Origin of the sequence: Microcystis panniformis FACHB-1757, from assembly GCF_001264245.1 — a bacterium.
Classification (GTDB): Bacteria; Cyanobacteriota; Cyanobacteriia; order Cyanobacteriales; family Microcystaceae; genus Microcystis; species Microcystis panniformis.
Map to the genome: position 1 here is coordinate 2,247,431 of NZ_CP011339.1, position 230,686 is coordinate 2,478,116.

204 protein-coding genes, 2 tRNA genes, 45 pseudogenes and 1 riboswitch (1 of these 252 only partly in view) are annotated in these 230,686 nt (G+C 42.1%); of the genes and pseudogenes, 126 read left to right on the forward strand and 125 right to left on the reverse strand.

What is annotated here, in order from left to right:
• Together VL20_RS10745 and VL20_RS10750 are read right to left on the reverse strand one after the other, a co-directional pair.
• Positions 1-566, reverse strand: the 5' portion of a protein-coding gene (locus VL20_RS10745) for a mechanosensitive ion channel family protein (protein ID WP_052276504.1). 745 nt of this gene lie to the left of the window's left edge; the window shows 566 of its 1,311 coding nt (coding positions 1-566); it begins with the start codon at positions 564-566; its stop codon lies off the left edge, out of view.
• Positions 567-588: 22 nt separating this feature from the next.
• The gene (locus tag VL20_RS10750) at positions 589-1,860 is read right to left on the reverse strand and encodes a sugar ABC transporter substrate-binding protein (RefSeq protein WP_052276505.1); all 1,272 of its coding nucleotides are present in this window, start codon (positions 1,858-1,860) and stop codon (positions 589-591) included.
• A 352-nt stretch (positions 1,861-2,212) separates the two neighbouring features.
• On the opposite strand from VL20_RS10750, the gene VL20_RS32550 reads away from it, so the two are divergent.
• The 7 genes from VL20_RS32550 to VL20_RS10785 all read left to right on the forward strand — a co-directional run bounded on the left by VL20_RS32550 (position 2,213) and on the right by VL20_RS10785 (position 6,601).
• A complete protein-coding gene (locus VL20_RS32550) occupies positions 2,213-2,779 on the forward strand; it encodes a hypothetical protein (RefSeq protein ID WP_249264855.1) in 567 nt (188 codons plus the stop codon).
• A gap of 9 nt (positions 2,780-2,788) precedes the next feature.
• On the forward strand, positions 2,789-2,992 hold the full coding sequence (locus VL20_RS10760; RefSeq protein WP_002745086.1) for a hypothetical protein: 204 nt from the start codon (positions 2,789-2,791) through the stop codon (positions 2,990-2,992).
• Positions 2,989-3,180: a type II toxin-antitoxin system HicA family toxin gene (locus VL20_RS10765; RefSeq protein WP_002745088.1), complete on the forward strand. Its 192-nt coding sequence runs from the start codon at positions 2,989-2,991 to the stop codon at positions 3,178-3,180. Before VL20_RS10760 ends, VL20_RS10765 begins: the two co-directional genes overlap by 4 nt.
• The gene (locus tag VL20_RS10770) at positions 3,177-3,446 is read left to right on the forward strand and encodes a type II toxin-antitoxin system HicB family antitoxin (RefSeq protein WP_002745090.1); all 270 of its coding nucleotides are present in this window, start codon (positions 3,177-3,179) and stop codon (positions 3,444-3,446) included. The genes VL20_RS10765 and VL20_RS10770 overlap by 4 nt, the downstream gene beginning before the upstream one ends.
• A gap of 171 nt (positions 3,447-3,617) precedes the next feature.
• Positions 3,618-3,815 carry a hypothetical protein gene (locus VL20_RS10775; protein WP_002786733.1) on the forward strand — a complete coding sequence of 66 codons (198 nt, stop codon included), beginning with the start codon at positions 3,618-3,620 and terminating at the stop codon, positions 3,813-3,815.
• 3 nt (positions 3,816-3,818) lie between these two features.
• Positions 3,819-4,085: a type II toxin-antitoxin system RelE family toxin gene (locus VL20_RS10780; RefSeq protein ID WP_052276506.1), complete on the forward strand. Its 267-nt coding sequence runs from the start codon at positions 3,819-3,821 to the stop codon at positions 4,083-4,085.
• Positions 4,085-6,601: a tetratricopeptide repeat protein gene (locus VL20_RS10785; RefSeq protein WP_052276507.1), complete on the forward strand. Its 2,517-nt coding sequence runs from the start codon at positions 4,085-4,087 to the stop codon at positions 6,599-6,601. The genes VL20_RS10780 and VL20_RS10785 overlap by 1 nt, the downstream gene beginning before the upstream one ends.
• 149 nt (positions 6,602-6,750) lie before the next feature.
• Here the strand turns inward: VL20_RS10785 and VL20_RS10790 are convergent, their stop codons facing one another.
• Positions 6,751-7,131, reverse strand: a complete 381-nt coding sequence (locus VL20_RS10790; protein WP_002745094.1) for a type II toxin-antitoxin system death-on-curing family toxin — start codon at positions 7,129-7,131, stop codon at positions 6,751-6,753.
• Entirely contained in the window at positions 7,128-7,349 is a 222-nt protein-coding gene (locus VL20_RS10795; protein ID WP_052276508.1) for an AbrB/MazE/SpoVT family DNA-binding domain-containing protein, read from the reverse strand. The genes VL20_RS10790 and VL20_RS10795 overlap by 4 nt, the downstream gene beginning before the upstream one ends.
• Positions 7,350-7,580: 231 nt before the next feature.
• On the opposite strand from VL20_RS10795, the gene VL20_RS10800 reads away from it, so the two are divergent.
• The 8 genes from VL20_RS10800 (at position 7,581) to VL20_RS28170 (ending at position 10,102) form a co-directional block, all read left to right on the forward strand.
• On the forward strand, positions 7,581-7,901 hold the full coding sequence (locus VL20_RS10800; RefSeq protein WP_052276509.1) for a hypothetical protein: 321 nt from the start codon (positions 7,581-7,583) through the stop codon (positions 7,899-7,901).
• Between the two features lie 169 nt (positions 7,902-8,070).
• Positions 8,071-8,286: a toxin-antitoxin system TumE family protein gene (locus VL20_RS32555; protein WP_249264857.1), complete on the forward strand. Its 216-nt coding sequence runs from the start codon at positions 8,071-8,073 to the stop codon at positions 8,284-8,286.
• The gene (locus VL20_RS10805; RefSeq protein WP_002786743.1) at positions 8,270-8,479 is read left to right on the forward strand and encodes a type II toxin-antitoxin system HicB family antitoxin; all 210 of its coding nucleotides are present in this window, start codon (positions 8,270-8,272) and stop codon (positions 8,477-8,479) included. The genes VL20_RS32555 and VL20_RS10805 overlap by 17 nt, the downstream gene beginning before the upstream one ends.
• Before the next feature lie 229 nt (positions 8,480-8,708).
• Positions 8,709-8,960: a type II toxin-antitoxin system Phd/YefM family antitoxin gene (locus VL20_RS10810; RefSeq protein ID WP_002802114.1), complete on the forward strand. Its 252-nt coding sequence runs from the start codon at positions 8,709-8,711 to the stop codon at positions 8,958-8,960.
• 149 nt (positions 8,961-9,109) lie between these two features.
• The gene (locus tag VL20_RS33750; RefSeq protein WP_369800455.1) at positions 9,110-9,214 is read left to right on the forward strand and encodes a hypothetical protein; all 105 of its coding nucleotides are present in this window, start codon (positions 9,110-9,112) and stop codon (positions 9,212-9,214) included.
• Positions 9,215-9,523: 309 nt separating this feature from the next.
• Complete coding sequence (locus VL20_RS28165) at positions 9,524-9,715, forward strand: type II toxin-antitoxin system HicB family antitoxin (protein WP_072925204.1); 192 nt, start codon at positions 9,524-9,526, stop codon at positions 9,713-9,715.
• Between the two features lie 47 nt (positions 9,716-9,762).
• Positions 9,763-9,999 carry a type II toxin-antitoxin system HicB family antitoxin gene (locus tag VL20_RS10820; RefSeq protein WP_052276510.1) on the forward strand — a complete coding sequence of 79 codons (237 nt, stop codon included), beginning with the start codon at positions 9,763-9,765 and terminating at the stop codon, positions 9,997-9,999.
• On the forward strand, positions 9,992-10,102 hold the full coding sequence (locus tag VL20_RS28170; RefSeq protein WP_223211819.1) for a type II toxin-antitoxin system HicA family toxin: 111 nt from the start codon (positions 9,992-9,994) through the stop codon (positions 10,100-10,102). The genes VL20_RS10820 and VL20_RS28170 overlap by 8 nt, the downstream gene beginning before the upstream one ends.
• Positions 10,103-10,698: 596 nt before the next feature.
• On the opposite strand, the gene VL20_RS10825 is transcribed toward VL20_RS28170, so the two are convergent.
• From VL20_RS10825 to VL20_RS10845, 4 genes are all read right to left on the reverse strand, one after another.
• Positions 10,699-12,510 carry a proline--tRNA ligase gene (locus VL20_RS10825; protein WP_052276511.1) on the reverse strand — a complete coding sequence of 604 codons (1,812 nt, stop codon included), beginning with the start codon at positions 12,508-12,510 and terminating at the stop codon, positions 10,699-10,701.
• Positions 12,511-13,196: 686 nt separating this feature from the next.
• A complete protein-coding gene (locus VL20_RS10830) occupies positions 13,197-14,876 on the reverse strand; it encodes a diaminopimelate decarboxylase family protein (protein WP_052278438.1) in 1,680 nt (559 codons plus the stop codon).
• A gap of 547 nt (positions 14,877-15,423) precedes the next feature.
• Positions 15,424-16,194, reverse strand: coding sequence for a class I SAM-dependent methyltransferase (locus VL20_RS10835; protein ID WP_052276512.1), 771 nt, complete (start codon positions 16,192-16,194; stop codon positions 15,424-15,426).
• A 506-nt stretch (positions 16,195-16,700) separates the two neighbouring features.
• Positions 16,701-17,744 (reverse strand): IS630 family transposase, encoded by a 1,044-nt coding sequence (locus tag VL20_RS10845; RefSeq protein ID WP_052275234.1) that lies wholly within the window; start codon positions 17,742-17,744, stop codon positions 16,701-16,703.
• Positions 17,745-18,197: 453 nt separating this feature from the next.
• Between VL20_RS10845 and VL20_RS10850 the strand changes: the two genes are divergently transcribed.
• From VL20_RS10850 to VL20_RS10895, 9 genes and pseudogenes are all read left to right on the forward strand, one after another.
• Positions 18,198-21,557 carry a ribonucleotide reductase N-terminal alpha domain-containing protein gene (locus VL20_RS10850; RefSeq protein ID WP_052276514.1) on the forward strand — a complete coding sequence of 1,120 codons (3,360 nt, stop codon included), beginning with the start codon at positions 18,198-18,200 and terminating at the stop codon, positions 21,555-21,557.
• A gap of 62 nt (positions 21,558-21,619) precedes the next feature.
• Complete coding sequence (locus VL20_RS10855) at positions 21,620-22,111, forward strand: DUF29 domain-containing protein (protein ID WP_081417905.1); 492 nt, start codon at positions 21,620-21,622, stop codon at positions 22,109-22,111.
• A gap of 38 nt (positions 22,112-22,149) precedes the next feature.
• On the forward strand, positions 22,150-22,626 hold the full coding sequence (locus tag VL20_RS10860) for a DUF29 domain-containing protein (protein ID WP_052276515.1): 477 nt from the start codon (positions 22,150-22,152) through the stop codon (positions 22,624-22,626).
• A 3-nt stretch (positions 22,627-22,629) separates the two neighbouring features.
• Complete coding sequence (locus VL20_RS10865; RefSeq protein ID WP_052276516.1) at positions 22,630-23,082, forward strand: DUF29 domain-containing protein; 453 nt, start codon at positions 22,630-22,632, stop codon at positions 23,080-23,082.
• A gap of 11 nt (positions 23,083-23,093) precedes the next feature.
• On the forward strand, positions 23,094-23,546 hold the full coding sequence (locus VL20_RS10870) for a DUF29 domain-containing protein (protein ID WP_052278440.1): 453 nt from the start codon (positions 23,094-23,096) through the stop codon (positions 23,544-23,546).
• Between the two features lie 11 nt (positions 23,547-23,557).
• Positions 23,558-24,004 (forward strand): DUF29 domain-containing protein, encoded by a 447-nt coding sequence (locus VL20_RS10875; RefSeq protein ID WP_052278441.1) that lies wholly within the window; start codon positions 23,558-23,560, stop codon positions 24,002-24,004.
• Between the two features lie 53 nt (positions 24,005-24,057).
• Positions 24,058-24,657, forward strand: a pseudogene (locus VL20_RS10880) (ribonucleotide-diphosphate reductase subunit beta); the annotation flags it as partial.
• Between the two features lie 271 nt (positions 24,658-24,928).
• A pseudogene (locus VL20_RS10885) lies at positions 24,929-25,443 on the forward strand (ribonucleotide-diphosphate reductase subunit beta); the annotation flags it as partial.
• 670 nt (positions 25,444-26,113) lie between these two features.
• A complete protein-coding gene (locus VL20_RS10895) occupies positions 26,114-27,742 on the forward strand; it encodes a plasma-membrane proton-efflux P-type ATPase (RefSeq protein WP_052276518.1) in 1,629 nt (542 codons plus the stop codon).
• A 10-nt stretch (positions 27,743-27,752) separates the two neighbouring features.
• Here the strand turns inward: VL20_RS10895 and VL20_RS10900 are convergent, their stop codons facing one another.
• Entirely contained in the window at positions 27,753-28,940 is a 1,188-nt protein-coding gene (locus tag VL20_RS10900; RefSeq protein ID WP_052276519.1) for an RNA-guided endonuclease InsQ/TnpB family protein, read from the reverse strand.
• 126 nt (positions 28,941-29,066) lie between these two features.
• Here VL20_RS10900 and VL20_RS10905 point away from each other — a divergent pair, with 126 nt between their 5' ends.
• Complete coding sequence (locus VL20_RS10905) at positions 29,067-29,933, forward strand: HAD-IC family P-type ATPase (protein WP_353734424.1); 867 nt, start codon at positions 29,067-29,069, stop codon at positions 29,931-29,933.
• Positions 29,934-30,221: 288 nt separating this feature from the next.
• On the opposite strand, the gene VL20_RS10910 is transcribed toward VL20_RS10905, so the two are convergent.
• A complete protein-coding gene (locus tag VL20_RS10910; protein WP_052276520.1) occupies positions 30,222-31,142 on the reverse strand; it encodes an NAD(+) kinase in 921 nt (306 codons plus the stop codon).
• A gap of 596 nt (positions 31,143-31,738) precedes the next feature.
• On the opposite strand from VL20_RS10910, the gene VL20_RS10915 reads away from it, so the two are divergent.
• Complete coding sequence (locus tag VL20_RS10915; protein ID WP_002738011.1) at positions 31,739-32,278, forward strand: phycobiliprotein lyase; 540 nt, start codon at positions 31,739-31,741, stop codon at positions 32,276-32,278.
• Positions 32,279-32,365: 87 nt separating this feature from the next.
• Here the strand turns inward: VL20_RS10915 and thiC are convergent, their stop codons facing one another.
• Positions 32,366-33,748 carry a phosphomethylpyrimidine synthase gene (gene thiC, locus VL20_RS10920; RefSeq protein ID WP_002751876.1) on the reverse strand — a complete coding sequence of 461 codons (1,383 nt, stop codon included), beginning with the start codon at positions 33,746-33,748 and terminating at the stop codon, positions 32,366-32,368.
• Positions 33,749-33,756: 8 nt separating this feature from the next.
• Positions 33,757-33,853: riboswitch (TPP riboswitch) on the reverse strand.
• 86 nt (positions 33,854-33,939) lie between these two features.
• Here thiC and VL20_RS10925 point away from each other — a divergent pair.
• Both VL20_RS10925 and VL20_RS28185 read left to right on the forward strand, forming a co-directional pair.
• Positions 33,940-34,239: pseudogene (locus tag VL20_RS10925) on the forward strand (RNA-guided endonuclease TnpB family protein); the annotation flags it as partial.
• A 120-nt stretch (positions 34,240-34,359) separates the two neighbouring features.
• Positions 34,360-34,989, forward strand: a pseudogene (locus VL20_RS28185) (RNA-guided endonuclease InsQ/TnpB family protein); the annotation flags it as partial.
• Positions 34,990-35,024: 35 nt separating this feature from the next.
• Here the strand turns inward: VL20_RS28185 and VL20_RS10940 are convergent.
• On the reverse strand, positions 35,025-36,200 hold the full coding sequence (locus VL20_RS10940; protein WP_052276524.1) for a transaldolase: 1,176 nt from the start codon (positions 36,198-36,200) through the stop codon (positions 35,025-35,027).
• 209 nt (positions 36,201-36,409) lie between these two features.
• On the opposite strand from VL20_RS10940, the gene rpmI reads away from it, so the two are divergent.
• Genes rpmI through VL20_RS10955 form a run of 3 tightly spaced genes read left to right on the forward strand, consistent with a single transcriptional unit; the run spans position 36,410 to position 37,962 of the window.
• A complete protein-coding gene (gene rpmI / locus VL20_RS10945; protein ID WP_002740108.1) occupies positions 36,410-36,613 on the forward strand; it encodes a 50S ribosomal protein L35 in 204 nt (67 codons plus the stop codon).
• A gap of 31 nt (positions 36,614-36,644) precedes the next feature.
• Entirely contained in the window at positions 36,645-36,992 is a 348-nt protein-coding gene (rplT, locus tag VL20_RS10950; RefSeq protein WP_002739593.1) for a 50S ribosomal protein L20, read from the forward strand.
• A 13-nt stretch (positions 36,993-37,005) separates the two neighbouring features.
• Positions 37,006-37,962 carry a PhoH family protein gene (locus tag VL20_RS10955; protein ID WP_052276525.1) on the forward strand — a complete coding sequence of 319 codons (957 nt, stop codon included), beginning with the start codon at positions 37,006-37,008 and terminating at the stop codon, positions 37,960-37,962.
• A 174-nt stretch (positions 37,963-38,136) separates the two neighbouring features.
• Here VL20_RS10955 and VL20_RS10960 read toward each other — a convergent pair whose 3' ends face one another.
• Both VL20_RS10960 and VL20_RS10965 read right to left on the reverse strand, forming a co-directional pair.
• Positions 38,137-39,252, reverse strand: coding sequence for a fatty acid desaturase (locus VL20_RS10960; protein WP_052276526.1), 1,116 nt, complete (start codon positions 39,250-39,252; stop codon positions 38,137-38,139).
• Between the two features lie 63 nt (positions 39,253-39,315).
• Positions 39,316-39,498, reverse strand: coding sequence for a hypothetical protein (locus VL20_RS10965; protein ID WP_128575192.1), 183 nt, complete (start codon positions 39,496-39,498; stop codon positions 39,316-39,318).
• 410 nt (positions 39,499-39,908) lie between these two features.
• Here VL20_RS10965 and VL20_RS10970 point away from each other — a divergent pair, with 410 nt between their 5' ends.
• The 5 genes from VL20_RS10970 to VL20_RS10990 all read left to right on the forward strand — a co-directional run bounded on the left by VL20_RS10970 (position 39,909) and on the right by VL20_RS10990 (position 47,258).
• A complete protein-coding gene (locus tag VL20_RS10970; RefSeq protein WP_052276528.1) occupies positions 39,909-41,378 on the forward strand; it encodes a VMAP-C domain-containing protein in 1,470 nt (489 codons plus the stop codon).
• A gap of 6 nt (positions 41,379-41,384) precedes the next feature.
• Positions 41,385-42,344 carry an AAA family ATPase gene (locus tag VL20_RS10975; protein WP_052276529.1) on the forward strand — a complete coding sequence of 320 codons (960 nt, stop codon included), beginning with the start codon at positions 41,385-41,387 and terminating at the stop codon, positions 42,342-42,344.
• Complete coding sequence (locus VL20_RS10980; RefSeq protein WP_052276530.1) at positions 42,341-45,226, forward strand: formylglycine-generating enzyme family protein; 2,886 nt, start codon at positions 42,341-42,343, stop codon at positions 45,224-45,226. Before VL20_RS10975 ends, VL20_RS10980 begins: the two co-directional genes overlap by 4 nt.
• Before the next feature lie 485 nt (positions 45,227-45,711).
• Positions 45,712-45,963, forward strand: coding sequence for a UPF0175 family protein (locus VL20_RS10985; RefSeq protein WP_002769612.1), 252 nt, complete (start codon positions 45,712-45,714; stop codon positions 45,961-45,963).
• Positions 45,964-46,457: 494 nt separating this feature from the next.
• Complete coding sequence (locus tag VL20_RS10990) at positions 46,458-47,258, forward strand: formylglycine-generating enzyme family protein (RefSeq protein ID WP_052276531.1); 801 nt, start codon at positions 46,458-46,460, stop codon at positions 47,256-47,258.
• Positions 47,259-47,451: 193 nt separating this feature from the next.
• Here VL20_RS10990 and VL20_RS10995 read toward each other — a convergent pair whose 3' ends face one another.
• Positions 47,452-48,345, reverse strand: a complete 894-nt coding sequence (locus VL20_RS10995; RefSeq protein WP_052276532.1) for a hypothetical protein — start codon at positions 48,343-48,345, stop codon at positions 47,452-47,454.
• A 165-nt stretch (positions 48,346-48,510) separates the two neighbouring features.
• On the opposite strand from VL20_RS10995, the pseudogene VL20_RS11000 reads away from it, so the two are divergent.
• The 3 genes and pseudogenes from VL20_RS11000 to VL20_RS11010 all read left to right on the forward strand — a co-directional run.
• Positions 48,511-48,707: pseudogene (locus VL20_RS11000) on the forward strand (PhoH family protein); the annotation flags it as partial.
• A gap of 24 nt (positions 48,708-48,731) precedes the next feature.
• Positions 48,732-49,699, forward strand: a pseudogene (locus VL20_RS11005) (cysteine synthase A).
• Positions 49,700-49,856: 157 nt separating this feature from the next.
• Positions 49,857-50,135, forward strand: a complete 279-nt coding sequence (locus VL20_RS11010; protein WP_052276534.1) for a hemolysin XhlA family protein — start codon at positions 49,857-49,859, stop codon at positions 50,133-50,135.
• A gap of 376 nt (positions 50,136-50,511) precedes the next feature.
• Here VL20_RS11010 and VL20_RS11015 read toward each other — a convergent pair whose 3' ends face one another.
• From VL20_RS11015 to VL20_RS11070, 13 genes and pseudogenes are all read right to left on the reverse strand, one after another.
• A complete protein-coding gene (locus VL20_RS11015; RefSeq protein WP_284526095.1) occupies positions 50,512-50,787 on the reverse strand; it encodes a type II toxin-antitoxin system HicB family antitoxin in 276 nt (91 codons plus the stop codon).
• Between the two features lie 102 nt (positions 50,788-50,889).
• On the reverse strand, positions 50,890-51,096 hold the full coding sequence (locus VL20_RS32560) for a HepT-like ribonuclease domain-containing protein (RefSeq protein WP_272079423.1): 207 nt from the start codon (positions 51,094-51,096) through the stop codon (positions 50,890-50,892).
• Between the two features lie 124 nt (positions 51,097-51,220).
• Entirely contained in the window at positions 51,221-51,463 is a 243-nt protein-coding gene (locus VL20_RS32565; RefSeq protein WP_284526096.1) for a nucleotidyltransferase family protein, read from the reverse strand.
• 505 nt (positions 51,464-51,968) lie between these two features.
• A pseudogene (locus VL20_RS11030) lies at positions 51,969-53,971 on the reverse strand (SUMF1/EgtB/PvdO family nonheme iron enzyme).
• Between the two features lie 100 nt (positions 53,972-54,071).
• Positions 54,072-54,233 carry a hypothetical protein gene (locus VL20_RS31120; protein ID WP_158499339.1) on the reverse strand — a complete coding sequence of 54 codons (162 nt, stop codon included), beginning with the start codon at positions 54,231-54,233 and terminating at the stop codon, positions 54,072-54,074.
• 186 nt (positions 54,234-54,419) lie between these two features.
• On the reverse strand, positions 54,420-54,629 hold the full coding sequence (locus tag VL20_RS11035) for a BrnA antitoxin family protein (RefSeq protein ID WP_081417880.1): 210 nt from the start codon (positions 54,627-54,629) through the stop codon (positions 54,420-54,422).
• Between the two features lie 4 nt (positions 54,630-54,633).
• Entirely contained in the window at positions 54,634-54,912 is a 279-nt protein-coding gene (locus VL20_RS11040) for a BrnT family toxin (RefSeq protein ID WP_002772034.1), read from the reverse strand.
• Positions 54,913-55,025: 113 nt separating this feature from the next.
• Positions 55,026-55,361, reverse strand: coding sequence for a HepT-like ribonuclease domain-containing protein (locus VL20_RS11045; RefSeq protein ID WP_052276537.1), 336 nt, complete (start codon positions 55,359-55,361; stop codon positions 55,026-55,028).
• Positions 55,358-55,651 (reverse strand): nucleotidyltransferase family protein, encoded by a 294-nt coding sequence (locus tag VL20_RS11050; RefSeq protein WP_002770523.1) that lies wholly within the window; start codon positions 55,649-55,651, stop codon positions 55,358-55,360. The genes VL20_RS11045 and VL20_RS11050 overlap by 4 nt, the downstream gene beginning before the upstream one ends.
• A 62-nt stretch (positions 55,652-55,713) precedes the next feature.
• Entirely contained in the window at positions 55,714-56,481 is a 768-nt protein-coding gene (locus VL20_RS11055; protein ID WP_052276538.1) for a PP2C family serine/threonine-protein phosphatase, read from the reverse strand.
• A 13-nt stretch (positions 56,482-56,494) separates the two neighbouring features.
• Positions 56,495-57,151 carry a vWA domain-containing protein gene (locus tag VL20_RS11060; protein ID WP_052276539.1) on the reverse strand — a complete coding sequence of 219 codons (657 nt, stop codon included), beginning with the start codon at positions 57,149-57,151 and terminating at the stop codon, positions 56,495-56,497.
• A 235-nt stretch (positions 57,152-57,386) separates the two neighbouring features.
• Entirely contained in the window at positions 57,387-57,728 is a 342-nt protein-coding gene (locus VL20_RS11065) for a thioredoxin family protein (protein ID WP_052278442.1), read from the reverse strand.
• An 88-nt stretch (positions 57,729-57,816) separates the two neighbouring features.
• Positions 57,817-58,518 (reverse strand): NnrU family protein, encoded by a 702-nt coding sequence (locus VL20_RS11070; protein ID WP_128575193.1) that lies wholly within the window; start codon positions 58,516-58,518, stop codon positions 57,817-57,819.
• A 326-nt stretch (positions 58,519-58,844) separates the two neighbouring features.
• Here VL20_RS11070 and VL20_RS11075 point away from each other — a divergent pair, with 326 nt between their 5' ends.
• The 4 genes from VL20_RS11075 to VL20_RS11090 all read left to right on the forward strand — a co-directional run bounded on the left by VL20_RS11075 (position 58,845) and on the right by VL20_RS11090 (position 62,259).
• Positions 58,845-59,144, forward strand: a complete 300-nt coding sequence (locus VL20_RS11075) for a (2Fe-2S) ferredoxin domain-containing protein (protein ID WP_002786792.1) — start codon at positions 58,845-58,847, stop codon at positions 59,142-59,144.
• A gap of 204 nt (positions 59,145-59,348) precedes the next feature.
• Complete coding sequence (locus tag VL20_RS11080; protein ID WP_052276540.1) at positions 59,349-60,215, forward strand: response regulator; 867 nt, start codon at positions 59,349-59,351, stop codon at positions 60,213-60,215.
• Entirely contained in the window at positions 60,212-60,502 is a 291-nt protein-coding gene (locus tag VL20_RS11085; protein ID WP_002772019.1) for a circadian clock KaiB family protein, read from the forward strand. The genes VL20_RS11080 and VL20_RS11085 overlap by 4 nt, the downstream gene beginning before the upstream one ends.
• A gap of 563 nt (positions 60,503-61,065) precedes the next feature.
• Entirely contained in the window at positions 61,066-62,259 is a 1,194-nt protein-coding gene (locus VL20_RS11090; protein WP_052276541.1) for an NAD(P)/FAD-dependent oxidoreductase, read from the forward strand.
• Here the strand turns inward: VL20_RS11090 and VL20_RS11095 are convergent.
• Positions 62,239-62,658 (reverse strand): GAF domain-containing protein, encoded by a 420-nt coding sequence (locus VL20_RS11095; RefSeq protein ID WP_052276542.1) that lies wholly within the window; start codon positions 62,656-62,658, stop codon positions 62,239-62,241. The genes VL20_RS11090 and VL20_RS11095 overlap by 21 nt on opposite strands.
• Before the next feature lie 319 nt (positions 62,659-62,977).
• Positions 62,978-63,442: pseudogene (locus VL20_RS11100) on the reverse strand (ISL3 family transposase); the annotation flags it as partial.
• Between the two features lie 52 nt (positions 63,443-63,494).
• On the opposite strand from VL20_RS11100, the gene VL20_RS31125 reads away from it, so the two are divergent.
• Entirely contained in the window at positions 63,495-63,659 is a 165-nt protein-coding gene (locus tag VL20_RS31125) for a hypothetical protein (protein WP_158499340.1), read from the forward strand.
• A gap of 147 nt (positions 63,660-63,806) precedes the next feature.
• Here the strand turns inward: VL20_RS31125 and VL20_RS11105 are convergent.
• Together VL20_RS11105 and VL20_RS11110 are read right to left on the reverse strand one after the other, a co-directional pair.
• Positions 63,807-64,221 (reverse strand): annotated as a pseudogene (locus VL20_RS11105) (Uma2 family endonuclease); the annotation flags it as partial.
• A gap of 139 nt (positions 64,222-64,360) precedes the next feature.
• A pseudogene (locus tag VL20_RS11110) lies at positions 64,361-64,678 on the reverse strand (Uma2 family endonuclease); the annotation flags it as partial.
• A gap of 189 nt (positions 64,679-64,867) precedes the next feature.
• On the opposite strand from VL20_RS11110, the pseudogene VL20_RS11115 reads away from it, so the two are divergent.
• From VL20_RS11115 to VL20_RS11130, 5 genes and pseudogenes are all read left to right on the forward strand, one after another.
• Positions 64,868-65,790: pseudogene (locus VL20_RS11115) on the forward strand (serine/threonine protein kinase).
• A gap of 130 nt (positions 65,791-65,920) precedes the next feature.
• Positions 65,921-66,796, forward strand: a complete 876-nt coding sequence (gene glyQ / locus VL20_RS11120) for a glycine--tRNA ligase subunit alpha (protein ID WP_002786801.1) — start codon at positions 65,921-65,923, stop codon at positions 66,794-66,796.
• Between the two features lie 210 nt (positions 66,797-67,006).
• Positions 67,007-68,163 (forward strand): annotated as a pseudogene (locus VL20_RS11125) (IS630-like element ISMae23 family transposase).
• A 218-nt stretch (positions 68,164-68,381) separates the two neighbouring features.
• Entirely contained in the window at positions 68,382-68,852 is a 471-nt protein-coding gene (locus tag VL20_RS32570) for a hypothetical protein (protein WP_284526097.1), read from the forward strand.
• 49 nt (positions 68,853-68,901) lie between these two features.
• Entirely contained in the window at positions 68,902-70,035 is a 1,134-nt protein-coding gene (locus tag VL20_RS11130; protein ID WP_284526098.1) for a lipoxygenase family protein, read from the forward strand.
• A gap of 353 nt (positions 70,036-70,388) precedes the next feature.
• Here the strand turns inward: VL20_RS11130 and rpsJ are convergent, their stop codons facing one another.
• The 5 genes and pseudogenes from rpsJ to rpsL form a co-directional block, all read right to left on the reverse strand.
• On the reverse strand, positions 70,389-70,706 hold the full coding sequence (gene rpsJ, locus VL20_RS11135) for a 30S ribosomal protein S10 (protein WP_002740287.1): 318 nt from the start codon (positions 70,704-70,706) through the stop codon (positions 70,389-70,391).
• A 92-nt stretch (positions 70,707-70,798) separates the two neighbouring features.
• Positions 70,799-72,028, reverse strand: a complete 1,230-nt coding sequence (tuf, locus tag VL20_RS11140) for an elongation factor Tu (protein WP_052276543.1) — start codon at positions 72,026-72,028, stop codon at positions 70,799-70,801.
• A gap of 152 nt (positions 72,029-72,180) precedes the next feature.
• Positions 72,181-74,255: pseudogene (gene fusA / locus VL20_RS11145) on the reverse strand (elongation factor G).
• A gap of 143 nt (positions 74,256-74,398) precedes the next feature.
• Positions 74,399-74,869: a 30S ribosomal protein S7 gene (gene rpsG, locus VL20_RS11150; protein ID WP_002758831.1), complete on the reverse strand. Its 471-nt coding sequence runs from the start codon at positions 74,867-74,869 to the stop codon at positions 74,399-74,401.
• A gap of 242 nt (positions 74,870-75,111) precedes the next feature.
• Positions 75,112-75,407, reverse strand: a pseudogene (gene rpsL, locus VL20_RS11155) (30S ribosomal protein S12); the annotation flags it as partial.
• Positions 75,408-76,076: 669 nt separating this feature from the next.
• On the opposite strand from rpsL, the pseudogene VL20_RS28210 reads away from it, so the two are divergent.
• A pseudogene (locus VL20_RS28210) lies at positions 76,077-76,337 on the forward strand (type II toxin-antitoxin system RelE/ParE family toxin).
• On the opposite strand, the gene VL20_RS11160 reads toward VL20_RS28210, so the two are convergent.
• On the reverse strand, positions 76,334-77,377 hold the full coding sequence (locus VL20_RS11160) for an IS630 family transposase (protein WP_052276545.1): 1,044 nt from the start codon (positions 77,375-77,377) through the stop codon (positions 76,334-76,336). The pseudogene VL20_RS28210 and the gene VL20_RS11160 sit on opposite strands and share 4 nt — an antisense overlap.
• A gap of 110 nt (positions 77,378-77,487) precedes the next feature.
• Between VL20_RS11160 and VL20_RS11165 the strand changes: the two are divergent.
• A pseudogene (locus VL20_RS11165) lies at positions 77,488-78,225 on the forward strand (HigA family addiction module antitoxin); the annotation flags it as partial.
• A gap of 31 nt (positions 78,226-78,256) precedes the next feature.
• Here the strand turns inward: VL20_RS11165 and VL20_RS11170 are convergent.
• Positions 78,257-79,411, reverse strand: coding sequence for an ISL3 family transposase (locus tag VL20_RS11170; protein ID WP_052275591.1), 1,155 nt, complete (start codon positions 79,409-79,411; stop codon positions 78,257-78,259).
• A 57-nt stretch (positions 79,412-79,468) separates the two neighbouring features.
• Here VL20_RS11170 and VL20_RS11175 point away from each other — a divergent pair.
• Both VL20_RS11175 and VL20_RS11180 read left to right on the forward strand, forming a co-directional pair.
• Positions 79,469-79,897, forward strand: a pseudogene (locus VL20_RS11175) (ImmA/IrrE family metallo-endopeptidase); the annotation flags it as partial.
• Between the two features lie 108 nt (positions 79,898-80,005).
• The gene (locus VL20_RS11180) at positions 80,006-81,202 is read left to right on the forward strand and encodes a DNA double-strand break repair nuclease NurA (protein WP_004162837.1); all 1,197 of its coding nucleotides are present in this window, start codon (positions 80,006-80,008) and stop codon (positions 81,200-81,202) included.
• Between the two features lie 396 nt (positions 81,203-81,598).
• On the opposite strand, the gene VL20_RS11185 is transcribed toward VL20_RS11180, so the two are convergent.
• Both VL20_RS11185 and metG read right to left on the reverse strand, forming a co-directional pair.
• The gene (locus VL20_RS11185) at positions 81,599-82,204 is read right to left on the reverse strand and encodes a LabA-like NYN domain-containing protein (protein WP_002739868.1); all 606 of its coding nucleotides are present in this window, start codon (positions 82,202-82,204) and stop codon (positions 81,599-81,601) included.
• Positions 82,205-82,304: 100 nt separating this feature from the next.
• Positions 82,305-83,918 carry a methionine--tRNA ligase gene (gene metG / locus VL20_RS11190; protein ID WP_052276546.1) on the reverse strand — a complete coding sequence of 538 codons (1,614 nt, stop codon included), beginning with the start codon at positions 83,916-83,918 and terminating at the stop codon, positions 82,305-82,307.
• Between the two features lie 156 nt (positions 83,919-84,074).
• Here metG and VL20_RS11195 point away from each other — a divergent pair, with 156 nt between their 5' ends.
• Positions 84,075-84,791 (forward strand): lysophospholipid acyltransferase family protein, encoded by a 717-nt coding sequence (locus VL20_RS11195; RefSeq protein WP_002758823.1) that lies wholly within the window; start codon positions 84,075-84,077, stop codon positions 84,789-84,791.
• An 841-nt stretch (positions 84,792-85,632) separates the two neighbouring features.
• Here VL20_RS11195 and VL20_RS11200 read toward each other — a convergent pair.
• From VL20_RS11200 to VL20_RS11210, 3 genes are read right to left on the reverse strand one after another with little or no spacing between them, the layout of a single operon-like run.
• Entirely contained in the window at positions 85,633-86,316 is a 684-nt protein-coding gene (locus VL20_RS11200) for a Rho termination factor N-terminal domain-containing protein (protein ID WP_002758822.1), read from the reverse strand.
• Positions 86,313-87,653, reverse strand: a complete 1,341-nt coding sequence (locus VL20_RS11205; protein ID WP_052276547.1) for an AAA family ATPase — start codon at positions 87,651-87,653, stop codon at positions 86,313-86,315. Before VL20_RS11205 ends, VL20_RS11200 begins: the two co-directional genes overlap by 4 nt.
• A gap of 59 nt (positions 87,654-87,712) precedes the next feature.
• Positions 87,713-88,810, reverse strand: a complete 1,098-nt coding sequence (locus VL20_RS11210; RefSeq protein WP_052276548.1) for an RRXRR domain-containing protein — start codon at positions 88,808-88,810, stop codon at positions 87,713-87,715.
• Between the two features lie 294 nt (positions 88,811-89,104).
• On the opposite strand from VL20_RS11210, the gene VL20_RS11215 reads away from it, so the two are divergent.
• Positions 89,105-89,524 carry a GAF domain-containing protein gene (locus tag VL20_RS11215; RefSeq protein ID WP_052276549.1) on the forward strand — a complete coding sequence of 140 codons (420 nt, stop codon included), beginning with the start codon at positions 89,105-89,107 and terminating at the stop codon, positions 89,522-89,524.
• Here the strand turns inward: VL20_RS11215 and VL20_RS11220 are convergent.
• A pseudogene (locus VL20_RS11220) lies at positions 89,504-89,872 on the reverse strand (NAD(P)/FAD-dependent oxidoreductase); the annotation flags it as partial. The gene VL20_RS11215 and the pseudogene VL20_RS11220 sit on opposite strands and share 21 nt — an antisense overlap.
• Positions 89,873-90,060: 188 nt before the next feature.
• On the reverse strand, positions 90,061-91,287 hold the full coding sequence (locus VL20_RS11225) for an ISL3 family transposase (RefSeq protein WP_052276550.1): 1,227 nt from the start codon (positions 91,285-91,287) through the stop codon (positions 90,061-90,063).
• Between the two features lie 411 nt (positions 91,288-91,698).
• Between VL20_RS11225 and VL20_RS28215 the strand changes: the two are divergent.
• The 3 genes and pseudogenes from VL20_RS28215 to hemC all read left to right on the forward strand — a co-directional run bounded on the left by VL20_RS28215 (position 91,699) and on the right by hemC (position 94,110).
• Positions 91,699-92,772: pseudogene (locus VL20_RS28215) on the forward strand (IS630 family transposase).
• Positions 92,773-92,776: 4 nt separating this feature from the next.
• Positions 92,777-92,944: pseudogene (locus tag VL20_RS11240) on the forward strand (element excision factor XisI family protein); the annotation flags it as partial.
• 206 nt (positions 92,945-93,150) lie between these two features.
• Positions 93,151-94,110 (forward strand): hydroxymethylbilane synthase, encoded by a 960-nt coding sequence (gene hemC, locus VL20_RS11245; protein WP_002758817.1) that lies wholly within the window; start codon positions 93,151-93,153, stop codon positions 94,108-94,110.
• Positions 94,111-94,263: 153 nt separating this feature from the next.
• On the opposite strand, the gene VL20_RS11250 is transcribed toward hemC, so the two are convergent.
• The 6 genes from VL20_RS11250 to VL20_RS11275 form a co-directional block, all read right to left on the reverse strand.
• On the reverse strand, positions 94,264-95,142 hold the full coding sequence (locus tag VL20_RS11250) for a sulfite exporter TauE/SafE family protein (protein ID WP_052276551.1): 879 nt from the start codon (positions 95,140-95,142) through the stop codon (positions 94,264-94,266).
• Between the two features lie 201 nt (positions 95,143-95,343).
• The gene (locus VL20_RS11255) at positions 95,344-95,889 is read right to left on the reverse strand and encodes a rhodanese-like domain-containing protein (protein ID WP_002786812.1); all 546 of its coding nucleotides are present in this window, start codon (positions 95,887-95,889) and stop codon (positions 95,344-95,346) included.
• Positions 95,849-96,613 (reverse strand): MBL fold metallo-hydrolase, encoded by a 765-nt coding sequence (locus tag VL20_RS11260; RefSeq protein WP_284526102.1) that lies wholly within the window; start codon positions 96,611-96,613, stop codon positions 95,849-95,851. Before VL20_RS11260 ends, VL20_RS11255 begins: the two co-directional genes overlap by 41 nt.
• A 207-nt stretch (positions 96,614-96,820) precedes the next feature.
• Entirely contained in the window at positions 96,821-97,132 is a 312-nt protein-coding gene (locus VL20_RS11265) for a ferredoxin (RefSeq protein ID WP_052276552.1), read from the reverse strand.
• Positions 97,133-97,731: 599 nt separating this feature from the next.
• Positions 97,732-98,502, reverse strand: coding sequence for a peroxiredoxin-like family protein (locus VL20_RS11270; RefSeq protein WP_002758812.1), 771 nt, complete (start codon positions 98,500-98,502; stop codon positions 97,732-97,734).
• Positions 98,499-99,635 carry an anhydro-N-acetylmuramic acid kinase gene (locus VL20_RS11275; RefSeq protein WP_052276553.1) on the reverse strand — a complete coding sequence of 379 codons (1,137 nt, stop codon included), beginning with the start codon at positions 99,633-99,635 and terminating at the stop codon, positions 98,499-98,501. The genes VL20_RS11270 and VL20_RS11275 overlap by 4 nt, the downstream gene beginning before the upstream one ends.
• 237 nt (positions 99,636-99,872) lie before the next feature.
• On the opposite strand from VL20_RS11275, the pseudogene VL20_RS33760 reads away from it, so the two are divergent.
• Positions 99,873-101,081 (forward strand): annotated as a pseudogene (locus tag VL20_RS33760) (RNA-guided endonuclease InsQ/TnpB family protein).
• Between the two features lie 34 nt (positions 101,082-101,115).
• Here the strand turns inward: VL20_RS33760 and thiS are convergent.
• The 3 genes from thiS to VL20_RS11295 all read right to left on the reverse strand — a co-directional run bounded on the left by thiS (position 101,116) and on the right by VL20_RS11295 (position 103,644).
• The gene (gene thiS, locus VL20_RS11285) at positions 101,116-101,325 is read right to left on the reverse strand and encodes a sulfur carrier protein ThiS (RefSeq protein ID WP_043999042.1); all 210 of its coding nucleotides are present in this window, start codon (positions 101,323-101,325) and stop codon (positions 101,116-101,118) included.
• A gap of 408 nt (positions 101,326-101,733) precedes the next feature.
• Positions 101,734-102,750, reverse strand: coding sequence for a thiamine phosphate synthase (locus tag VL20_RS11290; protein ID WP_052276554.1), 1,017 nt, complete (start codon positions 102,748-102,750; stop codon positions 101,734-101,736).
• 282 nt (positions 102,751-103,032) lie between these two features.
• The gene (locus tag VL20_RS11295) at positions 103,033-103,644 is read right to left on the reverse strand and encodes an IS607 family transposase (RefSeq protein WP_052276555.1); all 612 of its coding nucleotides are present in this window, start codon (positions 103,642-103,644) and stop codon (positions 103,033-103,035) included.
• A gap of 1,031 nt (positions 103,645-104,675) precedes the next feature.
• Here VL20_RS11295 and VL20_RS11300 point away from each other — a divergent pair.
• From VL20_RS11300 to VL20_RS11325, 6 genes are all read left to right on the forward strand, one after another.
• On the forward strand, positions 104,676-105,326 hold the full coding sequence (locus VL20_RS11300; protein WP_052276556.1) for a PEP-CTERM sorting domain-containing protein: 651 nt from the start codon (positions 104,676-104,678) through the stop codon (positions 105,324-105,326).
• A 1,373-nt stretch (positions 105,327-106,699) separates the two neighbouring features.
• On the forward strand, positions 106,700-107,353 hold the full coding sequence (locus VL20_RS11305) for a PEP-CTERM sorting domain-containing protein (RefSeq protein ID WP_002786820.1): 654 nt from the start codon (positions 106,700-106,702) through the stop codon (positions 107,351-107,353).
• 300 nt (positions 107,354-107,653) lie between these two features.
• Positions 107,654-108,289, forward strand: a complete 636-nt coding sequence (gene hisIE, locus VL20_RS11310) for a bifunctional phosphoribosyl-AMP cyclohydrolase/phosphoribosyl-ATP diphosphatase HisIE (RefSeq protein ID WP_052278443.1) — start codon at positions 107,654-107,656, stop codon at positions 108,287-108,289.
• A 457-nt stretch (positions 108,290-108,746) separates the two neighbouring features.
• Positions 108,747-110,132, forward strand: a complete 1,386-nt coding sequence (locus VL20_RS11315) for a dihydrolipoyl dehydrogenase family protein (RefSeq protein WP_052276557.1) — start codon at positions 108,747-108,749, stop codon at positions 110,130-110,132.
• A 25-nt stretch (positions 110,133-110,157) separates the two neighbouring features.
• Positions 110,158-110,781: a dTMP kinase gene (gene tmk, locus VL20_RS11320; RefSeq protein ID WP_052276558.1), complete on the forward strand. Its 624-nt coding sequence runs from the start codon at positions 110,158-110,160 to the stop codon at positions 110,779-110,781.
• A 4-nt stretch (positions 110,782-110,785) separates the two neighbouring features.
• Positions 110,786-112,279 (forward strand): thymidylate synthase, encoded by a 1,494-nt coding sequence (locus VL20_RS11325; protein ID WP_052276559.1) that lies wholly within the window; start codon positions 110,786-110,788, stop codon positions 112,277-112,279.
• A 284-nt stretch (positions 112,280-112,563) separates the two neighbouring features.
• On the opposite strand, the gene VL20_RS11330 is transcribed toward VL20_RS11325, so the two are convergent.
• The 4 genes from VL20_RS11330 to VL20_RS11345 form a co-directional block, all read right to left on the reverse strand.
• Positions 112,564-112,995: a DUF4278 domain-containing protein gene (locus tag VL20_RS11330; protein WP_052276560.1), complete on the reverse strand. Its 432-nt coding sequence runs from the start codon at positions 112,993-112,995 to the stop codon at positions 112,564-112,566.
• Positions 112,996-113,697: 702 nt separating this feature from the next.
• Positions 113,698-114,453 carry an ABC transporter ATP-binding protein gene (locus VL20_RS11335; RefSeq protein ID WP_002771944.1) on the reverse strand — a complete coding sequence of 252 codons (756 nt, stop codon included), beginning with the start codon at positions 114,451-114,453 and terminating at the stop codon, positions 113,698-113,700.
• A complete protein-coding gene (locus VL20_RS11340; RefSeq protein WP_170863902.1) occupies positions 114,454-115,257 on the reverse strand; it encodes an ABC transporter permease in 804 nt (267 codons plus the stop codon).
• A gap of 574 nt (positions 115,258-115,831) precedes the next feature.
• Positions 115,832-116,707 (reverse strand): ABC transporter ATP-binding protein, encoded by an 876-nt coding sequence (locus tag VL20_RS11345; RefSeq protein WP_052276561.1) that lies wholly within the window; start codon positions 116,705-116,707, stop codon positions 115,832-115,834.
• Between the two features lie 73 nt (positions 116,708-116,780).
• Here VL20_RS11345 and VL20_RS11350 point away from each other — a divergent pair, with 73 nt between their 5' ends.
• Complete coding sequence (locus VL20_RS11350) at positions 116,781-118,058, forward strand: RNA-guided endonuclease InsQ/TnpB family protein (protein ID WP_148563481.1); 1,278 nt, start codon at positions 116,781-116,783, stop codon at positions 118,056-118,058.
• An 18-nt stretch (positions 118,059-118,076) separates the two neighbouring features.
• Here the strand turns inward: VL20_RS11350 and VL20_RS11355 are convergent.
• A pseudogene (locus VL20_RS11355) lies at positions 118,077-119,364 on the reverse strand (RNA-guided endonuclease InsQ/TnpB family protein).
• 289 nt (positions 119,365-119,653) lie between these two features.
• Here VL20_RS11355 and VL20_RS11360 point away from each other — a divergent pair.
• Both VL20_RS11360 and VL20_RS11365 read left to right on the forward strand, forming a co-directional pair.
• Positions 119,654-120,154 carry a L,D-transpeptidase gene (locus VL20_RS11360; RefSeq protein WP_052276562.1) on the forward strand — a complete coding sequence of 167 codons (501 nt, stop codon included), beginning with the start codon at positions 119,654-119,656 and terminating at the stop codon, positions 120,152-120,154.
• 115 nt (positions 120,155-120,269) lie between these two features.
• Positions 120,270-120,524 carry a SemiSWEET transporter gene (locus tag VL20_RS11365; RefSeq protein WP_002743903.1) on the forward strand — a complete coding sequence of 85 codons (255 nt, stop codon included), beginning with the start codon at positions 120,270-120,272 and terminating at the stop codon, positions 120,522-120,524.
• Between the two features lie 284 nt (positions 120,525-120,808).
• On the opposite strand, the pseudogene VL20_RS11370 reads toward VL20_RS11365, so the two are convergent.
• Positions 120,809-121,164, reverse strand: a pseudogene (locus tag VL20_RS11370) (transposase family protein); the annotation flags it as partial.
• Positions 121,165-121,363: 199 nt separating this feature from the next.
• On the opposite strand from VL20_RS11370, the pseudogene gloB reads away from it, so the two are divergent.
• Positions 121,364-122,136 (forward strand): annotated as a pseudogene (gene gloB / locus VL20_RS11375) (hydroxyacylglutathione hydrolase).
• A gap of 189 nt (positions 122,137-122,325) precedes the next feature.
• On the opposite strand, the gene adhE reads toward gloB, so the two are convergent.
• The 6 genes and pseudogenes from adhE to VL20_RS11405 all read right to left on the reverse strand — a co-directional run bounded on the left by adhE (position 122,326) and on the right by VL20_RS11405 (position 131,728).
• Positions 122,326-124,992: a bifunctional acetaldehyde-CoA/alcohol dehydrogenase gene (gene adhE, locus VL20_RS11380; RefSeq protein ID WP_052276564.1), complete on the reverse strand. Its 2,667-nt coding sequence runs from the start codon at positions 124,990-124,992 to the stop codon at positions 122,326-122,328.
• A 463-nt stretch (positions 124,993-125,455) separates the two neighbouring features.
• Positions 125,456-125,965, reverse strand: coding sequence for a hypothetical protein (locus VL20_RS11385; RefSeq protein ID WP_052276565.1), 510 nt, complete (start codon positions 125,963-125,965; stop codon positions 125,456-125,458).
• Positions 125,962-127,200 carry an AAA family ATPase gene (locus tag VL20_RS11390; protein WP_052276566.1) on the reverse strand — a complete coding sequence of 413 codons (1,239 nt, stop codon included), beginning with the start codon at positions 127,198-127,200 and terminating at the stop codon, positions 125,962-125,964. Before VL20_RS11390 ends, VL20_RS11385 begins: the two co-directional genes overlap by 4 nt.
• A 436-nt stretch (positions 127,201-127,636) precedes the next feature.
• Positions 127,637-130,341: pseudogene (locus VL20_RS11395) on the reverse strand (phycobilisome rod-core linker polypeptide).
• 174 nt (positions 130,342-130,515) lie between these two features.
• Positions 130,516-130,854 carry a divalent-cation tolerance protein CutA gene (gene cutA / locus VL20_RS11400; RefSeq protein ID WP_052276567.1) on the reverse strand — a complete coding sequence of 113 codons (339 nt, stop codon included), beginning with the start codon at positions 130,852-130,854 and terminating at the stop codon, positions 130,516-130,518.
• A 166-nt stretch (positions 130,855-131,020) separates the two neighbouring features.
• Positions 131,021-131,728, reverse strand: coding sequence for a Crp/Fnr family transcriptional regulator (locus VL20_RS11405; RefSeq protein WP_052276568.1), 708 nt, complete (start codon positions 131,726-131,728; stop codon positions 131,021-131,023).
• A 55-nt stretch (positions 131,729-131,783) separates the two neighbouring features.
• Between VL20_RS11405 and VL20_RS11410 the strand changes: the two genes are divergently transcribed.
• Entirely contained in the window at positions 131,784-132,983 is a 1,200-nt protein-coding gene (locus tag VL20_RS11410) for an acetate and sugar kinases/Hsc70/actin family protein (protein WP_052276569.1), read from the forward strand.
• A gap of 137 nt (positions 132,984-133,120) precedes the next feature.
• Here the strand turns inward: VL20_RS11410 and rsgA are convergent, their stop codons facing one another.
• The 5 genes and pseudogenes from rsgA to VL20_RS28220 all read right to left on the reverse strand — a co-directional run.
• Positions 133,121-134,197 carry a small ribosomal subunit biogenesis GTPase RsgA gene (gene rsgA / locus VL20_RS11415; RefSeq protein ID WP_052276570.1) on the reverse strand — a complete coding sequence of 359 codons (1,077 nt, stop codon included), beginning with the start codon at positions 134,195-134,197 and terminating at the stop codon, positions 133,121-133,123.
• Positions 134,198-134,419 carry a sulfurtransferase TusA family protein gene (locus VL20_RS11420; RefSeq protein WP_002738399.1) on the reverse strand — a complete coding sequence of 74 codons (222 nt, stop codon included), beginning with the start codon at positions 134,417-134,419 and terminating at the stop codon, positions 134,198-134,200.
• A gap of 199 nt (positions 134,420-134,618) precedes the next feature.
• Positions 134,619-135,743 carry a molecular chaperone DnaJ gene (gene dnaJ, locus VL20_RS11425; protein ID WP_052276571.1) on the reverse strand — a complete coding sequence of 375 codons (1,125 nt, stop codon included), beginning with the start codon at positions 135,741-135,743 and terminating at the stop codon, positions 134,619-134,621.
• A 248-nt stretch (positions 135,744-135,991) separates the two neighbouring features.
• Positions 135,992-138,040, reverse strand: coding sequence for a molecular chaperone DnaK (gene dnaK, locus VL20_RS11430; RefSeq protein WP_052276572.1), 2,049 nt, complete (start codon positions 138,038-138,040; stop codon positions 135,992-135,994).
• Between the two features lie 248 nt (positions 138,041-138,288).
• Positions 138,289-138,429: pseudogene (locus VL20_RS28220) on the reverse strand (IS630 family transposase); the annotation flags it as partial.
• Between the two features lie 182 nt (positions 138,430-138,611).
• Here VL20_RS28220 and VL20_RS11435 point away from each other — a divergent pair.
• Entirely contained in the window at positions 138,612-139,826 is a 1,215-nt protein-coding gene (locus VL20_RS11435) for an ISL3 family transposase (RefSeq protein WP_052276573.1), read from the forward strand.
• A gap of 18 nt (positions 139,827-139,844) precedes the next feature.
• Here VL20_RS11435 and VL20_RS11440 read toward each other — a convergent pair.
• Positions 139,845-140,762, reverse strand: a pseudogene (locus VL20_RS11440) (IS630 family transposase); the annotation flags it as partial.
• Between the two features lie 457 nt (positions 140,763-141,219).
• On the opposite strand from VL20_RS11440, the gene ahr reads away from it, so the two are divergent.
• Both ahr and VL20_RS11450 read left to right on the forward strand, forming a co-directional pair.
• The gene (gene ahr, locus VL20_RS11445; RefSeq protein ID WP_052276575.1) at positions 141,220-142,224 is read left to right on the forward strand and encodes an NADPH-dependent aldehyde reductase Ahr; all 1,005 of its coding nucleotides are present in this window, start codon (positions 141,220-141,222) and stop codon (positions 142,222-142,224) included.
• 28 nt (positions 142,225-142,252) lie between these two features.
• Complete coding sequence (locus VL20_RS11450) at positions 142,253-143,029, forward strand: Uma2 family endonuclease (RefSeq protein ID WP_052276576.1); 777 nt, start codon at positions 142,253-142,255, stop codon at positions 143,027-143,029.
• Positions 143,030-143,154: 125 nt separating this feature from the next.
• On the opposite strand, the gene VL20_RS11455 is transcribed toward VL20_RS11450, so the two are convergent.
• The 3 genes from VL20_RS11455 to VL20_RS33765 all read right to left on the reverse strand — a co-directional run bounded on the left by VL20_RS11455 (position 143,155) and on the right by VL20_RS33765 (position 144,750).
• A complete protein-coding gene (locus VL20_RS11455) occupies positions 143,155-143,355 on the reverse strand; it encodes a glutamine synthetase inactivation factor IF7A (protein ID WP_002758764.1) in 201 nt (66 codons plus the stop codon).
• Between the two features lie 288 nt (positions 143,356-143,643).
• Positions 143,644-144,231, reverse strand: a complete 588-nt coding sequence (locus VL20_RS11460) for a hypothetical protein (protein WP_052276577.1) — start codon at positions 144,229-144,231, stop codon at positions 143,644-143,646.
• 375 nt (positions 144,232-144,606) lie between these two features.
• On the reverse strand, positions 144,607-144,750 hold the full coding sequence (locus VL20_RS33765; protein ID WP_323131939.1) for a transposase: 144 nt from the start codon (positions 144,748-144,750) through the stop codon (positions 144,607-144,609).
• Here VL20_RS33765 and VL20_RS11465 point away from each other — a divergent pair.
• The 9 genes from VL20_RS11465 (at position 144,749) to VL20_RS11495 (ending at position 153,351) form a co-directional block, all read left to right on the forward strand.
• Entirely contained in the window at positions 144,749-146,317 is a 1,569-nt protein-coding gene (locus tag VL20_RS11465) for a bifunctional ADP-dependent NAD(P)H-hydrate dehydratase/NAD(P)H-hydrate epimerase (RefSeq protein WP_052276578.1), read from the forward strand. The genes VL20_RS33765 and VL20_RS11465 overlap by 2 nt on opposite strands.
• 523 nt (positions 146,318-146,840) lie before the next feature.
• Positions 146,841-148,646, forward strand: a complete 1,806-nt coding sequence (locus tag VL20_RS11470; protein ID WP_052276579.1) for an aspartate kinase — start codon at positions 146,841-146,843, stop codon at positions 148,644-148,646.
• Between the two features lie 279 nt (positions 148,647-148,925).
• Positions 148,926-149,264: a hypothetical protein gene (locus VL20_RS11475; protein ID WP_284526106.1), complete on the forward strand. Its 339-nt coding sequence runs from the start codon at positions 148,926-148,928 to the stop codon at positions 149,262-149,264.
• 135 nt (positions 149,265-149,399) lie between these two features.
• Entirely contained in the window at positions 149,400-151,739 is a 2,340-nt protein-coding gene (locus VL20_RS11480; protein WP_284526169.1) for a tetratricopeptide repeat protein, read from the forward strand.
• A gap of 150 nt (positions 151,740-151,889) precedes the next feature.
• Positions 151,890-152,021: a hypothetical protein gene (locus VL20_RS32585; RefSeq protein ID WP_284525852.1), complete on the forward strand. Its 132-nt coding sequence runs from the start codon at positions 151,890-151,892 to the stop codon at positions 152,019-152,021.
• A gap of 138 nt (positions 152,022-152,159) precedes the next feature.
• On the forward strand, positions 152,160-152,291 hold the full coding sequence (locus tag VL20_RS32590) for a hypothetical protein (RefSeq protein WP_284525853.1): 132 nt from the start codon (positions 152,160-152,162) through the stop codon (positions 152,289-152,291).
• Between the two features lie 277 nt (positions 152,292-152,568).
• Positions 152,569-152,790 (forward strand): hypothetical protein, encoded by a 222-nt coding sequence (locus VL20_RS11485; protein ID WP_002780223.1) that lies wholly within the window; start codon positions 152,569-152,571, stop codon positions 152,788-152,790.
• Positions 152,787-153,182, forward strand: coding sequence for a type II toxin-antitoxin system VapC family toxin (locus VL20_RS11490; RefSeq protein ID WP_052276582.1), 396 nt, complete (start codon positions 152,787-152,789; stop codon positions 153,180-153,182). The genes VL20_RS11485 and VL20_RS11490 overlap by 4 nt, the downstream gene beginning before the upstream one ends.
• A complete protein-coding gene (locus VL20_RS11495) occupies positions 153,172-153,351 on the forward strand; it encodes a tetratricopeptide repeat protein (RefSeq protein ID WP_052276583.1) in 180 nt (59 codons plus the stop codon). Before VL20_RS11490 ends, VL20_RS11495 begins: the two co-directional genes overlap by 11 nt.
• A 232-nt stretch (positions 153,352-153,583) precedes the next feature.
• On the opposite strand, the gene VL20_RS11500 is transcribed toward VL20_RS11495, so the two are convergent.
• Both VL20_RS11500 and VL20_RS11505 read right to left on the reverse strand, forming a co-directional pair.
• The gene (locus VL20_RS11500) at positions 153,584-153,808 is read right to left on the reverse strand and encodes a type II toxin-antitoxin system HicA family toxin (protein WP_002748708.1); all 225 of its coding nucleotides are present in this window, start codon (positions 153,806-153,808) and stop codon (positions 153,584-153,586) included.
• Positions 153,808-154,020 carry a type II toxin-antitoxin system HicB family antitoxin gene (locus VL20_RS11505; protein ID WP_002749012.1) on the reverse strand — a complete coding sequence of 71 codons (213 nt, stop codon included), beginning with the start codon at positions 154,018-154,020 and terminating at the stop codon, positions 153,808-153,810. The genes VL20_RS11500 and VL20_RS11505 overlap by 1 nt, the downstream gene beginning before the upstream one ends.
• Positions 154,021-154,106: 86 nt before the next feature.
• Here VL20_RS11505 and VL20_RS32595 point away from each other — a divergent pair, with 86 nt between their 5' ends.
• The 7 genes and pseudogenes from VL20_RS32595 (at position 154,107) to VL20_RS11535 (ending at position 156,504) form a co-directional block, all read left to right on the forward strand.
• Entirely contained in the window at positions 154,107-154,232 is a 126-nt protein-coding gene (locus VL20_RS32595; RefSeq protein ID WP_284526107.1) for a hypothetical protein, read from the forward strand.
• Between the two features lie 346 nt (positions 154,233-154,578).
• Positions 154,579-154,818, forward strand: a complete 240-nt coding sequence (locus VL20_RS11515; RefSeq protein WP_002735146.1) for a hypothetical protein — start codon at positions 154,579-154,581, stop codon at positions 154,816-154,818.
• Between the two features lie 35 nt (positions 154,819-154,853).
• Positions 154,854-155,279 carry a type II toxin-antitoxin system VapC family toxin gene (locus tag VL20_RS11520; protein ID WP_002756072.1) on the forward strand — a complete coding sequence of 142 codons (426 nt, stop codon included), beginning with the start codon at positions 154,854-154,856 and terminating at the stop codon, positions 155,277-155,279.
• Positions 155,280-155,345: 66 nt separating this feature from the next.
• Positions 155,346-155,402: pseudogene (locus tag VL20_RS32600) on the forward strand (hypothetical protein); the annotation flags it as partial.
• A gap of 314 nt (positions 155,403-155,716) precedes the next feature.
• Positions 155,717-155,851 (forward strand): hypothetical protein, encoded by a 135-nt coding sequence (locus VL20_RS32605; protein WP_272079517.1) that lies wholly within the window; start codon positions 155,717-155,719, stop codon positions 155,849-155,851.
• A gap of 135 nt (positions 155,852-155,986) precedes the next feature.
• Positions 155,987-156,250 (forward strand): type II toxin-antitoxin system Phd/YefM family antitoxin, encoded by a 264-nt coding sequence (locus VL20_RS11530; protein ID WP_002756068.1) that lies wholly within the window; start codon positions 155,987-155,989, stop codon positions 156,248-156,250.
• Positions 156,250-156,504, forward strand: a complete 255-nt coding sequence (locus VL20_RS11535; RefSeq protein ID WP_052276585.1) for a type II toxin-antitoxin system RelE family toxin — start codon at positions 156,250-156,252, stop codon at positions 156,502-156,504. The genes VL20_RS11530 and VL20_RS11535 overlap by 1 nt, the downstream gene beginning before the upstream one ends.
• Positions 156,505-156,847: 343 nt before the next feature.
• Here VL20_RS11535 and VL20_RS11540 read toward each other — a convergent pair.
• Positions 156,848-158,040, reverse strand: a pseudogene (locus tag VL20_RS11540) (Coenzyme F420 hydrogenase/dehydrogenase, beta subunit C-terminal domain).
• A gap of 115 nt (positions 158,041-158,155) precedes the next feature.
• Complete coding sequence (locus tag VL20_RS11545; protein WP_052276586.1) at positions 158,156-159,073, reverse strand: histone deacetylase family protein; 918 nt, start codon at positions 159,071-159,073, stop codon at positions 158,156-158,158.
• A gap of 278 nt (positions 159,074-159,351) precedes the next feature.
• Between VL20_RS11545 and VL20_RS11550 the strand changes: the two genes are divergently transcribed.
• On the forward strand, positions 159,352-160,233 hold the full coding sequence (locus VL20_RS11550) for an alpha/beta fold hydrolase (protein ID WP_052276587.1): 882 nt from the start codon (positions 159,352-159,354) through the stop codon (positions 160,231-160,233).
• 165 nt (positions 160,234-160,398) lie between these two features.
• Positions 160,399-161,430 (forward strand): annotated as a pseudogene (locus tag VL20_RS11555) (glycosyltransferase family 2 protein).
• Positions 161,431-161,704: 274 nt separating this feature from the next.
• Here VL20_RS11555 and VL20_RS11560 read toward each other — a convergent pair.
• Positions 161,705-163,129: an ammonium transporter gene (locus VL20_RS11560; RefSeq protein WP_052276588.1), complete on the reverse strand. Its 1,425-nt coding sequence runs from the start codon at positions 163,127-163,129 to the stop codon at positions 161,705-161,707.
• A gap of 175 nt (positions 163,130-163,304) precedes the next feature.
• Positions 163,305-164,741, reverse strand: a complete 1,437-nt coding sequence (locus tag VL20_RS11565) for an ammonium transporter (RefSeq protein ID WP_052276589.1) — start codon at positions 164,739-164,741, stop codon at positions 163,305-163,307.
• A 400-nt stretch (positions 164,742-165,141) separates the two neighbouring features.
• On the opposite strand from VL20_RS11565, the pseudogene ribD reads away from it, so the two are divergent.
• The 4 genes and pseudogenes from ribD (at position 165,142) to VL20_RS11590 (ending at position 170,992) form a co-directional block, all read left to right on the forward strand.
• A pseudogene (ribD, locus tag VL20_RS11570) lies at positions 165,142-166,238 on the forward strand (bifunctional diaminohydroxyphosphoribosylaminopyrimidine deaminase/5-amino-6-(5-phosphoribosylamino)uracil reductase RibD).
• 238 nt (positions 166,239-166,476) lie between these two features.
• Positions 166,477-168,450 carry a molecular chaperone HtpG gene (htpG, locus tag VL20_RS11575; protein WP_052278445.1) on the forward strand — a complete coding sequence of 658 codons (1,974 nt, stop codon included), beginning with the start codon at positions 166,477-166,479 and terminating at the stop codon, positions 168,448-168,450.
• Positions 168,451-168,911: 461 nt separating this feature from the next.
• Positions 168,912-170,413 (forward strand): annotated as a pseudogene (locus VL20_RS11580) (DEAD/DEAH box helicase).
• A gap of 229 nt (positions 170,414-170,642) precedes the next feature.
• Positions 170,643-170,992: pseudogene (locus tag VL20_RS11590) on the forward strand (4a-hydroxytetrahydrobiopterin dehydratase).
• Here VL20_RS11590 and VL20_RS11595 read toward each other — a convergent pair.
• From VL20_RS11595 to VL20_RS31130, 3 genes are all read right to left on the reverse strand, one after another.
• The gene (locus tag VL20_RS11595) at positions 170,989-171,867 is read right to left on the reverse strand and encodes an NAD(P)-dependent oxidoreductase (RefSeq protein WP_052276591.1); all 879 of its coding nucleotides are present in this window, start codon (positions 171,865-171,867) and stop codon (positions 170,989-170,991) included. The pseudogene VL20_RS11590 and the gene VL20_RS11595 sit on opposite strands and share 4 nt — an antisense overlap.
• A 90-nt stretch (positions 171,868-171,957) precedes the next feature.
• Entirely contained in the window at positions 171,958-173,874 is a 1,917-nt protein-coding gene (locus VL20_RS11600; protein ID WP_052276592.1) for a BRCT domain-containing protein, read from the reverse strand.
• A gap of 244 nt (positions 173,875-174,118) precedes the next feature.
• Positions 174,119-174,286 carry a hypothetical protein gene (locus VL20_RS31130; RefSeq protein WP_158499341.1) on the reverse strand — a complete coding sequence of 56 codons (168 nt, stop codon included), beginning with the start codon at positions 174,284-174,286 and terminating at the stop codon, positions 174,119-174,121.
• Between the two features lie 59 nt (positions 174,287-174,345).
• Here VL20_RS31130 and VL20_RS11605 point away from each other — a divergent pair, with 59 nt between their 5' ends.
• Positions 174,346-174,999, forward strand: coding sequence for a DUF3782 domain-containing protein (locus VL20_RS11605; RefSeq protein WP_052276593.1), 654 nt, complete (start codon positions 174,346-174,348; stop codon positions 174,997-174,999).
• A gap of 441 nt (positions 175,000-175,440) precedes the next feature.
• Here the strand turns inward: VL20_RS11605 and VL20_RS11610 are convergent, their stop codons facing one another.
• The 4 genes from VL20_RS11610 to VL20_RS31720 form a co-directional block, all read right to left on the reverse strand.
• Positions 175,441-175,626 (reverse strand): type II toxin-antitoxin system HicA family toxin, encoded by a 186-nt coding sequence (locus tag VL20_RS11610; RefSeq protein WP_002735013.1) that lies wholly within the window; start codon positions 175,624-175,626, stop codon positions 175,441-175,443.
• Positions 175,623-175,847 (reverse strand): type II toxin-antitoxin system HicB family antitoxin, encoded by a 225-nt coding sequence (locus VL20_RS11615; protein WP_002770935.1) that lies wholly within the window; start codon positions 175,845-175,847, stop codon positions 175,623-175,625. Before VL20_RS11615 ends, VL20_RS11610 begins: the two co-directional genes overlap by 4 nt.
• Positions 175,848-175,892: 45 nt before the next feature.
• Positions 175,893-176,141, reverse strand: a complete 249-nt coding sequence (locus VL20_RS11620; protein WP_052276594.1) for a DUF433 domain-containing protein — start codon at positions 176,139-176,141, stop codon at positions 175,893-175,895.
• A 131-nt stretch (positions 176,142-176,272) separates the two neighbouring features.
• A complete protein-coding gene (locus VL20_RS31720; RefSeq protein ID WP_052276595.1) occupies positions 176,273-176,560 on the reverse strand; it encodes a hypothetical protein in 288 nt (95 codons plus the stop codon).
• Between the two features lie 57 nt (positions 176,561-176,617).
• Between VL20_RS31720 and VL20_RS11630 the strand changes: the two genes are divergently transcribed.
• The 6 genes from VL20_RS11630 (at position 176,618) to VL20_RS11650 (ending at position 180,576) form a co-directional block, all read left to right on the forward strand.
• Positions 176,618-176,806: a hypothetical protein gene (locus VL20_RS11630; protein WP_002762197.1), complete on the forward strand. Its 189-nt coding sequence runs from the start codon at positions 176,618-176,620 to the stop codon at positions 176,804-176,806.
• Positions 176,803-177,093, forward strand: a complete 291-nt coding sequence (locus VL20_RS11635) for a type II toxin-antitoxin system RelE/ParE family toxin (protein ID WP_002744303.1) — start codon at positions 176,803-176,805, stop codon at positions 177,091-177,093. Before VL20_RS11630 ends, VL20_RS11635 begins: the two co-directional genes overlap by 4 nt.
• Positions 177,094-177,659: 566 nt before the next feature.
• On the forward strand, positions 177,660-179,153 hold the full coding sequence (locus tag VL20_RS11640) for a GAF domain-containing protein (RefSeq protein WP_052276596.1): 1,494 nt from the start codon (positions 177,660-177,662) through the stop codon (positions 179,151-179,153).
• Between the two features lie 5 nt (positions 179,154-179,158).
• Positions 179,159-179,617 (forward strand): DUF7689 domain-containing protein, encoded by a 459-nt coding sequence (locus VL20_RS11645; protein ID WP_052276597.1) that lies wholly within the window; start codon positions 179,159-179,161, stop codon positions 179,615-179,617.
• Between the two features lie 95 nt (positions 179,618-179,712).
• Positions 179,713-179,844 carry a hypothetical protein gene (locus tag VL20_RS32610; RefSeq protein ID WP_002744308.1) on the forward strand — a complete coding sequence of 44 codons (132 nt, stop codon included), beginning with the start codon at positions 179,713-179,715 and terminating at the stop codon, positions 179,842-179,844.
• Between the two features lie 3 nt (positions 179,845-179,847).
• Positions 179,848-180,576 (forward strand): class I SAM-dependent methyltransferase, encoded by a 729-nt coding sequence (locus VL20_RS11650; RefSeq protein WP_052276598.1) that lies wholly within the window; start codon positions 179,848-179,850, stop codon positions 180,574-180,576.
• 27 nt (positions 180,577-180,603) lie between these two features.
• On the opposite strand, the gene VL20_RS11655 is transcribed toward VL20_RS11650, so the two are convergent.
• The 3 genes from VL20_RS11655 to VL20_RS11665 all read right to left on the reverse strand — a co-directional run bounded on the left by VL20_RS11655 (position 180,604) and on the right by VL20_RS11665 (position 184,251).
• On the reverse strand, positions 180,604-183,477 hold the full coding sequence (locus tag VL20_RS11655; protein ID WP_052276599.1) for a CHAT domain-containing protein: 2,874 nt from the start codon (positions 183,475-183,477) through the stop codon (positions 180,604-180,606).
• Positions 183,474-183,794 (reverse strand): hypothetical protein, encoded by a 321-nt coding sequence (locus tag VL20_RS11660; RefSeq protein WP_052276600.1) that lies wholly within the window; start codon positions 183,792-183,794, stop codon positions 183,474-183,476. Before VL20_RS11660 ends, VL20_RS11655 begins: the two co-directional genes overlap by 4 nt.
• 226 nt (positions 183,795-184,020) lie before the next feature.
• A complete protein-coding gene (locus tag VL20_RS11665; RefSeq protein ID WP_002762207.1) occupies positions 184,021-184,251 on the reverse strand; it encodes a type II toxin-antitoxin system CcdA family antitoxin in 231 nt (76 codons plus the stop codon).
• 333 nt (positions 184,252-184,584) lie between these two features.
• On the opposite strand from VL20_RS11665, the gene lepA reads away from it, so the two are divergent.
• The 5 genes from lepA to VL20_RS11690 all read left to right on the forward strand — a co-directional run bounded on the left by lepA (position 184,585) and on the right by VL20_RS11690 (position 190,771).
• Positions 184,585-186,396, forward strand: coding sequence for a translation elongation factor 4 (gene lepA, locus VL20_RS11670; RefSeq protein ID WP_052276601.1), 1,812 nt, complete (start codon positions 184,585-184,587; stop codon positions 186,394-186,396).
• Positions 186,397-186,455: 59 nt separating this feature from the next.
• Complete coding sequence (locus tag VL20_RS11675) at positions 186,456-187,631, forward strand: AAA family ATPase (protein WP_052276602.1); 1,176 nt, start codon at positions 186,456-186,458, stop codon at positions 187,629-187,631.
• Positions 187,632-188,017: 386 nt separating this feature from the next.
• A complete protein-coding gene (locus VL20_RS11680) occupies positions 188,018-189,832 on the forward strand; it encodes an ABC transporter ATP-binding protein (RefSeq protein ID WP_052276603.1) in 1,815 nt (604 codons plus the stop codon).
• 57 nt (positions 189,833-189,889) lie between these two features.
• Entirely contained in the window at positions 189,890-190,342 is a 453-nt protein-coding gene (locus VL20_RS11685; RefSeq protein ID WP_052278446.1) for a hypothetical protein, read from the forward strand.
• Between the two features lie 141 nt (positions 190,343-190,483).
• Complete coding sequence (locus VL20_RS11690) at positions 190,484-190,771, forward strand: DUF4164 family protein (protein ID WP_052278447.1); 288 nt, start codon at positions 190,484-190,486, stop codon at positions 190,769-190,771.
• A gap of 64 nt (positions 190,772-190,835) precedes the next feature.
• Here the strand turns inward: VL20_RS11690 and hemB are convergent, their stop codons facing one another.
• Positions 190,836-191,822 carry a porphobilinogen synthase gene (gene hemB / locus VL20_RS11695; protein ID WP_052276604.1) on the reverse strand — a complete coding sequence of 329 codons (987 nt, stop codon included), beginning with the start codon at positions 191,820-191,822 and terminating at the stop codon, positions 190,836-190,838.
• Positions 191,823-192,252: 430 nt separating this feature from the next.
• On the opposite strand from hemB, the gene VL20_RS11700 reads away from it, so the two are divergent.
• Together VL20_RS11700 and VL20_RS11705 are read left to right on the forward strand one after the other, a co-directional pair.
• On the forward strand, positions 192,253-192,618 hold the full coding sequence (locus VL20_RS11700; RefSeq protein WP_002789637.1) for a phasin family protein: 366 nt from the start codon (positions 192,253-192,255) through the stop codon (positions 192,616-192,618).
• A gap of 59 nt (positions 192,619-192,677) precedes the next feature.
• The gene (locus VL20_RS11705; RefSeq protein ID WP_002759386.1) at positions 192,678-193,058 is read left to right on the forward strand and encodes a hypothetical protein; all 381 of its coding nucleotides are present in this window, start codon (positions 192,678-192,680) and stop codon (positions 193,056-193,058) included.
• A gap of 79 nt (positions 193,059-193,137) precedes the next feature.
• Here VL20_RS11705 and VL20_RS11710 read toward each other — a convergent pair whose 3' ends face one another.
• Positions 193,138-193,287: a hypothetical protein gene (locus tag VL20_RS11710; RefSeq protein WP_002789639.1), complete on the reverse strand. Its 150-nt coding sequence runs from the start codon at positions 193,285-193,287 to the stop codon at positions 193,138-193,140.
• Between the two features lie 349 nt (positions 193,288-193,636).
• Here VL20_RS11710 and VL20_RS11715 point away from each other — a divergent pair, with 349 nt between their 5' ends.
• Positions 193,637-193,891, forward strand: a complete 255-nt coding sequence (locus VL20_RS11715; RefSeq protein ID WP_052276605.1) for a hypothetical protein — start codon at positions 193,637-193,639, stop codon at positions 193,889-193,891.
• A 290-nt stretch (positions 193,892-194,181) separates the two neighbouring features.
• Positions 194,182-194,568: pseudogene (locus VL20_RS11720) on the forward strand (DUF4277 domain-containing protein); the annotation flags it as partial.
• A gap of 536 nt (positions 194,569-195,104) precedes the next feature.
• On the opposite strand, the pseudogene VL20_RS11730 reads toward VL20_RS11720, so the two are convergent.
• Positions 195,105-195,746, reverse strand: a pseudogene (locus VL20_RS11730) (IS5 family transposase); the annotation flags it as partial.
• A gap of 183 nt (positions 195,747-195,929) precedes the next feature.
• Between VL20_RS11730 and VL20_RS11735 the strand changes: the two are divergent.
• Positions 195,930-197,144: pseudogene (locus VL20_RS11735) on the forward strand (ISL3 family transposase).
• 76 nt (positions 197,145-197,220) lie between these two features.
• Here VL20_RS11735 and VL20_RS28290 read toward each other — a convergent pair.
• Positions 197,221-197,349, reverse strand: a pseudogene (locus tag VL20_RS28290) (IS5/IS1182 family transposase); the annotation flags it as partial.
• 58 nt (positions 197,350-197,407) lie between these two features.
• Between VL20_RS28290 and VL20_RS11740 the strand changes: the two are divergent.
• On the forward strand, positions 197,408-198,562 hold the full coding sequence (locus VL20_RS11740) for an ISL3 family transposase (RefSeq protein WP_052275346.1): 1,155 nt from the start codon (positions 197,408-197,410) through the stop codon (positions 198,560-198,562).
• A gap of 31 nt (positions 198,563-198,593) precedes the next feature.
• Here the strand turns inward: VL20_RS11740 and VL20_RS11745 are convergent.
• A pseudogene (locus tag VL20_RS11745) lies at positions 198,594-198,812 on the reverse strand (IS4 family transposase); the annotation flags it as partial.
• 98 nt (positions 198,813-198,910) lie between these two features.
• Between VL20_RS11745 and VL20_RS11750 the strand changes: the two are divergent.
• Positions 198,911-199,144 (forward strand): annotated as a pseudogene (locus VL20_RS11750) (IS1634 family transposase); the annotation flags it as partial.
• Between the two features lie 185 nt (positions 199,145-199,329).
• Positions 199,330-200,179: pseudogene (locus VL20_RS28295) on the forward strand (IS630 family transposase).
• Between the two features lie 49 nt (positions 200,180-200,228).
• On the opposite strand, the pseudogene VL20_RS11765 reads toward VL20_RS28295, so the two are convergent.
• Positions 200,229-201,733: pseudogene (locus tag VL20_RS11765) on the reverse strand (hypothetical protein).
• 127 nt (positions 201,734-201,860) lie between these two features.
• Between VL20_RS11765 and VL20_RS11770 the strand changes: the two are divergent.
• Positions 201,861-201,933, forward strand: a tRNA-Glu gene (locus VL20_RS11770).
• Between the two features lie 18 nt (positions 201,934-201,951).
• Here VL20_RS11770 and VL20_RS28300 read toward each other — a convergent pair.
• A pseudogene (locus VL20_RS28300) lies at positions 201,952-203,298 on the reverse strand (sensor histidine kinase); the annotation flags it as partial.
• Positions 203,299-203,621: 323 nt separating this feature from the next.
• Between VL20_RS28300 and VL20_RS11775 the strand changes: the two are divergent.
• Both VL20_RS11775 and VL20_RS11780 read left to right on the forward strand, forming a co-directional pair.
• Complete coding sequence (locus VL20_RS11775) at positions 203,622-204,095, forward strand: EVE domain-containing protein (RefSeq protein ID WP_052276609.1); 474 nt, start codon at positions 203,622-203,624, stop codon at positions 204,093-204,095.
• Between the two features lie 3 nt (positions 204,096-204,098).
• Positions 204,099-204,953 (forward strand): prohibitin family protein, encoded by an 855-nt coding sequence (locus tag VL20_RS11780; RefSeq protein ID WP_002789649.1) that lies wholly within the window; start codon positions 204,099-204,101, stop codon positions 204,951-204,953.
• Between the two features lie 596 nt (positions 204,954-205,549).
• Here VL20_RS11780 and VL20_RS11785 read toward each other — a convergent pair.
• Complete coding sequence (locus VL20_RS11785; RefSeq protein WP_052278448.1) at positions 205,550-206,407, reverse strand: IS5 family transposase; 858 nt, start codon at positions 206,405-206,407, stop codon at positions 205,550-205,552.
• A gap of 228 nt (positions 206,408-206,635) precedes the next feature.
• Between VL20_RS11785 and VL20_RS11790 the strand changes: the two genes are divergently transcribed.
• Positions 206,636-207,283, forward strand: a complete 648-nt coding sequence (locus VL20_RS11790; RefSeq protein ID WP_043996064.1) for a type I restriction endonuclease subunit R — start codon at positions 206,636-206,638, stop codon at positions 207,281-207,283.
• A 168-nt stretch (positions 207,284-207,451) separates the two neighbouring features.
• On the opposite strand, the pseudogene VL20_RS11795 reads toward VL20_RS11790, so the two are convergent.
• The 16 genes and pseudogenes from VL20_RS11795 to VL20_RS11870 form a co-directional block, all read right to left on the reverse strand.
• Positions 207,452-208,434 (reverse strand): annotated as a pseudogene (locus VL20_RS11795) (DNA cytosine methyltransferase).
• A 46-nt stretch (positions 208,435-208,480) separates the two neighbouring features.
• Positions 208,481-208,729, reverse strand: coding sequence for a DUF4926 domain-containing protein (locus VL20_RS11800; RefSeq protein ID WP_002789664.1), 249 nt, complete (start codon positions 208,727-208,729; stop codon positions 208,481-208,483).
• Between the two features lie 2 nt (positions 208,730-208,731).
• Complete coding sequence (locus VL20_RS11805; protein ID WP_002789666.1) at positions 208,732-209,061, reverse strand: DUF6883 domain-containing protein; 330 nt, start codon at positions 209,059-209,061, stop codon at positions 208,732-208,734.
• A gap of 32 nt (positions 209,062-209,093) precedes the next feature.
• Positions 209,094-209,348 (reverse strand): hypothetical protein, encoded by a 255-nt coding sequence (locus tag VL20_RS11810; protein ID WP_052276610.1) that lies wholly within the window; start codon positions 209,346-209,348, stop codon positions 209,094-209,096.
• Positions 209,349-209,384: 36 nt separating this feature from the next.
• Positions 209,385-209,606, reverse strand: coding sequence for a DUF2283 domain-containing protein (locus VL20_RS11815; protein WP_002769518.1), 222 nt, complete (start codon positions 209,604-209,606; stop codon positions 209,385-209,387).
• A gap of 93 nt (positions 209,607-209,699) precedes the next feature.
• Positions 209,700-209,912, reverse strand: a complete 213-nt coding sequence (locus VL20_RS11820; protein ID WP_002789670.1) for a hypothetical protein — start codon at positions 209,910-209,912, stop codon at positions 209,700-209,702.
• On the reverse strand, positions 209,909-210,385 hold the full coding sequence (locus VL20_RS11825) for a type II toxin-antitoxin system VapC family toxin (protein WP_002789671.1): 477 nt from the start codon (positions 210,383-210,385) through the stop codon (positions 209,909-209,911). Before VL20_RS11825 ends, VL20_RS11820 begins: the two co-directional genes overlap by 4 nt.
• 511 nt (positions 210,386-210,896) lie before the next feature.
• A complete protein-coding gene (locus VL20_RS11830) occupies positions 210,897-211,133 on the reverse strand; it encodes a DUF4926 domain-containing protein (protein WP_002743276.1) in 237 nt (78 codons plus the stop codon).
• Between the two features lie 12 nt (positions 211,134-211,145).
• Positions 211,146-211,466 carry a DUF6883 domain-containing protein gene (locus VL20_RS11835; protein WP_052276611.1) on the reverse strand — a complete coding sequence of 107 codons (321 nt, stop codon included), beginning with the start codon at positions 211,464-211,466 and terminating at the stop codon, positions 211,146-211,148.
• A 49-nt stretch (positions 211,467-211,515) separates the two neighbouring features.
• On the reverse strand, positions 211,516-211,710 hold the full coding sequence (locus VL20_RS11840) for a hypothetical protein (RefSeq protein ID WP_052276612.1): 195 nt from the start codon (positions 211,708-211,710) through the stop codon (positions 211,516-211,518).
• Positions 211,704-211,904 (reverse strand): hypothetical protein, encoded by a 201-nt coding sequence (locus VL20_RS11845; protein WP_002743272.1) that lies wholly within the window; start codon positions 211,902-211,904, stop codon positions 211,704-211,706. Before VL20_RS11845 ends, VL20_RS11840 begins: the two co-directional genes overlap by 7 nt.
• A 161-nt stretch (positions 211,905-212,065) precedes the next feature.
• Positions 212,066-212,272, reverse strand: coding sequence for a type II toxin-antitoxin system HicB family antitoxin (locus VL20_RS11850; protein ID WP_052276613.1), 207 nt, complete (start codon positions 212,270-212,272; stop codon positions 212,066-212,068).
• A complete protein-coding gene (locus VL20_RS11855) occupies positions 212,272-212,484 on the reverse strand; it encodes a type II toxin-antitoxin system HicA family toxin (RefSeq protein ID WP_052276614.1) in 213 nt (70 codons plus the stop codon). The genes VL20_RS11850 and VL20_RS11855 overlap by 1 nt, the downstream gene beginning before the upstream one ends.
• 34 nt (positions 212,485-212,518) lie before the next feature.
• Positions 212,519-213,997 (reverse strand): GUN4 domain-containing protein, encoded by a 1,479-nt coding sequence (locus tag VL20_RS11860; RefSeq protein ID WP_052276615.1) that lies wholly within the window; start codon positions 213,995-213,997, stop codon positions 212,519-212,521.
• Between the two features lie 427 nt (positions 213,998-214,424).
• On the reverse strand, positions 214,425-216,536 hold the full coding sequence (argZ, locus tag VL20_RS11865) for a bifunctional arginine dihydrolase/ornithine cyclodeaminase (protein WP_052276616.1): 2,112 nt from the start codon (positions 216,534-216,536) through the stop codon (positions 214,425-214,427).
• A gap of 173 nt (positions 216,537-216,709) precedes the next feature.
• Positions 216,710-218,473: an SWIM zinc finger family protein gene (locus VL20_RS11870; protein ID WP_052276617.1), complete on the reverse strand. Its 1,764-nt coding sequence runs from the start codon at positions 218,471-218,473 to the stop codon at positions 216,710-216,712.
• A gap of 115 nt (positions 218,474-218,588) precedes the next feature.
• Here VL20_RS11870 and VL20_RS11875 point away from each other — a divergent pair, with 115 nt between their 5' ends.
• Positions 218,589-218,870 (forward strand): ParB N-terminal domain-containing protein, encoded by a 282-nt coding sequence (locus VL20_RS11875; protein WP_052276618.1) that lies wholly within the window; start codon positions 218,589-218,591, stop codon positions 218,868-218,870.
• Positions 218,871-218,883: 13 nt separating this feature from the next.
• Positions 218,884-219,576: a helix-turn-helix domain-containing protein gene (locus tag VL20_RS11880; protein WP_052276619.1), complete on the forward strand. Its 693-nt coding sequence runs from the start codon at positions 218,884-218,886 to the stop codon at positions 219,574-219,576.
• Between the two features lie 55 nt (positions 219,577-219,631).
• Here the strand turns inward: VL20_RS11880 and VL20_RS11885 are convergent, their stop codons facing one another.
• The gene (locus VL20_RS11885; RefSeq protein ID WP_052276620.1) at positions 219,632-220,480 is read right to left on the reverse strand and encodes a M28 family metallopeptidase; all 849 of its coding nucleotides are present in this window, start codon (positions 220,478-220,480) and stop codon (positions 219,632-219,634) included.
• Between the two features lie 109 nt (positions 220,481-220,589).
• On the opposite strand from VL20_RS11885, the gene VL20_RS11890 reads away from it, so the two are divergent.
• Positions 220,590-221,972, forward strand: a complete 1,383-nt coding sequence (locus VL20_RS11890; RefSeq protein ID WP_052276621.1) for a flavin monoamine oxidase family protein — start codon at positions 220,590-220,592, stop codon at positions 221,970-221,972.
• Positions 221,973-222,051: 79 nt separating this feature from the next.
• On the opposite strand, the gene VL20_RS11895 is transcribed toward VL20_RS11890, so the two are convergent.
• Complete coding sequence (locus tag VL20_RS11895; RefSeq protein ID WP_052276622.1) at positions 222,052-224,577, reverse strand: mannose-1-phosphate guanyltransferase; 2,526 nt, start codon at positions 224,575-224,577, stop codon at positions 222,052-222,054.
• A 206-nt stretch (positions 224,578-224,783) separates the two neighbouring features.
• Here VL20_RS11895 and VL20_RS11900 point away from each other — a divergent pair, with 206 nt between their 5' ends.
• Both VL20_RS11900 and VL20_RS11905 read left to right on the forward strand, forming a co-directional pair.
• Positions 224,784-224,975, forward strand: a complete 192-nt coding sequence (locus VL20_RS11900) for a hypothetical protein (protein ID WP_043996070.1) — start codon at positions 224,784-224,786, stop codon at positions 224,973-224,975.
• Between the two features lie 376 nt (positions 224,976-225,351).
• A tRNA-Arg gene (locus VL20_RS11905) sits at positions 225,352-225,425 on the forward strand.
• A 226-nt stretch (positions 225,426-225,651) separates the two neighbouring features.
• Here the strand turns inward: VL20_RS11905 and VL20_RS11910 are convergent.
• A complete protein-coding gene (locus VL20_RS11910; RefSeq protein ID WP_052276623.1) occupies positions 225,652-225,927 on the reverse strand; it encodes a hypothetical protein in 276 nt (91 codons plus the stop codon).
• 228 nt (positions 225,928-226,155) lie between these two features.
• Positions 226,156-226,703: pseudogene (locus VL20_RS11915) on the reverse strand (RDD family protein).
• Positions 226,704-226,911: 208 nt separating this feature from the next.
• Here VL20_RS11915 and VL20_RS11920 point away from each other — a divergent pair.
• Both VL20_RS11920 and bioF read left to right on the forward strand, forming a co-directional pair.
• Positions 226,912-227,271, forward strand: coding sequence for a DUF6464 family protein (locus VL20_RS11920; RefSeq protein WP_052276624.1), 360 nt, complete (start codon positions 226,912-226,914; stop codon positions 227,269-227,271).
• A 47-nt stretch (positions 227,272-227,318) separates the two neighbouring features.
• Positions 227,319-228,476, forward strand: a complete 1,158-nt coding sequence (gene bioF / locus VL20_RS11925; RefSeq protein WP_052276625.1) for an 8-amino-7-oxononanoate synthase — start codon at positions 227,319-227,321, stop codon at positions 228,474-228,476.
• Positions 228,477-228,508: 32 nt separating this feature from the next.
• Here the strand turns inward: bioF and VL20_RS31135 are convergent, their stop codons facing one another.
• The 5 genes and pseudogenes from VL20_RS31135 to VL20_RS28320 form a co-directional block, all read right to left on the reverse strand.
• Positions 228,509-228,736 carry a hypothetical protein gene (locus VL20_RS31135; protein WP_016516502.1) on the reverse strand — a complete coding sequence of 76 codons (228 nt, stop codon included), beginning with the start codon at positions 228,734-228,736 and terminating at the stop codon, positions 228,509-228,511.
• 3 nt (positions 228,737-228,739) lie between these two features.
• Entirely contained in the window at positions 228,740-229,213 is a 474-nt protein-coding gene (locus tag VL20_RS11935; RefSeq protein ID WP_052276626.1) for a type II toxin-antitoxin system VapC family toxin, read from the reverse strand.
• 263 nt (positions 229,214-229,476) lie between these two features.
• Complete coding sequence (locus VL20_RS11940; protein ID WP_002789708.1) at positions 229,477-229,884, reverse strand: PIN domain-containing protein; 408 nt, start codon at positions 229,882-229,884, stop codon at positions 229,477-229,479.
• Positions 229,871-230,113, reverse strand: a complete 243-nt coding sequence (locus tag VL20_RS11945) for an antitoxin family protein (protein ID WP_052278449.1) — start codon at positions 230,111-230,113, stop codon at positions 229,871-229,873. The genes VL20_RS11940 and VL20_RS11945 overlap by 14 nt, the downstream gene beginning before the upstream one ends.
• Before the next feature lie 321 nt (positions 230,114-230,434).
• Positions 230,435-230,617: pseudogene (locus VL20_RS28320) on the reverse strand (BrnT family toxin); the annotation flags it as partial.
• Positions 230,618-230,686: the final 69 nt, after the last annotated feature.

Here is a 230,686-nt window from a genome sequence, read left to right on the forward strand (position 1 = left end):
GCTATTATCAAAATAAATATGCTTCTCAATGTGATCGGACTATTAAATAAATTAAAGGGAGATACTTGAGCAATTTCCTGAATATTATTGTAGAAACTAATAATTGTTCTCAGGAGTAATAATAGCAATAAAGGTGCTAAAAGCCGCAAATGATAATATTTAATTGTCTTGACGGAAAACTTGGCGTATAATCCAGCTAATAAACCACGATAAACTAAATAAAACCACATTAATTTTATGCATAAACTAATCATTCCTCTTGTCCAGTTTTGACCGAAAAAAATTAGATAACTTAAGTCAAGTAAAATTAGGCTAATAACTGGAAAATTAAGAAACTGTATCAGGATAGCAAAATATTGACGGATGGTTAATTTTTTATCACTATGGATAAAAGTGGTGACGTGAGGAAATCTTTTTTCTAAGTAAGACCATAACCATTTTGATAATAACCAAGCAAGAATTAAAGACAGAAAAATGATCGTTAATTGATTTTGAACATTTCTGCGTCCTAAAAATAATAATTGGTTAGCAATTATCTCCGAAAGAGAGGGGATATTGTTGTTCATGTTAATTTATTTTCCCGACTTCTTAATCAAGACCTGATTGAATATAAAGTGTCAGTTTTTCGGCCGCTGCTGAGGAAGATATTTCTCCAGCGATCGCTCTTTCATACCAAAATTCTCCTTGTTCTAAAATTTGATTCGACTTTTCCCAATCATCCAGAGGAACTGCCACGACATTTTGAGATTGTTGTAATAATACCGATTCGATCGGTAGTAATTTTCCTTCGATCTGCACCCGTCGATTAGTGGGAATAAAACTTTCTGTTTGGGTGATTGCTTGTAATTGTTGTTCGGGATTAGTGAGAAATTTTCCTAAAGCTAATCCCAAACGATTTTCATTATCACTATTATTGCGATTAAATACCATCACCCGTGTATAGAGAATTGGTGCTGCTTTACCTTGAGTTTCTTGGGGAAGTAAAGCGACTCTGAGATCATCTTGTAGACTGTTTTTTAAATCGGCAATTTCAATAGAACTACACACATAATAGGTTAAGCGGCCTCTAGCAAAAGCATCATGGAGTAATTCCCGTTGACGATTGAGGATAAAATTAGGCTGTGAAGCAGCAAATTTTAGCCATTCTAGCCATTTTGCCCAACCATATAGGCGAGGTTGCAGCCTGCCTTGATCATCCCACAAATAGCCGCCAAAAATTGCCATTCCCCAAAAAGTATCTTCAAAAGAGGAAACTATCCCCACAGAATAACCTTTGCGCGCACGTTCCACTAATCCCTCTAAACTGGTGGGAGGTTGCTTTAGCTCCGGATCGGGACTAACTTGTAATTTTTTTTGATTATAACACAGTACATTGGTACGAGAACCTAAGGGAATGCCATAGATTTTTCCTTGATAGCTAACTTGTTTCAGGGTTGGAGGATAATAAATAGATAAATCTAGATTTTTCTGGTCAATTTCCTCCAGTATTCCTTGAGATACTAATCTGGGTATATTTCTCGAAAAAATTAGAATAACACTCGCACCCAATCCGCTTTGAGATTGTTTAAAAAAACGTTCGGGTATCTCATCGACAGGAATAGCTTGTTCGAGAATTGTCACTTGCGGATTTAATTTTTCAAACTCTTGCAACCCGAGACCTAGTACTTCAGTTAAATTTCCCTCTTCTGGATACCAAACCGAGAGAGTTCCCTGCAGTTGCTCCGATGATTGAGTAGGAAGATCACTAAAACAAGCATAAAGAAAAATTGGCATCAAGATAAAAAGCAATAGGAGCGATATAATTCCCCTTATTTTTTTACTTCTCCAAGCAGTTTTAACTCTGAGCATTAGGGATTGCATCGATCGTGATCCTTCAAAAATATTGCCATAGATCCATAGTACATGAAAAGGTGACTAATAATCCTCATCAGAAAAATAATTAACATGATCTTTTGTCAAGAGCCACCAGTATAGCAACAATCCCAGTTAAAAATTTGTGCGAGTTAAACTGCTGACCTATCTAAATTATCCGTTAAGACCAGATGAGGGCAGGGAAAGAGACAGTTTCCTAGTTGGTTTTATAACACTATAACACCCAGTTTAAATGGGTAACATCTTAGGGAAGCTGTGCTTAGTATGAGTGAGATTTATGTTATTAATAATTATGTCATGACGAGAGAGTGATACCTGCATTAACTTTACTGTATCAACCATGACCCCACCGCAGCAATTTTTACTATATAATCATGGTATAAGAAACCAGCACCCCAAATATTGTATTTCAACCCAAACACCAAAGGAGTTAAATATGACTGAACCTTTAAGCGCGATTGTGTTGGTAACGTTGGCAATCCAGGAGTTTGTTAAATCAGGTACAGGAGATTTGGCCAAGCGTTTTACGGCGGAGGCTGTGGCGAAAATTCCTGTATTATGGGGAAAGATTAGGGATCGGTTAACGGGAAAATCGCTCAAGGTCAATGAAGCATTAGCTAAATTGGAAAGTGGGGACAGTACGGTCATTGAAACTATCACTAAAAATTTGGATGTGATTTTAGACGAAGATTCTCTTTTTGCTGAAGAGTTACGAATTTTAGGACAGGAAATTCAAGCAGGGGAAATCAGCCAAGTTGGTTTAGATGACTTTGAAGCGGGAGAACTAGATGCTGAAATTGATCAAACAGTGAAAGGAAAAACAACGACTAAAACAGAACAAATTGGTACAACAAGGGTAAGAGTTACAGGAAAAGCAACTATTAAAATTAACCAAAAGATTGATTAGGAGACAAAAATGTTAGAAGATCAAGCCCAAGCACTCAAGTCTATTGTTAAAGAGGTTCTGCATGAGTTATTATTGCAAGAACGGGAAACTTTAACAGATGTAATTTATGAAATGATAGAGGATATGGTTCTAGCCAAAGCAATAGAGGAAGGTCTTGACGATGAAAATGTCAGTCGAGAAGAAATTTTTGGGTTACATCGAGTAAGTTTATGACTACGAAGATTCGGGATGTCATTAAATTATTAGAAAAAGATGGCTGGTTTCTCGTTAATACAGTCGGTAGTCATCGCCAATATGAGCATCCAACAAAAAGGGGAAAGGTGACTGTTGCTGGCAAATTAAGTGATGATGTTCGTAAAGGAACTTTAGCTAGTATTCTTAAACAAGCAGGGTTAAAATGATCGACAAATATCTAATTGTTCTCGAAAAAAGTGAGACGGGATTTTCAGCTTATTCACCCGATGTATTGGGTTGTGTAGCAACAGGTGCGACTCTAGAAGAAACAACGGAGCAAATGCGATCAGCTTTGGCTTTGCATTTGGCAGATGTTGAAAACTTGCCCCAACCGCGAGGGATTGATGCTTATTTAGAAGCTTTGCGAGATTCGGAAGGAGAAGCATTTTTTCTAACTCATATTCCCATAGATCAAGTGTTAGTTAAATCTTAGTTTTATTAAGGAAAATGAACGACAAACTTTAGCAAACTGGAATTAAAGCTTTTACTTTAATATGATCAAAGATCAAGTACAGGAACCAGAAGCCTGTTCCACGGGGTAGGCATTTTGTTATTTCACAGGCTATAATCTTATTAAAGATAAAACACAGATTAGGAGACAAAAATGTTAGAAGATCAAGCCCAAGCACTCAAGCCTATTGTTAAAGAGGTTCTGCATGAGTTATTATTGCAAGAACGGGAAACTTTAACAGACGTAATTTATGAAGTGATAGAGGATATGGCTCTAGCCAAAGCAATAGAAGAAGGTCTTCATGATGAAAATGTCAGTCGAGAAGAAATTTTTTCTTTATTAGCAGAGTAAATCATGCAAGTTGAATTTCGTCGCCTTTTTTTTCGAGATTTAGGCGCTATCAAAGATCGTAAGCTACGACAACGAATTGAAGCTGTCATTGCGGAGGTAGAAGCGGCCAATAATCTAGCTGAGTTAAGAAATATCAAAGCTATTGAAGGCCACCCCAGTTACTATCGGCTAAGAATAGGAGATTACCGCATAGGTATTTATGTTGAGGAGAATATGATTGCTTTTGTCCGAGTTGTACACCGTAAAGAAATGTACCGTTATTTTCCCTAATGAATAATCCATTTAAGCAAACTGGAATTAAAGCTTCTACTTTTGGCGATAATGCTCAGATTTCCATTGAGCAGAAAATAATTTTGCCATCTGTACCAAAACAGGTTAAAGAAAACCCGCACAATTTACCCAATAGTGGGGTCGAGAAATTTGTTGGACGTGATGAAGTTTTAAGCCAATTAGCAACCCAATTACAGGAAGCTAACCGCGTGGCGATTTCGACGTTGACGGGTATGAGTGGTGTTGGTAAATCGGAATTAGCGTTATGGTATAGTTGGCAAGAATGGCACAAAAAGACTTATCTAGGGGGGATTCTTTGGTTAAATGTAGCAGAAAGCGATCCGGGTTTGAGTATTTTAACTTTTGCTCAGATTCATTTAGGATTAATTTTACCGACAGAAGGCGAATTGGTAGAGCGGATTCGTTTTTGTTGGCATAATTGGTTCAAAAATGAGCAGGATCAAGCCTTAATTATTTTTGATGATGTGCGTCGCTATAAACAAATAAAAGACTATTTACCGCCTCAAGGAGAAAAGCGGTTTAAGGTGATTATTACGACTCGTAATGAACAGATTGCTCGTAATTTTAACCCGATTGATTTAGAAGTGTTAAGTCCTGATGCGGCGGTAGAATTGTTGGCTGTCTTTTTACCCAATGCGGTAGTAAATAATCCAGAAAAAGCCAGAGAATTAGTCAAATGGTTGGGGTATTTACCGTTAGGGATTGAGTTGGTGGGACGCTATGGACAGTATATGAGTTGTGACTTAACAAAACTTTTATCACAGTTACAGGCGCAAAAATTAAAGGATGAGAGTTTACAATTTCCCCAAAATGCTTTTATGACGGCTCAAAGGGAGGTAGCAGCGGCGTTTGAGTTGAGTTGGGGGGAGTTGAGTGAGAGTTCTCGATTAGCAGGAGAATGGCTCAGTTTGTTTGCGGAAAGTCGGATTAATGAAAAGTTAATTTTGTCTTTGTTTGAGGAGAGATACCCCCAACCCCAACCCTTAAAAAGGGGAGCTATAGAGAGATATTTTCCGACATTTTCACGCTGGTTTGGTCTATCTAAATCGGTTTCTGCGTCTATTGATCCGCCTGATTTACCGATACCGACTAGGACTGATTTACGACATTTGGTAAATTTAAACTTGCTAAATGATGTTGATAATCAGAACTATGACTTGCATACTTTAATTCGGATGTATTTGCGCGATAAGTTAGAAGCATCGGCGTTTAAGGAGGAAGCAAAGCGAGCCTATTGTCAGGTGATGGTTGGGATTGCGAAAACTATTAAGAGGACTTTGACCTTAAAAGACATTGATAACTTGGAGCCGGATATTGAGCATCTAAAAGTTGTTGCAGAGGAATTAGATCAATGGTTAGATAATGAAGATTTAACGTGGTCTTTTTATGGCTTAAGTGCATTTTATCGAGCGCAGGGACTTTATCAGCAAGGGGTTCTTTATTGTGAACGCTGTTTAACTCTGAGTGAACAACGCTTAGGCAAAAATCATCCTGATGTGGCGACCAGTCTCAACAATCTGGCGGAACTTTATCGCGCTCAAGGGAAATACGCAAAAGCAGAACCTCTCTTTTTGCGAGCGCAGGCAATTACAGAAAAGCAATTAGGAGAAGAGCATCCTGATGTGGCCAACAGTCTCAACAATCTGGCTGGTCTTTATTATGATCAAGGGAAATACGCAGAAGCAGAACCTCTCTTTTTGCGCTCGCTGGCGATTCGGGAAAAGCTATTAGGAAAAGAGCATCCTGCTGTGGCGACCAGTCTCAACAATCTGGCGAATCTTTATTGCGCTCAAGGGAAATACGCAAAAGCAGAACCTCTCTTTTTGCACTCGCTGGGGATTACGGAAAAGCAATTAGGCTCCGACCATCCTGAAGTGGCGACCAGTCTCAACAATTTGGCGTTACTTTATGATTTTCAAGGGAAATACGCAGAAGCAGAACCTCTCTTTTTGCACTCGCTGGGGATTACGGAAAAGCAATTAGGCTCCGACCATCCTGATGTGGCGACCAGTCTCAACAATTTGGCGTTACTTTATGATTCTCAAGGGAAATACGCAGAAGCCGAACCTCTCTTTTTGCGAGCGCTGGCGATTACAGAAAAGCAATTAGGAAAAGAGCATCCTGATGTGGCCAACAGTCTCAACAATCTGGCTGGTCTTTATTATGATCAAGGGAAATACGCAGAAGCAGAACCCCTCTATTTGGGAGCACTGGCGATTCGGGAAAAGCAATTAGGAGCAGAGCATCCTCATGTGGCCAACAGTCTCAACAATCTGGCGGATCTTTATCAGTCTCAAGGGAAATACACAGAAGCAGAACCTCTCTATCAAAGAGCGATTGCTATTTTGATAGCCACACTAGGCGAAAATCACCCTAACACGCAAACAGTAAAAAATAATTATAATCTGATGCTTTCTCAACTTCCTGATGAGGAATTAAGCCAACGCTTTCCCCCCGAAATGGTGGAAATGTTGCGTAACCTAAGACAAAATTAGCTTTTTTTAAAGGAAGAATAAAAAACATGAACATCAAACAGCAACTACTAGAAAAATATCGCAAGCAAGGCTTAGAATTATGATTTTATGCGATACGGGAGTATTATTTTGTTTCGTTCTTATTTACTTCCAGAAATCCTCCACTTTATTCAATTTATGCCTTGAAGCCAAGCACCAAGTTCTTCTTCGGACATCTCGCCAGCCGCCACCGCCAGCATAGTTGCCACCACCTCGGCTTCTGGAGCGATTAACTCAATGCTATTAACTTGGAGAAAAGTCGCCATGACGACGAAAGCGGTGCGCTTGTTGCCGTCCACAAAGGGGTGATTTTTTGCCAGTCCCCAGCAATAAGCGGCGGCTAATTGGTACAGGCTGACATCGGGGTTGTAAGTGTGGAGATGGCGAGGTCTGGCGAGGGCGCTGGAGAGTTTTCCTAGGTCGAGGATGCCTTCGGCTCCGCCAAAGAGAGCGAGTTGCTGGTGGTGAATTGCTCTGGCTGCTTGTTCACTAATCCAGATGATTTCGCTCACTTGGCCAATTCCCGCAGGGCGTTGCGATAGCGGCGGGTAACTTGAGAAGCTGCTTTCATAATTTGCTCGAATTCTGGGTCGTAGGTGGTTAACTGTACCCCGTCTGGCGTTTCGGTGACGTATATCGTATCTCCTTCTCCCACCTGGAGTTTGTCGAGAACTTCTTTGGGGAAAGAGGCTCCTAATGAGTTGCCGATTTTGCAGATTTTGAGCTTCATTTTTTTACCTCATCGTTGTTTGTAGTCGCTGCGTCACTAGCGCAACAACAGTTGCAATAAGAAGCAGTACAATTAAAGATAAGCACCAGTTTAGTAATATCTTCCACTGTTTAAACGTTCATAGAACATTTTACACCATGATCTCGGAAAAGCCAAAATAAACCTCAAAAGAACCCAATGGAGTGGCAATCATTTTTTACTCTAAATTAACACTGACAAGAAAAAATCACCATGCAAACCCAACCGCTAGAATCAAACTCAACAAACCTGATTAAACTGCGCTCTAGTCAACCAGAATCGCTTAAATCAATGATTAAAATCGATCTGAATAATCGGCTACGGGACTTAGAAAGCGGATTACAAAAAACTCAAGCTCGCTTAAAAGAATTTGAAACCCAATATCAATGGTCAACAGAGCAGTTTGTTGATTTGTTTACCAACGATCAATTACAACACAGTGAAGATTTTGATGAATGGTTAGGAGAATCATGGATGCTTGACAAAATACAGCAAAAAATAGCCATCATTAAGGAGATTGAATTTGTTGATTGAGACTTACTTTGAGAGAATTAGAAAACTTCTCACAAACTCATCCATGATCCAAACTTTTGAACTTGACACATAAAAACGGACAGAGAGTCTCGGTTTTATTAGAGGAAATATTACCTTTATTGACGGCTCTCGGCTCTATATTCGAGAATTTGTCGAAGTAGAGATCAGCATAAACCGAGGCAAATATTCTTACCACTATATCAATCAAAAAGGTGATTTAATTTTCCGTTATGATAATGCTCCTCATCATCAAAAACTTAATTTTCCTTCATTTCCTCATCATAAGCATGATCGACATGAAGATAATATAGTAAGCTCAAAAGCTCCTTTTTTAGAAGAAGTTTTTCAAGAAATTGAGGATATTAACAATGAATTATCACTATAGTATTTTTATTCAATGGTCAGAAGAAGACAACAAATTTATCGCCCATCTCCCTGAATTTGTCCCTTATGCTCATACCCATGGTGAAACCTACCATGCAGCCCTACAAAATGCCCTTGAAGTTCTATATATACTTATCGAAGACTACACTGCACGAGACAAATCTCTCCCACCTCTCCAGGCTATTTCCGCATAGCCCAAATATTCTCAGTTCAGTAATATCTCCTAGTATTTAACCGTTCATAGAACATTTTACACCATGATCTCGGAAAAGCCAAAATAAACATTATGCAAGTTACGGCTTAAATCATTACTGAAGTTGTTATATCGCCTTCTTCTCGATCAGAACCAAAAAGCCCAAAATAAATCATGAAAACATCTTTTGCTTTATTATAAGAGTAATCCCCACAAACCGTAAGCGATTTATGTATCAAGTCACCGTTGATTACGCCAAAGCCAACCTAGAAGAACTCTGTGATCGCACTGAAAAAGAACCCGATGGAGTAGTGATCGTTCGTGAAAATCGCAGTTATATTCTCATTACTCAAGAAGAATGGGAATCCTTAGCTGAAACCTCCGAACTCATGCAAGATTCCAAACTATTACAACATATTGCATCAGCACGACGAGAATATGCCGCAGGAGAAACCCTGATAATGGAACAAGTATTTGGATGACAACCTACACAATTGTCTTTTCTAAACAAGCGCGAAAAGATACCGACGAACTCACCCAAAAACAAAAAGTCAAACTTCAATAAATTTTAACTAACATAATTGCAATTAATCCCTATATTGGCAAATCCTTAAAAGGCGATTTAGAAGGCTTGTATTCCTATCGCCTAAATAGAAAAGATCGTCTGCTTTATAAAATTTATGAAGACGATCAAACTATTCTGATTATTCGTACTAAAACACACTATGGAGATTAGGTAAGAGCGGTCATAATGTCTGAATTCATCCCCGTTTAGAATATAGCTTGCCCCTGTCAGGCAAAGATAGTAGTGATGCTGATCGCTACCGGGAAAAAGACGTAAGAAATGCACTTCAGGAACTAGCAAAATTAAATCAAGGAGACAACCCATGAATTATCGGCTCTTCTCGACTTTGTGTGATAATTTTTGCTTATAGAATCGTGAAATATTTACCTAGAAAGACTTTGAGGACTATTTTGCTGAAGAAACTATCAGTATAGACCCCGTTTCCACACAGAAACCAGAAGAGCCAATTATCACTATAGTATTTTTATTCAATGGTCACAACAATACAACAAATTTATCGCCCATCTCCCTGAATTTGGCCCCTATGCTCATACCCAGGGTGAAACCTACAATGCAGCCCTACAAAATGCCCTTGAAGTCCTAGATCTACTTATCGAAGACTACACTGCACGAGACAAATCTCTCCCAATTTTTCAGGCTATTTCCCCATAGCAAAAATATACTATATTACACTCAAAACGAATTTTATCTGAGCAATTATGGCTGAATTAAGTTCAAAAATTACGGCAATTATTTATTCTGGTGAACAACAAGAATATGTAGCCGAATGCGCGGAAATTTCGGTTGTGACCCAGGGAAATACCTTAGATGAGGTGGTTAATAATCTCAAAGAAGCTGTCTTATTATATTTAGAAGGAGAAGAGCCTAGTGAGTTTGGTCTAGTTGCCAAACCTTCTCTACAGATTACGGTTGAGTTACAGCCTGAATATGCCTAAACTGAAACAACTATCAGGCAAAGACGTGATCAAAATTCTCGCTCGATTTGGCTTTACTATTCACAGTCAACGAGGAAGTCACATTAAATTGCTTTGCATTTAGCAGATGTTGAAAATTGGCCCGAACCGCGAGGAATTGATACCTATCTAGAAGCTTTGCGAGATTCGGAAGGAAAAACATTTTTTCTGACTCATATTCCACTGGAGCAAGTCTTAGTTAGGGTTTGCTGAAAAAGTTTGTTGGTGGGGTTAGGAGTCGGTCGTTTCAGGCTTTGTTGCCCTTCTTTTTTGTACCAGTTTATGTACTATAAAAAGAATAATGCCAGGTTTTTGAATGTCCCAATCCTATATTCTGGCACCAACATCGGATTTTAACAGGTCAAAAGCCTTATTTTAAAAAGGTTTTACCATTATTCAGCCAGCCCTAAGTAGGTGGGTGGAATTAAATATAAGATGAACGTAGGTTGGGTTGAAGCATGAAACCCAACCCCCGCTCATGTTACGCTACCGCTAACCCATCCTACAAATAATTGTGCCTCCCTACTTATTAGCTGCTTTAGAGAAAAATCCCCCAAAACTCAAACAGTAATGCTGAAAAAGTCTTTGAGTGGCAACAGGGAACAGTTTTTGATGCCTTAAACCAGCCATCTTCGCTCATCAGACCCATAAACAAGCAAAATTATCTGTATATTTAATCACTTAATCAGAAGCATTTACCTTTGAAATAGCAGTTTTTAAATAGGAAACCACCTCATTAATTGCTACTTCTGACGCTTTTTTACTGGCTCTTTCGACTAATTCCACCTTACCCGATTTGAGAGATTTACCCGTGACAATGCGATAGGGAATCCCAATTAAATCCGCATCTTTGAACTTAACTCCCGCACGTTCATTCCGGTCATCTAAAAGGGTTTCAATGCCGGCTTGATTTAACTCATTGTATAAACTTTCGGCGGTTTTTACCTGCTCGGCATCGGCTAAATTAGGAATAACCACAATCGCTTGATAGGGGGCAATAGCTACGGGCCAAATAATACCATCTTTATCGTAGGATTGTTCTACGGCTGCCTGGGCTAAACGCGATACTCCAATCCCATAACAACCCATACAAATGGGGGTAGATTCTCCCGCTTCATTAGTATAAAAAGCATTCATAGCTTGAGAATATTTATAGCCCAATTGGAAGATATGACCGACTTCAATTCCTCTGGCACTTTGCAAGGTTTGATTAGGATCATGAATAGCTCGATCACCTACCCGGGCTTTGCGTAGATCGACGATTAATTCCGGTAAGATAAAATCTTGACCCCAATTAGCTCCCACTACATGAAACCCAGTTTCATTAGCACCGGTGATAAAGTTTTCTAAGTCTGTCACCGTGTTGTCTGCTATGCGTAAAAACTGAGGAGCGATATCGCTGGCTTTTTTGAGCAAATTATCTTCTAAGTCAGGAGCAATATAACCTAAAGGTAAAGGTTTAGTTGCCCATTGCTGTTGAGCGGCAGCATCGGGTATTTTTAAAGCCAAAATTGTTTTAGCATTGTAACGGCTCGCCTGTCTAACTAATTCATTTTGTAGTTTAACTTCGTTAACCTCTTGATCACCGCGAATATGCAGTAAAACTAAAACAGTTATGCCGCTATCATACACCACTTCGTAGAGAACATTTTTGACGATAGCGGTGGCAGAACAATCGAGAAATTTAGCTAAACTTTCGATCGTGTTGGTGTTAGGAGTCTCTTTTTTAGCCAACTTTTTAAAGGGAGAAGCCACTTTATCTGCCGGCAAAGAAACGGCTTTTTCCACATTAGCCGCATACTTTTCATCGGCGGTAAATAAAACCTCATCTTCTCCAGCATCAGCTAAGACCATAAATTCTTGGGATGCGGAACCGCCAATCGCTCCAGAATCGGCTTCTACTGCCCGAAAAGCTAACCCACAACGGCGGAAAATATTGCGGTAAGCTATATCCATCGCTTGATAGGTTTTCTTTAAACATTCCTCGTCGAGATTGAAAGAATAGGCATCTTTCATAATAAATTCTCGTCCCCGCATTAAACCAAAACGAGGGCGAATTTCATCGCGAAATTTAGTTTGAATTTGATATAAATTAACTGGTAATTGTCGATAGGAACGAATTAAATCACGAGCGACGGCAGTAATTACTTCTTCATGAGTCGGTCCTAATCCTAACTCCCGGTTTTGCCGGTCCGTCAGGGCAAACATAATCCCTTCTGCTTTTGTGTAGGTGTCCCAACGGCCTGATTCTTGCCAGAGTTCCGCCGGTTGCAGTTGGGGAAGTAAACATTCTTGGGCGCCGGCTTTGTTCATTTCTTCCCGGACTATCTGGGAGACTTTCTGTAAAACCCGCCACATCAGGGGTAAATAGGCGTAAATGCCGCTGCCAATGCGACGAATGTAACCGGCACGCACCAAGCATTTATGACTGGGGATTTCCGCCTCGGCCGGATCTTCCCGGAGGGTGACAAAAAGCTGTTGAGAGAGTCGCATCCTATCGATATCCTTTTGAACAGAAGACTTTCTATTATCTCATCAAAGGAGAGCGACTGCAATTATCAATTACTTGTGTTGACAAACAATAACAGCGACCAGTTTACCGATTCTCAGGTATTTCCCCTCATAACTTGAGACTGGTTGGAGAAGCATTGAACCTTAGTTGCAATTGCCTAACTCCCTTGTTCTCTACTCTAGGAAATATGAGCGTTCAGGTCGGTCGCTGTTATCGTCGTTATCGAGACAGAATGTAACTTTAACAGGGTTTACTCCTTTGTGAACTTGACCTTATAACCTTGCCAGTTGATCTGTCAGGGAGGCTTTTCTCTCTAGCCTCAATTATTAATATAACATCGGATCGGAGCTAGAAGTCTTTCTCTTAATTAAACTTTACATTGCTGGGGTCAAGGAAAAGCTTAGATGTTTTGACGCTTGACCGACCATAACTCTTATTATTCAAAAATTATGGCAGCAGTGACCTCAACAGTAGTCAAAGAAAGCGCAGAAGAATTAACTAACTCAACAGACCAAAGAAGCAATCACCGCTAGGGAAAAAGACAAACTGCCGCTAAAGCAAGAAAAAGCTCCCACCCTCAAGGTGATAGCTAAAAGTTGATGGCATCATAGAAACACAGTGCCGAGCTGCTTGTGTAAATATCGTGAGCAAGGCAACGAAAAGAACTTTATAAAGTGAATCGGAACGATCCCTTAAACTTCCCGTTGCCGAGGTCCCAGTGAGATAGGTGAGTAGTATGCTTATCCACAGGGAGGCTTGATTTGGGCGCTATATATACAACCAGTCTCAATGGCTGGCTGGTACGAATTATCGTGTCTGACTTCAAATATGTTCTTGTTCCCCAAACTGAAACATCTTTGGCCTGTTTGCCGACAAGATACAAAGCTGAAATGATTGTGGCATCCGAGGCGATGCGGACGGCGAATGGGATTGATATCGCCCCTAAAGAACTCTTCGCCTTCACCATGAACTGCAAAGTTCTTGGCGCTATGAGTTGGACTCTGGTAAATGCGTAGCCATCTGAAGATTCTCCCTGCTTGAGATAGTCACTGCTTAGTCTTTCAATGATATCGAGATCAATTTCATGATCTAGCACTTCTGAAGGGGGGTGCGTCGGCCTGGAAAATCCCAAGAAACTGTGATCGGCAAATACGTCCTCAGCAGCGTAAGCCGTTTCTATTTGACCCATTTCATCTATGGTTATATGCCCGGGCCCGTGAAACCCATTAAAGTGATTGCTTACTGAATAGCAATATGCTCCTGCGTGTTGGATTAACAATGGATCCCCAGGACTCTGGCCTTCTAAATTGGTCGATGGTAGCAATATATCGCCGGCAAAACAAAGTGGCCCTCCAATAGCATCGTTCCCTTGAGTAGGCAGGGTGCGATGATTGCGATCAATAATTTGGTGGCTCCATGAGAGGAGAGTCACCTTGATTAGCTGGTCGGAGCCAACATCAACAATAGCCCAACGTCTGCCCCGCATCTGCTTAAGCTCGCGGATACGAGTCAACAAGGCGACGGCATTACCAACCAGTGCGTGTCCAGGCTCGACTATGTACTCAATACCGGGTAACAAGTGTTTCTTTAATGCTTCTGTGTACTCTGGGATTGTTGGAAACTGTTGCCCGTCATGGAAGTCAATGCCAAACCCACCGCCAAGATTTAGTTTTCTCATGCAATGATTCGAGCTGGCTTCGATTAAGTTTTTCAAATGATGAATAAACTGAACCGAATTATTAAATGCCGATACATTATCCATCTGAGTTCCAATATGGATATGCAAACCAGCTATAGGTAGTTTGCAACTGGCCAGAGCATCTGGCAATTCCTCGGATGGGATGCCAAACTTACTGTTAGGCGAGGCGTGAGAAACCAGATCCTGCCAATCAGTATTGTGGAAATACTCCACCGGTTTTTCTGGGTTAACTCGAACCAGCAAGTTCCCACTCCAATCCTTGCCATAAAGCTTATGTTGAAGGTCATCTAATATAGCTTGGGAGTCAGCAACTACTGTTGAGCCTCCATCGAGGAGATCTACCATTAGCTGGTGGTCGGGCGCCGGACTGTTGTATGTGATCCGATTCAACGGGAATCCGCAAGAAAGGGCCAACTCAACTTCATATTTAGAAGAGCAGTCTGCGGAGCATCCCAGGGATGCCAGTTCATTCAGAATCGCCATCGACGGATTAGCCTTGATCGGGTAGGCAACCTGAGATGGACTGCCGACAAGCTCCACAAAGTGGGACAGGTTCCGACGAAGCTGACCGACGTTCAGTATGTAGAGAGGAGACCCATGGCGTTTTGCTATCTCCTCGATGTCAATTGATCGCGTCCAAGTTTCCATAATCCCTTCTATAATCTCGCTTTTGTCCAACGCCTAGCATCACCCGCAAACAGCGATCAGTTTATCGATTCTCAGGTATTTCCCCCCACTACTTGGGACTGGTTGGAGAAGCATTGAACCTTAGTTGCAATTGCCTAACTCCCTTGTTCTCTACTCTAGGAAATATGAGCGTTCAGGTCGATCGCTGTTATCGTCGTTATGCCACCCTATCGAACCATACCAAGTAAGGAAGAACCTTTTTTTTTAGCTTCAATTATTAATGTAACATCGGATCGGAGCTAGAAGTCTTTCTCTATAATCAAAGTTTACATTACTGGGATCAAGGCAAAGCCTAGATGTTTTGACGCTTGACCGATGATAATTAACCTCATCGGTATCAGAAAAGAAGGGGGGGGTTAACCTGAAAGAATACAAACGATTCAGAACCTCCATCCTACTTTAGCCGAGTCCAGCCTTCTCGAACCGGTCATCGAGTTTTTGGCAGTGCCTTCGGCATCGCAATCAACTGATGATGCGGGGTCAGACTGAAGGCGATGTTAGTCCAAAATTATTTATTTTGAATTACCATTGTTGCACAAGTAATTATATTTTCTAGATTGTTATACTCGGCTCTTTGTTTTTCAATATAATGATCAAATAAATATTTTTTGTCTGGATATTGTACCGCTAATTCTTGGCATCTTTGCTTAAGATAATTAAACTGCATTTCATACTCATCATTTTGATTTATTTCAGTTTCTGTATATTCTTTTATTAATTTCATGCCAGCTTTCTCGATTTGTTTTAACAGCATACTTTTTTTGATTATAAATTCATGCTTATAGGGTTGATCATCTTCAAAATATCCATCATCCAAGATAATTAGACCATCTTTTGTCAGATTTTTTTTTAAGATAGTCATAGTTTGAAAATAATTTCCAAATACAGGACCGATCGAGCCGAGGATAATTAGATTAAATTGGTTTAATGTCTTGATTATTTCTCGTGCGTCTCCTGAAATAAATTTACACCTTGAAGTAATTGCTTCTTCTCTAGCTTTTTTATTAGCGATTTCAATAAATTCTGGTATTGCATCGATTCCGAGGCAGTAGCAATCCAGTTCAATTGACAATTTTATCGAGACTGCACCTTTGCCGCAGCCTAGATCTAGTACATTTAATTCAGAATAATTATTTGTATGTGCTTTGACAATTTTAAGAATAGAATTTGCAGAAGAGCCTATTTCCCAGAAGTCCTGTAAAATATATGGAAGAAAAGGTAAGATTGACTTATCTTGGCAATCCATAGCCTGTGCAATAGTTTCTTCTAAGGTCTTCATTCTCTCTAAAAATTCCTGGACTAACTAAGTAGTCATGCAAAATTAATTACCTGCCCGATCGAGCTAAAACCCTTACGGGGCAATGATCGTCATGTGTAAATAATTTTGCCTAGGTACTTATTAATCATACCGCTTCCTGCGGTTCCGCACCCTCCTCTATCCTACTTCCATCAGTTAAACACCCCCTCAATTTGGCCATAATTACCGCAGAAGGGTTTCTAGTATTCCACTCAAAAGGTGCGTTAACTGGTTCTTCGGTTTGTGTTATGCAATGGACAGGAGTTATAAGGGATAAAACCCTTATAGAGAAAGACATTTGCTGATTTTTGTCAATTGTTTTCGATCTAGAGCGAACTAATCAATTAAATCTTTTGCCAGATAAGGATTTAGTCGATTTATGCCCCCCTATCGAACCATAACAAGTAACGAAGAGCCGGATTAAGCCGCCATTACTACTACCGAATCACCACCATCACCACCATTGTGCCTTTCTACTTATGTAGACTTTAGACGTTCATAATCTGAGATTTATTAAACTTCTGAAATCGTAGAGTCAGCAAGGAATCCAGTTCTTTTTTATGTTTCAGATGGGCATCATTCAAACATTCATAAATGGCTGAAGAAAAGTCAGAAAAGTTTTCATAATATTTACCATATAAACATTTCTTTTTGACCAATTTCCACAGCCTTTCAATTAAATTTAGATTAGGTGAATAAGACGGCAGATAGAGCAGCTCTATTGACAAAGAAAGAGCCAATTCTTCAACAATTTTACATTTTTGATAGCGGGCATTATCTAAGACTAGAGTGATGGGAATCATTAGTCCTAAAGCAGCTATTTTTGACCGGAGTTCACAGACTTGAGTTGCCGTAATATAAGTTTCATATGTTACCAGAATAACTTCATGAGTTATTGCATTTAATGCTCCTAAAACATTGAAGCGTTTACGCCCGCTCGGTGACTTAACAAAAAGTCTCTCAAAACACCAAACAAAACCGAGAAATGCTCCCATGACGAAGTGAGCGGCATCAACAAAAAAAACAGCCCTTTTTCCTTCTTTTGCCTCATTTAGTCTGGGTTCTAGCTTTTTTTCTTTGTAGTCCTCTTGTTCATCTGGGTCAGCTTTAGAAGGAAGAGAACCTACTTTTAAACATTTCATTCCCATTGATTTTAAAAATTTTCTCACTTGGGTAGGACTTCGTTTTATTCCCGTCAATTCTTCTATCCTATATACAGCTTCATTTATTGTGGCTGGTGGATTTTTCTCGAAGTATTTTTTGAGGGTTTCTTTTTGAAACTCTAATTCACTTTTAGGGCGATAGAAGTTGATTTCTTTTAATTTTTCTATTCCGCCCTCTTGATAATCTCGAAGATAGGTTAATAAGGTATTTGGCGAGATTCCTGCTAACTGACAAATTTTTTGGTGCGGTATCTTTTGGCTTTTTAACCAGAGAACTTCCATCTTCAGTTGAACCCGGGGATGGGGATGATGAAATCTTTCATAATACAGTGAGTTCTTTTCTTCTTCCGTGAATTCTAGGTTAATCATGTTTTTAATGAGTGCTTTGCTTCTAATTATGGCTCTTAAACTATATTATTGTCCTTGAGTAAAAAATGCAAGTTGCAGCCGTGCAAAGTATACTTAAGAACAAAACTATACCCATAAGCTATCAGCCATTGGCTAAAGTCTGACCACAACCTCCTCAGCAGTCAAGCAGAATCGGATCAAAAATATTTTGTCAATCTGTTTTTCCTACCAAAGAAAAAGCTTTTTGTCAAGCATACAAAAGAACTACATTTTTCAGGAAAATCAAGAATTTTTTCCAGAAAATGTCAGCCAAAACACTGTTTTTAGGGAACAAAATAATCCTGGCTATACCATATATAGAGTGATAAGATTATTTAACACGCTAGATGTTGTGTTTTCCCAGAAAATCTGATAGAATACTCTAGTACAAATAGATTAATTTGTCAAATTTTTTAACGCCGCAATTTCCTAATTATGCAATCAAAGCCCTTGACTACTACCGTCTCCATTCACAAAAATAACGAAGTAATACCCTTTCGTTCTACCCCTTTAGCTAATATGGGCAGCCATGGAATTAGAGTGATTCGGCGCGATGGTTCCACCACAAGCTTAAATATCGGCAAAATTCGCGACGTGGTAGAGTGGGCTTGTGAAGGCAAAAAAGTCAATTCAATCGCCTTAGAAGCGGGTTTAACCACGCGCCTGCGGGATGGGATTACCACCAGGGAAATACAGGATAATTTAATTAATTGCGCCCTAGAAATGTGTAGTCCCGAGGAACCGGATTGGCGCTATGTGGCGGGAAGATTGCATATTTGGAGTCTGTGGAAAGATACCTTAGTAGTCCGGGGTTATCAGTACGGAAATTACGAGAAAACTGTCAAAACTCAAGTTAAAAATCGGCTGTACGACGAAAGGATTCTCATCTATTCCGAAGCAGAATTAAAAGAAGCCGGTTCTTGGATTAATCCCGATTGGGACATCGATTATGATTACGCAGGGGCATTGTTAATCACTAGCCGTTATTTACTCAAAAATGAGTTACCCCAAGAGGCATTATTAACCTGTTCCCTACTGCTTGCCACTGTGGAAGAACCGGCTAATAGACTCCACTGGGCGAAGAAATTTTATCAAGGGATTGCTCAAAGAAAAATCTCTCTTGCCACCCCAATTTTAGCCAATTTACGCACACCTAAAGGTTCCCTAACCAGTTGTTTTATACTTTCCATTGACGACAGTTTAGAAAGCATTTTCGGCGAGATTACTAATGCTGCCCGCATCTCCAAAAATGGTGGCGGTGTCGGGGTGAATATGAGTAGAATCCGTGCCACTGGTAGCTGGGTAATGGGGAAAGCTAATGCTTCCGGGGGGATTATTCCTTGGATTAAATTACTCAACGATACAGCTATTGCAGTAAATCAGGGGGGAAGACGAGCCGGGGCAGTAACTATCGGTGTTGACATCTGGCATTTAGATGTGCCAGAATTTCTGGAAATGCAGACAGAAAACGGTGATCAAAGACGCAAAGCTTATGATGTTTTTCCCCAATTAGTTATCACCGATGAATTTATGCGTCGGGTGATAACTAAAGCCGAGTGGACATTAGTAGATCCCTACGAAGTTCGCAATAAATTAGGTATAGAATTAGCGGAACTATGGGGGGAAGAATTTGAAGAGGCCTATCGTTTAGTAGAAGCTAATTTAGATCAAGAGATTCTCCTCTATAAAAAAATCAATGCCCGGGACTTATTTAAAAGTATCATGCGTTCCCAAGTAGAAACAGGAATGCCCTACATTGCTTTCAAAGATACCATTAATCGCGCTAATCCTAATAAACACGATGGCTACATCCCCGGTGTAAATTTATGCGTCGCGGGAGAAACAAAAATTCTCACTGACCGAGGACAAATAGCAATCGCTGATTTGGTGGGGGAATATGTTAATGTCTGGAATGGATTGGAGTGGTCAGAAGTATTAGTTAAAAAGACTGGAGAAAACCAGCCTTTATTAAAGGTCAATTTCTCTAACGGAGAGGCATTAGAATGTACTTACTACCATAAGTTTTACGTTCAGAAAAACTACAAGGGAACCGTGGAAATTGTGGAGGCAAAAGACCTCAAACAAGGAGATAAATTAATTAAATACCAGCTGCCTCTCATCCAGTCAGAAAATGATCTTGACTTTCCCTACGCCTACACCGCAGGATTCTTTTCTGGAGATGGGAGTTACGGAAACAATGGAATGCCAGAAGTTGACCTATACGGAGTTAAAAAAGAGTTACTTCCCTTATTGGCTATTCGTAACAAATATCGGGGAAATGGCTCTATTGAAAAAGGTACTTTTTGGAGAAAAGAAACCGATACCCTAGGGGTATATCATGACAGTAAACAAGATCGGATCGTCTGTAAACTCCCGTTAGATATTCCCAGTAAATTTACAGTTCCTCTCAATGGTTACACAATTAAATCTCGTTTAGAATGGTTAGCTGGTTTACTTGATGCCGATGGAACAGTTGCCCGCAATGGTTCTAACGAGTCTCTCCAGATTGCTGCTGTTAACCGGCAATTTTTGCTCGATATTCGCCTAATGTTACAGACTTTAGGAGTTGATTCCAAAGTTACTTTTATGGATGACGGTGGCTATAAATTGATGCCAAATGGAAAGGGAAATTATCAAGAATATCTCTGTCAACCAAAATATCGTTTACTGATTAATTCTGTCGGACTATTTCAACTTGGTCAATTGGGACTTAAAACCCATCGCTTACAATGGACTTTAAAAGAACCCCAACGTTCGGCAACTCAGTTTATCCGCATTGAATCGGTAGAGTTAACCTGTCGTCGAGATGACACCTACTGTTTTACAGAACCCAAGCGTCATCTGGGAATGTTTAACGGCATTCTAACAGGACAATGCACCGAATCTTTTAGCAATGTCACCCCCGATAAAACTGCCCATTGCTGTAATTTAGTTAGCCTTAATTTAGCCAATATCGACAGGGAAGAAATCGAGTCTAATTGTCAAATCGCTGTCAGGATTCTCGACAATACCATCGATATCACTAATCCTCCCTTTGATAATGCTAAAAACCACAACGATAAATATCGCACTATTGGGGTAGGGGCGATGGGATTGGCTGACTGGTTAGCTAAACGGAAATTATCCTACAATAACCTGTCAGAAATTAGTAATTTATTTGAAGAAATTGGCTATTGGTGTACCTATTCCTCGATGGAATTAGCCAAAGAACGCGGTGCTTATCAAGCTTTCTTGGGTAGCGAATGGAGTCAAGGTAAATTAATCGGAGCAAAACCAGTGGAATGGTTTTTAAATAACGCGGTGCAACCGCAAAGATGGCAACAATTAGCCGAAGATATTCAACGATTTGGCATCCGTAATTCCCATATTACCGCCATTGCTCCTAATACTTCCTCTAGTTTGGTACAGGGATGTACTGCCAGTGTTTTGCCGGTTTATAGTCGCTTTTTCTACGATAAATGGGCAAAGGGAACCGTTCCCATCGCACCACCTTTTATTGAAGAAGCTTTCTGGTTTTATCCAGAGAATAAAAATCTCGAACAGCAGCAAGTGGTGAAAGCGATCGCTACTATGCAAGAATGGATCGATACGGGGATTTCTATGGAGTTATTATTCAACCTCAATGAAGGGGTTTATTTCCCCGAAGAACCCAACCGTTGTCTCACTGCCAAAGATATCTTTGATACCCTAGTTATGGCCTGGGAATTGGGGTGTAAAGCGATTTATTATATCCGTACCGTACAAAAGGACAATTTTCGAGAGTCTGACGATAGTTGTTCTAGTTGCGCTAATTAAGGTTAACTTCGGTGGGCAATGCCCACCTTAATTTTTTTACATCAAAGATTAGGACTGATAAAATGAGTTTTATTGATCACCTAATCACAGCTATGGATAAGACTTTATACGAACAGGATTACTATCTCTGGATAGAGAAAACCATATCTTTACTAGAAAATCATCAATTTTCCGATTTAGATTTAGATAATCTCATCGAGGAGATTAAAAGTATGGGTATCAAGGAAAAACATACCTTAACAAGTTTATTGACTAGAATAATCCAACATTTGCTGCAACTCGCTTATTGGCAATCGGAAAGCCAATATAATGCTAATCACTGGCAAGGAGAAATTACTATTTTTAGAATTGATTTATGGGAAGTTCTTGATGATAATCCAAGTTTAAAGTCCTATCTAGAGAATAGTTTTGATAAATGTTATCAGTCAGCCCTTCGTATCCTAGCTAGAAAAATGGGAGTAAAAATCAATACTTTGCCCAGGGAAAAAATTCTCACTCTTGCCCAAGCTTTGGATGATGATTGGTTTCCTGAATATGAGGATAATAATAATTGATGATTTGGTTGGATTATAGTTAACTAAGGTGAGGGACTATGGAAACGAACTTATACGAACAGGATTACTATCTTTGGTTAGAGAAAACCATATCTTTACTAGAAAATCGCCAGTTTTCTGAGTTGGATTTAGAAAATTTAATTGAAGAAATCAAAGATATGTCCAGAAGAGAACGTCAGCAGTTAGAGAGTTTACTAACTAAACTCTTGGAACATTTACTTAAATTAACTTATTGGCAATCTAAGCGCGATTACAATAAAAACAAGTGGCGACGGGAGATTTTAAATTTTCGCATTCAAATAAAAAGAATTATTAGCAACAAAAAGGATGGAACTTATAATACAAACTTAGCATCTTACCTCACCGAGATTCTTGAGCAATGTTATGAGGATGCTTGCCATCTATTCGTCGAAGGTTCTGGCATCGATAAAAGACTTTTAAGTGCTACACCTATTGGATCAATTGACCAAATTTTAGATGAAAATTGGTTTCCTGAGTTTCTCGGAGAGGATTAAGCAATGAAGAGTGATTTATACGAACAGGATTACTATCTCTGGATAGAGGAAACCAGATCTTTACTAGAAAATCATCAGTTTTCTGATTTGGATTTAGATAATCTCATCGAGGAGATTAGCGACATGGGCAAAAGTCAACGACAAAGCTTAAAGAGTTATTTAACTCGGTTATTAGAACATTTGCTAAAACTGGTTTACTGGCAGTCGGAATTAGAATATAATCAAAGAGGATGGAAAAATGAAATCCGTAACTTTCGCCTACAAATTAAACAAATTATTGAAGACAGTCCCAGTTTAAAGCCCTATCTATCGGAAATTTTCTCGTCCTGTTATCAAAATGCCCGTAAATTGTTTCTGGATTTATCTGGAATGGCTGAAAATTTGGTCAGTTTAGCTCCAATTTGCACTATAGAACAGGCGTTAAATGAAGATTGGTTTCCTGAAATATCAAAATAATGGGGATAATTATGGAAAGGAACTTATACGAAAAAGATTACTATCTCTGGTTAGAGAAAACCATATCTTTACTAGAAAATCATCAGTTTTCTGATTTAGATTTAGAGAATTTAATTGAAGAAATTAGCAGCATGGGTAAAAGCGAGAAACGAAGTTTAGAAAGTTATTTAACTCGCTTATTAGAACATTTGCTAAAACTGGTTTACTGGCAATCGGAATTAGAATATAATCAAAGAGGATGGAAAAATGAAATCAGGAATTTCCGTCGTGCCATAAAAAGAATTATTGCCGATAGTCCTAGTTTACAGCCTTATCTGATTGAAATTTTTGATAACTCTTTTCAAGAAGCTCGTATTTCTTTTATCGAATTATCGGGAATGGCTGAAAATTTGGTCAGTTTAGCTCCAATTTGCACTATAGAACAAGCTTTAAATGAGGATTGGTTTCCTGAAATATCAAAATAATGGGGATAATTATGGAAAAGAACTTATACGAAAAAGACTACTATCTCTGGCTAGAGAAAACCATTAATTTACTGGAAAATAATCAGTTTTCTGATTTAGATTTAGAAAATTTAATTGACGAAATAAAATCTATGTCTATCAATCAACAGAAAGCATTAAAAAGCAATCTGACTGTGATTTTATGGCATTTACTAAAATACTTACAAGAGCCAGAAAAACAAACCAGAAGCTGGGCATTAACCCTTTTTGAGCATCGAGAGAGAATCGAAGAAGATTTAGAAAATAGCCCTAGTCTTAAGAGTTTTTTAACAGAAGAAGATTTAAAAAAATGCTATAATAAAGCCAGAAAAAAAGCCGCTATTGAAACAGGGATAAACCTAGAGAAATTCCCGAAGAATTGCCCATTTACTTTGGCAGAAGCCCTAGATTTTGAATTTATCCCTAATCAAAACATTTGACTTTTTACCAAAAACCTACTATAACCTAGAAGTGCCATAAGATTCAAGTAATCATGTCCTTACATTTAGTTAATACTTGCCATTCGATGCCCATTTCCCCGATCTTCAATCCTGCGGGAGATGATGCGATCGAAAACCGTTCGATCTGGTTTGGTAACACCACCAACCTGATGCAATTAAACGATGTCCGCTACACCTGGGCGGTGGGTTTATATCAACAAATGCGGGAAAATTTCTGGATTCCGCAACGCTTAGATATCACTCAAGACGTGACTGAATACGGGCATCTTACCGACGAAGAAAGGTATGCTTATGATGGTATTTTATCCTATCTAACTTTTCTTGATTCCGTGCAAACCTGTAATATTCCCCACCTAAAAGGTAGCGTCACCGCGCCAGAAATTAGTCTTTGTATGGCGGAACAAATTTCTCAAGAAGCCATGCACAATCAAAGTTATCAATACTTAATTGAAACAATTATTCCCTCGGATCGCCGAGGCGAAGTTTATGACTTTTGGCGCACCGATAAAGTTCTCAGAGATCGCTGTGAATTTATTGCTAGTCTCTACCAGCAATATATCGATAAACAAACTACTGAAAGCTATTTTATCGCTCTTCTTGCCGATTATTTGCTAGAGAGTTTGTATTTTTATAACGGGTTAAATAATGAGGTAGCCCACTAGCATCGTGAGGTGTTAGTTAAAACTCGCCAAATTGCTGGGAAGCCCTAAAGCCCTTATGCCAAAGCGAAGTCTGAAAAGATAAGCGTAAAGGAGCGAGAGCAGAAAAAAGTTAAGGGATTTAATAAAAGCCGTAAGGCAGTTATTAAAAACAATGGGTAATCAGCAGCCAAGCCTCTATTTTAAAGGGGAAGGTTCAACGAACAGAGGGTGAGTATCTTCTTGGTAAATACGCTATAAAAGGTTCAAGAAGATAATGGTATGTTCTAGCCCCACTCTGAAAGGATGGGTAGTTGCGTCATCTTTTTCTATAATCTCGCTTCTCGACAGCTAATGTCCGGTAGTGCTGACGTTTTCAAAATGATCAACCGGGACGAATTAAGTCACGTCCGTTTGTATCAGAAACTTATTCCCGAAGCCATGGCAACTTTTTCCCATTCCGTTGAACAGATTTATGAGATGTTCGATACGGCCGTTAAACACGAATGTCGCTGGACAAATCACATTGTTGGCAACGACATTTTAGGTATTACCGAATACAGTACCGAACAGTACACCAAATACCTCGCTAATATTCGACTGAAAGCGATCGGACTTGAGCCTTTATACAGGGAAGAAAAGTATAACAAAAGTCCCTATAACCATCTGGAACGCTTCTCCGATACCAAAAAAGAAGGCCACACCAAAGCGAACTTTTTTGAAGCAACCGTGACCAGTTACGTTATGTCTTCTGGCTTAACTGGATGGGATGAAATTTAAAATTTACGGGACAAAAATGACCCAAATCATTACCATAAAGTGGCAATTTTGTCAAAAAATTGACAAAATTTAGCAGCCTTTATATAAAAGGAAGAAATTAGTGCTAATTTCTTCCTTTTTTTGCTTAGGTAATACGGTTCTTCGTTACTTGGTATGGTTCGATAGGGGGGCATAAATCGACTAAATCTTTATCTGGTAAGAGATTTAATTGATTAGTTCGCTCTAGAGCAAAAACAATTGACAAAAATCGCTAAATGCCTTTCTATATAAAGGTTCCATCCCTTATAACCCCCGTCCATTGCATAACACAAACCGAAGAACCGGTAATACTAAATCTGGTTATTAAAGACTGATTATTTATTCCCCCTCTTGCCCCTTGCCTTTTGCCTTTTGCCCTTTGCCTCTTGTATGAGTGCCTCTTGTATGAGTGCCTAAGTGGGTGGGTGGAATTAAATATAAAATGAACGTAGGTTGGGTTGAAGCATGAAACCCAACGCCCGCATAGTTTACGCTACCGCTAACCCATCCTACAAATAATTGTGCCTCCCTACTTAACCCGAACTGACCTGAGAAAATTATAAAACTAGAGATCATTTGCAAAAGTTGCCCTAGAATGAAAGCGTTGAAAAAGCCGAGCAATTACTGTATATTGCTGAAAAATTAACCAGAGATGACCAATACTACCGATAAACCGACCAACGATCTCTCAAAAATCTCCATGCGAGATTTAATGATCCAACTGAAAACATCTCCCGATGGTCTCACCACCAGTGAAGCAAAAAATCGCCTCAATAGCGACGGTTATAACGAGATTGCCGAGAAAAAAGTCAGCCCCCTGATCAAATTCCTTTCCTACTTTTGGAATCCCTTTTCCTGGATGATTGAAGCGGCGGTAATTTTTTCCGCTATCGTCGGTGATTGGGTGGACTTCGTGATTATCGCCATTCTACTGGTGGCTAACGGTTTGATCGGCTACTTCGAGGAAAAAACCGCCGGGGATGCGGTGGCTGCCTTGAAAGCGCAACTCGCCCTCAATGCCGATGCCAAAAGAGACGGCAAATTTGTTTCCGTCCCCGCTAGGGAATTAGTACCCGGAGACGTGATCCGGATCAAGATCGGCGATGTGCTGCCGGCCGATGCCCGACTGCTGCCGGGGGATCCCGTCAAAATCGACCAAGCTGCCCTAACGGGGGAATCCTTACCCGTGGATCGCAGTTCTGGCGAACAAGTGTACTCAGGTTCAGTGGTGAAAAAAGGTCAAGCTGAGGCCATAGTTAACGGGACCGGCAGTAATACCTTTTTCGGTCGTACCGCTAAACTGGTAGCCAGTACCGAAAACGTCAGCCATTTCCAGAAATCAGTCCTCAAAATCGGTGACTTTCTCATCGTCATTGCCCTGATTTTAATCGCTATTATCGTTGTTTACCGTCTTTATAACGGTATTGTCGATAAACAGGGCGTAGAAGTGATCCGCTTGCTGAAATTCTGTCTCGTTCTCACCATTGCTTCTGTTCCCGTCGCCTTGCCCACAGTTCTCTCCGTCAGTATGTCGGTAGGGGCAAAGGCACTAGCGGATAAAAACGCCGTGGTGACACGCTTGGCGGCGATCGAGGAACTAGCGGGCATGAATATGCTCTGTTCCGATAAAACCGGCACTCTCACCCTTAATCAGCTTAGTTTAGGCGATCCCTACACCCTGCCGGGGATCAGCGCCGACGATCTAATTCTCACCGCTTCCCTCGCTTCCCAAACTAGCGATGACGATCCGATCGATAAAACTATTCTCGCCGGTTTAAAAGATGCCACGGTACTCGATCGCTATCAAGTCACCCACTTTACCCCCTTCGATCCCGTCGCTAAACGCACCGAAGCCGATATTACCACCGCCGATGGTGAGACTTTTAAAACCAGTAAGGGCGCACCGCAGGTAATGCTCGATCTAGCCTACAATAAAGAGGAAATCGAAGGGACGGTGAATCAAATCATCGAAGATTACGCCAAAAAAGGCTATCGCGCCCTAGGAGTGGCAAAAACCAACCCCCAAGGTCAATGGCAATTCTTGGGCATTATTTCCCTATTCGATCCACCACGGGTTGATTCCCAATTAACCCTACAAACCGCCCTAAAATTAGGGGTTCCCGTCAAGATGATCACGGGGGATCAGGTGTTAATCGCTAAGGAAACCGCCCGACAATTGGGTTTAGGTAACAATATCCTCGATGCCAAAATTTTTCGGGAAGTCCCCCCCAATCAGCTAGGAACCCTCGTTGACATCCTCACCGCCGTGAACGGACGGTGATTCCCAAACCTCACGATTTAGGTTTCTGCTTCTTTCCCGAAGGATTTTTCGCACCTGCCTTAACAGATTTACTCTGTTCTGGTCTTATGGTCGCTCTACAGACTGACACCGCAAGCCCTGCGGCCAAAATATTTTTACTAGCGTTAATATCTCGGTCATGGTGAGTCCCACAGTCTGGACAGTCCCATTCTCGAATATTTAACGGCATTTTTTCAGCAATATACCCGCAATTACTACATCTTTTAGAGCTAGGAAACCATCTATCTATTTCGATGTAGTTTCTCCCATACCAACGGCATTTATAGGCTAATTGTCGAGTTATTTCTCCCCAGCTTACATCAGATATTGCCTGAGATAATTTCGGGTTTTTGACCAGATTCTTAACGGCTAAATTCTCAACCACAATCGTTTGGTTTTCACGAACTAATTGAGTGGTTAGCTTATGTAAATGGTCTTTTCTACTATCGGTGATTTGAGCGTGAATCCTTGCTACTTTGATTCTTGCTTTTTCTCGATTATTTGAGCCTTTCTGTTTTCTAGAAAGATTTTTTTGTGCCTTTCGCAGTCTCCGATAATGCTTTTTAAAATGCTTGGGATTAGACACTTTGTCGCCATCGCTGGTAATCACGAGGCTACTAATTCCTAAGTCAATTCCAATGGCTTTATCTGTTACTGGTAAAGGCTTAATCGTTGGGTCATCAAATCTAATTGAAATATGCCAACGTCCAGACGGATGTAATCTGACTGTTACTGTGCTTGGTTCACATCCGTCTGGTATTTGTCTTGACCATCGAATAGGTAAAGGTTCTGTGCATTTGGCTAAATAGATTTGTCTGTCTTGAAATTTAAAAGCAGATTTGGTAAATTCGGCACTTCCTCCCTGATGTTTTTTCTTAAAGTTAGGATACTTAGTACGACCAGCAAAGAAATTAGTAAAAGCTGTTTGTAAATGTCTTAACCCTTGTTGTAAAGGTACACAGCTAACTTCGTTTAAAAAGTCTAATTCTTCCTGCTTTTTCCAATCGGTCAACATTGAAGAAGTTTGAGCGTAGCCTACTCTTTCTTGCTTTTCGTACCAAGCTTGTGTTCGTTCGTGGAGAGCTTTATTGTAAACTAATCTTACACAGCCCAATGTGCGCCGCAATAGCGACTCTTGTGTTGGTGTGGGGTAAAATCGAAACGAGTAGGCTTTTTCCATACCTCACATTTTAGCATATATTTCGTAAACGATGCTCATATTTAACAGTAAAGCCGTCGTAGAACGACGGGGTTTCAGACCCAAATTTTCGATGAACAGATTCTCGGCGCCGATGGTTTCGGGCAAGTGTTCCCGGAGGACAAATATCATATCGTCGATGTCTTGCAGAAAACTAATCACATTGTCGGTATGACCGGAGATGGGGTCAACGATGCGCCGGCGCTGAAAAAAGCCGATGCGGGGATTGCGGTTTCCGGGGCGACGGATGCGGCCCGGGCGGCGGCCGATATAGTTCTCCTTACCCCCGGTTTATCGGTAATCGTCGATGCAATTAGGTTAAGTCGTCAGATTTTTGAGCGGATGACCAGTTATGTTCTCTACCGGATCATCGCCACAATTCAGATTCTCGTTTTTACCACTTTGGCGATTCTGTTCTTTAATTCCTACCCGATTACGGCAATTATGATCGTTTTCTTAGCAATTCTTAACGATGGAGCGATCATGACGATCGCCTACGATAATGCCAAGATATCGAAAGTACCCCAAGCTTGGGATATGCCGAAAGTTCTCACCATCGCTTCGGTTTTGGGAGTGGTCAACGTCATTGCCACTTTCCTACTGTACTATCTAGCGGGCCGGGTATGGGGAATGACTCCTGACAAGGTGCAAACCTATATTTTCCTCAATATCGCTCTCTTAGGGATGATGACTCTCTATTCGGTGCGGGCAAAAGGTGCGTTTTGGTCCTTGGCCCCTGCTAAACCTCTAGCGATCGCTACTGGCATCTCGGTCATTATATCTTCGCTGATCTCAATGTTCGGAATCCTGATCGCCCCGATCGGTTTTGAGGGAGTGGCAAAAAGCTGGCTCTATGCCCTAGTCTGGTTATTGATTATCGATCGAGTCAAATTGGCTCTCTATTCGATTTTTAATCATCCCAAGGCAGATTTAGGCAACACCTATCAATCCACTTGGGAGAATTTAAAAACTTGATCGTAGTCCCTATCCTGGGGAAAACCAAGCTCATCAGGCACTTTCCCCAGAAAATTTTTTTCAGCAAACTCTAATTAGGGTCTGCTGAAAAAGTACGGGCGAAGCATTCGGATAGAAAATCTCCGGTTTCACCGATAGGTTATTGCCCGAATGCTTCGCCCCTACGGGACGCGGGCCGATGAAGACGCAAGGTTTGGAAGCACGATTCTCTCAAAATCTTGCACCTGTTTCGCCAGAAAAGCCACAAAACCCTTACCTTGCCTACATTTCACATTTATTCAACAAACCCTAATTATGACGATTGCCATCATAGTGAATTCTTGCCCCGGCCCATTGCAATTTTTCCTGTAGAGTCTGATAAAAAGAATAACTTTCCCGCAGGATAATAAATTGGGCGAATTTTTCGGCTTTAGTAACTCCCACCCATTGCCCGGGCCAAATGGAAGTAGCTAAAGCGCCATCCATCCAGAGTTTAGTATTTAATTCGTAGTCTCCCAGAGGCCAAATACTAACCAGAGATGCCGGGGGAATGACAATCGGCCGACTGGAGAGACTCAAGGGACAAATCGGGGTGACAGCGATCGCTTCCATGCCGGGGTGTATAATCGGACCATTAGCGGAAGCGGTGTAACAGGTGGATCCCGTGGGAGTAGCCACTAATAAACCGTCCCCTTGGTACTGATCTACTACTTCCCCGTCCACTTCGATTTCGAGGATTGAGGTGGGCATCCTATCGATACTAGCGGGTTTCACACACATCTCATTCAGGGCATAAAATGCCTCGCTCACTGGCTGCGGGTTTCTTTTATCCCCTTCATAGATTCTGGCCATTAACATCATCCGTTGTTGTACCGCATAGTGATCGGATTGTAAACGCTCCCAGACCGTCTCCGTATCTTGGAAAATCTCCAAAGGTTCCGTTAAAAATCCCAGATGGCCGCCAACATTCACCGCTAAAATTGGAATGTCTTCGTGGGCTAAATAGCGAGCAGCGGCCAAAATGGTTCCATCTCCCCCCAAAACGATGGCAAGGTCGATTTTTTCCGATGCTGAGGCTAAAAATACTGGATAGGGATTATCTTTAAAGCCACTGGGTCCCATTAAAACTTTACACTGACGGGCTTCTAACTGTTTAGCGCATTTTTCCGCCCATGCTTTACTTTGGGGATGGTTGGCCTTGTGAGCGATGATTACTTGTTTTAACTGCACGGAGTTGAGACCTTGTTCGGAGGTTCTATATTTTTAACAATACCAAGACCGGGTAGATCGGGTGAAAAGTAAAAAGTAAAAAAGGGGTTGGGGGAAGAACCTCGGCCTGACTGTAGCCAATTTGACAGAATTAATCGATAGATAAGGGTAGATGGAATTAACTAGGGTTTGCTGAAAAAGTAGGGGCGAAGCATTCGGATAGAAAATCTATGGTTTCACCGATAGGTTATTGCCCGAATGCTTCGCCCCTACAGGACGCGGGCCGATGAAGACGCAATGTTTTGAAGGACGATTCTCTCAAAATCTTGCACCTGTTCCGCGAGAAAAGCCACAAAACTCTTACCTTGCCTACATTTCACATTTATTCAGCAAGCCCTAACTAGGATAAGCTGGCAGGTTTTAGCAATCTTATTCCCTTTTTTCCCTGTAACTGCTGTATCTGTGCGACTTTTTCCCAATTATCTCCCTCAACACCCCTACCACTTAATTTCCCCGCAAGGTTATAATTGTATTAAGATGTGTAACAATTCTCTGGCAAACTCTTGACAAAGGATAACAAATCTGCTCTCCCAAAAAACAGGAAAGGTTTTATTTCTATGACATTAATTCAAACCGCCCAATTATCGCTAGAAACTTTGGCTTTAGCCTTTTTTAAGCAGACAGAAGGACGCTGGCAATCCCAGAGACGTTATTACACCCTCACCCAAGAAACGGAACCCCAAGAAGTTATCAGCGCCATCGAGATTAAATATTTACCCCAAGGCAGCGAACCATTAATTCAACTGGCCCGTTTACATAATCTGGAAGATACAACTTTATTAGGTGGCACGGAAGTGACTTGGCAAAGTAATTATCTCCGTCCCCAGAGTAAAAAACCCTCCAACGGTTCCACCATATTCGGTATTTTAGATAATATTCTCTATCGCGATCGGGGATTTGCGACGGATAAACCCGTTAGTGCCATTTATACCTTTCCTAACCCCTCTACTCTCTGTCTGAGAACAGAATACGCCGGTTCTGTCTTTGAAGAAGAAATTAAACTCATCGGTCAACAATATCGCACCCGACAAACTATTATCTCTCGCGCTGGTCAAGAATTGATGATCGGTCAATATCTAGAAAAACGGGTCAATTAGTCAAAAAAATGACGGCTATTCCCATAATTTTGACTTTTATCCTAGGAATAGGGCTGAAATCAAATCAGCCCTTCCCATAACTCCCCTTTAAACTGGGGTTAAATTGTCTTGATTCTGACTAGCGAGAAACTTCTCTAATTCCGTAATTGCATCGGCATCGACCTTAGTTTGCATAGGACAGAATTTCGGTCCACACATCGAACAAAACTCCGCAGTCTTATAGATATCTGCGGGTAAAGTCTCATCGTGGTATTCCTTAGCGCGATCGGGATCCAAGGATAACTGAAATTGACGATTCCAATCGAAATTATAACGAGCAATGGAGAGTTCGTCGTCACGATCACGCGCCCCGGGACGATGACGGGCGATATCTGCCGCATGAGCCGCTATTTTGTAGGCAATTAAGCCATTTCGCACATCTTCAGCGTTGGGTAAACCGAGATGTTCTTTCGGAGTGACATAACATAACATCGCCGTCCCGTACCAACCCGCCAGAGCCGCCCCGATCGCCGAAGTGATATGATCGTACCCTGGGGCAATATCAGTGACAAGGGGACCAAGAACATAGAAGGGTGCTTCGCTACACTCCTCCATTTGTTTTTTCACATTAAATTCAATTTGATCCATGGGAACATGGCCAGGTCCTTCCACCATCACCTGTACATCGTGTTCCCAAGCGCGGCGCGTCAGTTGGCCGAGGGTTTTCAATTCCGCTAATTGGGCCGCATCAGAAGCATCGTGGGTACAACCGGGACGTAGGGAGTCACCGAGACTAAAAGAAACGTCATAACGCTTGAAAATCTCGATAATTTCATCGAAATGGGTGTAGAGAGGATTTTGCTTATGGTGGTGTAACATCCACTTAGCAATAATACCACCACCCCGGGAGACAATCCCGGTCAGACGGGTTTTGACTAAAGGCAGGTGTTCGATGAGGATTCCCGCATGAATCGTCATGTAATCTACCCCTTGCCCGGCGTGTTTTTCGATAATGTGGAGGAAATCTTCGGGGGTGAGTTTTTCAATATTGCCGTGAACGCTTTCCACCGCTTGATAGATGGGTACAGTACCGATGGGGACCGGAGAAGCATTGATAATCGCGGTGCGAATTTCGTCCAAATTACCGCCACCGGTGGAAAGATCCATCACCGTATCCGCGCCGTATTTGACCGCTAGGTGTAATTTTTCCAGTTCTTCGTTAATATTCGAGGAGTTAGGGGAAGCCCCGATATTAGCATTAACTTTACACTTAGAAGCAATACCGATCGCCATGGGTTCGAGGTTGAGGTGATTGATATTAGCGGGAATAATCAGTCTTCCTCGGGCGATTTCGCTGCGAATCAATTCGGGAGAGAGATTTTCCCGTTTTGCCACATACGTCATCTCTTCGGTAATTATCCCCTGACGGGCGTAGTGCATTTGCGATACATTTGCTTGTCCGCGCCGGGGGGCAACCCATTCTTGTCTCATAATTTTATTTCCTCTGTAAACAGCTTCCCTACGCTGGAATTACCCAGTCTCAGGTTCTAAGGGTCTTTCTCAGCCTGATTATCCCAGACACCCCTAGCTATGACGGCAATTGTATCACTGTTGACGACTGAGGAGATCAAGCTTAAGATTGTTGTTTGATTGGGCAGTTAGGCTAAAACCCACTTAGACCCCCTACAATAAACTTCTTAGGTGACGAATACTTAAATTTTCCACAATTGGGAAAAATTCGGATTAGGAAATCCAGAAAGTACCCGTCTGGGTTTGAGCCTAAACAAGCTCGAATTATCCAAAAAGCGTCGGGATTTTACGTTTCGGTTTCCTTCCAATCTACGGAATTAGTTCCCGATATGACAGTAGGGAAGACCTGTTTAGGAATTGACGCGGGGATTGAGAGTTTTGTGGCTACTTCACGAGGAGATTTAATCAAAGCCCCTCGATTTTTGTTGAAAGTACAGAGTAAGCTTAAATTGCTAAGTAGGTGGGTGGAATTAAATATAAGATGAACGTAGGTTGGGTTGAAGTATGAAACCCAACGCCCGCATGGGTTACGCTACCGCTAACCCATCCTACAAATAATTGTGCCTCCCTACTTACAAAGACGCTTGAAACATAAAGTCAAAGGCTCAAACAGTTGGTTAAAACTCCAAGAGAAGATAGCAAGATTACACGAGAAAGTGTCTAATACTCGTAGAGATTGGCACTTTAAACTAGCTCATTACCTTTGCGATCTCGCTGATAATATCTTTGTCGAAGATATTAACTTCATTTCCTGGTCTAGAGGGATCGTTAGAAAACAATCTCTGGATTCAGGCATTGGTAGTTTTATTAACGAGATACTAAGTAGTCATGCAAAATTAATTACCTGCCCGATCGAGCTAAAACCCTTACGGGGCAATGATCGTCATGTGTAAATAATTTTGCCTAGGTACTTACCATTGGTTGTTTGGAAACGGGGAAAATATTATCTTAAGGTCGATAAAAACGGAACTTCACAGGAGTGTCCCAATTGTGGCGCATTTACTGGTAAAAAGTCGTTATCGGAAAGAGTTCACCGGTGCGATTCTTGCGGCCACATCGAACCAAGAGATACGGCATCAGCGAAGGTAATCGAGAACCGAGGAAAAAACGCGGTCGGACTGACCGTGTTAGAAAACGCTTGCGGAGGCGGTCTGGCGGGGGTCGTTCAGTTAAACCTGTTTGATCTAGTCAAGAGCCTATGAACCAAGAATCCCCCGCTAGGTTTAGCGGGGGAGAGTCAAGCTTCCACTAAACGAAAGGCTGCACCTAAACCGACAGCGATCTCATCGGGAGAAATTTTCCCATCATGGTTAATATCGATCGCATCGAATACCGCATCGGTTCCCGCCCATTCTTCCCGGGTGATGAAACCATCCCCATCATGATCATAGACTCGGAAAATATCTTCGGCGGCGTGTTCTAGGGTTGACTGACCTTCCAACTGGGTTAAACGTTGAATCAGCAATTGTTCCAACAATTCTAAAGCTTTGGTAAAACCTTGAATACCTTCCGCTAGTTTTTCGGAAGCCATGGCATCTTCGGCGTGCATTTTTTCAAAAGTCGCGTGATCCATGGCAATTTTGACAATATCAAGGGTTGCGGCCTGTGCTGGATCGAGCTTACGGGGTAAATCGGCTTCTGTCCCTTGCAATTGTTCGAGAAGTTTCGGGGAAATGGTTAAAAGATCACAACCAGCTAACTCGCAAATTTCGCCGATATTGCGGAAACTTGCCCCCATAACTTCGGTTTTATAGCCAAACTTTTTATAGTAGTTATAGATCTGGGTAACGGATTGGACCCCGGGATCTTCAGCGCCAACGTAGTCTTTACCGGTTTCTTTTTTATACCAATCGAGAATCCGACCGACAAAGGGAGAAATTAAGGTTACTCCCGCTTCCGCACAGGCGATCGCCTGATGGAACCCGAATAATAGGGTTAAATTACAGTGAATTCCTTCTTTTTCGAGGACTTCTGCGGCTTTAATCCCTTCCCAAGTCGAGGCAATTTTAATTAAGACTCTTTCTCTAGAGATACCCGCTTGTTCATACTGGGAAATGAGATAACGGGCCTTGTCGATGGTAGCTTGGGTATCGTAGGAAAGACGAGCATCCACTTCGGTGGAGACGCGGCCAGGGACGATTTGCAGGATTTGCAGACCAAAACCGATGGCTAGGCGATCAAAAGCTAGTGTGGCCACATCTTCCGGAGTGGCCTGCTCTCCTAATTCTTTTCTGGCCGCTTGCAGGGTTTGATCGACAATCGGCTGATATTGGGGCATTTGGGCCGCGGCCGTGATCAGGGAGGGGTTAGTGGTGGTATCTTGGGGGGTGAAAGCTTCGATCGCTTGGATATCGCCGGTATCGGCAACAACCACTGTAAATTCCCGTAATTGTTCTAGTAGGGTTTTAGCCATAACTTCTCCAGATGCGTGTTAACGCGAGACTTTATCTGGATCTTAGCGATTCGATCGAAAGGAAGGGGGAAAATTCCCGATTGATTTAATTCCTACCCACAGACCTGGCCAAAGTAAGGATAAGCTGGGAATCTTTTGGCCACTCCTTGCCCAAAGTCCTTTATTTGTGATAGTATTAGTGATTGTGTCGATTTAACAAAACGGAGTTTATGCCCAAGCTAAAAACGCGAAAGGCGGCGGCCAAACGATTCGAGGCCACGGGAAGCGGCAAAAAAATCAAACGTCGCAAAGCCTTCAAAAATCACCTACTCGATCATAAAAGTGCCGAACGCAAGCGCCGTCGTTTGTCCCAGATTACCCTAGTGGACGAGCGCGACGAGAAGGAAGTGCGCTTAATGTTGCCCTATTTGTAAATTTTCCAGAAAAATCGTCTAAAGGATTATCATGTCTAGAGTAAAACGGGGGAATGTCGCCCGCAAGCGACGCAAAAAAGTTCTCAAATTAGCCAAAGGTTTTCGCGGTTCTCACTCGCGCCTATTCCGTACAGCTAACCAACAGGTAATGAAGGCCTTGCGGAATGCCTATAGAGACCGTCGCAAACGTAAACGCGATTTTCGTCGTCTTTGGATTACCCGCATTAACGCCGCGGCTCGTCAACAGGGCATCAGTTACAGCCAACTGACCGGACAATTAAAGAAAGCTAATATCCTCCTCAATCGGAAAATGTTGGCCCAATTAGCCGTCCTCGATCCCGTCGCTTTTGCTAAAGTGGTAGAAACAGCCAAAGGATAATTTAGCCCCAAGCATGACGGAAACTTGGCAAACGATTCAATTCCCCAGTTCAGAAAGTGCGATCGCTTTAGCGGGTCATCAAGAAGCTAACCTCAAATTGATAGCCAGGCAAACTGGGGCGAATTTAGTCCTCAGAGGGATGGAATTGCGGATTGGGGGGCAACCGACCCCCGTGGAGCGTGCCACAGCGATTGTACGCTCCTTAAGTATTTTATGGCAAGAGGCCAAGTTAATCGCCGAAGCCGATATTATGACCGCTATCCATGCCCTCGATACGGGGCGTTCTAGCGAGTATAAAGAACTACAGCAGGATATTCTCGCTCGTACCCGTCGCGGGGAGCTAATTCGGGCAAAAACCTTCCGTCAGCGTCAATATATCCAAGCGATTCAAAGTCACGATATCACCTTTTGTATTGGACCTGCCGGCACGGGGAAAACCTTTTTAGCCGCCGTTTTGGCCGTACAAGCTTTATTAGAAGATAAAGTAGAACGGATTATCCTCACCCGGCCGGCCGTGGAAGCGGGGGAAAAATTAGGCTTTCTCCCGGGGGATTTACAGCAAAAAGTCGATCCTTTTTTGCGTCCCCTCTACGATGCTTTATACGAATTTATCGAAGCGGCCAAAATTCCCGACCTGATGGAACGGGGTAAAATCGAAATAGCTCCCTTAGCTTATATGCGGGGACGAACCCTAGCTAATGCTTTTGTTATTGTTGATGAGGCCCAAAATACCACCCCAGCACAGTTAAAAATGGTCTTAACTCGCTTGGGATTCGGTTCGCGCATGGTAGTAACTGGAGATGTTACTCAAACCGATTTACCGCAACCACAGGAATCGGGGTTAATTGCCGCTCAAAAAATCCTCAAATCAGTAGAAGGGATCGCTTTTTGTTACCTATCCCGGGCCGATGTGGTGCGTCATCCCCTAGTACAAAAAATTGTCTCAGCCTACGAACAGCACGAAAAATAACAGATTGTTGAGATAGTCGCTCTTGTACTCTTGCGAGAGAGTATAGAATTAGGTTTGCGATGTGCAACTAAAAAGGACAGAATCAGGGTTCCAGAGGATACTTTAATCTCTGCTGATTTCTGAAAGCCTTGTTGTAAATCAAGACTAAAAATATAGTTGCACACCGAGTTTAATTTAGCTTTTTCCCCTTAAACTAAAACCGACAAAGACGTAGTTTAAAGCGTTTCGGTATCCCCAAACCTCAAGGAATTGATAACGCTGCCATCCTTTCACCGAGCCAGTCTGAAAAGCTCTTAGGGTGTATAGTTGATTAGCCCAGTTGTGATCGTTTGGTGTAGCATGGTGAACACAGTGCGCCCCTAGGCTAACTGGAAGGATGATTAGCCGAATAAAGACTGCTCCCACTAATTCCGTGGACCATTTTAACCACTCTAACCAGTGGTCTGAGCGCGGGGGGTAAGCACCCAGATATAGGGCAAAAGACTTACCAATTACCTGAGATTTAGCTCCCTCATTATCATCAGCTTCATAGGCCCAATTATGCTCCGGTAGCTGTTGCAAGAGTGCGGCTGCATAGGTTCCGAGTTGGGTAAATAGCGCCCAGAGTAAGCAGATTAAACAAGAATGGGTTAAACCCGCACAAACAGAGGCCAAGAAAAGCACAATCAGGGTAGCTATTTGGTAGTTAATGGGAGCTTTAAGAAGATTAGTCAGACGAGCAAGGAAGGTTTCTCCGTAAAACTTGGGAGAGAGTAATAACTTGCCCAAATTTTGCCAATAGAAGGCCTCTTCTTGGCCAAATTCAAAACCTAACTCTTCTACTAGGTAGGGGGTATTCCCCTTGTCATTCATGGTAGCTAGGTTTTTCGGCGGGTGGTGAATTAATAGGTGATCTTTTTTGAACAATGGAAAGGGCTTTTTCCCGGTAATTAAGGTAAGTAAACAACCTAAAAGATGGTTATAAGTGGGATATTGAGGGAAAAAAGCATTATGGGCGCAAAAGTGGGCTATTTCCTGCAATTGAGCCGCTCCAGCTACGGATAACACCCATCCTAGGGGGATTAATTGCCAGTGGCTAAGAGCGATCGCTAATCCTCCTATATACTGGAGTATGCCATAGAGTAATTCTAAGGAGGGCGTGCTTTTCCAGAGAGGGGGAGCAAGGTAGTAGCCTGTTAGCCAGTCAAAGAAAGCTTGTACGAGACGATTATCGCTGATTTGGAGCATCCCTAGGCGTGGATTATCCCTTAAAGCCGATGCTTGTGTTGGGGTGGTTTTTTTGAGTATCATGACAGTAGAAAATAAGTTGTACTGTCCTGAAAATGGTTAAATAACCAAATTCAGGCGGTTTTATTAGCTGTGCAGCTGTTCAATTTCTCGGTAGTGCTGGACTAATTGCCCATCACTAAAAAACGGCTTTGGAGAGATTTCTATCTCGATGGCGAGATTAATTACCCAAGCTTCTTTGGGTACATACCCCAAGCGATTTTTTAGCCTCTGGGTTAGTGATTTAATCTGATCAGTTGATAAATACATAGGCTTAATTCCTCTGTTTTTTTTCATAATAAACTTGCAAAATAGAGGAATAGGTAGCATTTTGATCGTCTTTTTTAAAATCTCCAAGGATCTTTTTGCGTGCTTTTCAGTGGCTAAAATGATCTTTTTAGCTTTCTCAAGGATCTTTTTGTTACAAACCGTTGCTAGTGCCTAGACAGACTTAAGTAGCTGGTTATAATTAAATTAAAAATGGATTTTAGGTTCGATCCCCCCTGCCCCCCTTGATAAGGGGGGTGCCGATCCCCCCTTAGTCCCCCCTTTAATCCCCCCTTATTAAGGGGGGCATCTGACAATTTTTAACGCCTAGACAGACTTATTAGCTCTTGCTTGGGAGTCCTGTGTGTGATAGGATTAGCTTTGAGTTACTTATCACTACAACTGTCTAAATTATGACTAAGGAAGAGTTTGTGGATAATGTCCTAGAATTGTTGCGCGAGGGAAAACAGAACCTAACTCTAAGTGAATTAGAATTAAAAGGTATTAAAGGATGTTATGAAAGATTAAAGTATTCAGAAATTTTAGCTTCAGCTAATTGTAATTGCACTGAAGGACATTTGAGAAGAGAAATGTCAAATTTTTTTGGGAAAATCACCAACGCCTTTAATCATGTAACAGGAGAAAATAGAGAAAAAATACAGAAAAACCAATTCGTGCCACTGATTACAGAATATATTAACTTAAAAAATAAATCGCAAATTATTAATAAGATGAACGAAGAGAATAATAATAAGATTAAAATCTTTGAAAAGTTAAATAATGAATTAAAGATAAAAAGACCGATGACTGCTGCTATAATCAAATCCTATTTATCTGATGATCCTAAAATACAAAATAGTAACCTTAAGGAATTAATTGAGAAGATTAAAGATTATGAAGAAAGTTTTTTGTTTAGCTTACTACATAACGTAGCTTATGATCAACGCCTTGATGATCCATTAATTCAATCAATTTTTGAGCAAACGGTCAATGATTTAAAAATGCAGACAAATATTAGTGACCTTGATTATGAGCAATTAACAAGCACACAATTGGAGCGGATTGAATTACCGAAGGAAGGGTTAGAAGCCTATTTAATTATAAAGGTGGACAGTAGCAAAAACATTCGGTATAAGAATATTACGACTATTGAAAATATCGAAAAACATCTAATACGAGCTTGGTTTTGGCGATTAAATCCTAACAACATTCAAAACAAAGATATTAAGCATATACCCCTGTATGATCATAACCATACTTTAACCCATATTATTAATGACTGTCGAGAACGGAGTGAAGAAATAACGTCCGTTGAGTTCTTCGCCGATGAAAAGCTATTATCTAGTGATTTTGAATCTTGGGAGTATAAAAGTGAATTTAAACCAAATACTAAACTAAAAGAAAATTACTTTGTTAATAGTCGTCTTTCAGCAAGGTCTTGTATAGACAAAACTTCTGACCCATACAAAAAATGGATAAAAAAATGGGAGAAATTACAAAATGAAGCAATAATCGTAGAAGACATACAAGATAATGACTGTAAACATCACTGCCGCCGACAAGAAAATTTAACCCTATGGATTAATCTTTGTGATTGTCAACAAAGTCATGAAGAAATGCTTATAGAAATAGCATCAGAAGGCATACCTTTAGCCCTTTGGTCACGCCGTTATAATTTATCGCCAACTCACAGAGAGGAAATTAATGCCCTAGTTAGCAATCAACCCATCACCGAACTGCCAAAACTAATACATAAGGCAAGAAATCCACCTGAAAAACAGGAATCCCAATCTGACTATTTCGGGCATCATTTATCATTACTTCTAGAAGACCCTAATCGGATGCCCCCCTTCCACTACTTAACATCTCAGCACCTAGGTTAACTAACTATGAGTTCATGGAAAATCTTTCAAGGCAATCATGAAAAAGGCTCAAGGGATAAGATTACTTGGCCAGAAATCCCACCCTGGCGAAGCTTCGCCACCAACAAATCCGAGGAGCGGGGAAAACAACTCATAGTTAACCCTAAAACCATCGAAACCGTAAACGCAGCCATTCACCTACGCCGGCCTATTTTAGTCACAGGGAAACCGGGTACAGGGAAAACCTCCCTAGCCTACGCAATCGCCTACGAATTAGACTTAGGAGAAGTATTAGTCTGGCCAATTAATACCCGCACCACCCTACAAGAGGGATTATACTACTACGACGCGATCGCACGTTTGCAAGATTACCAACTAGAAGAAAAAAAAGACATAGGGCAGTATATCCGCTTGGGTCCCTTGGGGACAGCCCTCTGTCCGAGAAATTATCCCCGGGTACTGCTTATCGATGAGATAGATAAAAGTGACATCGACCTACCCAACGACCTCTTAAACCTTTTTGAAGAGGGAAGATTTGAAATCACCGAACTTTCCCGACTCGCTAAAGATACCGAAAACGAACCAATACCAGTACAAACCCATAACGGTGAATGGGAATCCATCCCCCAAGGTAAGGTAAGCTGCCAACAGTTCCCCATAGTGATTATGACGAGCAACGGCGAGAGGGATTTTCCCCTACCCTTTAAACGTAGATGTCTGCTCTTAGAAATTCCCGACCCCACCCCAGAGGAACTAAAAAAGATAGTAAAAAGCCATTTTGATTATAAAGAAGCCAGTCCCGAAAGTAAAAAAATAGAAGCAGCGATCGCAGAATATGTTAAAAAACGAGAAAAAGGGGAACTAGCAACAGACCAGCTTTTAAACGCCGTCTTTTTGAGCATGGGCGAAAATAAACCCACAGGTGCAGAATTAAAGTCCCTTACCGACCTACTATTTACCTATCTCACCGACACAGGCAATACATGACCCAAACCCTTCCCACACCAGAACTGATTGATAAATTTATCACCTTTGTCAAGGGCAGGGGATGGGACCTAGACAGTTACCAGATAGCTGATAGTTTATGGTGGTATGTTCTCACCCAAGAAGAGGAAGGAAAACCCCAAACCCCTACAGAGCCTAGGGAAGAAAAGGAAGAAACCCCGACCGCTAAAAACCCCCCCCGGGAGAGTAAAAACGAAACCCAAGAGCCAGCAGCCCCATCCGATGAAGTTCCCTTAATACGCGAGACAGAAGCACAAAAACAGCCTGAGAAGATAGGCGCAGATACCCTACCCATTAGCATCCCCGATGCCAAATTCTGGCGAGAAACCCTAAAATTAGGGCGAGCAGTGCGTCCCCTCATCCAAAAGATAGACTCAGCCACCCAAAGACAAATAAACCTAAACAGCACCGTACAGAAATCGGCCGAGTATAGCATCGGCAAGAAAGATGGCAGTTTAGCCCTAATACCCGTTTACCAAGCCAAAAAAGTCCGTTCCCTAGAGGTGGTTTTACTGATTGAAGAATGGGCCTCCATGGTCTTTTGGAAAGAAATGGCCGGGGAAATCCGCGATTGGCTAGAACAAATCGGGGCCTTTCGGGATGTCAAACTCTACCGCATCGGATGGGACGAAGACAGGCAAAATTTAGCCATCCGCACCTACTCTAACGATACTTGCTCAATTCACCCAAAAGATCTCATCCATCCTCGCGGCGAAAGACTTATCCTCTTCTACAGCGATTGTACTTCCCCAGACTGGTATCAAGGACGCTATAACCAAGCTCTTCAGGACTGGGGAAAACACCAAATCGTCACCCTGCTTTCTCCCTTCCCGGAAGCAATGTGGGAAAGAACCGCCCTTAGTCGAGGTTGGTTCGTCTCCCTAGTCAACCAAACCCCCCGGAAACCTTCACAAAACTGGAGATTTACCTCTATCCCCCTGCTGCTACAAATTGAGAAGGAAGAGGAAAATCAACATATTCTCAGAGAAACAATCCAAAAAACCTACTTTCCCCTACCCACCATCTCCCTAACCCCTTCATCCTTAAAAGCTTGGGCGCTCGTTGTCAGTGGTGACAGCAACGCCACCTGTGCGGGGGTACTACTAGAAAAATCCCCCCAAAACAGAGAAATACCCGCAACTATTTCTCCGGAGATGTCTAGGAAGCAAGCTCTAGAACTATTCGCTAGTACCGCCTCACCTCTAGCTTGGGAATTACTGAAAAAATTAGCCGCAGCCCCGGTAAATCTTCCCATCATCCGTCTTATCCAAAGCCAACTTTTAAGCGCCTCTAACCCCCTAAACATAGCAGAAGTCATCCTTAGCGGTTTTCTCAAAGTCTATCTAGGAGGGGAACCAGTGAAGTGGGACAAAGGAGGTAAATTTAACTTTCACACTCCCCCCAACAGCCTAGATTTTGAATTTGATGATGAGGACAGAGAGCTTCTGCTCACTGAACTAGGGAATAGCCGCGCCTTAGAGGTAATTTTTGTCCTCTCGGAATACATCGCCCAAAAACTTAACCTGAGTACCACCACCTTTTTTGGTCTTATTCTTACCAATCCCCAAGTTCTCCTCGGCAAAGAAGCAGCTAATCTAGTCCGCGCCTTTGCCAAGGTGTCTGCTAAGGTTTTCCAAAAGCTAGGGGAAGCAAAGTACCAAGAAATTAGCCAAAAGCTGCAATCTATGGTTGACTCACCTCCACCCCCACCGGTTGAGGAAAAGTGGCTGAGGAAATATAAAACCGTAACCATAGCTAAGGTAAAAGAGCTTACGGGAGGAGAGGAAATATTGTTTCAACTGCTCAAGCATAGACTTAAGGATTTCAGCGTAGAAGATGGGGAACTGTATCAGCGTCTTCGTTTAACCCCTGAGCAGCTTAAAATTTTGGCAAGCGAAGAAATAACCGCCGAGACAATCCCAGTCCAGTTTAGGGAAGTCTTGGATAACACAGAAGAAGAAATCATCACCCAGAAATTTAACCTAACCCTGTTCAAGTCTGAAACCGTCTTTGTGGATGAGACGGGACAAATTACCGCCAAAGAACCCGTGAGAGCCTTCTACTTTGAAGAAAATCCCCCCAGCTTAAAAATGCTCTATATTCCTTCGGGGGAGTTTTGGATGGGAACCGAAGCGGAGGAAATAGCGCGGCTAGTGGAAAAATACAATAGGGATTGGTTCAAAGGAGAATCCCCCAGACATTTAGTAAAAATCGCTCCGTTTTACCTAAGTCAAACTCCGATTACCCAAGCTCAATGGTTATATATTGCCCAAAGGAAAGATTTAAAAGTAGAGCGAGATTTAAACCCAGAGCCATCATATTTTAAAGGCAGCACAAACCCCGTTGAAAATGTATCTTGGTTAGATGCTGTAGAATTTTGCCAAAGGCTCTCTAAAATGACCAAGAAACAGTATCGGCTGCCCAGTGAGGCGGAATGGGAGTATGCTTGTCGTGCCGGAACCACCACCCCCTTCCACTTCGGAGCAACCCTCACCTCAAATTTAGCTAACTACGATGCTAGGAAACGCTTTGCTAAGGAACCAGCAGGAGAATATCGCCAGCAAACCACCCCAGTGGGGCAATTTCCCCCCAATGGTTTTGGTTTGTATGATATGCACGGCAATGTCTGGGAGTGGTGTCAGGATGACTTCTGGGAAAATTATCAAGGCGCACCTAGGGATGGTAGTGCTTGGCAAGAAAAGAGCAAAAAACAGCAAAATCAGGCAAAAAAAGCTCTGCGGGGCGGTTCTTGGTACTACGATCCGTATGGCTGCCGTTCCGCTTACCGCTTCGGCAGCAGCCGCCGCGTCAGCAACCGCAGCTACGGTTTTCGGGTGGTGTGCGGTGCTGGGAGGACTTTGTAGCCCTTTTTCTCTTTTTTTCCTTTTTACCCTTTTTCTCTTTTCGATTTTTTTTGAACAAATGTACTAGATGAGGTTGGCTGATCAGTAGCTGGTTATAATTAAATTGAAGACGGGTTTTGATCCCTCCTGCCCCCCTTGATCCCCCCTTGATCCCCCTTAATCCCCCCTTGATAAGGGGGGTTTGATCCCTCCTTAATCCCCCCTTGATAAGGGGGTTTTGATCCCCCCTTGATCCCCCCTTGATAAGGGGGGTTTGATCCCCCCTTGATCCCCCTTGATAAGGGGGTTTTGATCCCCCCTTGATCCCCCCTTGATAAGGGGGGTTTGATCCCCCCTTGATCCCCCCTTGATAAGGGGGGTTTGATCCCCCCTGCCCCCCTTGATAAGGGGGGTTTGATCCCCCCTGCCCCTGCCCCCCTTATTAAGGGGGGTGCCGATAGGCGGGGGGATCTGCCCTTTAATTAAGAAAAACCCTAGGATTCATCATGTACCAAATCACTCTTTCCCTACCCGATGAAACCGCTCTCGCTTTACATCTCACCCCAGAACAACTAGGACAGGAAATTTCTCTGCTTGCTGCCATTAAACTTTATGAATTGGGAAAACTTTCCTCTGGCACTGCTGCTAACTTAGCAGGTATTCCGCGAGTTGTTTTTCTCTCTAAACTTGCAGACTATGGAGTTGATACCTTCCGACTCAAGGAAGCAGAATTAATCGAGGATCTGGCTAATGCCTAACGTCATTGCCGATACATCACCGATTCAATACCTCTATCAGACTAACTTACTTGACTGATTCCCTGTCACTGATTTAGGAAAAGGAGAAAGAGAAGTATTAGCTTTAGCAATAGAAATTCCCGATTCTCTCGCCCTATTTTAATATTTTTCCCATCAAGAGTTTCTTCCATTTTCATAACTAAGTCGGTAGGTATTAAAAACTTTCAGATCCCCCCGCCTATCGGCACCCCCCTTATCAAGGGGGGCAGGGGGGATCAAACCCCCCTTATCAAGGGGGGTAGGGGGGATCAAACCTAAAATCAATTTTTAATTTAATTATAATTACTTACTTAGGGCTTGCTGAAAAAGTACGGGCGAAGCATTCGGATAGAAAATCTACGGTTTCACCGATAGGTTATTACCCGAATGCTTCGCCCCTACAGGACGCGGGCCGATACAGAACACTAAAACCCTTACCTCGTCTATATTTCACATTTATTCAACAAACCCTACTTATGCCTACAATAATCATCCAAAAGACCCAAAAACGTCTTTTAATCTATAGAGAAAAACTCACCGATGACCTAGAAATAGAATTAGTCAAAATACCATCGGGAACCTTTACAATGGGTTCTTCAGAACAAGAAAGTGGTAATACAAGTGAAAAGCCCCAACACAACGTTACCCTGAAAAACTTCTTGATGGGTATTTATCCCATTACCCAAGCTCAATGGTTATATATTGCCCAAAGGGAAGATTTAAAAGTAGAGCAAGATTTAAAACCAGAGCCATCGGAGTTTAAAGGCAGCACAAACCCCGTTGAAAATGTATCTTGGTTAGATGCCGTCGAATTTTGCCAAAGGCTATCTAAATTAAGTAAAAGAAAATATAGGCTCCCAACGGAAGCTGAGTGGGAGTACGCTTGTCGAGCGCAAACCAAACCCTTAAATCTCGACAAAGGAGAAACCTACCCCCCCTATCACTTTGGGGAAATTCTTACCCCAGATTTAGCCAACTATAATGGCAATCTCCAAAAAACCACCCCTGTTGGGCAATTCTACGCCAACGACTTTGGTTTATATGATATGCACGGAAATGTCTGGGAGTGGTGTCAAGATGATTGGCGCGAAAACTATGAGGAGATAAAAAAGAGCAAAAAACAGCAAAATCAGGCATATAAAGCTCTGCGGGGCGGTTCCTGGGGCAACTATCCTAATGACTGCCGTTCCGCGATTCGCATCTTCAACTTCCGCCGCGACTACCGCAGCAACAAATACGGTTTTCGGGTAGTCTGCGGTGCTGGGAGGACTTTGTAACCCTTTTTCTTGCATGAGTAGAAAAAGGGTTTCTCCGAGAAACCCTTTTTCTGTGGGTTACTCAACGGATTTAGGATAAATTGCTTGTTGAGACGAGACAAGAGGCAACAGTAAAGGGATTGGGGGAAGTTCAACTAATCTAAGAATAAGCGGTTTAAATGCGTCTTAGTTTACATCAACAGCTGCTCAGTTATTAGTATTCTCCCCCATCATTTTTTTTCTGGTCTAAAAGATGATTATAGATCACACTTTTGAGAGATTGCCAAAAAGGAACTAATAAAGTACTCAGAAGTACAAAAACAGTAATCAGACCATAGGAAAACATCGCCATTTGTTGGAAAAAAAGAGGATTTTCTGCGAGCGTTTGCCAGTCCTCCGAAGAATTGAACCAAAAGGGAATTGAAGCCAAAGCCCGTGACAGAAGATAAACTGGAATAATTAATAAACTGGCAATAAATATCACTCCTACAATTCTCCAAGCCGAGTTTTTAGTTAAATGCCAACCTCTCTTGATTGCTTGCCAACTGCCTAAATTATCTTCAATTACTAAGGGCAATTCGGCAATGCAAATGCGAGCAGATAACCAAAGGAAGAAAAAAGCAAGACAGAAAGAAGCCAGTAAAATAAGCAATACACCAAGGATGGGGATAAAACTGACTAGCACCAGAGACAGCGTTATCGGCAAGATTATTGCCGCTCCCAACAAACCGATCAAAACCTGCATCCACCATAAGCGCCACATTTTCGGCTTAACTTTTTTTTCCGCTTGTCCGGCAGTTTCTGGCTGATAAATGATGTCTTGAAAAGCTAATCGTGAGATAACCGCATTATTGAAAAGATACTTAGCGGCCGAGAAAATTTGTACTGGGAAAAGAAATAAACGTAAACCGATATCGCTGCCTTCTTCGGGGGTAATTGTTTGATAAAGTAATTGACTGAGAATTAATTGCAAAACTAAGGGAAGAAGCGACCACAAGCCGGCGCGGACAGCAAAGAATACATAAGTTGAGAAGCGATCACGATAAAGACGGAAGGCAGTATTAATCGTATTGCCAATAGTTAAAGGATCGAGGGAATTGTTAGTCACGGCGGGACTCCTTACAGAACGCCACCACTATATTAGGTTAAGTAACTAATAACAGCTAAAAACTTCCAATTTAATCAATATTTCCAGCAAAGACAACAATTTTGCTAAAGTGGTAGAAATTGGCCAACGATTCAATTCCCCAGTGGAGAAAGTGCGATCGCATTAATGATCTTAACTTCCTTGGGATTCGGTTCGCGCATGGTAGTAACCGGAGATGTCACCCAAACCGATTTACCGCAACCACAGGAATCGGGGTTAATTGCCGCTCAAAAAATCCTAAAATCAGTAGAAGGGATCGCTTTTTCTTACCTATCGCCGATGTGGTGCGTCATCCCTTAGTACAAAAAATCGTCTCAGCCTAGGAACAGCACGAAAAATAACAGATTATGGATATTAAACATGGTTTCGTCGATGCGGTGGGTAATACTCCCCTAATTCGTCTCAATAGTTTTAGCGAGGAAACTGGCTGCGAGATTCTCGGTAAGGCCGAATTTCTTAACCCCGGTGGTTCGGTCAAGGATCGGGCCGCTTTATATATTATCCAAGAAGCGGAAAAAGCCGGTACTCTCCAACCGGGGGAACCGTCGTCGAAGGAACCGCCGGCAATACTGGCATCGGTTTGGCCCATATCTGCAATGCTAAAGGTTATAAATGCCTGATTATCATTCCCGATACCCAATCCCAAGAGAAAATCGACCTATTGAGAACATTGGGTGCAGAAGTGCGTACTGTTCCCGCCGTTCCCTACCGGGATGCCAATAATTACGTTAAATTATCGGGGAGATTGGCCAGTGAGATGGAAAATGCTATCTGGGCCAATCAATTCGATAATCTGGCTAATCGTCGCGCTCACTACGAAACCACTGGCCGGGAAATCTGGGAACAAACCGACGGTAAAATTGATGCTTGGGTGGCTGCCACGGGAACCGGGGGAACCTACGCGGGGGTGGCGATGTTTTTAAAAGACCAAAATCCCCAGGTGCGTTGTGTGGTGGCGGATCCGATGGGTAGCGGTTTATATAGTTATGTGAAAACTGGGACAATTACCCTGGAAGGTAGTTCAATTACCGAAGGGATTGGTAATAGTCGTATTACCGCTAATATGGAAGGCGCACCCATAGATGATGCCATTCAAATTGATGATCCCACTGCCATCAAAGTTGTTTATCAACTATTACAAAAAGATGGTTTATTTATGGGGGGTTCTGTGGGTATTAATGTCGGTGCTGCCGTGGCTTTGGCTAAACAAATGGGACCGGGCCACACCATAGTTACTGTTCTTTGTGATGGTGGGTCCCGTTATCAATCTCGTTTATATAATCCTCAATGGTTGGCTGAGAAAGGATTGGCTTAATCAGGAATTATCGGCTCATAAATTAGTGGAGATAATGGGAGGGGGAGGGCAACAATTAGAGAAGGCAGCAGGGGAAAATGAGGCGCAATGTTTGGCAAGCACTTGAGACAAGATAGACAATAATACTGATAACTATCATTATTAGGAGAATCATCAGATGTCAGTTAGTATTGAACAAGACCTCAAGGAAATTTTAGGTTCAATTAATCAGAAGTTAGATAATCTGCAAAAAGATGTTATGGATATTAAAATAGTACAGGCGAGATTAGAGGAAAAAGTCGATAGTTTAGAAAAAGATATTGAAGGAGTAAAAGAAGATACAAAAGAATTAAAAGGCTCTCAGAAAGCCCAGATTTGGACGTTAATCGGCATCTTGGGAACAGCTTTAATAGGAACAGTTATTCGCTATATTATTCTCCCTTTTCCTCAATCATAATTAAGACAATGAATTTGGAAACGCCTTCTGCAACAGTTATTCCTCAAATTGCAGAAAATCACTGTAAGGGCGAAGCATTTGGGCATAACCTATCGCTGAAATCCTAGATTTTTTATCCGAATGCTTCGCCCCTACCCATCAATTTCCCATCTACCACGCACCACGCCACCACGCCCAACCTACAACCTAACCTACGGCTGATTGAGCAGAATCAGGCAGTTTAGGTGATGGCACGTTTTTAGGCAGATGAATTGCATCATTCAACCTTTATTTTATCTCAGAGAATAAAGAGCTTAGGTTGGGTTGAACGATAGTGAAACCCAACACTTTTAAATAATTGGGTTGGGTTTCGTTCCTCAAACCAGCCTACTTATTGCTAAATTTGTTGGTGTAATTTCGGGTGTGGCTGTGACAGAAAACTATCAGAAAAAGGTTTTTCTGGCTTTTCCCCACGCTCGGCACAAAAAGCTAAGTAATCTTCCACTGAATCAGCAAAAGCTTGCTGCAATTCCGCTACACTCTCTCCCTGAAAAGTGATAACATCTCGGACGTTGGCCACCTCACCGTGAAAGATACCCGCCTCGTCATCAAAAAAAACTACTGCTTCGTAACCTTTACAATTCATTCTAAGCGATAATTGTTTACTGTTCACTGCTAAAGGGTAATTCCGAGAAATCTATCTCACCTATTTGATCGATTCCCCAGAAAGGATAGCAGTCATAATCTGCCATTAACTTAATTTTTTAAATTATTATCATTGGGGCAATGGTGGCAATAGAGACTGCAATTGTTCTAGCAAAGGAGAAAGTCTTACTGTAATAATATTCCAGACAATTTCTGGTTGAACCTGATCGTACTGATGGCTAATAATATTTCTGAGGCCAATAATTCCCCTCCAATCAATTTTGGTGTGTTTTTGTTGAAAAGTCTCAGGAATTCTACGGGCTGCTTCTCCTAAAATTTCTAATTATCTTTCCACAGCACTTTGTAACAAAAGACTCTTGGAATATTCTTCCAAAGAAACATCTTGAATAAATTCTTGGATATTAGTAATAGCTTCGACCATATCCCAAAGATATCCAGCCTCACGACTGTTCATGACGATAAATTAGCTGATGAGTTTTTAAAATTTCGTAACGACGATAGGGGTTTTTCAGTCCCTCTTGATTAACCAAGTCAACTTTGCGTCCGAATATCTCCTCTAATTCTTCTTTCATCTGAACAATATCAAACAAATCCCAGCCATGATTGGGAGCAAACTTATAAAGAACATCAATATCACTATCAACTCGAAAGTCTTCCCTTAATACTGAACCAAATAAAGACATTTCAAGAATTTTCCAATGTTGACAAAAATTAGTAATTTTGCTTAAGATAACTTGAGCTTGTTTTTCTTAAAACCAGAATTTAACAAGATTTTTTCGGCCTTGTTGGTGGTTATTTTAACAACCTTCGCTGTAATAGCTTGTTTCATTGGTGAGCAAAATCCCCCAAATTATCCTTGACAAAACACTTAAGATCGTTAAGGTTACAGTAACCCGCCATGTAAAGTCGGCTGGTAGGCTACACCAACATTAACACACCCTAGGAGATCGGCGCTCACTTTTTCGTCCGTAGTCTGATCGTAGGTTAGGCCAAACGATAGTGAAACCCAACATTTTTAAATCATTGGGTTGGGTTTCCTTCCTCAACCCAACCCACGGCTTTTTAACAACCGATAACTGTTTCATTTTTCATTGTCCTTAACAAAATTTAACACTACCTCAATTTTTTCAAAAAAATCGACCCGCCGCTAGGCGGGAAAAAGAGAAAAAGAGAAAAAGTAAAAAAGGGTTAAAGTCCTGGGGAGACACACGCAACCCGAAAACCGTAGTTGCTGATGTCGAAGCCGGGGATGACCCAGTTGCGGTTGGCAGAACGACAGCTATAAGGGCTGTCGTACCAAGAACCGCCGCGCAGACACTTAAGAGATTGAGAACGATTATCATTCTTGATAAGCCACGCCGATCCATCTTTTGGCGCTCCGATATAGTTATCGTGCCAATTGTCCTCGCACCACTCCCAAACATTGCCACTCATGTCATAGAGTCCCCAAGCATTGGGCTTTTTCTGGCCCACAGGATGAGTTTTATACTGAGAATTTCCGTCATACCAAGCATAATCTCCTAACTGATTAGCATCATCACCGAAATAATAGCGAGTGGTTGTCCCCCACGACAGGCATATTCCCATTCCGCTTCTGTGGGGAGGCGATAGGTTTTCCCGGTTATTTGACTCAATTTCTGACAAAAGGCTTGAGCGTCATTCCAACTAACCTTTTCTACCGGATTTTGGGGATTATTTTTAAAATAAGAGGGATTTGTTCCCATTACTGCTTGATATTGTGCCTGAGTCACCGGATATTTCCCAATCGCAAAACTGTTGACTTTAACTTGGTGTTGAGGCTTTTCAGAATCCGAAGCATCGGGATCACTGTCAGGAGATCCCATGAGAAATTGACCTGCTAGTAAGCCTACCATTTCCAGTGTTACTCCATTGGGTAGGTTTTCTGTAAATGGAGGAGCTAAAGGACGAGGTGAAGGAGGAGATGGAGAACTTGAAGGACGAGGTGAAGGAGAAGGAGTAGGATTCTGACGAAACAACTGAGCGAAAATATTACTAGCGACTGTCCCTACTGTAAATAACCCCAAATTTATTAAGACTTTACGACGCGACCATCTTTGAGGAGGTATAGGTGAAGGAGATGATTTAATCGATATTGGGGGAGGTGGTGGAGCTACTTTAGGTGACGGTGTAGATGTCACAGTAGCGATACTTTTGCTTGCAAAAATATCAAAATTTAAATCACTAAATCGCTCACACCAATAACACTTTCCGTAACTGCGACTGTAGTAATGATTATCAACTTTGCCACAGCGTATAACCTCATTTAATGCAACTTCCAAAGTATCGCACCATTCCTTAGCCGTCGGTCGTCTGTGGGGGAATTTATGTCCCTCATTAAAACAGCGCAAAAATAAGGCGTGTAAGTCGGGATGTAAAATATTTAATGGGATTGTTGTATTACTAGGTACAAGCAATTTATCCCCAGAAAAAGGCCAGAGTCCCCGTCGAATTAGTTCCGACTGTTCCAGGGAATCCCCTCCTCCTTGCCACAATCCCCGAAACGGCGGCCCGCTAAATAATAGATAATAAATAACAACTCCTAATCGAAAGCGATCATGCACTTCTGTTTGATCTACATCTGCTAGATTCACTCCGATTAATTCCGCCGGTGTAAATCCTTCTGAGCCAACTAAACACCGATATATTTTACCGCTATAGGGATCTGATACTTGAAATGAATCTGTATCAATAATTGTAGGCAACGCCCGATTATTCACCAAGATATTTTCTAGCTTGATGTCTCCCAAAACATAACCTTTAAGGTGAATTGCTTGGATAATAGCGGCTATATTCCGCGCTACTACATGAAGAAAATACCAATTAGTTTCTAACTTGTATTTTCTTCTCATTATGGGCGTACAAAGCTTTAATAATGTTTCTGAACCCACCACTTCTGGCATTAAAAACCCAGCGACTTTTCCCTGGTTATCTTCTAAGATAGAATAGGGCCAAGCGAAGGAAATATGGTTAAGATGAGCATTAGGATCCCCAGGCCGATTTCTCACCATTAACTGTAATTTATCAACCCTTTCATTATGGGGATTGTGGTAGATTTTCGCTAAGTACCCATTAAAGTTAGTGTGCCATACTTTCGCTTCGCCACTGTCGGCCATTTCTTGCGTCAGGGTAATCAAGCGATTCTGTAGTTGACAGCGATAAGTTAAAGACATCAAAAAATCTCCGAGTATTTATGCTGTTCAGTCCCATCGTAGTTGGGTTGAACAATAGTGAAACCCAACATTTTTTAATAATTGAGTTGGGTTTCGTTCCTCAACCCAACCTACAGATACTTTCATTATGGGGATTGTGGTAGATTTTCGCTAAGTACCCATTAAAGTTAGTGTGCCATACTTTCGCTTCGCCACTGTTGGCCAATTCTTGCGTCAGGGTAATCAGACGATTTTGTAGTTGACAGCGATAAGTTAAAGACATCAAAAAATCTCCGAGTATTTATGCTGTTCAGTCCCATCGTAGGTTGGGTTGAACGATAGTGAAACCCAACATTTTTTAATAATTAAGTTGGGTTTCGTTCCTCAACCCAACCTACAGATTACTTTTGATAGATTTTTTGCTCACGATTGTTTGGGGTAGATGTAATCAAATCAGGTTCATTGTTTTTTACTGCTGCTGCTGTTCCATCACTTCCCGCAAGATGTAGTTAATTTGTGTCTCATATCCTTTCCCTTGAGCTTTTAACCATTCTAATATATCTTGATCTAGTTGGATGGTTAATTGCTGCTTTGATGTCGAAAAAGATACTGTTTCTTGGGTAAAGAATTCATCACCTAATGGCGGAATATCAGAATAATCGATATTCTCATCCGTCATCGCATCAATTCTCTTCAAGTCGCTTTTGATAGATTTTTTGCTCACGATTGTTTGCCTTTCTCATTGAGATTATACGAGTTTTATTAGAGCGAGGGGTATGGACGATTAAGACAACTCGACCTTTCAATTTGCCAAGCGTAATATATCTTATCTCACCATAAACGAAACGGCTATCCTCGAAGGTAACACATTTACCACCAAAAACTAGCGGTGCATCCTCAAAACTCAGTCCGTGCTTCTCTAAGTTAGCGTCGCTCTTGTCTTGATCCCATTCGTACTTCATTGTTTGAGGTAGATTCGTTAATATTAGCTTCCAAGGTAGTGCCTTAGTCCCATCGTAGGTTGGGTTGAACGATAGTGAAACCCAACATTTTTTAATAATTGAGTTGGGTTTCGTCAAATCAATTCCTGTAAAATAGCTTCGATTTGTCCTTTTAGAGGAGGAATGTCATTTTTAACAATATCCCAAATAATCTCTAGATTGATACGAAAATATTCATGAATAGTTAAGTTTCTTAGATCGCTGGCATCTCGCCAAGGAACTTCGGGATATCTTGCTTTAAATTCTTGAGAAGTTGCTCTAGCTGCTTCACCAATAATTTGTAAATGATAGACAATCCAAGTTTGAATTAATTCTTGTTGTTCAAACAGGGTTTTTCCCTGTCGAGCATACTTTTCTAAACGCTCAATTGCTTCTAAAATATCCCGCAAGCGTTCGCTATCATCTCTCATAGTGGTATTGCTTCTTTAAGTACCCGCTCTCTGATTCTATCTTTAAGTCCCTGTTCGGTAACAATATCAACTTTGCAGCCTAACAAGGCTTCAAGTTCTCGGATTAACGGCAAGGGAAACCAGGGACTCCGACGTTCGCTACAATAATCAATTAATAAATCAATATCGCTTTTTTCGTCAGCTTCTCCCCGTGCAACAGAACCAAAAATTCGCACGTTATTTGCGCCGTGTTTAGCCGCAATAGCAATAATTTTTTCTCGTTTGTTTTTGAGTAATTCGTCAATTTTCATAATTTACTTAGTCCATAGTCTTATCATAGGTTGGATTGAACCAGAGCCAGAAACCGGGTTTGTCAAACAAACCCGGTTTCTAAACAAAAAGCTAGTAGTAAGGTTTTATCATCGGTTGTTAACTTACTTAAATCCTCCCGCTCTAAAAATTCTTTGAGGTCTTCTTGCAATGGCGTTTCTGTCTGTTGCAAATATTCTTCTAGTGGCTGAAAAAAAGGCGGAAAAGGCTGCCAATTTTTATAATCGATCGATACCTTTTCCACTCCATCTGTCGCCACACAAATAAACGCAACTGGCTCGGTTAAAATTTTTATTTGCATCTCCTCCAAAGCATTACTAGAAATAACAAAAGTGGTTTCATTGATGTATTCCCCCTTGTCAGGCTGAAACAATAACTGATAATTTCCTCCCAGAGGTTTGAACACAATAAAACCGTCTCCTATCTGCATCGATGCTAACCGTTTTGAAGTAACCAAAACAACCAGTAAAGTTGTCGCTAGATCATTAATGTCTAACTCTTCTTTTTCGGCTTCTTCTTGGAGAATTTGCTGAACATAAGCCAACAGTTGCCGGAATATTTCCTTTAATTCCGCTTCAGTTCCAGTGGCAGCTAATGCTGTTTTTTTGAAATTTTCCTCTAAAAATTGCAGCGCTGCTTTAACTGTTATTTTCGCCCCTAAATCCGAATATTTGGCACTACCGGCCCCATCAGCCACGGCTCCAATCAAAACATCCTGACCCAATAATTTATAAGCACCGTAATCTTGACAGGGTAATCCCATTTGGACGTGAAAACTACCGACCACTGACTGACATAATGTTCTCCACATAATTAACTGTCCTCTAGGTGGTAATTTGTCCCCAATTCACGGGTGGTAAATCGATCGCCTCTCCAATTTTACCACCAGAAACTCGTTTCATTGAGTTACTTAACCACTGAAATAAATCCCGAAAATCTAAACCATTGAGTAACACAGGGGGATTATTAGAAATCTGTTTGAGCTTCTCCATATCAGCACCCTGAACACCTACAGAAAAAAATAAAACCCGATTTTCTGCTTCTGCTTGTTTTACCCGTTGCGCCGCCAGATTCCATTGATCCGTAGGCGCACCATCAGTAATTAAAAATATCCAGGGGCGATAATATTGGATACCATGATTTCTATAAATCGCTTTACGATCTTCGACTAAATCTAAGGCCAATTCAATCGCTTCTCCCATGGGAGTTAAGTCTCCTGCGGTTAAAGTAGGTGGCGTAAATTGGTCAATTCCGACAAAATCTTGCACGGTTTTAACCCCACCATTACCAAAGGTAACAATGGCGGTTTCTACGCTCAACGTCGCTTGCATATCCCGCATCACGTCCTCCTGAAAGGTTTTGATGCCATCATTGAGAGCCTTAATCGGTTCTCCCTGCATTGAACCAGAGGTATCTAGTAGTAGTACCACAGGACAGCGATTTTCCTGGTTTTCGACAAATTCAGCCACACCAATCGGCATTTTTTGCAAGCCTCCTAATTTTTTGAACTGGGGGAACTATGGGAGTTTTAGCAATTGGGATTATCTACTTTTTGTCCTATTATATTATCTCTGCCAGTCCCATCAGAAAAGATAGCTTTCCCTTAAGCAGGCAGGTGTTAAAAGTTGTCAGACACCCCCCTTATTAAGGGGGGATTAAGGGGGGCAGGGGGGATCGAACCCAAAATATATCTTCAATTTAATTATAACCAGCTACTTAAGCTGAACGCAGGATTTGATTTTTGACTATTAGTCGCAGGGTTTGTTGTAATTCCTCGCGACTGTGAATTTCCTCCAGACGGTGAACCGGAACACCTTGATCGAAGAGAATTAAAGTAGGCAGACTACGCAGACGAAAACTATTAGCCAATTTAAAATTATCATCGGCATTGACACCGACTAATTGAATCGCATCTTGACAGTCATTTTGCCAAGAAAAGAGGGTGGGTTGGATTAAACGACACAAACCACACCAAGGAGCCCAAAAATACACGAGGACCGGACGAGAAGACTCTAAAACTAGCTTAGGGAAGCTCTTTTCGTTGACAGATAGCATCATGTCTAAACCGATTTTATGAAAACTTAATTTTGATATAGAAACCATCTTACACCAGTCGGGATCAATAAGAAAGGGGTTGGGAGCAAAATCACCAATAAATTTTACTTGTTGCTTGCATTAGCCAAGGATGCCCCCACCAGAGGAGTAGAATAAACCCTGTTACTCCTAGATAGGCAGGACGAAGGAATTCTTGCCATTTTAGGCTTTGCCGACCATCGATAATCGCTAAAAAGGGGACCACCGAGGTGCGTTCTTTGATCTTTAAAAATGCCTCTCCGTAACGGTCTTCTAAGCGGCGATCGCCATGCCAAACGGCAAAAAGATGATGAGCAATTAAACCCAGGGAAGTTAATAGGGTAAAGCTTGTCCCTAACCAGAGGGTGTGAGCAATACACCAGATCACCTGTCCTACCATCTGGGGATGACGGGTAACGCGCAGGATGCCGGTTTCGTAGAGATGAACCTGGGGTTTTTGGATAGCGGCGATCTCCAGCAGGTTAAAGGTGGCAGGATAGAGAAAGAAAAAAGAAATGGCCGAAAGTACCCAAACTAGGGTTTTAACTCCGGTTACTCCCTGTACTTGCCAGAGAAGCAAACCATCATAACGATGATTGAAGAAATAAACTACTAAAATCACGGCTAGAGGGATACTCACAAGGGCAAATAATACCCGATACAGTCGCGCACCGATGATAGCTTCTCCCCGCATTCGTAAACTGGCTAATCCGCTATGGGCGACGGCAAAACCCAGTAATAAACCTAACATGACCCAATGACTAGCGAATGCCACTTTTACTCTCTTGATTGACTAAATTTTTGGCTCTTCTCGACTTTGTGTGATAATTTTTGCTTATGGAACCCTGAAGTGCTTATTGGGCAAAACTTTTAGGACTATTTTGCGGAAGAAACTATCGGTATAGACCTCGTTTCCACACAGAAACCAGAAGAGCCAATTTTTCTCTGAACTCTATTTTAAAGATTGATGGTTAATTTTCAGCCCCTTTTTTTTGTGTTGCCAGTATCGGGGATTCGGGGCAAAATAAAACTATGCTTCCCCAAAGCCTCTCCCAAGAATATACCCAGGGAACTATCTAATTTTGCAACTTTTTAGGTAATATGTCTTATCCCCAAAAGCGATTTGTGATGGTCTGTCAGCATTCTTCCTGTTTGGTACAGGGTGCGTCCGAGCTTCTTTTAGCTTGGCAAACGGCAGCTCTCCCAGAAGATGTCATCGTTATGACCAGTGGTTGTCAAGGACAGTGTAGCACTAGCCCCACGGTGAGGATTATTCCTGAAGAAACTTGGTACTGTCGTGTTAAACCAGAGGATGTCAATCAGATTGTCGAGGAACATTTAAAAAACGGTCAACCAGTCGAGCGTTTACTCCATCCACGCATTCACGCTCAATGGCAGTAAACTTGATCGTCAATTTTTAAGTGATGCTTCACAATAGTCTTTTTGCTCGTAGGTTAACCGCTTTGAGTGCCTGTGATTTCAGCTTAGTCTATATAAGACTTCGAGATAGCGGGTGCTAGATGGTGATTTTGTCCTTGCGTTTCCCAAAGATGGGCGTACTATGAAAGTAGGGAAAAAAAAGATAATTTTAGCGATCAATTCACAATGACTAGGGATCTCTGTAGGATTTTATTGATAGAGGATGAGCCGACAACTGTTAAATTAATCCAGAGATTGCTGTTAAAGGCCCCCCAATGTTCCTTGGCCGGGGGGTTGACTTTTACCCTCACCCAAGCTCAGGATCTAGAGGAAACTGCCGAAAAACTGGCAGGGGAGAAATTTGATATCATCCTCTTAAGCTTGGAAATCTCTGTCCCCCCCGGTTTAAATATTCTAGTCAAAACCAGAGAATTAGCCTCTGATATACCGATAGTGGTTCAAACTACTAGCAATGATGAGAAATTAGTCGTTAAAGCCTTTCAACTAGGTGCTGACGGTTATATTCAGTTAAATAATATCGATAGTAGTCTTTTAGTCTATCAAATTCGTGTGGCGATCGAGCGTCAGCAATATATCCTCAATCTTAAACATCAACAACAGGAAGATGAATTTCGCGAACTGGAACAGTTAATCAAGGGAGGACAAACTAGCATCACGGCGAAAATGTTCGGTTCTGAGGCAATCAGGCAGAGTATCCCCGATATTTTTCAAGAATTAGTCGAAAATTACGGAGAGTTATTAGATTTAGCTTTAGAAGAACAAGCATACAAAGTCGAACATAATCTATCGGAACGACTGCGAAGCTTGGCCGATAAGCTAGGATTCTTAAAAGCTAGTCCTCGCGATGTGGTGGATATTCATACCACCACCCTACGCCAAAAAAATCAGGATGTCACCCTGGCCAAAGCGCAGGCCTACGTTAGCGAAGGTCGTCTCATGGTCTTGGAATTGATGGGTTATCTCGTCTCTTTCTATCGTAAATACTATATCGGTCTCAGCAACATTAAACTGTTCAATAACACGCAATCATGAGTCAATATCTTCTCAAACTCTACATTATGGGCGATTCAAGTAAATCCCAGAGGGCGATCGCCAATATTTTTCGTATCTGTCGCGAGGAGTTATCCGGTCTTTATACGGTAGAAATAATTGATGTTCTCGAACAGCCGCAATTAGCGGAACAGGATAAAATTCTCGTAACTCCTACTTTAGTCAAACAACTTCCCCCACCCCTACAAAGAATTATCGGCGATATGTCCAATACTCAAAAGGTTCTCCTCGGTTTGGATGTTATTCCCAAAGACTCCCATCTCAATTAGGATTCACCTAAGAATTCTTCTGGTTAGGTTTTTCCTCGCTCCTAAGCTCTAATCTTAATTTTATCTCAAATGTCGGGGTGAAGACCCTCGCTTTTAACGAGATGAAACTCCAACCAATATAAAACAGCGAAGCACGACTTAAATCTTGACAATCTCTGCTGTATAAGTTAGCCTATAAATAGTTGTTTGAGGTCGATAAACAATGATTATCCTAAGTTTCAGAAAAATAATCGTTCAAATGTTTATTATGTCCAATTCTGTCTAAGCGTTAATATTCGGGAATAGGCAAAACCGCTAGAACCGAATAAAAAATGTGTAGGATTGGATGTAGGTTTAAAAGTTTTCTACGCTAATAGTGATTATGTTTAAAAATTGGTCTTTCGACGATTGGATGAATCATATCCTTTTTCTGGCTACAATTATGGCTTTGCTGACGATTTGGTTGGGTAGATAAATAAAAACATTTTTCTTTCCTCGCTTTACCAAAAATTTGGGTTTAAGGTTCCCCGTCCATTTTATGGCAGGGAGTGTCAAAATAAGAAACAAAACCCTCAGCGATCGATATGACTGACTCAATCCCAAAAATTTGTATTCTCGGTGGTGGTTTTGGTGGACTCTATACTGCTCTACGTTTGAGTCAATTGCCTTGGACCGATCAACACCCCCCCCAAATTACCTTAATTGATAAAAGCGATCGCTTTTTATTTTCTCCCCTTCTCTACGAATTAGTCACCTCAGAACTACAATCTTGGGAAATTGCTCCCCCTTTCAGCGAATTGCTCGCCAATACCCCCGTTAACTTCCAACAGGGAACCGTCACGGCGATCAATGTTAATAATCATAAAATAACCCTTGACAATCAAAACGATATATGCTATGACCGCCTCGTGATCGCCCTCGGTGGTCAATCTTCCCTTGAATTCCTACCCGGGGCCAAAACCCACGCTATCCCCTTTCGTAGTCTAGAGGATGCCTATCGTCTTCAGGATCGACTCAAAACCCTAGAACAATCCGATCGCGATAAAATTCGGGTCGCCATTATCGGGGGCGGTTATAGCGGCGTAGAATTAGCCTGTAAGCTGGCCGATCGCCTCGGAGAAAGGGGAAGAATTCGTCTGATCGAAAGAAATAGCGATATACTTGGCCCTTCAACCCAATTTAACCGCGACACCGCCAAAAAAGCCCTAGAAAAACGTCTAGTTTGGTTAGACCTAGAAACCACCGTCGCCGACATCCAAGCTGATCGCCTCTCCCTTGACTACAAAGGACAGATCGACAATATCCCCGTTGATCTAATTCTCTGGACCGTTAGTCCGATCGCCTCTCCACTGCTCGCTAATTTGCCCCTAGCACATAATGAGCGCAAATTACTAAAAGTTAATCAATATTTACAAACTGTCGAAAACCCCAGCATCTACGCGATCGGCGATGCGGCCGATAGTCGCGATCAAGAGGATAAACCCTATGCTGCCACGGCTCAGGTCGCCCTTCAACAGTCCGACTACTGCGCTTGGAATATTTGGGCGAGTTTTCACGATAAACCGGCTTTACCCTTCCGTTATCAACCTTTAGGCGAAATGTTGACCCTCGGAGTCGATGAGGCTACGATTAGCGGTTTAGGACTAGAATTAGCCGGTCCCCTTGCCCATCTTACCCGTCGCTTAGTCTATCTCTACCGACTGCCCACCCTTAACCATCAAATCGCGGTAGCATTTAACTGGATTGCCCAACCGCTTCTATCCCTCATCTCTGAGTAGCGAGTTCAGATATTCCTCCACTAACAAACTATCTCGATCGGTCAATTCCTGACCATCGAGACGGTTTAACAGCATTACTGCACCAAATAACCGATTATTAACCCTAATTGGCACAGCTAAAGCCGTTTTTATCCCCAAAGCGACCGCTATATCCTGACGGATGCGATTATCTCCGAGAGTTTGTCCCACCACCACCGGACAACTCCCCTGGTAAACCACCGTACACAATCCCGACGTGGCAATATCACCCCTTTTGCCCACAATTGCCCCAGTGTTTTTACCCGCACCCGCGCGATAATAAATACTATCACCGTCAAATTCGGCAATGATAACCGTTTCTGTTGGAATTAAACCTAAAATTTCTTCAGCAATGCGATCGAGATTAGTTAATTTTTCCATAATGGTTTAGGGGTTGAGGAAATGGGGTGTTATAATCAAAAAAAGGTAATGATTCGGTAGTAGTGGCGTAGCTCTCTTGCTTACCTGGTATAAATTGTGTAAAATATTTATTAATAAAAATAATCGGAACCCGATCAGTCTTTAAACCTCTAGCTTGATTATGACTTTTCTGATAAATATCTTTTTCTGGCTCCTGTCTGGCTTACTGAAATATCAGTCTAGCACCGAACAAAGTGCCCCCCTAGTTCACCTCTATTCCCCTGTCAAGCGTTGTGGTTCTCACCATAGGGCTCTTCTGGTTTTCGTGTGTTAATTTTTGTTATGAATTAAAGCCAGCAAACAGCTTAAGTCGAAGATGTTCAAAATTGGTAAATCCATAACTCATTCTTTTAATAAGCTTTATTTTGGCATTCATTCCCTCAATTAATCCGTTGGTTGTCTGATTTTCAAAGTAATTACAAATACCTGGCAAATGCTTCTGGATCATGATGGCACTACTTTGATATAATATCCCGCCTATTCTTATCCATTTTTCCAATTTTCTCTCAGCACCTCTGAACGTTCTACAACTTTGATAAATTTGTCTAATTTCTTCTTTCATTTCCCAGGCTATTCCTAAGCATGGATGTTCTTTCAGGATAACTTCTAGTTGTTGTTTTTGCTCGTCCTTTAAGTCCTCTTTATTCTTCCATAATAAATGAGGTAATCCTTTTTCATGCACCCCCATTAACTTTCTCAATTTATTAAGCTCGTCATTGATGATAGCCATTACATGGGGAGCATCTCACCTGATATTCCTCCTCTAAAAGGACAAATCGAAGCTATTTTACAGGAATTTGTTTGACGAAACCCAACCCAATTACTTAAATGTCGGGTTTCACTATCGTTTAACCCCACCTACTTTATTCTTCGATTTACTTGATAGCTACTGGCAAAATCTGAAACCCTTGGTAGGGACAATTCATGAATTGTCCCTACATTTTCGGAGTAAAATTCATTAATTATCCCTACTTTTTCGGAGTAAAATTCATTCGGTCTTTGTGTCCTCTGTGTCTCTGTGGTTCCTTCCACTCACTGCCCGCAAGACTATATCTTAGAATACATTTTACCCACCAAACCCAAGAGATCCCACTGACCATCTTGCACCCCTACAAGGTTTCATCGGGATTAATGCCTAATTCTCTTAATCTTGCCGTTAATTGCTCAATTTTTTGTAAAGCCAGTTCTTTTTGTTGACGTTCAGATTCTTTGGCCTGTTTCTCCAGAAGAGCGGCTTCCTCAGGTGTTGGGATTAACTGACCCCTAGAACTAAAATAACGCAATTTATCGGCGTAGATCCCTAAATATAAGCCCAATTCTTCACTCCATAACCAACCTTGCTGATTGGGTTCAATCGGTTGATATTTTCCCCTAATTAACGTATATCCTTCAAACTCTAAACTATAGGGGTCAAACCAGAAATAATCAGGAGTCCTAAATGTATTTTGATAAATTTCTTTCTTTTCTTCCCTATCAGTCTTAGCGGTACTTTCAAAAGAGGATTTCTATAATCACATTAGGATATGGCTCTTCTGGTTTCTGTGTGGAAACGAGGTCTATACTGATAGAATATCCGCAAAATAGCCCTAAAAGTCTTGCCCGATAAGCATTTCACGACTCCATAAGCAAAAATTATCACACAAAGTCGAGAAGAGCCAGGATATTTTCCCTCTTCTTGCCATACTACCCAACTTTTCCGGTTTGGGTTTCTAGTTGTTCCCAATACTACAAAAAAGTCGGGTCTTCTAAAGTATTCTGATTTTTTCTGATTGGGTCTGTAGTAGATGGTTAAATTCCCGGTTGCAAAGTAATCTTCTCTATCTTGCCATAACCATTCTAGGCATTTTATCAATAAAATAATCTGAGTTAGATGTAAATTACTTTCCAATGGCGGTTCATCACTCCAAAATTCGCCCGTTGGGAAGATTATCTCATCTTTTCGGGCGGTTTGGCCAGGGGATAGGGGTTGAGTTGTAGTCATGGTTATCTGCTATGAATAATAAGCTGCCCGTGTATTTAAACTGCTTGTTGAGACGGGACAAGGGGCAACAGTAAAGGGATTGGGGAAGATTCAGCTAATCTAAGGATAGGCGGTTAAAATGCGTCTTAGCCTATTATTTGTGTTAATCTCATCTTTACAGATCAAAACCCTCAATCGTCTAAGGAGACAATGGCCGCTAATTCTCGGAATAAATCGCCCATTTTTCTCGGCTGTTCTGGCAGAATCGCTATTTTTTGCCTCTTGATGTTATTATCGGCGGCAATAGGCTGGTTAATCGGGAAACAGTGGGTTAAACACAGCAATCAACCCCAAACCGTTAAACCCGTTTTTGCCACGGAGGAAAATAACTTTAATTCTGCCACAGATACGGCATGGCAACGGAAAGCCGAGATGAGAAAGCGCCGTCTAGAGTTGGGAATTGATGGTCAGTTTTTTAAAAATCTCGTCAATGAATTGTTTAGCCTTCGCTATGGGGATATCAAAGAGGAAAAACAGAAACAGGAACAAAGAGACATTTTAGCAGCAGAAATCCTTGATCGCTTAGAACGTCTCGATTCTGGCACTAGAGAAGCATTAGGTAGCTACGACGAGCAACAGCGAGAAAAATGGCGAGAACAAGTGAATCAGTTACGCTTAAGCAGTAGAGTCCTTAATTTACTTACTGATACCGCCTTTTTTCAGCTATTTACCGAATTGACAGAAAGACCAAATTTTGATAGCGGTCTAGGTCAACTGTGGAGTGGCTTGGCCTGGAATCAGTTACAATCTTTACAGTCTGGCCTATCTTACCAAGCGCTCGAAAGTTTAGACGCGGGGGAGAGGAAGTTATCGAGGCAATTCTCAGCGAGGGGCAAGGAAAAGCCTATGCAATAAAATTGCGTTCCAGTAATCGGTTAGACTTAAATTTAGAGGCGGAAGGCGAAGTTTTACTATCTTTCTACTCTCCCACGGGTAATATTACCCTTTTAGACAAGTCTAGCGATCGGCAATGGTCCGGTCAATTACCCGAAGAGGGATTTTATGAATTAGTTATTCTCCCCCAATCTTCTACCCCTGTTCACTTTCGCTTGCAGTTAAAAGTAAGTCAGTGACTTTAACTGTCAGGAGTCGGTCGGCGGCTTTTTTCTCCCCAACCTCCCATCTCCCTACAACCCACACCCTACACCCCACACCCTACACCCCACTTCCCCAACCCCTAATCTGCTTTTTTACTTTTTCCCCATGTCTTTAACTTTCCAAGCTGTTATCGCTAAATTAAATGAATTTTGGTCTGATCGCGGTTGTTTAGTTGCTCAACCCTATGATACCGAAAAAGGTGCAGGAACCATGAGTCCCCACACTTTTTTAAGGGCAATTGGTCCGGAACCTTGGGCTGTTGCCTATGTGGAACCCTGTCGTCGTCCTACGGATGGCCGTTATGGCGAAAATCCCAATCGTTTTCAGCATTACTATCAATATCAAGTCCTAATTAAACCCTCTCCCGATAATATTCAGGATATCTATTTAGACTCCCTGCGGGTGTTAGGAATTAACCCAGAAGATCACGATATTCGCTTCGTGGAAGATAACTGGGAATCTCCCACCCTCGGCGCTTGGGGTGTGGGTTGGGAAGTGTGGTTAGATGGTATGGAGATCACCCAGTTTACCTACTTTCAACAGTGTGGGGGTATCGATTGTCGTCCCGTGGCGATCGAAATTACCTACGGTTTAGAAAGATTGGCCATGTATCTGCAAGATGTAGAGGCAATTAATAAAATTCAATGGAATGAAAATATCCTCTACGGTGATATTTTCCTGCAAAATGAAATCGAACAATGTACCTACAATTTTGAGGCTTCTAATCCTGAGTTATTGTTTAGTTTATTCAGTTTATATGAACAGGAAGCTAAACAATTAATCGATCGCTCTCTGGTGATTCCCAGTCTAGATTATGTTCTTAAATGTTCCCATACTTTTAATTTACTCGATGCTAGAGGTGTGATTGCTGTAGCTGAAAGAACCCGTTATATCGGCAGAATTCGCAATTTAGCTCGACAGGTTGCTCAATTGTATTTACAGCAACGAGAAGCTTTAGGTTTTCCCCTACAAACGGTCTAGCGATCAGTTATTCTAGCAGTCAGCATTTTCAGTAATCAGTTATCAGTTACCAGTTATCAGATGCGAGTTTTCAGTTCACTGTTTACTGTTCACTGATAAAATCTCCCCAACCTCAAACCAGCAACTTTAAACCTCATAAGTCCAAGAACTAAGCTAAAACGCACTTAAACCACCTAAAATAGAAATAGTAACTTGAGAAAAATCCTACTTATGCCAGCCAAAGATTTCCTAGACTTAGAAGAAAAGAAAAACTTACAAAAAGCTCTTAAAGAAGAAGAAAGAGCAGAGGTTAGGGAAAGAATTTTAATGTTTCTCTTGCTAAACGACGGAAAAACTCAACGAGAAATAGCTGAGTTTATTGGCTGTTCACTCAAAACGGTCGCCCCTTGGTGTGTTCACGGCGATCCTAACAATTTAGAAAGTCTAGAAGATGGGAGAAAAAATGGAAATCATAAAAAAGCCACAGAGGAATATATTAATTTACTATTGAAAATAGTTGATGAAGACCCGAAGGAATTTGGATATGAATTCGGGAGATGGACAGCGGCAAGATTAGCAGAGCATCTAGAAAAGGAAACAGGAATTAAACTGAGTGGCTCGCAAGTGAGAAGAATATTGAGAAGAAAAAAGTATGTGTATATCTGGGCGAAATATAGTCTAGAAGATAAGCAAGACAAGAAATTAAGAAAAGCATTTAAAGAAAAATTAGATGAATATTTAAGGTTGGCTAAAGAAAAGCCAGAGTCAATCCAGGTATGGTTTTGGGACGGGGCTTTCAAGGTGGCGACGCAGGTTCGCCACACAGCCCCTTATGAGTGTGGATTTAGTTTGAGAGTAATAAGAAGGAGAGCTTGGACAAAAAAAGGAAAGCGAAAAAAAGTGAATGGACAAAGAAAAAGAGGAAGGGTGAATGTGATGGGAGCCTTAAGATATAATGACAAAAAACGAGTCTGTTTTATGATCAAAAAAGGAAATTCAGAAACTTTCCATGAACAATTAAAGAAACTTCATGAAGAGATTCGTCAAGAATGGATAAACTTGGGAAATCTGCCCGAAGATTTTCGAGAAAAAGGACCGAAAATTATCATCATATTAGACAATGCTAGTTATCACAAAAAGAAAGATGTTATTGAGCAGGTGGAAAAAGAGTTGCCCAATATTAGGCTAGAGTTTTTACCAGCTTATAGTCCAGATTACAACCTAATAGAATTATTGTGGCATTCCGCTAAAGAGTACATAGCTAATCGAGAATTTGAAAATAAAGAAGAACTGGAAAAAGTAGTCAATCAGCTTTTAAATGAAGGGGATTGATTATTAAATGGAGTAGAAAACTTAAAAATAAGGGTAATGCTGTCAATGTAACTTAAATGCGTAAAAGCTTAATATATTAAGTTTTGCAAACAGAGGCAATATTTCGGGAATCTAACCCAGTTGTAACTGTATATAATAGATGACACTATATCTAGCCAGTAATTTACCTCAAAAGACCCTTTTGTTGGAGGTAATTACTTACCTTGACTAGCCTATTATTGTCATGAAAAAGACTAAACTTTTTAAGTTATAATTTTTTAGACAAGGAGTTACTTTGCTGACACCATCGCTACCCCAAAATGATCCTGATCCAGCCAAAAGACAAGAGCTATTAAGACGACAAAAACAAGTGTACATCTATGATTCCGTTAATGGTATCACCCTCGTCAAAGATTTACCTACCCACGAAAACTTTTCTATTTCCTATCAAGTAATGCGGGGTAAAGGTTTCAGTGCTTTAATTGCCAATGGCGTGGCCACGAGAATAGAAAACGTCTTTGATCCCTTCGACAAATTAGAAGATTACGAAGAACTTTTTCCCATCCTTCCCCAACCCACAAGCATTAAAACTTGGCAATCTAACACAAGTTTTGCCTACCAAAGATTAGCGGGAGCAAATCCCATGGTCATCCGCGGATTAGCAGCTTACCGGATAATTTTCCCGTCAGCGATGCTATCTTCCAAAAAGCCATGGGACCTGATAAAACCATTGCCTCGGAAGCCGCTAAGGGTAACTTATTTCTAGCAGATTATGCCCCCTAAACAACCTAACTTTAGGCAGTTATCAAAAGGGTATGAAAACTGTAACAGCACCTCTTGTCCTTTTCTGTTGGCGTGCTAGAGGTTTACGGGGTCAAGGGGGATTAGTACCAGTTGCCATTCAATTATATCAAGATCCGACTCAACCTAATCAGCGCATCTATACCCCCGATGACGGACTTAATTGGTTAATGGCGAAAATTTTCGTCCAAATTGCCGACGGAAATCACCATGAATTAGTTAGTCACCTCAGCCATACCCATTTAGTAGCGGAAGCTTTTGTTTTAGCCACAGCTACCGAGTTAGCACTTAATCATCCTCTGGCAATTCTATTAAGACCTCATTTTCAATTTACCCTCGCTATTAATAGTTTAGCCGAGAGCGAGTTAATTAACCCCGGCGGATTCGTTGATCGTCTATTAGCGGGGACGCTAGAAGCATCGATCGAGCTAATTAAGAGTTCCTATCGTCAAAGATTAGATAATTTCGCCGATTATGCCCTACCAAAGCAATTAGAATTGCGCCAAGTCCAGGATACCTCGCTACTACCAGATTACCCCTACCGAGACGATGCTCTCTTACTTTGGCAAGCAACGGAAACCTACGTCAAAGATTACCTAAGTCTTTACTATACTTCCGATGCGGACGTAAATGAGGATACAGAATTACAAGCTTGGGTGCGAACATTGATGTCACCTGAAGGTGGAGGCATCAAAAAATTAGTTTCTGAAGGAGAATTAGACACTTTGGCCAAATTAATCGAAGTTGTCACCCAGATAATTTTTGTGGCCGGACCACAACACGCGGCGGTTAATTATCCTCAATACGATTATCTCGCCTTTTGCCCGAATATTCCCCTAGCGGGTTATCAATCTCCTCCCAAAGCAGCTGAGCAGGTGGATATAGATTATATTCTCCGTCTTTTGCCCCCCCAGGCCCAGGCCGCTTATCAATTGGAAATTATGCAGACTTTAACAGCTTTTCAATTTAACCGTTTTGGCTATCCATCCCGAAGTGCTTTCCCAGATCAACGCACTTACCCGATTTTGGCGGTTTTCCAAGCTAAATTAAAGGCGATCGAAAATCAGATCGATCGGCGCAATTTAACCCGATTTACGCCTTATATTTTCCTGAAACCCTCTCGCATCCCCAATAGTATCAATATTTAGGGTCTGCTGAAAAAGTTTTTCGTGGGGGCAGGGTGTGGGGTGTGGGGTGTGGGGTGTAGGGTTTTACCCATTTTCAGACGGTCAATTACCTAATTTTCAGGGAAAAAGTCCAGGAATTTTCGCCCCGATCCCTCCAATGGCTGGCACTTTTTGAGGTCAAAAAAGTCTAAAAGTCTTATCCAACAAGGTTTTTAGATTTATTCAGCCAACCATATCTAAAGAGCAACCGCCACCTTGATGGGCTGCTGGGGTATTTAATAGCGATTCTCGTCCACAAAAACTAGACGAGAAACACCATAACAAAGAGTCTCTAAGAAAAAAAGATGTTAGCGATAACATCTTTTTGACATTTTTTACAATTTAACTTCAATATCAACCCCTGCGGGTAAATCTAATTTCATCAAAGCATCGATTGTCTTAGAAGAGGGTTGGTAAATATCAATAATGCGGCGATGGGTGCGGGTTTCAAAATGTTCACGGGAGTCCTTGTCAACGTGAGGGGAACGCAGGACGCAATAAATCTTTCTTTTTGTCGGTAGGGGGATCGGTCCGATCGCTGTGGCGTTAGTTCTATTGGCAGTATCGACAATCTTCTCACAGGAAGTATCGAGTAAGCGCTGGTCAAAAGCTTTCAAACGAATGCGAATTTTCTGTTGTTGTAACGTAGCCATAATTTCACCTATTGCAATTGTCAAGGTACAAAATAAAGACAGTAACGGAGCAGTTTTTCGTCATTAACTGCCCCGTTAATTAGTAGATCAGCCTACTTGATAATTTTGGAGATAACGCCAGAACCGATGGTACGACCACCTTCGCGAATAGCGAAGCGCATACCCTCTTCAATAGCGATCGGGTTGATCAGTTCCACGGTCATTTTGATCCGGTCTCCCGGCATGACCATTTCTACGCTGCTGCCATCATCGGCGGTGTAGTCTTGGATAGTGCCAGTTACGTCGGTTGTCCGCACATAGAACTGAGGACGATAGTTTTTAAAGAAAGGAGTGTGACGACCACCCTCTTCTTTACTTAACACATATACCTCACCTTCAAACTGGGTGTGGGGTTTGATTGTACCCGGTTTAGCGATCACCATGCCGCGCTCGATGTCGGTTTTTTGGATACCACGCAGGAGGATACCAGCGTTGTCGCCGGCCATCCCTTGGTCGAGACTTTTCTTGAACATTTCGATCCCAGTAACGGTGGTGGGGCGAGTTGCTCTGATCCCGACCAATTCCACGTTATCACCCACTTTCACAATACCGCGTTCGATCCGACCGGTAGCTACCGTCCCCCGACCGGTAATCGAGAATACGTCTTCTACCGCCATCAGGAAGGGTTTATCTACCGCCCGTTCGGGGGTGGGGATATAGCTATCTACCGCGTCCATTAATTCATAAATCGCATCTACCCACTCGTTTTCGCCTTTTTGGGCCTTGGGATTTTTGGTCATGTAGTCGAGGGCTTCTTTAGCAGAACCGGCAATAATGGGGATATCGTCGCCGGGGAATTCGTAATTGCTGAGAAGTTCGCGCACTTCCAGTTCCACGAGTTCCAGTAATTCCTCATCATCCACCATATCTTTTTTGTTGAGGAAGACCACAAGGTTAGGTACACCCACCTGACGAGCCAGCAGGATATGTTCCCGGGTTTGGGGCATCGGGCCATCAGCAGCCGAGACCACGAGAATACCACCGTCCATCTGTGCCGCACCGGTGATCATGTTTTTTACATAGTCGGCGTGGCCAGGGCAGTCCACGTGTGCATAGTGGCGATCAGCAGTTTCGTACTCAACGTGAGCGGTGTTGATGGTGATCCCGCGAGCCTTTTCTTCGGGAGCGGCATCGATTTCATCGTATTTTTTAGCTTGGGCATTACCCAGAGCCGCTAGGGTCATCGTGATAGCGGCGGTGAGGGTAGTTTTGCCGTGGTCAACGTGACCGATCGTACCGATGTTAACGTGGGGTTTCGTCCGTTCAAATTTAGCGCGTGCCATTTACTTTCTGTTCCTTTGTTTTTTTTCTTCTTCAGGTGGGTGAACAGTAATCAGTTACCGGAGATCAGTTTTAAGTTAGCAGTTATTAGAGTTGACCGATCGAATTTAAATGATCGGTTTATTCTCACTGCTCACTGGTCACTGGTCACTGATTAACCGTTCCCTTTACTTTTGGTGATAATCGTCTCGGCCACGTTGCGGGGACTTCTTCGTAATGGCTAAATTCCATGGTGAAGATGCCGCGTCCTTGGGTTTTGGAGCGAATATCAGTGGCGTAACCAAACATTTCCGCCAGGGGAACTTTAGCGGAGACTTTGGCGATGCCGGTCTCGGTTTCTTGACCTTCGATTTGTCCCCGACGGGAGTTAAGATCACCGATGACGTTACCGATGAAGTCTTCAGGTACTTCCACCTCGACTTTCATCATTGGTTCTAGGAGAACAGGAGCAGCTTTCATCACTGCTTCTTTGATCGCCATGGAACCGGCAATCTTAAAGGCCATCTCGGAGGAGTCCACATCGTGGAAAGAACCATCTACCAGGGTTGCTTTCAGGTCGATGACAGGATAACCCGCTACGATCCCCGATTCGCAAGCTTCTTTCATCCCTTGTTCTGACGGGTTGATGTATTCTTTGGGGATAGCACCACCGACAATTTTGGAGACGAAGACAAAGCCCGAACCCGGTTCACCCGGTTCCAGTTCAATGACGACGTGGCCGTACTGTCCTTTACCGCCACTTTGACGGATAAATTTACCCTCGGCCCGCACGGGTTTGCGGACGGTTTCCCGATAGGCAACTTGGGGAGCGCCCACGGTTGCTTCGACTTTGTACTCCCGGAGCATTCGATCGACGAGGATTTCCAGGTGCAGTTCTCCCATCCCAGCGATTACCGTTTGATTGGTTTCGGGATCAACTTTGACCCGGAAGGTGGGATCCTCATCGGAGAGAGCTTGCAGAGCTTTGCTGAGTTTCTCGATGTCCTGTTTGGTTTTCGGTTCCACCGCCACGGAGATAACCGGTTCGGGGATAAAGAGGGATTCTAGGATAATCGGGTTCTTCTCATCACAGAGGGTATCCCCGGTAATGGTGTTTTTCAGTCCGATCGCCGCTCCTAGATCACCGGCGCGCAGTTCATCCACTTCAATCCGTTCGTTGGATTTGAGGACGATCAGGCGAGCGATCCGTTCTTTGGTTCCTTTGGTGGAGTTGTAGGCGTAGCTGCCTTTGGCTAGTACACCGGAATAGACCCGCAGGAAGGTTAAACGACCGAAGGGATCGGCCATGATTTTGAAGGCCAGGGCCGAGAAGGGCGCATCGTCCTTAGCTTCCCGGATTGCCTCGCTGCCATCGGGGAGAACCCCTTTAACGGCGGCTACTTCCGAGGGTGAGGGTAGGTAATCGACGACGGCATCGAGGAGCAGTTGTACCCCTTTGTTTTTGAAAGCCGAGCCGCAGAGGACGGGAACAATTGTACCAGCAATCGTCCCTTCCCTGAGACCGCGTTTGATTTCGGCTTCGGTGAGTTCTTCACCTTCTAGATATTTTTCTAGGAGTTCTTCATCCGCTTCCGCTACAGCCTCCACCAGCTGCACGCGGAATTCTTCGGCCTTTTTCAATAAGTCTTCGGGAATGTCGGTTTCTTCTATGTCTTTGCCTAGATCGTCCTTATATATATAGGCGCGCATCTTGACGAGATCAACGATCCCGCTCAGTTCGCTTTCCGCGCCGATCGGCATTTGGATGGGAACGGCGTTAGCTCTAAGGCGATCTCTTAATTGTTCGTAAACTTTGAAGAAGTTCGCTCCCGTTCTGTCCATTTTGTTGATAAAGGCAATCCGGGGTACTTTGTACCGATCGGCTTGTCTCCAGACGGTTTCCGATTGGGGTTGTACACCACCAACAGAGCAGAAAACCGCCACCACGCCATCGAGTACCCGCATGGAACGTTCCACTTCAATGGTGAAATCGACGTGGCCGGGGGTGTCAATGATGTTGATGCGATGATCTTGCCAACTGGTACTGATGGCGGCGGCGGTGATCGTGATTCCTCGCTCCCGTTCCTGTTCCATCCAGTCGGTAATTGCCGTTCCGTCGTGGACTTCGCCCAGTTTATGAGCGACTCCCGTGTAGAACAGGATTCTTTCTGTTGTCGTTGTTTTGCCCGCGTCTATGTGAGCGGCGATTCCGATGTTTCGCACTCTCTCTAGCGGGATAGTCCGTGCCACAGCAACCTCCTTGCTTTGCTTGCCAGTGATGGGGTTTTGTTCTAGGATTTTTTACACTATTTACAATTCTATACTTTTCTTGACAGTTTTTTGGCGGCAGCGGTGTAGTCCACCGCCCTTAAAGTATCTTTAAAGTATCTTTCTTAGTAACGATAGTGGGCAAAGGCTTTGTTGGCCTCTGCCATCCGGTGGGTTTCTTCCCGTTTTTTGATCGTGCCGCCGGTTTCGTTGGCCGCATCCATGATCTCGTTAGCTAGTTTACCTGCCATGGTTTTGCCGCCTCTGGTTCTGGCATAATGGACTAACCAACGTAGTGCCAGTGTACTACCGCGATTACTCCGTACTTCCATCGGTACTTGATAGGTGGCTCCACCGACCCGGCGGGCTTTCACTTCCACCAGGGGAGTGGCGTTTTTAACGGCTTTTTCAAATACTTCTAGGGGTTCTTGACCGGTACGTTCGCCGACGGTTTTCAGGGCATCGTAAACGATGTTAGCGGCCAGGGACTTTTTGCCCGAGCGCATAATCCGGCGGATGGTCATGCTGACTAAACAGCTATTGTAAACGGGATCGGGGGGAATAGGACGTTTTTTGACGTTTTTACGGCGAGACATCGGAATATTCCTGAATTTTCTAGGTTAACTTTAACTTTTGCTTGACAGTCGGATGATTACAGCCCATCTCAAACCCCCTCCTGCGAGTTTTCGGTCTCTTGGGTTAACTTTGACCGACTCGGTGGGAGTATTTTTTTGGTTAATCAATTCCCTGTTTATTTAGCGGCGGGTTTGGGGCGTTTGGTTCCGTACTTAGACCGCGCCTTTTGACGGTTTTTCACCCCGGTGGCATCGAGGGTGCCGCGAATGATGTGATATCTGACTCCGGGTAGATCTTTGACCCGACCGCCCGAATGAGGACGACGGAGTGTTCTTGTAGGTTATGACCAATGCCCGGGATGTAGGCTGTCACCTCAAATCCAGAGGTCAAACGTACCCTAGCCACTTTCCGTAGGGCTGAGTTGGGTTTTTTCGGTGTGGTGGTATATACTCTTGTACAAACTCCCCGACGTTGGGGGCATTGTTTGAGGGCGGGAGATTTGGTTTTTCTTTTCGCTTTGGATCTTTCGTCGCGTATTAATTGCTGAATGGTGGGCATGATAGGGCTGTATCTAAGGTTACTCTGAACTCCTATTACCGAAGGTCAAATCGTTGACAAAAGGTCATTATAGCAAATTGTCGCTCCTGTTGTCAAGTCGCTTGTGGTGCTTTTCTCCGGTTTAGAGGTTAGAGATTGTCTTTTTCTTGGGCGGCGGTGGCACTCAATTCGGGCGTTATTAGGCGATAAAATTACAGCTTCGTTGTTTTGGCTTGATGGTGCAATTTTAGCGATAATTATCACCTGATTAATCGGCCAATATCTGAAAAACTGTCTCTAGCTAACCTCATTTTCAGAACTGGTGTCTAGACTATTAGCTCTTAACGCTATATTTAGAGCTTTTGTACTGGATGCACCAGAGGCTATCATAAAATATTGTTAACCTCAAAGGTTAACAATATTCCAAGGTTCATCTACAATGGATATTGTCTTTAAGGAAAAAAAAGGCTCTTCGTTACTTGGTATGGTTCGATAGGGGAGCATAAATCGACTAAATCCTTATCTGGCAAGAGACTTAATTGATTAGTTCGCTCTAGAGAAAAATAATTGACAAAAATCGCTAAATGCCTTTCTATACAAGGGTTACATCCTCTATAACCCCCGTTCATTGCATAACATAAACCGAAGAGCCAAAAAAAATTTGAGAACGAATGCAATAGCCAAAGACTACTGAAAAAACAGTATGGAGAGAAGATGGCTAAGAAAATCAGGCAAAGACTCGACGACTTAAAAGCAGTTATTGTCCTAGAGTAAATGCGATCGCTGCCGGGACGTTGCCACGAATTATTATATAACCGTGCTGGACAACTATCCCTAGATTTAGTTCATCCCTTCAGACTAATTTTTGAGCCAGCTAATATACCGATTCCTCGAAAAGCAGACGGGGGAATTGATTGGAAGAAAGTAACCGCAGTCGTAATTATACTTTAGACGTTCATAATCTGAGATTTATTAAACTTCTGAAATCGTAGAGTCAGCAAGGAATCCAGTTCTTTTTTATGTTTCAGATGGGCATCATTCAGACATTCATAAATAGCTGAAGAAAAGTCAGAAAAGTTCTCATAATATTTACCATATAAACATTTCTTTTTGACCAATTTCCACAGCCTTTCAATTAAATTTAGATTAGGTGAATAAGACGGCAGATAGAGCATCTCTATTGACAAAGAAAGAGCCAATTCTTCAACAATTTTACATTTTTGATAGCGGGCATTATCTAAGACTAGAGTGATGGGAATCATTAGTCCTAAAGCAGCTATTTTTGACCGGAGTTCACAGACTTGAGTTGCCGTAATATAAGTTTCATATGTTACCAGAATAACTTCATGAGTTATTGCATTTAATGCTCCTAAAACATTGAAGCGTTTACGCCCGCTCGGTGACTTAACAAAAAGTCTCTCAAAACACCAAACAAAACCGAGAAATGCTCCCATGACGAAGTGAGCGGCATCAACAAAAAAAACAGCCCTTTTTCCTTCTTTTGCCTCATTTAGTCTGGGTTCTAGCTTTTTTTCTTTGTAGTCCTCTTGTTCATCTGGGTCAGCTTTAGAAGGAAGAGAACCTACTTTTAAACATTTCATTCCCATTGATTTTAAAAATTTTCTCACTTGGGTAGGACTTCGTTTTATTCCCGTCAATTCTTCTATCCTATATACAGCTTCATTTATTGTGGCTGCTGGATTTTTCTCGAAGTATTTTTTGAGGGTTTCTTTTTGAAACTCTAATTCACTTTTAGGGCGATAGAAGTTGATTTCTTTTAATTTTTCTATTCCGCCTTCTTGATAATCGCGAAGATAGGTTAATAAGGTATTTGGCGAGATTCCTGCTAACTGACAAATTTTTTGGTGCGGTATCTTTTGGCTTTTTAACCAGAGAACTTCCATCTTCAGTTGAACCCGGGGATGGGGATGATGAAATCTTTCATAATACAGTGAGTTCTTTTCTTCTTCCGTGAATTCTAGGTTAATCATGTTTTTAATGAGTGCTTTGCTTCTAATTATGACTCTTAAACTATATTATTGTCCTTGAGTAAAAAATGCAAGTTGTAGCCGTGCAAAGTATATTGGCATAGATGACACCCATGACTAATACTATTGAGAACAGATATGCACCGGATTTTATTTCTCCACCGGGAGAAACCCTTGCCGAAATCCTAGAAGAAAGAAATATGTCTCAATCGGAACTTGCCCAACGTATGGGCAGACCGAAAAAGACTATCAATGAGATCATAAAAGGTAAAGCGGAGATTACTATCGATACCGCTTTACAGATAGAGTTAGTGTTAGGAACTCCCGCCAGTTTCTGGATAGAGCGCGAAAGACTTTATCGGGAATATTTAGCAAGAAAAAACGAGAATCAAAGATTAAAAGGTTATTTAGGCTGGTTAAAACAAATTCCTTATCGGCAGATGACTAAACTAGGCTGGCTCAAGTTTTATGAGGATAAAATAGAGCAATTACGGGAGAGCTTGAATTTTTTTGCCGTTGTTTCCCCTGAGCAATGGGAGGAGATTTGGGGGATAAATTTATCGATTGATTTTAGAAAGTCTCAAGCATTTGATAGCGATCAAGGGGCAATAACAGCATGGTTACGTCAAGGAGAAATAGAAGCATCGAAAATTAATTGTGCTGATTACAACGAGTTGAAATTCACAGATGCCTTGCAGCAAATTCGTTCGTTAACTGTTAAGTCGATCGAAGTATTTCAACCGCAAATGATCGAGCTTTGTGCGGCAGCGGGAGTTGCCTTGGTTTTTGTTCCTGAACTTCCGAAAACAAGGCTATGCGGTGCTACCCGTTGGTTAGGTTCTCAGACAGCTGGCTCTTCTGGTTTTCGTGTGTTAATTTTTGTTATGAATTAAAGCAAGCAAACAGCTTAAGTCGAAGATGTTCAAAATTGGTAAATCCATAACTCATTCTTTTAATAAGCTTTATTTTGGTATTCATTCCCTCAATTAATCCGTTGGTTGTCTGATTTTCAAAGTAATTACAAATACCTGGCAAATGCTTCTGGATCATCCTGGCACTACTTTCATATAATATCCCGCCTATTCTTATCCATTTTTCCAATTTTCTCTCAGCACCTCTGAACGTTCTACTACTTTGATAAATTTGTCTAATTTCTTCTTTCATTTCCCCGGCTATTCCTAAGCATGGATGTTCTTTTAAGATAACTTCTAGTTGTTGTTTTTGCTCGTCCTTTAAGTCCTCTTTATTCTTCCATAATAAATGAGGTAATCCTTTTTCATGCACCCCCATTAACTTTCTCAATTTATTAAGCTCGTCATTGATGATAGCCATTACATGAAAACGGTCATAGATGATTTTAGCATTGGGAAATAATTCCTTGATCACTGCTGTAAATCCTGACCACATATCGACGCTCACTTCTTTCACTTTCTCCCGAACTGCGTCTGGCTGTGCTTTTAAGGCTTCCATTAATTCTTCTTGCTTATGTCCTTTAATCACATCTAGTAAAATTTTCTTGTCCATATCTACGACCGTTGTGATGAAATCTTTATGTCCTTTTAAGTTACTAAATTCATCTAAGCTTATTCGTTCTGGTGCTTCCCACTCTTCCTTTTCTAGTTCTTTAGCACAGTGATTAAATATTAACTCAACTTCTGACCATCCTAACCCTTCTTCTCGACTTATTTCTTCGATGCTACAATTTTTTACTCTCTCATAAATCATCGATTCATAGCGAATTGTATGATGCTGTCTTAATCTCATAAAACTCAGTCTTTCGCTGATATACTTTTGGCACTTTTGACAATGAAACTGACGGCGTGGTACTTCTAAATATACTGGATTACCTAATATTGACAAGTCTCTGACTAGATTATACTCTGTCTGATTGATTCTGTCTAAGGTTTGATGGCAATTCGGACATTCAATTGTTTCATTTAAAAGAGCAAGCTTTAGGAAAATTGTCTGAGCAATTTTTTGATAATTGACCACTGTTACATTTGGTAAATCGAGGAGTTGATCAAAATTTATCCACATAACCCACCTACTGTTCTGTGTTACTATTATACCATGCTCACACAGAACCTAGAAGAGCCGACAGCTTTAATTCAATTGAGCGATCGATACAAAACAAATGATCATTTTTGGTTTTCTTTTTTTCATGAAGCTGGTCATATTTTATTACATGGGAAACGAATTTTATTTTTAGAGGGGCAAGATATTCAAGATACAATTAAAGAAAAAGAGGCGGATGTTTTTGCAGCTAATTTCTTAATTGATTCCAGAGATTGGCAGAGATTTATCGCCAATAATTCTCCCAGTAAAAAAGCTATTAATCAATTTGCCGAACAAATAGGAATACACCCTGGTATTATTGTGGGTAGAATGCAACATGAGCAAATTATTTCTTATCAAAACTATAATGATCTTAAGGAGAAATATTGTCTAAATACGCAGAATTCCTTTTTGGTATTGACGAGCGACTCCCCAAAAGGAAAACTTCCTATCTCACCATTAAGATAACTGCTGTAAGCGGAGATTACTAAGCATAAATTTGGCAATAATTGACAAATTTAGCATTAGAGACAGGAAATTGCGATAACATCAAAAAAAGTCAGGTAGAGGATAGTTATGCTCGATCTTGCGAAATTAGCGGCAAAAATGCCAGGAATCAGTCAACATTTTCAACAGGAAGTGACAGCTAGTCGCGAGCGAGTGCAAAGGGCTAAAATTCTTTTAGAACAAGCTCAACAGCAACAGGAAAAACTGCTAGAACTCTATCATAACTGGCACGATCGCCTAATTTTCTCTGTCGCGCTACCGATCGAACCTCTCGACACCCGCATTACTATCCTTCCCGCTCCCGAAAGTCATAGCGTTTTTGCCACGGATGGTTCCCAAATTGCCCCTTCTCACCACGAAATCGCCTACTGTTATCTAATTAATATCGGTAGGATTATGTTGCACTATGGTCAAAATTTGCACCCTCTCCTCGATAGCATTCCCGAAGTCTATTACAAATCAGAAGACCTCTACATTTCTAAACAGTGGGGTATTCGCGTGGATGAGTGGATGAGTTATCGTCGGACGGTATTAGAAAGCCAAATGTTAGCAGAAATGGCTACTCGTTGGGTAAAACCCCCTGGGGCCCATTATGAACCAAATTTAGCCCTCGTGGATGGTTCTTTGATCTATTGGTTTATCGATAGTCTCCCCCCGGAAGCAAAAGATTTAATTTTGCCACCGATTTTTCAGTCTTGGGACGATTTAAAATCAGCTAGAATCCCGCTTATGGGTTATATTAGTGCTTCTCGTAGCACGGAAGGCTTAAATTTCCTGCGTTTACAATCTTGTCCCCATGATACTCCCAATTGCTTGATCAATTGCGGTGATTTAGACCCAGAAAAAACCCCTTGTCGCGTTGTCGATCCTCTCCGGGATGCTTCTCTCTGGGGTTATTTATTGGAACCGGGGCAAAGAAGTCCTTTTTGGCGCAGTTCTTTGAAAATACTCGATCTTTATGGGGATGAACATCGCATTTACTTCTGTTATCTCCATGTGGGGACGGAAATCGCTAGGGTAGAGGTTCCTGCTTGGGTGGTGGAGGAGCGAGAATTACTCGATCGCTCTTTGAGTATTTTACTGGCCCAGGTGTTAAAAGGTTATGGTTATCCGATCGCCTTAGCGGAAGCGCACAATTTAGCAGTGATTAAAGGTGGCGATCGCTTGCGTTTTTTTGCTCTTTTGGAACAACAAATGATTAAAGTCGGTTTACAGGATGTGGGAACATCTTATAAGGAAGCGAGAAAGCGCAGTAGTATCGCTTAATTGAGGAGGCAGCAGATGGGGAGTGGTCACTGATAACTGCTAACTGCTAACTGATAACTGCTAACTGATAACTGGTCACTGATAACTGATAAGTAGGTGGGTGGAATTAAATATAAAATGAACGTAGGTTGGGTTGAAGCATGAAACCCAACGCCCGCATGGGTTACGCTACCGCTAACCCATCCTACAAATAATTGTGCCTACCTACTTAACTGGTCACTGATAACTGATCACTGATAACTGATAACTGGTCACTGATAACTGATAACTGATAACTGATAACTGATCACTGATAACTGATAACTGATAACTGATAACTGGTCACTGATAACTGATCACTGATAACTGATAAAGGTGGGAATTACCCACCTTAAACTTGATTTTTGCCGAATTTTTCTAGCGACTGCTACGATCTTGGTCTAAGACGCTGACGGGGAAATTATTATAACCAACGTGATGTTTGCTGGTTTTCTGAATTTCTTCTTTGATTTGATCTAGATCAACATAGCGATCGGCTACATTAATTAAACTATCACTGGTCATCGATCGCAAACTAACCACTTCCACCCGCGCACCACGGTAACTGACGGAATCGGCAGCATAGGCCAAATCCCCATCACCACTGACAATTACTGCGGTATCATAGGAACCCACTAGCGCCATTAAATCCACGGCAATTTCCACGTCAAGATTGGCTTTTTTGGAACCATCGGGTAATTGTACTAGATCTTTAGCGATGACTCGATAACCGTTGCGACGCATCCAGAGGAGAAATCCCTGCTGTTTTTCGTTAGTGCGATCAACTCCAGTATAAAAGAAGGCGCGCAAGAGACGAGAACCAGCAGTTAAACGGCAAAGTAATTTGGTGTAGTCAATTTCGATACCTAATTGCAGGGCCGCATAAAATAAATTAGAACCATCAATGAAAATCGCCACACGACCGCGATTTTCTAGCACTTGTTCGGGGGTGAAGACTGGGGCCGTGTCATAATCATCAAACATTTTATTTTTCCTCGTTTGTTAAAAGTTTAGTGTTGGGTGTTTGCCAGTTGTATCCCAAAGGACAACAGACCTTAAAAAATAGAGTTATCAAAAAATTCCTTTAGGAATCGTTTAACGGCAGTTCTAGTTTAGAAAAGATCGGTTCAGGTGTTCCTAGTTGTGGATTTGTGGGTAATCCCCATTGACAGTGTTGGGAAAAAGAGACACCATCAGGGGAGTTTTCCCCATCCTCCGACCTGAAAGTATTAAAATCAATAACAAAACCTAGTTGTTGATAAATTTTACTGCTCAAGGTCGGTATTATCGGTGAGAGTAGGTAGGCAGAGAGTCTTACTGATTCCAAAACTGCGTAGAGGACTTGTTCTACCGCTGCTTGTTGTTTCTGTTTAAATAAACTCCAGGGCGCACTCTCATCGATAAACTTGTTACTAGCGCGAATTAACGCCAATATTTCCTCACAGGCTTGATTAAATTGTAGCGCATCATACTTCTGTTCAACAATGACCCCTAGATTGATCCCCATATTCTTAAGACGATTATCGTTGGGGATATCTACGCCAGTCAACTGGGGAGGGATATTTTGGCAGTATTTTTTAACCATGCCTAGGGTGCGATTGAGGAGGTTGCCTAAATCGTTGGCTAAATCCGCGTTAAGAATATTAACAAATCTGGTTTCCTGAAAATCGCCATCCTGTCCTAATTCAATCTCTTTGACGAAATAGTAACGGACGGCATCGGCCCCATAGCGCTCAACCAAATCGAAGGGATCGAGGGTATTACCGAGACTTTTGCCCATTTTCCGCCCGTCTTTGGTCAAAAAGCCATGGCCGAACACTCTTTTGGGCAAGGGTAAACCCGCCGACATTAGCATAGCCGGCCAATAAATGGCATGGAATCTTAATATATCTTTACCGATCAGATGCAGATCGATCGGCCACCATTTGGCCAAGGCATTTTCTAGGGTGGGTTCGTCTTCCGGGTCGAGAAGGGCGGTAACATAGCCAAGAAGGGCATCAAACCAAACGTAGATGGTATGCTGACCATCGTGGGGAATGGGAAACCCCCAAGCCACATTAACCCTAGAAATGGAGAAGTCCTGTAGTCCTTGGTTAACGAAGTTGAGAACCTCATTACGTCGGCTTTCCGGTTGAATAAAATCGGGTTGCTCTTGGTAAAGTTGTTCTAGTTGCGTCTGATATTTAGAGAGACGGAAAAAATAGTTTTCCTCGTCGCGCCATTCGGCGGCCAGATTAGTATGAATGGGACAACAGCCATTATCTAACAGTTCTCTTTTTTCCTTAAATTCTTCACAGGCGACGCAATACCAACCCTGTTGGCGATCGAGATAGATATCGCCCTTTTCCCAGACTCTTTCAAAAAATTCGTTAACAATTGCCTGATGACGGGGGGCAGTGGTACGACTAAAGCGATCATACTGGATCTGTAGCTTTGCCCAGAGATTGGCAAAACTGGTGGCGATGCGATCGCAGTGTTCCTGGGGAGCGAGTCCTTTGGTTGCCGCAGTCCGTTCGATTTTCTGTCCGTGTTCGTCGGTTCCTGTAATTAGGAGGACAGAATTGCCCTGTAACCGCTGCCATCGTGCCATAACATCCGCTACGATCGTTGTGTAGGCACTACCGATGTGAGGGATATCGTTGACATAATAAAGAGGTGTTGTTAAAGCAAATGTTTTTCGCTCATTTAAATCATTCATGAAATTTATTTTTTTAAATAGACGAGGCTGCCCCGAGGCTGATCCGTAGATGATTGGGACACAATCCCTTATATTTTATGATCCTCTAATTCTGTTTTATCCTTTAGTTGTAGTCTAAGTCAATAAAAACAATCTTAAGGCCGATTTTTTTTTTCCATGAAGCTGCTTACCCCCCTATCCACCTCTCGTTTAATTCTTGATACCACGCGCACGAGTCTGTTTACCGTCGGTCAAGAAAATCTACCCAGCCAAGGAGTGGCGATCGTGGTAAGTAACCATCGTAGCTTTTTGGACGCGCCGATCTTAATTCAAGCTTTGGGCAAAACTCTCCCGATCGCCTGTCATCACTACATGGGAAAAACGCCGCTTTTGCGGGAATTAATCGGAGAATTGGGCTGTTTTCCCTTTGATACCCCTGAAAAACGCCACCGGACTTTTTTTCGGCAAGCAACGGATTTTTTACAGTCCGGACGATGGATCGGTTTATTTCCAGAAGGTGGATCGCCGATGTTAAATTTGACTGCTCCTCGTCAAATTAGCCCTTTTCAAAGCGGATTTGCCCATTTAGCCCTGCGTTGTCCCGTGGAGAATCTATCGGTCTTACCTGTGGCTATTCTCTCCGAGTCGGAAACTGTTATTAGTCCTTTTCCCGTGCGTTTGCTGCGCTGGTTAGATACCACGGAACCTTTATTCGATCAAGACGGTTGGCATCCCGTTGTCTTTTATCATCGTGTCAAGGTGGCGATCGGTCGTCCCTATGGAATTACTGAAAGCGATCGCTCAGATTATCAAGGTAAACAAGGAAAAAAAGCCCTTAATCGTTTAATTGGTCATTGTCAGTCGGAAATTAGCGATTTATTGCTGAAGGGCTAACGAATTCAGGAGGCAGGAGACAGGAGACAGGAGACAGGAGACAGGAGACAGGAGGCAGCCTTGAATCAGTTATCATACTAAATCCGTTGAGTAACGCACAGAAAACGGGTTTCTCCGAGAAACCCGTTTTCTACTCATGCAAAAGGCAAAACGGAGAATAAATAGGGTCTGCTGAAAAAGTTTTTCCTGGGGGTAGGAGTCAGTAGCCGGTCGTCAGTAGCCAGTCGTTTCAGGCTTTGTTGCCCTTGTTTTGTGTACCAAGCGATGTACTACAAGAAGGATAATGCAAGGTTTTTGAAAGTCCCAATCCTATTTTCGCAGCATGAACATCGGACTTTAACAGGTCAAAAGCCTTATTTTAAAAGGGTTTTACCATTATTCAGCAAGCCCTAAATAATCAGTTTTTAATAACTGGATTTAGTATCAGTTATCAGTTATCAGTTATCAGATGTAAGTTTTCAGTTCACTGATTACTGTTTACTGTTCACTGTTCACTGAAAATACTTCCCATCTTGAATCAGTTATCAGTTATCAGATGTGAGTTTTCAGTTCACTGTTTACTGTTCACTGTTCACTGAAAATACTTCTCACTTCCTAACTCATAATTCATAATTGATAGTGGAGTGATTTGTTATAAGTAGGGAGGCACAATTATTTGTAGGATGGGTTAGCAGTAGCCTAACATGATCGGGCGTTGGGTTTCATGCTTCAACCCAACCTACGTTCTAGGGTTGATTCAAGGTAGGGTTGATTCATGAATCAACCCTACCCCGACTGATTACTGTTTACTGTTCACTGAAAATACTTCCCACTTCCTAACTCATAATTGATACTCCTTTTTCTATTGCGCTAATATTCTGACTAGCTCTGCTTTCTTCATCTTGCTTAAACCAACGATTCCTTTTTCTTTGGCTAGAGTCTTTAATTCAGAAACAGTCTTGAGTTTGAGAGTTTCTTCTGAAAACTCCTCAATCACTGCATCTTGAGGAGTGAGATAAAAGAGAGTTTTGAGTAAATCTAATCCCTTCCCTTTTGTAATTCCACACTTGAGGGCAACAATTGAATCTAAACTCTTCCAGAATTGACGGGGAGCTTCATCAATCCTAGCAGTAGCAGTGGCTAATTTAACTGTTTTTAGGGGGCTATTCGGTTGTTCAATCAAGAACTGTAAAGCAGATTTAATTTCTTCTCTTGAAGCTGTTGACAGATTTAGTTTTGGGGTTTCTTCTCTTGCCAAAACTCTGGATATATTCCTAGCATCTTCTGTTCCATCGGCAATAATACACCAAATTCTTTCTAGTCCAGCCCTTTCAGCCACAGCATAAACAAATGAGTTGCCGATAACTTCATAGCGATCCTCTGATAGTTCTTTCACGATTACAGGCAGCCAATTGCGTCCACCTGTCTGCTGTAATAGTTTAGCAGTAGCTTCAATTAAAAAACTATCAGCATCGGTTCCATTAGTAATTTCTATTTCATCTAGGTATAGATACTTTAAAGTACCAATATCGGTATATTCCATCATTGTAAAAAATACTCCTTTGCTAAGTCTTTGTAATAGTCATGAGCGGAACGATGTTTATAAACGGCCGGCACGCGAGCGAAGGCAGCACTGGCTATAATAGCGTATTCTGGCAGGTGATGAATATGTAAATCTTTTTTGGCATCAGTGTATCTGGGATAAAAATAAGGTAAAAGGGTTTTGTCATTTTCTAGTATTTGATCAATTTCTTTTTGGGCAAGCTCTAACTGTGGTTGAGTAATCTTCTCACCGTTGAAAAAAATTGGTAAGGCTATGGGAGTCCCATCTTTTTTAAAATTTTGCATTTGCGGCAGAAACTCCTTGATGGCAGTGGCTGCATTATTAAGGGAGAATGAATTGTTATGTTTTGTGGGTAAGAGGACAACATCGGCAGCATAAACAGCCAGCTGGCTAGGAAATCGCCAATTGGGAGCTGCATCTATAAAGATGTAATCATATTCATATCTAGCTAAGTCTAATTTTCTATGGAGAGTGAATATTTTCATTTGAGAATTATACTGAAATTCCGGATACTCTGCCATTTTAGGATCAGCAGGAACAACATCGAAAGTAATTTTTAATTTTTTAGTCTGAAAAATGTAGATATAGGGACGAATCACTGATTTTAGATCAATATTGCGGTCAGTTAAAGCCTTTTCTAGTAGGCCATCTTCTGGGTTTATATTTAGGAGAGAGCTAGTTAAATCTCGTTGATTAAAATCAAAGTCTAAAACTAGAACTTTTTTACCTAAAAAAGCAAGAATAGCCGCAAGATTTATGGTTGTGGTGGTTTTGCCTACACCGCCTTTATTATTGTAAACAGTAACCGTTAATGCTTTGGGAGTCTTGTCAATTTTTGTCTTGATCCGAGCTACAGTCTCATCAATGTTCTCAGGAGTTATTGCTATGCAAGTAGTGGCAGGAAAAATGATTTTACCATGTTTTCTAAATAACTGGATGTGTGAACCGTTAGTGATAATTCCCCATTGGGCTGCTTGACAGTTATTCCCTAATAACTGACGCTTTAACTTATCGACAGTTGCCTTATAACTTGGACTATTTTCAGTTAGGTTAATATCTCTACCCTTTAACTCTATCAGCAGAAAAGGATTACTCTTTGTCTGCAAAAAAATATCGTTTTCTAGGTTTCTCCGAGTGGCAAAGTCGGTAATCCCACCGCCTCCCGTGTCGTACTGTGGAATTATCTCCGTGGTTGAAAATCCTAAATATGATATCAGGTAAGGTGCAAAGTTGGTGCTAACAATAGCTTCCGACGCATTTTGAGGCAAATGCTGAAGATAAGATTTGAGACTTGTTACTCTGGGGGTGTTATCTTTCATCGAAAAAATGGGTCTGAAACCCCGCCCTTTAGCGATAGCGGAGGGCGGCTTTATATAAGTTAGCGAGAAACAATTAAACCGTTAGAACGACGAATTAACTGAATCTTGCTAACAGCTATCTGTCCCAATCGTTGACCATTGGTATCGCTTACAGATAGCTGTTTTTCGGTATCTCCACTGACATAACCAATCCCTTTGGGAGAAGAAACTAAATCTCCTTTACGGAACCCATGTCCTGTGGTAGAGCCACCATATTTACGTCGTTTACCACCTTTAGAAAAAACCATCAGGTGAAGTTGACGACGACTAATAGGAGGACGTTTGATGACAGCGAAGGGAGCGTTTGTTACTTTAACATAACCCTTCCAATCATATCCATGTCCATTAGTATTGTGAAATGGCCAATAATCTAAAAATTGAAAACAGGCAAGAGCAATTCCATCGTTAGCATGACTTTCTGGTGATTGTTCTGCTTTATTTTTCGACTTTTCTAGTCGCAAATATTTTCTGAGATTAGAGGTTTGCCAACCAAAGCGAGTATGGACTGTTGCCAATCGAGACAGTTGCTCAATAGCCCATTTTTGTCCGACCATAACCGACGAGAAACCTTTTCCAGACTTAGCTCCTTTTCTACCAGAAGTTAGATCAATATCGGCTTTGATGTACTCAAAGTAAATATCGGTAATTGGATAGATTTTGGTTAGTTCGGAAACGACTCGAAGTTCAAGTTGACGATTAGCTCTGATTGAGGGAGCTAATTTTCCTTGTCTTCTATTTGAGAATCGTTTTTGTCGATGCGCTCTTAGATTAAAAGAAAGTTGGCGGTTAATCCGTCTTTTTCTACGTCCTCTTCGCATTAACCGTCTATTGTCCAGGCGCTCTCTTACTCGTTTAAAAGGAAGTTCTAAGTGAGCCTTCCAAAGAGTAAAAAGGGAGGATTGAACACCAATTCCAGAGAATAATTTCCCCGGGTCAATACCAATAGCAATCGGTTGGGTTTTACTATCAGAAGGTTCATCGGTTAGCTGGACATAGAAAATATCTAAATCGTTGAATTTACCGATAGCTTTTCCTTCTTTAATCCACCGTCTGGCACGACTGGGTTTGGTGGGCATCAACGGTTTTCCGTCTTTTGAGATAACAGGAACTCTTGCCATGGAGATAATCCTTAAGAGTGAAGTTAAAGTCCCTTACCGCAACACAATCAAGATGTCTTGTCTAACAACGCTTTACCAATAAAGCTGAGAGGGAATCCGAACTAGGGAAGTATTCGGAGGTCTGTGCCAGATTGTGTCTCGATGCGGTAGTCTCTACTTGCGTCGCCTAAATTGGTTTAGGCACGCCCCTTTTAGGGCGGGGTTAGTGACTTCAGTTCACAAACTATAGACTAAAGTTAATGAATTGCTGTTTTTTTGAGTATAACACTCTATTTCCTCAACCCCTAACCCATTATGGAAAAATTAACTAATCTCGATCGCATTGCTGAAGAAATTTTAGGTTTAATTCCAACAGAAACGGTTATCATTGCCCTATTTGACGGTGATAGTATTGATTATCGGGCGGGTGCAGGTAAAAACACCGGGGCAATTGTCGGCAAAAGGGGAGATATTGCCACGTCGGGATTGTGTACGGTGGTTTACCAGGGTAGTTGTCCGGTGGTGGTGGGACAAACCCTAGGAGATAATCGCATTCGTCAGGATATAGCGGTGGCTTTGGGGATAAAAACGGCTTTAGCTGTGCCAATTAGGGTTAATAATCAGTTATTTGGTGCAGTAATGCTTTTAAATCGTCTCGATGGTCAGGAATTGACCGATCGAGATAGTTTATTAGTGGAGGAATATCTGAACTCGCTATTCAGAGATGAGGGATAGAAGCGGTTGGGTAATCCAGTTGAATGCTACGGCGATTTGATGGTTAAGGGTGGGCAGACGGTAGAGATAGACTAAGCGACGGGTAAGATGGGCAAGGGGACCGGCTAATTGTAGTCCTAAACCGCTAATCGTAGCTTCATCGATGCCGAGGGTCAACATTTCGCCTAAAGGTTGATAACGGAAGGGTAAAGCTGGTTGATCGTGGAAACTCGCCCAAATATTCCAAGCGCAGTAGTCGGACTGTTGAAGGGCCACTTGGGCCGTGGCAGCATAGGGTTTATCCTCTTGGTGGCGACCATCGGCCGCATCGCTGATCGCGTAGATCCCAGAGTTTTCGACAGTACCCAGTAACGGGGCGGCGGAAATTCTCTTAATCCCTTCTACAGCACAGGTTATGGCTTTTTGTCAACGGGGAAGTCCAGATATAAGATGAACGTAGGTTGGGTTGAAGCATGAAACCCAACGCCCGATCATGTTACGCTACCGCTAACCCATCCTACAAATAATTGTGGTTCTTCCGAACTTACCATGTAAAATCAACTAGCAAAATGCCAATTTAATAAACATCTAAGACTAAAGTTTTTAAAGTTTCTAAATCCATAGCCTCTCCTTTTAATCACCTTCAGTTTATTATTAATTCCTTCAACTGTTCCCTGGGTTGTTCGGTTATCAAAATAGGCAGTTATTTCGTCAATCCACCGCCGAATTGTCTGGCAGCTTTTAGGAAAGTAAGCCATCGCCTTTTTGAGCCAATCACTCAAGGCAAATAATCCCTCATTCCCCTCCGTATTTTTCTCAAATACTTCTCTAAATTCCTCTTTTAATTTGTGCATTTCCCCAAGTTTTGGAGACACTTTATATACTTCTTCCAATTTTTTCCTTTCTTTCTCTACTAAGTCTCCTTCATTCTTTAATAAGGCATATTTGCTCTTGGCTATTCCTGCTAAGATATTTTCTTTATTTTTCTTATTTTTTATCTTAGCTGCCTCTCTTTTTACCTCCTTTCTTGCTTCATCTAGCTCGTTATTTACTTGTTTCATTACCTGGAATCTATCCCCTACTATTTGAGCTTGAGGCATTAGTTTTTCTGCCACATTTTTATACCCTATCCACAGGTCTATACTTACTTCCTCTATTTGGCTCAAAACCTCTTCTCCCCAGTGTTTCAGATATTCTGTTAATGCTTCTTCTGTTCTTTTTTCCACTAAGCCTATAATTTTTCCTGTGTCTATATTTACTAACACAGCATAGTAATTTCCTTTTCCCTTTATCATGGCTATTTCATCTATTCCTAATTTTTTTAGCCCTTGAGGTTTTGCGGTTATTAACTCTTCTCCTAAGTCTTTGAGCATCGTCTCTATTTCTTGTTCGCTTACTCCATTTCTTTCTGCCGTATTTTTGAGATCACTATTCAGGACTTCGGTCACTATTTTTTTTCTAAATCTGTCTGTGTAGGTTCTTTTCTTCGGCAAATAATTTAGTTCTTCTGTGAATTTTTTCCCACATTTCTCGCATCTCATCTGACGACGATTGATTCTCAGATATAATGCCTGTTCTCCAAAGGGTAAATCTCGGATTGTTAATTCATTGTTTTGATGAACTTTTTCCGTTTTACTTCCACAATGAATGCACTGGCTTTCTCTTGACATATTTTCTAAATGTAAAACAATTCCTATATCGGTAATAATTTGATAATTGGTAACGACAACTCCTTCTAGGTGAAGTAGCTCGGTCATTAACTTTAATTGTGGATTTGATGGCATAAGTATAGCTTGTGTCTAAAATTGCTGGTCTTGGCTGTCTATATTTTAACCAATAAATTGCTGTATTGCAAGCATAGTCAGCTTTTAAAGATAAATTATTGTTTTATTGGTCAGCAATAATTGTCTGTTTTTTCTTTAATTTTACATGACAAGTTCGGAAGAGCCATAATTGTGCCTCCCTACTTAATACTAAATCTGGTTATTAAAAACTGATTATTTATTCCCCCTTTTGCATGAGTGCCTCTTGCATGAGTGCCTGTCTTTATAAGTAGCATAATGCTCAACGGATTTAGTATCAATTAATGTCTGTGAGTTGGCAAAATAGAAAAAGATAGCCTGGTTGTGTCTTATACCAAATTTCAAAAACTATGGCATACTTATAGAAAAGATGATTAAGTGGATAAATTAGCGATGCCAGTCGTACCCAAAATTGATATTGTTGAGTCAGTAGAAGATTTAAAAGAATTAATGAAACAACAAAAAAGTAGTTTAGCCTACGCTAAAGTACAGTCCTTATATTTTTTGAAGATGGGGGAGGTAGAGACGGTTCGCCATTTAGCGGTATTAATGGGACGAGGGGAAAGAACAATCCATCGCTGGTTAAGTTTTTACAAAAAAAGGAGGAATCGAGCGATTATTATCTGAAGGAAACCCACCAGGAAGACCGAAAAAGATTTCGGTAGAAGAAGTCGCTCTTTTACAAAACGAATTAAAAGACCCAGTGGGTTTTACCAGCTATAAAGAGATTTATTTTTGGCTCTCGGTCGTTCGAGAAATTTCCGTCAGCTATACAACAGTTTATCGTCTCGTTAGACAGGAATTAGGAAGCTCAATTAAAAGTACCTAGACCACGAAATCCGAGACAATTGCCTGGCGAAGTAGATGAGTTTAAAGCGAACTTATCTAAACGACTAAAAGCTTTACTAGACAGGGAAAGCGAGAAAGTAAAGCGTTACGAGAAAGTAAGTTTTTGGTGCGAGGATGAAAGTAGATTTGGTTGTCACACTATTGCTCGGAATAAAATAACTCTTTTCGGAGTTAAGCCGATTGGTAATTTTCAAGATAACTTCCAATGCTTTTGGCTGTACGGGGCTGTAGAGCCTCGACAGGGAAGAAGCTTCTTCTATGAATTCTCCCCTTTAGATGGGGATTGTTTCGGAGAATATCTATTACAACTATCGCCAGCTTTTCCCAATGAATTACATATTTTACAAGTAGATAACGCTCCTGCACATATTGCGGGACACTTAGAAATTCCCGACAATATTATCTTGTTTTATCAACCTTCTTGTTGTCCTGAAGTTAACCCCGCAACAGAGAGTTTGGCTGTACCTGAAAAATTTTCTGGCATGGGAAACTTTTGAATCTCTTGATGCTTTAAGAGATAAACTCGATGCTCTTTTAAATCGTTTATCCAATGACACTATCGGGTATTTAACGGGATGGTCTTGGATTTTAGAAGCTCTATGTCTGTCAGGAATTTAGAAATTTGGTATTACATCTTGATATAAAAAATGGCGAAATTTGGGTTCAACATGATGTCCCTGAAGTGGGAATCGCCAATGAATTAGTTAATTTAGGTGTTCCTAAAGAGGATATTGTCTTAGCTCTTCATGAACCTTTAGTTAGACCCTATACAGGGTTTGCAGTCGGTTAATTTTTTAGATACCAACGCAGAAACCGAACCACTGACCTTAAAACTTTGACCCCTTCCCGAAAACCCCATAACCCTATTTGTCTAAAAATATTAAGAGATGTAACTATTTATGCCTAAGCTAGAAAGTGATTACTCAACAGGGGTGAGATCAGGATAGTCTAGATCGAGCAGTCAGATAGATGTTTAGTTAAATTCCTACTTCAGATATGTCCGTTTCTAGTCCTCCTCGTTCCCTGCGTATCGGTTCCCGTAAAAGTCAGTTAGCCCTAGTACAAACCTATTGGGTACAGGCAGAATTGAGTAAACACCACCCCCATCGACAGTTTGAGGTGGAGACGATGAGTACCCAAGGCGATAAAATTCTCGATGTGGCCCTGGCGAAAATCGGTGATAAGGGTTTATTTACCAAAGAATTAGAAGTGGGAATCTTGGATAGATCGATCGATCTTGCCGTCCATTCTCTCAAGGATCTGCCCACTAAGTTGCCGGAAGGCTTAATCTTGGGTTGCGTCACCGAAAGAGTTAATCCGGCCGATGCTTTGGTGGTAAATAGCGAAAACCAAGACTATCAATTAGACACTTTACCAGAAGGTGCGGTAGTGGGGACTTCTTCCCTGCGGCGATTGGCCCAGTTGCGTTACCATTATCCCCATCTGACTTTTAAGGATGTGCGCGGCAATGTTAACACCCGTCTGGCAAAACTGGACGCGGGAGAATACGACGCGATTATTCTGGCAGTAGCGGGATTGGAAAGGTTAGGATTGGGCGATCGAGTTCATCAGGTTATTCCGGCGGAAATTTCTCTCCATGCGGTGGGACAGGGGGCTTTAGGGATAGAATGCCGCGATGCTGATCCAGAGGTTTTGGAAGTCCTAAAAGTGTTGGAACACGCCCCTAGCCGCGATAGATGCTATGCTGAACGCGCTTTTTTACGGGAGTTGGAGGGGGGTTGTCAAGTTCCCATCGGAGTGAATACGGCGATCGAGGATGGTATCCTAACTTTAACGGGTATGGTGGCTAGTCTCGACGGTAAGCGCCTGATTAAGGACTCGGTTAGCGGTGATCCTAGCCATGGGGAAGTCTTAGGACGAGATTTAGCCCATAAAGTGCGCGAGGCTGGTGCTGGAGAGATTTTAGCCCAGATTTTCACTGAAGTGGGACGATAATCAGTGATCAGTGATAAGTTATCAGTGGGTAAGTTATCAGTTATCAGTCTTAAACAGCAAAAAGCTCCAGTGCCTCTCCCATGCAGTTTTAACAAGTGATGTGGATAGGCAAGCAGCTGATCAGTATTGCAGCAATTCTCCCAGTATCGAGATTTAATTGACTTCAGTTCGATTGATAGTCTTCTCCGCCGGGATGATAGAATTGCCTTTCGGAGTCAGGAAATTGTGCAAGATGTGACGATTTTGAATTAAAACTAAAGTTGCGATCGCTAAGAGAAAATAACCAAAACCTTTTTGTAACTGTTTTGCGGACACAAACTGTCCCAGATAGGAACCGATAAGAGTACCGAGAGCAGCCGCAAAAGCAAAGGATAGGGTTAACTGCCAATCGACGCTAATATGACCTAAATAACCCAGTAATCCGGCTACAGAATTGAGGAAAATAATCAGCAGGGAAGTGGCGATCGCTTGAACCATGGGGATTTTACCCAATAATACCAGCGCGGGAACGATAGCGAAGCCTCCCCCAACCCCAACTAATCCCGTCAGGACACCCACAGCAATTCCTTCGCTCATTAACCAGAGCCAGCAATATCGGCAGACTGGTTGGGGGTAGAGAGTCAGATTTTTTTGCCGATCGCGGGCTTTATAATCAGGATTATCTATCTGTGCTGATCTGCGGATCATAAAGGCTGCCGCTAGGAGCATTAGTGTCGCAAACAGGAGCATCTGGAAGGTGGCAGTGACAAAGGGTAATGTGGCTAATCTTGCTCCCAAAAAAGCCCCTACCATCGTGGCAGAACCGAAGATAAAAGCGGTTTTTAAGTTAATGTTGCCTTTTTTCCAGTGGGGAATCGTGCCGAGTAAACTGACACTACCGATGACTAGAAGCGTCATAGCGATCGCAGATTTGGTCGGTACTCCCATCACATAGACTAGAATCGGTAATGCTAGTACAGAACCTCCTCCTCCTAACAATCCCAGACTAATCCCCGTACAAACGGCTAATAAATGTCCAATTAACCAAGTCATTTCAGTTATCAGTTATCAGTTATCAGTTATCAGTTTCTGAAGGCAACAGGCCCCAAGTAAAGAATCTGACAATTCTCCTACCTAAAAAGAAGGCTAGAAACTAAGTACATCTTAGGTTTTAGATTCTTCTCTTGTTATCAGTTATCAGCAAATCATATTTCATTATTTACTGGTTACTGATTACTGATGACTGATTACTGCTTACTGATGGGGTTGATTATAGGGAAGTTTAGCCAGAAGCATAGCTAAAGCACAGGTATTACTAATCCCCGCAAAAACTAGACCAGAACCGACAAAACCGCTTAAAATCAGGAACCAAGGCGAGAGAAAGGCTCCTAATACTGTTCCGAGGACTACTAAGGAACCAGCGACGATCTGCACCTGACGGAATAGGCTAATTGGCGCATTTTGGTCTTTTTCGGTGGCATAACCCGCACTTTTCCAAGTATTTAAGCCGTTTTTAAGCTGGGCAACTTGGCTAAATCCTGCCGCAATCAGTTTTTGTGCTGCTACAGTGGATCTGCTGCCGGAATTACAGTAGAGAACTAGGGTTTGATTGGGGTCAAAAGCGATCGAATCGGGGTTAAAACTGGAAAGTGGTACTAATTTCGCCCCTGGAATGCGATCGCTTGCGTACTCCCCCGGTTCTCGCACGTCAATTAAGCAAACTTCTCGACGCTCAATTAAGTTTTTTAAAGTATGGGCATCAAATTCTAGTAATTTTGCCTGATTTGTGGTATTGGTCATCGTTAATCTCCTGAATGGATCTTGAAGCTAAAACAACTCCTAAATTACCGCAGCCTTGGTTAGCGGGAACTGCCTCCATGATCTTTTTGGGATCTGGTAAATTAAGACTGTTCATAAACTCGATAAATTGTCTGCGGTTACGTCCGACAAAACGGGGATTGTATTGTTTTTCTTCGGCAATGGTGGAGACAGTTAAACCGCGATAGTCGTGGCCGGGATAAACTAGGGTACTATCGGGGAGAGTGAAAAGTTTTTGCGTGACCGAATCAAAGAGGGTACCAGCATCGCCGCTTTGGAAGTCGGTACGACCACAACCTCGGATAAATAGGGCATCTCCCGTCAAAATATGACTGTTATTGACTAAATAGGCTAGATGACTATCGGTGTGACCAGGAGTAGCGATCCCTTTGATGGTGATATTTCCTAGTAACAATCCCTCTCCATCTGCCAGATGGCGATCAGCACAGGCTACTTGAGCATTTTCGGGAACTATACCCAGACAGCCTGTGATTTGCCTTAATTTTCCAGTTCCTGTGACGTGATCGGCGTGAATATGGGTTTCTAAACAGTATTTTAGCGTTAATCCTAGCTCCTGTAATTGCCGATCATCCCTTTCCACCTGTTCCCGCACTGGATCCACCAATACCGCTTCCTTGCTGACGGGATCGGCAATCAAATAAGTATAAGTGCTGGTTTCGGGATCAAACATCTGACGGAATAGCATTATCTCTGACTTCCTTTATATAACTTTATAACTATACTACCATATAATTATGAATTTGTAGAAAACCTCTAGCAGGATTAATTTTTTGGCTGTATCTCACTGTCGAGTCAAGAGGCAAAAATACAAATAAAGCGAGAACTGTCGCTCTTGCAGTTCCCGCTCTATTATTGTTGGAGTATCTAACCCCCAAATAAATATTGAGTTAAATTAGTACAAATATTCTTCTTTGTGGGTGACGATCACACAGTCAGAAGTAGGATAGGCGACACAGGTGAGGACATAACCCGCTTCAATTTGATCATCATCTAAGAAGGATTGATCAGACTGATCAACGCTACCAGATTCGATTTGACCAGCGCAACTAGAGCAAGCACCAGCACGGCAAGAAAAGGGTAAATCTAATCCTTCTGCTTCTGCTGCCTCGAGAATATATTCATTATCGGGAACATCAATTGTCTGGTCGCCACCAGGTGTTTTCAGGGTGACTTTATAAGTGGTTGTCTTTGTTTTTTTTGCCATAGGTTGTTCCTCAGTCTTAAAATCCCTTCTCTCGCCGTTTAAACTGAACGGGTCGAATGAGTTTTCCTTTTGATACTACAGGAAAATTTACCCGGCTCAACTTAGCATTAGTAATGACAGCCTTAAATAAACTTAAAATAATATTTACTTATCTCTTAGGTAAATAACCCCCGATAGTTGTGGATCAATCGTTAAATAATCTCATCAATCTTTAGGTAATAAGTAGTCATGCAAAATAAATTTCCTAGTGAAGATAGGCAAGGAGCAAAAGCTTGATCGAAATGTGTAATTAGGGTCTGCTGAAAAAGTTTTTCCTGGGGGTAGGAGTCAGTAGCCGGTCGTCAGGAGCCGGTCGTTTCAGGCTTTGTTGCCCTTGTTTTTTGTACCAAGCGATGTACTACAAGAAGGATAATGCAAGGTTTTTGAAAGTCCCAATCCTATTTTCGCAGCACTAACATCGGACTTTAACAGGTCAAAAGCCTTATTTTAAAAGGGTTTTACCATTATTCAGCAAGCCCTACTTAAGTAGTTTTTTAGCTATCAGCTAGAAAAGGTAAAAGTCAAGAGTTGGGAGTGAGCGAGATGCAGAATAAAAAAGCTTAATCCTGCAAAAAAGCGAGGGGATAACTCATATTCTCAGCAAATCCCAAGATACCTTGATCCCGATGCTCATAGAGTAAATTTCCTTGACTATCAAATAAAAAAGTCCCTCCCCGTTGGGTGAGATAACTACTATCGGGGATATATGTTGACCAATTGCCCAAAACTTGACTCATATTACGAAGTCTCAGGGTGGCTAATTCAAAAGGTCGCTGAAAACCTTGACCCCCAGCAAGATTGAATAGGGAACCCCGGAAAGGTGGTAAAGGCCGCGCTTGCATTGTTTCCTCCTCGGCAATTAATTGGGGGGCTTTGCGATCGCCAAGATAACCCCGCAGCACTTCGGCCAGAGTCCCCGGACTACCCACACCCGCACACATAAAAATTAGATTTAACCAAGCATTTTGCCCGGGAGAAAACCCAGGTAATTTTAGCGATAAACCGCGATAAAGTCCTAATAAATTATGTAATTCGGCTTTGGGGTCAACAAACAGCCAATCTTGCCGAAATTTCGTATATTCAGCGAATTTTAACCCTGAATTGCGATCGCCGATACCGATGGCACGAATGGTTATCCCGGCATTTTGCCAAAGGGCTGCCTCTTTTTCTAACCACCAAGCGTATTCGAGACTATCAAAATCTCCCAATTGCGGCCAAACAAGAATTAAAAGACGTTTATAATCGGCACAATCGCTTAAAATTGGCACTATTTGCCCATCGCTGACCCTTTGGCGTTGAATTGTTGAAAATATTTCATAGCTGCTGCTCATCTGTAAATTTCTCCTAATAAAACCGCTGCTTTTGCCCCCGTGACTTGCGGTAAATTACCGGGGAAATTGTGCCAGCGCCAATAGGCCAAGAGGGCAAAAGCGATCGCTTCTTTAAAATCGCTATTTAATCCTACCTCATCAGTGGTCAAAAGCTTGACATTTGACCCCAAATGTGCTAGGAGTCGTTGGCGCAGGTAGGCATTACGAGCGCCACCACCGCAGAGCAGCACTTCCGCGGGCATTTCTGGCAAAAAGGTTTGATAGCTGTGGGCGATCGAAATGGCGGTTAAATCGGTTAAACTAGCCAACCAGTCGGCATCACTGAGGGAATAAGCTTGGGCATCCTCGCGCAATTGGGCTAGATAGGCGGGGCTAAATAACTCTCTGCCAGTGGATTTAGGGGGATATTGTTGAAAATAAGGCTCCTGTAGCCATTTATGAACTAATTCGGAGCAGGGTTGACCCTGAGCGGACCATTGACCGTTATGGTCGTAGGTTTGTTGGCCTTGGCTCAAAAATTGTACGGCCAAATCGATGAGGACGTTGCCCGGTCCAGTATCCCAACCGAAAATTTTCTGCTGCCAATTTTCCCTTTGTCGGGGGGGTAGATAGGTTAAATTGCCAATACCGCCGATATTTTGAACGCAGCGGGTTTTAGTGGGGTGAGAAAGCAGATAAGCGTCAATTTTCGGCACTAGGGGCGCACCGTGACCAGCTTGGGCGATATCGGCAGCGCGAAAATTACTAATGGTGGGAATACGGGTGATTTTTGCGATCGCTGCTCCCCGTCCTAATTGTACCGTGTAACCGAGGCGATCGTTTGCGGGGGGTCGATGAAAAACGGTTTGACCGTGACTGCCGATTAATTGGGCTTTTGGGGCTTCTTTTTGGATATTTAAAGCGGCACGGGCGAATTCTGCGGCGATATCATCATCTAAGCTGGCTAAAGCTTCAAGGTCGAGCTTTTCTCCCCCACAGACTTGTAAAATTGTCTCGCGTAATCGGGGGGAATAGGGATAGGTTTCTCCAGCTAATAATTGCACCTGTGGAGATTCCACTGTACCGCTAATCTCCACTAAAGCGGTATCGATACCATCCACCGATGTGCCACTGATTAAACCGATAACTAACAAGTTTTTTCCCTCAACTGTCGATTGTTGATTATTTTATCTTGAATGTCGGGGTGAAGACCCTCGCGCTTAGCGACGGGATGAAACCCCGACCAGTATAAAACAGCGAAGCACGACATTTCGACACATTTCGACACATTTCGAGGGGCTTCGATGTAAGAGCTTCGATGTCAACTAAAATCTTGACAATCCGATGCTCTACAGGTTAACTTAAAATAAGTTGTTTGAGGTCGATAAACAATGATTGTCTTAGAAATGAAAGCCGTGGTCAAACCAAGTCAGTGTTCTGCCATTGATGAAGCTATTCGTACAGTACAATTCATCAGAAACAAAGCATTAAGGCTTTGGATGGATGCCAAGAGAGAAGACAAAATCGATAAATATTCTCTCAATAAATATTGTGCAGTTCTCGCCAAACAGTTCAAGTTTGTCGATACTCTAAATTCTACTGCTAGACAAGCATCGGCCGAACGGGCTTGGTCAGCTATTGCCCGTTTCTATGACAATTGTAAGAAAAAAATAAAAGGTAAAAAAGGCTATCCCAAGTTTCAGAAAAATAATCGTTCTGTGGAATATAAAAACTGTGGGTGGAAACTATCAGAGGATAGAAAGAAAATAACTTTCACAGATAAGAAAAACATTGGGACGGTTAAACTAAAAGGAACTAGAGACCTAAACTTTTATCCTATAGACCAAATTAAACGAGTTAGAATTGTTAAACGAGCGGATGGTTATTATGTCCAATTCTGTCTTAGCGTTGATATTCGGGAATATGCTAAACCCCTAGAACCAACAAAAAGATGTGTGGGATTGGATGTAGGTTTAAAAGTTTTCTAGGCTAATAGTGATGGGGAAACAGTAGAAATACCGCAATACTATCGCCAAGCAGAAAAAAGATTAAACCGACTGAATCGGAAGAAATCTAAAAAGTTTAGAAAAGGTCAACCCCAATCAAACAACTACCAAAAAGCTAGAAAGAGATATGCTAGAAAGCATTTAAGAGTAAGTAGGCAACGTAAAGGCTTTGTCGAAAAAGAGGCATTGCGCGTCATTAAATCTAACGATTTTATCGCTCAGGTCAACTTAAATATTCAAGGCATGGTAAAAAACTCTAGACTAGCTAAATCTATTAATGATGTGGCTTGGTCCACTTTTCGGCAATGGTTAGAATATTTTGGTTTTAAATATGGTAAGGCTACGGTAGCAGTACCACCCCATAACACGAGTCAAAATTGCTCTAATTGTGGTCAAAAAGTCCCTAAATCTCTATCTACAAGAACCCATATTTGTCCCCATTGTGGCTATGTAGAAGATAGAGATATTAACGCCGCTATCAACATTCTCAAAAAGGGACTAAGTACCGTGGGACACACGGAAACTAATACGCTTGGGGAGAGATTCCCTCTGGTTTGGTTGGATACGTCCTGCCAGATTAAGGAAACTCAGTGAACCAAGAATCCCTCGCTTAAGCGCGATGGGAGTGTCAACCCCCTCCGACAATAGTAACAATTTCTAATTTATCCCCCTCCTTGATTTCCGTGTTTTCCCAATACTGACGATGGAGGATTTCCCCGTTATATTCCACCGCAACTAACCGAGGATTCATGCCCAAATTTTCTAACATTTGCCCTAGTTTAGTTGCGGGTAAACAGGTTTGAGTTTTGCCGTTAATTTGCAAGGTTATTTCTGACATGGATTTGGATAGGAACAAATGAATTAATCGGAGGAGACAGGAGACAGGAGACGGGAGACAGGAGACAGGAGACAGGAGACAGGAGACAGGAGACAGGAGACAGGAGACAGGAGACAGGAGACAGGAGACAGGAGACAGGAGACAGGAGACAGGAGACAGGAGACAGCTTTTTTCTCCTCACACCCTACACCCCACACCCCACACCCTACACCCCACACCCTACACCCCACACCCTACACCCTACACCCTACACCCTACACCCCACACCCTACACCCCACACCCCACACCCTACACCCTACACCCCACACCCTACACCCTACACCCTACACCCCACACCCCACACCCCACACCCTACACCCCACACCCCACACCCCACACCCTACACCCCACACCCCACACCCCACACCCTACTTTAATTGGTTTAATAATTGTTGTGTCACCACATCGGGATGCTGCGCTTCCATGATGGCCCGGACTACAGCTACCTGTTGCGCTCCTGCCTCTAAAACCTCTTTAATGTTACTACTATCAATACCACCGATCGCAAACCAGGGTAAAGGGCAATTTTCCCGCGCATAACGGACATATTCCAATCCTGCCGGGGTTTTTCCTGCTTTGGTGGGGGTGGCATAAACCGGCCCGACTCCCACATAATCGGCCTTTTCTTGGATTGCTTTGGCCATCTCTTGGGGATTAGTGGTGGACCGGCCGATAATTGCCGTTGGGCCGAGAAATTGCCGCGCTAGGGAAATCGGTACATCCTGTTGACCGAGATGAACACCATCGGCATGAATGGCCTGAGCAATATCGACGCGATCGTTCATAATAAATAAAGCATCGTAATGGTGGCATAACTCACACAGTTTAGCGGCTTCTTCTAAACGAATGGTATCAGCGGCGGTTTTATGGCGGTACTGCACCAATTTTAACCCCCCTTTTAGGGCTAATTCGACGATTTCTAGCAGATTTTCGGCAGGAGAAGTGACTAGATAGAGGGGAGATGCTTGCAGTTTTTCCAGAGGTGGCGAGATTAATAGTTTACTCTCTAGCTGATAAACCCGATAGCGCAGCTGTTTACAGGCTATCCCTAGCTCCAGATCATAGAGTTTACCGTATTCTTCTAAAACCCTAAAAGCCTCCTGTACGCGAGCGAGATTGGCCTGCAGCAGTCCCTCGACAGTCTCCCGGATTTCTTCCCTGGGATGGCTTAAATCCCTGCCGATATCGCCGGCCGTGTCCCGATGTCGTTTAAGATCGATCGAGTGCCAACTAGCTAATTGATGGCGCATTTCTTTACATTCTTGGGCTAAATCGGGATTATCTAAGCCAAAACGACACCATTCTTCGATAATTCGCAGTCCTTCTCTGGCGCGGTCAAGGTTAGCATCGAGAATCCGTTTAATCGCCGTGGTTTCTAGTTTCATTTGCCGTCAATGTGGATGTCAATATAGCCGTCAGCCAATTTGATCCCCCTCAATCCAGCTTGGAAAAGGGAACTTTCCTGGTTTTCCCCCCTTTTTTAAGGGGGGCAAGGGGTAGGGTTGATTCATGAATCAACCCTACCTTGAATCAACCCTAGGGCAAGGGGGGATCAAATTCTCTTTATCATCTCAAATATTACTATTCTTGGCCCTGGTTCGGGGAACAGTAGAGGCGGCATCAGACAGCCAACAAAGAGGGATAAGAAACCCAGGCCAAGGATAATTTTAAGCCACACGGACATCCTTAAACGCCCCTAGGTATTCTAGTAATTGCTGATGAGCCGGGTTATGTAGTGGGTAGAGATGATCGTAACAGATGGTGATGAGGGCTTGCAGATCGTCCACTAAATCCTCAGCTGCAATGGATTCCTGGGGTTGATTGAGGATAATGACTTGGATTTTGAAGAGACGGCACAAACCCAAAATAAAATCATGACAAAAGAGACTAATAGTTTCCGCATGGGTTAAAACTAGACATTTCACCTCACCCTGACAAATCATCTTCACTAGACGCATAAAATTAGGGTGATTGTGGCTGACTCCGTCGCCGATATCGGTGAGAATTTCAAAGGGTTGACCCTGCTGATGGCAAAAGTCTTCTAACGCTTTTATCTGGGTGTCTAATTGGGGTTTTTGTTCAGGTCGATTAACACGAGCATAGCCAATAATCAATGGGGTTGCTTGACCAGATTGTAAGAGATCTTCCGGTCGAAATCGGCGATGACCGCCGCGGGTACGAATTGAGACAATTTTACCCTGTTGTTCCCAGCGCCGGAGGGTTTTAATGCTAACTCCGAGTAAATCGGAAGCTTCTCGAATAGTGATGAGAGTATTCATAGTATATAAGCTGTTAAGTATTTAAATTGCTTGTTGAGATGAGGAAAGAGGCACTCATGCAAGAGGCAACAGTAAAGGGATTGGGTTAGATTCGGCTAATCTAAGAATAAGGTGTTTAAATGCGTCTTAACTTAACCCGGTTTTAATTAAAGAAATTTCTCGAGAGAGAATCGTCCAACTTTAGACAGTCAGTTGTCCACTTTTATACTGCCATTGCCCTACGCTGGTAACTATAGATGATTTAGGAAAATTAGTCATACCTCTTTAGATAGAGATATTCAACGGGATTTTTGGTCTTTCTAAAACCTGAGTTTGTCCGGGGGTCGCAGGGGTGACATTTTTGTAGGAGCAAAAGGAAGTTACCGTAGGGATGAATTGCCTTCCCCCCGTTTTCCCCGTTAGGGAGTTGATTGCCATCGAACTCCAGTTTTGACTGTCAAAACTGTTAAGTTTTATACATTGTACCTCTCTTGATTAAGTTTTGTAAAGACTGGAGAGATTTTTTTTAAGTAGAGCCTGTTTATTTGTCCAACTTTCACCAAAAAGCTTGGGTATATTTGTCAACTTTTGGGTAGTTATGTTCGGGGAAAACTGCTATAAATTTGACAAAAATATATAAATATTGCCGAAAAAAAGTTTTCTAAAACACAGGGTAAGCGAAGCGCATCTTAACAATCGTTAACAAAATGAACTTGATTTATGTGAGTTGCTTACCCAGAGGGTGATTCAGGAATATTTGAGGAGAATTTGCCATCTCAATTGTTAAGCAAAAATCGACCAAATGTTAAGAATTCCTAACTGTTTTGATTGACTGGTATCACTTGAAATGCCCACACAGCAAGCGGATGACCAAATTGGTCAATAGTCAATAGCGTTTGAGATGCGCTCACCCTATTCTAAAACACCTGTTTTTTTTGAAAAGTTTCGCTATAATTATGTCAGGTCACACAAAAAGTTATCAGCGAGCTTAACGCTTGCTTAACTTCTTTTGATGGCTATAGTACACACAATTAACGCTGGATAATTCAGTTATGATGACAACCAACAAATTAACCAAAACTTTTGCTTCTGGCTCCCTAGCCATCGGGGTTCTCGCTGGCGCAGTGCTTACCGCTACCAGTGCGAGTGCCGCCAGCATGGTGTTAACTTGGGGGGAATGGACGAGCGGAACTGCTCTTGAGGTCGGGGACAAAAAAGTTACGTTCACACAAGGCTCGATAACTGGCGGTTTTGTGGCTGAGGCGGTGGATAAAGTTGCGCTGACCGAGATGGGTGATCATTATTATTTCCGATACGATGCTATGGACGGTCTCGCTGATACCAATATGAGTTCCGGGTCTTTCACATATACAATCGGGGTCACTGACCCCAACAAGTCTATTGTCGGGGTTGACCTGGATTCAGACGTATCATCCAACTACGGGACTGTAACCGAGACATTTGCTGAGACACCTGAGACCTTAGTTTCAGTTGACGGCTCAGCGGTCCCTCCTAGCGGTTTCATCCCTATCGCCCCCAAGAAACTGTTGACCGTCACAAATACCCTAGCTGCTAATCCCAATGAAGGTCTATTCAGCTTCCAAAATTCTTTCCGTCAATCCGTTCCCGAACCGGGTACTATCCTCGGACTTTTGGCAGTGGGTGGTTTAGGATTGGTTTCCCGCTTTAAGAAACAAAAATAACAGTTACCAATGTCTCGTACACATTGATAACTGTGACGTTGAACAAGAATAGCTAAAGGTTAGATGCCCTATGGGGATTTCTAGCTTTTAGCTTTTTCTTTAAGCGTTGATTCTAACACAGCCCGGCACATAATTTTTGTTTTTAATCAACGGGTCGTTTGATCCCCCCTGTCCCCCTTGATAAGGGTGGTGCCGATAGGCGGGTGGCTCCCCCCTAAATCCCCCTTTTCAAGGGGGACTTGAATCGTTCTGAAAAATTGGCTCTTCGGTTTGTCTTATGCAACATACAGGATTATAAGAGATGAAACCCTTATAGAGAGAGACATTGCTGAGATTTTTGTCAATTGTTTTCGATCTAGAGCGAACTAATCAATTAAATCTCTTGCCAGATAAGGATTTAGTCGATTTATGACACCCTACCGAACCATACCAAGTAACGAAGAACCGTTTTTAATAACCAGATTTATAGCGGTTCTCACACCTGTGTGGCACAGTTAAACCTTTGCTAATTAGGGTTTGCGGCAAAAAGTACGGGCGAAGCATTCGGATAGAAAATCTCCGGTTTCACCGATAGGTTATGCCCAAATGCTTCGCCCCTACAGGACGCGGGCCGATGAAAACGCAAGGTTTTGAACGACGATTCTCTCAAAATCTTGCACCTGTTTCGCAAGAAAAGCCACAAAACCCTTACCTTGCCTACATTTCACATTTATTCAGCAAGCCCTACTTAAGTGGGTGGGTGGAATTAAATATAAGATGAACGTAGGTTGGGTTGAAGCATGAAACCCAACGCCCGATTATGTTACGCTACCGCTAACCCATCCTACAAATAATTGTGCCTCCCTACTTAGGGCTTGCTGAATAAATCTAAAAACCTTGTTGGATAAGGGTTTTAGACTTTTTTCCCCGCAAAAAGTGCTGACCATTGGAGGGATCGGGGGTAAAATTCAGGTACTTTTTCCCTGAAAATTAGGTAACTGACTACCTCAAAACCGGTAAAACCCTACACCCCACACCCCACACCCCACACCCTGCCCCCACCAACAAACTTTTTCAGCAGACCCTACTTAACCCCGTCCATTGCCTTGCACAAACTGAAGAACCTAAATGTTAAGTTTTATTACAGAATGCCAGATTTTTCCTAAAACACCTGGTTTTTTTTGGAGGTTCCGTTGTACCTAGATCAAGTTAAGAAAAGTTATATAGCAGTTTTCCCAGAAGTGATACCCGATTGAGACGCTGAAAAGCCTATCTATAAGGAGACCTACTGGACATTATTGCACTAAAAACCGCTATATCGAGAAAACTTAACGTTTTTAGAACTTTTCTTGACTTTGATTTTATCCAACAGTGTAAAGCTGGAGAATTCAGTTATGATGACAACCAACAAATTAACCAAAACCTTTGCTTCCGGCTCTCTAGCCATCGGGGTTCTCGCCGGCTCGGTGTTTGCCGCTACCAGTGCGAGTGCCGCGACCTTAACTTGGACGGAATGGACGAGCGGAAATGCTCTTGTTCAGGGGGACAAAAAAATTACGTACGTATCGGGTGACATTGGGGCCGAGGGTGTGGATAACGTTTATCTGACCCAGGTTGGTACTGACTATTATTTCGCATACGATGCTATGGCAGGTCTCGTTGCGACTAATAGCAATTCCGGGTCTTTCACATATACAATCGAGGTCATTAACTCCGGCAATCTCATTGTCGGGGTTGACCTAGATTCAACCATATCATCCGGTTCCAACTACGGGAATGTAACCGAGACATTTGCTGAGATACCTGGGCTCTCCTTAGTTTCAGTTAACGGCTCACAGGACCCCGTTGTCGGTTTCACTCCTATCACCCCCAAGGCACTGTTGACCGTCACAAATACCCTAAATCCTAATGCTGGCCAAGGTCTATTCAGTTTACAAAATTCTTTCCACCAAATGGCGCCCACTCCCGTCCCCGAACCGGGTACTATCCTCGGACTTCTGGCAGTGGGTGGTTTAGGATTGGTTTCCCGCTTCAATAAGCAAAAATAACAGTTACCAATGTGTGCAAGACATTGATAACTGTGAGGTCGAAACAGCTAAAGGTTAGATACCCTATAGGGATTTCTAGCTTTTAGCTTTTTCTTAGGTGTTGATTCTAACACAGCTTTGGGGTTTTGGGGTGATCAGGGGGAAAATTCAGGGACTTTTTCCCTGAAAATAGGTAAAACCCTACACCCCGAACCGCCGAACGGCCGAAGCCTGCCCCCACGAAAAACTTTTTGCCGCAAACCCTATATAATTAAGCTTTGGGTAATTTGTCCCACCATATTTCTTGACCGCGAAAAACTGATGTCTTCTTTGCTCTCTGCTATTCCCCTCGACGCAATCGCTTATAATCCCCAGGGTTTAGTACCGGCGATCGCTCAAGACTATCTTGATGCTACAGTGTTAATGATGGCCTGGATGAATCGGGAATCTCTCGAAAAAACCCTCACCACTGGGGAAGCATGGTATTGGAGTCGTTCTCGTCAAGAATTATGGCACAAGGGCGCTACTTCTGGCCATATCCAAAAGGTGCGTCAAATTCGCTACGATTGCGATAGTGATGCTATCTTACTGACTATTGAGCAAATCGGTGATATCGCCTGTCATACCGGCGAAAGAAGCTGTTTTCACCAAGTAAATTGGCAAAAATCACCGCCAGCGGCCGACACCCTCTCGGAATTGTTTAAGGTAATTTGCGATCGCAGAGACGAGCCTCATCCGGAATCCTACACCTGTAAACTTTTGGCCGGGGGAGATAACAAAATTCTCAAGAAAATCGGCGAAGAATCGGCAGAAGTGGTCATGGCCTGCAAAGATAATGATGGCGATGCTATTGCTGCAGAAGTGGCCGATCTTTTTTATCATACCCTCGTCGCTCTCGCCTATCATCAAGTCCCCCTGCGAGATGTCTATAAAAAACTGCAAGACCGGCGCCGGTAATCAGTTATCAGTTATCAGTTATCAGTTATCAGATTTGAGTTTTAAGTGGGTGGGTGGAATTAAATATAAGATGAACGTAGGTTGGGTTGAAGCATGAAACCCAACGCCCGATTATGTTACGCTACCGCTAACCCATCCTACAAATAATTGTGCCTCCCTACTTAGGGTTTGCTGAATAAGTACGGGCGAAGCATTCGGATAGAAAATCTACGTTTTCACCGATAGGTTATTGCCCGAATGCTTCGCCCCTACAGGACGCGGGCCGATGAAGACGCAAGGTTTTGAACGACGATTCTCTCAAAATCTTGCACCTGTGGGAGCGAGAAAAGCCCCAAAACCCTTACTTTGCCTACATTTCAAATTTATTCAGCAAACCCTACTTAAGTGTTAAGTTTCCGATTCCTGAATACCGTCTCCTGACTCCTGAATACTGTCTCCTGATTCCTACTTTATATTTGTGGTTTACGACTTAGTAATTATTGGTGCCACTCCTGCGGGGATAGAAGCGGCTTTGTTGGCTGTTCACCTCAAAAAAAGGGTGGCTTTAGTGCAACAGCCTTCTAGGGACAATTTAGAGGCATCTGAGGACATTTTTAGCAAGGGCTACAGCCAAATTATCCATCTCTATAAACTGCTGAATCATTGGCAAGAAACGGCCATTTATCCCCAATGGCAACGGTTGCGGCAATGGCTAGAGGAAGTAGATAAAACTATTAATAAACATCATTCTTTAGCGAGATTAGCCACGGAAGGAATAGATGTGATCCCGGGTGGGGGGGAATTTGTCCGGCTGCCCCATTTAGGATTTGTGGTTAATGGTCGGCAATTGTTGGCTAAACACTATCTTATCGCCACGGGTTTTTATCCGCAAGTCCCGAAAATTTTCGGCTTAGATGAGGTTAATTATTTTACCGCTCAAACCCTTTGGCAAGGGCCAAATTTAGACAAGTTGGGACAACATTTAGGGATTATTGGCAACAGCAGCATGGCTGTGAGTTTAGCGCAAATTCTCCGACGTTTAGGGAAAGAAATTAGCTTAATTATCGAGGATAGTTATCTACTGCCAGATATTGATCGGGAAATTTCCCATTTAGTTACTGCCATTTTAGAAGCGGAAGGAATTAAGATTTTACCCGGCTATTGTCCTAGTCAAGTGAAAGCGATCGAGGGTCAAAAATGGTTACAATTAGGCAATCATGTCATTGAAGTCGATGATCTCATTTTTGCTGGTAATTATCAAGTCAATGAACAGGGATTAAATTTGGCTGGGGTGGGAGTTAAACTAGAGGAGGGATTAATTAGGGTTAATCAGCAATTACAAACCGATAATTCCCGCATTTATGCCCTAAATTTGCTCAGAAATAATTATCCCGATCCTACTTTAAATCACCGGGCTGCTTTTGGGTTAGTCAAGCATCTGCTCACGGGAGAAAAATTTAACTTTAATCCCGGGCAAATTCCCTCATTTATTGCTTTCGATCCTGCGATTGCTTGGGTGGGTTTAACTGGAAAAGCAGCCCAGGACAGCTATGGTGAGGAGGTAAAGATGATCAACTATCCAATTAAAAATATGGTCCCACAGCAAATCTGGGGGGAAACCACGGGATTTTGTCAATTAATCTACCGACAAGATGGTAAAATACTGGGAGCGCAAATAGTCGGTAATCAAGCAGCAGAAATGATTAGTATTATCAGTTTAGCTTTACAAGAAAATTTAACCATACAATCCCTCAATAAAAATATTTATGCTTGGGGAAGTATGGGAGAGATTATCGGAGAAATGACGCAATTAATCCCCCAGAAAAAATCTTGGTTAACTTGGCTAAAACAATTATTCAGATAATTAGATTGAGAAGGAAGATTAAATTATGAAACCGAAATTTATTGTCTTTGAAGGTATTGACGGATCGGGAACAAGTACCCAAGCAAAACTCTTACAAGAATATTTTTTAAAGCGCGGGGAAAAAGCAGTTTTAAGTCCGGAACCTTCCGAGGGAGTCATCGGTCGTTTGATTCGAGAAATAATGCAAACTAATCTTATTTCTATCAAAGATAAAAATAAATTTGACCGACAAATGGCCTATTTATTTGCAGCCGATCGCCATGATCACTTATATAATGATCACGATGGCGTTTTTAAACTTATTCACCAAGAACAAACCCACGTTATCACTACTCGTTATTATTTTTCTTCCCTGGCCTACAATTGCAATAATCCCGAAGAATTTGCTTTTATTCGGCAGTTAAATCAACATTTTCCCAATCCAGATATAGTTATTTATATCGATGTCCTTCCTGATATTTCTCTAGCAAGAATTAAAAACAGAGCCATCACAGAAGTGTACGAAAAACAAGAAAAGTTAATGAAAGTTCGTCAGATGTTTCTCGATATATTTAAAGAATATAAAGATAATTGTTTACAACTGGATGGCAGTGATACAATAGAACACCTTCACCGAAATATTATTAATTATCTTGAACGATTAATTTAAATCCATGCTTAGTACAGAAACCACCCCTACATTCATCTACCAACCCCACTATAAACCCAATCAATTAATCTGCGGTCACGGACAAACGGCAATTATCACGGGATGGACAGTAAAACAGTCCCTTGCTAAACATTTAAATCCCGACCAATACGCAGTAATTGGCAATCTTTATAGTCCCACCAGAGGAATTAGTCCCCTGCTGAGAAACTTAATCGCAAATCCCCACGTTAGATATTTAGTTATTCTCAATGCGACTAAGGAAGATAAAAACTCCGGTAGCTGTCAATGTTTGCTAGACTTTTTTAGTCAAGGATTTCAGCTAGGAAAAAGTGACACAGGTAGAGAATGCTGGCTAATTAATTCTTCTATCACGGGATATATTGACCAAGAAATTGACCGAGAAACCCTCGAAAAATTACGTCAATCGATTCAATATCAACTGGTTAAATCCATTCCAGAAGCGATTGAAATCGTCAAAAGTTATGCAGAACAATCTCCCTTACCAACTTGGGGAGAACCCTTAATCTTTCCCCTCTTAGAAAATCTTCCTTCTCTCCTACCCGGGACAAGATACGGTCATCGCATTGAAGGAAAAACTATTGCTGAAACCTGGGTAAAAATTCTCCAAAAGATTAAAACCACCGGCACAATTAGACCCACAGGATATGATGGTAAATGGCAAGAATTAATTGACCTAATGGCCGTTGTCACCGATGAACCCCCAGACTTTTATTTTCCCGAACCTAATTATTTGCCTATAGATAGAGCTTTTCTTACCGAATATATCGGACAAATTCTTGATGATTCCCCTATACACCAAGGAGTTAAATACACCTATGGTCAAAGATTACGCTCTTGGTTTGGACGGGACCAAATTGCACAGGTTATCAATAAATTAATCTCAGAAATTGACGCAGCTAGTGCAGTCATGTCCCTCTGGGATGTGAAAGACCACGAAAAGGGAGGTAGTCCCTGTTTAAATCATATTTGGGTGCGAGTGGTGGAAAATGAATTGTCTCTCACTGCAATATTTAGAAGTAATGATATGTTTGCCGCTTGGCCAGCAAATGCCATGGGATTGCGCGCTTTACAGCAACATATTTGCCAAGAAATCAATCAACGCTCCCAGTATAATTTAACCCTCGGTCCATTGATTACTATTAGTCAATCGGCCCATATATACGATGATACTTGGGAGAATGTCGAACGATTAATCGCCACCCAGTACGATAAGATTGTCAACCAGCGCGATTTCTTTGACCCTAGTGGTAACTTTTTAATTTCTGTGGAAAAAGAACAAATTCTCGTCCAACAAACTACCCCCGGCAGCGGGGAAGTTGTCGCTTGTTATCAAGGCAAAAATCCCCTCAAATTAATCCGCGAGCTTGCCGCTACCAATCCCGCAATTATTCCCGAACATATCGGTTATCTGGGAATCGAGTTACAAAAGGCATACAATTGTATCAAAAATAATCAGCCTTATATTCAAGACCAGTAGATAAGTGGGAAGTTTCAGTGAACAGTGAACAATAAACAGTAAACAGTGAAAAGACAGTAGGAAACTTCTATTTAATACTACTCACTTAAAACTCAGGCTCTTCTCGACTTTGTGTGATAATTTTTGCTTATGGAATTGTGAAATGCTTATCGGGCAAGACTTTTAGGGCTATTTTGACGAAGAAACCATCAGTATAGACCTCGTTTCCACACAGAAACCAGAAGAGCCAAACTCAAATCTGATAACTGATAACTGATAACTGATAACTGATTACTGATTACTGATTACTGGTCCTTGTTTGCTGAACCAGCGCCGCGATATTTGAGAGATGAGGAGCGAATTGGGTTAGCCACCGTGGGATTATTGGTGATTTTAACCTCCGCACCGCGATATTTACCCCCTCGCTCCTTGACAGGAGCTTCGGTGACTGTTGGCTCGATATAGGTGGCGCCACGATACTTTTTCTCGCCGGCGGTTTCTGGAGTGGGTACGGGGACATTCTTCTGCTCTTCTCGTCCTTGCCATAAAAAGGTGACGACAATCACAACTGTCAAGAGAATTAATAGCTGAATCTGCCAAGGAGCTAAAACCAGACTCAACACTAAACTAATTACCGTGGCGGCACTGGCAAGATAAGCGATCTCATCGCTGGACTGCTGCCAGAAATAGGCAGCCAGAGCAGCGGTGAATAGTGGCAACAAAAACAAATAGGACATTCTGGGTACACCTTGTCATGCTAGTGAACCAATCTCTCTATTATTACCCCCCTAGCTTCGATCGGCGAAAAATATTAACTTAGCTTATACATCTCATAAGTTTTATTTTGTCAATCCTTCTTTACAATTCGTAAAAATCTTGTTACATTTATTTACATGAACTAAAAGTTAAAGCAAAACAGCCAAGACAGCAAGCCAGTTCAGATTGTTTCGGGGAGTATCAGACAGCTTATGATTCGTTTAGCTCCAGACAATGGCAAAAAACTTGGCGTACTAGCTTAAAAAAGTTTTCGGGGTTTGGGTTTACCCCATTGACAGATTTGCTTGAGTTCTCCTACATAACTTAGCGCTACCTCGGCTGGACACCGGGGTTTTTTATTTTGTGACAGCGTTTTCGACTAAGTAGGTGGGTATTAAAAACTTTCAGATGCCCCCCTTATTAAGGGGGGATTAAGGGGGGATCGGCACCCCCCTTATCAAGGGGGGATTAAGGGGGGATCGAACCTAAAATCCATTTTTAATTTAATTATAACCAGCTAAGTACCTAAGCAAAATTAATTACACATATCTAACCACCTCTTGCCTCTTGCCTCTTGCCTCTTGCCTATCTTCACTAGGAAATTAATTTTGCACGACTACTTACTTAAGTAAAACGGAGATACATTATTGCTATCTAACAATTAATTGAGATTACCTACTTAATTAAAAATTAACTTCATTTTGATGCACGGAATCCAAATAAAACTTGATTACATCTTCTGATGTACCCTGACATTGTAACTGGCCTTTATTTAGCCAAATTGCTTGGTCACAGGACTCTTGAATTAAAGTCAAATCGTGGGAAACTACTAAAATAGTAGCGTTAGAATTCCAGAATTTTTTTAACCGTCGTTTACACTTATTTTTAAAACTTTCATCCCCGACGGAAAGGACTTCATCAAGAATAAGAATATCGGGGTGAACCTCTGTGGCGATCGCAAATCCTAAACGAGCCACCATCCCGGAAGAAAGAGATTTCACCGGCGCTCCCATATATTCTTCTAACTCAGCAAAGTCAAGGATATCTTTGGTTTTTTCCTTCATTTCCTGACGAGAAAATCCCAGCATTACCCCATAGAGAATAATATTATCTTTTACCGGTAAATCTGGATCAAAACCCGCTCCTAATTCAATTAGAGAAGCAATTTGTCCCCTGACTCTCACCTGTCCCTTTGTCGGTTCCAGAATACCACAAATAACTTTTAAGAGAGTAGATTTTCCTGCGCCATTAGCTCCAATGATACCTAATTTCGCTCCAGAATTAATGACTAAATCTATATCATCTAGAACTAATTTTTTGGCAGGTTGACGATATTTACCTTCAAGAATAGAGAAGATTGTCCTTTTTAGATCGTAGGAGAATTCTTCTTGAGTACGTCTTTCGAGAGACACTTGATCGAGTCGAATTACTTCTGTCATTTATAATAAATCCATAAATAAATGTCGCCAGAGTCGGAAGCAAGTCCAACCAATTCCTAAGATGATGATCCCACCGAGTAGAGATTGAAAAATCAAACCAAAATCCGGTAATCCGGGGGAAAGGGACAATTGGCGAATACTTTCGATTACCGGTAATAATGGGTTTAATAGCAGGAATGGTTTTACGGAAGGAGGAATAATTTCTGGGGGATAGAAAATCGGGCTGCTAATCCAAGCGACAAAACAAACAATTTCGTAAAAATAGGGTAAGTCTCTGAAGAAAACGTAGAGGGTACTGACAAAGAAACCCACTCCCGTGCAAACCAGAGAAAGACCAATCACGGGAAAAATCAGAGCAATTACATTAATTAAACTTTGAGACTTCCAGAGAGTTACTATAGCCAAAAGGGGAAAGATACTAATAGCAAATTGAAAAATATTTGCCACTACCATGGAAACGGGAAAAATGCTAACTGGCAGACGAATTTTATTTAAAATACTGCCATTACCGACGATACTAGGTAAAGCTTGGTTAGTGGAAGCATTAAAAAAATTTATTACTACTAAACCAGTGAAAGCCGCTAGGACATAGTTAACTATAGAATTATCAAAATAAGAGGCGAAAACTGTGCCGAAAATTGCCGTGTATAGTGCAGTCATAATCGCGGGATTTAACAAGGACCAGTAAACCCCCAGAAAAGAACCCCGATAGCGTCCCTTGAGATTACGTTCCACCAGAACACTAAGCAATTCGTAATATCGCCGCGCTGTTGACCATCTAGTTTTTGCTTGGAGATCGGTCATAGGGATAATTGTCATCTCGTCAGTATTCAGTGCCTTATTCTAAACGATTACCGTCAATTTTGTCTATCGATCGAGGGAGTACTCTAGTTTTTATCCAGTCCCCGACGACTCTCCCTCTCCAGAAAAAGTTCCCTTCTTGGTCCATTTATCTGACCCAAAAAGCTTAAAAACCACTAAAAGCCTCTTTTTTTCGGGTTGAACTCGGTTTTTAGGGACAGCCTCAGCTAATTGACCTAGACTCTAAGTAAGTGGTTCTGGTTAAATAGAGGATAGATTTTGCCTTTGATCCCCTTAATCAGGGGGGATAACTCCTTATGAAGGGGAGAAATCTGACAATTTTTAAAACCTACTTAATTAGCAAGTTTACCAATAAAATAGACATCAGAACGTAGGTTGGGTTGAAGCATGAAACCCAACGCCTGACAATTTTTAAAACCTACCCACTTAGCAAGTTTACCAATAAAATAGACACCAGATCAAAGCCAAGAAATGCCGATTTAAACAGAGCTAATCTCAGAAAAACCGGATTCAAAAACCGATAAATTAACAATTTACTAACGGACAAACCAAGAATCTAATCTAATTGATGTCCCGTCAGTTCCACGAAGATATCTTCGAGGTTGGAAGGGCGACACATTACTCCAGTTTTATCGCTCAAAGTGTCCAGATAAGAGTTAGCATCGGCCACGGTGGGGAAGAATTTATAATCGATTTTATCGCCAACTTGTTTGATAACTAACCCTTCGCCATACTTAGTGCGAAAATCCGTTAGAGTTCCTAATTCGATTAATTTGCCCGCATCCATAATGCCAATTCTGCCCGGTTTTCCCGTGGCGTTATCCTGACAGAGAAATTCCACTTCTTCCATGTAGTGAGTGGTTAACAAAATTGTCATTCCTTGCCGGTTTAAATCGCGAATTACTTCCCACAAACGACGACGATTTTGGGGATCTAAACCGACAGTCGGTTCATCGAGAAAGAGGATTTTTGGTTCGTGAAGAAGAGCGCGAGCAATCTGTAAACGTCGTTTCATCCCTCCGGAAAGAGTTTTGGCAAGGGCAGATTTTCGATCGCTTAAACTGACATAATCTAAATAGCGATCGATTAATTCCTGTCTCTGGGGATTGGGGATATGGTGCATCCGGCCGTGAAATTCCAGATTTTCCCAGACGGTTAATTCCCCATCAACGCTAATCTGTTGTAAGACTACCCCTATATTTTTCTTCACCTGATCGCGGTATTTTTTCACATCATACCCCGCCACTGCGATTTCTCCTTGACTTGCTTCGGTTAGGGTGATAATCATGCGGATTGTCGTCGATTTTCCCGCACCGTTGGGACCGAGTAAACCAAAGATTTCCCCTTTTTCGATAGCAAAGGAAAGCTCGTTAACTACCGGGAGATTGTTATAGATTTTAGAAACGCGATCGAGAGCAATAGCGGAGGTCATCGAAAATTTGGGTCTGAAACCCCGTCGTTCTACGACGGCTTTACCGTTAAATATTAGCGCATTTACACGATATATGCTAGAATGCGAGATATGGAAAAGCTATCGCTACCGATTTTACCCAACACCAGAACAAGAGTCGCTATTGCGGCGCACTTTGGGCTGTGTAAGATTAGTTTACAACAAAGCTCTCCACGAACGAACACAAGCTTGGTATGAAAGACAAGAAAGAGTAGGCTACGCTCAAACTTCTTCAATGTTGACCGATTGGAAAAAACAAGAAGAATTAAACTTTCTCAATGAAGTTAGCTGTGTACCTTTACAACAAGGGTTAAGACACCTACAAACAGCTTTTACTAACTTCTTTGCTGGTCGTACTAAGTATCCTAACTTTAAGAAAAAACATCAGGGAGGAAGTGCCGAATTTACCAAATCAGCCTTTAAATTTAAAGACAAACAAATCTATTTAGCCAAATGCACAGAACCTTTACCTATTCGATGGTCAAGACAAATCCCAGAAAGCTGTGAACCAAGCACAGTAACAGTCAGATTACATCCTTCTGGACGTTGGCATATCTCAATTAGATTTGATGACCCAACGATTAAGCCTTTACCAGTAACAGATAAAGCCATTGGAATTGACTTAGGAATTAGTAGCCTTGTGATTACCAGCGATGGTGACAAAGTATCTAATCCCAAGCATTTTAAAAAGCATTATCGGAGACTGCGAAGAGCATCGAAAAGTCTTTCTAGAAAACAGAAAGGGTCAAAAAATCGGGAAAAGGCAAGAATCAAAGTAGCAAGGATTCACGCTCAAATCACCGATAGCAGAAAAGACCATTTACATAAGCTAACCACTCAATTAGTTCGTGAAAACCAAACGATTGTGGTTGAGAATTTAGCCGTCAAGAATCTGGTCAAAAACCCGAAATTATCTCAGGCAATATCTGATGTAAGCTGGGGAGAAATCACTCGACAATTAGCCTACAAATGCCGTTGGCATGGCAGAAATTACATCGAAATAGATAGATGGTTTCCTAGCTCTAAAAGATGTAGTAATTGCGGGTATGTTGCTGAGAAAATGCCGTTAAATGTTCGAGAATGGGACTGTCCAGACTGTGGGACGCACCATGACCGAGATATTAACGCTAGTAAAAATATTTTGGCCGCAGGGCTTGCGGTGTCAGTCTGTAGAGCGACCATAAGACCAGAACAGAGTAAAACTGGGGCGGCAGGTGCGAAAAACCTTCGGGACAGAAGCAGAAACCTAAATCGTGAGGTTTGGGAATCACCGTCCGTTCACGGCGGTGAGGATGTCAAAGTTACAAAAGTTAATATTCCAGCTATGGATTAGTTTGACATACTCCCACCGTCAAGCTACGCTGTGACGGGGGATTCTTTCCACATCGCTGTTAGAAATTCCTTGTTCAACGAGACAGCTTAGATTCTCAATGTCTCCACTGAAAACCCAGAGGTCGGACTCTCTATTATGCGTTTGGGTCGGTTTCTGTTTGCCCAACAGTACCGTTGAGATGATTTCCCAAATATTTCAACCCTTTTTTAAGAATATTTATTGCTGCATTATGATCCCTATCCAAGGCTGTTTGACAGTTAGGACATTGATGAGTTCTAGTGCTTAATGTTTTTTGAACTCTCGTCCCACAAACTGAACAATCTTGAGTCGTGAAATGGGGAGGAACAGCAACACAAACAATACGATAAATCTTGGCAAAATAATTCAACCATTCAGTGAATTGATACCAAGAATCATCAGAAATCGACTTAGACAGCTTACGGTTTTTGACTAAGTTTCTTACCTTTAAAGCTTCATAGACTACCAGATCATTAGACTGGACTAACGCCAAAGCGTCTTTAATGGCTTTGTCTTTACGTTGTCTTGATACTTTCAGGTGAAGTTTAGCTACTTTTATCCGTTGCTTGTGATAGTTGTTAGACTGTTTCTTTCCTTGACGAAATCGTTTTGATAATCTCCTTTGTGCTTTTTTAAGTCGTTTTTCTGACTTTCTTAAATAACGTGGATTCTCTACAGTATTACCTTGGGCATCGGTATAAAATTCCTTTAACCCTAAGTCAATTCCTGTTATTTGTCCCGTTGGTTTATGGTATTCTTGCCGTTCTACGTCAATCAAAAACTGGCAATAATAACCGTCAGCACGTCTAACAACTCTTACCCGTTTAATCTGTTGCTCTGAATAATAAACTAAGGTTTTTTGACTACACCATAAATCAAATTCTCCTGCTTTAAAGCCATCGGTAAATTTAATTTTACGTCGCTCATCAGATAGTTTGTAGCCTGTTAGTTTGTATTCAACCGAACGGCTATGCTTTTTGAACCGAGGAAACCCCTTTTTCCCAAGTATCTTAGCATGACAATTCTGATAAAACCTATTAATTGATTGCCAGGCTCTATCAGCAGCAGATTGACGAGCTTGAGAGTTTAATTTCTTAACATAAGGTGTCTCTTTGTTGTCTGCTAGTACAGCACAAAGTTTTTGGAGATCATTGCGGGTTGTTCCTTTATTTTCTATCCAATAACGAACACAAGAGTTACGCACAAACTGAGATGTCCTAATTGCTTCATCTAGTCTTTGGTATTGTTCTGGTGTCCCGTTTTTTAACTTGGCTTCTACGACTAGCATTTAACAATCCTCGACCCTGGATAAGTTAAGTATAACACAGTTTACCTACAAATGGTAGAATTAAAATCGTGCTTCGCAGTCAATATCCTGGTCGGATTTCATCCCCCGCAAAGGTTGATGTCTTGTCGAAAAATTTAGCGGGGGCATTCATCCGACATTTTAGGTAACCGAATTAGCCCAACTCGACTGCGATTTTATCCTTCCCTCCCGCACTCACCATATCGACGGTTTGACATCCTCACAATCAGATTAGAATACGGATAAAAAATTTTGACTTTGCTGGTATCAGATGCGAGTTTTTCTGCCGATTCTCTGTTTATGTCTAGGAATAGGGGAATTTTTCCTCAATCCCCCCATTAGTCCCGTCAATTCCCTTCCCGCAACCACGGTAACTCGAACAGAAACCCGTTTGCTGCTGAATTTAAAAAAAAGACGGGTTTTTGTTTACCAAGGACAGAAAATAATCGCTTCTTACCCAGTGGCGATCGGTCGTCCGGGTTGGGAAACCCCAACGGGAGAATTTAGGGTGATTCAGATGGTGCGGGAACCAGTCTGGGAACATCCTTTCACCGGGCAACTGGTGCCATCGGGAAAAAACAACCCTTTAGGGGCGCGTTGGATCGGATTTTGGACCGATGGCGCGAATTTTATCGGTTTTCACGGTACACCGCAAGAAAATCTCATCGGCCGGGCCGTCTCCCACGGTTGCGTCAGGATGCGCGATCGAGATATAAAGGCTTTATTTGAAAGGGTAAAAATCGGCACTTCGGTGATAGTAATCGCTCAATAAGTAGGGTCTGCTGAAAAAGTTTCTTGGTGAGGTTAGGAGTCGGTCGTCGGTCGTCAGCAGTAATTTAGATAGTCAACAGTTTAAAATGAGAGAAACTAAGCCAAGAGGATAAGCGGTGAATATTATTGAACTAATCGGGATCGTGGCGGGAATATTAACCACTGTCTCCTTTTTACCCCAAGTGATTAAAACTTGGCGTTATCGTTCGGCTAAGGACTTGTCCCTAACTATGTTTATTTGCTTTTGTCTGGGGGTTTTTCTTTGGCTAATCTACGGGATTTATATGAGCAGTAAACCGATTATTGTCGCTAATTTTGTTACTTTTATCTTAGCGGGGACAATTCTCTATTTTAAGATTAAATATGATTAAAACAACTGACAATCCCTTGCCTCCCTATTTGCTCACGTCATGACAATTCTACAATTTATCCCCACATCTAGCCACGGAGAGCGGATTTTTAGGTTAATTTATCTCAAATGTCGGGGTGAAGACCCTCAGTTTTACTGATGGGATGAAACCGTTCGGCTGAACTCACGGCCGAAGCCCCGACCAACCTAGAACAGCACTTCGACAAGCTCAGTGACACGAAGCACGATTAAAGGTCTAAAAGTCCTATCGAACAATGTTTTTAGATTTATTCAGCCAACCCTATCTAGGGTGTTTTTGAGACTTTTTCCATCTATATATAATATAGCCAATTTATATCATCTCTTTGTCCATATTCTTGTAATGCCCATTCATTAAACACTTTTAACAAACTCTGCCATTTAACTCCCATCATTACCCTTCTAATTGTTGAATAGGATGGGACTCTTTCTGGAATTATGTTAAATTCTTGACTGAGCCTGTGCCGATTATTTTTAGCAAACTCTCCTAGCTCTCTATAACTTAAGTATCCTAGCATTGTTCCCAGTATTATTACTACTAATACTATCCATAAAGGGTGTCTTTTTCCTTGATCTTTCCGAAAGTCCTTGACTTGTTTCAGTTTTTCTATTAAGCTCAACATATATTTAAAAGGTTGGCGGTCACTTCTCATTTTACAAAGACAGTGATCGCTTTTACTTTTGATATTCTGATGGGAGAATGAAATAGCCCTACGTTGACGCGACCACCCTAAAAAAGTGGCGTGGTGAGGAATCGCCGTCCGTTTTACGCCGGCGAGGATGTCAAATGATCGAGTTAAACCTGAGCATCAAGATTCTACCATGGAGATCGAACGTCTTAACGCCCTTTCCGATAATTATATTTTCCTCCTCTACGATCGAGCGCAAAAAATCGCAGCCGTGGTGGATCCGGCGGAACCTGAACCCGTTTTCAGGCGATTGGAGGCTTTACAGGTGGATTTAGTCGCTATTTTCAATACCCATCACCACGGCGACCATGTGGGGGCTAATCAGGCTTTAATTAATCGTTATCCCCATCTTTGTGTTTATGGGGAAAGGAGGATCGCGGTCGCATTCCGGGGCAGCAGCTGTTTTTAGCGGAGGGGGATCGGGTGGAATTTGCCGGTCGCTCGGCCGAGGTTTTCTTTGTCCCCGGCCACACTCGCGCTCATATTGCCTACTATTTTCCCCCAGTTAACCCCGGAGATTACGGCGAGTTATTCTGTGGTGATACCCTGTTTTCGGGGGGTTGTGGTCGTTTATTTGAGGGAACACCGGGGCAAATGGTGGCTTCTTTAACTAAATTGCGATCGCTGCCTGACCAGACTAGGGTTTGGTGCGCTCACGAATATACGTTAAATAATTTAAAGTTTGCCTTGACAGTTGACCCTAATAATGCTGCTCTGCAACAGCGTTATCGGGAAGTGGAGAAAAATCGCGCCCAAGATCTTCCCACGATTCCAGCAATTTTGGGGACGGAAAAGCTGACTAATCCTTTTTTGCGTTGGGATAGTCCCGCTTTGGCAATGACCATGGATAGCAACGAACCAGTACAAGTGTTTGCACGGCTGCGGGGGAAAAAAGATAATTTTTAACTGGTAGCTAAGTAGGTAGGTGTTAAAAACTGTCAAAACCCCCCTTAATAAGGGGGGTAGGGGGGATATCCCCTGATTAAGGGGGGTAGGGGGATATCCCCTGATTAAGGGGGGTAGGGTTGATTTGTAGGGTTGATTCATGAATCAACCCTACTAGGGGGTAGGGGGGATCAAAGGCAAAATCTATCTCTACAAGCTCAAGGGTTGCGGATCTAACTTCAAATCGGCAAGACTGACATCACCGTGACCATTTACCGCCACCTCTAGGGGCAAATTGCCGTGATAAGCTTGGATTAACAGGTTTTTTAAGTCCTCAATCAGGGGATAACGGGGATTGGCTCCGGTACACTGATCATCGAAAGCTTGTTCAGCTAAATGGTCTAATTTGGCCATAAATTCGGCTTCACTTTCGGGAATTACCTCTTTAATACTGGCCGGAATACCGATTTCCCGTTTTAAACATTCGATCGCTAATACTAATCTTTCCACACTTTCGGTCTCGCTTTCTCCTCCCAGTCCCAGGGAATGGGCGATCCTGGCATAGCGCCATTTTACGTTAGGATATTTGTACTGAGAGAAGGTGGCCTGTTTAAAGGGGGCATCGGTGGCATTATAGAGGATGACGTGGGAAATCATCAAGGCATTGGCCAGACCGTGGGGAATGTGGAAAATTGCCCCCAATTGGTGGGCCATGGAGTGACAGATGCCTAAAAAGCCATTAGCGAAGGCCATTCCTGCCATTGTCGCCGCGTAATGGACTTTCTCCCGCGCTTTCGGGTCTTTAGCTCCGTTATGATAGGAACTGGGCAAGTATTTAAACAGCAGTCGGATGGCATCTTGAGCAAGAGCGTTAGTATATTCTGAGGCTAAAACCGAGACGTAGGACTCAAGAGCGTGAGTTAAAGCGTCAATTCCGCCGTAGGCTGTTAATTTTTTCGGCATATTCAGCACTAATTCCGGATCAACAATTGCCATGCTGGGAGTTAGGGCATAATCTGCCAAAGGATACTTAATATTATTACGGCGATCGGTCACGACGGCGAAGGGAGTCACTTCCGATCCTGTTCCCGAAGTGGTGGGAATACAAACCATCAGAGCTTTTTCGCCTAAAGGGGGCAATTCATAGACTCGTTTGCGGATATCCATAAAACGCATCGCCAAGCTCTCGAATTCTATCTCTGGATGCTCGTAGAGTAGCCACATGATTTTAGCGGCATCCATGGGGGAACCACCACCGATAGCGATAATCACATCGGGATTGAAGGTATTAATCACGCTTAAACCGCGTTCGACGGTTTCCAGGGAAGGATCGGGTTCCACATCATAAAAGATATTAACCGTGATGCCGATTTCTTCTAAAATTTCCTGTAAAGGTGCGGTAACTCCTAGGTCAAAAAGAGGTTTATCGGTGACAATAAAGGCCCGTTTTTTGCCGGCTAATTCCCGAATAGCGATCGGTAATGCTCCGTATTTAAAATATACTTTTGGTGGTACTCGGAACCAAAGCATATTTTCCCGGCGCTCGGCTACGGTTTTAATATTTAATAGGTGGGTAGGTTCGACGTTTTCGCTGATGGAATTACCGCCCCAAGTGCCACAACCGAGGGTTAAACTAGGATCGAGACGGAAGTTATAGATATCACCGATCGCACCCTGGGAGGAAGGGGTATTAATTAATACCCGGGCCGTTTCTACGTTGTCTTCAAAGCGCTTAATATTTTCCCGATTGGAGGGTGCGGTATAAAGCACGGCCGTATGACCTCGACCGGCAAATAAGACCAGTTTTTCGGCTTTTTTTACCCCATCTTCAAAGTCTTTTGCCCGGTACATGGCTAAAATTGGCGAGAGTTTTTCGTAGGAAAATGGTTCCTCTAAGCCAATATTTTCCACTTCTCCGATTAGTAAGCGGGTATCTTCGGGAACAGAAATTCCAGCCATGGCGGCTAATTTTTCTACCGGTTGACCGACGATATCGGGGTTGATATGACCATCTTTTAGGAGAATCCCGACGACTTTTTGCCTTTCTTCGGGGGAAAGAAGATAGGCCCCCCGATCAATAAATTCCTGTCGAACTTCTTCATAGATGCTATCGACAACGATTACCGATTGTTCGGAGGCGCAAATCATGCCGTTATCGAAGGTTTTACTGAGAATAATCGAGGAAACGGCCATTTTTATGTGAGCGGTTTCGTCCACTAAAGCGGGAGTATTACCGGCACCGACTCCTAAGGAAGGTCTTCCCGAAGAATAGGCCGCTTTTACCATACCGGGACCGCCGGTAGCGAGGATTAAATTAATGCAGGGATGTTGCATTAATGCTTGGGAAAGTTCCACCGATGGCTGATCGATCCAACCAATAATACCGGCCGGCGCACCTGCTTTGACGGCCGCTTCCAAGACAATTTTGGCCGCCGCGATGGTGCAGTCTTTGGCTCGCGGATGGGGGGAAAAAATGATGCCGTTGCGGGTTTTCAGGGCAATTAGGGCTTTAAAAATGGCTGTGGCGGTGGGATTTGTGGTGGGTACGATCCCCGCTAAAATGCCCACGGGTTCGGCGATTTTTTGCAATCCAAAGGATTTATCTTCTTCGATAATTCCGCAGGTTTTGCTGTGTTTATATTTGTTGTAGATGATTTCTGAGGCAAAATGGTTTTTAATCACTTTATCTTCTATTACTCCCATCCCTGTCTCTTGGACTGCCATTTTAGCTAGGGGAATGCGAGCGTTGTTGGCTGCTAATGCCGCTTTTTTGAAGATAAGATCTACTTGTTCTTGGTTATAGTTGGCAAATTGTTGTTGAGCTTTTTTTACCTGTTGTATCAGTTCTTCTAGCTCTTGTCTATTGGTAACTGTCATAACAATTTTGTGGATGAAATTAGACATTTTATTTTCTTATAGCGTTTTTCGGCAAGGGATTCACTTAATCTTGGGATTTTCTTTATAGTTTCCTAAGCATTGGTATTATAGGATACTAATTCTAAATCCATTGAGCATAGGTGACATATCAGGACAGGCACTCATGCAAGAGGCACTCATGCAAAGGGGAGAATAAATAATCAGTTTTTAATAACTGGATTTAGTATAAATTATGATTGACCAGTACCTAGAAAAAGTTTGAGGACAGAGACTCAATGATCAAGTTACCAGAAATTCAAGCCGTGTTCGAGAAGCTGGTTCTATTCCGCGCTCCTTGAGTGAAAAGTTTAAAGTTGATCACAGCTTGGCAACGGATTCAGGGTGAGATTCAACATCAAACTAGGATATCTCTAAACTCTAGAAAATAAATATCTTCAGAGCCACCGAATCAAAGAGAATTAAATCACTCAATTTTGATGATATTTTGAATAATTAATCTAAACCCAGTTTCTTGGCGAAATTTTTCCATCCTCTCCTGTTGTGAAGTCTGAAAGTTAGGCTTTTTGTTATTAGCAATGTAGGCTTTTCTAGACGAATAATCCTCTATACCATGATTTTCAATAAATACCCGAATTGTGTTTCTTAGTTGCTCTTCTCCGTCTCCTACCCACCCCGAATTTTTCCCCTTTCGTTCTTTTAATTCTACAAAAATCAAACAATTAGCATAGGTCAGCATTCCATCACAGCGTTTATCCATACCACTACCATCGACTTTTCTAATTTCAATACATTTATCAATAGCGGTAAATGTCACTTCAATTTCTTGAGAGTTTTCCACAATAGCAATCCAATCACTGGGATTTTCTGTATCTAAATAAGCGGGATTTTCTGAGGGAGATGGCTGATCACAAATTCCAAATTTATGCCGATGGGTTTGACTCTGACATTTTTTATCAAAGAAATTTATCTTCATAACTGTTCTTCGATTTCTAGTAAATCATCAAAAAGCTGATTTGTCTCTCCCAGGGAAAGATTGAGATAATTTTCATCAGAAGGTAAACCATTATATGTAGCAAGTTCTCGGATTTCTCCTTGCTCTGTTAATTCATATACAATAGCATCTTCTGCCGCTATACAAGAGGCTTTCGGGACAATTTGGTTGAGCTTTTCTTGGAGATAATCGGCGTTATAAATCGCTGATGATAGGATTTTTTTGATAACTTTATCCGCTTTGATAGCTAGGGTTAGATCGTTGATAATATAAGGACTATGAGTAGTTAAAATTAGTTTATTTCCCTGGGTTAAATTGGCAAATTCAAATAATTTATATAAAATCTTTTTCTGAGATTGGGGAAATAGATTCTGCTCGATTTCTTCCACAATATTTACAAAACACTCATTGCGGTATTTAGAAGATAACACTTCTAGTGCTGCCCTTTTTAGGTCATCGGAAAGATTATCATTAGAGATAATTTTCTCGATTTCCATTTTTAATCTTTTTTGCTCCTCTCCACTGAGTTCATTGCGGGAATTTTCTTGAGTTCGATTGATCGATAAAGCAATATTTCGAGAAACGAGAAATAAAGGAACAAAAGACTGAAAACCACTGGAAGCTTCTGATAGATTTAGTTGATAATCACTACCCACAATCTTTGCCAGTCTATTAAGTTTATCAAATTCCAATTTAACCTCACCTACTGGCAAAGTCAAACTGCCAGATAATTCCTGTTGTGAGCGATCCAATTCTTCCCAGAAAGTATATAATGATTCTGGCAGTCCTTTGAGTTTTTCTGGCCATCTTACTGCACTCAAAAAGTTTCGCTCTGCTGGTACATACATAATTTTTGGTACTCGATACTTTGGATTATCAGTACGCTCGATCGATAATTTAGCATTTTCAAAACTAATTCGATAAACATCTCCATTGTATTCAATTTGGGTTTCGGGTAAAAAGTAATTGGTTAAATTTTGGTATTGACAAAAAGATTTAACAAAACGATTATATTTAGTCACATATTTTTCCTCTAAATCCCCACGATATAGAGCTTTTTCCAACCAGCTTAATGTTGATATTAATTTAGCAATGCTACTTTTTCCAGTTCCTTGATTACCGATAAAAATCGTTACTTTCCGAACGTCGATAAAACCATCATTTTCTAGTAAACCCGCCTTAATTGGACCGAAGTTTTTAACTTTAATTTGGCTCATTGTTATCCCCTTGATTGACGATAAGTGGGTGGGTGGAATTAAATATAAGATGAACGTAGGTTGGGTTGAAGCATGAAACCCAACACCTGCTCATGTTACGCTACCGCTAACCCATCCTACAAATAATTGTGCCTCCCTACTTAATAAATTTTGGCCAGTAATTTGTCCCGAAAAAAGCTCGTGTTTAACACGAGCTAAATTAACTAACTTCAAGGACTAACTAACCACCGACCTTAACTACTGGTTTAAAACTAGGAACAACCAGATGAACGTAGGTTGGGTTGAAGCATGAAACCCAACACCTGCTCATGTTACGCTACCGCTAACCCATCCTACAAATAATTGTGCCTCCCTACTTAATAAATTTTGGCCAGTAATTTGTCCCGAAAAAAGCTCGTGTTTAACACGAGCTAAATTAACTAACTTCAAGGACTAATTAGCCACCGACCTTAACTACCGGTTTAAAACTGGGAACAACCAGTTCACTGTCCTGTTTAGTCAGCTTATTGTATAACCGTTCCGTATTGGGGAAATTAGCAGCTGGTAGAGTCGGGAAACGACGATAGGGAACCGTATCTTCACCAAATAATTGTAGGTATTCCATGCTATTAACCATGGCACCAATAAAGGCCTTTAATCCCTGAGTTGCCAGAATTTGGTTATATTTCTGGATTTCTTTTTGATTCAAGGGAGCGCGACCTAAGAAGTGCTTGGTTCCCAATTCAATTACTTTCGTATTCGGATAGGGAGCATAGAATTCTTTCAGGTAAAGATCCGAACCACCTAAACCCTCAATAAACTCTTTCACCGTGATCTCAGCATTGCTTAATTTACTCTCTAAAGCGGTAAATTCGGCATTGATGATATAGGGTTCGAGATCCCGTTCAAAAATCTGACGATAGGCAGCACGAACAGTATTTTGTACGGCAACTTTATCGAGATTAGTTAACAGTTTAAAGACCTTAGTTTGTTCCCGTTGAACCGTGACACCTTGACCGACACGAGATTGAATATCGGGTTCAGTGCGAATCGAGATCGAAGGTGTACCCAATTCAATAAAGCGGGGGGTTTCCTCTTTATCAACTCTTTGGCCGATATCTTCGCGGAGATTGCCCAAACGCACCATCCGTAACTGCATCCCTTGGGGAGTTAGATAGCGCTCGTAGGGAACCGTATCTTCGCCAAAAGCTTCCGTATATTCAGGACTATCGATAATGGCATCGATTAAAGCATAGAAGCCTTTTTTCGAGCAGATATCGAAGTATTGATTCATTTCCTGACGACCGTAGGTGGGACGACCGAGCAGACGACGGTGAATATATTCGATCGCTTTTACCACATAGAGAGGAGTCCAGTAGATTTTCCGGAAAGTCTCGGATTTAGCTAGGGTTTTGATAAACTCGCGCAGAGTAATATCGCCATTTTCCAACTTAATCTCGGCCACGGATAAACGCTGACCTTCGTAGGGCATTCGACCGAAAACCTGACGATAAGCCGCTAAAATCACTCTTTGGGTGGAACTTTCGCCAAATTTAACGCTCACCCCATTGCTAGAACCGGGTAACTCGTTATTGAGACGGAAAACTTTCGGTCCCAAAGTACCGGGGAATTCACCTCGGGCGCCGGGGTTGCTATTTTGGTTATTAGTGGCAGGTCCGCGGTGGATGAGGATACGTTTGCTATCTTTACCAAAGGGAGCGGGACTAGAACTAGGTTCCCGGGTTTCTTTCGGGAAAATTGCCCCAAATTGGATTTCTAGGGGGTCATTTCCAGAACCGTAAACGTGCTGATCCGGTAAGGGGCGATCGTATTTAGCAAAGGTGGTGATAAATTGGGGAACTTTGCGGAAAGGTGCGCTGTAGTTAAACAGGTCAATCTGCATCCCCCAGTTACGACATTCCTGCGCTTCTGCACCCAAACCACGGAGATAGGGAACGGTTTCTTCGCCGAAATAGTCAGAATACTCCTGAGAATCGACTAAAGCATCGATTAAGGCCGCTAAACCGCCGCTAGAGACGATCGAGAAGTATTTCTGCACTTCTTCCCGGGAGGAAGGACCGCGACCGAGGAAATGACGGAAAGCCAATTCTAGGGCGCGACTATTGATAAAAGGTTCAAAGAACTGTTTACGATAGAGAGGCGATTTACCGAGACGACGGACGAATTCTTTCATCGAGATGTCGCCGTTTTTCACCTTCGATTCTAGGTCAGAAATGGACTGACTATAGGCGCGGGTGATGTCCCGTTCAAAAATTTGTCTGTAGGCAGCCTTGATAATCGAAGATTTTTCCGACTCCGATAAACCGGTTTTCATGACAAACTTTTGCCGTTTTTCGGCACCATTGTAGTAGCTTTGGGGAAGACTTAAACCCTGTTGGTCACTACTGGGACGCTGACGCAGTTTATTAGAGGGGTGGGGGCTTTTAATTCCCCTAGTAGGATATTGAAATAGTCACTGATTAAAGTGGCCGCATCCTTGTCTCTCTGGAAATACTCGATCGAAGCGGCCCGCATTTCCTGTAGGGCCACGATGGTGGCATCAATAGAACAGGCATTTTCGAGAACTTCCCTTAAACCGCGGGTATTAACGATCAGGATACTGGTATCACCAGCCACGATCGCATAGGTAATATAACGCAGGAACCAGGATAAATCCCGGAGGGACTTCTGCATATTGCTCGGACCGTAACGAGAGACGTTAATCGGTCGGAATCCGGGGGGAATCGGGCCGCTAGAGGCGAAAATCCCCTTTAAGCCACCGAGGATGCCACTACCGCCACCAGACCCGCTTTCAGCGTAGGTAACGGTTCCTAATTTCATCCCTTCCTGGACGTTGATAACTTTACCCGCACCCACCAGGGCCAATTCTTCCACGGGGGGTTTTTCTAGATAGGCCATGGGTGAACCACCGGTAAAAATCCGGTTAGCTGCCCGCGAGACGATCAGATCGGAGTTCCGGGTGAGCGTTTGGGCAATATCTAAACGCTTGCTCCCCGATTGGAAGTAGGCGATCAGTTCGTTGAGTTCGGGTTTATCGAGAAAGCGGTCTTGTTGTTCTGCTTGGGTAATGGCAGATACTGGGACGGTTTGATAGAGTTGGGGACGCGCTAAGGAGCTGCCACCGCTTGCCTTAAGACTCATTGGATTTTAACTATCTCCCTTGACGATGTGCTGAGTTCTCCAATCGTGGAGGCGATCGGTCTTAAAACCAGATGTTTAAAAATTTAATCAGCATCTAGATTAAAACTTTTTGCGCTTCCTGAGATAGTTTATTAAGAATTATATAGATTTTTTTCGCTCAAGTTGCCGATTGGTCTATTCTGACACCCCACCTGTATGGGAGGCTAACCAGTCTAAATAGGTCTGTGAACCCGCCACAATCGGTAAAGCGATGATTTCTGGGACGGCATAGCTATGAAGTTCCTGTATCTTCGCCGATAACTGCTCAAACTGCTTTAAATCGGTTTTGATCACTAATTGCCATTCGCTCTCGTTTTCAATCTGTCCCTGCCAACGATAAATGGAACGCATCGGGTAAATACTGACACAAGCGGCTAGGCGATCGTTAAGTAAGGCGATCGCTAAGTTTTCCGCTTCCGTTTCGCTGGCCGTTGTCACCAGCACCACTCCAAAACCGGTTAATTTTTCAGTCATAAGTAGTCGTGCAAAATAAATTTCCTAGTGAAGATAGGCACTCATGCAAAAGGAGGAATAGATAATCAGTCTTTAATAACCGGATTTAGTATGATAACCGATAACTGATCACTGATCACTGATAACTGATAACTGATAACTGATAACTGATAACTGATAACTGAATTTAGGCGATCGCTTTTTCTAAAGCGGCCAGATCGGGAATACAGAGAGATTCCTGCTGTCGTTGAATCAGGCCTTTTTTCTGCAATTTGGTCAAGGAGCGGGTCACAGTTTCCCGGGCAAGTCCACTAATACTACTCAACTCCCGGTGAGGTAGATTAGGAATTATCGCACCCTGACCGCTTTTTTCTCCTTGACCTTCGGCTAAAAAGAGTAAAGTATCGGCCACTCTGGAGAGACTATCGGCCTCGCGCAAACGTAAACGCCGGTTAAGTTGACGCAAACGCTTGGCCATTAACTGAGAAAGACGAATTCCCGCTAAAGGTTCCGATTTGAGCAGATTAACAAAATCTTGGGCGGGAATACTGCTAATTGTGGCCGTGGTTAAGGTGATAGCATCGCTGGAGCGGGTAGATTTGTCTAAAGCGGCCATTTCTCCGACTATTTCCCCTTTACCGACGATATTTAAGGTGACTTCTTTACCCGACCTATCGTAAGTACGAATTTTCACCCAACCATCCAGAATAAAGTAAACCGAACCACCCCAATCATTTTCTAATAAAATCGCCCGATTAGCAGGATGAGTTCGGGTGACAGCATGAGAAGTAACTTGATCGAGGGTTTCAGGGGGCAAACCGACCAATAAGGTGGCTGTATCCAATAATTTTTGAATCTCTGCTGATTTTTCCGCAGGATAGCGTTTTTCTTCCATGGTTTAATATTTAAATTTTGTTCGTTTTAGGCAGGTGATTCTACAATGGAAAGTTGTGGGTATTTTTAATGATCCAGTGACCGATAAACAGGATTTTTCCTCCCTACTGACCGAGATCGATCGGATTCTTTCTGGGGTGATTTCGTCTCTAGTTAACCCGCAAGAAGTTACTTCCGAGACAATTATCGCCACTCGTCAACATTTAGAATCGGCCAGAGTGATGCTTTCTCCCTTATTGTTGCCCGCTCCAACCCCTGAAGTTGCCCGTTGGTCCCTGGGAATGGAGGTGCAACCAGAGGGGGTGAAAATCGTCTTTTTTCGGGAAAGCCAAGGATTAATCGATTTTTATCCTCTTTCTTGGAGTCTGGCAACGGGAACAAGCGATCGCTTACCCTGCTCCCAGGTGGACGAATATCTAATTAGTTGGCTATCTCATCGGGATTTTAGCACCGATTCTTGGCTCTGGGAAGCCTTAGAGCGATTAGAAGCTATCATTATCACCGACGATGGGGAAACCTCCACGGATGACCTGAAAAAAGCCCTTCTCAGCGCGCAACTAATACCCCCCGATCGCCTATCTAGTCTAGAAACAGCGATCGCTACTGCTCTGGCCCATATTCCCACTAGCGACCAACCCCAAACCCAAACCCTACTGGTGATCGAAGGTAAACGAGAGACTACCACTTTAGCACTGCTGGAAGTCCCGCCGCAAACTCGCTCTTTATCCCGTCAAGCGATCGCTCTGAGCCATTTTAACTACGGGGAAAACACCTATGAACGAGCCATACTCTCTCAGTTAATTTATCCTCTCTGGCGTTCTTTTTTGCCTCTTTCCCGCTCCGATCTCACCGATACTAATCCCTTAAAAAAATCTTTACTGGCAGCCGCTAGATTAACCAAATTAATCCTGCAAGAAGAAAGCGAATTTACCTCCTCTCTAGCCGGTCATACTTGGACGGTCAGTCGCAGCGATTTAAATAAGAAGGTCATTATACCATATCTAGATAATTTAAGACAAAAAATTAATGATTTGTTAGAAAAACAGCAAAAAAGTCTTGAAGACATCGATCAAATAATTTTTAGCGGTAATTTTTTCTTAACCATTTGGCCCTATTTTCTAACAGAAATACAGCAAGAATTTGCTGGTTGCAATCTAGAGTCCCCCAGTCAAGAAACCTTCTCACCAGCAATCTTAGGTTTGGGTCGTCTCTGTTTATTTTCGGCTCTTAGAGGTGAGAAGGTCAATAATGCTTAAAAACATCAACTTCAGCATCAGTCAAAAGTCAAAATTTAGGTGTGAATAGAATTTTTATGGTAATTGTGGGGAATACTAAAAGGAAAACTTCGTATCTCACCATTAAGATAACTGCCGTAAACCCAACTGAACCCATTCTATTCAGAATCGTCATTATAAATATCTTGGAGAGTTTTATTTTCGTAGCGTTCCTGATCTTGATTTTTGCCGCGACGGGAAGGACGACGGTATTTTTTATTGGCTAACTTGGGTTCGTAGGTTTCTTGACCTGCTTCTTTAATTTTTAACTTTAAACTTGACTCTTTTGTGCTAGTTTTCTGTAATGACTGTTCTCGTGCGATCGCTTCTTCTAAAAACTCTAAATAATGTTGGTAACGTTCCCAATCTCCCCTCACCACACAGTTAGGTTCCCGACGGTGAGTACAATCATTAAATTGACAATTTCCTAAAGCTAAACGCTGTCTCACTTCCGGAAAATAAAAAGTTAATTGTTCCGGTAAACAGTTAAGATCAGGTTGGTTAAAACCCGGACTATCGGCCAATAAACCCCGATTTGGTAAAGCAAATAACTGCACATGACGGGTAGTGTGACGACCTTTTTGCAGTTTTCCCGACACATCCCCCACCCGTTGGTTAATCTCAGGAATTAGGCAATTAATTAAACTCGATTTTCCCACCCCCGAAGGACCGGCCAAGAGAGTGATTTTATGGTTTAATTGTGCCAATAAAGCCTCAAATCCCCGATTTTTCTCGACACTGACAAAAAAAGGCCGGTATCCCCAAGCAGCTAGGCGATCGCCCCAGAAATCTATTTGTTCGGGTTCCCCCAGATCAATTTTATTGACACAGACGGCAATTTCTAAGCCTGTGGACTCGGCTTTCACCAAAAAACGACTGATCAGCCAAGGATCGAGGACGGGTTCAGCAAGGGCAAAAACTAGCAAAATCTGCTCGATATTAGCAACGGCCGGCCGATCGATCTCGGTACTGCGGGGGAGGACTTCTGCGATCGCACCCTGCCGATCATCAAAATTGGCTTCCTCCACACGCACCCGATCACCAACCATCACCGATTGACCAATTTTTTGCAAGCGAGCGCGACGGGTACAGAGAAGATTCTCGCCCATAACGGCAGAATCCAAGCGTACCTGATAGAAATTCGCCTGTACGGCCACCACTGTACCGTATAAATCGGTTAATTGTGCATCTACCATTTAGGAATCGGGACGATAGACTTTGAGAACAAAAAAGCTATCTCGGTCCTCGATCGATTCTATCTGATAACCCTCCACTGTCAGGCTAGTGGGAACCTGTTCGATCGGTTCCCCGGCATCTAACCAGACTTCCAACCGTTCCCCGGCGGTCATTTTCTCTAATTGCAATTTTGTCCGGACAAAATTAATTGGGCAGGGAGTGCCGCGCAGGTCTAAAGTCATAATTATTTAGGGTTTGCTGAAAAAGTTTCTCCTAGGGGCAGGGTGTGGGGTGTGGGGTGTGGGGTGTGGGGTGTGGGGTGTGGGGAGAATAAATAAAATAATCTCCTATCTCCTGACTCCTGAATACTGACTCCTGCCGACCGCCGACCGCCCCCTGCCTCCGTTAACCGACAAGATTTTTAGATTTATTCAGCCTGCCCTATTTATGGAAGATATTACCTAAAAATCCCTCGATGCCGCCTTTCCCCACGGTTTCCCCGCGAACTTTTGCTAATTTTTCCAGTAAATCCCGTTCTTCTCCGGTGACACGGGTAGGAATCGAGATTTTAACGGTAATGCGATGATCACCGCGACTGACGGGATTGCCTAATTTAGGAACCCCCTTATTTTCTAAAATCAGTACGGTGTTCGGTTGAGTACCGGCAGGGATAGTCAGGTCTTCTTGGCCATCTACCGTATTAACTTTAATAGTACATCCTAAAATCGCTTGGATATAACTAATCGAGATATTCGATTTAATATCATTGCCTTCCCGTTGAAATTCTGTATCTGTTTCCACGGTTAGATAAACGAATAAATCCCCCGGCGGCCCGCCTTTAAGTCCTGCGTCACCTTCCCGGGCAACGCGCAATTTCATGCCGTTGTCAACCCCCGCGGGGATGGTAATTTTCAGTTTTTTGGTTTCCTGTTTACGTCCGGAACCGCCGCAAACGTCGCATTTTTCCTCGATCACTTCGCCAGCGCCGTCACAGGTGGGACAGACCGAAACCTGAGCAAAAGTACCGAAGGGAGTACGGGTGGCGCGACGTACTTGGCCAGCACCATTGCAAGTGGTACAAGTACGAGAACTGGTCCCAGGTCTGGCCCCACTGCCTTTACAGGTTTGACAGGTTTCCAGATGACGGATGCGGATTTCCTTTTCGCCGCCAAAGACCGCCTCGCGGAATTTTAGTCGAAAATCGAGACGTAGATCCTCGCCCCGGGTAGGGCCTGTGCGTCGGCGGGCCGTTGCTTGGCCGCCCATGCCCCCAAAACCACTAAAGATTGTCTCAAATATATCGGCGAAACCGCCCATATTGTCGGGATCAAAACCGGCAGCACCTCCAGAAACCCCGGCCTCACCAAAGCGGTCATAACGATTGCGGGTTTCCGGTTCCGAGAGAATTTCGTAGGCGCGGTTAATTTCTTTGAAGTGTTCCTCGGCTCCTGGTTCTTTGTTAACATCGGGATGGTATTTTCGGGCGAGACGACGATAGGCGCGTTTGATGTCTTCTTTGCCCGCATCTCGCGAGACACCTAGAATTTCGTAGTAATCAGTGGGCATAGGGGGCTATGGTTCTGCTGGCAATTTATAAATAAAGTTTAAGTCTAGTTGTTACTTTAACAAACTATACATAATAGTTTAGTTGGGTTATCCCTACTATTTTTTTGGTAAGGAAGTGGGGGAGTGGGGAAGTGGGGTGTGGGGGAGTGGGGAAGTGGGGAGAAAGTGGGGCGTGGGGTGTGGGGAGAAGGGGAGAAAAAAGCTGAAAACTCACATCTGATTACTGATTACTGGTCACTGATCACTTTTTAATCTACGGCCTCGTAGTCACTGGCACTCATTTCTTCGCCATCGTAGGGGTGATCATCACTGCCCGATTCGCTGAATTTAGTTTCCAGATTACTATAGGTTCTGGTTCTAGTGTGGGAGAAGGTTTGCCCGTCGGCGAAGATATTGGGGGGAGTGGTCCGGATGCGGGTGGGTCGGGTCAGTTTTTCGGTGACATTGATCGATTCAAAACCAGTACCGTTGAGGATTTGGGTGTCCTCTTGTTTACCCCTGTAGATGCGGGTACCGATTTCGAGGACAATCTGACGAAATTCTTCCAGGATGGTTTTTAGCTTTTCTGGGGATATGGAAGGGTCGCGCAGGGCGATTTCCAACTGTTGTCGCTTCTGGTCGGCCAGTTGCCGGATATCGGGGGCAACTAACTCGCTGTTTTCCCTGAGGGTGACTTCGTAGCTATAGAAAAGACTATCGCATTGCTGGCGAATATCGATCATTTGCAGACGACCGCGATCAAATTCGGCGTATTTTTCGGCTTCTAGGCGCATTTTTTCAATTTCGTTCGGTTTCAGCCCTCCAGTATGACTAATTAAAATGCTTTGTTCTTTGCCGGTGCCTTGGTCGCTGGCGGCCACTTTCAAGATGCCGTTAACATCGATCTCGAAGGCTACTTCGATTTGTGGCATACCCCTAGGGGCGGGAGGAATTCCCGTCAGGAGAAATTTACCGAGGGTTTTATTATCCCGGGCCATGGCCCTTTCCCCTTGCAGAACATGAATTTCCACCGAAGTTTGACCATCGGCAGCGGTGGAGAAAACCTGAGATTTACTGGTGGGGATAGTGGTATTGCGATCGATAATTTTGGTAAAGACTTCGCCGAGGGTTTCAATGCCGAGGGAAAGGGGGGTGACATCGAGGAGGAGGATATCTTCTACTTCTCCACCTAAAACTCCCGCTTGAATCGCTGCCCCCAAAGCAACGGCCTCATCGGGGTTAACAGAGCGATCGATCTGGCCTGCAGAAAAGAAACGGGAGATTAATCGCTGTACGGCGGGGATTCTGGTGGAACCGCCCACGAGAATGACACGATTGATATCGCTAGGCTGCAGTTCGCTATCTTTGAGGGACTGTTGTACGGGTTCCAGGGTTTTTCCCACTAATTCTCTGGTTAATTCCTCGAATTTAGTGCGAGTTATTTCCAATTCTAGGTGTTTAGGGCCAGTTTCGTCGGCGGCGATGAAGGGGAGATTGATCGAGGTGGTAATCAGGCTAGAAAGCTCGATTTTGGCTTTTTCGGCGGCTTCTCGCAGTCTTTGGATCGCCATGCGATCGCTGGACAGATCGATGTTTTCTTGGCTTTGAAAGTTCTCCACCAGCCACCGCACTAAGAGGTTATCAAAATCGTCCCCCCCAAGATGGTTATTGCCGGCGGTGGCTTTCACTTCAAAGACTCCCTTCCCCAGTTGCAGGATGGAAACGTCGAAGGTTCCTCCCCCTAGGTCAAAAACGAGGATATGTTGATCTTCGTTTTGTTTATCTAAACCGTAGGCTAGGGCGGCGGCGGTGGGTTCGTTAATAATTCTTAATACTTCTAGTCCTGCGATTATCCCCGCGTCTTTAGTGGCCTGACGTTGGGCATCGGTAAAATAGGCGGGAACTGTAATCACGGCCTCGTTAATCGGTTCTCCCAGATAGGCCTCAGCATCGGCCTTTAATTTTTGCAGGATCATGGCCGAGATTTCTTGGGGGGTAAATTCCCGATCGCGAATTTTGATATTGACGGTATCATCGCGACCGCGTTGGCAATGATAGGCAACTCGTCCCCTTTCTACCTCGGTGTCTTGCCAGCGCCTACCGATAAAGCGTTTGATGCTATAGACGGTATTTTCGGCATTAGTGACCGCTTGACGTTTGGCCAGTTGTCCCACTAGGCGCTGGCCTTTGCCGAATCCCACGATACTAGGAGTTGTCCTTCCCCCTTCCGAGTTAGGAACTATAATCGGCTGACCTCCTTCGAGTACCGCAACACAACTGTTGGTTGTCCCTAAGTCGATGCCGATGACTTTTCCCATGACGCTCTAAATAATAACGATAGTTAATAGGATACAATCGCTGACAAAAATTGTCCCCAAATTAGAAAAGGGCTTTTTACCCCGTCTAATCTTGCCCCAGTTGAAAGCCGGTAGTTTTCCTCCGAGGCTAACAAAACTTGTTGGTAAAGTCGGCAAGCCTGCCCAGATCGATTTGTTGGACCATATATCAAGAGTAACCCACAACCAGTAATTTTGCTGATGCTTTCGCTCTCTATTCTTTGTATACTTTAGACGTTCATAATCTGAGATTTATTAAACTTCTGAAATCGTAGAGTCAGCAAGGAATCCAGTTCTTTTTTATGTTTCAGATGGGCATCATTCAAACATTCATAAATGGCTGAAGAAAAGTCAGAAAAGTTTTCATAATATGGCTCTTCGGGAATTGTTATGCAAATAATTAACTTAAAATAAAATTCGATGAGAGCGCCTACGCTCAAAAGTAGCTGAAATCCATACAGGGAAGGACTTAAGGCACAAACAGGTTAATACCAAAAGATAGACAATTGAGTTAAGATTTGATATAATAGCCAAAAACGAGATTATTTTACTTATGATACTTGACAAATTTTTGAACCTAAAAGGAACCTGTATTCAAGGCTATCTACACCTAGAAAATATCGGTATAGTTTGCCGAATCGAATCGAAAAATCAAAAAGCAACCTGTCCTCGTTGTGGGTTAGAGAGCGATAAACTCCACCAAAATCATCGACATTTAGTCAAAGATTTACCAATCTCAGGACAACCAGTGTACCTACAGGTTAATCGTCGTCAATTTAAGTGCGATAATTGTCAGAAACCCTTTAGCGAAGAGTTAGATTTTGTCGCCAAGAAACGAACCTATACGAAAAGACTAGCCGAGAATATACTCGAACAATTAAAAGAAGGAGATATTTTAAATGTTAGTCGAAGAAATGACGTAACGGAAGAAGAGATTCAAAGAATGATAGAGGACATAGCTGAAGAAATTACAGAGACAGACCTATCGAAATTAAAAAGACTAGGAATTGACGAAATCGCTCTAGTCAAAGGACAAAAAAATTACTGTGCGGTTTTAGTAAATTTAGATACGGGAAAACTAATAGCTATTCTAGAGAAGCGAACACAAGAAGAATTGAGGGAAACGCTTACAGGGTGGGGAAAAGAGGTGTTAGAGCAAATTGAAGAAGTCAGCATAGACCTTTGGTTGCCCTATAAAAATTTGGTGAAAGAATTGATGCCATCGGCCGAGGTAGTCGCCGATAGATTCCATGTAATGAAACAAATTAATCAAGAGTTAGACGAACAAAGAAAAGCAGAAAAAAGAGCCGTAGAAGCGCAGAAAAATAAAAAACAGAAAGCGGAAAAAGAAGCGAAGCTAGAAGTTTTAAAGCGAAGTAAATATAGCTTGTTAAAAAATGAAAAAGATTTAACGGAAACTCAAAAAATCAAACTAGAAGCTATCAAAGAAAATTTCCCAAATTTGAAAAAGATGCACGAGTTAAAGGAAGAATTTAGAAAGATTTATGAAACCTCAGAGAATCCGACAGAAGGACTGCTATCCATCTCGGAATGGTTGGCAAAATCCTCCAGTGTTTTTACCAAGAGTTGTCAAACAATCCGAAACTGGTTTGGAGAAATAATTAGTTATTTCGAGCGAAGGACAACGAATGGGGTGGTCGAGGGAATCAACAATAAACTTAAACTAATAAAACGGAGAGGCTATGGCTTTAGAAACTTTCGGAATTTTTGGGTTAGAAGTATGTTATCTTGGCATCTTGTATGTTGATTTAGCATAAAGGGTAACGAAGAGCCCATAATATTTACCATATAAACATTTCTTTTTGACCAATTTCCACAGCCTTTCAATTAAATTTAGATTAGGTGAATAAGACGGCAGATAGAGCAGCTCTATTGACAAAGAAAGAGCCAATTCTTCAACAATTTTACATTTTTGATAGCGGGCATTATCTAAGACTAGAGTGATGGGAATCATTAGTCCTAAAGCAGCTATTTTTGACCAGAGTTCACAGACTTGAGTTGCCGTAATATAAGTGTCATATGTTACCAGAATAACTTCATGAGTTATTGCATTTAATGCTCCTAAAACATTGAAGCGTTTACGCCCGCTCGGTGACTTAACAAAAAGTCTCTCAAAACACCAAACAAAACCGAGAAATGCTCCCATGACGAAGTGAGCGGCATCAACAAAAAAAACAGCCCTTTTTCCTTCTTTTGCCTCATTTAGTCTGGGTTCTAGCTTTTTTTCTTTGTAGTCCTCTTGTTCATCTGGGTCAGCTTTAGAAGGAAGAGAACCTACTTTTAAACATTTCATTCCCATTGATTTTAAAAATTTTCTCACTTGGGTAGGACTTCGTTTTATTCCCGTCAATTCTTCTATCCTATACACAGCTTCATTTATTGTGGCTGGTGGATTTTTCTCGAAGTATTTTTTGAGGGTTTCTTTTTGAGACTCTAATTCACTTTTAGGGCGATAGAAGTTGATTTCTTTTAATTTTTCTATTCCGCCCTCTTGCTCATCTCGAAGATAGGTTAATAAGGTATTTGGCGAGATTCCTGCTAACTGACAAATTTTTTGGTGCGGTATCTTTTGGCTTTTTAACCAGAGAACTTCCATCTTCAGTTGAACCCGGGGATGGGGATGATGAAATCTTTCATAATACAGTGAGTTCTTTTCTTCTTCCGTGAATTCTAGGTTAATCATGTTTTTAATGAGTGCTTTGCTTCTAATTATGGGCTCTTCGTTACTTGTTATGGTTCGATAGGGGGGCATAAATCGACTAAATCCTTATCTGGCAAGAGACTTAATTGATTAGTTCGCTCTAGATAAAAAACAATTGACAAAAATCGCTAAATGCCTTTCTCTATAAGGGTTCCATCCCTTATAACCCCCATCCATTGCATAACACAAACCGAAGAGCCTAATTATGACTCTTAAACTATATTATTGTCCTTGAGTAAAAAATGCAAGTTGTAGCCGTGCAAAGTATAGCATCAAAAAATCACCCTTGGGACTATTTGGCGATCGCTGGTAGGATCAAATCCGTTCCCTTCTCTCCACTTCCCACTCCTCTATACCTTGTAAACAGGATTTAGTGCAAGCCATACTCAGAGCAATTTAGGATAAGATAACCAATAAACCGATCCTAGAGGACTTAATCATGATTAGAGCCTATGCTGCCCGAGAAAAAGGGGGAAAACTAGAGCCTTTTGACTACGATCCGGGTATATTAGCGGATGAAGATGTAGAAATCGCGGTGGAATATTGCGGCATCTGCCACAGTGACCTAAGTATGCTCGATAACGATTGGGGACTGACCACCTATCCCTTTGTCCCCGGTCATGAGGTGGTCGGTACGATCGCCGCTCTTGGTGCTAAAGTCAAAGAGTTAAAATTAGGGCAAAGAGTCGGTCTTGGTTGGTTTTCCCGTTCCTGTTCCATCTGTGAAACCTGTATGTCAGGGGATCAAAACCTTTGTGCTACTGCTGAAGGAACTATCGTCGGTCGCCATGGTGGTTTTGCTGAAAGAGTCCGGGCCCATCATAGTTGGTTAGTTCCCTTACCGGACCAGTTAGATGCGGCCAAAGCTGGCCCGCTTTTTTGTGGTGGCATTACCGTCTTTAATCCGATTGTTCAATTTGATATTAAACCCACGGACCGAGTTGGTGTCATTGGTATTGGTGGATTGGGCCATATAGCCTTAAAATTCCTCAAAGCTTGGGGCTGCGAAGTAACCGCTTTTTCTAGCAGTCCCGACAAAGAAACAGAAGCAAAAGAACTAGGTGCGACTCATTTTATCAATTCCAGAGACCCCGAAGCCTTGCAATCGGTACAAAATTACTTCGATTTCATCATCTCTACCGTTAACGTTAATCTCGATTGGGGTCTTTATATCGCCTGTTTACGTCCCAAAGGTCGTCTGCACATTGTTGGGGCTGTTCTTGAACCCATGGCTACCTATGCTTTTCCCTTGATTATGGGTCAAAAATCGATTTCTGGCAGTCCTTTGGGTAGTCCCAGTACCATTAATAAAATGATCGAATTTGCCTCTCGCCATGGCATTGAACCGGTGACAGAAACCTATCCTATCTCCCAGGTGAATGAAGCCATGGAAAAATTGCGAACCGGACAACCTAAATATCGCCTCGTCTTGCAAATAAAATAAAACCATCTCTATCCCGGACGTAACCCCGATGACTCAACCCCTCACTCCTCCAGTTATCGATTGGCAAGAACCACCCATTCCCCCGGAAGACTTGATTTTTGATGATGGAGAACCTTTGGAAACGCACCGTCACCGCAAGGCCATGAATGTCTTAATCGATTCTATCGAACAAGCCTATCAGGATCGAGAAGACTTTTTTGTTGGCGGTAATATGTTTATTTACTTTAGCCGTGAGCGGGTTTTTAATAAAGATTTTCGTGGCCCCGATTTTTTCGTTGTCCTCGATATCGATGGTAGTTATAAACGACAAGGATGGGTGGTTTGGAACGAAAACGGACGTTATCCCGATGTGATCGTGGAATTAATGTCAGAAAGCACCGCAAAAATCGATTTAACTACCAAAAAAAACCTCTATGAGCGGACTTTTCGCTGTTCCCAATACTTCGTTTATAATCCCTTTGATGCCACTTCCCTGCAAGGTTGGACTTTAGACCCAAATCAATGCTATCAAGAAATTATTCCCGACCAGCGCGGTTGGTTATGGTGTCAACGTTTGGGATTATGGTTAGGAGTCTGGATGGGCAGCATCCAACGAGAAGAAGCCCCTTGGCTACGTTTTTATGACCTAGACGGCAATTTAATTCTCCTACCTGCGGAATTAGCCGAAATCGAACGTCAGAATGCTGAAATCGAACGTCAACGCGCCCAGGCAGCCTATCAACAGGCTGAAAGCGAACGTCAACGTGCGGAACGTTTAGCGGCGCAATTACGGCAATTAGGCATAAATCCCGATGAAACCCCGTAATCGGCCCAGGACTGACCCCTATCTCTAAAAACCGAAAGCCCACACCTTCCGATCTCGGTTTGTGTGGGCTGATTGTTCACTTAATTCTAAGATTGAAAGCTGATACTTTGGCGAAATCTCAGACCCTAACTGAGAGTAACACCAGAGCGATCGTAAGTTTGTGAAGAAAAGTCGGCCGAGAAGCGACGTTGAACGGTTTCCCCGTAGCCATTGTCATTGTCAATACCGATTTCAGAAGCACTTCTCCCTAACATCGATTGTTGACGATTTTTGACGGCGTGGTGGTGACGCATCATTAAGGCGCGAGCTTGTTGTTCTGTGGACATAATCATTTCCTCCGAGCTGCAAATAGTGTTTCGAACTTTTTTAATCACCCACTAATATATATAACATACAATTCTGTATCTATTTTTACAAAACGCCCTAATCCCAGAAAAATTAACAAAACTTTACAATAGGAGGCAGAAGGCAGAAGGCAGAAGGCAGAAGGCAGAAGGCAGAAGGCAGAAGGCAGAAGGCAGAAGGCAGAAGGCAGAAGGCAGCTTTATTCACCCCACACCCCACACCCCACACCCCACACCCCACACCCCCACACCCCAAGACATCAATCGCCTTTATACCTTAATCGAACTAGGTTCATCGACGGCGGCGATAATACGATGACAACCGGAAAAGGGTTGCGCCCATTGATACTGGTGTTCTAAAGGATTACCCCAACAGAGACCGAGATATAATTCTGTGCGCGCCACATCTAATTCCGCCCATTCGGACTGGGCGACTAATTCGGCTAGAGAATCGGCAGAAATGGGACGACGGGAGTTAAGCGCCCACCAAAAATTCATATTAGGGGTGATACTGTTCCAAAACTCTAAAACCGAGGCTTTGGCAGCCATGAGAATTTCCTTGTCACCCGCCACGGCAACTAATTGATTATGAATTTCGGGATAACGGAGAGTGCGATCGCCCCATTGACAAACACGCCAGATAATGCCCGAAACCTGATATTGTTGTTGATAATCGTGAACTTGGCGGCGAAAATCCTGATAGGCGAAGACTTTGCCCGCCTTTTCTAGATTGATCGCCTTGGCAATCACCGGATTATCAATGCGCTCCGCCGGGGAGAGTAACAGACGTTCCCCTTTGCAAGTGGCGTGCATTTCTCGCTCGAGGATTTCAATTAACTGCTGTGTCGAGTAAGCCATACTACCGCTCTTACCTGAGAGAGGATTTCTCTTTATGATAAAATAATTTAGTAATTAGGGTTGGCTGAATAAATCTAAAAACCTTGTTGGATAAGACTTTTAGACTTTTTTGTCCTCAAAAAGTGCCAGCTGAGAGTGATCGGGGCGAAAATTCTGGGACTTTTTCCCTGAAAATTAGGTAATTGACCGTCTGAAAATGGGTAAAACCCTACACCCCACACCCCACACCCGGCCCCCACGAAAAACTTTTTGCCGCAAACCCTAATTAAGCGACTAAGCTAAGACGCATCTTAACCGCCTATCCTTAGATTAGCTGAATTTCCCCCAATCCCTTTACTATTGCCTCTTGCCTCTTGCCCCGTCTCAACAAGCAATTTAAATGCTTGACAGCTTACTAACTGTTTTAAGGTTAGCAATTAACTTGGATAAAGCGATGTCAGGCTTGTAATCGATAATCAGGTGAACGTAATCCGAAAAAAAGTGATCTAGACCTGTTAACAGGCAATTTATCCCTCGAATGAGCTACAATTATCGCTCCAACGTGGTTAATAGCGAGCAGATGCGTCGCATTGAAGGGGCGATTTTTGCCTCCGGTATGCCTGTGGCTGCTTTGATGGAAAAGGCAGCCCTGTTAACGGCACAAAAGTTTAAAAAGTCCTATTCTTTGGCTGATTTCCCCAAAATCGGTGTTATCGTTGGCCCTGGTCATAATGGCGGCGACGCTCTCGTGATTGCTAGAGAATTACATCTCGCTGGTTATCAAGTATCTCTTTTTTGTCCGATCGCCAAACTCAAGGATTTAACAGCACAACAGGCGAATTATGTCAAGCATTTGGGCTTAATTTTTCAGAAAACTTTAGAATCTTTGGAGGATTGTCAGTTAATTATCGATGGTCTTTTCGGTTTTGGTTTAGAAAGGACTTTATCGGCAGATATTGCCCAATTAGTCGATAAAATTAATGGTTGGCAAAAACCGATAATTAGTATCGATATTGCTTCGGGAATTCACACCGACACCGGAGAGGTTTTAGGCACGGCAATTAAAGCCACTCATACCTTTTGTTTGGGACTCTGGAAGCGAGCTTTTTTCCAAGATTTGGCCTTACCCTATCTAGGCAAAGTGGAGTTAATTGACATAGGAATTAGTCCCCTTGACCTAGAAACAATTTTACAAGATTCACCCCCAATTCTGAGGGTTAATCCCGCTCTAATTCGCCCTTATTTACCTTTACCCCGTCCTCTCCTTACCCATAAATATCAGCAGGGACATTTATTAATTATCTGTGGTTCTCGTCGTTATGCAGGGGGGGCAATTCTCGCCGGATTAGGAGCGCGAGGTAGTGGTGTGGGAATGCTTTCTATTGCTGTTCCTGCTGCCCTTAAATCTTTATTAATTAGTCATTTACCAGAAGCATTAATTATCGATTGTCCCGAAACTGCCACGGGAGCTATTGCCGAACTTCCCCTAGAATTAAATAATTATCATGTCCTCGCCTGTGGTCCTGGATTAACCACAGAAAATCCCGCTATTATCGAACAGGTTTTAGATAGTGATAAGCCGATTATACTCGATGCCGATGCTTTAAATATTTTGGCTCAATTGGGTATAGAAAAATTATCATCTCGCCAGAATAAGACAATTTTAACGCCTCATTGGGGAGAATTTAAACGCTTATTTCCTAACTTATCAGATTCTCAAGATAGGATTAATATTACTCAAGAAGCATCTCAACAAAGTGGTGCAATTATCTTATTAAAAGGAGCCAGAACTATAATCGCCTCCCCGGAAGGTAAAATGTATATAATCCCCGAAAGTAGCTCCGCTTTAGCGCGAGGTGGTAGTGGTGATGTCCTAACAGGATTAATCGGCGGATTCTTAACCCAAATGCCGGATAATCCCCCGGAAGCAACCGCATTAGCGGCTTATTTACACGCTCAAGCCGGCATTTTAGCAGCCCAAGAAAGGACAGAATTAGGAGTAGATGGAGTAACTTTAGCTAATTATCTATTTGCTGCCCTTAAAGATTCGATCCCCCCTGCCCCCCTTGATAAGGGGGGTGCCGATAGGCGGGGGGATCAGAATTGATAATTTTTACTGTATCTAAGTAGCTGGTTATAATTAAATTAAAAATGGATTTTAGGCTCGATCCCCCCTGCCCCCCTTGATAAGTACCTAAGCAAAATTAATTACACATTTCGATAAAGCTTTTGCCTCTTGCCTATTGCCTCTTGCCTGTCTTCACTAGAAAATTTATTTTGCATGACTACTTAAGGGGGGTGCCGATAGGCGGGGGGATCAGAATTGATAATTGTTACTGTATCTAACATTAAAATATCTTTCATAATACCCACCAAACCTAAGAGAGCCAAAATATTATTAATAGCATAAGTGTACTGGATTTAAACTGAGTAGGGGTATTTTAGTACAAATGCTCGGACTACCTCAACCTAGCTCTGGCGCTCCCTTCTCCGCTGCAGTCTTAAGGATTAATTTGGATAGTCGGCATTTGATAAAACATAAGGAATGTTAACCAAAACCACTTATCGTTAAGGAAGTTTGATAAGTTGGAGATTGAACAAAGTATAGAAAGTCTCTAGTGCTGACAACTATGGCTGTAATTGTCCAAAAATACGGTGGTACATCGGTAGGTTCCGTGGAACGCATTCAATCGGTCGCTCAACGGGTCAAAAATACGGTAATAGCAGGAAACACCGTGGTGGTGGTCGTTTCTGCCATGGGGAAAACCACCGATGGATTGGTCAATTTAGCCAAACAAATCGCCGCCGAACCCTCGCGCCGGGAGATGGATATGTTATTATCCACGGGGGAACAGGTAACAATCGCCTTGATGAGTATGGCCCTAGAGGAAATCGGACAACCGGCCATCTCCCTAACCGGCGCTCAAGTGGGAATTGTCACGGAATCCGAACATAGTCGCGCCCGTATTTTAGAAATTAAAACCGATCGCCTTTCCCGTCATCTATCGGAGGGTAAAGTAGTTGTGGTCGCCGGTTTTCAAGGTGTCAGCGATAGTGATCAACTAGAGATTACCACCCTAGGGCGCGGTGGTTCCGATACCTCGGCCGTGGCCCTAGCGGCCGCCTTAAAAGCCGATTTTTGCGAAATTTACACCGATGTACCCGGTATTCTCACCACTGACCCCCGTTTAGTCCCCGAAGCGCGTCTTTTGGACGAAATTACCTGCGATGAGATGCTCGAATTAGCCAGTTTAGGGGCGAAAGTTCTCCACCCGCGAGCGGTGGAAATCGCCAAAAACTTCGGGGTTCCCTTGGTTGTCCGCTCCAGTTGGACAGAGGAGCCGGGGACTTGGGTGACATCCCCGGCACCGAAACCGCGCACCCTGCAAGGATTGGAATTGACAAAAGCAGTGGATGCGGTGGAATTTGAGGGCAATCAGGCGAAAATCGCCCTTTTACGGGTTCCGGATCGTCCGGGTATCGCTGCCCGTTTATTCGGGGAAATTGCCCATCAACAGGTGGACGTGGATTTAATTATTCAATCGATTCACGAGGGTGACAGCAACGATATCGCCTTTACGGTGATGGGAAATGCCTTAAAAAAAGCCCAATCCGTGGCCGAAGCGATCGCGCCGGTTTTACGTTCCCATCCCACTAATACAGAGGAAGCGGAAGTGATCATCGAATCCGGGGCTGCTAAAATCGCCATTACCGGCGCTGGTATGATCGGCCGGCCGGGAATTGCCGCCCAAATATTTAGCACTTTGGCCGCAGCGGCAATTAATATCGAAATGATCTCCACTTCTGAAGTAAAAGTCAGTTGTGTCATCGATGAAGCGGACGGAGAAAAAGCAATTAAAGTCCTTTGTGATGCTTTTCAAGTGGAGTATTCTGCTAAAGTTGCTAATCGCGAAATCCCTAAAAATTTAGTCCCAGTCAGGGGAGTGGCCCTAGATAATAATCAGGCCCAAATGGCCATTCGTAACGTCCCCGATCGCCCCGGGATGGCGGCGAGAATTTTCTCGGTTTTAGCGGCAAAAAATGTCAGTGTTGATATGATTATTCAATCCCAACGCTGTCGCATTGTCGATGGTATTCCCCGACGAGATATCGCTTTTACTTTACCCCAAGCTGATGCTAATTCCGCCCAAAAAATCCTCTTAGAACTATCGGAAAGTTTGGGTTTACAGGAAGTAGTGGTTAATAATGATGTGGCGAAAGTGAGCATTGTTGGTTCGGGAATGGAAGGACAACCGGGGGTAGCAGCACGCTTTTTTGAAGCTTTAGCAAAGGAGAAAATTAATATTTTGATGATTGCTACTTCTGATATAAAAATCAGTTGTGTGGTGAATCAGGAAGATGGAGTCAGGTCCCTACAAGTGGTTCACGCCGCTTTTGGATTAGCTGGACAGGGTAAAATTGAAGTACCCGCCTAAATGAAATTACAAGTTCTATGATGGGGGTAAGAGTTGTTTATATTGTTGGCAACTTAACCCCCCAAAAACCCGATAAATAAGTTAACCCTCATCACCCCGATTTTATCTATGGACCCTCTTACAGGAGCAGCGATCGCAGTTGGTTCGATTAAGTAGTCATGCAAAATTAATTACCTGCCCGATCGAGCTAAAACCCTTACGGGGCAATGATCGTCATGTGTAAATAATTTTGCCTAGGTACTTATTGCCACTAAAGCGTTAGAGAAAACTGGTGAAAAAGTGGGAGAGAAAGTTTGGCAACAAACAGAAAAATTTCTCACTTCCCTGAAACAAGTTTCTCCGGATACTGTCACCGCAATTGAAAAAGCACCCGAACAACCTTTAGATTATGGACAGGCAATTCTAGAGGTGGAATCTGTTGCTAAAACCAGTCCCGAATTAAGCCAAATTATGACCGAGTTGGTTAAAGCGATAGAAGCGGAACCTTCCCTTAAAGAATTGGTTAATAATACCCTTAAATCTCAATCTCAACAAGCCAGCTTTATCAATAATCAAAAATTACCTGATTCCATAAAGAATCTTTTTCAAGGTAATACATTCATTGGCAATACTTTCTGACTGCAGCCGCCTGTTCAGGAACAGGTTAAACAACATCCTCACAATTTATCTAATAGTAATATCCCTAAATTTGTTGGTAGAGATCAGGAATTAATTGAATTAAAAACTCAATTACAAAAATCCCAAAAGCTTGCTATATCTACCTTAACGGGAATGGGAGGCATAGGTAAAACCGAACTAGCCCGACAGTTTGGCTGGCAACAATGGCGGGAAAAAGCCTATCCGGGGGGTATATGTTGGTTAAATGTGGCAGAAAGTGACGGCGGTTTTATCGGTACTTCTATTTTAGATTTTGCGCGGGTACATCTCAAATTAACTTTACCAGACGAGGGAGAATTAGACGTAAAAATTCGTTATTGTTGGCAAAACTGGTTAGCGGGAAATGTCCTAATTATTTTTGATGATGTGCGGGATTATCAGCAAATTAGGGATTATTTACCACCGCAAGAAGACAAACGCTTTCAGGTTTTAATTACCACTCGCAAGGAATATTTATCAGCGACAATTGCGACTTTTCGGGTAGAAGTATTAAAAGAAAAAGATGCACTTGATTTATTGCGTTCCTACCTTGTAGATAACAGAATTGACACACAAATCGAGGCAGCTAAATTATTATGTCAGGATTTGGGTTATTTACCCTTGGCGTTAGAATTGGTGGCAAGGCTGCTGGTACGGCGACAGGATTGGAAAATCAGCAAAATACGGGAGAAATTAGCCGAAAACGGCTTAGATGAGCCAATTTTAGACAAAAATCCCAAGTTTCATGGGGAAATGACTGCGGAAAGAGGGTTAAAAGCTGCCTTTAATCTCAGTTGGGAGGAGTTGCATAGCGAACCAGAAGCGCAAATTTTGGCACTTTATCTCAGTTTATTCGCTCTTGCGCCCTTTCCCAAGGGAATGATTCTGGATTTATTTCCCGATGAAGATGGGGATACAGTGGAGGAATGGTTAACCGATAGTTTAGTTCACCTGAGTTTAGTTCAGGATAATCGTGATGGTTGGTATGAAATTCATCCCCTGTTGCGTCGCTACTTTCGGGATAAGTTAGAAGCATCACCCCACGCAGAACCCGCAAAACGCCGTTATTGTGAGATTATGGCCAAAAAATCGGCAGAAATGCCCCAGAATCCCACTGTAGAAATCGTTGAAGAATTTAAACCTTTCCTTCTCCATCTACAAGCATCTGTCGGGGAATATCCCCAATATATCGCTGATGAGGATTTATTTTGGTCCTATACGGGTTTAGCTCGTTATTATCAAGGACAAGGATTGTATGCTATTGCTGAACCCTACTATCAAGCTTGTTTAACCGCAACTCGAACCCACTTAGGAGACAATCATCCCCATGTGGCAACTTCCCTCAACAATTTAGCAGCATTGTACTATTCCCAAGGCAGGTACACAGAAGCAGAACCTCTCTATCTAGAAGCTTTAGATTTGAGAAAACGACTCTTAGGAGACAATCATCCCCATGTGGCAGCTTCCCTCAACAATTTAGCAGCATTGTACGATTACCAAGGCAGGTACACAGAAGCGGAACCTCTCCTTCTAGAAGCTTTAGATTTGTGTAAACGACTCTTAGGAGACAATCATCCCGATGTGGCACTTTCCCTCAACAATTTAGCAGCATTGTACTATTCCCAAGGCAGGTACACAGAAGCAGAACCTCTCTATCTAGAAGCATTAGATTTGTATAAACAACTCTTAGGAGACAATCATCCCCATGTGGCAGCTTCCCTCAACAATTTAGCACACTTGTACCAATCCCAAGGCAGGTACACAGAAGCGGAACCTCTCTATCTAGAAGCATTAGATTTGAGAAAACAACTCTTAGGAGACAATCATCCCGATGTGGCACTTTCCCTCAACAATTTAGCAGCATTGTACTATTCCCAAGGCAGGTACACAGAAGCAGAACCTCTCTATCTAGAAGCATTAGATTTGACAAAACGACTCTTAGGAGACAATCATCCCGATGTGGCAACTTCCCTCAACAATTTAGCATACTTGTACCAATCCCAAGGCAGGTACACAGAAGCAGAACCTCTCTATCTAGAAGCATTAGATTTGTTAAAACGACTCTTAGGAGACAATCATCCCCATGTGGCAAATTCCCTCAACAATTTAGCACTATTGTACCAATCCCAAGGCAGGTACACAGAAGCAGAACCTCTCTATCTAGAAGCATTAGATTTGAGAAAACAACTCTTAGGAGACAATCATCCCCTTGTGGCAACTTCCCTCAACAATTTAGCATACTTGTACCAATCCCAAGGCAGGTACACAGAAGCGGAACCTCTCTATCTAGAAGCGATTAATATTGCTACCCAAGGATTAGGGAAAAATCATCCCCATACCCAAACCTTTTATCAGAATTATCTGAGGATGTTATCCCAATTACCCGAAGCAGAATTAAGACAACGGTTTCCCGATGAGGTGGTGGAGATGTTGAAACCAAAACCCCCTCATCCCTGAAAACAGTCTTAACTGTGATTGGAATGTTGAATGATGAACTATGACTAGGAACCTAGTTAAGAGTGGATTAGAGATGAAGATTGATTGAATGAACCAATCATAGTTAAGAGCGTTGGAAAATAGGGTTCGTAGGCGCACGGATTTTCCATTATGAATATAATATCATGTCAAGTCGCCTTTGTCAAGAGAAAATTTGACAACATCCAGACAAACGTTATTGTAGGGGTAATTCATGAATTACCCCTACACCTATTACCTAGTCCAGTAACCCACCACCATTAACTGTGATTGGAATGTTGAATGATGAACTATGACTAGGGAGCTAGTTAAGAGTGAATTAAAGATGAAGATTGATTGAATGAACCAATCATAGTTAAGACCGTTGGAAAAGGGGGTTTGTAGGCGCACGGATTTTCTATTATGAATATAGTATCCTGTCAAGTCGCCTTTGTCAAGAGAAAATTTGACAACATCCAGACAAACGTTATTGTAGGGGTAATTCATGAATTACCCCTACACCTATTACCTAGTCCAGTAACCCACCACCATTGACAGTGATTGGAATGATTGGAATGATGAACTATGACTAGGGAGCTAGTTAAGAGTGAATTAAAGATGAAGATTGATTGAATGAACCAATCATAGTTAAGACTGTTGGAAAAGAGGGTCTGTAGGCGCACGGATTTTCCATTATGAATATAGTATCCTGTCAAGTCGCCTTTGTCAAGAGAAAATTTAACAACATCCAGATTTAGTCGTAACCCATCACCTATCATTGACTATGATTGAATTAACCACTGCTCACTGCTCACTGATAACTGATAAAGCTATGACACTCAAAGAAGAACTTATTAAAGAAATTGAAACAACTCCCATTTCTCTGCTGCCGGAAATCCTGCATTTTGTCCAATCTATAAAAACAAAACATCCAGACGTTGACTTTATGGAATTTGCTGGTATGGCAGCAGATATAGAAAATACTATGCAAGAGATTGTCGAAGAAGCAGAAGCTAATCGTCAACTCGATTTAAAACGGATAAATGACTTATGAAACAAGCATTACTTGATACCAATATCCTCTCTTATTTTTTACGAGGCAATCCCGCAGTAATTGAACAATTCCGCATCTATCGACAACACTATACTTATATATCGTTTTCAATCTTTACCTATTACGAGATTAAAAGTGGTTTATTGTATAAAGATGCACGAAATCAACAACAACAATTTGAACGTCTTGTAGAAGTCAGTGAAGTAATTGGTTATGATCGTGAAATTAGTGATATAGCTACTCAAATATACGTTAATCTTAGAATAAAAGGACAACTAATTACCCCGATTGATTTGTTTATTGCTGCGACTGCTATTTATTGCGATTATACTCTGATTACAGCTAACATTAAGCATTTTCAAAATATTCCCAATCTTAGTTATGAAAATTAGTATCTCTCAACAATTTAGCACTATTGTACTATTGTACTATTTTCAGGTCAGGTACACAGAAGCGGAACCTCTCCATCTAGAAGCGATTAATATTTTCAGGGAAGGATTAGGGGAAAATCATTCCCATACCCAAACCGTTTATCGGAATTATAGGGGGATGCTGTCTTAACTATGATTGGAATGATTGAATGATGGACTATGACTAGGGAGCTAGTTAAGAGTGGATTAGAGATGAAGATTGATTGAATGAACCAATCATAGTTAAGACCGTTGGAAAAGAGGGTCTGTAGGCGCACGGATTCTCCATTATGAATATAGTATCCTGTCAAGTCGCCTTTGTCAAGAGAAAATTTAACAACATCCAGACAAACGGGGACATTAAGCTTAAATCAAGATTGAAATTACAGCAGACGAATAAATTCTTCTTGTGTCAGTTCAGCATCGCGTAAAATTTTTAAGAGTAATCCTTTTCCGACAGTTTTCCCCCGATGAACTGGTACGGTGACAACTCTTCCATCTTCATGTTTTAAGCGCAGATGACTTCCTTTTTGTCGGATAGATTGAAACCCTATTCTCGTTAAAGCTTTGATAACTTCATCACCTGTTACTACCGGTAATTTTGGCATCAGATAGACACCTTTTCAATTCCAACAAACTCCGATACATCTTCAGGATTGTCATCTTCCAAGCAAAGTTCAATCACTTCCCTGATATTCTTCATCAATTCATCAATCGTTTCCCCTTGACTGTAACAACCCCGAAGTTGAGGAACTTCCCCAACATAATATCCATCCTCATCCCGTTCAATGACAACATAAAACTCTCTTTGATGGTTCATGGTTCTCAATCCTTAAAAAAATTATCGCTATCTAAGCGATTATTGAGACTTGAAAATAGGGTCTGTAGGCGCACGGATTTTCCATTATGAATATAGTATCATGTCAAGTCGCCTTTGTCAAGAGAAAATTTAACAACATCCAGACAAACGTTATTGTAGGAGTAATTGCGGAATTACCCGTACACCTATTACCTCGTCCAGTAGTCCAGTAGGGTGCGTTAGACGGCCAAAATTTCCGCTTTAACTTCAAGCTAACAATCCGTCGTAACGCACCACCACCATTGACAGTGATTGGAATGATTGAATGATGGACTATGACTAGGGAGCTAGTTAAGAGTGGATTAGAGACAAAGATTGATTGAATGAACCAATCATAGTTAAGACCGTTGGAAAAGAGGGTTTGTAGGCGCACGGATTTCCCATTATGAATATAGTATCCTGTCAAGTCGCCTTTGTCAAGAGAAAATTTAACAACATCCAGATTTAGTCGTAACCCATCACCTATCATTGACTATAATTGAATTAATCACTGATAACTGATTAGCAAGGAATAAAACCATGAATACTAAAGAGAGACTATTACAAGAGATTGAACAAGCACCAGATTCTTTAATAGAAGAAACTTTGAACTTCCTACTTTCAGCACAAGCTAGTTATGCTAAATCTGAAAGTAATGTAGGGGAGGCAATATTAAAGCTTCTGGAAGAGATGCCATTAGACAATGACGACTTAGAAAAGTTGCCTATAGATCTTGCTAATCAACATGACCATTATCTTTATGGAGTTCCCAAATCCTAAGCAAAGCCGAAACTAAAGTTTATAGCATCCTAGCAATGAAAACCATATTTGCAGACACATTTTATTGGGTTGCTCTCATTAACAATCGTGATGATTGGCATGAGAAAGCTATAGAAATGACAAGGAAACTCCAGCAGGTAACAATAGTGACAACCGATGAAGTCTTTATTGAAGTTTTCAACAATCTATCTGCTTATGGAATGTCAGTTAGACGAAAAACCTTACAAGTTATTAGAGGCTTACAAAATAATCCCCAAATCTTAGTTATACCTCAAACTCATCAGACGTTCCAATCAGGATTAGATTTATATCAAAATCGTCCAGATAAGGATTACAGCTTAACAGATTGTATATCCATGCAAACAATGCGCCAAATGAATATAAATGAAATTCTTACCCACGATAAGCATTTTACACAAGAAGGATTTTTCATTTTATTTCAAAATATAGAGTTACATTAGATTTGAGACAACGACTCTTAGGATACAATCATCCCGATGTGGCAACTTCCCTCAATAACTTAGTACATTTGTCCTTATTGTCAAGGCAGATACTCAGAAGCAGAACCGCTCTATCTAGAAGCGATTAATATTTTCAGGGAAAGATTAGGGGAAAATCATCCCCATACTCAAACCGTTTATCAGAATTATCTGAGGATGTTATCCCAATTACCCGAAGCAGAATTAAGACAACGGTTTCCTGAGGAGGTGGTGGAGATGTTGAAACCAAAACCCCCTCATCCCTGAAAACAGTCTTAACTGTGATTGGAATGATTGGAATGATGAACTATGACTAGGGAGCTAGTTAAGAGTGAATTAGAGATGAAGATTGATTGAATAAACCAATCATAGTTAAGACCGTTGGAAAAGAGGGTCTGTAGGCGCACGGATTTTCCATTATGAATATAGTATCCTGTCAAGTCGCCTTTGTCAAGAGAAAATTTAACAACATCCAGAAAAACGTTATGGTAGGGGTAATTCATGAATTACCCCTACACCTATTACCTAGTCCAGTAACCCACCACCACCATTGACAGTGATTGAATTAGTCACTGATGAACTACAATGATGGATAATTATAGGAGGATGCTGTCTGGAGTGTGATTAGGTGAGATTGTTAAATCCCTACAATAATTTTTATTATTTCATCATCAAAAAAAGGATTAATTATGATCAAAAAAATTAAAATCGCCGATGCTCAAACCGATTTACCCAGTCTCGTTAAATCGGTTACAGAAGATAACAAAATTTATGCCATTGAGAATCAGGAAGATTCTGTAATTTTGATTTCCCAAAAAAACTATGAAAGTTTACAAGAAACCATCGAATTACTATCTATTCCCGACTTAAGAGAAAGCTTACAACTATCTCTACAGCAAATTAATGAAAATGAAACCTATTCTCTTGAGGAAGTGTTGGGAGACATTGATTAATGGTTTATGAAGTCAGATTTACCAAAGAAGCTAAAAAAGATGTTGATAAGCTAACCCCTAAACTTAAGAAGAAACTGAAGTCAATTATCCAAGATACCCTGAGTATTTCTCCCTATAGTGGCAAAAAATTAGTAGGAGATTTAACGGGTTTCTACTCAATTCGCTTAAGTTATCAAGATAGAATACTTTACACCATTAATGATGAACAGAAGTTAATCTATATTCATCGTACTAAAACCCATTATGGCGAATAAACTAGACCTTGAAAATTCTTGAAAACTAGGGTCTGTAGGCGCACGGATTTTCCATTATGAATATAGTATCATGTCAAGAGGCTTTTGTCAAGAGAAAATTTAACAACATCCAGAAAAACGTGGCCGATTGTAGGGGTAATTCATGAATTACCCCTACACCTATTACCTAGTCCAGTAGGGTGCGTTAGACGGCCAAAATTTCCGCTTTGACTTGAAGCTAACAATCCGTCGTAACGCACCACCTATCATTGACTTGAGGCGAAGCATTCGGACGATAACCTATCGCTGAAACCGTAGATTTCCTATCCGAATGTTTCGCCCCTACTTTTTCAGCATACCCTAATTAATCGGGCAATTTATACTGTTCCACAATCTTTTTAGCATATTCAGGAACATGAGCCGCTAATTTTTCAGGATAATTACGTTTAACATAAAGGTAATTACGGGTAAAGTGAGAATCGATGGAAAAGCGAGCATATTCTAAACCTTTAGGCCCGATTTTTTCAATTACTACTCCCATCATTTTTGCCGCCCACATCGGCAAGGTTACACCTTTATCATAGGCGGGAATGCTATTTTGTACAGCTTGTTTTCTATCACCACTAGACATAACATCTTGGGTATCTAATTGATCTTTAACTAACTCTAACATTTCCTTGCCCGTATCATTACGAACCATAATCCATTGCCAGCCAAAAGGCGCGCCCATATAGCCCACAACCAAATCGGCAAGGGAGTTAACATAATCAAAACAAGTCATACAGGAAGGGGCAAAAACATCTTTTAATTTATTAGTTTTTAAGCCAAAAAAGGGAACCATTTCCATCGAGCCATCTTCGTGTTTAAAGTGTACCCGAAAATCCTGCATAAATTCGTAATGAACCACGGTTTCTGGGGAACGACTGGTAGTTTCTAGAAACTTTTGCAGTCCTGAGCGGGTGACATTATCGACGCAGGGAGTTCCTAAGACATATAACTTTTCTAAGCCTAATTTTTTTTCTACTGCTCTTAGGGCTTGAATTTGACAACCAACTCCGATAACTAATAACCGTTTCATGCCCGATTTTTCAATTTCTTCTAGGACTGATAAATTGGGAGAAAGAGTCGGTTTATTGACTTTAGCGGCGAGAATTTCTTCCGTGGTACGGGCGAGAATCGGCTGCGGTTGAAAGCGATCCTCGGCGGTATTCTGCACACAAACCACCCCTTCTACTAAACCACGATTGAGCATTTCACAGGCAATTGTGCTGACAATTCCTGTCCATTGCGCCCCCGGAATAGCTTGTTTTTCTTGGCAGCCATCATATCTTGATGAACACCAAAATAGAGATCATTTTCCTGATTTAAGTCGCGACTTTTGCCGTGTGCTGCTGCTTCTAAATCGGCGATTTGTTGATTGAGAAAAGCACAAGCTTCTTTAACATAGTGAATATAATAAGTGTCACAAAGTCCGCACTCGCTACACAATTCTTTGGCAGGACGACGACTATTTGGCTTGAGGGCTTTGGCTTTTAGGTGTGGCGCAAGCGAGTTCATAATCTTAAAAGGCAACTAGGTCAAGGGTTTTTTTCTATCGATCGTTTACCTTACCGCATTCGATCGCTTTGTTACCAATCTTTTTAAAGAAATGTAACGATTACCCGGATTAGGATCAGAGCAAAGCTTCTAAGGTGGCGACGACGGAAGCCGCTAAAGCTTCTAAATCATAACCGCCTTCTAAGCCGAAAAGCAGCGGTTTATCGAGAGTTAAGAGGTATTTCGTTAAAATTCCATAATCTTGTGGGTGTAGACAAATGCCCGCCAGAGGATCCGCTTGATTGGCATCATATCCAGCACTAACAATCACTAAATCCGGTTGAAAATTTTTCAGAAAAGGTATGACTTGCCCCTCAAAATGTTCTTGATAATCTTTAATGGTACTCCCCGCCAGTAAGGGAATATTCAAAACATTATTAAACTCACCTTTTTCTCTCGCTTCTCCCGTGCCGGGATAAAAGGGGAATTGATGGAGGGAACAATAGGCAATCTGGGGATGATTTTCAACTATATCCTGGGTGCCATTGCCGTGATGTACGTCCCAATCAAGAATCGCTACTTTTTGCACTCTTTTGTTTTCTAAAGCATAATAAGCGGCAATAGCAGCATTAGAAAACAGACAGAAACCCATGCCATAATTAGAAGTGGCATGATGCCCAGGAGGACGGGCTAAAATAAAGGCAGGATCGCCGGTGGATAAGACTCGATCGACTCCATCTAACCAGCCACTAACCGCTAGTAACGCCACATCGTAACTACGGGCAGAAACGGGAGTATCTGCATCCAATCTTCCCCCACCCTGTTGACAAATTCGCCGCAATATATCAACATAATCTTGATTATGAACTTGTTTAATCAAAGGGATTACTTCGTCACGAATTTCGATCGGTGTCGGTAAATGCCATGTTAATTTTGACTGCCATTCTGTTTGTTTTAAAGCCTCGACAATTGCCGTTAAACGCGCCGCTTTTTCGGGATGGTAAATACCTGTATCGTGATCGAGAAATTCATCGGAATAGATAATCGAGATCATAATCAAATTACTGCTTAAGTAGCTGGTTATAATTAAATTGAAGATAGATTTTGGGTTCGATCCCCCCTGCCCCCCTTATTAAGGGGGGTGCCGATAGGCGGGGGGATCTGACAGTTTTTAACACCTAACTGCTTAACTCGTTGATTTTTGAGCAACCTAATAGTTTTAATCTACCAGAAAAGCAGCGGATTGAGCGGCTATAGTGAAAAAACTTTACTGATTGGGTCACTTTTGCCAGATGATGCAATTATCTTTCCCCAAGGTGACAGGAGGCAAAAATGCTGACAAATTTTCGGAAATTTCAGCTAGAAGTTAATGACATTACTATCAATGGTGTCAAAGGTGGGCGCGGTTTTCCGCTGCTTTTGCTTCATGGTTATCCCCAAACCCATCAAATGTGGCATAAAATCGCCCCCCGATTAGCGGCTAATTTTACGGTGATCGCCACGGATCTGCGCGGCTATGGGGATAGCGATAAACCCTTACCCCTAGAGGATTCTAGCAATTACTGCAAGCGAGTCATGGCCCTCGATCAGGTATTGCTGATGGAAAAATTGGGTTATCAGGAGTTTTATCTAATCGGCCACGATCGAGGGGCGCGAGTTTCCCACCGTCTCGCCCTTGATTTTCCCAAAAAGGTCAAAAAACTCGTTTTACTCGATATAGCACCAACGATGGCGATGTACGATGCGACTGATAAAACTTTTGCCACTGCCTACTATCATTGGTTTTTCTTGATTCAGCCTTCTCCTTTTCCCGAAACCCTGATCGCCGCTAATCCCGATTATTATCTGCAACATTGCTTGCAAAGTTGGGGTCGAGATTTTAGCGCTTTTACAGAGGAAGCTTTGGGGGAATATCGGCGTTGTTTTCGAGATTTAAGCACGATAACCGCCACTTGTGCCGATTATCGGGCTGCCGCTACCATCGATTTAGAGCATGATCGTCAGGATTTGGACCGGAAAATTTCCTCTCCCCTCTTGGTTCTTTGGGGAGAAAAAGGTTTCATTGCACGTCAATACGATGTGATCGCTCTTTGGCAGCAGCGAGCTAATCAAGTCACCGGACAGGCGATCGCCAGTGGTCATTTTTTACCGGAAGAAGCACCGGAAGAGACGGGACAGGCGATCGAGGATTTTCTTCCGAATTCTCTGAGTTAAGTAGGGAGGCACAATTATTTGTAGGATGGGTTAGCGGTAGCGTAACCCATGCGGGAGTTGGGTTTCATGGTTCAACCCAACCTACGTTCATCTTATATTTAATTCCACCCACCTACTTAGGAGTCAGATTTTTCAATCAATTACTGGTCAAATATTATTATGCAAATGCTAAAATATTCCCTGATCGTCCCCATCTATAACGAGGAAGAAACTATTGCCGAACTATATCGCTGGGTGAGTGCCATCATGAATAATTTAGATGGGGAGGTAGAATTAATCCTAGTAAATGATGGTAGTAAAGATAGTTCCTTAAAACTGCTGCGAGAACTGCACCAAGCTGATTCACGAGTGTGTTATATCAGTTTCGCCCGCAATTTTGGTCATCAAGCGGCCGTAACTGCTGGACTTAATTTTTGCCGAGGACAAGTAATTATTGTTTTGGATGCCGACCTGCAAGATCCACCTGAATTAATTCCCCAAATGATTGAAAAATGGCAAGAGGGTTATCAAGTAGTTTATGCCCAAAGAACCAAAAGAAAACAAGAAAGTTGGTTTAAAAAACTGACGGCCTATCTCTTTTATCGTTTGCTTAAAAGACTAGCCGATGTGGATATTCCCGCCGATACAGGAGACTTTTGTTTAATGGATCGTCAGGTAGTAGATATATTAAATTCTCTCCCGGAAAGAAATCGTTATATTCGTGGGTTGCGCGCTTGGATTGGCTTTCCACAAACTGCGGTTAAATTTGAACGGGATGCGCGCTTTGCCGGGGAAGTAAAATATACCTTTAGCAAATCATTATCTTTAGCTATTAATAGCCTAGTATCTTTTTCCCGTGTCCCCTTACGTTTTGCCACCTATCTAGGATTATTTTCTGCCCTGATATCTTTGATTATGGCTCTGTTAGTATTATATTGGCGTTTACAGCAGCCCAACTCACCGATCACGGGTTTTGCCACGATTATGATCGCTATATTTTTTCTGGGTTCTGTACAGCTAATTAGCATCGGAATAAGTAGTCATGCAAAATTAATTACCTGCCCGATCGAGCTAAAACCCTTACGGGGCAATGATCGTCATGTGTAAATAATTTTGCCTAGGTACTTACTAGGAGAATATATCGGTAGAATTTACGAGGAAGTTAAAGGCAGACCCACCTATACAATTGCTGAGTTAGCTGGCTTACAAATTTCTTGATTCTTGTCAGTAAGAATCGGTAATTTTTTGCTGTTTTGCCCATCTGGATCAAACTTGATCCGCCTTGGCGATCGCTAATCATTAAGCCTTGGCGGAGAGTTTCTCGGTCTCGGAGAATCTTCGTACAATAACGATCGAGCATTCTTTGCCAGCGACGGACAGGATCACAATCCCCGGTGACAGAGACGAGACGACCAAAAACGGAATTTTTTAGCCCAGTTTCACAGAGACGAAATTTCGCCTCTGTTGGCTGGATCGATAGCTGATTAAATCGCTAATAATTTTCTTGCGGATTTGTGGCGGGAGGATTTTCTTGGTAGGAAAAGCTGCTACCAAACTCGAATTCCTGTCCGTAGGCTTCCTCTCCGTGTTCAGGAACATCTAACCCTTCTGCTTCCGTATTCGGTTTAACCCGCAGCTCCATAAATAGACTGAGAATTTTCAGGATAACAAAAGTACCCACGGCAGCAAAGATATAAGTAGCGGCAACGCCAACAAATTGCGTCCACAGTAACCCCGCATTCCCAAAAAATAAACCATCATTTCCAGCTGAATTAACCGATTTTGTGGCAAAAAGCCCCGTAAGCAGCGCCCCTATTGTCCCGCCGACACCATGGACAGGATAGGTATCCAAAGAATCATCAAAGCGCAATTTTGCCCGCAGACTAACCGCAAAAAAACAGGTAAGGGCAGTGATCGAACCAATGAGAATCGCCCCAATCGGCAGCACATAACCGGCAGCGGGAGTAATACCCACTAATCCCCCTAAAAATCCACTAGCAATACCGATCGCCGTCGGTTTACCCCGTAAAATCCATTCTATAAGCATCCATGTCAAACCACCGGCCGAAGCGGCGATACTGGTATTAACAAAAGCTGTCGTGGCCAGGGAACTAGAGGAAAGCGCACTACCACCATTAAAACCAAACCAACCGAACCAGAGTAAACCGATACCTAGGAGAACAAAAGGCACATTATGGGGTGCATAGGTTTGGACACCAAAACTACGCCGCGGACCGATCATCCAGGCGGCCACCAGTGCGGAAATCCCGGAACTAATGTGAACAACGGTTCCACCAGCGAAATCCAGCGCCCCAGTGGCTGCCAACCAACCCTTACCCCAAACCCAGTGAGCTAGGGGAGAATAGATAAAGGTCGACCAAAGCAGTAAAAACCAAAAATAGGCTTTAAAGTTGACCCGTTCCACGATCGCCCCCGAAATTAAAGCCGGGGTGATGATGGCGAACATCATTTGATAGACCATAAACACTTGATGGGGAACGGTGGGTGCATAACCGATATCGTCAGGTGCGGCGGCGGTGACACCGTTGAGAAAAATCCAATCTAGTCCCCCGATAAAAGCTTCAATTCCCTCGCCAAAACCACTTTTACCCAGGGTGACATCGAAAGCGAGACTATAACCCCAAAGCACCCAAGTTACACCGATGACGCCCATGGCCACCAAACTCATCATCATGGTGTTGAGGACGTTACGGGAACGTACTAAACCCCCATAAAAAAAAGCCAGTCCGGGGGTCATTAATAAAACTAAAGCTGAGGAGATCAGCATCCAAGCTGTATCTCCAGCACTAATCGGATTGGGGGGAGCGGCGGCGACGGTTTCCGCAAAAACTGGGGCAACTCCGCAATTGAATCCCAGTCCCAGCAAAAGTATGGTTATTCCTACGATCTTTTTCATTGACGGTTGGTGGTTAGTAGCAAGATTAATTTTTTCTGTCCGGAAACAGACAAAAAACCGAAAGAGAAAAGGTTTAGAAGGTAATTGTAGCCACCGATCGCATTGGGGCGAGGCCTTCTTCCTTTTCTCTTTAACTTTGTCGGGGATAGATTAATCTATCTTGACAAGGTTCACCTTAACGAGCGCTAGGCGTTTCCATGTCAACACTGGAAGCATAATAGCCACCGGCAACGATATCGGACTCCTTGACGAAACCGCTATAGGCTTCCATCCCGTGTTCACCCACATCCAAACCTTCTAATTCTTCTTCGGGAGTAACACGAATACCGAGGGTAGCCTTGAGGATTGTCCAAACAATACCACTAACAATCAGGGTAAATGCCCCTACTGCCACAATTCCGATAATTTGGTTAATAAACAGTTGGAATTGACCGGTGATTAAACCCGCATCTTTGTTGAAGATACCCACGGCTAAGGTTCCAAACACACCACAGACGAGGTGAACGGAAGTCGCACCCACCGGGTCATCAATTTTCAGGTTATCGAAGAAAGCCACCGAGTAAACCACGACCACACCGGCAATTAAACCGATAATTAAGGCCGACCAATAGGATACACCATCACAACCGGCGGTAACGGCTACTAAACCAGCCAGAATACCGTTAATAATCATTGAAAGGTCGGGTTTACCATCTTTCGCCCATGCGGTCAAGGTAGCGGCAATGCCACCTGCAGCCCCGGCGAGGTTAGTGGTGACAGCGATATAGGGTACAGTTTCATTAACTGCCAAAGTAGAGCCGGGGTTAAAACCGAACCAGCCAATCCAGAGAATTAAACAACCCAGGGTCGCGATACTCATGTTATGGCCGGGTAAGGCACTGGTGCGACCGTTGATGTATTTACCCATTCTCGGGCCGAGAATTGCCGCCCCGGTTAAAGCAGACCAACCACCCACCGAGTGAACCACCGTCGAACCGGCGAAGTCTTTAAAACCAAGGTCAGCTAACCAACCGCCACCCCAAACCCAGTGACCAGTGATCGGGTACATGATACCGACGATAATTAAGCTAAAAACGAGGAAATCGACGAATTTAATCCGTTCTGCCACCGCCCCAGATACAATGGTTGCCGCCGTTCCCGCGAAAGCTACTTGGAACAGGAAGAACACCGAGGTGGGCAAAGAGGCAGGCATAACGTAGGTGGCGGGATCGCTACTGCTAAGGAACCAGCCTCCTGTACCGAAAAATTCGTTACTGACAGACCCAAACATCAGGGAGAAACCGATCGCCCAAAATGATATGGTGGAGAGGGCGAAAACGATCAGGTTTTTGGCCAGAACGTTAACGGCGTTTTTCTGACGACAGAATCCCGTTTCTAGCATCGCAAAACCCGCATTCATAAAGATCACGAGGATGGCGGCAATTAAAACCCAGATTGTATTAAGGGCGTTTTGGACATCTTCGGGGGTTAGGGGTTTCGCATCTTGGGCCTGTACGGCTGTGTTCCAAACCACGAAAATAATCGCGGACAAAGGAACACAGGCTAACCAGACAGGGTTAATTTTCGGTAACAAACCGACAAGTTCCCCAGATTTTCGAGCAATTCGTTTCATCGTTAATTCATTTACTTTTTTGAGTTAGTAGGTCGATTCATTACTGTTGAAAATAATTACCGAGCAATTATGTCCGTTCAAACGCTAAATCCTAGGAACAGAGGTCAATCATTTCAGAAGACCAAACACCTAGGGATTTATCTTGAGGTGTGAGTAGTCAATGTTTTTTGATCTTTGTTTTTTTTTATTTGAGATTTCTGTATCCTCTGATACGTTTCACTTTAAAATAACAATAGTAGATAAGTTATCAGTTATCAGATGTGAGTTTTCAGTTCACTGATTACTGTTTACTGGACGGCTACGCCGTGCCTTTGGCAACACTGAAAAAAGCTTCCCACTGATCACTGATTACTGTTTACTGATCACTGATCAAGTCTCCCCTCCTTTGGAGAAATCAACCATGGCCCAGGCAACGGAATTCGATCGCAAAATGATGCAAAGATGTCTAACCCTTGCTAGGCAAGCCTTGGGGCGGACTTCTCCTAATCCTTTGGTGGGTTCTGTGATCGTTCAAGAGGGGACAATTATCGGCGAAGGTTTTCACCCAGGGCCGGACAACCCCATGCAGAAGTTTTCGCCCTGAGACAGGCGGCAGAAAAAGCCCGTGGTGCCACTTTATACGTCAATCTCGAACCCTGTAACCACTATGGACGTACTCCACCCTGTAGCGAGGCAATTGTGCAAGCAGGCATTAAAAAAGTGGTGGTAGGGATGATCGATCCTAATCCCCTGGTGGCGGGGAAAGGCATTCAAAGATTAGCATCGGCAGGCATCGAGACGCTGGTGGGGGTGGAGGAGTCCGAATGTCGTCAACTCAATCAGGGTTTTATCCATCGCATCACCGCTAAAAAACCCTTCGGTATCCTCAAATATGCCATGACTCTCGATGGCAAAATTGCCGCTACTAGCGGTCATAGCGCTTGGATTACTAGCCCCGCTTCTCGCCAAATAGTCCATCAACTGCGATCGGCCTGTGATGCGATTATCGTCGGCGGTAGCACTGTCCGTCAAGATAATCCCCACCTCACCACTCACGGCCTCTCCGATCATAATCCCCTGCGCGTGGTCATGACTCGATCGCTCGATTTACCCCCCTCCGCCCATCTTTGGGATACCAGTCAATTTCCCACCCTTGTTTATACACAAATTGATGCTAATGTCAAGCTTAAGCAACAATTATTAACAAAAGGCGTGGAAGTGATCGAACTAACCGAGGTGACACCCACTTTAGTGATGGAAAATCTTGCTCAGAGGGGATTTTGTCAGGTTTTGTGGGAGTGCGGCGGCGGTTTAAGCGCAGCTGCGATCGCTGAGGGCATGGTACAAAAAATTATCGCTTTTATTGCGCCCAAAATCATCGGGGGAATCAAGGCACCTACTGCCGTGGGTGATTTAGGTTTCCAGTTAATGAGCCAAGCTTTACAGTTAGAAAATGTCACGGTTAATTATCTCAATCCCGATATTTTGATTGAGGGATATCTGCAAAGTGAAAAGTAGAGCTACTGCAATTCTGGCTCAATCGGCAAATCTCAACCAACCGCTTGTAAAAGTCAAAAAGTCATCAATAAACCCGATTTTTGCGCTCGAGTTCCAGAAATCGCCCTGCTGCCGTCAACTCCCTTTATCGGTACGGTTATCCCCCTAGAGGAAGTTGGGCAATCGCTCTGTGATCAGTGCTGCCATTATCGAGCAAAATAAAAAAGTTAGAATAGTCAAGCCCTTAGTGATTGAACGTATGACGGTACTCGAAAAAGGTAATATCACGATTCATACCGAGAATATCTTCCCTATTATCAAAAAATCCCTCTACACTGACCATGAAATTTTTCTGCGGGAATTGATATCCAATAGTGTTGATGCCATCTCGAAATTAAAAATGGCTTCCTTAGCAGGAGAAGCGAGAGGAGAAGTCCCCGAACCAGAAATTAATCTCGCCATCGATAAAGAAAATCGTACCCTATCAATTACCGATAATGGTATCGGGATGACAGGGGAAGAAATCAAGAAATATATTAACCAAGTTGCCTTTTCCAGTGCGGAAGAATTTATCAATAAATACCAAAAATCAGCCAACGATTTAATCGGTCATTTTGGCCTAGGTTTTTATTCGGCTTTTATGGTGGCTAAAAAGGTAGAAATTGATACTCTTTCCTATCAAGAAGGTGCTACCCCTGTCCATTGGTCTTGTGATGGTTCTCCCGAGTTTGAATTAACCGATTCTTCCCGCAGCCAAATCGGCACCACTATCACCCTAACTTTAATGGATGAGGAAGGGGAATATTTAGAACCTGCCCGCATTCGCCAGTTAGTCAAAACCTACTCAGATTTTATGCCCGTTCCCATTAAAATTGATGGGGAAGTGATTAATCAACAACGGGCTTTATGGAAAGAATCTCCTCAAAATCTGACTAAAGAAGACTACCTAGAATTCTATCGTTATCTCTATCCTTTCCAAGAAGAACCTTTACTCTGGGTACATCTGAATACCGATTATCCTTTCTTGCTCAATGGCATTCTTTATTTTCCCAAACTCAGACCGGATGTGGATGTCTCAAAAGGACAATTAAAGTTATTCTGTAATCAGGTTTTTGTTAGCGATCATTGCGAGGAAATTATTCCCGATTTCCTGATACCCTTGCGAGGAGTCATCGATAGTCCAGATATTCCTTTAAATGTGTCTCGAAGTGCTTTAACCAAAGATCGCACCGTTCGCCGTATTGCCGATTTTATTGCCAAAAAAATTGCTGATCGCCTCAAATCTCTCTACAATGAAGACGCAAAAGAATATATTCGTTGTTGGGGAGATGTGGGAACTTTTATTAAATTTGGTTCCTTAAAAGAGGATAAATTTAAGCAGCAGGTAGAAGATATTTTAATCTATCGCACTACCTACAAACCCCCAGAAACTGCCGTACAAGTGGAAGTGCAAACCGCCGAAGGTGACGCATGGCAAGAAGCAACGGCGAAAACTCCCCTAGAAGCGATCGAACAGGAAGGTTATACTACTCTCAAAGCCTACCTGGAACGCCATAAAGAACGCCACGAAAATCGAGTTTTTTACTGTACCGATCCTCGTAGCCAATCCACCTACGTTGAACTCTACAAAAATCAAGGTTTAGAAATCCTTTTCTTTGATTCTTTCATCGACACTAATTACTTTATTCCTTTCCTAGAAAGAGAATATTCTGATGTGAAATTCACCCGGGTTGATTCTGAATTAGACTCGACGCTGCTCGAACAGGATCAAGCTAGTGAAATTATCGATCCCGCCAGTAATAAAACCAGGGCTGAATTGATCAAAGAAATCTTCGCCAAAGCTCTCGATAATTCCCGCATCAATATCAAAACTGAAGCCTTGAAATCCGATGATCCCCAAGGTACTCCCCCGGCAATTGTCTTACTTCCAGAAGCGATGCGACGCTTACAGGAAATGACGGCAATGATGCAGCAAAAAGCTATGGCTTTCCCCGAAGAACATATTCTGATGATTAATACTAATCATCCCCTAATTCAACAGATTGTCCAGATTAGTCAGGGAAGTATTGTTACTGGTAGCGGCGAATCTCCATCGGCGCAATTAGCGAAAATGCTCTGTCAGCACGTTTATGATTTAGCTTTAATCGCTCAAAAAGGATTTGATGCCGAGGGAATGCAAGCTTTTGTGGAACGTTCCAATCGCGTTCTGACTAAGCTAACCGAAAAGATTTAATCTATTGCCAAACTTTGGCTGTTTCGATATGCTGAGAGTGTGTTAATTCACACTCTATTTTTTTAACAAGATAAATTGGCTCTCTTGACATCATGGTGTAAAGTGTTCGTAAATTTTACATTTTGGGCGCAAGCATTGCGCCCCTACATTACCCCGCATTAGTTTTTCTGTAGAGGCGTAGGGCGTAAGTCCTCCCTTAGATAAATATAAGCCATCAGCCTTGAATAAGTTATCAGTTATCAGATGTAAGTTTTCAGTTCACTTATACTGTTTACTGTTTACTGATAAGCTGTTCGTAATTTAAATTGCTTGTTGAGACGAGGCAAAAGGCAAGAGGCAAAAGGCAACAGTAAAGGGATTGGGGGGGTTCGGCTAATCTAAGAATAAGCGGTTTAAATGCGTCTTAGCTTAACTGATAACTGATAACTGATAACTGATAACTGATAACTGATAACTGAAAAATGCGCTTACCCACCCTCAAATATGAGCGAGGAACCTTAATTCTCCATCCACCACCAAAGGGGAAAAAATGGCTAGATTTTGCCACTTGGGATGATCGTATCGAAAGATTTCGCATTTTGGCCATTCATTATCGTCCTCTCGTGGAAACTCTACAGGAGGAGGGCATTAACTTCCAAGATGAAGCAAAAGCTTTTAACAATTTAGAATTAATTGCCAGTTTTGAACGGGAACCCTACCCCCACCAAACGGAAGCGTTAATCGCTTGGAAAAAATCCCAGAGAAGGGGTGTTATCGTCCTTCCCACCGCTGCCGGTAAAACCTATCTTGCCCAATTAGCTCTACAATCGACTCCCCGCAGTACCTTAATTATCGTGCCGACTATTGATTTAATGCACCAGTGGTATGCCCAGATGTTGGCGGCTTTTCCCGATGCCGAGGTGGGATTATTAGGGGGAGGTTCTAAGGATAATAGTGCTATTTTAATCGCCACCTATCAAAGTGCGGCAATTTATTCAGAAACTCTTGGCAATCGTTACGCTTTTTTGATTTTTGATGAATGTCATCATTTACCATCGGATTTCTTTCGGAAAATAGCGGAAGATTCGATCGCACCCTATCGTTTAGGTTTAACAGCAACACCGGATCGCGGTGATGGTAGTCATCAAGATTTAGATTATCTTATCGGTGCAATTGTTTATCAAAAAAGTCCCCAAGACTTGTCAGGAAAAGCCCTAGCCAATCATGAAATAATTCAAATTAAAGTGAAACTATCTGCTAAAGAACAGGAAAAATATCAAGAAGCAATTAAAATTCGCAATGATTTTTAAGAAGAAATAATCTCAGTTTGGCTGATTTAAATGGTTGGCAAAATTTTGTCATGATTAGTGCCAGAAGTAGCGAAGGGCGCCGGGCGATGTTAGCGCACCGGGAGTCGAAGGAAATATCCTCCGGAACCCAGGGAAAATTGCGGGTTTTAGCCGAGTTAATCTGTGAACACTATCCGGAGCCAATTTTAATTTTTACCAACGATAATGCCACAGTTTACGGCATTTCCGAGAGCTTTTTAATACCTGCCATAACCCATCAAACTCCCGTGAAAGAACGCCATGAAATCCTGACCCGTTTTCGTCAGGGAGAATACAAAATTCTGGTGACTTCCCATGTTCTTAATGAAGGGGTTGATGTGCCGGAAGCGCGCATCGCGATTATTTTATCGGGAACCGGTTCCACCAGGGAATATATTCAGCGTTTAGGACGGGTGTTAAGAAAAGGGCAACAAGAGGATAAACGGGCGATTTTGTATGAAGTGATAGCCGAAAATACCACGGAGGAAAAAACCTCCCAACGACGACGGGGAGAGCATAAAAATAAAACTAGCTATAAAACCGGTAATCAACAATTGGAATTATTGCCTTCTCCTCCGAAAAAATCTTTTTCTTTCCCGAAAGCTGCCGAATCTTCTACCCCTTGGGTGAGTTCTCCAGAGTCAGAGGAAGAATAAAAAATTTCTCTGGGGGATTTTCCTCTATAATAAAGGTAAGTAGGTAGGTGTTAAAAGTTGTCAGATACCCCCCTTATCAAGGGGGGCAGGGGGGATCGGCACCCCCCTTATCAAGGGGGGCAGGGGGGATCGGCACCCCCCTTATCAAGGGGGGCAGGGGGATCAGAGGCAAAATCTATCTTCAATTTAATTATAACTACTTACTTAAAAAATCTGGATTGATACCCCTATGACCGAACTTGCTCAACAAAAATGTCAACCTTATCAATCGGGTTCTTCTCCTATCACTGCCGAGGAAATTACCGCTTTACAGGCTAAAATTCCCGATTGGAATCTCTTAGAATACGAGGGTATTCCCCGTCTGCAAAAACTCTATAAATTTGCCAATTTTCAAGGGGCAATTGCCTTTACTAATGCCGTGGGAGAAGCGGCGGAAAAAGAAGGCCATCACCCAGCTTTATTGACAGAATGGGGTAAAGTTACCGTTTCTTGGTGGACCCATGACGTGGGGGATTACATCAAAATGATTTCATCATGGCTGCCCGTACCGATGATATTTATCGCCAACAAAATGCTTAATCGTAGGCACGAATCATCGCTTGGGTTCCCTGTTTAATGCCCTTGCCTTCGTCCAATTCCGCTACTACTTTAAATAGAGTTTCCGCTAAATCTGTCCCGGGCAGAATTTCCCCGGCTGTCTGGGCAGTTTCTTTGACTAATCGCAAATCTTTCAAAATATGTTCAATCATAAAAGCCGGCTGTAAATCTTGGGCGAGGATTTTTGGTCCCAAATTTTCCAACGCCCAAGAACCTGCCGCCCCCGTTTTACAGACTTCTATGACTAAATTGGGGTCTAATCCTTGAATTTTTGCCATTTTTAGAGCCTCACACAGTGCCACCATGTGAACCGCCCCCAAGACTTGATTACAGAGTTTTACCGCTTGTCCGTTGCCAATTTCGCCACACCAGCGAATAGTTTTGCCCATGGCTTGAAAACAGGGCAAACAAGTCTGAAAATCCGCTTCTTTCCCCCCCACCATAATGGTTAAAGTGCCGTTTTTCGCCCCAATATCGCCCCCAGAAACGGGAGCATCGAGAAAACGGAGATTATTTTCCTCTAGCTTTTTACCAATCATCCTAGCGGCTTGAGAGCCAATGGTACTCATATCCACCACCAGAGTTCCCACCGCTGCCGATTCCACGACACCCCCCGGTCCCAAAATTACCGCTTCCACGTCAGGCACATCCCCGACGCAGGTAAAGACAATCTCGGCATCCCTGACGGCGGCGGCAATATTAGAACAAATGTTCGCACCAGCTGCCCCAGCAATGGTTATCCCCGGCGCTTCTGGGGTACGATTCCAAGCATTGACAGCAAAACCCTGACGGACAAGATTAGTCGTCATCGGCGCTCCCATTACTCCTAATCCTAAAAAGGCAATTTTTTGACTCATAATTTTGGTAATCAAGGGAAAGGGGAGGTGTGGGGTGTATTTTCATTGAACAGTAATCAGTGAACAGTGAACTGATAACTGATAACTGTTTTAGGATTCTACCATTTGCAGAAATTGGGCTTCTGAAATGGTTTTTATGCCTAATTTTTGAGCCTTTTTGAGTTTCTCACCGGGAGCTTTACCGAGGAGAATATAATCAGTATTCGCACTGGGGGAACCGGTAACAGTACCACCGACATTAATAATCAATGATTTCGCTTTCTCGCGACTGATTTTGCTGAAGGTTCCTAGTATAACTAGGCTTTTTCCCCTTAGGGTATTTTCGGCGGATTCTTGACTGGTTTGGACTATCTCCGCTGCGGGTTGCACTTCTAAACTTGTATCGGCAACCGGTATTTTTTCTGCTGCTACTACCGGAGTTTCCTCGGCAATCACCGGGGGAGTTTCCTCGGCAATCACCGAGGGGGTTTCCTGCTCTTCTACTACCGGAGTTTCACTAATAATTGCTTCTGGTTCATTAGTGGTAATAGGGGTAGTTTGTTTAGAGAAATCGTCTCTTTCTTGCTGTAGGTTTTGAATTTTAACCTCTAAAGCGGCGATTTCTTCTTGCTTAGTTCCTAACTCACCCTCGAACTTAATTTTTTCTTTTTCTAAAGCTTTAGCTGCCGTTTTTTGGGCTTCTAAATCTTGAGTTAGTTGGCGATTTTGTTGGCTTAATTCCTCGATATGACGGGAAGTTGTGGTTTCTAATTGGTCTTTTTCGGCACTTAACTGGTGTAGTTGAATCTCTAAATTAGAAATGTTTTCCCGATAGGTTTCTAGCTGTTGCGGTAACTGGGTTAATTCCTGTAATTGCCCTTCTAAATCAGCAATTTTTGCCTGAGAATCAGCCAATTGTTGGGGTAACTGGGTTAATTCCTGTAATTGCCCTTCTAAATCAGCAATTTTTGCCTGAGAATCAGCCAATTGTGGCGGTAACTGGGTTAATTCCTGTAATTCACCTTTTAAATCAGCAATTTTTTCGGCAGCAGTGGTTAATTCTGCCGATAATTCCCCTTTCTGGACTTCTAAAGCTTGTAACTCCAGTTTAGCTGCTTCGAGACGAGCGCCGAGACTGTCCTTTTCGTCGGTTATGGCCGCCACTTGAGCGACGGTTTCTTGCAGTTTTATAGTTAAATTGTCGCATTCTTGCCCTAAAGAGAGCGATCGAGTTTGACTTGCGGCTAAATCTTCGCTGAGAGACTTTTTTTCCTGCTCTAACCCAGTAATTTGACCCTGTAAGCTGGCTATTTCTTGCTGTCCTCGCTCATACTGTTCTGTTTGGTGAGCCAGATTCTGTTCTAAGGTTTGAATTTGACCTTGCCAGCTGGGAATTTGGGCGGCTAAATCGCTTAATTCTCGGTTTTTATGCTCTAAATCGGCCACTTTTGCCCTTAATTCCTCGGCTTTTTCTAGCTCTTGCTGTAAGAGAGTTTTATCCTGTTCTAGGGTCTGAATTTGACTATAGAGAGAGGTGGTCTGTTTTTTGGTCAAATCAAATTGACGGTTAATTTCACCTTTTTGCTGCTCTAAAGTTTGAATCTGTGCCTCTAGGCTAGTAATTTGGGCTTTTTCTCCCTCTAACTGCTCCATCAGACCAGCTTTCTCCGCTTCTATTTCCTTAGCGGTGGTTTTCAGTTGTTCAATTTCACTCTCACCTATCTGGACAGCTTGCTGGAGGGACTGGAGAGAATTTTCTAAATCCGTAGCTTTGTGCTGTAATTGGGCGGAATGTTGTTCTATGTAAATTATTTTGGCGTGCAGCTGCTGATTTTCGTCTTTTAACTCTGATTGCGCCACGTCTAAACCCTTGACTTGAGCCAACAAATCTGCGTTACTTTGCTGTAATTGCGCTTGTGCGGCTAAAAGGGCGGTATTTTTGCTGACGAAACCAGAGCGCGACCAGAGGAATAGTCCTCCGAAAACAGCACTTAAACCTAATCCCTCATAAATTAATTCGTTGAGCATATCTACCCTCCTAGACAAGCGAAAAACAGTCACCTAACCGAACTGATGCGGCAATTTTGGTTATAGACCTACATCTCTACTTATATCAGTTACGGGGTGCATTCGGGGGAAGGGGGGGGAAAAGTCACTTCTTTCATCCCGGTGTAAAAAGGTGATTTAGCTATTCGCGTTATGCTAATTTGTACCTGATCCCATTCTTGGGTGATTTCCAGGTTGATTTCTTCCTGATGGTCAAAATAGTAGCCTATTGCCGCAGGAACTTCGGCTGATAATTATCCATTGTCAATTGCCTATTATCCATTAAAAACGCGATCGCCTTTTGACCTTTGACCCCTTCCCCTTGAACTGCGATCGCTGATTTGTTGATAGTCAATAATTGATTGAAAAAACACGGATGAGAAGCTAGGGACATTTTTTCTGGGCCAAGTCGCTAGAATGGGACTAGACTCCTCAAGCTTGAAGAATCTCCCTATGTCAGACGCTGTAACGCTCGCCGATATTTACAAGTTATTTGAAAGAACTGAGGCCCAATTTGCCGAGTTTCAAAAGGAAGCTGATCGCCGCAGTGCCGAAGCTGATCGCCGCAGTGCCGAAGCTGATCGCCGCAGTGCCGAAGCTGATCGCAGCAGAGAGGAAGCTAATCGCACGATGGAAGAATTAAAAAAACAGGTACAAGAAACGACCAAAGCCGTTAATAACCTAACAACACGCTGGGGTAGATTCGTTGAAGAAATGGTAGAGCCTGCGGTTGTGCGTTTATTTCAGGAACGGGGCATTGATGTCACCCAAACGATGAGTCGCTTGAAAAGTAAGCGTTCTGGGGCGGCAATGGAGATTGATATTGTGGCGGTGAATGGGAGCGAGTTGGTGGCTGTGGAATGTAAATCTCGACTGTCGAGGGATGATGTAGATGATTTTGTCAGCCGATTACAGCGATTTAAGGTTGCTTTCCCCCAATTTCGAGAGTTTCGGGTTTATGGGGCAGTGGCAGGCATTGAAATTGATCAGGGGATAGATGTCTATGCCTATCGGCGCGGTTTGTTTGTGATTAAGCAATCGGGGGAAACGGTTAAAATTATCAATGATGCTCAGTTTCAACCTTTGGGTTTTGCTGAAGGTGTTTAATCTCTTTTTTAAGAAGGCGTAATTTTGCGATCGCCCTTTTAATTAATAATGAATAGTTGATAATTATCCATTGTCAGGAGTCATTTGGGAAACCATTATAGAAATAAAAAACATTAAACAAAAAGCCAGAAATTTAATCGATAAATTGCCAGATAAGTGGGTGGGTGGAATTAAATATAAGATAAACGTAGGTTGGGTTGAAGCATGAAACCCAACGCCCGCTCATGTTACGCTACTGCTAACCCATCCTACAAATAATTGTGTCTCCCTACTTAGTTCTACATGGTATGATACACAGGTAAATTAAATGTAATTTATTATGTTTAATTAGTAGTGATAGAATTGGTGCGTTACGGCGGATTGTTAGTTTTATTTTATTATCCAAATTAGTAACCGCAAACACGCAGCCTACACTCTACAGCAGCTTAACAGGAGTCGCACTCATGGTTCTGGTATTTGTAAATCTCGACAAATTTTTCGCGTCAAGAATTCATTGATTTCACGATGGCGCGGAATGGCTGAAGATTTCTGATTGACACGATTTACATAAATCGTATGATTGCCGCCTTCTCTTAAGAATTCACAGCCATAAGCTTCTAAATGACGAATTAAGTTTATACGTTTCATGCAGCCCAGAAAGTAACAGACTCTCGAATCACTTCTTGTCCTTGCAGTTGCTCTTCAGCTAACATACGATTAGCTTCTAAAACTAGCTCAATTGCTTCTTCTAAATTGCTTCTAGTTTCTTCTAGAGTCTCTCCTTGAGTATTAGCTCCTGGCAATTCTTCGACAAAACCAATATAGCCTTCGGGAACTTTCTGGAATATTTTTGTTAGTTTTAGTTGCATGATTTACCTCAGAATTTTAAATTATATCACCCACCATCATTAAAGTTAGCGGTGCGTTACGGCTGCTGAAGTGAAGCTAACGATATAATCGGATACAGCCCAAGCTGCATAATTAAGAGCCTGACGAATATCTTCCTCCTCCAACTCTGGATAAGCCTCTAAGATTTCCTGAATAGATAACTGACTAGCCAACAGTTTCAAAACAAATCCTACAGTGATACGCATTCCTCGAATCATTGGCTGTCCAAGACATATTTGTGGATTAACAGTAATACGGTCTAGCTCTCTAATCACCGTGGAACTCCTGAGATAAACGGCTCTTCGGTAATTGTTATGCAATGGACGGGGGTTATAAGGGATAGAAACCTTATATAGAAAGGCATTTAGCGATTTTTGTCAATTATTTTTGATCTAGAGCGAACTAATCAATTAAGTCTCTTACCAGATAAGGATTTAGTCGATTTATGCCCCCCTATCGAACCATACCAAGTAACGAAGAACCAGATAAACTCCTCCTGTATTGTTACATACAGCAATGAATGTTGAGCAAGTTTCTGCGCTGCTGCGTGTGAATTAAGCGGCGACGAGAGTAAATATACAGCATTTATCCACCAACTAACACCAATCACGGGTTGAGGTTTCGTTGAGGACATCGAGAGGGAAAAGCCTTTTTGGATATTCTGAGCGTTAGCGGTGGTTTTAGAATACACCATCTCTAGGAGCCTATCTTGCTATAATGTAAACTGTCAGGAGTCATTTTGGAAACCATCATGGAAATAAAAAACATTAAACAAAAAGCCAGAAATTTAATCGATAAATTGCCGGATAATTCTACATGGGATGATTTGATGTATGAGATTTATGTGAGACAGGCAATTGAAGCAGGATTAGCCGATAGTGAGGCGGAAAAGGTTATTTCTGTGGCAGAAGTACGCACTAAGTTCAAGCTAGAGCCATGAAAGTTTTCTGGACAGAAACCGCCGTTAATCATTTATCATCCATCTACAACTACATATCACAAAACTCCCCTCAATATGCTCAAAGACTGGTGGAAAGATTGACCAGACGCTCAGAACAGATTGCTAATTTTCCCTTTTCGGGTCGTCTTGTTCCGGAGTTTGAAACTGAGCAGATCCGAGAAGTTATCGAGGGTTCTTATCGCATAATTTATTATATCAAGCCTGAGCAAATCGATGTTATTGCGGTACTTCATGCTGCCCGAAACATTGAAAATCCACAAGATTAACGATAATCCAAGACCATTGGGGGAGTAAATTAATGGCAGCAGTGAAGATTACCAAAAAAGGGAAGAAAGCTCCAACGGGTTAGCTATCCCTCTGGGAGGAGTGGGAGGCCAATAGTCCAGAAATTATTGAGGTGGCTCATCAGTTCATCTTGACTAATTGTCACAACCCGCAGCGGGCGATATTTCTCGATTGATCTTAAATCTTTGGTTGAGACTGCAAGAAAGCAGGGTGCAGGGGAGAAAGTTGAAAACCCATCTCCCCTGGCCTCGTATTATTATCCGAGAAGTATTGAGTTCCAGGGCATTGATCGGCTTAACTATACCAAGGGCATCTAACGGTGATGAGTGATCGGCACAAAGATGGCAGCTCGAAGACACTACAATTGACAAACCTGTAAATCCATGTTACAATTGATAATTGATAATTGATAATTGATAGATAAAACTATCATTAGCATGATTGTTCTTAATTAACCATAATACTTTTATTCTCATCAGCCTCGATATTTCAGTTTGAGTGTGATGGTAATCTTGAGTAAATTGACTAAATTTCAAGGAGCAACTAAATGCCTGAGAGTTTACAAGGTGAGAAATGTGACGATACTGCAACTAAGGCTAATCAATTTTTAAATACTAGAAACGACCTTATAAGTTATCAAACAAAAAGATTAGACAATCTTTCTGATTTTGAACAACTTGAGCAAGCCTTAATGAATTTTACAAGCAATAAGAAAGATACGGTAAAATATATTCTAAAAAAAGTTTGTGAAGAAGCTAAGTGTCAAGTTGCAGCGATTTTTTTAATCTCTAAGGATGATGTACTAGAGCGTTTTGCCATTCAAGGCAAAGACGTTAATGGTGAGCCAATAGATGATACATGGCTACAAGAAGAGAGGTATGCGAAAGGGGAGAGTTTCACTGGCAGCGCTGCTAATCCATCTGATGGATCATATGGGAAGGTTACTGGAGAGCTTTTCCAGTATGAAAATTTGAAGTATAGGCAGGAATATTCTGATAAGCTAGGCAAATTAATCTCTGCCATTGCCTTACCTTTGAATGGACGAAACAAAACCTATGGAGTATTGAGAATTATAAACAAAGTTGATGATCAGGGCAATATTGACGATCTGGCAAGCTTTGATCCCTGTACAGTAGCTTTCTTAGCAGGAGTCGCCTCTGCTAAACTATCTAATATTCACAGGGATTCTGAGATTAATATACTCAATTACTTGACATACCTTGCAGATATTATCCCAGTTGATTCCTTTGACAAGTATCAAGAAAGGATGTATGACGAAATTTTCAAATACTTAGTCGGCAACGAGACTCCATATAAAGTTGCCATTCTTTACAGAAAAAACTTGTCTTCTGAAGTAGTGGAAGTTTTACGATTTTCTGAAGTATCTGGAGTAAGTAATTCATGTCGAGTTTATCTTGAAGAGGTTGGAAAGGAGTTTGCAGAAAAAATCTCTTCAAATACTTGTCAATTTATTGAAGGAGTACATGAGGAGAAAAACAATAATCGGTTTATTCAAACTGATTTAAAACATTTTGAAGATTCAAAACTTGAAGCCTTTGGCGTTTTCCCACTTTTCTTTGAGGGAAAATTCATCGGAGCTATTGCTCTATTTTTTGGATATAAGTTCAAGCTATTCGATAATAATCTTAGCTTTTTACAAAGTTTTTCTTCTTTACTTGCCATATTAGTTAACAAACAAACTCGGGCAGAGAGACTAAGGGAGTTTGAAAGTCTTGCTGAAGATTGGATTAATGAAACAAGTCATTTATCCTCAACCCATGAGGCGATTATACATCCTAACTATCAGAGAATTATTGGAATGGGGCAAGATGTTATACCATTTTTGCTCAAAAATCTTAAAGAGCCAAAAAGCCTTCCTAGCCGTTGGTTTTGGGCATTAAAAGCTATTTCTGGTGAAGATCCGGTTCCTAAAGACAGCCGGGGTAAGTCTAAGGAGATGATCGATGCTTGGTTGCACTGGGGTATCCGAAAGGGATATATTAAAGGGGATATATTAATGAACACTAAATCATCTATTTAAAAAGTATGTGTATTGTAATCATTAACGGTGATAGTCATATAACCAGTCGGAGAACTCCTTATTACAATTCCTTTGCTTGGGCAGTAAATGATCAAGAGCGTTGGTGGTTTCCCGATCGATTTGAGACTGAATATTGGCCAGCTGGAATACCAAGGGAGAACACTCTAAGTGCCTTCATAGATGCCTATAGGACCGAGCATTTTGAAGTTTGCCCAATTGGTGATCCTAATTTAGAGTTTAGTCCTAACGGTTTTTTTGTTGAAAAAATCGCTATTTATACTATTAATGGTAGTCCCTCTCACGCCTGTCGGCAATTAAACACTGGAAGATGGACGAGTAAAATAGGAGTTCGTGAAGATGTACGACATGAATTTGTGGAACATTTTATTGTAGAAATTGAAGGGATACCTGATATTCTTAATCTTGGAAACCGCAGCATTATTATGAGGAGAATACATCATTAATAGTAGGCTAGAGTCTAGCTTTGCTTTCAAATAAGATATGTATCTTAAGTTTGCTTGTGGAAGTTCTGCAATTGTAAAGATATGCTATAATTGGAGTGAGTCAAAGTACCAAAGTTAAGCGTTTAGAGGAAGTAGCGAATTGCCATCAAAAGCTAAATATTATGTTCGGCAAGTCTTTCAGCAAAATTAAGTCTCTGACTATGTACACCAAAATAGCTAAGTTATAATTTATGGAAAATAATCAACTTATAGAAAGAAGGTTTGACGGCAAGATAGGTGATGATTATAGTCTCTGGCAATCTGCTCGTCCTCATCTTAAAAAGTTAAGACAAGAGTTAGTCAAACTACTAATTAACTATCAAAACTCTTGCCCAAAGGAATCGCTGATCCTAGAAATTGGGTGTGGCGATGGAGAATTAACTGAGATGATCCTATCTGAAGCAAAAAATATTAAGATAATCGCTATCGATAACGAACCTTCGATGATTCAAAAAATCCGCTCAAGGCTTTCACATTACCTATCTCAAGATACTCTTGTTGTTATTCAGGATGATGTTTTAAACTTTTTGCAAAGTTATCCTTTGAATAACTTTAATTTTATTGTTTCTGGATTCACTTTTCACAATATGTTGGCACTCTATCGTTTTCAAGTATTTCAACTATTATATAGTCGGCTTCTCATTGGAGGTAAGTTATTAGACGCTGATAAAATCGCGCAAAGAGGTGAACAGCATAACCGTGATATAAAGTGGCAATATGATAAATTCTTTGAAGTCCTTGTATCTGCTGAAAGGTTCGATCTCCTGAAAGAGGTTATGTTGCACTATACTACGGATGAACAACCTAATAGAATACGCTATGAAGATGAAACAATCTCTGAACTTTCAGAAATTGGATTTCAAGAAGTTACCTTATACTTACGTCAATATATGGATGCACTGATTATAGCCTCTAAATAGAATTTTACCCGATTGTTAGCACCTAAGTTAAATATTTTGGGATTCAAGTCTTGAAGCTAACGTAGAAATTCTCCTCGCTCCATAAACAATTCCCCCACCCCCACCTTGGTAAAAGTGATGGTATATAAGAATTGGAAATGTAAAGTCGCTCAAGTCTGCTGTGGCAGGATATTCTATATTTTCAAGCTCCAACCATATACCTCCTTTTCGCCAACCTATGCAATCGCCAAAACTACCCCATACTTCCCGATTATATTCTTCTGTCCCCCCAAGGTCACGGTAAATTTTCGCCTGTCTCTTAATACCAAATTTCCCTTCGCTGTATTTCACCCAGAGACGGTCAATTTCATTGATTACATCTAGGGATACCTGACTAAAAAGGTCGTAGAAGTCATTATAATTTTCTATGATCATCCACTGGTACATAATGAAAGCGGTTTCGTAGTCGGCTTTTTTCCAATCCTGTTGCTTTAGGTACTCCTCTAACTTTTGATAGATTTGTTCTTGGTTTTCTATGAGATGTTCCCTCTGTTTTCTCAGTTCTTTTTCGTAGGCGCGATCAGCCTCTTTGTGATATTGTACCGAGATCATCTTGTCGAATTGTTCCCTAAATCTTTCAGGGTTTTCTGTCTCTGCAAAAGCTAGACGGAAAATCTCGCGCCATCTTTCCTCATTTTTGTTTTCTTTATTCCCCCAAAGTTCGGTTAAAGCCTTGGCTGCTGTTCCCGCTAAATCAGAAAGCTTACTTGCATCTTTGGGAAGCTCGATATGGGGGTTAATATGTTTGATGTGGGAGGCGCGGTAGAGGGTTTCTCTATCTTCATTGTGGATTACCTCGATCAAACCTTTATCTTGTGCTTGTTGTAATTTTTTCTGATAGTTGGGAACCGATTGACAAACCGCTTCTAAAGCAGCCAAAGGGACAGGAATTTCATAGATTAGGCAATTACTGACCACTTTTTCAAGAGCTTCATCCGTCAAGAGTTGAGGTTTTTCCTCTAACCGCCAGACTATCTTATCGCGCCAAGTAACATCAGATTCATTCTCAAATGACCGCAACTTTGTATCTATCTCCCCTGAACTTAAAACCTCATTGTTGAGCCATTCCAACAGACGGGGGTTGCCATCAGCAAGATTTAAAGCTCTTTCTATATAGTTTTTATCAATCTTACCTGAACTAAAATGCTCTAACCGCCGCAGTTTCTTTTCTAAATCGGACTCTTTGTATTTGAAAGAAGGCAAAGACTCCAGATGATAAAATTCCTCTAATAGAGGGGAACTGAAGGTATAGCGCGAGGTAATAATCAGGCGATGATAGTAATTGGTTTCCTGTATCGCCTCAACGAGAGCTTGTAATAGGGGGGCTACCCCTGCTTTAAGGATATAGTCATCGCTGGCTGAAGGACATTCTAAGTTCCACTCGAAATCATCAAGAATAAGCAAAAGAGGCTGGTTTAACTGACCAAAAACATCAAAAACATTCTTTAAGCGATAGTCTAAATCCTCATTAGAATCCAGAAGGATTTGACGTTGTGGACGGTCTAATTTTTTAGCTAGGGTATTAACCAAGCTAGTTTGATCAATTTGTTGATGCCAGACAAGCTTAGTATAGTCTGGAAGGCGATCGCACAGACGAGCGGCGAGGGTACTTTTCCCGTTACCACCAAAACCTTGCAGGAAAACCCCAGCTTTACGAATTGCTTTAGAATCATCAAAGGGTTTTTTCAGCACTTGCAAGCAATCCTGAAGATCACGGCGGCGACCGATAAAAGTTTCCCGTGTGGCTACCCGCAAATATTTCGTTTCTGGGTCCACAAATTGGTCAACAACGGATACGGGAGGTAAAGGTTTTTTCTGTCCTCTCCTTACCAAAGCTTCTGGGATACTTTCCCTCACATAGAGGCGTAAACAATGCCAATCCCTGGCCTGATTTCCCAATAATTTCTGATAGGCAAAAGCTAACGACTCGCTTAAAGTAAAGCCTTGGGAAAGCTTTTCATAGAGGATGGCCGCCGTGTCAGCAGCTTCGTTATCCCTGACGGGTTGACCCCACCCCAAAACAGCTTTAGCCCCTTTTTCTAATAACTTCTCGGCCATCGAAAGGATCTCATCACCATCGGAGTAGCCTGTCCGACACCCTGATAAAAACAAAAGCTTGGGTAAATTAAACTGTAATTCTCTGGCAATATCTTCGGCGCTGGTATCTTGCCTATCTCCGTATTCCGTCTCGGTAATAAAATAGGGTTTCTGATCCTTGATGGTGGCGTGTCCGCTCAAGTGGATAACATCGAAATATTCCCTATCTTTACTGACTATCAATTCGCCTAATTCTTTAATACATCCGCTCTCTTCAACGGTTAAAGATAGGGGTTTTCCTCTAGTTGCTTTGAGGATCTTCCCTTCTTCTGCCTCAAAATCTAGTATAGGCGTTACACCCTTAGCAGAACTTGCCATGAAAACCACATTTAAGGCTCGATCCTGCGCGTTGTTGTCCACAGTTAACAGCCTTTCATTACCGGTTTTCATCCACCGCAGGGGAACAATAGCGGGATACTTAGACACCAGAAAACCCTGACCATCGTGTAATAATTCCCAGGGTAGATGGACTAATCTTTTGCTGGTGCTGATAGCCAGAACTATTATTTCCTCTCCCCGGTGGCTATCTAATTCGCTCTGGAGGATGCGCTCCGTACCATCTAACCATCGGTACAAACCTTGTCCTGTTCTGGCGTGGTCTTTCGGTAAACGGGTATAGTAATCGGTGTCGGCCTTTTTACTTAGGTTGTCTATTTCACTCAAGCATCTTGTGTAGGTACGAGTCTGGTTGGGGTTATCCCAGAAAAATCGGAACTCAACCCTATTGCTACCCCTCTCCTGAAGGTCAATATGCAGTATCCTCATGATTTTTCTTGTTCCAAGAGTTTTTGTAGTTGCTCTAGGGTAGCATCTTTGAGCATCAGGCGATCGCCGTTTTTGCTCACAATTAACACTCGTTCGATTTTCGGGGTTTCAGGAGAGTCAATTTTTTGCTTTAACTGGTACAATTTCTCAGCGATGGCGATTGTTCCGCTAATAATGCCGATGATGGTGGCGATGGTGGCAAGGGTTCCCTCTTTCTCCACTTTGGAGATAACTTCGTAGCTGCCTTGCACCCCTTCCATCTCTAGGATGTCCTGAGCAACCTTGATAGCATCGCAGCCTTCAATTTCTATCTGCATCAGTTTTGTTCCTCCTGTCAGTACCCCAGCAAAATGATCCTAAATCCGTTTATTAAAAACTGATTATCTATTCCCCCTTTTGCTTGTCCTGATATGTAGCCTATACTCAACGAATTTAGTATGACTAGCTTAGTTGGGGAAAAAATCTCAATTACCATCAATGGTTGACCTAAGAAAATATTTCAGTCTCTCCGTCGGGAAATAACCTATTAGAGACTGAAAAATCTTAGTCATTCCATTCCCCTTTGGGTGGTACGGGAGGATTGCGTCGAAGATGGCGGGTTAAGTCCTCATCCGGTTGTTTCTCTCCTCTTAGCCACTGTTTAATCGCTGTTTCGATAATGCGACTAGGATCGTTAGTCAGGTGTTTAATCTGTTCTAAAACTTCCGAGTCAAGGTGAATAGCGATTTCAACTTTCTCCGCCGTGCGCTGAGTCGGTGTAGCATTGTCGTTCATAAGCTCTATTAATGATTGCTATCTATCATTCTACCCGTCAGTCGAGGATTCTCATCCAAGAGTTTATCTATAGTAATCCGATTTGGACAAATCATAGAGCTTTTCCTTAGCCATTGCTCTTTCCCTGATTTTGTCCCCATACTCAAACTGACCATAGTTTCCTGTGGATGCCGAGAGGGAAAGCTAAGGTCAAAACCCTGACTATACTTGCAGTTTAGCTTTTTTTACCTTTTACTTTTCGCTTTTGCTCCAGCCTTAGAGACTTTACCTCTACAATGAATTAAGGAATCTAAAATTTTATAAACCCCTGACTTTTGCCAACAGTGAACCACGATGACTGACGTTCCCGTTTCTCGCATTCGCAATTTTTCCATCATCGCTCATATCGATCATGGTAAATCAACTCTCGCCGATCGCCTCCTGCAAATTACAGGAACCGTAGCCCAACGGGAGATGAAAGAACAATTTCTCGATAATATGGACTTGGAACGGGAACGAGGTATCACCATCAAGTTACAAGCGGCACGCATGGATTATACCGCTAAGGATGGTCAAAAATACGTTCTCAATCTGATTGATACCCCCGGCCATGTGGATTTTTCCTACGAGGTTTCTCGGTCTCTAGCGGCGTGCGAGGGAGCTTTATTAGTTGTGGATGCGTCCCAAGGCGTAGAAGCGCAAACTTTAGCCAATGTTTACCTAGCACTGGAAAATAACCTCGAAATTATCCCAGTTTTAAATAAAATCGACCTACCCAGTGCCGAACCGGAACGAGTCGCAGCGGAAATCGAGGAAGTGGTGGGTTTAGACTGTAGTGAGGCGATTCGGGCCTCGGCTAAGGCTGGGATCGGTATTAATGATATTCTAGAGTCGATCGTCCAATTGGTTCCCCCTCCCCAAGATACCCTCGCAGAACCCTTCCGAGCTTTAATTTTTGATAGTTATTACGACGCTTATCGAGGGGTAATTGTCTATTTCCGCGTCATGGATGGTCGTGTGAAAAAGGGCGATAAAATTCGTTTTATGGCTTCTGGTAAAGAATTTGTGATCGATGAATTGGGAATTTTATCACCGCAACAGGTACAGGTAAATGAACTTCACGCGGGAGAAGTGGGTTATCTGGCAGCCGCGATTAAAACTGTTGCTGATGCCCGGGTGGGTGATACGATTACTCTAACCACTAAACCGGCAAAAGAGCCTTTACCCGGTTATACAGAAGCAAAACCGATGGTTTTCTGCGGATTATTCCCCACCGATGCTGATCAGTATGCCGATCTCAAAGATGCGCTGGAAAAGTTAAAATTAAACGATGCAGCCCTATCCTACGAACCGGAAACTTCTAGCGCCATGGGTTTTGGTTTCCGTTGCGGTTTCTTGGGACTGCTACACATGGAAATCGTCCAGGAAAGACTAGAAAGGGAATATAACTTAGATTTAATTACCACTGCTCCCTCGGTAGTTTATCGGGTTACTACCACCGATGGGGAAATTGTCGAAGTGGATAATCCCAGTTTGTTACCTTCCCCACAAAAACGGGAAAAAATTGAGGAACCTTATATCCAAGTGGAAATGATTACTCCGGAAACCTATGTAGGTGCTTTGATGGAATTATGTCAAAGTCGTCGGGGAGTTTTCAAGGATATGCGTTATTTTACTAAAACTCGCACCGCTTTGATTTATGAGTTACCTTTAGCGGAAGTGGTGACGGACTTTTTCGATCAATTAAAATCTCGATCGCGCGGTTATGCTAGTATGGAATATCAATTAATTGGCTATCGGGAAAATGAGCTAGTTAAATTAGATATTATGGTCAATGGTGATCCCGTTGATGCTTTAGCGATGATCGTTCACCGGGATAAAGCTTATTATGTTGGTCGTGCGTTAACCGAAAAGTTAAAAGAATTGATTCCCCGGCATCAATTTAAGGTTCCCATTCAGGCCGCTATTGGTTCTAAAATTATCGCTAGTGAACATATTCCTGCTTTAAGAAAGGATGTCTTAGCTAAGTGTTATGGTGGTGATATTAGCCGCAAGAAAAAGCTGTTAGACAAGCAAGCAAAAGGTAAGAAACGGATGAAAGCGATCGGAACTGTTGATGTCCCCCAGGAAGCATTTATGGCAGTCCTAAAACTCGATCCTCAGTAAAGTCTAGGGGTGAGAATTAACTCACCCTTTTTAGTTTTGGCAGAGGGAAAGAAATTATTATGAAACTTTTGAGATTATCCTATCAAGATTTATCCTCTGGATTAAGTATAGATTCTTGCGAGTTTTTTCCAGATTTGAATTTATTAGTTGGTATCTCAGGTGCAGGAAAAACCTCGATTTTAAAGGCTATTAGGAATTTAAAAAGAATCACTAACGGTGAGTCTATAAATGGGGTGAAATGGGATGTAGAATTTTTAACCAATGATCATGTTCGTTATCATTGGTTGGGTGAATTTGAGGTTAGAAAAGCTCGTTCTCTCATCAAGATTGAAGAAGATGAAGTCAATAGTAATGACGATGAAAATAAGGTTAGTATAATTAGTGAAACTCTTTTAAAAGATCAAGAGGTTTTGATCGAAAGAAACCAAGAGGTAATTGAGTTTAAACATTCAAAGACACCAAAACTACCATCTTATTTAAGCTGTATAGAGCTTTTCAATCAAGAAGAAGATGTTTTCCCTGTTCGACAGGAATTTAACAAAATGGTTTTCAATCCACTTAAGTTTAATATCTCATCTTCAACATTGGATAAAATCCTTAGAGACTACGAATATACCTCTCTCTCTGAATTACAATCGAGTCAACTTCCTATTTCCGACAAACTACTGATCACTTATAAAAAATATCCCGATACGTTCGAGATAATAAAGAGAAAGTTTTTAGATATTTTCCCTCAAGTTGAAGATTTAAAAATAGAATTTTTAGAACCATTCAAACTAGGTGATATTGGTATGCTTGTTTCATTAACTCCAATTTTTTTACTTGAAGACTTACCTCGCATACAAATAAAAGAAAAAAACTCTCATGTCTGGATTGTAGAACCAAATATCTCCTCTGGAATGATAAAAAGCCTGATGTTCTTAGCAACGATCGAATTATCTCCTGATGGCAGCGTTATATTAATCGATGAATTTGAAAATAGTTTGGGGGTTAACTGTTTGGACACTTTAACAGAAGATTTATTAGTTAATTATCGAGATTTACAGTTTATTATTACCAGTCATCATCCCTATATAATTAATAATATCAGTCCTGCCTATTGGAAAATAGTCACTCGTAAAGGAGGAGTAATTAAGGTAAACAATGCGGCTGATTTTCATATTTCTAAAACTCGACAAAAAGCCTTTATTGATCTTATCAATGTCTTAGAAGAATTTCCCCAAGGAATTAGTTAATCGATGAATATTTATTTTTTATTTGAAGGAAGAAGTACCGAAAAAAAGCTTTATACTGCAGCGTATCGATAAAACTGAACACTTAAAAACCTTTCAGAAATTTATTAATTTTTGTGATAATATTCGCCAAAATTTCCGATAAATTGATCTGTGGTGCTTCTGACGACGATGAAATATAAGCTGATTTGGCATCATCTCCTGACTAATAGCTGATCGAGAATACAAGACTATGACAAGGCTTTTGTCCTAGAAATTTCTAGTTCGGCAGATTTTTGTAGTATTGTAGTATAATGGTAACTCCAGAAAAACAATCCTAAAAGTGCCGTCAGTCTCTTCAGTTAGCAGTTACCAGATAGAAGTTAAAAATTGGCAATTTACTTGATGTTATGGCTTCCTTACGGGATATTCTCAGTTACTATCGCAATTATCAAAAAGCCGCCTTTTTGAGCATTGCTGCATCGAGTGTCTTTGAAATTATCGATCTGATGGTTCCCTACGCTGTCGGACAGATTCTTAATGTTCTTTCTGATCAACCTTTAGATGGATTCGTGCAGTCTTTAGTTGATCGCACCATGATTTTAACTCCCTTTGCCTCAGAAAAGTGGGTTAGTTTGGCGGTATTATTAGGCTTAATTTTCCTAACCACGGTAATTAAAGCACCAATTCAGCCTTGGGTGGGTGTCTGGTTTCACTGGGAAATATCCTTAAGAGCGCGACGAGATCATCTCAGAAAAATTATTGCCAAAATTCTCACCTTACCCCTATCTTTTTACGATGAAAATAATCCAGGACGCATCGCTAACCGGATCGCCAAAGGCATAGAAAATCATACTTGGACTTATCCCGAAGTGGCGGGAATGATGATCCCAAAATTGTTTAGAGTTTTCGGTATTTTTATTGTTATATGGATAATTCAATGGCAAATCGCCCTTGCTTTTCTTATTTCTTTTGTATTAATTGTGGCTTTTATTGTCAGAGATTTAAAAGATTTAATGCAAAAAGAAAGAATTCTTGATCAGCATATCGAAAATACCCAAAGTCGTAATTCTGAGATTATTACTAATATCAAAACCGTCAAAGCTTTCGCCACAGAAGGACAGGAATTATATCGTCAAAAACAGCGTTTAGAAAGAGAATTTACCTACGTTATCTATCGCATTCATAAGGGTTATGTGGACTTAACAACTTGGGAAAAAACCCTCGTCCAAGCTAGTTTATTTGGAGTATTTTTCTTTACTCTCCTAGCTACCGTTCAACAGAAAATCTCGATCGGGCATTTTATCACCACCTATACCCTCGCTAGTATGGCCTATGCGGAATTAGATCCCCTATCTCAAATGGCAGAAACTTTCGCTCGTCGCTATGCTTCTATGGCACGTCTAAACGAATTTATCAACTTGCCTAGTGGTACTGATTCCGGTAGTCTTTTAGCCGATCATGCCCAACACAATCCCTATCATTTTACGGGGAAAGTAGAATTAAGTAATCTTAGCTTTGGCTATAGTCCTGAAAGAAGGATTCTCAAGGATATTAATCTTCTGATTGAACCCTATCAAACCGTGGCATTAGTGGGAAAATCAGGTTCAGGAAAATCCACTTTAGTTAAGTTACTTTTCCGCTATTTTGAACCGAATCAAGGACAAATTCTGATGGATGGCGAGGATATTAGTCGCTTGGATGTGACTTGGTATCGGCGACGGTTAGCGATTGTCCATCAAGAAGTAGATGTGTTTAATGGTACGGTGTTAGAAAATCTCACCTACGGTAATCCTAATATTAGCTTCGAGAAGGTAGAAGAAGCCTGTAAAATTGCCCGTGTCGATGAATTTATTCAGGAATTACCTAATGGTTATTCCACTATTGTAGGGGAAAGGGGCGTGCGTCTTTCGGGGGGACAAAGACAGCGTTTAGGAATTGCTAGAGCTTTAATTGTTGATCCAGATGTGTTAGTTTTTGATGAGGCCACTTCTAGCTTAGATTATGAGTCAGAAAGAGCAATTCAACTAGCCATGAAATCCATTTTAGGCACTCGCACTACGATTATTATTGCCCACCGTCTCAGTACCGTTCGAGAAGCTGATCAAATTGTCGTCTTAGATAATGGTCGCATTGTCGAGATCGGTAGCCATGATCAATTATTAAATCAGCAGGGAATCTATCAACGTCTCCACTCTTTGCAAGAAAGTGGCGAACTGGTTTAGTCTTAAAATAGTCCCCGATAGGGAACCGAGAAAATATATCTAATGGGAGTTGATACTATGTCTAACGAAACCGTTACCTATTCCCTAGAAGCTGTTTTGACGAGGATTGAGGGGAAAATTGACAATCTCCAAAAAGATGTTAACCAAAAATTTGACAGTTTCCAAAAAGATGTTGACCAAAAATTTGACAGTCTCCAAAAAGATTTTAACCAAAAATTTGAAAGTCTCCAAAAAGATTTTAACCAGAAATTTGACAGTTTCCAAAAAGATGTTGACCAAAAATTTGAAAGTCTCCAAAAAGATTTTAACCAAAAATTTGACAAACTCGACGAACGGTTAAATAAGCTAGAGGTAGGACAGGCAAAGTTAACCGAAAAGGTTGAGGGCATCGATAATCGCCTAAAATCAGTGGAAGGAACCCAAAAAAATCAGGTTTGGACATTAATTATTCTTTTGGCAAGTGCGATCGCTACTGCCGGTTGGAAAGTATTTTTTTCAGGTAATCCCTAGAATTAACCCGTGGCTATTAGTCACAGTTTCAAGTTTTGTCATCCCAGAAAAACGATCTTCTCAGACAACCTCGAACCGGTTTAGTCTTAAAATAGTCCCCGATAGCGGACTGAGAAAATATATCTAATGGAAGTTGATACTATGTCTAACGAAACCGTTACCTATTCCCTAGAAGCTGTTTTGACGAGGATTGAGGGGAAAATTGACAATCTCCAAAAAGATGTTAACCAAAAATTTGACAAAATTGACGAACGGTTAAATAAGCTAGAGGTAGGACAGGCAAAGTTAACCGAAAAGGTTGAGGGCATCGATAATCGCCTAAAATCAGTGGAAGGAACCCAAAAAAATCAGGTTTGGACATTAATTATTCTTTTGGCAAGTGCGATCGCTACAGCCGGTTGGAAAGTATTTTTTTCAGGTAATCCCTAGAATTAATAGTAGCAACCTCACCACCCCCTTATCCTGATCGGCATGGTGGGTTCAATCATCAAGTTTAACCCTCTGCTAACCAGCGCACGGCATCCTTAGCGTGGTAGGTTAAGATAATATCGGCACCGGCCCGTTTAAAGCTGGTTAAAGTCTCTAAAGTCACCCGTTTTTCGTCAATCCAGCCATTTAACGCCGCCGCTTTAATCATTGAATATTCCCCCGATACATTGTAGGCAGCCACGGGTAAATTAGTCATTTCCTTGATTCTCCAGATAATATCCATGTAAGATAGAGCAGGTTTCACCATTAACATATCTGCCCCCTCTAATACGTCTAATTCCACCTCTTTTAAGGCTTCCCTGGCATTACCCGGATCCATTTGGTAGGTTCTGCGATCGCCGAATTGGGGGGTAGAATCAGCCGCATCCCGAAACGGACCATAATAGGCAGAGGCATATTTAGCCGTATAGGAAAGAATCGGTGTATCACTATAACCGGCCTCATCCAATCCTTGACGAATTGCCTGCACAAAACCATCCATCATTCCCGACGGTGCAATGATATCCACTCCCGCTTTTACCTGAGAAACGGCGGTTTTTTGCAATAATTCCAGAGTGGGATCGTTTAACACCCTGCCGGTTAAATCTCCCGTTTGTAGATAACCACAATGACCGTGGTTGGTATATTCACACAAACAAGTATCGGCGACAATGAGTAAATCGGGAACTGCCTCTTTAATCGCTGTGGCCGCTTTTTGGACAATACCATGATCGTGCCATGCTCCCGTCGCCTCTGTGTCTTTACTTTCCGGCAGCCCGAATAAAATAATCGCTGGAATTCCTAAATCCCGCACTTCCTTGGCTTCATCAACAATTTTATCGATTGATAATTGGTACACCCCCGGCATCGATTTGACTTCCCGGGCAATACCTTCCCCCGTCGTAGCGAAAAGGGGATAGATAAAGTCATTGGCTGTCAAGACGGTTTCACTCACCAGACGGCGCATTTGAGGGGTTTGACGCAGACGACGGGGGCGATGAATAGGAAACATAGTTTTTTGTGATTAAATCGGGAATCTGGTCTTTAGTTTAAATCTTTGCTGAGGATGAACACAAATCGATTCAGCCGGCTGCGGGCTGCCGGCAACTATCCGCAATATTTAGTTATTTTGAGCTTAATCAACCTATTTAGTTCATTTTTGACCTGATGAGGCTTTATCGTCGTTTTGAGCGCAAAAAACCAGCAATTTGACTAAAATTTAATCTTTATACCGATCACTTTTGCTGTTGCCACCACCGCATCTCTTTACAAAACTTTACCTCATCAGAGGATTAGGGAAATGGGGAGATAGGGAAATGGGGAAATTTCAACTAATACCCCAACACCCCAACCCCCAAACCCCAACACCCAAAAACCATCTCCATTTGGGAGAAGGATCGTTTATTCTAGGAAGTAAGAGCGATCGATTCAGGATTTTTGCTATGGCCAACTTAGGTGATTTAGTCAAAAAAGCAGTTTATTTGGGCGTAGGCATTGCTACTTATGCCGCCGAAAAAGCTGAAGTAAATTTACAAGAATTAAGAAATCAAGCCCAAAAATTAGCCGATGAGATGATTTCTCGCGGCGAAATGACGACGGAAGAAGCGAGGAAATACGTTGATGAGTTGGTGAAACAGGCACAACAGCAAACGGTGGCAGGTAATGAATCTAATATTCCCCATGAACCCCGACGGATAGAAATTATTGAAGATGAGGAGGACACCAAAGCAGCCGAGCCAAAAGTAGATGAATTGCGGCAAAAGGTGGAACGTCTTCAGGAAGAATTACGGAAACTACAACAGGATTAAAACCTAGATTTTAGCGACAAATAATTAATTATTACCAGACAAGGGACGCAAGTATAAACATGGACGATTGGCAGAAAGATTTTTGGGAAGTGATCGAAACTGTGGCGCTGGGAATTGAAAATTTTTTCCAAGAAGTTACCCAAACTATCGAAGAAATCAATGAAGAAATTATCATCGATCTGGAACAGTTTATTCAAGAGGTTTTACCCCAGGAATTAGAGGAATTTTTTAACCTCGATGAATACCCCTTTTCGGAATTAGATGAACCCTCGGATTTTACCCTCACTCCTAAAGTTAACCCCGATCCTAACACCCATCCTGCTTGTATCGGTTGCCGTAATTATCACGGTTATATCTACGGAGGCAATCTTCTCGTCTGCGGTTTCCATCCCTACGGTTGGGATAGTGATAGTTGTCCCGATTGGCAAGCAGAGGATTAATTATTTTCCTATAAAATCAGGTAGGGTTATTATCCCTACCCATAACCTTTATCTCAAAGCAGTTATCCGTCATTTTTAGTTAAGAATTACCCTTGGGAGCATGGTAGGGTTCAGAATCAAAAGGCTGCATCCCCACATCGGGATATTCATCATTGTTGGGACTAAAAATGCGAGCGAAAGCCTCTGTTAGGTACTGGACAAAATCGTGTAATGTATCCTTGATATTCATTGCTTTTCTCTCCGACTCTCGACAACAATCTCTGTTCAACTTGGGAAAGGTTGATTCACCCCTCCATCCCCATTATCTGGCCAGAATCTCATCAATTGTTGACTTTTGAGATAATTCTTGAATAATCTTCATAAGACTTTATACTTTTTCTTGTTTATCTAAACTTTTATAAGTAGGGAGGCACAATCACAATTATTTGTAGGATGGGTTAGCGGTAGCGTAACATAATCGGGCGTTGGGTTTCATGCTTCAACCTCAAGTTTAGACTAATTTGAGCAATAGTCAGTACATAAGAACTGCTTGAGCAGAAAAAACGGGAAATCAAGTAAGATTACTAAATTTCCCGAAAATGACTTTGAAAAACTTGCAGGAATTTCGAGAAGCGGCCTATAAACTCTTAGGAACAGGCAAAGACGCGGTAATGGACTTGATGGACGCAGTGTTAGTAACCCGAAGTGTCCATTCCTTTGCGGAACTGTCTATGTCGCCGGTGTTTCGGAGAAAATGGCCGTCATTGTACGAAGCGATCGAAGATTGCTCTCCTCAGCGTCGTGGATTGATGAAATTGTACATCAAGGAGCTGCCAAAAAACGAACGTAAGTAGTCATGCAAAATTAATTACCTGCCCGATCGAGCTAAAACCCTTACGGGGCAATGATCGTCATGTGTAAATAATTTTGCCTAGGTACTTATAATCTTAGCAGGCGACCATACAGCATATCCAACCCACATTCCGCACCCTCAACTGTCACATAAGCTGTCCCCCTCCAGAGACTTGAGTAAAAATACTTAGCTGGTGAAGGTTTTCTCGGTGGCCGCTAGGGCGGTCTTGAGACCCCTAATTATGAAAAAATAGGAATTGTTGGAAAACTGAGGCGAGTGGACTGTTCGACCATGAATCAATCAACAGAAATTGAAGTCAAAAATCTAGACCATCTGGGATTAGTAGCTGGAATTATCGATGAAATAGGAATCGTTGAAATTATCAACGAACAAGTCTCAATTGAGCGAGGAGAAATTGTCACAGCGGGGCAAGTCGTGAAAGCAATTATCCTGAATGGATTGGGATTTGTCTCCCGAGCTTTGTATTTATTTCCTCAATTTTTTGAAGATAAAGCAACCGAACATCTGCTGGGAGAGGGCATCGAACCCAAACAATTAAATGATGATAAAATTGGTCGAGTAATGGACAAACTTTATCAACTTAATGTTTCGGTCATTTTCCTACTGATTAGTTTAGCCGCCGTGAAAAAATTTGGTGTAGCGACCGAGAATTCTCATTAGAACTCTTGCAAATTAATTATATGTTATAAGTACCTAAGCAAAATTAATTACACATATCTAACCACCTCTTGCCTCTTGCCTCTTGCCTTTTGCCTTTCTTCACTAGGAAATTTATTTTGCACGACTACTTAATGATGGGTTAACTAATTTTCCCCAAAAAATTAGTTAACCAGTACATTAATACTGAATAAAAACTTGAAGTTTAACTGGCTCTTCGGTTTGTGTTATGCAATGGACGGGGGTTACAAGGGATGTAACCCTTATAGAGAAAGGCATTTAGCGATTTTTGTCAATTGTTTTTGATCTAGAGCGAACTAATCAATTAAGTCTCTTGCCAGATAAGGATTTAGTCGATTTATGCCCCCCTATCGAACCATACCAAGTAACGAAGAACCGTTTAACTTTTAACTCAAAACTCTTTAGATATGCTTTAATTTGGTTATCAAAACCTCTTTATTTAAGCGGCACAAACTATCTCAATTATAAAAATTGAGAATAAATTCTCCTTGACTTGATTAATCTTTAGGCAACTTTTAAGAAGCTGCTATACCTATCCCTAACTCACAGTTATAAATAGCCGCCAACAAGTTAACTCTTAAACTATATCTTCGACGACGATTCCGATATTTACAGGATAAGATTTTAAAGATTTTGAGTTTCCTATTTATAGGTTCAATGATAATCCTTTCTTTGGCTAAAGCCTTGTTATACTCTTTTTCTAACTCTGTTAATTTTCTATTTTTCGATTTCTTTTTCGGTGTATAACTATTACTATGGTATGCAGCTATTCCCTGATAACCACTGTCTTCTATGCTGGTAGTTAAAGGATGAAAACGAACTCGACTTTTTTTAAATAAACTAAAATCATGACCTCTACCTTTCCCACAAAAGACACAGATAATTTCCTCGGTATTTTGATCAGCTACTAATTGGGATTTTAAAGTATGATAACCTCTTTTACCCCCCAAAAAATCTTTCTGTTTCTTTTTGGGGCGTTCAATGGGAGTTTCCGTTACATCCATTACCGTTACGACCGGTATCTCTGCTTGATTTAGTAGAGCTTTTTTTCCTTTTAAACGGAAGTTTCCCGATTGTAAAAGCATTTTTTCCGTCTTATTTACAATCCGACATATAGTTGATTCTGATAGTTCCCAGCTTGTACCAATGTGAAAATATGGGCTCTTCGGGAATTGTTATGCAAATAATTAACTTAAAATAAAATTCGATGAGAGCAACTACGCTCAAAAGTAGCTGAAATTCATACAGGAAAGGACTTAAGGCACAAATAGGTTAATACCAAAAGATAGACAATTGAGTTAAGATTTGATATAATAGCCAAAAACGAGATTATTTTACTTATGATACTTGACAAATTTTTGAACCTACAAGGAACCTGTATTCAAGGCTATCGACACCTAGAAAATATCGGTATAGTTTTCCAAATCGAATCGAAAAATAAAAAAGCAGTCTGTCCTCGTTGTGGGTTAGAGAGCGATAAACTACACCAAAATCATCGACATTTAGTCAAAGATTTACCGCTCTCAGGTCAACCAGTGTACCTACAAGTTAATCGTCGTCAATTTAAGTGCGGTAATTGTCAGAAACCCTTTAGCGAAGAGTTAGATTTTGTCGCCAAGAAACGAACCTATACGAAAAGACTAGCCGAGAATATACTCGAACAATTAAAATCAGGAGATATTTTAAATGTTAGCCGAAGAAATGACGTAACGGAAGAACAGATTCAAAGAATGATAGAGGACATAGCTGAAGAAATTACAGAGACAGACCTATCGAAATTAAAAAGACTAGGAATTGACGAAATCGCTCTAGTCAAAAGACAAAAAAATTACTGTGCAGTTTTAGTAAATTTAGATACGGGAAAACTAATAGCTATTCTAGAGAAGCGAACACAAGAAGAATTGAGGGAAACGCTTACAGGGTGGGGAAAAGAGGTGTTAGAGCAAATTGAAGAAGTCAGCATAGATCTTTGGTTGCCCTATAAAAATTTGGTGAAAGAATTGATGCCATCGGCCGAGGTAGTCGCCGATAGATTCCATGTAATGAAACAAATTAATCAAGAGTTAGACGAACAGAGAAAAGCAGAAAAAAGAGCGGTAGAAGCGCAGAAAAATAAAAAACAGAAAGCGGAAAAAGAAGCAAAGCTAGAAGTTTTAAAGCGAAGTAAATATAGCTTGTTAAAAAATGAAAAAGATTTAACGGAAACCCAAAAAATCAAACTAGAAGCTATCAAAGAAAATTGACCAAATTTGAAAAAGATGCACGAGTTAAAGGAAGAATTTAGAAAGATTTATGAAACCTCAGAGAATTCGACAGAGGGAATGCTATCCATCTCGGAATGGTTGGCAAAATCCTCCAGTGTTTTTACCAAGAGTTGTCAAACAATCCGAAACTGGTTTGGAGAAATCATTAGTTATTTCGAGCGAAGGACAACGAATGGGGTGGTCGAGGGAATCAACAATAAACTTAAACTAATAAAACGGAGAGCCTATGGCTTGAGAAACTTTCGGAATTTTTGGGTTAGAAGTATGTTATCTTGGCATCTTGTCTGTTGATTTAGCATAAAGAGTAACGAAGAGCCTGTTGATTTAGCATAAAGAGTAACGAAGAGCCAAAATATGTTCTATATTATCGCCAATATTCTAACGTTACTAAAACTTGTTCTTCTATAGATAGTTTAGGTTTCGGTCCCCTTTTAGATGGTGAATTAGAGTCGGCTTCAACACTTTTTACTGATTCTACCATCTTTCTATATGTTTGGCTCTTCTAGGTTCTGTGTGAGCATGGTATAATAGTAACACAGAACAGGAGGTGGGTTATGTGGATAAATTTTGATCAACTCCTCGATTTACCAAATGCAACAGTGGTCAATTATCAAAAAATTGCTCAGACAATTTTCCTAAAGCTTGCTCTTTTAAATGAAACAATTGAATGTCCGAATTGCCATCAAACCTTAGACAGAATCAATCAGACAGAGTATAATCTAGTCAGAGACTTGTCAATATTAGGTAATCCAGTATATTTAGAAGTACCACGCCGTCAGTTTCATTGTCAAAAGTGCCAAAAGTATATCAGCGAAAGACTGAGTTTTATGAGATTAAGACAGCATCATACAATTCGCTATGAATCGATGATTTATGAGAGAGTAAAAAATTGTAGCATCGAAGAAATAAGTCGAGAAGAAGGGTTAGGATGGTCAGAAGTTGAGTTAATATTTAATCACTGTGCTAAAGAACTAGAAAAGGAAGAGTGGGAAGCACCAGAACGAATAAGCTTAGATGAATTTAGTAACTTAAAAGGACATAAAGATTTCATCACAACGGTCGTAGATATGGACAAGAAAATTTTACTAGATGTGATTAAAGGACATAAGCAAGAAGAATTAATGGAAGCCTTAAAAGCACAGCCAGACGCAGTTCGGGAGAAAGTGAAAGAAGTGAGCGTCGATATGTGGTCAGGATTTACAGCAGTGATCAAGGAATTATTTCCCAATGCTAAAATCATCTATGACCGTTTTCATGTAATGGCTATCATCAATGACGAGCTTAATAAATTGAGAAAGTTAATGGGGGTGCATGAAAAAGGATTACCTCATTTATTATGGAAGAATAAAGAGGACTTAAAGGACGAGCAAAAACAACAACTAGAAGTTATTCTGAAAGAACATCCATGCTTAGGAATAGCCTGGGAAATGAAAGAAGAAATTAGACAAATTTATCAAAGTAGTAGAACGTTCAGAGGTGCTGAGAGAAAATTGGAAAAATGGATAAGAATAGGCGGGATATTATATGAAAGTAGTGCCAGGATGATCCAGAAGCATTTGCCAGGTATTTGTAATTACTTTGAAAATCAGACAACCAACGGATTAATTGAGGGAATGAATACCAAAATAAAGCTTATTAAAAGAATGAGTTATGGATTTACCAATTTTGAACATCTTCGACTTAAGCTGTTTGCTTGCTTTAATTCATAACAAAAATTAACACACGAAAACCAGAAGAGCCAAACCACAAGAGTTTCACGTTTAGTTGCGGGAGCTTAAGAAATCTCTGCAAATTCCGTCTTCTACTTTCAAAGGTTATCGGTTGCGGGAAAAGAGCGGCCAGTTTCTCTAGTTGGACTATCCGATGACTTTGTAAGAGCAGGATTAGGAGCTGTAAGGTCAAATAGCTCGCCTCGCTAAGGTTCGCCTGTAAACAAGCCTGATAGAATGAAGGTAACATTTTAAAATTTTGAGTGGTTGTCCTAACCACTCTATTTCTTTAGGGGGTCGTTTGGCTAGACCCCCCGCTCTATCTAGCTTGTAGCCCCTCTGTCACCCCTTGAAGTCATGGCCATGCTCATGGGCTTGTGCCTGCTGGTTTATACTATTGGTCAAAGACAACTTCGCCTGAATTTAAAACAGCAGGAGACGGGACTGAAAAATCAGTTGGGTAAGTTAACTGACCAACCAACATTACGCTGGATATTTCAGAACTTTCAAGGGATTCATCTCCGACCTATTCAAGACAATCAAAAGATTAGCAACTTAACGGATGAGAGGCGCAACATTTGATTTTTTCCCAAACCTTGCCAGGAATATTATCTCTTATCTTGACCAGATGGATTGACTTCCAGGGGTGACAAAACAAAGCGAGCAACTGGAACATCTCCCCCTAGATGTTATAGTCATTTCAAATAAGTGTGAGACGAGGTAAAAATAAGGTAAAATAAAGGGAAACGAGCAACCCATACAGAAAAATGTCTTATAGCCTAGACTTGAGAAAAAAAGTAATCGATTATGTAGAGAATGGGGGAAGCATAACCAAAGCCGCCGCTCTATTTAATATAGGAAGAGCGACGATATATAGATGGCTAGGTAGGGAAAAACTGGAAGCAACAAAGGTAAAACACCGTCAGAGAAAGCTGGACTGGAAAGCACTGTCAAAAGATGTCCAAGAAAATCCCGAGGCAAGATTAAGAGACAGAGCCGAGAAATTTGGAGTGAGACCAAGTGCCATTTGCTATGCCTTAAAAAAAATGAAAATTACCAGAAAAAAGAAGGGACTTCGTTATAGAGAAAGAAACCGAGAAGAAAGAATGAAATACTACAGAGTGCTGAGAGAATTGATTAAAATATATGGAAGTGAAAGCCTTGTATTCATTGATGAGTCAGGGTTTGAAGAATTTCAAGCCTGCCTTTATGCTTGGTCAAAAAAAGGGAAGAAAGTATTGGGAGATAGACAAGGAAAACGAGGAAAAAGAGAAACCCTTGTCGCTGGGAGAAGAAAGGGAAAAAAAGACTTTATTGCACCGATGGTATTTACGAGAAGCCTGAATGCCGAAGGTTTTGAAGGGTGGTTATCTTTATATTTATTGCCCTCTCGCGCCCATAACATCAGTATTAATTATGGATAATGCACCAATTCATCGGAAGACAGTCATTAAACAACTGCTAGAAGAAGCAGGTCATCAGGTCGTGTTTTTGCCAAAATACTATCCTGATTTAAATAATATCGAACATGATTTTAGTGCATTAAAGAGGGCAAGAATGTATGCTCCTGTGGGGACACCCCTTGATGAAATTATTCGTACTTATTGTGTCGCCTAGTGTCTCGTTCTTATTTGAAATAACTGATAACTGATAACTGATAATCGATTTAGCGTTTGCGTTTGAGTAATTTAGAAATGCGTCGATTGTACCGCAACCAACGCCAAATTTTAATAACTAATTCCTCTACCCATAAAATAATCGCATCTAATCCCTCTAAAATCCGCTCTAAGGGGTGTTTAACGTAGCCGACGGGGGTTGATTCGGTTTCTAACCATTCCTCGTTAATTGGTTGAATTATCTCCTTAGCATAGCGGGGATCTAATTGGGCGGCGGGGGGGATTCTCCCAGAGTAATTTCAGCGGCGGCCGGGGGGATTTTTTGTAAAGATTTATTTTGTTTTCCTTGACTAAAAGCTTTTTCTGTGCTAAGGGGCTGGGTTGGGGTGACTGGGGACTGGGGAAGGGGATAAGCGGGATTAAGGCGGGGTTTTTCGGAGTCTTGGGGAGAAATAGCCAAGATATCGGCGGATTCTAGCCAAGGTTGCTCGCTGACGGCGGAAAATGTCAGGGATTGGCGAGAGGAAAAGAAGTGATCGATCGCCGCTTGGATGAGTTTGCCGAGCGTGAAGGGATCCGCTTGGGTTTGTTTTTCTAGCCAATCTTGGAGACGTTGCTTGAAGGTGATCAGCAGAGAATTAGGAAGACTTAGGGGATATTTTGCCGATAAAGCGGGTGAATCAGCACTATGTTCTAAATTATTCTTCTCTTTTGCCCAGAAATGCTCGATCGCCGCATAAATTAACCAATAAAGGTGCCAGAGATAGGAGGAATTTTTCTCGAGAGTCGGGGACTGGTTAAGGAGATCGGAAGGGGGGTTAGAGGTGTGGCTCAAACTGCCTGGGATTGCGGGGGAGATAGGGAGAAATTTAGCCTCGAAAATCGCTAATTTTTCGTCAATGACTTCTAAAATCGCTTGAGAATTTAAATTAGGCAGTGGTAAGGAGGGTGGTGTCGGGGTTTTGACAAGATGGGATTCTTGGAATAGATTTATGGCGATCGCTATCTGTCCCTGTTGTTCCCAGCGTAGTAGGTTCCAAAACCAACGGATCGGAGGCAAGACAGAATTTTTATCGGTAAAATTTGGTAATAAAGGCGGATATTGAGGATTTAATCGCTTAATTCTCCGTTTTTCGAGGGCGTAGTTAGCCAGTGCCGTCCTAATTTGTTTTTCTATTTGTCTTTGGGTTTGATTATCGGTGATTTTAACAGTCTGGTGATCGTTAGTGACGAAAACTAAAGCTTGATCCTCTAGATCGGCTGCTATGCCAATAAATGCCGTTTCTTGGTCGGATAAGCTCTGGAGAAATTCCGCAATCGCATCCGTCCCATCTTTGCTGGGGGGTGATAATTGTTTCTGGAGACTGTTCCCCAATTGATTAGCCGTCATCCGCAGGGATTGTACCAGCAAATAGACGGGATAGATGGCTATTTGCAAGGCAACAGCGATCGCATTTTGACCGCGACGGGAAACGCGGCCGAGGTTATCTTTCAGACGGATCAAGCGACGGTTGATCAGGTTGAACAGTCGGCTTTTATAGGGATCGGCAGCCATGGATTTTGGGCGATAACATCTTCAATTACACTATCCTATTGTGCAAGGGCGGGATAAAAAAATTTTTTGCCAAAACCCTTGACTCCCAGAAAGATTATTGTTATATTTAAAAAGGTCTGAAATCCAAGCCCCCATCGTCTAGTGGCCTAGGACACCTCCCTTTCACGGAGGCGACAGGGATTCGAATTCCCTTGGGGGTATGAAAAGAAGTCAGAGGAAGCTTCTGACTTTTCGGTTTTTTTCTCCCGTTGATGGCTTTTTGGTAGGGTGACGGTGAAAATTGTTCCTCGATCGATCTGACTTTCGACGCTAATTTGTCCATGATGACTGAGGGTAATCGCTAAAGCGATCGCTAATCCTAATCCTGTTCCCCCGGAAGTGGCGGAATTTTGTCGCGCAGGATCGAGACGATAAAAGCGATCAAAAATATGGGATAAGGCAGCCTCGGGAATACCGATTCCGTTATCTTTGACGCGTACCAGTAACACCGATTGTCGATCGCGTTTACTTTTTTCCAATTCCACTGCCACATTTTTAGGCTCAGATTCGGGCAAAAAAGCGTGTTTTAGGGCATTAGAAATTAAATTTGTGAATAAACGAGCTAATTGATCCCAATCTCCCTCCATAGTAAACATTTCATCGCTATAGGAAAAATCCTCTTGGTCCGGTTCCACAATCGACAAAGAAAGGCAAATTCCCTGCTTATCGGCGATTAAACGCTGTTCTTCCACCACTTCCATCAATAAAGCATCCAAAGGTACAGCTTGCTCGATCGGTTGGACGATGCCACTATCAGAACGGGCTAAAAAGAGCAGATCATTGACTAAATTGCCCAATCTTTCCGTTAAACGCTCGATCACCCGCAAGCGTTGATCGCCAGTTTGGGGATAAGCGATCGCCATTTGCACGTTAGTTTGGATAGTGGCGATCGGATTGCGTAATTCATGGGAAGCATCGGCGGTAAATTGTTTTAAACTCTGATAGGACTCTTTTACCGGTTGAATGGCTAAACCGGACAAAAACCAACCAATCCCGGCGACACTGGCAATCATCAGGCAAATTCCGACGATTAAATCCAATAATAGCTGTCTAATTGGTTTTGTCACCTCAAACCAAGGATGACTTACCCGCAGATATCCCAAAACATAATGATGGATTTCCACCCTTTCGGTTATTTGTCGCAGCAGACGATTATCGGATAAGCGAATAGTTTCCCCCTGACGGTGGGGATGGAGGGGAATATCTAAAGATTCGGCCAGAGTTGACCAAACTAGATTACCTTGGGGATCGAACCATTCCAAATCTATATGATCGTCCTCGACGGATTTACCCTGACTGGGAAAACTTGCGAGGGGATCGACGCGATAACGTCCTTGGTTCGGGGGAATCGATTCGATCACGAGGGAACGATTTACCACCTCAATGATGTGTTTGAGGGTATCATCAATGCGATCCACTAGGGTATGCCGCACATAAAAATACATTCCCGTAGCGAGAAAAAGCAGTAGTATGGCAGTGACAACAGTGTACCATAAGGCTAAACGGCGGCGAGTGGCTTGGAACACCGATAATCTATGGATTGGCTAGAGATTTTTAGGGCAATGTATCCTATTTTACAGCTTATTTGAGCGATTTATTATTGGAGAATAAATTATTTTTAGCCATAGGGAAAAACTGACGGTTGCCAAGAATAGCTAGACTTGAAGGCTCATAGTCCTTAAAAATTGCTGCTAACAAAAGTATTTTTAGATACATTCTTCTCAATAATTGTTTGAGTAGAACTACAAAAGCAGCCAAAGTGAATTATATTTAACCCTATGGCAACAAGGCTGACAGGAACGGCTAAAAATATTTTTGAGCTTATTTGAATTAATCACAACTATAAATAATGATGAATTTAAATTATTGGTTAATGAAATCGGAACCCGATGTCTATAGTATCGGGGATTTAAAAAAAGATGGTCAAACTATTTGGGAGGGAGTGCGAAATTATCAAGCGCGCAATTTTCTCCGTCAGATGAAGCGGGGAGATTTAGCCTTTTTTTATCATTCTAATACGACCCCGCCGGGGATTGTCGGCTTGATGCGCGTAGTGGAAACCGATATGATCGATCCGACACAATTTGATCGCAATAGTCCCTACTATGATTCTAAAGCCTCCCTGGATTGCCCGCGCTGGTGGACGGTTAAAGTTGAGTTCGATCGCCTTTTTCCCCAACTGCTGCCCCTGGGAATTTTAAAACAAAATTTTACCGCCGATGAATTATTATTAGTAAGGACAGGAAATCGTCTGTCAGTGATGCCTGTCAATCAAGCGATCGCAACAAAAATTCTCGCTTTAGTCGCTCGTCAAGGAGTATAAACTGTGAACCAGAAAGATGCTATTAATTTACTTTCCCTGATTGGGGGATTATTGGTCACTATTGTCATTTTAGCGGCCTTTAATGCCTATGTGATCATCACCCCCGGACAAGCGGGAGTTTTAAGTGTTTTAGGAAAGGCTAAAGACGGGGTTTTATTGGAGGGATTGCACTTTAAACCTCCCTTTGTTTCTAGTGTCGATATCTACGATGTTACGGTGCAAAAATTTGAAGTTCCCGCCCAAAGTTCCACTAAAGATTTACAGGATTTATCTGCTAGTTTTGCGATTAATTTTCGTCTCGATCCGACTCAAGTAGTGGCGATTAGAAGAACCCAAGGCACCCTACAAAATATTGTCGCTAAAATTATCGCCCCTCAAACCCAAGAATCCTTTAAAATTGCCGCCGCTAAAAGAACAGTAGAGGAGGCAATTACTCGACGCAGTGAGTTAAAAGAAGACTTTGATAATGCCCTATCGACTCGGTTAGAAAAGTATGGTATTCTAGTCTTAGATACCAGTGTGGTAGATTTGAATTTTTCTCCAGAATTTGCCCGGGCCGTCGAAGATAAACAAATCGCAGAACAACGCGCCCAAAGAGCCGTTTATATCACCCAAGAAGCAGAACAACAGGCCCAGGCAGAAATTAATCGCGCTAAAGGGAAAGCTGAGGCACAAAGACTATTAGCAGAAACTTTAAAAGAACAGGGAGGAGGATTGGTTTTACAGAAAGAAGCGATTGAAGCTTGGCGCGAAGGTGGGGCGCAAATGCCCCGGGTTTTAGTCATGGATGGAGCGGGAAAAAATAGCGTACCATTTTTATTTAATTATAGTGATTCTTTTTCAGAAAATACCCCCTAAATTCGGGTCTATTTAGCCTAATTATTTTCTCAAGATACAGTCTTTCCCATCAAGAGGAAGTGTTACCTAAATTTGGTAAGCTGTTGACTATCTAAATTACTCGTTAAGACTGCACGGGAGTTGGGAGCGCTGGAGAAGGAGTTTGAGTATAAGTCCACCTCACTTCTCCCCATTCCAATCCCATCCCACCATCCCCAACTCAATCAAACCTCTAACTACAAGAAATATGACCTTGGGGTGCTTTTCGTTCAAAAATAACTTGATCGTAGATCGCCGACGAGTGTAAAGTGCGTTAGAAGGCTACCAATTCTGTTAAAAAACCCAAATCAACAATCCGCACCCCACGCAGCAACTTTATTAGAACTCTTGCAAATTAATTATATGTTATAATGATGGGTTAACTAATTTTCCCCAAAAAATTAGTTAACCAGTACATTAGTCCTGAATGAAAACTTGAAGTTTAACTTTTAACTCAAAACTCTTTAGATATGCTTTAATTTGGTTATCAAAACCTCTTTATTTAAGCAGCACAAACTATCTCAATTTTTATAATTGAGAATAAATTCTCCTTGACTTGATTAATCTTTAGGCAACTTTTAAGAAGCTGCTATACCTATCCCTAACTCACAGTTATAAATAGCCGCCAACAAGTTAACTCTTAAACTATATCTTCGACGACGATTCCGATATTTACAGGATAAGATTTTAAAGGTTTTGAGTTTCCTATTTATATGTTCAATGATAATCCTTTCTTTGGCTAAAGCCTTGTTATACTCTTTTTCTAACTCTGTTAATTTTCTATTTTTCGATTTCTTTTTCGGTGTATAACTATTACTATGGTATGCAGCTATTCCCTGATAACCACTGTCTTCTATGCTGGTAGTTAAAGGATGAAAACGAACTCGACTTTTTTTAAATAAACTAAAATCATGACCTCTACCTTTCCCACAAAAGACACAGATAATTTCCTCGGTATTTTGATCAGCTACTAATTGGGATTTTAAAGTATGATAACCTCTTTTACCCCCCAAAAAATCTTTCTGTTTCTTTTTGGGGCGTTCAATGGGAGTTTCCGTTACATCCATTACCGTTACGACCGGTATCTCTGCTTGATTGAGTAAAGCTTTTTTTCCTTTTAAACGGAAGTTTCCCGATTGTAAAAGCATTTTTTCCGTCTTATTTACAATCCGACATATAGTTGATTCTGATAGTTCCCAGCTTGTACCAATGTGAAAATATGTTCTATATTCTCGCCAATATTCTAACGTTACTAAAACTTGTTCTTCTATAGATAGTTTAGGTTTCGGTCCCCTTTTAGATGGTGAATTAGAGTCGGCTTCAACACTTTTTACTGATTCTACCATCTTTCTATATGTTGGTTTATACACACCGAAACGGCGTTTGAATTGTTCATCTGATAAGTTTTGATAATCCATAATTTTGCTAATAAACATAGCAAAATTATAGATGATTTCCTGACCTAAGATCACATTTTATTCTTTTTTCCACTTCAATCTAAGAATTGAGAAAAAAGCAAAACCTTATATTATACCATAAAAAAATTATGCAAGAGGTCTATTCTTAAATTGGTGTTTCTGTGTTGGCTTATTTTGTTAGCAAGAACAGCCGAGACACCTATTTTAAGCTATCATGGAAACAGCACTGTACTGCTTGCTAAATCAATGCTGACCCTCAAAACGAGTAAACTAACCCTTGCTGATGTTCAACGTCATCTCCATTTTCAAGAAAAGCTTGAAGATGTTTCATTTACAGAGCTTTTAGCTTTGGAAACCGTCAGCGAGGCAGAAAAATTAGAACTTGTTCAAATCCGCAACGATTTTCGACCCTATTTGATGGAAGATAAAGCATCAGAAGGACAAGTTAAAGTTTTAACCCTATTTCCCCTATTGCGGTTAGCGGGTTTTTATCGTTATCCGATTAAGATTAGGGTTGAAGAAGGGATTGATAATATTATCCTTGTGGATGAAGATAAAACTATTAGCGGACGCTTTGATATTGTCACGGTAAATAATTCGATAGCAACTGTCAATGATATCCCTTTTTGGATTTTAGTCATTGAAGCTAAAGAGAGTGGAATCGAAGTACGTCAGGGATTACCTCAATTATTGACTTATGCCTACAATAGCTTAGAAAGACAACCCTCAGTTTGGGGATTAGCGACTAATGGCTTACAATATATGTTCGTCTATCTCAGACAAGAAACTAACCCCACTTATCAGATAATGCCAGAACTTAATTTAATGTATCCTGAATCAGCAATTAATCTGCTCCAAATTCTCAAGGCAATGGGTCAGCTAATTTTAGAGTAACCTTTGGGGTGGTTGGGTTTCGCTTTTTCAGGCGAATTAAGCCATTTTAGACCCAGTATTGTTTCGCTCAACCCAACCTACGAGACTGTCTATATAGGCAATTAAAAGCGTCTTGAATAATTACCACTATCTAAAACTCCTAAGTCAAAAATAAACTTAATTAAGGTGTCAATTGAACGAGAATGAATTAGTTGATGCTTGCTCAATATCTAACCAAGACTCGATTACAGAATTAACCACAGCAGCTACGCAGGAAATCGCTACACTATTACCCGTTAATTTTCGCATAGTTTGATAACTGCCGACAATTTGATAATCATCGGGAAAACCTTGTAAACGTAGCATTTCTCTTTCTGTTAAGCGTCTTTTCCCATCCACTAACAAATAATTATAGGATGCTCCTGCTCGCAAGGCACAGGAATAGGGATAAGCACTGACATTTCCTCCTTTATTTTCGTGCCAGATAGTCGGTTCACTATATGGTTTTTTCCCTCTCTTTTCAGAAGGCGACTTTTTTGAATTTTTTCGGAAGCATAATAAAAATCCGAGACATTTTCCTCTAATATTTCCGTTAAACTTGTTCTAGATAAAGCTGGTTTTGGCCAGATAAAACCCCGCGCTTCTCGGAAACCAACGATAAAAATCCGTTCCCGTTTTTGCGGTAAACCAAAATTAAGCGCATTCAAAACCCGATAATCGGTATAGTAATCTAAATCTTGCAAAGTATCGAGAATAATTTCTAAGGTTTTTCCCTGTTGATGTCCCTGCAATTGCTTGACATTTTCCAGAATAAATGCTGCGGGTTGTTTGACTTTTAAAATACGGGCAATCTCAAAAAATAGCGTGCCTCTGGTATCGTCAAATCCCTTTAAATCACCACAAATACTAAAAGGTTGACAGGGAAATCCCGCCATTAAAATATCATGATTGGGAATGTCTAGGGCAGCGATTTCGGTAATATCTCCCTGGGGTTGGTCGCCAAAATTAGCCTGATAAATTGCCTGAGCATCTTTATCTATATCACAGGAAAAAACACAATCAGATTCTAAGTTTTTTTGGCGACAAACTCGTTCAATTGCGACTCGAAACCCTCCCAAACCAGAAAAGAGGTCAATAAAACGGATTTTTTTACTATCTTTCAGGAGATTCATCGATAATTAAAATTGCAGCGATAGGGATATTCTCTTTGATTTTAACTTATTCAACTTTCACTAAAGAGCGGACGGTAAATATTTCATTTGCTTGTAGGGGTTTAATCGCCGAAATTGGCACAGTAACTACTGAAATTGACTCACCGAGAGCGTTAAAAACCTCTAAAATTGCTCCCATTTCGCCATTGCTAGGATGGGGGATTAAATCCACTAATACTGCCACATCTCCCGATTTTAGATTGTCTTCGGGAACATCAAGACAAAGAACCACATGATCGTATAATCTAACATCCATAATTATCTATCCTTTCGGGGTTTGAGAGTAACAAACTGAAAACAGTCGTCAATGTATCGCAGTATCCATATTGTAACCACTGCTAAATTAATTCCGTTAACTCCTTCTAGCATTCCTTCAACTCGATAAAAGATACCGTATTCATTTTTACCATCTCTGATCGCATCTTCTACGGTAATTAGCTGAATAATCGCTTTTTGCAAACTGGCCGCATTATCGAGAGTAAATCCTGCTTGTGCTAAAAATTTTGATTTGTCATCTTTGTCTCTGAATACGAGAAGATAACGAGTAAGTTTATCCTCTGGAATAATTGCTTTAGATGGAATTTGCATCACTCAATCTACTTAGTTTTCTAGCCTTTTCTTCAGCACTCATGATTGTCGAGTTTGCTCTCTAGGGATTCTAGATCTGATAACTGCGGTGGATGATTAGCATTCCATGGGAGAGCTTGATCTAATTTTTCTCGAAAAGGCGATCGATTTATCCAGTCTTCGTTTACGGGAGAGCGATCGAGTAAATTTTGATAAAACTCATTCCACAGTTGACCCCATTCTTTTAGATCGATAACAACTGCTGTTTTTTCTCCTGTTTCATCGACAATATACTGAATACATTTCATGATTTAAATTGTTGTGAGATGGATATTAACTAATAACTATATTTTAATCGATTCACGAGAAGATATGGATTTTGCAAGTTCTTGTCTAGCATCTTCCGATAGAGAACAACCAAAATCTAGAATCTCGATTAAAACTAACTGATCGTCCTCGGAATAATGTAATATTGTTTTCCCTTCCTCCTCTGCGTAAGCAATTGGATTATTGTTTAACTCAATTAATAAAGCATCCACATCTGGGCTATAGTGTATCTTGTTCACCAAATTCCTCTAATTGTTATCGCTTTAACTCTTGTGTCGGCAATGAATTGGCAATTAATCAGAATTAATCTAAATTGTTTCGCTCAAGCCAACCTAAGAGGCTGTTGTGTTGGCGTTGAAAGCTTTGCCGTGTTCTTCTCGAATTTTATGAATTTCTTCAGCATACTTGAGAGTAAACCCGTAGGATTCCGCAGCCTTTTCCGCAGCAATGCGAGACTTAACTAAATAGTCATGGATAGACGTGCATTCCTCCGATAATCTTGTTTGAGTTTTATCTTTTTCTTGCAAAATCTCTGAGTGGATCATAAGTTATTCTCCTCTTTGAATAGTTCAAGTGGTGTGACAATTTCAGGTGTTGACAAACCAAGGCGGGCATTGATAACGCGAATATGCTTCCGTTTGTTAGCATTCGCTAGGTGGTTGCAATTCCAAGTAACGAGATATTGAATGTCGAAATAGCTGGCATAGGCAAGATGTAGAGCGTCGCCCACAAGAGACCTTGGCATGACATAGTTGGCAAGATAAAACTCGACAACTTGTTCAAGAGCAGAAGTCGGCGGTAGTAAAGGAATCGTTGAAACCAAATGAATAATTTCAGCTTTACGCGGATAGTTTCCGTTGGTTAGTTCTTGAAGCACGGCATCCGAAATATATAAATCATAATAACTGGACATCTCCGACCACCACTTCCTTGTGATTTCGGTAAAAGTTTTTAGAGCTTCACGCTCATCAAAGTAATAACTCGGAACCGTGGAATCCAAGTACACTTTTTCTTTCATGATAATAACTGATCGACAAGACTAAATTAAAGCCTGAAGCAGCCGTATGGTAGCCCCCTCTATTCTACTATCCTATCTCTGTAACGAAGTTATTGCACTGTCATGCTTGACCTCGATCATTTCTCAGAGCGATCGCACTTGATCGCCTTGAAACTTCTCCATTTTATCCCAAACATTAGCGGTGCTTTACACGCGCGTTAACGCACCCTACAAAATCGGCGATCGCACTCCTCTTATATTGTTACATACAGCAATGAATTGTTATCGCTTTAACTCTTGTGTCGGCAATGAATTGGCAATTAATCAGAAATTAATATAAGCAATTATTGTAGGTTGGGTTGAGCGAAACAATACTGGGTCGAAAATGGCTCAATTTGATTGTTTAAGCGAAACCCAACCACCCCAAAGGTTACTACTGAAATTGACTCACCGAGAGCGTTAAAAACTTCTAAAATTGCTCCCATTTCGCCATTGCTAGGATGGGGGATTAAATCCACTAAGAATAACAGAATTATATAATTTGCAATTCATCCTGTTTAAGATTTTGAATCGATTCAATCTTGGAAACTTCTACAGCGATAACTGTATAGGCTTTTCCCTGATTATTTAACACTTCTAAAACATAGCCATCCTCTTGGCCTTCGGGTCGAGGACAATAATCCACGATAATCGCGTGAGTGCCACGAGACAAATTAGATTCTGGCAAATCTTCGGTTAATTGAACTTCGGAAAACATATCAAATTTCATAGTCTAACTCTTTTAATCTGGTAATAAAGTCACAAATCTTGTTTCTTTCGTAAGTGAGTCGATAATCCAATAGGTAGAGACTCGTAAGTTTATCCCGTTGACCCCTTGTAAAAGTCCTTTAATTTCATAAATATCACCGAACTTTGTTTGTTTATTTAAGGTGGCCTCGTTGAGAAGAATACGTCTTAAATCTTGTTCCAATACCTGCCAGTTGTCTAAATTATATCCCGCTTGTGCCAGAAAGCCTGATTTATCATCTTTGGGTTGTAAAACTAGCAAATACCGGGTTAATTTAGCTGGTGCGATTGTCGCATTGGGATTTAAATAAGGCATTTATATTGTAATTTAGCCAATTTCTTTATAGACTTCTATAAAATAGATTTTACAGCATATGCGGGCAGTATTGCCAGGCTTTTTCTTTGTCTAGGATTTGATCATTTTCAACTTCTTCGATGAGTTTTCCTAGTCCGTAATCCTCTAGGATTTCTTCGATTTTTTCAAATTCAGCAATGGAAATCTGAACGGCAATCGGCTTTTGATCCTTGTCTAATACATAGCTTTTGTTAATTTCTAGCATTTGGTTCTCTCAATAGTATCATTTTCGCTATTTTTTGTCATGTTTTGGGCGGTATTTAACCGAACTAATTTTCTACCACTTTTCCCTTGTCTCTCCCTCCAATCAGCGCAAATCGCTTTTATATCGTAGTTGAAAGACTTGGCGTGTTCTTCTCTAATTTTATGAATTTCTTCGAGTATTTCATCTTCCCACATAGCTCATTCTCCCATTAACTCGTAAGGTGTACAGATTAGCGGTAATTTGTAGCCGAAATCCGCGCATATATTGAGAAGTTTTTTCTGAATTTGAGCATTAGTAATATGTTTACAGTTCCATGTTAACAGATAAAAGTCGCGGACAGGATGCAGGTGATCGGTTACGCTTCGATATACTCGCAATAGGTGGCTGGTTGGGGAATTGGCAGCCCTTCCTCTTGTAATCCATCCAGATGAAATTGAATTGCTTCTTTCATATTTTCTGTGATTTCCTCTAGGGTTTTACCTGTAGTAACACAACCGGGTAAATCAGGAACATAAGCGGAATAGTTATTTTCAGCTTTTTCGATAATAATCGCGTAACGCATTAGTTATTGTCTCCTTCTTCTAGATATTTATTCAATTGAGCTTGTTTGAAAATACTCCGTAAAGTCTTAATCGCTAAATCATCGGACAGCTTACCCGGAATAGTAACTAAACCTGATTTCAGAGAATGTTTGAATTGTCGGTGGCTTCCCCTTGTTCTCGATAAATACCATCCATCTTGTTCTAGTAATCTAATTACATCTCTAACTTTCATGTTATATCTGATTCTTAAAAATTGGCTGTTACCTTTATATGTTACATTCTACAAGTCTCGACGCGAGAGACCTATAAAACAACGCCCCCCCCACGAAATGTCCTCGCCTACGCGTCCCGGTCTCGTCAATATAACCACGAAATGTCCTGTTGTCGGCTATCGTCAATAAAAACGGGAGGTGTCCTAGGGGTGCTTTTAGGTCAAAAGTACAATTCCAGTAGCTGTATATCCAATTATTCACTCGCCAGCCTACCCTATCTCCGAAAGCGTTCCAAACTCTTTCATTATACTCCCGCGTCCCACTGAGTTCGCGGTAAATTTTCGCCTGCACAGAAAAGCCAAATTTTCCGTTACTATATTTCAACCATAATTGGTCAATGGTTCGCAAATCCTCGCAGGGAAAATTATTGATATCCTCTAGCCATCCTTCTTTTGTGCGATTGGCAGCCTGTAGCATTACCTTCATGGTTTCTTCGTCCGCTTCTTTCCATTGCTGCCGTCTTAATAAATCTTCTAAGTTCCGATAATCGATTCCTTTGGCACTTTTAAGCTGAATAGATGGGGGAGTTTGGGGAACGGAAATAACGGGATTAACGGGTTTTTGAATAGTTGTCTGGGGTATAGAGACTGATGTTTTTATCTGCAAAGCTTGCAACACTTCCGAGGCGGATTGATAGCGTTTTTTCGTGCCGAACTCGATTAATTTATCCAGAATATTCCCTGAATCATTACTAACAGGATTATCCACTAACCACTGTCGCCATACCCATTCATGTTCCCCCCCATCGAATAAATCAAAGGGAGATATTCCAGTTAATAAATAAAGGCAAGTTACACCCAAACTATACAAATCACTGGCATTAACTGCCTTACCATTTCCCTGTTCAGGGGCAATATATTCGGCAGAACCGATAATTGTTCCCGTCATGGAACGATTTAAAGGACTGACAAATTTTGCTGCGCCAAAGTCCACTAAAATCAATTTATTATCGCTTTTTCTGCGAATAATATTTTCTGGTTTAATGTCGCGATGAATTACTTGTTTACTATGAATAAATTCTAGAATCGGTAAAATCTCTGACAAAAGATGTTTAATTTTGGCTTCGTTAAATACTCCTTCCTGTTTTAATTCTTGTTCTAGATTTTGTCCTTCGATATATTCCTGGACGAGATATTGTCTCCCATCATTACCGGTAAAATAGGCGTAAAGTTCGGGGATTTGTGGGTATCTTCCCAAACTATCTAAACGAATCGCTTCTTCTTTAAATAATTCTGCTGCTTTTTGTAAAGTTCCTGTTCCCTGCGCTGACGGGAAAAATTGTTTAATCACACAATAGGGTTTTGAGGGTTTATCCTCATCTATCGCTTGAAATGTCTTACCAAAACCCCCTTGACCGATTAATTTTAGCGCTCGATAACGTTCTCTGAGCAGTAATTGAGAACCGCACTTATGACAGAATTTATCCGTGGGGGTGTTTTTGTGCGAACAATCGGGATTGAGACAGAGACTCATGGCCGTTTGACAAGTATAGGAAGATTAAGCCCTATTATACTAAATCCGTTGAGTAACGCACAGAAAACGGGTTTCTCGGAGAAACCCGTTTTCTGCTCATGCACTCATGCAAAAAGGGGAATAAATAATCAGTCTTTAAGTAGCTGGTTATAATTAAATTAAAAATGGATTTTAGGTTCGATCCCCCCTGCCCCCCTTGATAAGGGGGGTGCCGATAGGCGGGGGGATCCCCCCTGCCCCCCTTGATAAGGGGGGTGTCTGACAACTTTTAACGCCTACCTACTTAATAACCAGATTTAGTATTATACAAAAAGAAAGCAAGCTAGGGCGACTCTAGTGGGTAAATTTTCTCTGATAATTGATTGAAAATACCGATAAAAATAGGTGAGTTAGCAAAGCGTAACCCACCCGATATCTATTTGCGGTTTTAAACCGTTTCTACCAAGGGACGGGTTAACTTATCCAACTGTTGGGTTAACAGACTCAGGAATAAACCCACATCGGTGACGATACCGACGGATTCTACGGAACCTCGATCGCTTAATTTTGTCACCACGGCCGGGTTAATATCAACACAGACCATTTTCACCCCCGCCGGTGTCATATTGCCCACACCGATGGAATGGAGCATACTAGAGAGCATGAGAATCATGTCTGCACCTTGAATTAAGCGGGAATATTCTTCCTGTGCTTTAATTAAATCCATCTCCGTATCCGGAAGCGGACCATCATCGCGAATTGAACCGGCCAAACTGAAGGGGACATTATTCTTGACGCATTCATACATTACGCCTTTTGTCAATACCCCGGCCGATACAGCTTTGGCGATGCTGCCGTGGCGACGGATGAGGTTGATAATCTTGAGGTGGTGACGATGGCCACCGCGCACGGGGATGCCTTTCTGCATATCTACCCCTAAGGAAGTACCCATGATCGCCTGTTCCATATCGTGAACTGCGATCGCATTCCCCCCCAGTAAAGCGTGAACGTAACCATCGCGGATTAAACGGGAGAGATGTTGCGCTCCTCCAGTGTGAATGACCACCGGACCTGCCGTTACTACCACTTTACCGCCCTGGTCGCGAATTTGGCGCATTTCCCAGGCAATCTGCTCCACGGTTAACTCGACTCGGCGCTCGCTGGAAACCCCCGCACCCATAAAGGTAAATTCCTGGGTGCTGTTGCGTTGTTCCCTGGATTCCGCCTGTCGGATAGTACGGATGCCCTCAACTCCCACCATAACGCGATCGCCAGCTTTTAAATCCCGCAGCAGAGTACATTTCGCCGTTTTGCCTTCCGGACTTTCAGTGACGACGATGGCTGCATCCATGCGTTGATTTTCCACCCGCACCCATTCACAGTTAACCCGCACTTCCGTGGGATAGATGGTGCTGACATAAAAATCATCGGGAGCGACCCCATCTTGTGCCACCACTGCGGTATTGACATCACAGATTTCTTGAGGACGAGCGGCCGCACCGAGGTCGATCAATTGTACCATGATCTCCTCCATTACCTCGTGAGAGGGTGCAGAAACGCGCACTTCGGCCGAGGAGGTACTTTGGCGCTCAATCCCTAAGGTGAAGTTTAAAACCTTGAAACTGCCGCCATTTCCCACCACAACATCGAGAGCTTTATTCATAATTCCCGCGTCGAGCAGATGACCTTCTAGCTGGAGAATGCGACTTTCAATGGTGACATTTGCGTGATGGTCTGGAATTAATGGTTCGGTGGTACGCAGGGTTAAACATTTAGCGGCTCCCCCTGCTTTTAAGAACTCCGTCAGGGGAGTTTGTACCACTTCAAACCCTTTTGACGCTAACTTATATTGTAAATCGTCACTAATTTTATTCATGACGATTACTTCACCGATATTCACTGCATTACAAGCAAAATTAACCGCATCCGCTTCTTCAACGATAATGCGTTTTTCTTCGGGAATTTTTAACTCAATTAACCGATTAGAATAGGCATCAAAAGCATCAGGATAGTAGAGTAGATAACCGCCACTAAGGGGACAAAAACAGGTATCAAGGTGATAGAAACGTTCATCGATTAAACGTAGGGATAAAACCTCGATATCGAGCCATTTAGCGATTAAAGGGTGAGAATCTAACTCAGTTCTAAAGCCATATCCTGCCCATAACCAACGTCCTTCCCGATCTAATAATGCGTCTCCTGCACCTTCAAAGGGTAAATCTTTGGGCAGTTCGTGAACCGTAAAACCGTTATCTTCAAACCACTGCTTAAAATAGGGTTCTTCTCCCTGTCTTTCTTTGTGTAAAAAGCGACTGAGAACGACTATTTTTTCCAGAACTAAACCTGCATTAGCGGTAAAAACCATGTCGGGCCAGCCTTTTTCTGGTGGGACTAAATCCACGAGCGCCCGATCTTTGAGAATATGATAAAGCTGCTGCCATTGTTGCCTAGCTTTTTCCTGGGAAGATTTGTGAATGTTGCCCTCCATCCAGGGATTAATCACATAATCCACATCGTAATGATCGGGAGAACACATCAAAAAGCGAATAGTTTCAGTCATATTTTTTGACAATGAATATTCAGTATAAGTAGTCTGGAGATAAGTTTAGACCAATCTTCCATTATACTCTACTTTGCCCCAAAATATCACTAGGCCTAAGATTAGGACAATTCCCGCTCTACAAGCTAAAAACAGCCTGATTCTAGCCGATAACTGACGGCTAGAAGCTTAAATTATTGTAAATCCTGATGTTTAAATAACCCCATAAATTTCGATTTGCGTCCGTGTTCCTTAATTAAACTTTCCCGATAAGTTTGCCATTCTTCCCGTCTTCCCGACATATAAAAGGCATTACGAGCTTTTTTCAGCCATTTAATCGCTTCTTCGTAGCGATCAGCCTTTTTTTCGTCGAGTATCTTTTCCGCAGGAGGACGCGCGCGATCGATTACCCAGTTAGGATCGACGGTAGCAGCCGCATCCATTATCCGCCAAATTAGATGAGACTGCACATAGGAATTATCAGAAACGACTTTAATTGCATCTCTAACTAAATTTTCGTGGAGAAATATATCGATTTTAGCCTCTGTGGAACGTCCACCGCTAAACTCGCGCAAGTAATCTAACAAGTCTAATTTTAAATCGGGCCAATCTTCCCCAGCTAAAGACTCAATTTTTTGGTAATGGGAAAAGGAAGGTTGGTCTTGAAATGCCTTAATTCTAGCAGCCAAAGCTGTATCTATATCCCCTAAAGATTGCGCTAGTTCACTTGTCCAGAGAGCTAATTGATAATAATAATTCCCAGGGAAATTTAGACCACCCCTGGCGATTATGAGAGCGGATTCTGGTGCGGATTCATCGCGTAAAGCTTTGGCAAAAAAGAAGGCTTCATCGTTTTTAGTTATCATGTTTTTTGATGCTGCCATCGCTTCCTCAATGCGATCAAGATAGACTAACTTAGTTAGGTATTCTACCACTTGTCCTGAAGCTAAAGCTAGATTCAAATACTCCTGATCTTTTTCCTGTTGCTCGAAAATTTCTAAGCGAATAGAAGTTAATGTTTGGGCATAATCGGGGATATTCCCTGACCACATTTCTGAAAAATTAGCCGATTCTCCCCGTAAAATCTTCTCTAAAACTGGATCGTCCCATCCCTGTTGTAAGGCTGCTAAACTCATCTCAAAATCGGCACTCCATTCATGCTGCCATTGCTCGATTTTTTCCCTTAAATCTTGCTTTTCTTGGGGATTAAATTCCTTGCTTAAAATTGCCGCAGTTAAAACTCGATCGATTCTAGCACTTAAATCATCATTGACCCCATCATAATCTTCTAAATTATCCCATTCCTCGATACAGGCGCTAATAATTGCTTCTAAAATAGCGATCGCGTTATCGGGTTCTCCCTTTTGATAATAATCTTTGGCCTCATCCACCAGGGCATAAATTTCATCAGAAATTGGATCTTCTTCGTAGTAATCTTCTTCGATCGCTCGCAGGGATTGCCGCAGTTCATTACGGACAGTATTACGATAAGCTTTGACATTAATAGTTATCTTCCCTCCCGCTTTATTAACTGGGGTAGCTGGTACTAAAAACTTATCAATTGTCTCGATAATTTCTGGGTGTTTAGCCACTAAATGATTAAGCAATTTTCTTAATTTACTTTCATCAATCGGTGTCAATAACTCCTCTAAAGATGCTTTTTTGATAATTAATTCTGGTTGACGAGAACAGGTTAATAAAACCGCCACAATATGCTTACACCAACCCTCATAATCGTAGGGACAGGAACAGGAGACATTCTCAAGGTTTTCTTGGTTAAAATCTATGGCAACTCGATAGGGTTTAACCTCACTACCACTCACTAAAGCTTGTAGATTTTGCCCCCGTTGCCAAAGAGAAATAACTGCACCGCTATCGTAATAATATTGACCGCGCTGATAGGAAGCATTGGTGCTATTTTGCTGGATAATTTTTTCATTGATAGGAGGAATAGTCATAGTCAGAAAAGGAGAGGATTGGGTGATAAAATCTTGTCTGTGGCAATAAAACTGCCAGTAGCGAGGCAGACCACTGCATCAGCAACCGAGTCAACTTATCTTCAGTTTAGCCTAAATGTGCTATAGTGAAGACACTATGGAAATTAAAAACATTCCTCTGTCCCAAATTCGTCGTCCTTTACCGCGACAAACCGATCCCGAAAAAGTTAATCAGTTGATGCAATCGATCGCTGAGGAGGGATTACGGGAACCGATCGATGTTTTGGAGGTGGATGGTAAATACTACGGTTTTTCCGGTTGCCATCGCTTTGCCGCTCATCAGCGTCTCGGTAAAGAAACAATTCTCTGTCGAGTTCGTCGCGCTCCTAAATCTGTTTTAGCTAAACACATCGCTTAAGCTGAGAAGTCCCATGAATGAGTCCTTATATAAATATCATCGGCAAAAATTAGAGCAGTTAATGGCAAAAATTGGCTGTAAAAACCTAGAAGAATTGAGTCGGTTATCGGGTCTATCTTCTTGGCAATTGCAGAGAGTTCGCCATGGTTTAATCGCCAAATTATCCTCTGAATCTTTGGTGAAATTAGCTAATGGGCTGCAGCTGCCAGTTAGTGATCTTCTCGCTCATTTTCAAATTCCGACGATTGGGACAGAGGATCGTTCAGGGGAATTAAAAATTCTCGAACAAGAGTATCAAAATTTACAGCAAAAATTAGACAAGCAAAAAGAAGAATTAGCCGCAGAATTTCAAAGTCAAAGCATCGAAGCGATCGAATCTTGGTTAGTTCAATGGCCCACGGCCGAGGCCGTTGCCCGCAAAAATCCCGACCTAGCAGCGGTGAAAATCCTCTCCTTAGTTAAACCGATTATGCAGTTACTGGAGCGCTGGGGAGTACAACCAATTCACAGTGTCGGTGATCATGTTAGTTATGATCCGCAGATCCATCAATTGATCGATGGTCAGGCAGAAATTGGTACACCTGTTCTAGTGCGTTATCGGGGCTATCGTCATGGGGAAAAACTACTTTATCGTGCTAAAGTGAGTTTAATTAAAGTAGAAATGCCAGAAATTCAACCAGCAGAAACAGAAAATGTCACCGCTTAAAGTGATAATTCTTGCAGAGCTTTGGTGATGCGAAAAATTCCCTGGTGGTCTGCTTTTATCTTATCGGTAAAGATTGCAATCCAAAACAAAGACCTTGACAGACTCTTGTTAGGAAATTTAAGTCCAAAGTAGCGATTGTATCCTGAGAACTATGATAATAGGGATTACGCATATTAGCAGTATCTGTCACCATAATTGCCGAATAACCGCAATCCCAAAAGGGAGAATGATCGCTGCGTCGAGTATCGGGGACGATATAACCTGCAAAAATTACCGGCAACCATTCGCAGGGAGTCTGATTTTCCCGCAGGACTCGACTGAGAAACTTTAAATCCTCGCGGGTTTTGAGATTGCCAATCAAAGCAATAAAATCCCCAGTGTTGGGGTAAAAATATTCTAGAAAAGCTGGATATTTTTGAGAATGGGGATTTTTATCACAGTAACCGAGCATTTCTAAGGACAACATTAACCTTAAATCCTGCTTAGTTTGTTTTAATTTTTCCGAATATGCAATGCTCCCCAGTAATCCGTATTCTTCTAGATCGAAGGCAATTAAACGAATTGGATAATTAGCCTGATTTTCCCCAAAAAACCTCGCTAATTCTAATAATACCGCTAATCCCGTGGCGTTATCGTCGGCCCCTGGCGACCCCGGCACCGTGTCATAATGAGCGCCAATTAAAATCGGAGGTTTTTGACTGTTGTTAGGCAAATCCAAGATTAAATTTTCGTAAACTTTTCCCTGAAATGGGAAAAAATGTGATTCAACCTTTCCCCAATTGCCTAACTCTTGCCGCAGGTATTCTCGCACATAAAAATGTCCTTGACTAGAGAAAAAAGGGTTTCTCTCTCGGACAATTTGTTCTAGGTGTTGGCTTAAGCGATCGCTAAGAAGATCAAACATTGATGGCAGCAGATAATTTAATCAAAAGAGCCAATGGATAGAGAAACTGAGGGAAAAATCGGGGAGAATAATAATTGTTAATTATAAAATATTCTGTGGGGCTAAAATCATGACAAATCTCCAGTGGACTAGCTATGATTGTATCGTTGTCGGGGCAGGATTAGCAGGATTAATCGCCGCGCGGAATCTCCAGAGGCAAGGTCATCAAGTTCTGGTGATCGAAGCGCGAAATCGTTACGGTGGTAGAATGTCTGGTCAATATCTCCCCTCCGGACAGTGGATCGATCGAGGTGGTCAGTGGGTGGGTCCAACCCAAGAGCGTTTTTTAGCCCTTCTTGATGAGTATAAAATACGTCGTTTTCCCTCTCCCAATCAGGGAAAAACCGTCCTAGTCTTTAACAACAAACGCTATGAATTCAATGGTTTTTTTCAAGGTTTCCACGAGGGAGAAGTACCCGATATCGGCGCGGCAGAATGGCAAGATGCGATGTCAGCATGGGCGCGTTTTCAAGAACTAGCCAAAACTCTACCTTCAGGTTATCCCCAAAGCAACGATCACACCAAAAAACTAGACAGTAAAACTTTTGCCCAGTGGATTGAAGAAAACACCAGCACAGATTTTGGTCAATGGTATTTTGCTTATATGGCCCGTGCAGTGGGTTTTCTCGGGCCGGCCGAACCCCAGCAAGTCTCACTGCTGCACGTTCTTTGGGGACAAAATTGCGCCCCTCAGGCCGAACATCCAGAAGCCGAACTGATCCATGGCGGAGCCGGACAAATTCCCGACAAGATCGCGGCGGAATTAGGAGAGCGAATTCGACTGGGGGAACCGGTTGTTCGCCTTAATTATGACTCGGCCAGTGTGACCGTAGAAACCAGCCAGAACACTTTTACTGCCAAATTTGCCATCATTGCCATGCCGCCCCATCTCGCCGGCCGCATTATTTATCATCCCCCGCTGCCACCCCAGCGACAACAACTAACCCAACGAGTACCGATGGGATGCTGCGCTAAAGTCCTGATTTCCTATGAGCAACCCTTCTGGCGAAAACAGGGACTAGCGGGACTTGCCCAAGGGAATTGTCAATGGTTGGAACTCTGTGCTGATAGTTCCGATCCCGAAACCGGCGTCGGGGTAATGGCCACCTTTGTGGTTGGCGATCGCTATAACCGTTGGCGCTCCATGAGTAGTCCGGCGCGCCGTGCCGCCGTCCTCTCGGATTTAGCTATTTATTTCGGTCAAGAGGCTCTTTTCCCGATCAGTTACGATGAGGTGGATTGGCCCGGGGATACCTGGACTGGTGGCGCATATTCCGCCTTTATGCCCCCCGGAGTCTGGACAAGTTTCGGCGAGGCTCTTTTTACTCCCGTCGGACCGATTCACTGGGCCGGCACAGAAATGGCCGATCGCTGGCCGGGATTTTTTGAGGGAGCGATCCGCACCGGTGAGGCGGCAGCCGATCAAATCGCCTTGCTTTTGCGGGAAAAATGAGCATTTACAGGGCTAGGACACTTTTTAGGTCAAAAAAGTCATCATAGTCAAGTTTCGTGGCTAATAGGGCAGAAAAATCCTAAATCATCACTATTTCGCCCTGGTAATGTTCGACGAAATACTGCACACGATGACGATATTCTTTAATTGTCCGATCGACCCATTCCCGCTGCTCACTGTTAGCGTAGATATGCACTAAAGGTTCTCCGGCATCGGGTAAAATCAATACCCAGTCATCATTAAGGGGATTAATCACCTTGACTCCATCGACCAACTCTAGATTATCGGTAGCGTGAGTTTCCACCAGATAGCGCATCAAAGATCCCTTGACTTTCCAAGGACAACGCACCGCCGTATTCTTATTGTAAATGCGCGGTAACTCGGCCCGCACCTGAGCTAGAGAACGTTCCTGAATGGTTAACATCTCCAAAAGTTTCGCCACGCTGAACATGGCATCGAAACCGGGATGTAATTGCGGAAAAATAAAGCCAGTTTGCCCAGAGCCTCCTAAAACCACATTAGGATTAGTTTGACATCCTTCCATTAAAGCGCTAGGACTGGCTTTTGTCCGCACCACCCGGCCATCGTGACGACGTGCGATCTGTTCCACGGCACTAGAAGCATGAACTGGCACTACCACTGTACCGCGCGGATGGGCGGTCAGAATTGTATTCACCATTAAAGCAGTTAATTGTTCCCCGCGAATCGATAAACCACTCTCATCGACGAGGACTAATTGTTCCCCGTTGGCCGAAACTTGTACGCCTAAGTTCGCTTTCAGGGCCTCCACCACATGGCCCAATTGATGGATCAGTAACTCTCTTTCCTGCATGGAAAGGGCATTCTGACGTAAACTGGCATTGAGAACCACGGCATCACAGCCAAATTTAGCCAGTAATTCCGGTAAAATTGCCCCTGAGACTCCGTAGGCGTAATCAATGACGATTTTGGAACCACTATTGCGAATGGCCTCCACATTTAGCTGAGTTTCAAAGGTTTTGCGGTAATTATCGAGAATATCAGCTGGATAGGACATACTGCCGATTTCCTGCATTCCCACCCGTCGCAGATCTTCTTTGAAATAAGCGCCTTCGATTTTCTTTTCCTTGGCTTTGGAAACATTAATTCCTTTTTCGTCTAAAAACTCGATTAAGAGAAAATCCGGGCGATCGGGATGGATACGGACGTGAATGCCACCGACTACGTTTAATTTAGCCACTAAAGTCCGGGAAATCGGTAAAGCATTCGCTTGTAGGTTTTGGATATTCACCCCCACGGACATTAAACCGGCAATCAGCGATCGACTGACCATGCGCGAGACACTACGTTGATCCCGGGAGACGATTACCGTTGACCCCGGTTTCAGGATGGAACCGTAGGCTGCCCCCAGTTTAACGGCGAATTCGGGCGTGATATCGATGTTAGCCAGGCCCGATACTCCTCGTTGACCAAAGAGGTTTTTATGGGCAGTATTTCCCCAAATCAGGTTAATATTGAGGATGGCTCCCGATTCGATCTGTTTACTCGGCCAGACTCTCACCCCGGAATTGATCTGCGCTTCTTCCCCAACGATCGATAATTGTCCGATCACCGCACCTTCGTGTACCTGGGCCCGTCGATCGATTCTGGTTCCCCTAGCGATCGTACAAGCGGCTAAATTGACCTCATCCCCGATCACCACACCATTCCAGAGGATGGGACGTTTCAGATCGGAACCGGCACCGATGGTGACATTATCGCCGATAACCGAACCCCTCTCGATCAGAACATTTGCACCAATGCGGCAATGATTGCCGATCATGGCCGGGGCCTCAATGTGGGCGCTAGGATCGATATAAGTATTAGTACCGACCCACACCCCGGGGGATTTTTCTCGATAGGGAAATTCTAGGTTAACTTTGCCAGATAAAGCGTCGTATTGCGCTTCTCGGTAGGCCTCCAGATGACCGACATCGCACCAATAACCATCGGCCACATAACCATACATAGGTTCGCCCCTTTGCAGCAGCAGCGGAAACAAATCTTTAGAAAAGTCGGCTTCTTCTTTGTAGGGGAGATAATCGAGGACTTCTGGTTCAAGAATATAGGTTCCGGTGTTGACGGTATCGGAAAAAATCTCGCTAGTGGATGGTTTTTCGATAAAACGGCGAATTCTGCCTTCTTTGTCGGTAATCACTACCCCAAATTCGATCGGATTGGGAACGCGCGTCAGGACGAGGGTTGCTTTCGAGTTTTTGCTTTTATGGAATGCGATCGCTTTTTGCAGGTCAAAATCAGTGATACTATCGCCACTAATCACCAGAAAGGTATCATCTAACCATTCGGCAATATTTTTCACACATCCTGCGGTGCCTAGGGGTTGATCCTCCTCCACAGCGTAGGTGATTTTTACCCCAAAGTCGCTGCCGTCTTGAAAGTAGTCGCGCATGACATCGGGAAGATAGTGCAGGGTGGTGATAATTTCGGTAATGTCATGTTTTCGTAGTAAATTAATAATATGTTCGGCGATCGGACGGTTGAGAATCGGAACCATCGGTTTGGGAAGATCACAAGTAAGCGGACGTAATCTTGTCCCCGAACCACCTGCCATTAGTACCGCTCGCATAACTTCCTCCCAAGGCTATCTTTTCGCCGTTTTTAAATATTTTTTTCAAATTCTGGCTTTAGTTTTCCTATCTCGATCGAGCTAGTTCCTAACCGGCATTCTAACACCGTCTCCCGGATTCAGGACAATATTTTCTTTTCCCAAGTCGGCAAAACCCAAGCTTAAAATGGGAGATGTGAATTGTCTAAATTCAAGGATGAGATGGCATGAGACTCGTTATTTTTATCTTAATAATTTTTTATGGTGTCGGTGGTTGGAAATTCTGGAATGGGTACAGAAGCACTAATTTTAGTTCCAGTTTACCCAATCGTTTAGCTCTAACACTGTTCTGGCCGCTTCTGTTGGCTGTTAATCCCGCCTACCGCAAGAATTTTAAAAAAGCCCTCAAGGGCAAATAAAATTAACATACTGCCAAGATTGCGGCCATAAAACAGAAAGTAGCTGGGTATCGAGGTGTTTTTTCGCCGATTAGTCGAGATTACCCCCCCAAAAAAACCCTCAATAGGGTTTGCGGCAAAAAGTTTTTCCTGGGGGTAGGGTGTGGGGTGTGGGGTGTGGGGTTTTACCGATTTTCAGGTGGTCAATTACCTAATTTTCAGGGAAAAAGTCCCGGAATTTTCCCCCCAATCACTCCAATGGTCGGCACTTTTTGAGGGAAAAAAAGTCTAAAAACCTTATCCAACAAGGTTTTTAGATTTATTCAGCAAGCCCTAAATAATCCATGGCAATCAACAGTTTAGCCGTGGATGTCTTATCATGGTTAGGGAAAAAATTGGGGTCGTAGCTCAGTTGGATAGAGCGAGTGCCTCCTAAGCACTAGGCCGCCGGTTCGATCCCGGCCGATCCCGCCTTTTTCAGTGATCAGTGAACAGTAAACAGTGAAAAGATGCTGGGAAACTGCTATTTATAGCGCTTTTCACGTTACTGAGGTATCGACAAGTTTTGCCAACAAAGGGCTTAAGCCCCTTGCCCATGCCTCATTCTGATAAAAACTGCTATAGCATCAACCCCATTATCGAAATATTTACGGGCTTAATTAAGCCCGTAGGCACGGCTACGGGCAACTTCTAGAGGTTAGGCTTGATCTCTTCTGTTCTCGTTAATCTGTCGGATGATTTCAATCATTTGAGCGTGTCGATTATCCATTCTCTCTAGATGCCGGTAAAAATCGGCTTGAGTCTCATAAAAATCTGATTGTGCGCTTGCTATTCGAGCTAGGTAATCGTAAAGCCCTTTTTTCTCTTGTTTCCGTTCTTCGCGGTCACTAGCGACGGCATCAGCTAGGGCTTGAATCGCGCGAGCGTTCGATTCCACTATTCTCTCGATCCGCTCTAATCTGTCTTCTGACATTTTGGTAAACTCCTAATAGACTAATTTCTTGTCCCCCACCGATGCCCGTCGGATGGGGGAATAATACTAAATCCGTTGAGTATAGGCTATATATCAGGACAGCCGAACGGCAAAAGGCAAAAGGGGGAATAAATAACCAGTTTTTAATAACCGGATTTAGTATCACTCAAAACTTAAAACTCAAAACTTAAAACTGATCACTGATAACTGATAACTGATAACTGATATTTATCTTCTCATTCTGCCCTTAACTTGATACCAAAGCCTTCTTAAACGTAGATCGAGAGAAAAACCCCGACGGGTGGGAATAACAATCGTGCCACCGATGCGATCATGGAAAGCTCGGTTAAATTGCTCATCACCGATCGCCATACCACAATCGGCGAAAAGGGGCGAAGATAATAAAATCAAACTTAAAGGATTGCCAAAAAAAGTATTTAACCCTACCATCATTAAAGCTGCCCCCCACCAGCGATCGCCTCTCTTTTGCTTAACTCCAAAATTCCGGGTAAACGCTGAAGTCGCAGATCGATGATCTTCATATCCAAGGCCCAACGTCCTAAACTCTGACCCTGATTCTGCGCTACTAATAACACCCGCAAACACCACCAGATCAGGAGAAAAAGGAAGAATTGCAGTACAGGCGCACTATTAGCAAAGGAGCTTAAAAACCAGATCGAGGCAAAGTCGATCAGGAAAGCATAAGCCCGACGATCTAAGGGAATTTTCGGAAATTTTTGCGGTAGATTATCTTCAGGCGGGATGGGGTAAACCATAAAGTCAATTCTCGGAAAAATCCTGCGGTTTATCTTCTACTCTAATCGGGAAATTGGCAATTCTAGAGTGAGTGGAACGAACCACAGAGACACAAAGGACACAAAGATTGATCGCTATTATATAAGTTAAACTTATCACACAAAGAATAAGAGAGCCAGAGATCTAAGCTACCATTGAGCAAAGGTAGCCCAGAATACAGGGATAATCATGGAGCAAGATTCATTAACAACGGAGGTTATTCTAACCCATCCGCGGCAAAGTTTGGGAGAGATACAGTTGGATTGGATGCCACAACCGGGTAATTATTTGGCCTTAAAAGGACAAACCTATGCGGTTTTGGAACGTCACCACCAGTACCAATACAAGATTGGTGGCTATTGTTTACGCAAAATTTCCCTTTATGTACAAACTGCTCCCACTCCTAACGAAAAAAGTTTGATTGAAGGACGTTGGGTGATGGGGGATGCTAGTTGTCATTTTAACGCCAGATCTGAACTGTTGCGCTGTGCGATTAACCCCTCCGGTCCCTGTCAAGATTGTCGTTTTTACGAAACTATTAACCCTTAAAAGAGCCTTTTTCGGCAATAATCTGGCTATATATTGACAAATCACCCATGAATCATCCTTACTCTTGGATCGAGGATAGCTTAAAAACCCTCCATCGGGCCAATTGGTATCGAAGGGTTAAAACCATTCAAGGCCGGGGCGGAGCCGTTATAGAATTAGAGGGTCGATCGCTGATTAATTTTGGCAGTAATGATTATCTGGGATTAGCAGCCGATGAAAGAATGATCGCAGCAGCCATAGCAGCGACACAAAGCTATGGAACTGGAAGCACCGGCTCGCGTCTATTAAGTGGACACCGAGATATTCATCGAGATTTAGAATTAGCGATCGCATCCTTTAAAAATAGCGAAGACGCGATTGTTTTTAGTTCGGGATATTTAGCCAATTTGGGGACAATTACCTGTTTAGTGGCGCAGAAAGACCTGATTTTAGGCGATCAATACAATCACTCTAGCCTCAAAAATGGAGCCAAGTTAAGCGGTGCCACGGTGAAAGAATACCGGCACAATAGTCTCGAAGACTTAGAAAATCAGTTATTAGCCCACCGTCATCACTATCGTCATTGTTTACTGCTCACTGATACAGTGTTTAGTATGGATGGGGATATCTGTCCCCTAGCGGGAATTCTCGCTCTAGCCGAGATTTATAATTGTATGGTTTTGGTGGATGAGGCCCACGCTACCGGAGTTATGGGGGAAAATGGCACAGGTTGCGTGGAATATTGTGGTTGTCAAGGACGGGAATTAATTCAGATGGGAACCCTGAGTAAAGCTTTAGGCAGTTTAGGGGGATATGTGACCGGAAACGCCAAAATTATCGATTTTATCCGCAATCGCGCCGCCACCTGGATTTATACTACCGGTTTATCCCCCGCCGACACCGCCGCCGCTAAAATGGCTTTAGAGATTATTCGTCTGGAACCGGAACGTCGCCAAAACTTACACCAAAATATTAATTTTGTCAAGAGTAAATTAAATAATTTTAATATATTGCCTTCGGAAGCGGCGATTTTATGTTTACCGGTGGCCAATCCGGGTAAAGCCCTAGAATTATCGCAAAAACTGCTAGAAAAAGGGATTTTTGCCCCCGCCATTCGTCCTCCTACCGTTCCCACCAGTCGTCTGCGATTTACTGCTATGGCCACCCATAGCCTCGCCCATCTAGAGATTCTTGTCCAGTCTATTGGCGAATCTTTCCCCACATAGGGAAAAAGTTTTTCGTGGGAAGTGGGGAACAACTAAGTTGAGCGGCGGTTAGCATCCTTGATCCCATCATCAAGCTCTCTAGCCTGGCCGCTCCAACGACTTGTTAGACTGGGCTTTCGCAATAAGTTTACGACTTCTCTGCCGCTTGCTGCTTCCTTTTTGCGTAGGTCTGCAAAGATTGCATCCAAGTCATAGTTGAAGGACTTGGCATACTCTTCACGGATTCGGTGGATCTCCTCGACAATTTCATCTGTCCACATGACTTAATCTCCCATTAGTTCGTTGGGTGTGCAAAGGATAGGCAATACATAGCCACAACCAAGGGTAATCTCAGCTAACTTACCCTGTATTTGAGCATTAGCAATATGCTTACAGTTCCACGTTAACAGATAATCCATGCCGTGGACAGTTGCGGCGGCAATGTGGATCGCGTCAACTTTCGCTTTTGGAGGCAGATTACTGCGGGTTAAGAATTGTTTAGCCAAATCTTGTGCAGCGTCATTCAATGCTAACAAGGGAAAATCACGCAAAATATCCAGCCTTTGGGAGGCGATCGCTGTATCCCCTTTAGCTACTTCCTCTAGGACAGCCTCCGAAGTGTACAGAATAAAGTCGTTTCGACGAAATTCCCACCATTCCCGTGTTATTTCAATATTGGCAGCAATAATCAGGTTTTTGGTCGATCTGGCTGTCAGATAACCAATAACACTGGTTTCAATATAGACGGTTTCGCTCACGGCAATCTAGAAAATCTATCCCACGTCTATCCTACTGCATTTAATCTTGGTTTTGAGGGAGTTGGGTAACAGCCGTCAACCCAAGCTACAAGAGCAGCGATCTGCTACGCAGTGCCTTCGGCATCGCACTCAGTCCACCAGAGCGGCATCGCACTTAAACCCACAGCTTCAATCAATGTGCATGGTGCGTTCCCCAAAAATCGATCGGTGGAGCAGTAGAGTCACATTAGGGAACGCACCCTACGAATTATGCTGCGGCAGGTTTAGGGACTCTTGAAAGGATTGACAATTTTCAGCCCATCAATGTCTGAATACCCAAAGTCTTCTGTATAGAGAGTTTCGACGTTTGCTTCCCAACAAGCAGCAACCACCATCGAATCCCAATGAGACAAACTAAAACGGCTCATCAAGTCCTCAGCGCGATTAATCACAGCCCAAGTTGGCAAAGCTGTGTACCAAACCTGTTGCAAATCTCGAATGTACTGATAGGCTTGCGCTCTGTCATACCCAAATGGCTCAAGTTTGCGGCTTGCCGCTAAATATTCGCAGGCAACCTGCCAAATTAAAACTCCCTCTGTCAGATTAGCTACTAGAGAAGCTGCGATTGCCTGCTTACTAGGATTACGCGAATCATTGACGTAAATTAAAACATTTGTGTCAACGGCGTTCATGCAACATATCTCTAGTAAACTGGGGAGCATTAGAGGGAATGGGGTTTTGTTGCATTCGCTCAACAAGCAGCCTTAAAAAATTCTGCCTAGCCGCAATATCGGTAATCTTTGGGGGAATAATTTGAGGTGATTTTACAAAAAGCTCCACCTCAGTGCCGTCAGGTAAATCGTAAGCTGTTTGAAGGATGAACGTACCACTATGATAAATTGCTTTCAAGGCTTGGGGCATGGGGAAATCTCTATCATAAGAGGGTGATTTAGTTAGCTGCTTACAGTCTAGCCTACACGAAGCAAATCCCGTGACGAACAATAGTCTGATAGCTTCATGTCCATATATTGCCATGCCTGACTATATCTGACTATATTTCTATTGAAACTTTACAATACATCGCTATCAATGGGGAGTATAACTTGAGCCTTGGCTTTTGTAGCAGGTAAACCCCGCCGCACTACCGCCTGAGCAAACATTTCTGGCGTAATCTCTGGACAATCTGATCAATCAATATCTTCATCGCTCATCGCATCCAATCGTTGCCAATCAGTTTGAGGGTTACTCGAAGTAGGTTCGTTGTTCATATTTCGTCGCTTTTCTTGCAGAAATAATACGGGTGCAATCCTCACGTTCTGTATGGACAACGGCAATCACTCGCCCTTGCAACAAACCGAATGTGACAAAACGCTGCTCTCCATAACCGTAACGATCGTCCTCAACCGTTACAATATCGCCATCAAACCCACATTCCGCACCCTAAGTGTCACAACGTCTCAAAAGAGGAAGATGCCTGAGTCAAAATACTTATCT

Coding starts and splice junctions, on each gene's coding strand:
- VL20_RS10750 (WP_052276505.1), bottom strand. CDS start 1,860: ATGCAATCCCTAATGCTCAGAGTTAAAACTGCTTGGAGAAGTAAAAAA.
- VL20_RS32550 (WP_249264855.1), top strand. CDS start 2,213: ATGACCCCACCGCAGCAATTTTTACTATATAATCATGGTATAAGAAAC.
- VL20_RS10760 (WP_002745086.1), top strand. CDS start 2,789: ATGTTAGAAGATCAAGCCCAAGCACTCAAGTCTATTGTTAAAGAGGTT.
- VL20_RS10765 (WP_002745088.1), top strand. CDS start 2,989: ATGACTACGAAGATTCGGGATGTCATTAAATTATTAGAAAAAGATGGC.
- VL20_RS10770 (WP_002745090.1), top strand. CDS start 3,177: ATGATCGACAAATATCTAATTGTTCTCGAAAAAAGTGAGACGGGATTT.
- VL20_RS10775 (WP_002786733.1), top strand. CDS start 3,618: ATGTTAGAAGATCAAGCCCAAGCACTCAAGCCTATTGTTAAAGAGGTT.
- VL20_RS10780 (WP_052276506.1), top strand. CDS start 3,819: ATGCAAGTTGAATTTCGTCGCCTTTTTTTTCGAGATTTAGGCGCTATC.
- VL20_RS10785 (WP_052276507.1), top strand. CDS start 4,085: ATGAATAATCCATTTAAGCAAACTGGAATTAAAGCTTCTACTTTTGGC.
- VL20_RS10795 (WP_052276508.1), bottom strand. CDS start 7,349: ATGAAGCTCAAAATCTGCAAAATCGGCAACTCATTAGGAGCCTCTTTC.
- VL20_RS10800 (WP_052276509.1), top strand. CDS start 7,581: ATGCAAACCCAACCGCTAGAATCAAACTCAACAAACCTGATTAAACTG.
- VL20_RS10805 (WP_002786743.1), top strand. CDS start 8,270: ATGAATTATCACTATAGTATTTTTATTCAATGGTCAGAAGAAGACAAC.
- VL20_RS10810 (WP_002802114.1), top strand. CDS start 8,709: ATGTATCAAGTCACCGTTGATTACGCCAAAGCCAACCTAGAAGAACTC.
- VL20_RS10820 (WP_052276510.1), top strand. CDS start 9,763: ATGGCTGAATTAAGTTCAAAAATTACGGCAATTATTTATTCTGGTGAA.
- VL20_RS28170 (WP_223211819.1), top strand. CDS start 9,992: ATGCCTAAACTGAAACAACTATCAGGCAAAGACGTGATCAAAATTCTC.
- VL20_RS10825 (WP_052276511.1), bottom strand. CDS start 12,510: ATGCGACTCTCTCAACAGCTTTTTGTCACCCTCCGGGAAGATCCGGCC.
- VL20_RS10830 (WP_052278438.1), bottom strand. CDS start 14,876: ATGGAAACTTGGACGCGATCAATTGACATCGAGGAGATAGCAAAACGC.
- VL20_RS10835 (WP_052276512.1), bottom strand. CDS start 16,194: ATGAAGACCTTAGAAGAAACTATTGCACAGGCTATGGATTGCCAAGAT.
- VL20_RS10845 (WP_052275234.1), bottom strand. CDS start 17,744: ATGATTAACCTAGAATTCACGGAAGAAGAAAAGAACTCACTGTATTAT.
- VL20_RS10850 (WP_052276514.1), top strand. CDS start 18,198: ATGCAATCAAAGCCCTTGACTACTACCGTCTCCATTCACAAAAATAAC.
- VL20_RS10855 (WP_081417905.1), top strand. CDS start 21,620: ATGAGTTTTATTGATCACCTAATCACAGCTATGGATAAGACTTTATAC.
- VL20_RS10860 (WP_052276515.1), top strand. CDS start 22,150: ATGGAAACGAACTTATACGAACAGGATTACTATCTTTGGTTAGAGAAA.
- VL20_RS10865 (WP_052276516.1), top strand. CDS start 22,630: ATGAAGAGTGATTTATACGAACAGGATTACTATCTCTGGATAGAGGAA.
- VL20_RS10870 (WP_052278440.1), top strand. CDS start 23,094: ATGGAAAGGAACTTATACGAAAAAGATTACTATCTCTGGTTAGAGAAA.
- VL20_RS10875 (WP_052278441.1), top strand. CDS start 23,558: ATGGAAAAGAACTTATACGAAAAAGACTACTATCTCTGGCTAGAGAAA.
- VL20_RS10895 (WP_052276518.1), top strand. CDS start 26,114: ATGACCAATACTACCGATAAACCGACCAACGATCTCTCAAAAATCTCC.
- VL20_RS10900 (WP_052276519.1), bottom strand. CDS start 28,940: ATGGAAAAAGCCTACTCGTTTCGATTTTACCCCACACCAACACAAGAG.
- VL20_RS10915 (WP_002738011.1), top strand. CDS start 31,739: ATGACATTAATTCAAACCGCCCAATTATCGCTAGAAACTTTGGCTTTA.
- thiC (WP_002751876.1), bottom strand. CDS start 33,748: ATGAGACAAGAATGGGTTGCCCCCCGGCGCGGACAAGCAAATGTATCG.
- VL20_RS10940 (WP_052276524.1), bottom strand. CDS start 36,200: ATGGCTAAAACCCTACTAGAACAATTACGGGAATTTACAGTGGTTGTT.
- rpmI (WP_002740108.1), top strand. CDS start 36,410: ATGCCCAAGCTAAAAACGCGAAAGGCGGCGGCCAAACGATTCGAGGCC.
- rplT (WP_002739593.1), top strand. CDS start 36,645: ATGTCTAGAGTAAAACGGGGGAATGTCGCCCGCAAGCGACGCAAAAAA.
- VL20_RS10955 (WP_052276525.1), top strand. CDS start 37,006: ATGACGGAAACTTGGCAAACGATTCAATTCCCCAGTTCAGAAAGTGCG.
- VL20_RS10960 (WP_052276526.1), bottom strand. CDS start 39,252: ATGATACTCAAAAAAACCACCCCAACACAAGCATCGGCTTTAAGGGAT.
- VL20_RS10965 (WP_128575192.1), bottom strand. CDS start 39,498: ATGTATTTATCAACTGATCAGATTAAATCACTAACCCAGAGGCTAAAA.
- VL20_RS10970 (WP_052276528.1), top strand. CDS start 39,909: ATGACTAAGGAAGAGTTTGTGGATAATGTCCTAGAATTGTTGCGCGAG.
- VL20_RS10975 (WP_052276529.1), top strand. CDS start 41,385: ATGAGTTCATGGAAAATCTTTCAAGGCAATCATGAAAAAGGCTCAAGG.
- VL20_RS10980 (WP_052276530.1), top strand. CDS start 42,341: ATGACCCAAACCCTTCCCACACCAGAACTGATTGATAAATTTATCACC.
- VL20_RS10985 (WP_002769612.1), top strand. CDS start 45,712: ATGTACCAAATCACTCTTTCCCTACCCGATGAAACCGCTCTCGCTTTA.
- VL20_RS10990 (WP_052276531.1), top strand. CDS start 46,458: ATGCCTACAATAATCATCCAAAAGACCCAAAAACGTCTTTTAATCTAT.
- VL20_RS11010 (WP_052276534.1), top strand. CDS start 49,857: ATGTCAGTTAGTATTGAACAAGACCTCAAGGAAATTTTAGGTTCAATT.
- VL20_RS32565 (WP_284526096.1), bottom strand. CDS start 51,463: ATGTCTTTATTTGGTTCAGTATTAAGGGAAGACTTTCGAGTTGATAGT.
- VL20_RS31120 (WP_158499339.1), bottom strand. CDS start 54,233: ATGTCTTTAACTTATCGCTGTCAACTACAAAATCGTCTGATTACCCTG.
- VL20_RS11035 (WP_081417880.1), bottom strand. CDS start 54,629: ATGACGGATGAGAATATCGATTATTCTGATATTCCGCCATTAGGTGAT.
- VL20_RS11040 (WP_002772034.1), bottom strand. CDS start 54,912: ATGAAGTACGAATGGGATCAAGACAAGAGCGACGCTAACTTAGAGAAG.
- VL20_RS11045 (WP_052276537.1), bottom strand. CDS start 55,361: ATGAGAGATGATAGCGAACGCTTGCGGGATATTTTAGAAGCAATTGAG.
- VL20_RS11050 (WP_002770523.1), bottom strand. CDS start 55,651: ATGAAAATTGACGAATTACTCAAAAACAAACGAGAAAAAATTATTGCT.
- VL20_RS11055 (WP_052276538.1), bottom strand. CDS start 56,481: ATGTGGAGAACATTATGTCAGTCAGTGGTCGGTAGTTTTCACGTCCAA.
- VL20_RS11060 (WP_052276539.1), bottom strand. CDS start 57,151: ATGCCGATTGGTGTGGCTGAATTTGTCGAAAACCAGGAAAATCGCTGT.
- VL20_RS11065 (WP_052278442.1), bottom strand. CDS start 57,728: ATGATGCTATCTGTCAACGAAAAGAGCTTCCCTAAGCTAGTTTTAGAG.
- VL20_RS11075 (WP_002786792.1), top strand. CDS start 58,845: ATGTCTTATCCCCAAAAGCGATTTGTGATGGTCTGTCAGCATTCTTCC.
- VL20_RS11080 (WP_052276540.1), top strand. CDS start 59,349: ATGACTAGGGATCTCTGTAGGATTTTATTGATAGAGGATGAGCCGACA.
- VL20_RS11085 (WP_002772019.1), top strand. CDS start 60,212: ATGAGTCAATATCTTCTCAAACTCTACATTATGGGCGATTCAAGTAAA.
- VL20_RS11090 (WP_052276541.1), top strand. CDS start 61,066: ATGACTGACTCAATCCCAAAAATTTGTATTCTCGGTGGTGGTTTTGGT.
- VL20_RS11095 (WP_052276542.1), bottom strand. CDS start 62,658: ATGGAAAAATTAACTAATCTCGATCGCATTGCTGAAGAAATTTTAGGT.
- glyQ (WP_002786801.1), top strand. CDS start 65,921: ATGTCTTTAACTTTCCAAGCTGTTATCGCTAAATTAAATGAATTTTGG.
- VL20_RS11130 (WP_284526098.1), top strand. CDS start 68,902: ATGAAAACTGTAACAGCACCTCTTGTCCTTTTCTGTTGGCGTGCTAGA.
- rpsJ (WP_002740287.1), bottom strand. CDS start 70,706: ATGGCTACGTTACAACAACAGAAAATTCGCATTCGTTTGAAAGCTTTT.
- tuf (WP_052276543.1), bottom strand. CDS start 72,028: ATGGCACGCGCTAAATTTGAACGGACGAAACCCCACGTTAACATCGGT.
- rpsG (WP_002758831.1), bottom strand. CDS start 74,869: ATGTCTCGCCGTAAAAACGTCAAAAAACGTCCTATTCCCCCCGATCCC.
- VL20_RS11160 (WP_052276545.1), bottom strand. CDS start 77,377: ATGATTAACCTAGAATTCACGGAAGAAGAAAAGAACTCACTGTATTAT.
- VL20_RS11170 (WP_052275591.1), bottom strand. CDS start 79,411: ATGTGGATAAATTTTGATCAACTCCTCGATTTACCAAATGTAACAGTG.
- VL20_RS11180 (WP_004162837.1), top strand. CDS start 80,006: ATGCTCGATCTTGCGAAATTAGCGGCAAAAATGCCAGGAATCAGTCAA.
- VL20_RS11185 (WP_002739868.1), bottom strand. CDS start 82,204: ATGTTTGATGATTATGACACGGCCCCAGTCTTCACCCCCGAACAAGTG.
- metG (WP_052276546.1), bottom strand. CDS start 83,918: ATGAATGATTTAAATGAGCGAAAAACATTTGCTTTAACAACACCTCTT.
- VL20_RS11195 (WP_002758823.1), top strand. CDS start 84,075: ATGAAGCTGCTTACCCCCCTATCCACCTCTCGTTTAATTCTTGATACC.
- VL20_RS11200 (WP_002758822.1), bottom strand. CDS start 86,316: ATGATGGAATATACCGATATTGGTACTTTAAAGTATCTATACCTAGAT.
- VL20_RS11205 (WP_052276547.1), bottom strand. CDS start 87,653: ATGAAAGATAACACCCCCAGAGTAACAAGTCTCAAATCTTATCTTCAG.
- VL20_RS11210 (WP_052276548.1), bottom strand. CDS start 88,810: ATGGCAAGAGTTCCTGTTATCTCAAAAGACGGAAAACCGTTGATGCCC.
- VL20_RS11215 (WP_052276549.1), top strand. CDS start 89,105: ATGGAAAAATTAACTAATCTCGATCGCATTGCTGAAGAAATTTTAGGT.
- VL20_RS11225 (WP_052276550.1), bottom strand. CDS start 91,287: ATGCCATCAAATCCACAATTAAAGTTAATGACCGAGCTACTTCACCTA.
- hemC (WP_002758817.1), top strand. CDS start 93,151: ATGTCCGTTTCTAGTCCTCCTCGTTCCCTGCGTATCGGTTCCCGTAAA.
- VL20_RS11250 (WP_052276551.1), bottom strand. CDS start 95,142: ATGACTTGGTTAATTGGACATTTATTAGCCGTTTGTACGGGGATTAGT.
- VL20_RS11255 (WP_002786812.1), bottom strand. CDS start 95,889: ATGACCAATACCACAAATCAGGCAAAATTACTAGAATTTGATGCCCAT.
- VL20_RS11260 (WP_284526102.1), bottom strand. CDS start 96,613: ATGCTATTCCGTCAGATGTTTGATCCCGAAACCAGCACTTATACTTAT.
- VL20_RS11265 (WP_052276552.1), bottom strand. CDS start 97,132: ATGGCAAAAAAAACAAAGACAACCACTTATAAAGTCACCCTGAAAACA.
- VL20_RS11270 (WP_002758812.1), bottom strand. CDS start 98,502: ATGAGCAGCAGCTATGAAATATTTTCAACAATTCAACGCCAAAGGGTC.
- thiS (WP_043999042.1), bottom strand. CDS start 101,325: ATGTCAGAAATAACCTTGCAAATTAACGGCAAAACTCAAACCTGTTTA.
- VL20_RS11290 (WP_052276554.1), bottom strand. CDS start 102,750: ATGAAACTAGAAACCACGGCGATTAAACGGATTCTCGATGCTAACCTT.
- VL20_RS11295 (WP_052276555.1), bottom strand. CDS start 103,644: ATGAATACTCTCATCACTATTCGAGAAGCTTCCGATTTACTCGGAGTT.
- VL20_RS11300 (WP_052276556.1), top strand. CDS start 104,676: ATGATGACAACCAACAAATTAACCAAAACTTTTGCTTCTGGCTCCCTA.
- VL20_RS11305 (WP_002786820.1), top strand. CDS start 106,700: ATGATGACAACCAACAAATTAACCAAAACCTTTGCTTCCGGCTCTCTA.
- hisIE (WP_052278443.1), top strand. CDS start 107,654: ATGTCTTCTTTGCTCTCTGCTATTCCCCTCGACGCAATCGCTTATAAT.
- tmk (WP_052276558.1), top strand. CDS start 110,158: ATGAAACCGAAATTTATTGTCTTTGAAGGTATTGACGGATCGGGAACA.
- VL20_RS11325 (WP_052276559.1), top strand. CDS start 110,786: ATGCTTAGTACAGAAACCACCCCTACATTCATCTACCAACCCCACTAT.
- VL20_RS11330 (WP_052276560.1), bottom strand. CDS start 112,995: ATGTCCTATTTGTTTTTGTTGCCACTATTCACCGCTGCTCTGGCTGCC.
- VL20_RS11335 (WP_002771944.1), bottom strand. CDS start 114,453: ATGACAGAAGTAATTCGACTCGATCAAGTGTCTCTCGAAAGACGTACT.
- VL20_RS11340 (WP_170863902.1), bottom strand. CDS start 115,257: ATGACCGATCTCCAAGCAAAAACTAGATGGTCAACAGCGCGGCGATAT.
- VL20_RS11345 (WP_052276561.1), bottom strand. CDS start 116,707: ATGACCTCCGCTATTGCTCTCGATCGCGTTTCTAAAATCTATAACAAT.
- VL20_RS11350 (WP_148563481.1), top strand. CDS start 116,781: ATGCTAGAATGCGAGATATGGAAAAGCTATCGCTACCGATTTTACCCA.
- VL20_RS11360 (WP_052276562.1), top strand. CDS start 119,654: ATGCGAGTTTTTCTGCCGATTCTCTGTTTATGTCTAGGAATAGGGGAA.
- adhE (WP_052276564.1), bottom strand. CDS start 124,992: ATGACAGTTACCAATAGACAAGAGCTAGAAGAACTGATACAACAGGTA.
- VL20_RS11385 (WP_052276565.1), bottom strand. CDS start 125,965: ATGAAGATAAATTTCTTTGATAAAAAATGTCAGAGTCAAACCCATCGG.
- VL20_RS11390 (WP_052276566.1), bottom strand. CDS start 127,200: ATGAGCCAAATTAAAGTTAAAAACTTCGGTCCAATTAAGGCGGGTTTA.
- cutA (WP_052276567.1), bottom strand. CDS start 130,854: ATGACTGAAAAATTAACCGGTTTTGGAGTGGTGCTGGTGACAACGGCC.
- VL20_RS11405 (WP_052276568.1), bottom strand. CDS start 131,728: ATGGAAGAAAAACGCTATCCTGCGGAAAAATCAGCAGAGATTCAAAAA.
- rsgA (WP_052276570.1), bottom strand. CDS start 134,197: ATGGTAGATGCACAATTAACCGATTTATACGGTACAGTGGTGGCCGTA.
- VL20_RS11420 (WP_002738399.1), bottom strand. CDS start 134,419: ATGACTTTAGACCTGCGCGGCACTCCCTGCCCAATTAATTTTGTCCGG.
- dnaJ (WP_052276571.1), bottom strand. CDS start 135,743: ATGCCCACTGATTACTACGAAATTCTAGGTGTCTCGCGAGATGCGGGC.
- dnaK (WP_052276572.1), bottom strand. CDS start 138,040: ATGGGAAAAGTCATCGGCATCGACTTAGGGACAACCAACAGTTGTGTT.
- VL20_RS11435 (WP_052276573.1), top strand. CDS start 138,612: ATGATACTTGACAAATTTTTGAACCTAAAAGGAACCTGTATTCAAGGC.
- ahr (WP_052276575.1), top strand. CDS start 141,220: ATGATTAGAGCCTATGCTGCCCGAGAAAAAGGGGGAAAACTAGAGCCT.
- VL20_RS11450 (WP_052276576.1), top strand. CDS start 142,253: ATGACTCAACCCCTCACTCCTCCAGTTATCGATTGGCAAGAACCACCC.
- VL20_RS11455 (WP_002758764.1), bottom strand. CDS start 143,355: ATGTCCACAGAACAACAAGCTCGCGCCTTAATGATGCGTCACCACCAC.
- VL20_RS11460 (WP_052276577.1), bottom strand. CDS start 144,231: ATGGCTTACTCGACACAGCAGTTAATTGAAATCCTCGAGCGAGAAATG.
- VL20_RS11465 (WP_052276578.1), top strand. CDS start 144,749: ATGAGCTACAATTATCGCTCCAACGTGGTTAATAGCGAGCAGATGCGT.
- VL20_RS11470 (WP_052276579.1), top strand. CDS start 146,841: ATGGCTGTAATTGTCCAAAAATACGGTGGTACATCGGTAGGTTCCGTG.
- VL20_RS32585 (WP_284525852.1), top strand. CDS start 151,890: ATGAATATAATATCATGTCAAGTCGCCTTTGTCAAGAGAAAATTTGAC.
- VL20_RS32590 (WP_284525853.1), top strand. CDS start 152,160: ATGAATATAGTATCCTGTCAAGTCGCCTTTGTCAAGAGAAAATTTGAC.
- VL20_RS11485 (WP_002780223.1), top strand. CDS start 152,569: ATGACACTCAAAGAAGAACTTATTAAAGAAATTGAAACAACTCCCATT.
- VL20_RS11490 (WP_052276582.1), top strand. CDS start 152,787: ATGAAACAAGCATTACTTGATACCAATATCCTCTCTTATTTTTTACGA.
- VL20_RS11495 (WP_052276583.1), top strand. CDS start 153,172: ATGAAAATTAGTATCTCTCAACAATTTAGCACTATTGTACTATTGTAC.
- VL20_RS11500 (WP_002748708.1), bottom strand. CDS start 153,808: ATGCCAAAATTACCGGTAGTAACAGGTGATGAAGTTATCAAAGCTTTA.
- VL20_RS11505 (WP_002749012.1), bottom strand. CDS start 154,020: ATGAACCATCAAAGAGAGTTTTATGTTGTCATTGAACGGGATGAGGAT.
- VL20_RS32595 (WP_284526107.1), top strand. CDS start 154,107: ATGAATATAGTATCATGTCAAGTCGCCTTTGTCAAGAGAAAATTTAAC.
- VL20_RS11515 (WP_002735146.1), top strand. CDS start 154,579: ATGAATACTAAAGAGAGACTATTACAAGAGATTGAACAAGCACCAGAT.
- VL20_RS11520 (WP_002756072.1), top strand. CDS start 154,854: ATGAAAACCATATTTGCAGACACATTTTATTGGGTTGCTCTCATTAAC.
- VL20_RS32605 (WP_272079517.1), top strand. CDS start 155,717: ATGAATATAGTATCCTGTCAAGTCGCCTTTGTCAAGAGAAAATTTAAC.
- VL20_RS11530 (WP_002756068.1), top strand. CDS start 155,987: ATGATCAAAAAAATTAAAATCGCCGATGCTCAAACCGATTTACCCAGT.
- VL20_RS11535 (WP_052276585.1), top strand. CDS start 156,250: ATGGTTTATGAAGTCAGATTTACCAAAGAAGCTAAAAAAGATGTTGAT.
- VL20_RS11545 (WP_052276586.1), bottom strand. CDS start 159,073: ATGATCTCGATTATCTATTCCGATGAATTTCTCGATCACGATACAGGT.
- VL20_RS11550 (WP_052276587.1), top strand. CDS start 159,352: ATGCTGACAAATTTTCGGAAATTTCAGCTAGAAGTTAATGACATTACT.
- VL20_RS11560 (WP_052276588.1), bottom strand. CDS start 163,129: ATGAAAAAGATCGTAGGAATAACCATACTTTTGCTGGGACTGGGATTC.
- VL20_RS11565 (WP_052276589.1), bottom strand. CDS start 164,741: ATGAAACGAATTGCTCGAAAATCTGGGGAACTTGTCGGTTTGTTACCG.
- htpG (WP_052278445.1), top strand. CDS start 166,477: ATGACGGTACTCGAAAAAGGTAATATCACGATTCATACCGAGAATATC.
- VL20_RS11595 (WP_052276591.1), bottom strand. CDS start 171,867: ATGAGTCAAAAAATTGCCTTTTTAGGATTAGGAGTAATGGGAGCGCCG.
- VL20_RS11600 (WP_052276592.1), bottom strand. CDS start 173,874: ATGCTCAACGAATTAATTTATGAGGGATTAGGTTTAAGTGCTGTTTTC.
- VL20_RS31130 (WP_158499341.1), bottom strand. CDS start 174,286: ATGTCCCTAGCTTCTCATCCGTGTTTTTTCAATCAATTATTGACTATC.
- VL20_RS11605 (WP_052276593.1), top strand. CDS start 174,346: ATGTCAGACGCTGTAACGCTCGCCGATATTTACAAGTTATTTGAAAGA.
- VL20_RS11610 (WP_002735013.1), bottom strand. CDS start 175,626: ATGAAACGTATAAACTTAATTCGTCATTTAGAAGCTTATGGCTGTGAA.
- VL20_RS11615 (WP_002770935.1), bottom strand. CDS start 175,847: ATGCAACTAAAACTAACAAAAATATTCCAGAAAGTTCCCGAAGGCTAT.
- VL20_RS31720 (WP_052276595.1), bottom strand. CDS start 176,560: ATGGTGTATTCTAAAACCACCGCTAACGCTCAGAATATCCAAAAAGGC.
- VL20_RS11630 (WP_002762197.1), top strand. CDS start 176,618: ATGGAAATAAAAAACATTAAACAAAAAGCCAGAAATTTAATCGATAAA.
- VL20_RS11635 (WP_002744303.1), top strand. CDS start 176,803: ATGAAAGTTTTCTGGACAGAAACCGCCGTTAATCATTTATCATCCATC.
- VL20_RS11640 (WP_052276596.1), top strand. CDS start 177,660: ATGCCTGAGAGTTTACAAGGTGAGAAATGTGACGATACTGCAACTAAG.
- VL20_RS11645 (WP_052276597.1), top strand. CDS start 179,159: ATGTGTATTGTAATCATTAACGGTGATAGTCATATAACCAGTCGGAGA.
- VL20_RS11650 (WP_052276598.1), top strand. CDS start 179,848: ATGGAAAATAATCAACTTATAGAAAGAAGGTTTGACGGCAAGATAGGT.
- VL20_RS11655 (WP_052276599.1), bottom strand. CDS start 183,477: ATGAGGATACTGCATATTGACCTTCAGGAGAGGGGTAGCAATAGGGTT.
- VL20_RS11660 (WP_052276600.1), bottom strand. CDS start 183,794: ATGCAGATAGAAATTGAAGGCTGCGATGCTATCAAGGTTGCTCAGGAC.
- VL20_RS11665 (WP_002762207.1), bottom strand. CDS start 184,251: ATGAACGACAATGCTACACCGACTCAGCGCACGGCGGAGAAAGTTGAA.
- lepA (WP_052276601.1), top strand. CDS start 184,585: ATGACTGACGTTCCCGTTTCTCGCATTCGCAATTTTTCCATCATCGCT.
- VL20_RS11675 (WP_052276602.1), top strand. CDS start 186,456: ATGAAACTTTTGAGATTATCCTATCAAGATTTATCCTCTGGATTAAGT.
- VL20_RS11680 (WP_052276603.1), top strand. CDS start 188,018: ATGGCTTCCTTACGGGATATTCTCAGTTACTATCGCAATTATCAAAAA.
- VL20_RS11685 (WP_052278446.1), top strand. CDS start 189,890: ATGTCTAACGAAACCGTTACCTATTCCCTAGAAGCTGTTTTGACGAGG.
- VL20_RS11690 (WP_052278447.1), top strand. CDS start 190,484: ATGTCTAACGAAACCGTTACCTATTCCCTAGAAGCTGTTTTGACGAGG.
- hemB (WP_052276604.1), bottom strand. CDS start 191,822: ATGTTTCCTATTCATCGCCCCCGTCGTCTGCGTCAAACCCCTCAAATG.
- VL20_RS11700 (WP_002789637.1), top strand. CDS start 192,253: ATGGCCAACTTAGGTGATTTAGTCAAAAAAGCAGTTTATTTGGGCGTA.
- VL20_RS11705 (WP_002759386.1), top strand. CDS start 192,678: ATGGACGATTGGCAGAAAGATTTTTGGGAAGTGATCGAAACTGTGGCG.
- VL20_RS11710 (WP_002789639.1), bottom strand. CDS start 193,287: ATGAATATCAAGGATACATTACACGATTTTGTCCAGTACCTAACAGAG.
- VL20_RS11715 (WP_052276605.1), top strand. CDS start 193,637: ATGACTTTGAAAAACTTGCAGGAATTTCGAGAAGCGGCCTATAAACTC.
- VL20_RS11740 (WP_052275346.1), top strand. CDS start 197,408: ATGTGGATAAATTTTGATCAACTCCTCGATTTACCAAATGCAACAGTG.
- VL20_RS11775 (WP_052276609.1), top strand. CDS start 203,622: ATGATGAATTTAAATTATTGGTTAATGAAATCGGAACCCGATGTCTAT.
- VL20_RS11785 (WP_052278448.1), bottom strand. CDS start 206,407: ATGTTTATTAGCAAAATTATGGATTATCAAAACTTATCAGATGAACAA.
- VL20_RS11790 (WP_043996064.1), top strand. CDS start 206,636: ATGCTGACCCTCAAAACGAGTAAACTAACCCTTGCTGATGTTCAACGT.
- VL20_RS11800 (WP_002789664.1), bottom strand. CDS start 208,729: ATGGATGTTAGATTATACGATCATGTGGTTCTTTGTCTTGATGTTCCC.
- VL20_RS11805 (WP_002789666.1), bottom strand. CDS start 209,061: ATGCAAATTCCATCTAAAGCAATTATTCCAGAGGATAAACTTACTCGT.
- VL20_RS11810 (WP_052276610.1), bottom strand. CDS start 209,348: ATGAAATGTATTCAGTATATTGTCGATGAAACAGGAGAAAAAACAGCA.
- VL20_RS11820 (WP_002789670.1), bottom strand. CDS start 209,912: ATGATCCACTCAGAGATTTTGCAAGAAAAAGATAAAACTCAAACAAGA.
- VL20_RS11825 (WP_002789671.1), bottom strand. CDS start 210,385: ATGAAAGAAAAAGTGTACTTGGATTCCACGGTTCCGAGTTATTACTTT.
- VL20_RS11830 (WP_002743276.1), bottom strand. CDS start 211,133: ATGAAATTTGATATGTTTTCCGAAGTTCAATTAACCGAAGATTTGCCA.
- VL20_RS11835 (WP_052276611.1), bottom strand. CDS start 211,466: ATGCCTTATTTAAATCCCAATGCGACAATCGCACCAGCTAAATTAACC.
- VL20_RS11840 (WP_052276612.1), bottom strand. CDS start 211,710: ATGCTAGAAATTAACAAAAGCTATGTATTAGACAAGGATCAAAAGCCG.
- VL20_RS11845 (WP_002743272.1), bottom strand. CDS start 211,904: ATGTGGGAAGATGAAATACTCGAAGAAATTCATAAAATTAGAGAAGAA.
- VL20_RS11850 (WP_052276613.1), bottom strand. CDS start 212,272: ATGCGTTACGCGATTATTATCGAAAAAGCTGAAAATAACTATTCCGCT.
- VL20_RS11855 (WP_052276614.1), bottom strand. CDS start 212,484: ATGAAAGTTAGAGATGTAATTAGATTACTAGAACAAGATGGATGGTAT.
- VL20_RS11860 (WP_052276615.1), bottom strand. CDS start 213,997: ATGAGTCTCTGTCTCAATCCCGATTGTTCGCACAAAAACACCCCCACG.
- argZ (WP_052276616.1), bottom strand. CDS start 216,536: ATGACTGAAACTATTCGCTTTTTGATGTGTTCTCCCGATCATTACGAT.
- VL20_RS11870 (WP_052276617.1), bottom strand. CDS start 218,473: ATGACTATTCCTCCTATCAATGAAAAAATTATCCAGCAAAATAGCACC.
- VL20_RS11875 (WP_052276618.1), top strand. CDS start 218,589: ATGTGCTATAGTGAAGACACTATGGAAATTAAAAACATTCCTCTGTCC.
- VL20_RS11880 (WP_052276619.1), top strand. CDS start 218,884: ATGAATGAGTCCTTATATAAATATCATCGGCAAAAATTAGAGCAGTTA.
- VL20_RS11885 (WP_052276620.1), bottom strand. CDS start 220,480: ATGTTTGATCTTCTTAGCGATCGCTTAAGCCAACACCTAGAACAAATT.
- VL20_RS11890 (WP_052276621.1), top strand. CDS start 220,590: ATGACAAATCTCCAGTGGACTAGCTATGATTGTATCGTTGTCGGGGCA.
- VL20_RS11895 (WP_052276622.1), bottom strand. CDS start 224,577: ATGCGAGCGGTACTAATGGCAGGTGGTTCGGGGACAAGATTACGTCCG.
- VL20_RS11900 (WP_043996070.1), top strand. CDS start 224,784: ATGAGACTCGTTATTTTTATCTTAATAATTTTTTATGGTGTCGGTGGT.
- VL20_RS11910 (WP_052276623.1), bottom strand. CDS start 225,927: ATGTCAGAAGACAGATTAGAGCGGATCGAGAGAATAGTGGAATCGAAC.
- VL20_RS11920 (WP_052276624.1), top strand. CDS start 226,912: ATGGAGCAAGATTCATTAACAACGGAGGTTATTCTAACCCATCCGCGG.
- bioF (WP_052276625.1), top strand. CDS start 227,319: ATGAATCATCCTTACTCTTGGATCGAGGATAGCTTAAAAACCCTCCAT.
- VL20_RS31135 (WP_016516502.1), bottom strand. CDS start 228,736: ATGTGGACAGATGAAATTGTCGAGGAGATCCACCGAATCCGTGAAGAG.
- VL20_RS11940 (WP_002789708.1), bottom strand. CDS start 229,884: ATGAACGCCGTTGACACAAATGTTTTAATTTACGTCAATGATTCGCGT.
- VL20_RS11945 (WP_052278449.1), bottom strand. CDS start 230,113: ATGCCCCAAGCCTTGAAAGCAATTTATCATAGTGGTACGTTCATCCTT.